At 71.7% G+C, this 215,543-nt stretch carries 201 protein-coding genes, 1 tRNA gene, 6 pseudogenes and 1 riboswitch (1 of these 209 cut by a window edge); of the genes and pseudogenes, 99 read left to right on the top strand and 109 right to left on the bottom strand.

Annotated elements, in window-relative coordinates:
- The coding region (gene rpoB, locus FVE25_RS06510; RefSeq protein ID WP_157245412.1) for a DNA-directed RNA polymerase subunit beta at window positions 1–1,976 on the bottom strand (1,976 nt) is incomplete at its 3' end.
- Between the two features lie 203 nt (window positions 1,977–2,179).
- A complete protein-coding gene (locus FVE25_RS06505; RefSeq protein WP_157245411.1) occupies window positions 2,180–3,052 on the bottom strand; it encodes an alpha/beta hydrolase in 873 nt (290 codons plus the stop codon).
- Here FVE25_RS06505 and FVE25_RS06500 point away from each other — a divergent pair.
- A complete protein-coding gene (locus FVE25_RS06500) occupies window positions 3,051–4,166 on the top strand; it encodes a helix-turn-helix domain-containing protein (RefSeq protein WP_246266673.1) in 1,116 nt (371 codons plus the stop codon). The two genes, FVE25_RS06505 and FVE25_RS06500, sit on opposite strands and share 2 nt — an antisense overlap.
- Before the next feature lie 2 nt (window positions 4,167–4,168).
- On the opposite strand, the gene ybiA is transcribed toward FVE25_RS06500, so the two are convergent.
- Complete coding sequence (gene ybiA / locus FVE25_RS06495; RefSeq protein WP_157245410.1) at window positions 4,169–4,711, bottom strand: riboflavin biosynthesis intermediates N-glycosidase; 543 nt, start codon at window positions 4,709–4,711, stop codon at window positions 4,169–4,171.
- A 103-nt stretch (window positions 4,712–4,814) separates the two neighbouring features.
- On the opposite strand from ybiA, the gene FVE25_RS06490 reads away from it, so the two are divergent.
- The gene (locus tag FVE25_RS06490) at window positions 4,815–5,048 is read left to right on the top strand and encodes a hypothetical protein (protein ID WP_157245409.1); all 234 of its coding nucleotides are present in this window, start codon (window positions 4,815–4,817) and stop codon (window positions 5,046–5,048) included.
- Between the two features lie 42 nt (window positions 5,049–5,090).
- Here the strand turns inward: FVE25_RS06490 and FVE25_RS06485 are convergent, their stop codons facing one another.
- Complete coding sequence (locus FVE25_RS06485; protein ID WP_157245408.1) at window positions 5,091–6,302, bottom strand: acyl-CoA dehydrogenase family protein; 1,212 nt, start codon at window positions 6,300–6,302, stop codon at window positions 5,091–5,093.
- Between the two features lie 171 nt (window positions 6,303–6,473).
- Between FVE25_RS06485 and FVE25_RS06480 the strand changes: the two genes are divergently transcribed.
- Window positions 6,474–7,610 (top strand): MCE family protein, encoded by a 1,137-nt coding sequence (locus FVE25_RS06480; RefSeq protein WP_157245407.1) that lies wholly within the window; start codon window positions 6,474–6,476, stop codon window positions 7,608–7,610.
- Between the two features lie 55 nt (window positions 7,611–7,665).
- On the opposite strand, the gene FVE25_RS06475 is transcribed toward FVE25_RS06480, so the two are convergent.
- Entirely contained in the window at window positions 7,666–8,817 is a 1,152-nt protein-coding gene (locus FVE25_RS06475; protein ID WP_157245406.1) for an alpha/beta hydrolase family protein, read from the bottom strand.
- A gap of 162 nt (window positions 8,818–8,979) precedes the next feature.
- Between FVE25_RS06475 and FVE25_RS06470 the strand changes: the two genes are divergently transcribed.
- Complete coding sequence (locus FVE25_RS06470) at window positions 8,980–10,104, top strand: sensor histidine kinase (RefSeq protein WP_246266670.1); 1,125 nt, start codon at window positions 8,980–8,982, stop codon at window positions 10,102–10,104.
- Entirely contained in the window at window positions 10,101–10,763 is a 663-nt protein-coding gene (locus FVE25_RS06465; protein WP_157245405.1) for a response regulator, read from the top strand. The genes FVE25_RS06470 and FVE25_RS06465 overlap by 4 nt, the downstream gene beginning before the upstream one ends.
- A gap of 50 nt (window positions 10,764–10,813) precedes the next feature.
- Here FVE25_RS06465 and FVE25_RS06460 read toward each other — a convergent pair whose 3' ends face one another.
- Window positions 10,814–12,844, bottom strand: a complete 2,031-nt coding sequence (locus tag FVE25_RS06460; RefSeq protein WP_246266668.1) for an amylo-alpha-1,6-glucosidase — start codon at window positions 12,842–12,844, stop codon at window positions 10,814–10,816.
- Between the two features lie 89 nt (window positions 12,845–12,933).
- On the opposite strand from FVE25_RS06460, the gene FVE25_RS06455 reads away from it, so the two are divergent.
- The 4 genes from FVE25_RS06455 to FVE25_RS06440 are packed head-to-tail and all read left to right on the top strand — an operon-like array spanning window position 12,934 to window position 16,910.
- On the top strand, window positions 12,934–13,899 hold the full coding sequence (locus FVE25_RS06455) for a LacI family DNA-binding transcriptional regulator (RefSeq protein ID WP_157245404.1): 966 nt from the start codon (window positions 12,934–12,936) through the stop codon (window positions 13,897–13,899).
- Complete coding sequence (locus tag FVE25_RS06450) at window positions 13,896–15,119, top strand: sugar ABC transporter substrate-binding protein (RefSeq protein ID WP_157245403.1); 1,224 nt, start codon at window positions 13,896–13,898, stop codon at window positions 15,117–15,119. The genes FVE25_RS06455 and FVE25_RS06450 overlap by 4 nt, the downstream gene beginning before the upstream one ends.
- Window positions 15,120–15,123: 4 nt before the next feature.
- Window positions 15,124–16,107 (top strand): carbohydrate ABC transporter permease, encoded by a 984-nt coding sequence (locus tag FVE25_RS06445; RefSeq protein ID WP_157245402.1) that lies wholly within the window; start codon window positions 15,124–15,126, stop codon window positions 16,105–16,107.
- Complete coding sequence (locus FVE25_RS06440; RefSeq protein ID WP_157245401.1) at window positions 16,104–16,910, top strand: carbohydrate ABC transporter permease; 807 nt, start codon at window positions 16,104–16,106, stop codon at window positions 16,908–16,910. The genes FVE25_RS06445 and FVE25_RS06440 overlap by 4 nt, the downstream gene beginning before the upstream one ends.
- Here FVE25_RS06440 and FVE25_RS06435 read toward each other — a convergent pair.
- Window positions 16,873–18,282, bottom strand: coding sequence for an MFS transporter (locus tag FVE25_RS06435; protein WP_157245400.1), 1,410 nt, complete (start codon window positions 18,280–18,282; stop codon window positions 16,873–16,875). The two genes, FVE25_RS06440 and FVE25_RS06435, sit on opposite strands and share 38 nt — an antisense overlap.
- 89 nt (window positions 18,283–18,371) lie before the next feature.
- Here FVE25_RS06435 and FVE25_RS06430 point away from each other — a divergent pair, with 89 nt between their 5' ends.
- Window positions 18,372–18,977: a TetR/AcrR family transcriptional regulator gene (locus FVE25_RS06430; RefSeq protein ID WP_157245399.1), complete on the top strand. Its 606-nt coding sequence runs from the start codon at window positions 18,372–18,374 to the stop codon at window positions 18,975–18,977.
- A gap of 16 nt (window positions 18,978–18,993) precedes the next feature.
- Here FVE25_RS06430 and FVE25_RS06425 read toward each other — a convergent pair whose 3' ends face one another.
- Entirely contained in the window at window positions 18,994–19,929 is a 936-nt protein-coding gene (locus tag FVE25_RS06425) for a glucosyl-3-phosphoglycerate synthase (RefSeq protein ID WP_219825318.1), read from the bottom strand.
- Window positions 19,930–20,028: 99 nt separating this feature from the next.
- On the opposite strand from FVE25_RS06425, the gene FVE25_RS06420 reads away from it, so the two are divergent.
- Window positions 20,029–20,940, top strand: coding sequence for a hypothetical protein (locus tag FVE25_RS06420; protein WP_157245397.1), 912 nt, complete (start codon window positions 20,029–20,031; stop codon window positions 20,938–20,940).
- 18 nt (window positions 20,941–20,958) lie between these two features.
- On the opposite strand, the gene FVE25_RS06415 is transcribed toward FVE25_RS06420, so the two are convergent.
- Window positions 20,959–22,428 carry a helix-turn-helix domain-containing protein gene (locus FVE25_RS06415; protein WP_425489471.1) on the bottom strand — a complete coding sequence of 490 codons (1,470 nt, stop codon included), beginning with the start codon at window positions 22,426–22,428 and terminating at the stop codon, window positions 20,959–20,961.
- A 238-nt stretch (window positions 22,429–22,666) separates the two neighbouring features.
- Between FVE25_RS06415 and aceA the strand changes: the two genes are divergently transcribed.
- A complete protein-coding gene (gene aceA / locus FVE25_RS06410) occupies window positions 22,667–23,956 on the top strand; it encodes an isocitrate lyase (RefSeq protein ID WP_157245396.1) in 1,290 nt (429 codons plus the stop codon).
- Window positions 23,957–25,138: 1,182 nt separating this feature from the next.
- Window positions 25,139–25,279 (top strand): hypothetical protein, encoded by a 141-nt coding sequence (locus FVE25_RS06405; protein WP_157245395.1) that lies wholly within the window; start codon window positions 25,139–25,141, stop codon window positions 25,277–25,279.
- A 481-nt stretch (window positions 25,280–25,760) separates the two neighbouring features.
- Here the strand turns inward: FVE25_RS06405 and FVE25_RS56185 are convergent, their stop codons facing one another.
- Entirely contained in the window at window positions 25,761–25,889 is a 129-nt protein-coding gene (locus FVE25_RS56185) for a hypothetical protein (protein ID WP_281367821.1), read from the bottom strand.
- Here FVE25_RS56185 and FVE25_RS06400 point away from each other — a divergent pair.
- Complete coding sequence (locus FVE25_RS06400) at window positions 25,879–26,421, top strand: hypothetical protein (protein ID WP_157245394.1); 543 nt, start codon at window positions 25,879–25,881, stop codon at window positions 26,419–26,421. The genes FVE25_RS56185 and FVE25_RS06400 overlap by 11 nt on opposite strands.
- Window positions 26,422–26,619: 198 nt before the next feature.
- Here FVE25_RS06400 and FVE25_RS06395 read toward each other — a convergent pair whose 3' ends face one another.
- The 14 genes and pseudogenes from FVE25_RS06395 to FVE25_RS56950 form a co-directional block, all read right to left on the bottom strand.
- Window positions 26,620–26,904 carry a hypothetical protein gene (locus FVE25_RS06395; RefSeq protein WP_157245393.1) on the bottom strand — a complete coding sequence of 95 codons (285 nt, stop codon included), beginning with the start codon at window positions 26,902–26,904 and terminating at the stop codon, window positions 26,620–26,622.
- A gap of 158 nt (window positions 26,905–27,062) precedes the next feature.
- A complete protein-coding gene (locus tag FVE25_RS06390) occupies window positions 27,063–27,359 on the bottom strand; it encodes a hypothetical protein (RefSeq protein ID WP_157245392.1) in 297 nt (98 codons plus the stop codon).
- A gap of 368 nt (window positions 27,360–27,727) precedes the next feature.
- Window positions 27,728–28,129, bottom strand: a complete 402-nt coding sequence (locus FVE25_RS06385; RefSeq protein ID WP_157245391.1) for a hypothetical protein — start codon at window positions 28,127–28,129, stop codon at window positions 27,728–27,730.
- A 304-nt stretch (window positions 28,130–28,433) separates the two neighbouring features.
- Window positions 28,434–28,505 carry a DUF6980 family protein gene (locus FVE25_RS56960; protein ID WP_425489475.1) on the bottom strand — a complete coding sequence of 24 codons (72 nt, stop codon included), beginning with the start codon at window positions 28,503–28,505 and terminating at the stop codon, window positions 28,434–28,436.
- A 232-nt stretch (window positions 28,506–28,737) separates the two neighbouring features.
- The gene (locus FVE25_RS06380) at window positions 28,738–28,977 is read right to left on the bottom strand and encodes a hypothetical protein (RefSeq protein WP_157245390.1); all 240 of its coding nucleotides are present in this window, start codon (window positions 28,975–28,977) and stop codon (window positions 28,738–28,740) included.
- 103 nt (window positions 28,978–29,080) lie between these two features.
- Complete coding sequence (locus tag FVE25_RS06375) at window positions 29,081–29,254, bottom strand: peptidoglycan-binding domain-containing protein (RefSeq protein WP_157245389.1); 174 nt, start codon at window positions 29,252–29,254, stop codon at window positions 29,081–29,083.
- Between the two features lie 9 nt (window positions 29,255–29,263).
- Window positions 29,264–29,836 carry a hypothetical protein gene (locus FVE25_RS06370; protein ID WP_157245388.1) on the bottom strand — a complete coding sequence of 191 codons (573 nt, stop codon included), beginning with the start codon at window positions 29,834–29,836 and terminating at the stop codon, window positions 29,264–29,266.
- Between the two features lie 17 nt (window positions 29,837–29,853).
- Window positions 29,854–30,477 (bottom strand): hypothetical protein, encoded by a 624-nt coding sequence (locus tag FVE25_RS06365; RefSeq protein WP_157245387.1) that lies wholly within the window; start codon window positions 30,475–30,477, stop codon window positions 29,854–29,856.
- A gap of 31 nt (window positions 30,478–30,508) precedes the next feature.
- Window positions 30,509–30,817: pseudogene (locus tag FVE25_RS06360) on the bottom strand (integrase core domain-containing protein); the annotation flags it as partial.
- A gap of 7 nt (window positions 30,818–30,824) precedes the next feature.
- Window positions 30,825–30,959 (bottom strand): annotated as a pseudogene (locus FVE25_RS56955) (IS30 family transposase); the annotation flags it as partial.
- A gap of 123 nt (window positions 30,960–31,082) precedes the next feature.
- Window positions 31,083–31,670, bottom strand: a pseudogene (locus FVE25_RS06355) (IS3 family transposase); the annotation flags it as partial.
- Complete coding sequence (locus tag FVE25_RS06350; protein ID WP_157245385.1) at window positions 31,667–31,957, bottom strand: transposase; 291 nt, start codon at window positions 31,955–31,957, stop codon at window positions 31,667–31,669. The gene FVE25_RS06350 and the pseudogene FVE25_RS06355, both read right to left, overlap by 4 nt.
- Before the next feature lie 146 nt (window positions 31,958–32,103).
- Window positions 32,104–33,638, bottom strand: a pseudogene (locus FVE25_RS06345) (ISL3 family transposase).
- Window positions 33,639–33,900: 262 nt separating this feature from the next.
- A complete protein-coding gene (locus tag FVE25_RS56950) occupies window positions 33,901–34,320 on the bottom strand; it encodes a hypothetical protein (protein WP_425489474.1) in 420 nt (139 codons plus the stop codon).
- Between the two features lie 170 nt (window positions 34,321–34,490).
- Between FVE25_RS56950 and FVE25_RS06330 the strand changes: the two genes are divergently transcribed.
- Window positions 34,491–35,606: a terpene synthase family protein gene (locus FVE25_RS06330; protein ID WP_157245384.1), complete on the top strand. Its 1,116-nt coding sequence runs from the start codon at window positions 34,491–34,493 to the stop codon at window positions 35,604–35,606.
- Window positions 35,607–35,797: 191 nt separating this feature from the next.
- Here FVE25_RS06330 and FVE25_RS06325 read toward each other — a convergent pair whose 3' ends face one another.
- The 7 genes from FVE25_RS06325 to FVE25_RS06295 all read right to left on the bottom strand — a co-directional run bounded on the left by FVE25_RS06325 (window position 35,798) and on the right by FVE25_RS06295 (window position 41,930).
- On the bottom strand, window positions 35,798–36,421 hold the full coding sequence (locus tag FVE25_RS06325) for a hypothetical protein (RefSeq protein WP_157245383.1): 624 nt from the start codon (window positions 36,419–36,421) through the stop codon (window positions 35,798–35,800).
- 115 nt (window positions 36,422–36,536) lie between these two features.
- Entirely contained in the window at window positions 36,537–36,755 is a 219-nt protein-coding gene (locus FVE25_RS06320) for a transposase (protein WP_157245382.1), read from the bottom strand.
- Window positions 36,756–36,990: 235 nt separating this feature from the next.
- Complete coding sequence (locus tag FVE25_RS06315; RefSeq protein ID WP_157245381.1) at window positions 36,991–37,794, bottom strand: DAPG hydrolase family protein; 804 nt, start codon at window positions 37,792–37,794, stop codon at window positions 36,991–36,993.
- A gap of 6 nt (window positions 37,795–37,800) precedes the next feature.
- Window positions 37,801–38,031, bottom strand: coding sequence for a DUF1427 family protein (locus FVE25_RS56945; protein WP_157245380.1), 231 nt, complete (start codon window positions 38,029–38,031; stop codon window positions 37,801–37,803).
- Entirely contained in the window at window positions 38,028–38,180 is a 153-nt protein-coding gene (locus FVE25_RS06305) for a DUF1427 family protein (RefSeq protein ID WP_157245379.1), read from the bottom strand. The genes FVE25_RS56945 and FVE25_RS06305 overlap by 4 nt, the downstream gene beginning before the upstream one ends.
- A gap of 1,152 nt (window positions 38,181–39,332) precedes the next feature.
- Complete coding sequence (locus tag FVE25_RS06300; RefSeq protein WP_157245378.1) at window positions 39,333–40,535, bottom strand: hypothetical protein; 1,203 nt, start codon at window positions 40,533–40,535, stop codon at window positions 39,333–39,335.
- Between the two features lie 96 nt (window positions 40,536–40,631).
- Complete coding sequence (locus FVE25_RS06295; protein ID WP_157245377.1) at window positions 40,632–41,930, bottom strand: alkaline phosphatase family protein; 1,299 nt, start codon at window positions 41,928–41,930, stop codon at window positions 40,632–40,634.
- A gap of 188 nt (window positions 41,931–42,118) precedes the next feature.
- Here FVE25_RS06295 and FVE25_RS06290 point away from each other — a divergent pair, with 188 nt between their 5' ends.
- The gene (locus FVE25_RS06290; RefSeq protein ID WP_181019463.1) at window positions 42,119–43,642 is read left to right on the top strand and encodes a phosphodiester glycosidase family protein; all 1,524 of its coding nucleotides are present in this window, start codon (window positions 42,119–42,121) and stop codon (window positions 43,640–43,642) included.
- 30 nt (window positions 43,643–43,672) lie between these two features.
- On the opposite strand, the gene FVE25_RS06285 is transcribed toward FVE25_RS06290, so the two are convergent.
- From FVE25_RS06285 to FVE25_RS06275, 3 genes are all read right to left on the bottom strand, one after another.
- A complete protein-coding gene (locus FVE25_RS06285) occupies window positions 43,673–44,821 on the bottom strand; it encodes an NADAR family protein (protein ID WP_157245375.1) in 1,149 nt (382 codons plus the stop codon).
- A 70-nt stretch (window positions 44,822–44,891) separates the two neighbouring features.
- Entirely contained in the window at window positions 44,892–45,995 is a 1,104-nt protein-coding gene (locus tag FVE25_RS06280; protein WP_157245374.1) for a sensor histidine kinase, read from the bottom strand.
- Window positions 45,992–46,654, bottom strand: coding sequence for a response regulator transcription factor (locus tag FVE25_RS06275; RefSeq protein WP_157245373.1), 663 nt, complete (start codon window positions 46,652–46,654; stop codon window positions 45,992–45,994). Before FVE25_RS06275 ends, FVE25_RS06280 begins: the two co-directional genes overlap by 4 nt.
- A 142-nt stretch (window positions 46,655–46,796) precedes the next feature.
- Here FVE25_RS06275 and FVE25_RS06270 point away from each other — a divergent pair, with 142 nt between their 5' ends.
- The gene (locus tag FVE25_RS06270; RefSeq protein ID WP_157245372.1) at window positions 46,797–48,320 is read left to right on the top strand and encodes a DUF1349 domain-containing protein; all 1,524 of its coding nucleotides are present in this window, start codon (window positions 46,797–46,799) and stop codon (window positions 48,318–48,320) included.
- Here the strand turns inward: FVE25_RS06270 and FVE25_RS06265 are convergent.
- Complete coding sequence (locus tag FVE25_RS06265; RefSeq protein ID WP_181019462.1) at window positions 48,297–49,916, bottom strand: NB-ARC domain-containing protein; 1,620 nt, start codon at window positions 49,914–49,916, stop codon at window positions 48,297–48,299. The two genes, FVE25_RS06270 and FVE25_RS06265, sit on opposite strands and share 24 nt — an antisense overlap.
- Window positions 49,917–50,187: 271 nt before the next feature.
- Here FVE25_RS06265 and FVE25_RS53730 point away from each other — a divergent pair, with 271 nt between their 5' ends.
- On the top strand, window positions 50,188–50,367 hold the full coding sequence (locus FVE25_RS53730) for a hypothetical protein (RefSeq protein WP_181019461.1): 180 nt from the start codon (window positions 50,188–50,190) through the stop codon (window positions 50,365–50,367).
- Window positions 50,368–51,220: 853 nt separating this feature from the next.
- Here the strand turns inward: FVE25_RS53730 and fxsT are convergent.
- From fxsT to FVE25_RS06240, 5 genes are all read right to left on the bottom strand, one after another.
- Window positions 51,221–53,653 carry an FxSxx-COOH system tetratricopeptide repeat protein gene (gene fxsT / locus FVE25_RS06260; RefSeq protein WP_157245547.1) on the bottom strand — a complete coding sequence of 811 codons (2,433 nt, stop codon included), beginning with the start codon at window positions 53,651–53,653 and terminating at the stop codon, window positions 51,221–51,223.
- On the bottom strand, window positions 53,653–53,925 hold the full coding sequence (locus FVE25_RS06255) for a hypothetical protein (protein WP_157245370.1): 273 nt from the start codon (window positions 53,923–53,925) through the stop codon (window positions 53,653–53,655). Before FVE25_RS06255 ends, fxsT begins: the two co-directional genes overlap by 1 nt.
- A 236-nt stretch (window positions 53,926–54,161) precedes the next feature.
- Window positions 54,162–55,655, bottom strand: a complete 1,494-nt coding sequence (locus FVE25_RS06250; RefSeq protein WP_157245369.1) for a serine/threonine-protein kinase — start codon at window positions 55,653–55,655, stop codon at window positions 54,162–54,164.
- Window positions 55,656–55,831: 176 nt separating this feature from the next.
- Window positions 55,832–56,647, bottom strand: a complete 816-nt coding sequence (locus tag FVE25_RS06245) for a siderophore-interacting protein (RefSeq protein WP_157245368.1) — start codon at window positions 56,645–56,647, stop codon at window positions 55,832–55,834.
- Window positions 56,648–56,717: 70 nt separating this feature from the next.
- Entirely contained in the window at window positions 56,718–57,680 is a 963-nt protein-coding gene (locus FVE25_RS06240) for an alpha/beta hydrolase fold domain-containing protein (RefSeq protein ID WP_157245367.1), read from the bottom strand.
- Window positions 57,681–57,726: 46 nt separating this feature from the next.
- On the opposite strand from FVE25_RS06240, the gene FVE25_RS56180 reads away from it, so the two are divergent.
- The 4 genes and pseudogenes from FVE25_RS56180 to FVE25_RS06225 form a co-directional block, all read left to right on the top strand.
- Window positions 57,727–57,855, top strand: coding sequence for a hypothetical protein (locus FVE25_RS56180; RefSeq protein ID WP_281367819.1), 129 nt, complete (start codon window positions 57,727–57,729; stop codon window positions 57,853–57,855).
- A 115-nt stretch (window positions 57,856–57,970) separates the two neighbouring features.
- Window positions 57,971–58,750, top strand: a complete 780-nt coding sequence (locus FVE25_RS06235) for an ABC transporter permease (RefSeq protein ID WP_343046129.1) — start codon at window positions 57,971–57,973, stop codon at window positions 58,748–58,750.
- Entirely contained in the window at window positions 58,743–59,531 is a 789-nt protein-coding gene (locus tag FVE25_RS06230) for an ABC transporter permease (RefSeq protein WP_157245366.1), read from the top strand. Before FVE25_RS06235 ends, FVE25_RS06230 begins: the two co-directional genes overlap by 8 nt.
- A gap of 5 nt (window positions 59,532–59,536) precedes the next feature.
- Window positions 59,537–60,217 (top strand): annotated as a pseudogene (locus FVE25_RS06225) (ABC transporter ATP-binding protein); the annotation flags it as partial.
- Between the two features lie 50 nt (window positions 60,218–60,267).
- Here the strand turns inward: FVE25_RS06225 and FVE25_RS06220 are convergent.
- Window positions 60,268–60,747 (bottom strand): hypothetical protein, encoded by a 480-nt coding sequence (locus FVE25_RS06220; protein ID WP_246266664.1) that lies wholly within the window; start codon window positions 60,745–60,747, stop codon window positions 60,268–60,270.
- Window positions 60,748–60,853: 106 nt separating this feature from the next.
- Between FVE25_RS06220 and FVE25_RS06215 the strand changes: the two genes are divergently transcribed.
- On the top strand, window positions 60,854–61,393 hold the full coding sequence (locus tag FVE25_RS06215; protein ID WP_157245364.1) for an MFS transporter: 540 nt from the start codon (window positions 60,854–60,856) through the stop codon (window positions 61,391–61,393).
- A 53-nt stretch (window positions 61,394–61,446) separates the two neighbouring features.
- Window positions 61,447–62,166: a YcnI family copper-binding membrane protein gene (locus tag FVE25_RS06210; protein WP_157245363.1), complete on the top strand. Its 720-nt coding sequence runs from the start codon at window positions 61,447–61,449 to the stop codon at window positions 62,164–62,166.
- A 269-nt stretch (window positions 62,167–62,435) separates the two neighbouring features.
- Here the strand turns inward: FVE25_RS06210 and FVE25_RS06205 are convergent, their stop codons facing one another.
- The 4 genes from FVE25_RS06205 to FVE25_RS06190 all read right to left on the bottom strand — a co-directional run bounded on the left by FVE25_RS06205 (window position 62,436) and on the right by FVE25_RS06190 (window position 65,962).
- Entirely contained in the window at window positions 62,436–63,389 is a 954-nt protein-coding gene (locus FVE25_RS06205) for an ABC transporter permease (protein WP_157245362.1), read from the bottom strand.
- Complete coding sequence (locus FVE25_RS06200; protein ID WP_157245361.1) at window positions 63,376–64,323, bottom strand: ABC transporter ATP-binding protein; 948 nt, start codon at window positions 64,321–64,323, stop codon at window positions 63,376–63,378. The genes FVE25_RS06205 and FVE25_RS06200 overlap by 14 nt, the downstream gene beginning before the upstream one ends.
- Window positions 64,320–65,471, bottom strand: coding sequence for a LolA family protein (locus FVE25_RS06195; protein WP_246266662.1), 1,152 nt, complete (start codon window positions 65,469–65,471; stop codon window positions 64,320–64,322). The genes FVE25_RS06200 and FVE25_RS06195 overlap by 4 nt, the downstream gene beginning before the upstream one ends.
- Window positions 65,472–65,569: 98 nt before the next feature.
- On the bottom strand, window positions 65,570–65,962 hold the full coding sequence (locus tag FVE25_RS06190; protein WP_219825316.1) for a helix-turn-helix transcriptional regulator: 393 nt from the start codon (window positions 65,960–65,962) through the stop codon (window positions 65,570–65,572).
- Between the two features lie 96 nt (window positions 65,963–66,058).
- On the opposite strand from FVE25_RS06190, the gene FVE25_RS06185 reads away from it, so the two are divergent.
- Both FVE25_RS06185 and FVE25_RS06180 read left to right on the top strand, forming a co-directional pair.
- The gene (locus FVE25_RS06185; RefSeq protein ID WP_157245359.1) at window positions 66,059–66,733 is read left to right on the top strand and encodes a response regulator transcription factor; all 675 of its coding nucleotides are present in this window, start codon (window positions 66,059–66,061) and stop codon (window positions 66,731–66,733) included.
- Window positions 66,726–68,081, top strand: a complete 1,356-nt coding sequence (locus FVE25_RS06180; protein WP_246266660.1) for a sensor histidine kinase — start codon at window positions 66,726–66,728, stop codon at window positions 68,079–68,081. The genes FVE25_RS06185 and FVE25_RS06180 overlap by 8 nt, the downstream gene beginning before the upstream one ends.
- Window positions 68,082–68,179: 98 nt before the next feature.
- Here the strand turns inward: FVE25_RS06180 and FVE25_RS06175 are convergent, their stop codons facing one another.
- The 4 genes from FVE25_RS06175 to FVE25_RS06160 form a co-directional block, all read right to left on the bottom strand.
- On the bottom strand, window positions 68,180–71,035 hold the full coding sequence (locus FVE25_RS06175; protein WP_157245357.1) for an AfsR/SARP family transcriptional regulator: 2,856 nt from the start codon (window positions 71,033–71,035) through the stop codon (window positions 68,180–68,182).
- 89 nt (window positions 71,036–71,124) lie between these two features.
- Window positions 71,125–71,958 carry a dihydropteroate synthase gene (gene folP, locus FVE25_RS06170; RefSeq protein ID WP_157245356.1) on the bottom strand — a complete coding sequence of 278 codons (834 nt, stop codon included), beginning with the start codon at window positions 71,956–71,958 and terminating at the stop codon, window positions 71,125–71,127.
- Window positions 71,955–72,557, bottom strand: coding sequence for a VOC family protein (locus FVE25_RS06165; protein ID WP_157245355.1), 603 nt, complete (start codon window positions 72,555–72,557; stop codon window positions 71,955–71,957). Before FVE25_RS06165 ends, folP begins: the two co-directional genes overlap by 4 nt.
- Before the next feature lie 10 nt (window positions 72,558–72,567).
- The gene (locus tag FVE25_RS06160; protein ID WP_157245354.1) at window positions 72,568–73,437 is read right to left on the bottom strand and encodes a LysR family transcriptional regulator; all 870 of its coding nucleotides are present in this window, start codon (window positions 73,435–73,437) and stop codon (window positions 72,568–72,570) included.
- A 679-nt stretch (window positions 73,438–74,116) separates the two neighbouring features.
- Between FVE25_RS06160 and FVE25_RS06155 the strand changes: the two genes are divergently transcribed.
- Both FVE25_RS06155 and FVE25_RS06150 read left to right on the top strand, forming a co-directional pair.
- Window positions 74,117–75,103, top strand: a complete 987-nt coding sequence (locus FVE25_RS06155; RefSeq protein ID WP_181019460.1) for a neutral zinc metallopeptidase — start codon at window positions 74,117–74,119, stop codon at window positions 75,101–75,103.
- 130 nt (window positions 75,104–75,233) lie between these two features.
- A complete protein-coding gene (locus tag FVE25_RS06150) occupies window positions 75,234–76,799 on the top strand; it encodes an LCP family protein (protein WP_246266658.1) in 1,566 nt (521 codons plus the stop codon).
- A gap of 11 nt (window positions 76,800–76,810) precedes the next feature.
- Here FVE25_RS06150 and FVE25_RS06145 read toward each other — a convergent pair whose 3' ends face one another.
- Window positions 76,811–77,632 carry an ion transporter gene (locus FVE25_RS06145; protein ID WP_157245351.1) on the bottom strand — a complete coding sequence of 274 codons (822 nt, stop codon included), beginning with the start codon at window positions 77,630–77,632 and terminating at the stop codon, window positions 76,811–76,813.
- Window positions 77,633–77,708: 76 nt separating this feature from the next.
- Window positions 77,709–78,170, bottom strand: coding sequence for a nitroreductase family deazaflavin-dependent oxidoreductase (locus tag FVE25_RS06140; protein ID WP_246266656.1), 462 nt, complete (start codon window positions 78,168–78,170; stop codon window positions 77,709–77,711).
- 107 nt (window positions 78,171–78,277) lie between these two features.
- Here FVE25_RS06140 and FVE25_RS06135 point away from each other — a divergent pair, with 107 nt between their 5' ends.
- On the top strand, window positions 78,278–78,538 hold the full coding sequence (locus FVE25_RS06135) for a DUF4190 domain-containing protein (RefSeq protein WP_246266654.1): 261 nt from the start codon (window positions 78,278–78,280) through the stop codon (window positions 78,536–78,538).
- Here FVE25_RS06135 and FVE25_RS06130 read toward each other — a convergent pair.
- Window positions 78,531–79,169, bottom strand: a complete 639-nt coding sequence (locus tag FVE25_RS06130; protein ID WP_157245348.1) for a TetR/AcrR family transcriptional regulator — start codon at window positions 79,167–79,169, stop codon at window positions 78,531–78,533. The two genes, FVE25_RS06135 and FVE25_RS06130, sit on opposite strands and share 8 nt — an antisense overlap.
- A gap of 54 nt (window positions 79,170–79,223) precedes the next feature.
- Between FVE25_RS06130 and FVE25_RS06125 the strand changes: the two genes are divergently transcribed.
- Together FVE25_RS06125 and FVE25_RS06120 are read left to right on the top strand one after the other, a co-directional pair.
- Window positions 79,224–79,961 (top strand): ABC transporter ATP-binding protein, encoded by a 738-nt coding sequence (locus FVE25_RS06125; RefSeq protein WP_157245347.1) that lies wholly within the window; start codon window positions 79,224–79,226, stop codon window positions 79,959–79,961.
- Window positions 79,958–80,695 carry an ABC transporter permease gene (locus tag FVE25_RS06120; protein WP_157245346.1) on the top strand — a complete coding sequence of 246 codons (738 nt, stop codon included), beginning with the start codon at window positions 79,958–79,960 and terminating at the stop codon, window positions 80,693–80,695. The genes FVE25_RS06125 and FVE25_RS06120 overlap by 4 nt, the downstream gene beginning before the upstream one ends.
- On the opposite strand, the gene FVE25_RS06115 is transcribed toward FVE25_RS06120, so the two are convergent.
- Window positions 80,676–80,906, bottom strand: a complete 231-nt coding sequence (locus tag FVE25_RS06115; protein ID WP_157245345.1) for a hypothetical protein — start codon at window positions 80,904–80,906, stop codon at window positions 80,676–80,678. The genes FVE25_RS06120 and FVE25_RS06115 overlap by 20 nt on opposite strands.
- Before the next feature lie 5 nt (window positions 80,907–80,911).
- On the bottom strand, window positions 80,912–82,270 hold the full coding sequence (locus FVE25_RS06110) for a S8 family serine peptidase (protein ID WP_157245344.1): 1,359 nt from the start codon (window positions 82,268–82,270) through the stop codon (window positions 80,912–80,914).
- Between the two features lie 181 nt (window positions 82,271–82,451).
- Between FVE25_RS06110 and FVE25_RS06105 the strand changes: the two genes are divergently transcribed.
- A complete protein-coding gene (locus FVE25_RS06105; RefSeq protein WP_157245343.1) occupies window positions 82,452–84,488 on the top strand; it encodes a spermidine synthase in 2,037 nt (678 codons plus the stop codon).
- Window positions 84,489–84,492: 4 nt separating this feature from the next.
- Here FVE25_RS06105 and FVE25_RS06100 read toward each other — a convergent pair whose 3' ends face one another.
- On the bottom strand, window positions 84,493–85,716 hold the full coding sequence (locus tag FVE25_RS06100) for a low temperature requirement protein A (RefSeq protein WP_157245342.1): 1,224 nt from the start codon (window positions 85,714–85,716) through the stop codon (window positions 84,493–84,495).
- 2 nt (window positions 85,717–85,718) lie between these two features.
- Window positions 85,719–86,333 (bottom strand): 30S ribosomal protein S4, encoded by a 615-nt coding sequence (gene rpsD / locus FVE25_RS06095; RefSeq protein WP_157245543.1) that lies wholly within the window; start codon window positions 86,331–86,333, stop codon window positions 85,719–85,721.
- Window positions 86,334–86,410: 77 nt separating this feature from the next.
- On the opposite strand from rpsD, the gene FVE25_RS06090 reads away from it, so the two are divergent.
- From FVE25_RS06090 to FVE25_RS06065, 6 genes are all read left to right on the top strand, one after another.
- Window positions 86,411–87,112: a DUF2470 domain-containing protein gene (locus tag FVE25_RS06090; RefSeq protein WP_157245341.1), complete on the top strand. Its 702-nt coding sequence runs from the start codon at window positions 86,411–86,413 to the stop codon at window positions 87,110–87,112.
- Between the two features lie 239 nt (window positions 87,113–87,351).
- Window positions 87,352–87,912 carry a hypothetical protein gene (locus tag FVE25_RS06085; protein WP_157245340.1) on the top strand — a complete coding sequence of 187 codons (561 nt, stop codon included), beginning with the start codon at window positions 87,352–87,354 and terminating at the stop codon, window positions 87,910–87,912.
- A gap of 69 nt (window positions 87,913–87,981) precedes the next feature.
- Window positions 87,982–88,530 carry an MFS transporter gene (locus tag FVE25_RS06080; RefSeq protein ID WP_157245339.1) on the top strand — a complete coding sequence of 183 codons (549 nt, stop codon included), beginning with the start codon at window positions 87,982–87,984 and terminating at the stop codon, window positions 88,528–88,530.
- A gap of 79 nt (window positions 88,531–88,609) precedes the next feature.
- Entirely contained in the window at window positions 88,610–89,137 is a 528-nt protein-coding gene (locus FVE25_RS06075) for a copper chaperone PCu(A)C (protein WP_157245338.1), read from the top strand.
- Window positions 89,130–90,329 (top strand): Dyp-type peroxidase, encoded by a 1,200-nt coding sequence (locus FVE25_RS06070; protein ID WP_157245337.1) that lies wholly within the window; start codon window positions 89,130–89,132, stop codon window positions 90,327–90,329. The genes FVE25_RS06075 and FVE25_RS06070 overlap by 8 nt, the downstream gene beginning before the upstream one ends.
- 43 nt (window positions 90,330–90,372) lie before the next feature.
- Window positions 90,373–90,726, top strand: coding sequence for an arsenate reductase family protein (locus FVE25_RS06065; RefSeq protein ID WP_157245336.1), 354 nt, complete (start codon window positions 90,373–90,375; stop codon window positions 90,724–90,726).
- A 3-nt stretch (window positions 90,727–90,729) separates the two neighbouring features.
- On the opposite strand, the gene FVE25_RS06060 is transcribed toward FVE25_RS06065, so the two are convergent.
- A complete protein-coding gene (locus FVE25_RS06060; RefSeq protein ID WP_157245335.1) occupies window positions 90,730–92,277 on the bottom strand; it encodes an OmpA family protein in 1,548 nt (515 codons plus the stop codon).
- Between the two features lie 74 nt (window positions 92,278–92,351).
- The gene (locus tag FVE25_RS06055) at window positions 92,352–93,548 is read right to left on the bottom strand and encodes an ROK family transcriptional regulator (RefSeq protein ID WP_157245334.1); all 1,197 of its coding nucleotides are present in this window, start codon (window positions 93,546–93,548) and stop codon (window positions 92,352–92,354) included.
- A gap of 141 nt (window positions 93,549–93,689) precedes the next feature.
- On the opposite strand from FVE25_RS06055, the gene zwf reads away from it, so the two are divergent.
- Genes zwf through eda form a run of 4 tightly spaced genes read left to right on the top strand, consistent with a single transcriptional unit; the run spans window position 93,690 to window position 98,765 of the window.
- Window positions 93,690–95,165, top strand: coding sequence for a glucose-6-phosphate dehydrogenase (gene zwf / locus FVE25_RS06050; RefSeq protein WP_157245333.1), 1,476 nt, complete (start codon window positions 93,690–93,692; stop codon window positions 95,163–95,165).
- The gene (gene edd / locus FVE25_RS06045) at window positions 95,165–97,156 is read left to right on the top strand and encodes a phosphogluconate dehydratase (protein WP_157245332.1); all 1,992 of its coding nucleotides are present in this window, start codon (window positions 95,165–95,167) and stop codon (window positions 97,154–97,156) included. Before zwf ends, edd begins: the two co-directional genes overlap by 1 nt.
- 33 nt (window positions 97,157–97,189) lie before the next feature.
- Window positions 97,190–98,161 carry a glucokinase gene (gene glk, locus FVE25_RS06040; RefSeq protein WP_246266652.1) on the top strand — a complete coding sequence of 324 codons (972 nt, stop codon included), beginning with the start codon at window positions 97,190–97,192 and terminating at the stop codon, window positions 98,159–98,161.
- Window positions 98,148–98,765, top strand: coding sequence for a bifunctional 4-hydroxy-2-oxoglutarate aldolase/2-dehydro-3-deoxy-phosphogluconate aldolase (eda, locus tag FVE25_RS06035; protein WP_157245330.1), 618 nt, complete (start codon window positions 98,148–98,150; stop codon window positions 98,763–98,765). Before glk ends, eda begins: the two co-directional genes overlap by 14 nt.
- A 49-nt stretch (window positions 98,766–98,814) precedes the next feature.
- Here the strand turns inward: eda and FVE25_RS06030 are convergent, their stop codons facing one another.
- Window positions 98,815–99,597 carry an IclR family transcriptional regulator gene (locus tag FVE25_RS06030; RefSeq protein ID WP_181019459.1) on the bottom strand — a complete coding sequence of 261 codons (783 nt, stop codon included), beginning with the start codon at window positions 99,595–99,597 and terminating at the stop codon, window positions 98,815–98,817.
- 198 nt (window positions 99,598–99,795) lie between these two features.
- On the opposite strand from FVE25_RS06030, the gene mreB reads away from it, so the two are divergent.
- The 7 genes and pseudogenes from mreB to FVE25_RS05995 all read left to right on the top strand — a co-directional run bounded on the left by mreB (window position 99,796) and on the right by FVE25_RS05995 (window position 109,410).
- Window positions 99,796–100,827, top strand: a complete 1,032-nt coding sequence (mreB, locus tag FVE25_RS06025; protein ID WP_157245328.1) for a rod shape-determining protein — start codon at window positions 99,796–99,798, stop codon at window positions 100,825–100,827.
- 155 nt (window positions 100,828–100,982) lie between these two features.
- On the top strand, window positions 100,983–101,753 hold the full coding sequence (mreC, locus tag FVE25_RS06020; protein ID WP_157245327.1) for a rod shape-determining protein MreC: 771 nt from the start codon (window positions 100,983–100,985) through the stop codon (window positions 101,751–101,753).
- Window positions 101,750–102,070 (top strand): annotated as a pseudogene (mreD, locus tag FVE25_RS54985) (rod shape-determining protein MreD); the annotation flags it as partial. The gene mreC and the pseudogene mreD, both read left to right, overlap by 4 nt.
- Before the next feature lie 160 nt (window positions 102,071–102,230).
- The gene (gene mrdA / locus FVE25_RS06010; protein WP_157245542.1) at window positions 102,231–104,234 is read left to right on the top strand and encodes a penicillin-binding protein 2; all 2,004 of its coding nucleotides are present in this window, start codon (window positions 102,231–102,233) and stop codon (window positions 104,232–104,234) included.
- Entirely contained in the window at window positions 104,231–105,355 is a 1,125-nt protein-coding gene (rodA, locus tag FVE25_RS06005; RefSeq protein ID WP_157245325.1) for a rod shape-determining protein RodA, read from the top strand. The genes mrdA and rodA overlap by 4 nt, the downstream gene beginning before the upstream one ends.
- Before the next feature lie 106 nt (window positions 105,356–105,461).
- Window positions 105,462–106,937, top strand: coding sequence for a thiamine pyrophosphate-dependent enzyme (locus tag FVE25_RS06000; RefSeq protein WP_157245324.1), 1,476 nt, complete (start codon window positions 105,462–105,464; stop codon window positions 106,935–106,937).
- Window positions 106,938–107,385: 448 nt separating this feature from the next.
- Window positions 107,386–109,410, top strand: a complete 2,025-nt coding sequence (locus FVE25_RS05995) for a serine/threonine-protein kinase (protein ID WP_181019458.1) — start codon at window positions 107,386–107,388, stop codon at window positions 109,408–109,410.
- Here the strand turns inward: FVE25_RS05995 and FVE25_RS05990 are convergent.
- Together FVE25_RS05990 and FVE25_RS05985 are read right to left on the bottom strand one after the other, a co-directional pair.
- Window positions 109,394–110,071: an alpha/beta fold hydrolase gene (locus tag FVE25_RS05990; RefSeq protein WP_157245322.1), complete on the bottom strand. Its 678-nt coding sequence runs from the start codon at window positions 110,069–110,071 to the stop codon at window positions 109,394–109,396. The two genes, FVE25_RS05995 and FVE25_RS05990, sit on opposite strands and share 17 nt — an antisense overlap.
- Complete coding sequence (locus FVE25_RS05985) at window positions 110,068–110,694, bottom strand: TetR/AcrR family transcriptional regulator (protein ID WP_157245321.1); 627 nt, start codon at window positions 110,692–110,694, stop codon at window positions 110,068–110,070. The genes FVE25_RS05990 and FVE25_RS05985 overlap by 4 nt, the downstream gene beginning before the upstream one ends.
- 97 nt (window positions 110,695–110,791) lie before the next feature.
- On the opposite strand from FVE25_RS05985, the gene FVE25_RS05980 reads away from it, so the two are divergent.
- Window positions 110,792–112,012, top strand: coding sequence for an MFS transporter (locus tag FVE25_RS05980; RefSeq protein ID WP_157245320.1), 1,221 nt, complete (start codon window positions 110,792–110,794; stop codon window positions 112,010–112,012).
- A 669-nt stretch (window positions 112,013–112,681) separates the two neighbouring features.
- Here the strand turns inward: FVE25_RS05980 and FVE25_RS05975 are convergent.
- Together FVE25_RS05975 and FVE25_RS05970 are read right to left on the bottom strand one after the other, a co-directional pair.
- The gene (locus tag FVE25_RS05975; RefSeq protein WP_157245319.1) at window positions 112,682–113,314 is read right to left on the bottom strand and encodes a response regulator; all 633 of its coding nucleotides are present in this window, start codon (window positions 113,312–113,314) and stop codon (window positions 112,682–112,684) included.
- 475 nt (window positions 113,315–113,789) lie between these two features.
- Window positions 113,790–114,998, bottom strand: a complete 1,209-nt coding sequence (locus FVE25_RS05970; RefSeq protein WP_157245318.1) for a sensor histidine kinase — start codon at window positions 114,996–114,998, stop codon at window positions 113,790–113,792.
- Window positions 114,999–115,128: 130 nt separating this feature from the next.
- Between FVE25_RS05970 and FVE25_RS53725 the strand changes: the two genes are divergently transcribed.
- A complete protein-coding gene (locus FVE25_RS53725) occupies window positions 115,129–116,715 on the top strand; it encodes a hypothetical protein (protein ID WP_181019457.1) in 1,587 nt (528 codons plus the stop codon).
- Here the strand turns inward: FVE25_RS53725 and FVE25_RS54980 are convergent.
- From FVE25_RS54980 to FVE25_RS05950, 3 genes are all read right to left on the bottom strand, one after another.
- Window positions 116,636–117,886 carry a carbohydrate kinase family protein gene (locus FVE25_RS54980; RefSeq protein WP_246266650.1) on the bottom strand — a complete coding sequence of 417 codons (1,251 nt, stop codon included), beginning with the start codon at window positions 117,884–117,886 and terminating at the stop codon, window positions 116,636–116,638. The genes FVE25_RS53725 and FVE25_RS54980 overlap by 80 nt on opposite strands.
- A gap of 161 nt (window positions 117,887–118,047) precedes the next feature.
- Entirely contained in the window at window positions 118,048–119,073 is a 1,026-nt protein-coding gene (locus FVE25_RS05955) for a LacI family DNA-binding transcriptional regulator (RefSeq protein ID WP_157245317.1), read from the bottom strand.
- Between the two features lie 5 nt (window positions 119,074–119,078).
- Window positions 119,079–120,551 carry a glycoside hydrolase family 13 protein gene (locus FVE25_RS05950; RefSeq protein ID WP_157245316.1) on the bottom strand — a complete coding sequence of 491 codons (1,473 nt, stop codon included), beginning with the start codon at window positions 120,549–120,551 and terminating at the stop codon, window positions 119,079–119,081.
- A gap of 290 nt (window positions 120,552–120,841) precedes the next feature.
- On the opposite strand from FVE25_RS05950, the gene FVE25_RS05945 reads away from it, so the two are divergent.
- The gene (locus FVE25_RS05945; protein WP_157245315.1) at window positions 120,842–122,125 is read left to right on the top strand and encodes an ABC transporter ATP-binding protein; all 1,284 of its coding nucleotides are present in this window, start codon (window positions 120,842–120,844) and stop codon (window positions 122,123–122,125) included.
- 61 nt (window positions 122,126–122,186) lie between these two features.
- Here the strand turns inward: FVE25_RS05945 and FVE25_RS05940 are convergent, their stop codons facing one another.
- From FVE25_RS05940 to FVE25_RS05930, 3 genes are all read right to left on the bottom strand, one after another.
- Entirely contained in the window at window positions 122,187–122,894 is a 708-nt protein-coding gene (locus FVE25_RS05940; protein ID WP_157245314.1) for a FadR/GntR family transcriptional regulator, read from the bottom strand.
- Window positions 122,895–123,123: 229 nt separating this feature from the next.
- Entirely contained in the window at window positions 123,124–123,885 is a 762-nt protein-coding gene (locus tag FVE25_RS05935) for an IclR family transcriptional regulator (RefSeq protein ID WP_246266649.1), read from the bottom strand.
- A 20-nt stretch (window positions 123,886–123,905) separates the two neighbouring features.
- Window positions 123,906–124,250 (bottom strand): hypothetical protein, encoded by a 345-nt coding sequence (locus tag FVE25_RS05930; protein ID WP_157245312.1) that lies wholly within the window; start codon window positions 124,248–124,250, stop codon window positions 123,906–123,908.
- Between the two features lie 50 nt (window positions 124,251–124,300).
- On the opposite strand from FVE25_RS05930, the gene FVE25_RS05925 reads away from it, so the two are divergent.
- The gene (locus FVE25_RS05925; RefSeq protein WP_157245311.1) at window positions 124,301–125,095 is read left to right on the top strand and encodes a cyclase family protein; all 795 of its coding nucleotides are present in this window, start codon (window positions 124,301–124,303) and stop codon (window positions 125,093–125,095) included.
- A complete protein-coding gene (locus FVE25_RS05920; RefSeq protein WP_157245310.1) occupies window positions 125,092–126,516 on the top strand; it encodes an MmgE/PrpD family protein in 1,425 nt (474 codons plus the stop codon). The genes FVE25_RS05925 and FVE25_RS05920 overlap by 4 nt, the downstream gene beginning before the upstream one ends.
- A 193-nt stretch (window positions 126,517–126,709) precedes the next feature.
- Here the strand turns inward: FVE25_RS05920 and FVE25_RS05915 are convergent, their stop codons facing one another.
- From FVE25_RS05915 to FVE25_RS05900, 4 genes are all read right to left on the bottom strand, one after another.
- On the bottom strand, window positions 126,710–127,873 hold the full coding sequence (locus tag FVE25_RS05915) for an acyl-CoA dehydrogenase family protein (protein ID WP_157245309.1): 1,164 nt from the start codon (window positions 127,871–127,873) through the stop codon (window positions 126,710–126,712).
- A gap of 8 nt (window positions 127,874–127,881) precedes the next feature.
- Window positions 127,882–128,415 (bottom strand): MaoC family dehydratase, encoded by a 534-nt coding sequence (locus tag FVE25_RS05910; protein WP_157245308.1) that lies wholly within the window; start codon window positions 128,413–128,415, stop codon window positions 127,882–127,884.
- 26 nt (window positions 128,416–128,441) lie between these two features.
- Window positions 128,442–129,059, bottom strand: coding sequence for an ACT domain-containing protein (locus tag FVE25_RS05905; RefSeq protein WP_157245307.1), 618 nt, complete (start codon window positions 129,057–129,059; stop codon window positions 128,442–128,444).
- Window positions 129,060–129,164: 105 nt separating this feature from the next.
- Entirely contained in the window at window positions 129,165–130,307 is a 1,143-nt protein-coding gene (locus FVE25_RS05900) for an ROK family transcriptional regulator (protein ID WP_157245306.1), read from the bottom strand.
- A 59-nt stretch (window positions 130,308–130,366) separates the two neighbouring features.
- On the opposite strand from FVE25_RS05900, the gene FVE25_RS05895 reads away from it, so the two are divergent.
- A complete protein-coding gene (locus tag FVE25_RS05895) occupies window positions 130,367–132,028 on the top strand; it encodes a beta-N-acetylhexosaminidase (RefSeq protein ID WP_157245305.1) in 1,662 nt (553 codons plus the stop codon).
- A gap of 158 nt (window positions 132,029–132,186) precedes the next feature.
- On the opposite strand, the gene FVE25_RS05890 is transcribed toward FVE25_RS05895, so the two are convergent.
- From FVE25_RS05890 to FVE25_RS05865, 6 genes are read right to left on the bottom strand one after another with little or no spacing between them, the layout of a single operon-like run.
- On the bottom strand, window positions 132,187–132,657 hold the full coding sequence (locus FVE25_RS05890; protein WP_157245304.1) for an SRPBCC family protein: 471 nt from the start codon (window positions 132,655–132,657) through the stop codon (window positions 132,187–132,189).
- Window positions 132,654–132,878: a hypothetical protein gene (locus tag FVE25_RS05885; protein ID WP_157245303.1), complete on the bottom strand. Its 225-nt coding sequence runs from the start codon at window positions 132,876–132,878 to the stop codon at window positions 132,654–132,656. The genes FVE25_RS05890 and FVE25_RS05885 overlap by 4 nt, the downstream gene beginning before the upstream one ends.
- A 36-nt stretch (window positions 132,879–132,914) precedes the next feature.
- Window positions 132,915–133,916: a LacI family DNA-binding transcriptional regulator gene (locus tag FVE25_RS05880; protein WP_157245302.1), complete on the bottom strand. Its 1,002-nt coding sequence runs from the start codon at window positions 133,914–133,916 to the stop codon at window positions 132,915–132,917.
- The gene (locus tag FVE25_RS05875) at window positions 133,913–134,761 is read right to left on the bottom strand and encodes a sugar ABC transporter permease (RefSeq protein ID WP_246266647.1); all 849 of its coding nucleotides are present in this window, start codon (window positions 134,759–134,761) and stop codon (window positions 133,913–133,915) included. The genes FVE25_RS05880 and FVE25_RS05875 overlap by 4 nt, the downstream gene beginning before the upstream one ends.
- On the bottom strand, window positions 134,758–135,726 hold the full coding sequence (locus FVE25_RS05870) for a carbohydrate ABC transporter permease (RefSeq protein WP_157245301.1): 969 nt from the start codon (window positions 135,724–135,726) through the stop codon (window positions 134,758–134,760). Before FVE25_RS05870 ends, FVE25_RS05875 begins: the two co-directional genes overlap by 4 nt.
- A 6-nt stretch (window positions 135,727–135,732) precedes the next feature.
- Complete coding sequence (locus FVE25_RS05865; RefSeq protein WP_157245300.1) at window positions 135,733–137,022, bottom strand: extracellular solute-binding protein; 1,290 nt, start codon at window positions 137,020–137,022, stop codon at window positions 135,733–135,735.
- Between the two features lie 217 nt (window positions 137,023–137,239).
- On the opposite strand from FVE25_RS05865, the gene pulA reads away from it, so the two are divergent.
- Both pulA and FVE25_RS05855 read left to right on the top strand, forming a co-directional pair.
- Entirely contained in the window at window positions 137,240–142,699 is a 5,460-nt protein-coding gene (gene pulA, locus FVE25_RS05860) for a pullulanase-type alpha-1,6-glucosidase (protein WP_246266645.1), read from the top strand.
- 16 nt (window positions 142,700–142,715) lie between these two features.
- On the top strand, window positions 142,716–143,273 hold the full coding sequence (locus FVE25_RS05855; RefSeq protein ID WP_157245299.1) for a TetR/AcrR family transcriptional regulator: 558 nt from the start codon (window positions 142,716–142,718) through the stop codon (window positions 143,271–143,273).
- Here FVE25_RS05855 and FVE25_RS05850 read toward each other — a convergent pair.
- From FVE25_RS05850 to FVE25_RS05795, 12 genes are all read right to left on the bottom strand, one after another.
- Complete coding sequence (locus FVE25_RS05850; RefSeq protein WP_157245298.1) at window positions 143,233–143,541, bottom strand: hypothetical protein; 309 nt, start codon at window positions 143,539–143,541, stop codon at window positions 143,233–143,235. The two genes, FVE25_RS05855 and FVE25_RS05850, sit on opposite strands and share 41 nt — an antisense overlap.
- 105 nt (window positions 143,542–143,646) lie before the next feature.
- The gene (locus FVE25_RS05845) at window positions 143,647–144,450 is read right to left on the bottom strand and encodes a Crp/Fnr family transcriptional regulator (RefSeq protein ID WP_181019456.1); all 804 of its coding nucleotides are present in this window, start codon (window positions 144,448–144,450) and stop codon (window positions 143,647–143,649) included.
- A gap of 122 nt (window positions 144,451–144,572) precedes the next feature.
- Window positions 144,573–144,995 carry an ester cyclase gene (locus FVE25_RS05840; RefSeq protein WP_157245296.1) on the bottom strand — a complete coding sequence of 141 codons (423 nt, stop codon included), beginning with the start codon at window positions 144,993–144,995 and terminating at the stop codon, window positions 144,573–144,575.
- An 11-nt stretch (window positions 144,996–145,006) separates the two neighbouring features.
- On the bottom strand, window positions 145,007–145,951 hold the full coding sequence (locus FVE25_RS05835; protein ID WP_157245295.1) for an ABC transporter substrate-binding protein: 945 nt from the start codon (window positions 145,949–145,951) through the stop codon (window positions 145,007–145,009).
- A gap of 10 nt (window positions 145,952–145,961) precedes the next feature.
- A complete protein-coding gene (locus FVE25_RS05830; protein WP_157245294.1) occupies window positions 145,962–146,720 on the bottom strand; it encodes an ABC transporter ATP-binding protein in 759 nt (252 codons plus the stop codon).
- Window positions 146,717–147,493, bottom strand: a complete 777-nt coding sequence (locus FVE25_RS05825; protein WP_157245293.1) for an ABC transporter permease — start codon at window positions 147,491–147,493, stop codon at window positions 146,717–146,719. Before FVE25_RS05825 ends, FVE25_RS05830 begins: the two co-directional genes overlap by 4 nt.
- Window positions 147,490–148,332 carry an ABC transporter permease gene (locus FVE25_RS05820; protein WP_157245292.1) on the bottom strand — a complete coding sequence of 281 codons (843 nt, stop codon included), beginning with the start codon at window positions 148,330–148,332 and terminating at the stop codon, window positions 147,490–147,492. Before FVE25_RS05820 ends, FVE25_RS05825 begins: the two co-directional genes overlap by 4 nt.
- A complete protein-coding gene (locus FVE25_RS05815; protein ID WP_157245291.1) occupies window positions 148,329–148,838 on the bottom strand; it encodes a DoxX family protein in 510 nt (169 codons plus the stop codon). Before FVE25_RS05815 ends, FVE25_RS05820 begins: the two co-directional genes overlap by 4 nt.
- 13 nt (window positions 148,839–148,851) lie before the next feature.
- Window positions 148,852–149,910, bottom strand: coding sequence for an LLM class flavin-dependent oxidoreductase (locus FVE25_RS05810; RefSeq protein ID WP_157245290.1), 1,059 nt, complete (start codon window positions 149,908–149,910; stop codon window positions 148,852–148,854).
- Between the two features lie 144 nt (window positions 149,911–150,054).
- On the bottom strand, window positions 150,055–150,570 hold the full coding sequence (locus tag FVE25_RS05805; protein ID WP_157245289.1) for a flavin reductase family protein: 516 nt from the start codon (window positions 150,568–150,570) through the stop codon (window positions 150,055–150,057).
- Window positions 150,571–150,658: 88 nt separating this feature from the next.
- A complete protein-coding gene (locus FVE25_RS05800; protein ID WP_157245288.1) occupies window positions 150,659–151,921 on the bottom strand; it encodes a dihydrolipoamide acetyltransferase family protein in 1,263 nt (420 codons plus the stop codon).
- Window positions 151,922–151,924: 3 nt separating this feature from the next.
- Window positions 151,925–154,096 (bottom strand): alpha-ketoacid dehydrogenase subunit alpha/beta, encoded by a 2,172-nt coding sequence (locus FVE25_RS05795; protein ID WP_157245287.1) that lies wholly within the window; start codon window positions 154,094–154,096, stop codon window positions 151,925–151,927.
- A gap of 46 nt (window positions 154,097–154,142) precedes the next feature.
- On the opposite strand from FVE25_RS05795, the gene FVE25_RS05790 reads away from it, so the two are divergent.
- Window positions 154,143–154,634, top strand: coding sequence for a VOC family protein (locus FVE25_RS05790; protein ID WP_219825315.1), 492 nt, complete (start codon window positions 154,143–154,145; stop codon window positions 154,632–154,634).
- On the opposite strand, the gene FVE25_RS05785 is transcribed toward FVE25_RS05790, so the two are convergent.
- Genes FVE25_RS05785 through FVE25_RS05775 form a run of 3 tightly spaced genes read right to left on the bottom strand, consistent with a single transcriptional unit; the run spans window position 154,624 to window position 158,220 of the window.
- Window positions 154,624–156,042 (bottom strand): NAD-dependent succinate-semialdehyde dehydrogenase, encoded by a 1,419-nt coding sequence (locus FVE25_RS05785; protein ID WP_157245285.1) that lies wholly within the window; start codon window positions 156,040–156,042, stop codon window positions 154,624–154,626. The genes FVE25_RS05790 and FVE25_RS05785 overlap by 11 nt on opposite strands.
- Before the next feature lie 14 nt (window positions 156,043–156,056).
- Complete coding sequence (locus tag FVE25_RS05780) at window positions 156,057–157,319, bottom strand: M24 family metallopeptidase (RefSeq protein ID WP_157245284.1); 1,263 nt, start codon at window positions 157,317–157,319, stop codon at window positions 156,057–156,059.
- Window positions 157,312–158,220, bottom strand: a complete 909-nt coding sequence (locus FVE25_RS05775) for an NAD(P)-dependent oxidoreductase (protein ID WP_157245283.1) — start codon at window positions 158,218–158,220, stop codon at window positions 157,312–157,314. Before FVE25_RS05775 ends, FVE25_RS05780 begins: the two co-directional genes overlap by 8 nt.
- A 115-nt stretch (window positions 158,221–158,335) precedes the next feature.
- On the opposite strand from FVE25_RS05775, the gene FVE25_RS05770 reads away from it, so the two are divergent.
- From FVE25_RS05770 to FVE25_RS05755, 4 genes are all read left to right on the top strand, one after another.
- Window positions 158,336–159,166, top strand: coding sequence for an ABC transporter substrate-binding protein (locus FVE25_RS05770; protein ID WP_157245282.1), 831 nt, complete (start codon window positions 158,336–158,338; stop codon window positions 159,164–159,166).
- Window positions 159,163–160,323 (top strand): MFS transporter, encoded by a 1,161-nt coding sequence (locus FVE25_RS05765; RefSeq protein ID WP_157245281.1) that lies wholly within the window; start codon window positions 159,163–159,165, stop codon window positions 160,321–160,323. Before FVE25_RS05770 ends, FVE25_RS05765 begins: the two co-directional genes overlap by 4 nt.
- Complete coding sequence (locus FVE25_RS05760; RefSeq protein WP_157245280.1) at window positions 160,320–161,348, top strand: LacI family DNA-binding transcriptional regulator; 1,029 nt, start codon at window positions 160,320–160,322, stop codon at window positions 161,346–161,348. The genes FVE25_RS05765 and FVE25_RS05760 overlap by 4 nt, the downstream gene beginning before the upstream one ends.
- Before the next feature lie 94 nt (window positions 161,349–161,442).
- Entirely contained in the window at window positions 161,443–162,789 is a 1,347-nt protein-coding gene (locus tag FVE25_RS05755; RefSeq protein WP_157245279.1) for a sensor histidine kinase, read from the top strand.
- Here the strand turns inward: FVE25_RS05755 and FVE25_RS05750 are convergent.
- Window positions 162,790–162,885: transfer RNA gene (locus FVE25_RS05750), tRNA-Sec, on the bottom strand. It lies immediately after the preceding gene.
- Between the two features lie 10 nt (window positions 162,886–162,895).
- On the bottom strand, window positions 162,896–164,206 hold the full coding sequence (gene selA / locus FVE25_RS05745; RefSeq protein ID WP_157245278.1) for an L-seryl-tRNA(Sec) selenium transferase: 1,311 nt from the start codon (window positions 164,204–164,206) through the stop codon (window positions 162,896–162,898).
- Window positions 164,207–164,224: 18 nt separating this feature from the next.
- On the opposite strand from selA, the gene selD reads away from it, so the two are divergent.
- Both selD and FVE25_RS05735 read left to right on the top strand, forming a co-directional pair.
- Entirely contained in the window at window positions 164,225–165,217 is a 993-nt protein-coding gene (gene selD / locus FVE25_RS05740; RefSeq protein ID WP_246266643.1) for a selenide, water dikinase SelD, read from the top strand.
- A 275-nt stretch (window positions 165,218–165,492) separates the two neighbouring features.
- The gene (locus FVE25_RS05735) at window positions 165,493–166,287 is read left to right on the top strand and encodes an SAM-dependent methyltransferase (RefSeq protein WP_157245276.1); all 795 of its coding nucleotides are present in this window, start codon (window positions 165,493–165,495) and stop codon (window positions 166,285–166,287) included.
- 3 nt (window positions 166,288–166,290) lie between these two features.
- Here the strand turns inward: FVE25_RS05735 and FVE25_RS05730 are convergent, their stop codons facing one another.
- On the bottom strand, window positions 166,291–167,619 hold the full coding sequence (locus tag FVE25_RS05730) for a cation:dicarboxylate symporter family transporter (protein WP_157245275.1): 1,329 nt from the start codon (window positions 167,617–167,619) through the stop codon (window positions 166,291–166,293).
- Window positions 167,620–167,721: 102 nt separating this feature from the next.
- Here FVE25_RS05730 and FVE25_RS05725 point away from each other — a divergent pair, with 102 nt between their 5' ends.
- Genes FVE25_RS05725 through FVE25_RS05700 form a run of 6 tightly spaced genes read left to right on the top strand, consistent with a single transcriptional unit; the run spans window position 167,722 to window position 175,186 of the window.
- The gene (locus FVE25_RS05725) at window positions 167,722–169,173 is read left to right on the top strand and encodes a sensor histidine kinase (RefSeq protein ID WP_157245274.1); all 1,452 of its coding nucleotides are present in this window, start codon (window positions 167,722–167,724) and stop codon (window positions 169,171–169,173) included.
- A complete protein-coding gene (locus FVE25_RS05720; RefSeq protein ID WP_157245273.1) occupies window positions 169,170–169,835 on the top strand; it encodes a response regulator in 666 nt (221 codons plus the stop codon). Before FVE25_RS05725 ends, FVE25_RS05720 begins: the two co-directional genes overlap by 4 nt.
- 60 nt (window positions 169,836–169,895) lie before the next feature.
- Complete coding sequence (locus FVE25_RS05715) at window positions 169,896–171,944, top strand: N-acetylneuraminate synthase family protein (RefSeq protein ID WP_157245272.1); 2,049 nt, start codon at window positions 169,896–169,898, stop codon at window positions 171,942–171,944.
- Between the two features lie 8 nt (window positions 171,945–171,952).
- Window positions 171,953–172,921 carry a glycosyltransferase family 2 protein gene (locus FVE25_RS05710; RefSeq protein WP_157245271.1) on the top strand — a complete coding sequence of 323 codons (969 nt, stop codon included), beginning with the start codon at window positions 171,953–171,955 and terminating at the stop codon, window positions 172,919–172,921.
- 40 nt (window positions 172,922–172,961) lie between these two features.
- A complete protein-coding gene (locus tag FVE25_RS05705) occupies window positions 172,962–174,203 on the top strand; it encodes a polysialyltransferase family glycosyltransferase (RefSeq protein ID WP_157245270.1) in 1,242 nt (413 codons plus the stop codon).
- A gap of 44 nt (window positions 174,204–174,247) precedes the next feature.
- Window positions 174,248–175,186 (top strand): FkbM family methyltransferase, encoded by a 939-nt coding sequence (locus FVE25_RS05700; protein ID WP_157245269.1) that lies wholly within the window; start codon window positions 174,248–174,250, stop codon window positions 175,184–175,186.
- Here FVE25_RS05700 and FVE25_RS05695 read toward each other — a convergent pair.
- Both FVE25_RS05695 and FVE25_RS05690 read right to left on the bottom strand, forming a co-directional pair.
- Window positions 175,183–176,340: a DUF6716 putative glycosyltransferase gene (locus tag FVE25_RS05695; RefSeq protein ID WP_246266639.1), complete on the bottom strand. Its 1,158-nt coding sequence runs from the start codon at window positions 176,338–176,340 to the stop codon at window positions 175,183–175,185. The two genes, FVE25_RS05700 and FVE25_RS05695, sit on opposite strands and share 4 nt — an antisense overlap.
- A gap of 11 nt (window positions 176,341–176,351) precedes the next feature.
- A complete protein-coding gene (locus FVE25_RS05690) occupies window positions 176,352–177,272 on the bottom strand; it encodes a hypothetical protein (protein ID WP_246266637.1) in 921 nt (306 codons plus the stop codon).
- Window positions 177,273–177,356: 84 nt separating this feature from the next.
- Between FVE25_RS05690 and FVE25_RS05685 the strand changes: the two genes are divergently transcribed.
- From FVE25_RS05685 to FVE25_RS05630, 12 genes are all read left to right on the top strand, one after another.
- Complete coding sequence (locus FVE25_RS05685) at window positions 177,357–178,181, top strand: aldo/keto reductase (RefSeq protein ID WP_181019455.1); 825 nt, start codon at window positions 177,357–177,359, stop codon at window positions 178,179–178,181.
- A 153-nt stretch (window positions 178,182–178,334) separates the two neighbouring features.
- Window positions 178,335–178,471: riboswitch (cyclic di-AMP (ydaO/yuaA leader) on the top strand.
- A 13-nt stretch (window positions 178,472–178,484) separates the two neighbouring features.
- Window positions 178,485–179,168 carry a CHAP domain-containing protein gene (locus tag FVE25_RS05680; protein WP_157245266.1) on the top strand — a complete coding sequence of 228 codons (684 nt, stop codon included), beginning with the start codon at window positions 178,485–178,487 and terminating at the stop codon, window positions 179,166–179,168.
- Window positions 179,169–180,051: 883 nt separating this feature from the next.
- Window positions 180,052–181,353 carry an ABC transporter substrate-binding protein gene (locus FVE25_RS05675; protein ID WP_246266635.1) on the top strand — a complete coding sequence of 434 codons (1,302 nt, stop codon included), beginning with the start codon at window positions 180,052–180,054 and terminating at the stop codon, window positions 181,351–181,353.
- A 2-nt stretch (window positions 181,354–181,355) separates the two neighbouring features.
- Complete coding sequence (locus FVE25_RS05670) at window positions 181,356–182,330, top strand: carbohydrate ABC transporter permease (protein ID WP_157245537.1); 975 nt, start codon at window positions 181,356–181,358, stop codon at window positions 182,328–182,330.
- Window positions 182,327–183,151, top strand: coding sequence for a carbohydrate ABC transporter permease (locus tag FVE25_RS05665; protein ID WP_157245265.1), 825 nt, complete (start codon window positions 182,327–182,329; stop codon window positions 183,149–183,151). Before FVE25_RS05670 ends, FVE25_RS05665 begins: the two co-directional genes overlap by 4 nt.
- Window positions 183,148–184,515: a GH1 family beta-glucosidase gene (locus FVE25_RS05660; RefSeq protein ID WP_157245264.1), complete on the top strand. Its 1,368-nt coding sequence runs from the start codon at window positions 183,148–183,150 to the stop codon at window positions 184,513–184,515. The genes FVE25_RS05665 and FVE25_RS05660 overlap by 4 nt, the downstream gene beginning before the upstream one ends.
- On the top strand, window positions 184,496–185,494 hold the full coding sequence (locus tag FVE25_RS05655; protein WP_157245263.1) for a LacI family DNA-binding transcriptional regulator: 999 nt from the start codon (window positions 184,496–184,498) through the stop codon (window positions 185,492–185,494). The genes FVE25_RS05660 and FVE25_RS05655 overlap by 20 nt, the downstream gene beginning before the upstream one ends.
- Window positions 185,495–185,579: 85 nt before the next feature.
- Entirely contained in the window at window positions 185,580–186,332 is a 753-nt protein-coding gene (locus FVE25_RS05650) for an SGNH/GDSL hydrolase family protein (RefSeq protein ID WP_157245262.1), read from the top strand.
- Window positions 186,332–187,492, top strand: coding sequence for an acyltransferase family protein (locus FVE25_RS05645; protein WP_157245261.1), 1,161 nt, complete (start codon window positions 186,332–186,334; stop codon window positions 187,490–187,492). The genes FVE25_RS05650 and FVE25_RS05645 overlap by 1 nt, the downstream gene beginning before the upstream one ends.
- Before the next feature lie 19 nt (window positions 187,493–187,511).
- Window positions 187,512–188,030, top strand: a complete 519-nt coding sequence (locus FVE25_RS05640) for a hypothetical protein (RefSeq protein ID WP_157245260.1) — start codon at window positions 187,512–187,514, stop codon at window positions 188,028–188,030.
- Window positions 188,027–188,710 (top strand): response regulator transcription factor, encoded by a 684-nt coding sequence (locus FVE25_RS05635; RefSeq protein ID WP_157245259.1) that lies wholly within the window; start codon window positions 188,027–188,029, stop codon window positions 188,708–188,710. Before FVE25_RS05640 ends, FVE25_RS05635 begins: the two co-directional genes overlap by 4 nt.
- The gene (locus tag FVE25_RS05630; RefSeq protein WP_219825314.1) at window positions 188,707–190,143 is read left to right on the top strand and encodes a sensor histidine kinase; all 1,437 of its coding nucleotides are present in this window, start codon (window positions 188,707–188,709) and stop codon (window positions 190,141–190,143) included. Before FVE25_RS05635 ends, FVE25_RS05630 begins: the two co-directional genes overlap by 4 nt.
- A gap of 39 nt (window positions 190,144–190,182) precedes the next feature.
- On the opposite strand, the gene FVE25_RS05625 is transcribed toward FVE25_RS05630, so the two are convergent.
- The gene (locus FVE25_RS05625; protein ID WP_157245258.1) at window positions 190,183–191,343 is read right to left on the bottom strand and encodes a serine hydrolase domain-containing protein; all 1,161 of its coding nucleotides are present in this window, start codon (window positions 191,341–191,343) and stop codon (window positions 190,183–190,185) included.
- A 254-nt stretch (window positions 191,344–191,597) separates the two neighbouring features.
- Here FVE25_RS05625 and FVE25_RS05620 point away from each other — a divergent pair, with 254 nt between their 5' ends.
- Window positions 191,598–193,268, top strand: a complete 1,671-nt coding sequence (locus FVE25_RS05620) for a hypothetical protein (protein ID WP_157245257.1) — start codon at window positions 191,598–191,600, stop codon at window positions 193,266–193,268.
- Window positions 193,269–193,288: 20 nt separating this feature from the next.
- Here FVE25_RS05620 and FVE25_RS05615 read toward each other — a convergent pair whose 3' ends face one another.
- A complete protein-coding gene (locus FVE25_RS05615; protein WP_157245256.1) occupies window positions 193,289–193,567 on the bottom strand; it encodes a hypothetical protein in 279 nt (92 codons plus the stop codon).
- 287 nt (window positions 193,568–193,854) lie between these two features.
- Between FVE25_RS05615 and FVE25_RS05610 the strand changes: the two genes are divergently transcribed.
- The gene (locus FVE25_RS05610; protein ID WP_246266631.1) at window positions 193,855–194,703 is read left to right on the top strand and encodes an aldose 1-epimerase family protein; all 849 of its coding nucleotides are present in this window, start codon (window positions 193,855–193,857) and stop codon (window positions 194,701–194,703) included.
- Between the two features lie 44 nt (window positions 194,704–194,747).
- A complete protein-coding gene (locus FVE25_RS05605) occupies window positions 194,748–195,725 on the top strand; it encodes a phosphotransferase family protein (protein ID WP_157245255.1) in 978 nt (325 codons plus the stop codon).
- Window positions 195,726–195,853: 128 nt separating this feature from the next.
- On the opposite strand, the gene FVE25_RS05600 is transcribed toward FVE25_RS05605, so the two are convergent.
- Window positions 195,854–197,599 carry an ABC transporter ATP-binding protein gene (locus tag FVE25_RS05600; protein ID WP_157245254.1) on the bottom strand — a complete coding sequence of 582 codons (1,746 nt, stop codon included), beginning with the start codon at window positions 197,597–197,599 and terminating at the stop codon, window positions 195,854–195,856.
- 65 nt (window positions 197,600–197,664) lie between these two features.
- Here FVE25_RS05600 and FVE25_RS05595 point away from each other — a divergent pair, with 65 nt between their 5' ends.
- A complete protein-coding gene (locus FVE25_RS05595; RefSeq protein ID WP_157245253.1) occupies window positions 197,665–198,228 on the top strand; it encodes a TetR/AcrR family transcriptional regulator in 564 nt (187 codons plus the stop codon).
- A 41-nt stretch (window positions 198,229–198,269) separates the two neighbouring features.
- Here FVE25_RS05595 and FVE25_RS05590 read toward each other — a convergent pair whose 3' ends face one another.
- The gene (locus FVE25_RS05590; RefSeq protein WP_157245252.1) at window positions 198,270–199,220 is read right to left on the bottom strand and encodes an anti-sigma factor; all 951 of its coding nucleotides are present in this window, start codon (window positions 199,218–199,220) and stop codon (window positions 198,270–198,272) included.
- Window positions 199,221–199,413: 193 nt separating this feature from the next.
- On the opposite strand from FVE25_RS05590, the gene FVE25_RS05585 reads away from it, so the two are divergent.
- Both FVE25_RS05585 and FVE25_RS05580 read left to right on the top strand, forming a co-directional pair.
- Entirely contained in the window at window positions 199,414–200,616 is a 1,203-nt protein-coding gene (locus FVE25_RS05585) for an FAD-dependent oxidoreductase (protein WP_157245251.1), read from the top strand.
- Window positions 200,617–200,731: 115 nt separating this feature from the next.
- A complete protein-coding gene (locus tag FVE25_RS05580) occupies window positions 200,732–202,069 on the top strand; it encodes a class II 3-deoxy-7-phosphoheptulonate synthase (protein WP_157245250.1) in 1,338 nt (445 codons plus the stop codon).
- Window positions 202,070–202,175: 106 nt separating this feature from the next.
- Here the strand turns inward: FVE25_RS05580 and FVE25_RS05575 are convergent, their stop codons facing one another.
- Complete coding sequence (locus FVE25_RS05575; protein ID WP_157245249.1) at window positions 202,176–203,180, bottom strand: questin oxidase family protein; 1,005 nt, start codon at window positions 203,178–203,180, stop codon at window positions 202,176–202,178.
- A gap of 60 nt (window positions 203,181–203,240) precedes the next feature.
- Here FVE25_RS05575 and FVE25_RS05570 point away from each other — a divergent pair, with 60 nt between their 5' ends.
- Window positions 203,241–203,504, top strand: a complete 264-nt coding sequence (locus tag FVE25_RS05570) for an ArsR/SmtB family transcription factor (RefSeq protein ID WP_246266629.1) — start codon at window positions 203,241–203,243, stop codon at window positions 203,502–203,504.
- 45 nt (window positions 203,505–203,549) lie between these two features.
- Here the strand turns inward: FVE25_RS05570 and FVE25_RS05565 are convergent, their stop codons facing one another.
- Entirely contained in the window at window positions 203,550–203,924 is a 375-nt protein-coding gene (locus FVE25_RS05565) for a thioredoxin family protein (protein ID WP_157245247.1), read from the bottom strand.
- Between the two features lie 237 nt (window positions 203,925–204,161).
- On the opposite strand from FVE25_RS05565, the gene FVE25_RS05560 reads away from it, so the two are divergent.
- Window positions 204,162–205,541, top strand: coding sequence for a pentapeptide repeat-containing protein (locus tag FVE25_RS05560; protein WP_157245246.1), 1,380 nt, complete (start codon window positions 204,162–204,164; stop codon window positions 205,539–205,541).
- Window positions 205,542–205,545: 4 nt separating this feature from the next.
- Here the strand turns inward: FVE25_RS05560 and FVE25_RS05555 are convergent, their stop codons facing one another.
- From FVE25_RS05555 to FVE25_RS05545, 3 genes are read right to left on the bottom strand one after another with little or no spacing between them, the layout of a single operon-like run.
- A complete protein-coding gene (locus FVE25_RS05555) occupies window positions 205,546–205,983 on the bottom strand; it encodes an SRPBCC family protein (protein ID WP_181019454.1) in 438 nt (145 codons plus the stop codon).
- A complete protein-coding gene (locus tag FVE25_RS05550; RefSeq protein WP_157245245.1) occupies window positions 205,976–206,299 on the bottom strand; it encodes an ArsR/SmtB family transcription factor in 324 nt (107 codons plus the stop codon). Before FVE25_RS05550 ends, FVE25_RS05555 begins: the two co-directional genes overlap by 8 nt.
- 13 nt (window positions 206,300–206,312) lie before the next feature.
- The gene (locus FVE25_RS05545; protein ID WP_157245244.1) at window positions 206,313–206,657 is read right to left on the bottom strand and encodes a VOC family protein; all 345 of its coding nucleotides are present in this window, start codon (window positions 206,655–206,657) and stop codon (window positions 206,313–206,315) included.
- 92 nt (window positions 206,658–206,749) lie between these two features.
- Between FVE25_RS05545 and FVE25_RS05540 the strand changes: the two genes are divergently transcribed.
- Window positions 206,750–207,421, top strand: a complete 672-nt coding sequence (locus FVE25_RS05540) for a permease prefix domain 1-containing protein (protein WP_157245243.1) — start codon at window positions 206,750–206,752, stop codon at window positions 207,419–207,421.
- Here FVE25_RS05540 and FVE25_RS05535 read toward each other — a convergent pair.
- Complete coding sequence (locus tag FVE25_RS05535; RefSeq protein WP_157245242.1) at window positions 207,393–207,716, bottom strand: PadR family transcriptional regulator; 324 nt, start codon at window positions 207,714–207,716, stop codon at window positions 207,393–207,395. The two genes, FVE25_RS05540 and FVE25_RS05535, sit on opposite strands and share 29 nt — an antisense overlap.
- Before the next feature lie 94 nt (window positions 207,717–207,810).
- Here FVE25_RS05535 and FVE25_RS05530 point away from each other — a divergent pair, with 94 nt between their 5' ends.
- From FVE25_RS05530 to FVE25_RS05495, 8 genes are all read left to right on the top strand, one after another.
- Window positions 207,811–208,983 (top strand): cytochrome ubiquinol oxidase subunit I, encoded by a 1,173-nt coding sequence (locus FVE25_RS05530; protein ID WP_157245241.1) that lies wholly within the window; start codon window positions 207,811–207,813, stop codon window positions 208,981–208,983.
- Between the two features lie 10 nt (window positions 208,984–208,993).
- Entirely contained in the window at window positions 208,994–209,713 is a 720-nt protein-coding gene (locus tag FVE25_RS05525) for a cytochrome d ubiquinol oxidase subunit II (protein ID WP_157245240.1), read from the top strand.
- A 9-nt stretch (window positions 209,714–209,722) separates the two neighbouring features.
- Window positions 209,723–211,468, top strand: a complete 1,746-nt coding sequence (gene cydD / locus FVE25_RS05520; RefSeq protein ID WP_181019453.1) for a thiol reductant ABC exporter subunit CydD — start codon at window positions 209,723–209,725, stop codon at window positions 211,466–211,468.
- Window positions 211,465–213,144, top strand: a complete 1,680-nt coding sequence (cydC, locus tag FVE25_RS05515) for a thiol reductant ABC exporter subunit CydC (RefSeq protein ID WP_246266627.1) — start codon at window positions 211,465–211,467, stop codon at window positions 213,142–213,144. The genes cydD and cydC overlap by 4 nt, the downstream gene beginning before the upstream one ends.
- Before the next feature lie 79 nt (window positions 213,145–213,223).
- Window positions 213,224–213,853, top strand: coding sequence for a hypothetical protein (locus tag FVE25_RS05510; RefSeq protein ID WP_157245239.1), 630 nt, complete (start codon window positions 213,224–213,226; stop codon window positions 213,851–213,853).
- Window positions 213,835–214,158, top strand: coding sequence for a winged helix-turn-helix domain-containing protein (locus FVE25_RS05505; protein ID WP_157245238.1), 324 nt, complete (start codon window positions 213,835–213,837; stop codon window positions 214,156–214,158). Before FVE25_RS05510 ends, FVE25_RS05505 begins: the two co-directional genes overlap by 19 nt.
- The gene (locus FVE25_RS05500; protein WP_157245237.1) at window positions 214,155–215,036 is read left to right on the top strand and encodes an ABC transporter ATP-binding protein; all 882 of its coding nucleotides are present in this window, start codon (window positions 214,155–214,157) and stop codon (window positions 215,034–215,036) included. Before FVE25_RS05505 ends, FVE25_RS05500 begins: the two co-directional genes overlap by 4 nt.
- An 11-nt stretch (window positions 215,037–215,047) precedes the next feature.
- Window positions 215,048–215,543, top strand: the 5' portion of a protein-coding gene (locus tag FVE25_RS05495; protein WP_157245236.1) for an ABC transporter permease. 245 nt of this gene lie beyond the right edge of the window; the window shows 496 of its 741 coding nt (coding positions 1–496); the start codon lies at window positions 215,048–215,050; the stop codon falls past the right edge of the window.

Genomic DNA, 215,543 nt, shown 5'->3' with positions numbered 1-215,543 from the left:
AAGCTCGTGCCCTGGTTGGAGCGCTTGAACTTCGCCACCCGGTAGGTGGTGCGGGTGCCGTCGTCGTTCATCACCGTGACGTAGTCGGCGGAGACCTCCTCCACCACACCGGCCTTCTCCGCGAGGATGATGTCGCCCGTGTCGGTGGCGGCACGGTACTCCATGCCGGTGCCGACCAGCGGCGCCTCGCTCCGCAGCAGCGGCACCGACTGGCGCATCATGTTCGCGCCCATGAGCGCGCGGTTGGCGTCGTCGTGCTCGAGGAAGGGGATCATCGCGGTCGCCACCGACACCATCTGACGCGGCGAGACGTCCATGTAGTGCACCTCGTCCGAGCGGACGTACTCGAACTCCCCGCCCTTGGTGCGCACCAGCACGCGCCGCTCGGCGAACCCGCCGTCCGCCGACAGCGGGGAGTTCGCCTGGGCGATGACGTACCGCTCCTCCTCGTCGGCGGTGAGGTAGTCGATCTGCTCGGTCACCTTGCCGTCGACGACCTTGCGGTAGGGCGTCTCGACGAAGCCGAAGGCGTTGAGCCGGGCGAAGCAGGCGAGGTAGCCGATGAGGCCGATGTTGGGGCCTTCCGGCGTCTCGATCGGGCACATCCGGCCGTAGTGGGACGGGTGCACGTCGCGCATCTCCACGCCGGCCCGCTCCCGGGACAGGCCGCCGGGGCCCACCGCGGTCAGCCGCCGCCTGTTCGTCAGGCCGGACAGCGGGTTGGTCTGGTCCATGAACTGCGACAGCTGCGAGGTGCCGAAGAACTCCCGGAGCGAAGCCACGACCGGGCGGATGTTGATCAGGGTCTGCGGCGTGATCGCCTCGACGTCCTGCGTGGTCATGCGCTCGCGGACGACGCGCTCCATGCGGGCCAGGCCCAGCCGTACCTGGTTCTGGATGAGCTCGCCGACGCTGCGCACCCGGCGGTTGCCGAAGTGGTCGATGTCGTCGATCTCCAGGAGGCGGCCGTCCACTTCCGTGCCGGCGTGCAGGCGCACCAGGTATTCGATAGTGGAGACGACGTCCTCTTCGGTCAGCGTGCCCTGCGTGATCTCCGAATCAACACCAAGCTTCTTGTTGATCTTGTAGCGACCCACCTTGGCCAGGTCGTACCGCTTGGGGTTGAAGTACAGGTTCTCCAGCAGCGTCTGCGCCGACTCCTTGGTCGGCGGCTCACCCGGCCGCAGCTTGCGGTAGATGTCCAGCAGCGCGTCGTCCTGACCGGCGGTGTGGTCCTTCTCCAGCGTGGCCCGCATCGACTCGTACTGGCCGAAGCGCTCCAGGATCTGCTCGCTGGTCCACCCCAGCGCCTTCAGCAGCACCGTGACAGGCTGCTTGCGCTTGCGGTCGATGCGGACGCCGACGCTGTCACGCTTGTCGATCTCGAACTCCAGCCAGGCGCCCCGCGAGGGGATCACCCGGCAGTCGAACAGATCCTTGTCGGAGGTCTTGTCGACACTGCGGCCGAAATAGACACCCGGCGAACGCACCAACTGCGAAATGACCACCCGCTCAGTGCCGTTGACGATAAAGGTGCCCTTGGGGGTCATGATGGGGAAGTCGCCCATGAACACCGTCTGGCTCTTGATCTCACCGGTGGTGTTATTGATGAACTCCGCCGTCACGAACATCGGGGCGGAGAAGGTCATGTCCTTGTCTTTGCACTCATCGACTGAGTACTTGGGCGGCTCGAACCGGTGATCGCGGAACGACAAGGACATGGTCCCCGAGAAGTCCTCAATGGGACTGATCTCTTCGAAGATCTCTTCGAGGCCCGACTGGGTCGGGACGTCCCTGCGCCCGGCCTGGCGAGCCGCCTCAACCCGGGCCTTCCACTTCTCGTTGCCCAGCAGCCAGTCGAACGACTCGGTTTGCAGGGCGAGGAGATCAGGAACTTCGAGGGGCTCCTGGATACGCGCGAAAGAGACGCGACGGGGACCGGCGGGTACGGCGGAGGCGTTGCGCGAGGCTGCCAACAGATGTCCTTCCGAGGGCTCGCGGCGGACTGACTACACGCACGCCAGACAACGTCACGGTGTGAGCGAGCACCGCGGGTCGTCAAGGAAGGCAGCGTGGAAGCATGAGCGTACTCGCTTCACCAGAATTTGTCCACGCTAACGCGAACCCCACGATCGGGGGCGCATCTATAGAATGCCCTACGCCTCCGCCTTTTGTCAATTCAGCGAAAAGCCGAGCGCAGCACCGCCGCCATCTCGGCCATCTGCCGCTGGGAGACCTCGGCGGACAGGATCGCATGCGAACCGTGGAAGGTGCCACGCCACACGTGCAGCTCGGCCTCGACCCCCGCCTCCAGAAGCCGCGCGGCATAGGCGATGCCCTCGTCGCGCAGCGGGTCGAACTCCGCCGCCGCGACGTAGGCCGGAGGCAGCCCCGACAGGTCATCGGCCAGCGCCGGCGCCGCATACGGCGTGACCGGGCCGCCACCGAGGTAGTGCTCCCAGGCGTGCCCGACGTTCTCCCGGTCCATGCGCGGCGTCTCGGTGAAGCGCCGAGCCGAGACCGTCTCCCGCCGGTGGTCCAGAACCGGCTGGTTGAGCAGCTGGAACCCGATCCGCGGCCCACCTTCGTCCCGCGCCCGCAGCGCCACCCCGGCCGCCAGGCCGCCACCGGCGCTCATGCCGCCGACCGCCAGCAGCCCCGGCTCTGCCACGTGCCCGGCCGCCCAGTTCGTCACCCGGTAGGCGTCGTCATGGGCCGCGGGGAAGGGATGCTCGGGCGCCAGCCGGTAGTCCACCGAGATCACCACCGCGCCGGAGTCCACGGCGAGCCGGGCGGCGAACGGGTGCTCGCTGTCGAGGGTGCCGGTGCAGAATCCGCCGCCGTGCATCCAGACGATGGTGCCGTGCGCCGCCGGCGGCCGGTAGATCCGCACAGGCACGCCCGGTTCGTCGCTGTCGCTCACCTCCAGCCCGGAGACGTCCGGCTGCGGCAGCGCGGCGATCAGGCCGGCCAGCGTCTTGCGCTCGCCGATCGGGTCGGACAGGTCGGCTCGCGGAATGAGCGACAGGAACGGTTCGAGTTCGGAATCCATGCACGACATCCTGGCCGCCCGCGCGCCGCCGTACATCCGCCATCCGGCGCGCATCCAGGCCCCCGCACGCGACGATCGCCGCGTAGGCTCCCGATCCATGGAGGCCCTCGCCGTACGGCTGTCGCAGCTCGATCCGCAGGCGGAAGGCGCCGTGCGCGTCATCATGTTCTACGACACGCTGACGCGCCGCCGCGCCGACCTGCCCGCGCTGGCCAGAGCCACGGCCGGGTTCGCCGAGTGCGTGACCGGGATCGGGCTGACCGGCGCCGGCCGCGGCACCCGCATGAGCCCCGACGGCCAGGACAGGCCCGAGGCCCCCGCCTCCTCCCGCGCGCCCGTCGTCCTGGACGGCGAGCACATCGGCACAGTCTGGCTCGAACGCCCCGGCCCGCCCGGCCCGCTCGACGATCTCGTCCTCGAACGCCTGGCCCTCGCCGTCACGGCCGTCGTCGAGAGGTACGGCCCGGCCGCCACGACCATGGCCGACCCGGCGCTGGTCGAGCTGGCCATCAGCGCCGGAACCGACGAGCCCGCCCGGGCCCGTGCCCTGCGCCTGCTCGGCTTCCCCGCCGGGCATCCGATCCGGGTGGTCGCCGTGCGCTCCGCCCTCCCGCTGGACCAGGTCGCCCGCCTGATCTGCCCCGGCCGTCCCGCCAAGGCCGCGCCCCTGCCGGAGGCGGGCGTCATCCTGGCCACGACCGTCGGCTCGTTCCCCGAGGGCGTGCGGGCCGGGGTCGGGGCCGCCGGCCGTACCGACCTGTCCTGGCGCGAGGCCCGCACCGCGCTGCGCTTCACCGGCCCCCGCGCGCCCGTCGTCCACCACGCGGAGCTGGGCGCGCTGGCCCTGCTGGCGGAGGTCCCCGAGGCGGCCGCCCGCGCCAACCCCGACGTGGCCGCCGTCTCGCTGCTGCCGGAATCGGACCTCGACACCCTCGACGCTTACTGCGCCACCGGCTCGTTGCGGCGTGCCGCCGAGCTGCTGCACCTGCACCACAGCAGCGTCGCCCGCCGCCTCGAATCGATCGCCGCGGCGGTGGGCATCCCGCTCGCCGACCCGGCGGGCCTGGCCCGCGCCCGCCTCGCCCTCACCGCCCACCGCCTGGTGGCCGGCTGAGCTCAGCCCAGGGCGTCCCGCGCCGCCATCAGCGCGAACCCCAGCAGGTTGAGCCCCCGCCAGGCCGCCGGCGAACCGGCCCGCTCGTCGGCGGCGGCCAGGCCGATCCCCCAGATCCGGTCCACCGGGCTGGCCTCGACCAGCACCCGGTCCCGCGTGGCCAGCAGGTAGGCGGCCAGCTCGGCATGCTGGCCGAACTTGGCGACGTTGCCCCGGACCACGATGCCGAAGCGGTGCGCCAGCCACCGCTCCTCGTCGAACCCCGTCACGGCCCGGCCGAGTGCCTTGGCCTCACCCGGATGCGCCGCGCCGAGGATGCGCCGCGCGGTGTCGTGGTCGCCGAAGAGCCATGCCTTATGGGCCATCATGTAGTGCTCGGCCGAGGTGAACGTGTGCCCGTCCTCGGTGAAGGAGACCGGCCACCACTGCGACAGGCAGCCCGCGCCGTCCTTGCCCGGCTGGTGGCCCCAGAAGAACAGGTACCGCAGGCCGCGCCCCTCACGCTCGAAGGCGATCGCTTCGTCCAGGCTCCGGGGAAGCTCCACGCACCCTCCTCCACCATTCTCCGGCCTTGATCGAAGGCGGATCCCGTGATGATGTCAGATCACACCATCGACCTCGGCATCCGCTCTGATCCGGAGGACCTTCATGAAGACCAAGCGAGGAGTTTTAGCGGCGGTGCTGGCCGCCGGCGCGCTCGCCCTCGGCTCGGCACCCGCCCACGCCATTCCTCCTCCCCCGCCCGGGGGCGACAACCTCATCGTCTTCAGCTACTACAGCGGTGACCAGGTCATCGGCCAGCGCTGGTTCGGCTGCGGCCAGCCCGGCGGGCAGTGGGGGACGCTGTCGGGCCCGGTGAAGGTCTTCTTCACGCCCTGCTGACGAACCACGGGTGAGGGCCGGGGGCGGTCCGGCCTTCACCGGCTAGCGGACCGGCAGCCCCGTGACCGCCCGACCGATGATCAGCCGCTGGATCTCGCTGGTGCCTTCAAAAATCGTGTAGATCTTGGCGTCCCGATGGAAGCGCTCGACCGGATGCTCGCGCGTGTATCCGGCGCCGCCCAGGATCTGAATGGCCTGCTCGGTCACCCAGACGGCCGTCTCCCCTGCCACCAGCTTCGACATCGACCCCTCCGCCTGCTCGAACTGCCGGCCGTTCCGCGCCATCCAGGCCGCGCGCCAGGTCAGCATGCGCGCCATGTCCACCCGGGTCGCCATGTCGGCCAGGAGAAAGGCGATCGCCTGGTTCTCCCCGATCTTGCGGCCGAACTGCTCGCGTTCGACCGCGTAGTCGCGCGCGTACTCGTACCCGGCGCGTGCGATCCCCACGGCCATGGCGGCCACGGACGGCCGGGTGGTCTCGAAGGTGCGCATCGCCCCCTGTTCGCCGGAGCGCTCGCCGTTGCGGACCCTGGCCAGGCGGGACTCCAGCTTCTCCGGGCCGCCGAGCAGGCATGACGCGGGCACGCGTACGTTGTCCAGGATGACCTCGGCGGTGTGGGAGGCCCGGATGCCGTGCTTCTTGAACTTCTGCCCCATGGACAGTCCCGGCGTGTCCGGCGGGATGACGAACGACGCCTGCCCCCGGGCGCCGAGCGCCGGATCGACGGAGGCGACGACGACGTGGACGTTGGCGATGCCGCCGTTGGTGGCCCAGGTCTTGACGCCGTTGAGGATCCAGTCGCCGGACGGATCCCGCACGGCCCGGGTCCGGATGGCCCCGACGTCGGAACCGGCGTCCGGTTCCGAGGCGCAGAAGGCGCCCAGCTTCACGTCGTTCTCACTGCCGAACATCTGCGGCAGCCACTCGCCCATCTGCTCCGGCGTCCCGCTCGAGGCCAGCGCCGCGGCGGCCAGCCCGGTCCCGACGATGGACAACCCGATCCCCGCGTCCCCCCAGAAGATCTCCTCGAACGCCACCGGCAGCGCCAGCCCGCTCTCCTCGAACCACTGGGTGGCGAAGAAGTCCAGCGAGTAGAGCCCGATCTTGGCCGCCTCCTGGATGACGGGCCACGGAGTTTCCTCGCGTTCGTCCCATTCGGCGGCGGCGGGGCGGATGACGTCGCGGGCGAACGTGCGCACCCAGTCACGCACTTCGAGCACGTCGCCGCCGAGCTCCGGACAGAAGCCGCTCATCTCTCTGCTCCCCTGAGACTTCCGGTACGGCGCAGCCGCGGACCCGGAAACGTTACCGCCGGTAACACCCTACCGGGCGGTAGACGGCGCCGCCAGGCCGGAAAGCCCCGCGAATGTCGGTGACGCTCGGTAGCGTTTCGCTCACCATTCCCGACCGCCCGGGAGCCCCCCATGAACCGCTGGCTCGCCGCCCTCCTGGCCACCCTGGCCGCCTGCGCCGCATTCCTGCTGCTGCAGCCCGGCGGGACGGTCCGCGCGAGCGTCCGCTTCGACCGCGTCGTCGGCCTGTATCCCGGCTCCGACGTGCGCATCCTGGGCGTCAAGGTGGGCGAGGTGACCGCCGTGACCCCGATGGGCGACCAGGTCAGGGTGGACCTCGCCTACGACTCCGCCCACAAGGTGCCCGCGGACGCGGAGGCGGTCATCGTGGCCCGGTCGGTGGTGGCCGACCGCTTCGTCCAGCTCGCCCCGCCGTACACCGGGGGCCCGATCCTCAAACAGGGAGCCACCCTCGCCGCCGGCCGCGTGCCCGTGGAGATCGACGAGGCGCTGGCCAGTTTCAACACGCTCACCAGGGCGCTGGGGCCCGAGGGCGCCAACGCGGACGGCTCGCTGTCCCGCCTGCTCAAGGTGTCGGCCGACACCTTCGGCGGCCAGGGGGCCACGGTCGGGGCCGGCGTCCGCAGCCTGTCCGACGCCGCCTCCGCCCTGGCCGCCAACCGGGACGAGTTCTCCCGGACCATCCGCAACCTCGCCGAGATCACCGGCGCGATGACCGAGGACGACGCCCGGATCCGCGCCTTCATGCGCGACCTGGCGACGGTCTCCGGCGGGCTCGACGACGAGCGGGACGAGCTGCGCGCCGTCTTCAAGGGCCTGTCCCGGACGCTCGAGCAGGTGGCCGGCTTCGTCGAGGACAATCGCGGCGAGATCACGGCCGGCACCCGCGACCTGGCGGACATCACCGAGCTGCTGGTACGGCAGCGCGCCTCGATCGAGTCCTTTCTCCAGACGGCGCCGCTGGCCGTGAACAACGCCAACAACGCCTACGACCCGCGATCCGGGACGTTCCGGGCCCGGCTCGACCTCAACGCGCAGACGGACGACCTGGCGATGTGGTTGTGCTCGCTGGCCGCCGCGATGGGGACGCCGCCCGCCCAGTGCGAGCCGCTGCTGAAACCGCTCAACCCGCTGGGGCGGGCGCTGAACCACGCCGGCCTGGACGCCTCCGGCCTGCTGCCGGAGGCGCGGGTGAAACGGCCGGACGTCTCGATAGGCGGCCTCCTGCCGCCGCCCGGAGGCGGGTGAGGCCCGCAACCGGTGATGACCGGGAACCGTCCGACCGTGGGCGACCTGCGGCGGGTCAGGGCTTGAGGTGCTGGTCGAAGAAGTCCGTGATGGCGGCGCGCTGGAGGGCGATCGAGCGCTGCGGGTCGATCGTGCCGATCAGGTCCTTCGACGGCACACCCTTCAGCTGCGGCAACAGCGCCTGCAGGTCGGTGAAGGAGCCGTGGGCCGCGCCCGGCAGGCGTACCTCCTTCTTCCAGCCGGTCGATCTGGCCCAGAACGACTTCCAGCTCGGGTCGCCGGCCTGGGTGTGGGACTCGGCCGCCAGTTGCAGGAACGGCTTGGCCACTCCGGTGCGCGCGACCGGGCCGACGTAGGAGCCGTCCAGGTTGGCGGCGGCGTCCACGCGGGCGTCGTCGTGGGCCAGCTGGGCGGCGACGGATCCGCCGATCGACTGGCCGAGGATGCCGATCCTGGACAGGTCCAGCATGCCGCCCATCTCGCGTTCGCCGAGGGCGGGGAGCTGGCTGAGGATGTATCCGACGTCGGCCACGCGGGCCTTGTGATGCAGGCGGAGCAGCTTTTCGATGACGCGCGGGGTCAGCTTGCCGGGCAGGGGCACGGCGCGCTCGACCCGCCCGCCGGGGAACTCGACCTGGTCGGCCTCGTAGGTGTGGTCGATGGTGAGGACCGTGTAGCCGCGGCTGGCCAGTTCTTCCACCAGCGCGGTGCCCAGGGTGCGGGGGCCGCCGTCACCCGGCTCGAACACCACCACCGGCAGCTTGCCCGCGCCACGCTCGACCGGGGCGTCCTGGCGGGCATGGGTACGGGTGGCGGCCCAGTCGGCCAGGCCCTTCTTCACCCCCATGCCGGGGGCCGAGTGCTCGTCCCAGTCGGCTGCGGCCCGGGGGGCCATGTGGGGGGCGTAGGGCCGGGTGGAGGGCGCCGCCGGGTACCAGAGGCTCACCATCAGTTCCCGGTAGGGACGGCTTCGGAGCAGGGGGTCGCGTCGCGAGCGGTCGACCAGGCGCAGGTTCCGGGTCCCGATGGGCTTGGCACCGGTCGGCGCGGGCAGGGTCAGCGTCTGCGGCCCCGCCGTACCCGCGTCCGTCCTGCCCAGGCTCGTCAGACCCCGGGCCGGCGAACCCGCGCTCGTCGTGGAGGCGGCCGGTACGGCCAGTGCGGCGAGGACGCCGAAGGTGGCTGCGGTCAGGGCGATGTGGGGCATAGGTGGTCAGCTCCTTGGTTGGCAGGTTGTGCCGACGAGGCTGCCAGCGGCCGGGCGCGGGCGACGAGCGTCCTGGGCATGATGGTCCGGTACGACCGCAGGCTGACCCTCCTCCCCAAGGAGGAGGAAGTTTGTCCATGTAGGTCCACTAATGTGGGCCGCATGACCACCGGCATCCGGCCCTGGATGCTCGACGCCCTGGCGGCGGCCGCGCTCTTCGTCCTCACCCTCGGCCCCGGTCAGGTGCTGCGGGGCGGGCCCGAATTCATCCTCTTCCAGGTGGCGCTGCTGCTGCCGCTGGTGTGGCGCAGGGCGGCGCCGGAGCCGGTGTTCGCGGTGATCAGTGGGGTGGCGCTGGCGCAGTGGATGCGCGGCATTCAGTTGCCTGCCGACGTGGCGTTGCTGGTGGCCCTCTACACCGTGGGCGCCCACGCGCCGTGGCGGCACACGCTCGTGGCCGCGGCGGTGACCGAGGCCGGGGTGGTGCTGGCTTCCGCGCGCTGGGCGCCGGAGGGCCAGTTCGTGCTGTCGGTGGTCGCGCTGAGCGTCACGGTCGCCGCCGCCGCGCTGTCCGGTACGGCGATGCGTGCCCGGCGGGCGTACGTGGCGGCACTCGAAGGCGACCGTGACCGGCGGGCCCGGCTGGCGCTCGCCGAGGAGCGGGCGCGCACGGCGCGGGAGGTGCACGACATCGTCACCCACAACCTGTCGGTCATGATCGCGCTGGCCGACAGCGCCTCCTACGTCCGGGAACACTCGCCCGGCAGGGCCGCGGCCGCCCTGGAGCAGATCTCCCGGACCGGCCGCCTCGCCCTGGCCGACATGCAACGCACCCTGCCCGCCCTCCGCCCCGGCCCCGGTTCCGGCGACCCGGCTCCTGGCATCGCCCAGCTTCCCGGCCTCGCCGAGCAGGTACGGGCCGCGGGGCTGCCCGTGGATCTCTCCCTGGACGGCGACCCCGCGCCTGTCCCGGCCCTGGCGCAGCTCACCGTCTACCGCATCGTCCAGGAGGCGCTGACGAACGCCCTGCGGCACGCCCCTCCCGGCACCCGCGTGCACGCCGACGTCAGACTCTCCCCCAAGGCGGCCGTCATCGAAGTGACCAGCCGGACCCGCACCACCGGCGGCGGGGACGTCCCACCCGAGCACGTGGCCGCCCACGGCGGAAACGGCCTGCGCGCGATGCGCGAGCGCGTGGCCGCCTACGGCGGGTCGCTGCGGGCGGGGCCGACGCCGGACGGCGGCTGGGAGGTCATCGCCCGCCTCGACCTGGCGCACACCCCATGACCATCCGCGTCCTGCTGGCCGACGACGAGGCCCTGCTGCGCATGGCCTTCACCATGATCCTCGACGTCCAGCCGGACATGACGGTCGTCGCGGAGGCGGCCGACGGCACCGAGACCGTACGGCTGGCCAGGCAACTGCGCCCGGACGTCGTCCTCATGGACGTGCGCATGCCCGGCGGCGACGGCATCGAGGCGACCCGCCGGATCGTCCGTGACTGCCCGGAGACCCGGGTGCTCATTCTGACCACGTTCGACCTGGACGAGTATGCGTTCGCGGGGCTGAAGGCGGGCGCGTCCGGGTTTCTGGTGAAGAACTCGCGGCCGGACGACCTGCTGGGCGCCATCCGGAGCATCGCGGCGGGGGACGCGGTGGTTTCGCCGCGGGTCACCCGGCGGCTGCTGCAGACGTTCGCGCCCCAGCTCCTGAACGGCAGCGGCCCCGGCCAGGACGAGCGCCTCCAGCGGCTGACCGGCCGTGAGCTCGAGGTGCTGGTCCTGGTCGGACGTGGCATGACCAACGGCGAGGTCGCGGCGGCGCTGCATCTGGCGGAGGCCACGGTGAAGACGCATCTGGGGCGGATTCTGGAGAAACTGGGCCTGCGTGACCGTGTCCAGGCCGTCATCTTCGCCTACGAGACGCGTCTCATCCACCCGTCCTGACCGACGGCCGCACCAGATCCCGTACGCCGGACGACGTGCCCAAGCCCGGCTCACACCACCTCGATGCCCGGCGGCAGCCCGGTGACCTGCGCCGTGCCGTACCCGTCGACCGTCACGTCCACCGCCGCCCCGGCCACTCGCAGCCCGCGCACGGCCAGTGCGCCCAGGGGCGCGCCGGGCAGCGGACGGACCGTCACCCGCCCGCCGGGAACATCCGGATAGATCCCTGCGGCAGCCTGCAAGATGGCGATCGCCGCCGCCGCCGACCAGGCTTGGGGACGGCAGGCCGCAGGGTACGGCACGGCCCGACCCATCAGGCGGCGGTCGTCCCCGGCGTGAAGTTCGGGCAGCCGGTAGCCGAAGGTCTCGGCCGCCGCCAGAATTCCCTGCGCCAGTCCGGCGGCCAGTTCCCCGTGGCCGGTGCGGGCCAGGCCGGAGATCACGATGGCGGTGTCGTGGGCCCAGATGGAGCCGCAGTGGTACGAGTGGGGGCTGAACCCCGCGTCGTCCCTCGACATCGTCCGCAACCCAAACCCACCCGACATAGCCGGATTTTTCAGTGTCTGGGCTATCTGCCGCTCCTCCGCCGCGCACAGGATCCCGGTCCCGAGCAGGTGCCCGATGTTGCTGGTCAGCGCGTCAACCGGCCGCTTGTCCCGATCGAGGGCCAGTGCCGGATATCCGCCGTCCACCCAGAACCGCTCCCGGAAGCGCTCCGCCAGCCGCCCCGCGTAGTCCAGCCAGCGCGAGCCCCCCGGCCGTCCGAACGCCTCCAGCAACGCCGCCCCCGCGACGGCCGCCTCGTAGGCGTACCCCTGGACCTCGACCAGCGCGATGGGCGGCTCGCCCCGCCGGCCGTCCCGGAAGCGCACGGCGTCGCCGGAGTCCTTCCAGCCCTGGTTGGCCAGCCCGCGCCCGCTGGTGTCGAGGTACTCGAGGAACCCGTCGCCGTCGGCGTCCCCATGATCGGCCAGCCACCCGAGCGCCGCCTCCAGCGCGGGCAGCAACGCGGCCACCTCGCCCTCGGGCAGCCCCCACCGCCACGCGTCATGCAGGAGCGCGATCCAGAGCGGAGTGGCGTCGATGGTCCCGTAATAGGCGGGCGGCAGGTGGAACCCGCTCCCCTCGACGGCGAACTCGTGCCGCCGCAGCTCATGCATGATCTTGCCCGGCGCCTCGCCCGTGTCCGCGTCGACCTTGACGCCCTGCCGCCGGGCCAGCACCCGCAGGGTCCCCGCGGCCAGCTCGGTCCCGAGCGGCAGCAGCATGCGGGCCGCCCAGATGCTGTCCCGGCCGAACAACGTCAGATACCAGGGCACACCGGCCCCCAGAAACGTGTCCCCCGGCGCCGCGATCTCGGTGAGCCGCAGCGACTCCAGGTCGTCGAGCGACTGGCGGGCCAGCCGTACCAGACGGGTGTCGTCCGCCTCGACCCGCGGCCTGCTCCACTCCCGCGGCCCCGGGGGCGCGGCGACGACCGCGCCCGAGTCGGTGACGGAGACCTCCCAGCGCGTGGTCAGGCGCTCGCCGGGCGCGACGGTCACCTCCCACCGCAACGCCGCGGCGCCCGCGTCACCGGACGCGGCGGTGGCGATGACCCGGGTCCCGTTCGCCTGCCAGGTCAGCGTGGCGCCGGCGGCCTCGGGGGTGAGGGGTACGGCGGCGCCGCCCGACTTGACCACCTCGACGGCGGCCAGGTCACAGCTCAGCGCGACGGTGACCGTGCAGGTGACGGGCGCGGAGGCGGTGGAGGCGATCGTGATCTCCTCCCGCATGGCGCCGGGCGTGATCGTGCGGACCCGGTCCACGCGGACGGTCGGGTCGGTGGCGCGGTCGCCGAGCCAGCGTGCCAGGGAGACGAAATGGGAGACTCCGGGAGCGGGTACGGCGTGGCCGATCGGCTCGGGTTCGCGGCCGTCGAGCTCGAGTCTGGCCAGGGAGAGCACCCGTGCGTCGGCGTGGAAGAGTCCCTGCACGCCGAGGGACCTGATCTGGCCGTCGGCGCCGCTCAGCGCGCTCGTCGGCGCCATGACGGTGCCGACGAGGTCGTGGAGCAGCGGTTGCGGGCGGTGGTCGTGCACGGTGAAGCCCCCTTGACACTCCGTCTATTTGATCGATCTAATCCTGTCACAAGCCTTTTAGATCGATCAAACCTTTAGAAAGGGCATAAATGGCGGAAAAGGTGACGATCGCCGACGTGGCGCGCTCTGCCAACGTGTCCCGCCAGACGGTGTCGAACGTGCTGAACTCCCCCGAGATCGTCAAGGAGGAGACCCGGCAGCGCGTGCTCGCGGCCGTGGAGGCACTCGGCTACCGGGTGAGTGCCGCGGCCCGGCAGATGCGTACCGGCCGGTCGCGGCTGCTGGCCATCCGGATCGAGGCGACCCAGGATGGCATGAACGTCTTCGACCGTTTCCTGCACGGGCTCACCGAATCGGCGGCCAGATCCGGCTACCGCGTCCTGCTCTACGCCGCCGACGACGATCGTTCCGAGATCGCCACGATCGATCAGCTGCTGGGCGAGTTCGAGCCCGACGGGTTCGTGCTGACCAGCACCCACCACGGCGATGCGCGCGCCGCCTGGCTGGCCGAGCGCGGGCTGCCGTTCGTCACCTTCGGCCGCCCCTGGGACGCGCCGGCCGCCGCCCACCCCTGGGTCGACGTGGATGGCGCCGCGGGTACCGAGGCGGCCACCCGGCACCTGCTCGACGGCGGGCACCGGCGGATCGGGTTCATCGGCTGGGAGGCGGGCTCCGGCGTCGGCGACGACCGCAGGGCCGGCTGGTCCAGGGCGCTGGCCGCCGAAGGACTCGACGCCGCGCTCGCCGCGGAGACCGACGGCTCGGTGGCCCAGGGGCGGGCGGCGGCCGAAGACCTGGTGGCGCGGGGCGCCGGCGCCCTGGTCTGCGTCAGCGACGCGGTGGCCCTGGGCGCCCTGCAGGTCACCCCGGCCGTGGTCGGGTTCGACGACACGCCCGTGGCCGCGGCCGTCGGGCTCACCAGCCTCGGCCAGCCCCTGGCCGAGGCGGCGGCGCGCTGTGTGGAGCTCCTCACCGACCGGCTCTCCGACCGGCCCGGCGCCTCCCACGTGCTGCTCACCCCCTCCCTGGTCATCCGAAAGGACCCCCGCCCATGAAACGCCTCGCGATCCCCGCGGCGGCAGCCGTACTCCTGTCGGCCACGGCCTGTGGCAGTGGCTTCGACGACCGGCGGGCCGCGCCGAAGCAGCGGACCGGCGGCCCCGCCGCGCTCCAGGTCCTCATGGCCTCCTCCGGCGACGCCGAGACCGCCGCGGTCAAGCAGGCGGCCGCGGAATGGGCCGCGGCCGGCGGGAACACCGCCACCGTCACCCCCGCCCAGGACATCCACCAGCAGCTCGGCCAGGCGCTGGCCGGCAGCAGCCCGCCGGACGTCTTCTACGTGGACGCCGCGCGCTTCGCCGACTACGCCAGCGTCGGCGCGCTGGAGCCGTACGCCGGCAAGCTCTCCGGCAGCCAGGACTTCTACCCGACCCTGCGTGAGACGTTCACCTACAACGGGACGTTCTACTGCGCGCCCAAGGACTTCTCCACGCTCGCGCTGATCGTCAACGACGAGCTGTGGAAGAAGAACGGCCTGGGGCCCGGTGACATCCCGGCCACCTGGGAGGAACTGGCGGCGGTCACCAAGAAGATCAAGGGGGTGACGCCGCTGGCGTTCGGCGAGACGAGGGACCGGCTGGGCGTGTTCATGGTGGCCGCCGGCGGCTGGATCACCAGCGAGGACGGCAAGCAGGCCACCGGCGACAGCCCGGAGAACCTCGCCGCGCTGGAGTACGTCAAGGGACTGCTGGCCGGCAAGCGGATCCAGTACGCCAAGGCGCTGGACGCGGAGTGGGGCGGCGAGGCGTTCGGCAAGGGCAAGGCCGCGATGACGATCGAGGGCAACTGGATCAGGGGGGCGATGAGGGCCGACTATCCCGACGTGGCGTACTCGGTGCACGAGCTGCCCGCCGGGCCCAAGGGCAAGGGCACCCTGTCGTTCACCAACTGCTGGGGCATCGCGGCCCGCTCGGCCAACAAGGCGGCGGCCGTCGACTTCGTCGAGGCGATGACCAGGCCCGAGCGGCAGCTCGCCTTCGCCAGGGCCTTCGGCGTCATGCCCTCGCGGCAGTCGGCCAAGGACGCCTACCTCAAGGAGTTCCCCGGCGACGCCGCCTTCGTCAACGGCGCCGCATACGCCCAAGGACCGGTGAACGTCCCCAAGATGGACAGCGTCCTGGCCGACTTCGACACCGGGCTGCAGCAGCTGGCCGCCAAGGACCCCAAGGAGATCCTGGCCAGGCTGCAGAAGAACACCGAGAGCGCCCTCGGCTGACGTCATGCGCAGCCGTACCAGGGAGAACCTCGCGGGGTGGCTGTTCGTGGCGCCGGTGGTGGCCATCCTCGGCCTGTTCCTGCTGCTGCCCATCCTGATGGCGCTCTGGGTGAGCCTGACGGGGTGGAACGGGCAGGGCAGTCCCTTCCGCTCCGGCGTGCCGTTCGTCGGAGGGGACAACTACGCGCGGCTGTTCACCGAGGACGGCCTGGCCCGCGAGAACTTCATGACCAGCATCCGCAACAACGTCTACTACGTGGCCGTGGTCGTGCCGCTGCAGACGGCGCTGGCCCTGTTCCTCGCGCTGGCGGTGAACAAGCGCAGGGCCTACTTCCGGACCGCGTTCTACTTCCCCTCGGTCACCAGTTCCGTGGCGATCAGCGTGGTGTTCCTGTTCATCTTCAGCAACTCGGGGGCGGTCAACCAGCTGCTCGCGTATGCGGGAGTGGAGGGGCCGCAGTGGTTCTCCGACCCGCGCGGGGTGATCCAGCTGATCGTCGGGGAGCCGCCGGCCGTACTGACCGAGAACGGCGTGCTCGGGCTGACCTGGTGGGACTGGCTGTCCGGGCCGAGCGTGGCGATGTGCGCGATCATCGTGCTGGTGGTGTGGACGACGTCGGGCACGTTCATGCTGATGTTCCTCGCGGCGTTGCAGAACATCCCGAAGGCGCTCGACGAGGCGGCCATGATCGACGGGGCCACCCGTGCGCAGCGCTTCTGGCGGGTGACGTTGCCGCAGCTCAAGCCGGCCATGTTCCTCGTGCTGACGCTCGGGCTGATCGGCACCTGGCAGGTGTTCGACCAGATCTACGTGATGAGCCAGGGCGATCCCGCCAAGACCACGCTGACCCCGGCGTTCCTGTCGTACCGGACGGCCTTCCGCGACTTCGACTACGGCGCCGGCACGGCGATCTCGTTCGTGCTCTTCCTCATCATCGTGCTGCTGACGTTGTTCCAGCGCTGGGTCATGAGGGAGCGGCGGCCATGAGGCGGATCCCGCTGATCGTCTTCTCGGCGGTCTTCGTCTTCCCGTTCGTCCTCCAGATCGCGAACGCCTTCAAGACCGACCCCGACGCCGCCGCCCATCCGCTGTCGCCGATTCCGCATCCGGCGACGTCGTCGGCGTTCGAGCGGGTGTTCCTCGGGACGGATCTGCCGGTCTGGCTGGGGAACTCGCTGCTGGTCACGGTGGTGGTCACGCTGGGGCGGGTGCTGCTGGACTCGATGGCCGGGTACGCGCTGGCCCGGTTGCGCTTCCGGGGCCGGGCCGGGGTGTTCGCGGCGGTGATCGCGGTGATGGCGGTGCCCGGCGTCGTGCTCTTTATCCCGAAATTTCTGGTCTTGAATACGTTGGGGATGTATGACTCCTACCTGGCGTTGATCCTCCCGATCGTCGCGGACGCCGCCGGGGTGTTCGTGATGAAACAGTTCTTCGAATCGGTGCCGCGCAGCGTCGAGGAGGCCGCCCGCATCGACGGCGCCGGGACGTTCCGCGTCTTCTGGTCCGTGGTGCTCCCGATGTCCCGGCCGGCGCTGATCACCCTGACGATCCTGTCGTTCCAGAGCTCCTGGAACGAGTTCCCGCACACCCTGGTCGCCGTCCAGGACCCGGCCCTGTTCACCCTCCCGCGCGGACTGGCCGACCTGGTCAGCGGCTCGCTCGGAGGCGGCACCCAGTTCCCGCTCAAGCTCGCCGCCGCCCTCCTGGCCACGATCCCGGTCGCGGTCATCTTCATCGTGTTCCAGCGCTACTTCATCCGCGACCCGAACGAGGGCGCGGAGAAGAGCTGAGGGGTACGGCGCGGCGGGCCGAGATCACGACTGCCACGGCGGCGACGGTCATGGTGGCGGCCACGCCGTACACCAGAGGGGTGAAGGCGGGGAACGCGGCCGCCATCTGCGGGCCGACGCCGCTGCCCGCCGCCAGGGCGAAGGAGAACAGGGCCAGGGCGCTGCCGCGAGCCGGGCCGGCGGCGGCGGAGATCGCCTCGTTCAGGCCGGGCAGGGCGCCTGCGATCGCCGCCACGTACAGGGCCAGCAGGACCGCCAGCGGCGTGATCGACGGAGTGGTCAGGGCCACGGCGGCCAGGCTGAGCGCGCCGATCGCCAGGAACGTGGCGGCTCTCGCCGGGGCCGGCATACGGCCCAGCCAGGGCATGAGCAGCGGGATCAGGACGATCGCCGGCAAGCCGGCGGCACGCAGGGCCAGGAGCTGGGCCGGGGAGGTGACGCCGTAGAGCTGGAGGGCGGTGTAGACGGCCACGAAACCGACCATCAGGATCAGCGTGGCCAGGTAGCGGGGCAGCAGGGTGCGGTGGAACAGCAGGCCGGGCAGCGCCCTGTACGAGGCCAGAACGGAGCCGCCGGTCCCGGGGCGCGGGGTGTCGGGGAGCATGATCAGGGCGATGGCCGGGGCCGCCAGGGCCAGGCCGGCGGCCGAGATCAGGAACGGGGCCCGCCAGCCGGTCAGGGGGACGAGGAGCTGCGCGCCCACCTGGAGCAGTACGGCGGAGGCCAGGAAGGCGGCGGTCACGGCGGAGACGGCGATGGCCCTGCGCCTCGGGTCGACGCGTTCGGCCAGGTAGGCCAGGGCGGCCGGAGGGAAGCTCGCCACGGCCACGCCCTGGATCAGCCTCAGGGCGGTGGCCGCCTCAGGGGTCGGGCTCAGGGTCACCGCCGCGGTGGCCACGGCCGCCAGCGGCAGGCCGTACATCAGGAGCCGGCGGCGGCCGAAGCGGTCGGACAGGGGGCCGAACAGCAGGAAGCCGACGCCGTAGCCGATGGCGAACGCCGTCACCAGCCAGGCCAGGCCGGACGTGGTCGCAGACCAGGAGGTGGCCATGTCGTGCAGGAGGGGGATGACGATGTAGAGCTGGCCGCTGACCAGGACGGCGGCCAGGGTGAAGACCGTGAGGGTCCGGGCGAAGGGGGCGTACCGCTCGGGGGTGTCCGGCTGGGTGACGGTTCGCGGGGGCGCATCCGTCGTGGAGCCGTCACTCTTGGCGGTGCCCGCCTCGTAAGCACCCTCCGATAGGGCACCGGCCGAGGGAGCGGAGCGCTCTGGCGGCTCTGCCGCGGGTGTGCCCGGTGGCGAGGGCGGCCGCGTTTGCGGGGCGGGGGCCGTGGGGGTGGGGCGGGGCTTGCGGGATGACGTGATTGCCATGGCTCGGGAACGTAGCCAACCAACTAGTTGGATGTCAACTGAACAGTTGGATAGCAACCAACTGGTTGGATGCAGGTAAGATGCCGGACATGGCACCCAAGGTCTCCACCGCCGCCACCCGCGCCGCCCTGCTGGACGCGGCCCGCGAGGAGTTCGCCGCCTACGGCATCGCGGGCGCGCGCGTCGACCGGATCGCCGAGCGCGCCGGGGTGAACAAAGAGCGCATCTACGGCCACTTCGGCAACAAGGAGAAGCTCTTCGACGCCGTCATCAACGAAGCGCTCGACGAGCTGACCGCCCAGATCGCCCTGCCCGGCGGGGATCCGGCCGCCTACGTCCAGCGGCTGTCGGCCTACTACGCCGAGCATCCCCAGCTCGTGCGGCTGCTGATGTGGGAGGCGCTCAACTACCGGGGCCAGGACCTGCTGGCCGGGCAGGAGGTCCGGGTCGAGCGTTGCGCGAGGAAGAACGTCTCCCTGGCCGAGGGGCTCGGGAAGACGCCCTCCCGGGAGACCGCGCGCACGATGTTCCTGCTCACGGGGCTGGCGTTGCTGCCGGCCATGCTGCCTCAGCTCGGCCGCATCATGCTGGGCGAGGACGCCGACTCCCTGGCCGGCCAGGAGGTCATGCGCGAGCACCTGGCCGCGTTCGTGGCCTCCGCCCTGCCGTCCGCCGCCGAGGTCTCGAAGTCCTGACCCTCCGGCTCCGGGATCAGGGGCGGTAGCCGTCCACCGTGAGCATGGGCGGGCGTTCGGCGATGGAGACGTCGCGGTCGGTGATGTGGTGGCCGGTCGGGGTGCGGCGGAACTGGGTGAGGCGGGGGGCGGGCTCGTGGGTCGTGTGGATCTTGGCTTCGCGGGCCAGGCGGGACCAGGCCGCCAGCATGATCTGGGCGGCCATCGCGCCCAGCGCCTCGGTCGACTGGTGTGAGTGCTCGCGAGCCCCCAGGTCCACCTGGGCCAGGGCGTCGAGGCCGGCCAGGGCCAGCAGGTCGATGAGCATGCCCAGTTCCACGCCGTACCCGGTGATGAAGGGGATGCGCTCCAGGGCGGTGCGCCGGCCCGCGTACTCGCCGGCCAGGGGCTGCATGAATCCGGCCAGCTCGGGCCAGTGCAGGTTGAGCAGGGGGCGGGCGACGAGTTCCGTCACCCGGCCGCCGCCCGTCGGGGCGCCGCGCAGCGGGCGGTCGTAGCAGCCCTTCACGTACGCGATGTCGGGGTGGGCCAGCAGCGGCCCGAGGAGACCCGTCACCAGGGACGGGTGGAAGTTGCGGATGTCGGAGTCCACGAAGGCGACGATGTCGCCCGAGGTCACCGCGAGCGACTTCCAGAGCGCTTCGCCCTTGCCGTCCAGGGGTTTGAGGCCGGGCAGGATGTCGTCCTGGGCGTGTACGGCGGCGCCGGCGCGGGCGGCGACCAGGGCGGTGTCGTCGGTGGAGCGGGAGTCGATGACCACGACCTCGTCCACCAGCGCGGGCAGCTCGCGCAGCAGGACGGTGACGATGTCGCCGACGGTCTCGCGCTCGTCCCGGGCGGGCAGGACGACGCTGATCGTGGTGCCGCCCTTCGCCTCGAGAAGGCCGGCGAGGGGCCAGTCGGCAGCGGATGAGGTGCGGCGATGCCACCAGGATTCCACCTCAGGCAGCACGCGACCCCTCCCCCATCGTCCACACGCCTCCAGCTTAAGGTGCAGTATTTCCGGTAAAGACCCCATGCCACCCTCTGCCCCTCATGGCACCCTTGATGCTTGATGATCAGATACCTCGCCGCCCTCGTCCTTCTGGCCTTCCTGCTCCCCGGTGCGCGGAGCCCCGGCGCGGAGCCGGTTACGTTCGACGGCCGGGCCGAACGGGTGCTCATGACCTGGCGCGACGGACCGGCGGCGGAGTGGCGGGCCGGGTTCCGCCCCCGGCAGGATCTGACGATCATGTCGCCTGAAACCGCCGCGGCCCTGCGCGCCGATCCGGGCCTGATGCTGGTGCACGGCAGGCCGGCCGTACCCGAGCCGAGCACGGGAACGGTCCGATGGGCGGACGGGCGCACGCTGGAGGTGCCCCTGACCCCGGCGGAGGACGCGCAGTACCGCGCCGGCGCCGCGGCGGACGGGCCGGCTGGCGCATCGGGCATACCGGCGCGGAACCCGCGGTGCCAGGCCGTGCCGATCGGCGAGCAGCCCGCGGCCCCGCGCGACCGGCTGGAAGGGGACGACCCGCCCTGCAAGCCCGCGAAGATCACCCGGGTGATCCTGGAGCGGGTCACCATCCGTACCCATCGGGGTCCGGCCGAGGTGCCCGCCTGGCGGCTGGACGTCCGAGGGCTGCCCGGGCCCATCCACCAGGTGGCGGTGGCCGATGCGGCGATCGATCGATCGCCCGGCGGCCTGGGGCCGACGACGCCGTTCGACGGGACCTTCGAGCAGGGGCCCGGCGATGCCGTGACCCTTTACTTCATCCGGGCCAGATGCGGGCGCATGCTGGGGGTGAACGTGCGCGAGGAGGCGGACGCGGTCGTGGTGGCGCCGCGGGTGCTCGGCCCCGAGGGGCCGTGCCCGGAGCTCGGGCTCCTCGACCGGCGCACGCTCACCCTGCGCACGCCCCTGGGCGACCGGCCCGTGCTCGACGCCCGCACCGGCCGGCCGATCGCCTACGGCCGCCTGTGAATCGAGGGGCCGGGGAGGTCAGACGGTCGCGTGGCGTTCGAGGAAGGTGTACACGTCGGCCTCGTCCACGCCCGGGAACGAGCCCGGCGGCAGGGCGGCCAGGACGTGGGAGTTGGCCCGGGCCGACGGCCAGGCGTACCCCTCCCAGCGTTCGGCCAGCTCGGCGGGGGGCCGGCGGCAGCAATCGCCGTTCGGGCAGTTGGACTTGGTGCGGCTCGTGGTCTCGCGGCCGCGGAACCAGCGGGACTCCCGGTAGGGGACGCCGAGGGTGATGGCGAAGTCCCGTTCGCGTGAGGGGTCCACGTGGGCGACGCAGAAGTACGTGCCGGTGGGCGAGTCGGAGTACTGATAGAAGACGGAGAAGCGGTCGGGCGACAGGAAGACCTGCCTGCCCGACCACTGCTGGCACATGCGCTGCCCCTCGATGGCCCCCTGCTCGTCGGCGGGGAAGACGATGCCGTCGTTCTCGTACGCCTTGTAGATGATGCCGCCGGCGTCGTTGCGGACGAAGTGGCAGACCAGGTCGAGGTGGTGGGTGGCGAGATTGGTGAAGCGGTGGGCGGCCATCTCGTAGGAGACGGCGAAGACGTCGCGCAGGTCCTCCACCGACAGCGCGCGGTCCTGCTTGGCTTCGCGCAGGTACGGCGCGGCCGCCTTCTCGGGAACGAGGACGGCGGCGGCGAAGTAGTTGGCCTCGGTGCGCTGGCGCAGGAAGTCGGCGAAGTCGCGGGGCTTGTCGTGGCCCAGGGCCAGATGGCCGAGCGTCTGCAGGAGGATCGTGCGCGGCGTGTGCATGCCGAGCTGCTCGTGTTTGACGTAGATGCGGCGGTTGCGGAGGTCGGTGATGGAGCGCACCGATCGGGGGAGGTCCTGGGCGGTGTGGACGGTGTAGCCGAGGTGGGTGACCAGGGCCTGGACCATCGACTGCGACAGGGCGCCGGTTCTGTAGCCGACCGCGGACAGGGCCTCGGCGGCGGCCTTCTCGATCTCGGGGAAGTAGTTGCCCAGTTCGCGCTGGCGCAGCCGGAGCTCGGCGTTGGCGACCCTGGCCTCCTCGGGCGTGGCCGTACCCCTTGCCTGGCGGGCGCGCAGCTCGCCGTACAGACCGAGCAGGTGCTCGAGCACGTCGTTGGGGACGCGCGCGGAGACCTTCAGGCGCGGCAGGCCGAGCCCGGCGTAGATGGGGTCGCGTTGCGCCTCTTCGAGCTGGATCTCCAGCTGGGCGCGGCGGTTGGGGGCCTGGCGGCGCAGCAGTTCCTCGACCGGGACGCCGAGCGCGGAGGCGAGGGACTTCAGCAGTGAGAGTTTGGGCTCGCGCTTGCCGTTCTCCAGCAGGGAAAGCTGGCTGGGGGCGCGGCTGACGCGTTCGCCGAGGTCGGAGAGGGTCAGGCCGCGTTGTTTGCGCAGGTGGCGGAGCCGCTGCCCGAACGCGATGAGATCGAGCTCCTGAGTCAAAGACAGCGGTTCTTCACGCAGCAGCGAGGCCATGCGCTGAGCTTAGACAGAAAATCGCCCGTTCTTCTAGAGGTTCGGCGGCCCAACCTGACCGCCCAGTCATTGGTCTAGGCCAACGGAAAACTTCGCGAATTTTTCTGGTACGAATACGCGTCAGTATTTTCTGAGACAGAAATCTGAGCGTTCTTCGCTTCAGAAAACCTCTATGGAAGCGGTACGGCGGGGCACAGACTCAACAGCAAGCACCCAGGGGACGACATAAGGAGCGAACATGAACGATCGCCTCAAGGGAGCGGCTGAGGAGCTGCAGCAGGAGTGGGAGAACAATCCCCGCTGGGCCGGCGTCGAGCGCACCTACAGCGCCGGCGACGTGATCCGGTTGCGTGGTTCGGTCCAGGAAGAGCACACGCTGGCGCGGCTCGGCGCCGAGCGCCTGTGGAACCTGCTGCACAGCGAGGACTACGTCCACGCGCTCGGCGCGCTGACCGGCAACCAGGCCGTCCAGCAGGTGAAGGCCGGTCTGCAGGCGATCTACCTGTCCGGCTGGCAGGTTGCCGCCGACGCCAACCTGGGCGGGCAGACCTACCCCGACCAGTCGTTGTACCCGGCCAACTCCGTGCCGGCCGTGGTCCGCCGCATCAACAACGCGCTGCTGCGCGCCGACCAGATCACCTGGTCCGAGGGCATCGAGGCCCCGCACTGGCTGGCCCCGATCGTGGCCGACGCCGAGGCCGGCTTCGGCGGCGTGCTCAACGCCTTCGAGCTGATGAAGGGCATGATCGCGGCCGGCGCCGCGGGCGTGCACTGGGAGGACCAGCTCGCCTCCGAGAAGAAGTGCGGCCACCTGGGCGGCAAGGTCCTCATCCCGACCGGCCAGCACATCAAGACGCTCAACGCCGCCCGCCTGGCCGCCGACGTGGCCGGCGTCCCCAGCCTGATCATCGCGCGGACCGACGCACAGGCCGCGACGCTCCTGACCAGCGACGTGGACGAGCGCGACCAGCAGTTCACCACCGGCGAGCGCACCGCCGAGGGCTTCTACCGCGTCCGCAACGGCGTGCAGGCGTGCATCGCCCGCGGCCTGGCCTACGCCCCGCACTCCGACCTGCTCTGGATGGAGACCGGCACCCCCGACCTCGACGTCGCCCGCGAGTTCGCCGAGGCGATCAAGGCCGAGTACCCGGACCAGATGCTGGCCTACAACTGCTCGCCGTCGTTCAACTGGAAGAAGCACCTGGACGACTCGACCATCGCCAAGTTCCAGCGCGAGCTCGGGCACATGGGGTACAAGTTCCAGTTCATCACGCTGGCCGGCTTCCACTCGCTGAACTACAGCATGTTCGACCTGGCCCAGGGCTACGCCGCCGACGGCATGACCGCCTACGTCGAGCTCCAGGAGGCCGAGTTCGCCGCCGAGCGCCGCGGCTACACCGCCACCCGCCACCAGCGCGAGGTCGGCACCGGCTACTTCGACCTGGTCAGCACCGCCATCGCACCCGACTCCTCCACCACCGCCCTCAAGGGCTCCACCGAAGAGGAGCAGTTCGCCACCGCGCACTAGAGTCCGACAGACTCGACCAATTCGGACACGGAACCGATGAGATGATCACCTACCCTGAGTCACGACTCCGGTATCTATTGGTATCCGATCGTAGCGCTTAGTAGCGTTTGTCATGGGTTCTTCATGAGCTCGCGTGTCACTTTTCGCGGATTGGATCATTGGTCGAGTCATGGATGGCCCATGAGTCATGGGTTACCTATATCAGAGACTCCCTGATGGGTTCCGCGTGGGAATCGGCGCCTGAAGCCCAACGGGAAGTCCCCCTGAACGGGAAGGCCCGGCCCTCGTCCACGTCGAGGGCCGGGCCTTCCGCCCAGCCTGTCGCCGGCCGGGAATCTTGGAGCGGCCATGTCATCCGCTGGTCGAACGCCGCGCGTACGACGGGGACGCCACGCTGATCGAGGAGGTCCTGGCAGGCTGTCGGCACAGGGACCTACTGAACCTCGCACGAATGGCCGCGCGACATCCGGCCTGTTGAGGAGCCCCACTATCAGAAGGCCAACCTCTACGAGCCGTCACCGATCATGGACCGGCAGCTCCTGCAACCTCACTGCCGCGCCCTTGCTCACCGGCGTCCAGCGAGTTGGGACTTGCATCTGGCCAGCCGCATTGACCGTGTCGCCGTGGGGCCGCGAAACCTGCGGGCGATCGACTTCGCGACGGTGCGCTGCGTCGATGTCAGGTAGAGGTTCACCCCCACGGGCGTGGGGACCTCGCCGCCTTGTTGTACTTCAGGTCGGCCTTCTCCGGTTCACCCCCACGGGCGTGGGGGTGAACCGGCGTTTGGCGTCGTTGCCGTCGGCGGGGATCAGGAGTTCGGGCCTTGCGCACCGCTGCGGGGCGCGATTCGGTCGCGGACGGGTTCCATTGGGGAGGACGAACCTGGTCGAGAACGTCAAGAAGTACGTCCGTGCCCATCGCGCCTGCCTGACCAGCCCCGATGAACAAGACGATGCTCCCACTCCGGTAGCCGCTGAGGGGAGACCCTTGCCCGCAAGAGGGCTTCGCTCTCCTGAAGAGACGCTGGGGCGTGTCCATCGCCGCACTCATCCGCACCCTCGCCGCCTAGAGCGCATCGACGAGCAGCGCTACACCAACCTGTTCAAGCAGATGGCAGCCCGCGGCGAACGACTTCGAGAACGAGCGGCCATCGCACCCATCAAGCCGCGCGGCTTCCGCGCCATGGCAGAAACCCTGTACGGCCCGCACCCGGCCCAGGGGCTGGCGAGATCGGCCAACTGGACGCCCGCGTTCGCCGAGGACGTTCTCAGCCGGCACGCGACCGGGAGCGAGCTACCAGCCGCCGCATCACCAACGTGGTGAACATCAGCTCACTTCGAGCCCGCCGCGCCTAGCTGCCCTCCCCATGGCGCCCTCGGCGTCGCGAGAGGCCGAAGGCACCCACTGGGATACCAACAGAACGCCACTCTGCGACAACCTTGCGTGACACTCAGTCGTCTTACTCTTCGGGCCGCCACCCACCAACCTCGAAGGGTGCAACGATGCGCTCTCTTCACCTTGCGGTACTCGCGCTCGCTCTCACCGCGGGCTGCTCTGCCGCCACCGGCTCCACGCCGGCAGCGCTCCCCACTCCGACGGAGAGCTCGACCCTCGTCGCAGAATCCGCCACGCCGACACCGGCCCTGGCGGTCGAGACGACGTCGTCTCCCAGCCCGACGCCTATACTTACGGTGTCGCCCACCAGGCCGCGGCCGAAGATGCCCAAGGTGAAGATCCGCACTCCCAAGCCGACGCCGAAGCCCACTCGGACGCGCAAACCCAGGCCATCAATCCAGTCAGGCGTTCACTCGGGCTCGTTCTGCTCGCCGCAGGGAGCTCTGGGCAGGACGACCGCGGGCACGTTGATGCGGTGCACCTCGCGGGACGGGGCGCAGGCCCGCTGGCGGAGGGTGTGAGGGACGATGTCGATCAACTGGGAGACGCTCATCGCGTCCGCCACTATCTCCGTCATCGTGCCCCTGGGCATCGAATACTTCGCCAAGCCGCGGCTTGAAGCACGCAAGGAGGAGATCCTCGACGCGCATCGCTCCCGGCGCGAGCTCCTCGCCGCGACCGTTCGTATCGTCCAGGCGGCGGATGTCGTGTCCGCACACGTGCCAGGAGGTGCGGAGCCTGCGGTCCGCGGAAACGTGTACGTGGAGCAGGACCGGCAATACGAGCGGCTGGTCGGCGAGGTCCAGCGACTCGCCGACGACGCAGGACGACACGCCAGGACCTTCCTGCCGCCTCTTCTGACGCTGGTGGTCGGCTACACGAGCGTGTTGCAGGGACTGCTCATGTCCGCGCGACCGCGCACAGATCAGGCTGACGGCATCAAGGAACTCGCCTCGGCTGTGGCTCTTCTGCTGTCTCCTCCACGGCTGTGGCAGGTATGGAGGGCGCCGGCCCATGCGCGGGCGCTGGCCAGGGTGCGGCAGCTTGTTGATCTGCATACCGGCGGCTGAGCTGCAGCGCCCATCGAGCCCCCACCCGAACGGGGTGAGGGCTTTGCGGTGGTGTCCGGATAAGGACACCGACCCAGCGTGAACCCATCCATGAATTAGGGCATCCAAAAAGCTGAGGGGCGGGCGGCCCCTCACAGGCGAGGGAAGTATCCGGCCGCCAAAGCCTTGCGCAGGAGCGGCGGCCGGACACCAGGACCGCTACTTGGGAACGCATCCTGCGCCCGAAGCGCGACGAAGGTCGTAGCTGAAGTACGCGATCCGGCACTGATACGTGCCTGCCGCCGGGCCCTGGTAGACGCGCATCTCGACGTCGAAATTGCCCGTACCGATGCAGTGTTCTCCCAGCACGTTGTAGGCGCCTTGACTTTCCCACCGTGTGCCCTCGACGCAGGAGTAGAAGGCCGCGGCCTGGGCGGGCGCCGACAGCATGCCACCGGTCAGCAGTGCTGTCCCCATCAGAGTTGCTAAACGTTTGACCAACATGCCCGGACGGTAGACCGCGCCACCATTTCAGCCCAGAGGCGTACATCACCGGCACCCGTGCATTCCTCACGCCAGATTGATTGGCGTTTGATTGATCCGCTCCCGCCCTCGAACCCCAACCGCGCGATGCCAGGTGCGGGGCGGTCGCGCTCGGGGCATCACAGACGCCGGCAGCCGAGCCCGATCACGGCGTTGTACATGGAGACGAACACGAAATTGCAGAAGTAGGTCCCCGCGTCCGGGCCCGACTTCAGGAGGACCTCCACGCTGCTGACACGCCCCGGCAAGCCGCTGCAGGGGGAGCCCGCCAAGCGGAGAACGCCGTAGCCGTCATCGGCGACGCCGCCACGCTCGCAGGTGACGGCCGGTGACGCGAGTGCTTGCGCTGGTGCTGCCAGCGTGGAGGTTGCAAGCAGCACCGCGCCCACGATGGTGGCGAAGCATTTGACGGTCATGGCCGGGACGGTAGACCGAGCCGCCATAGCCGCATAGAGGCGCACATCACCGGCGCCCGTGCGTTCCTCACACGGCGAAACCCCCGCCCTCCTCCCCCTGCCGGAGCGGGGAGAAGAGCGGGGTACTGTGCGTCGCGACTACAGCGGCTCCACGACGATACGCCTCAGACCTGTCGCGATGTCGAGTTCAACGCGACATCGCAACCCTTTCCACGTCGCTCTCTGCACGAAACTGCAGCTCGGTGGACGCCGTGGAGGAGGAGGTACGGGATGGGCAAAGCGCCGGGATTGATCCGCCCCTTGGACAACAGGCGGCCAGCGGGACCCAGCCGTTCCTTCCTTGCGGCCTGCGCCCGCCCACGGCGCAATCAGCTCATGCGCACGCAAGGCAGGCCGTAGGAGCCGTACCCGCCCTCGGGCTTGTGATACCAGAGCTGGGCGCACACCGTTGCCCCTGACGGCACGGGAGCCGCGATCCTTCCGTAGACCGTCCGGCCAGGGAAGTGATAATCACGGCCGTTCGCGGACCAGCCGCCGCCCGCCTGCCAGTACTGGATGTGATAGGTACCGGACGGAGGGCCGGGGTAGTGCTGCGAATCAACGACCCCGCTGTGCGCACGGATCCACAGGGAGCCGTTTCGTCCGCTGTCCGCCGACGCCGGTGTCACGATGGCGGTGGCGACGGCGACGGCGGCGCCGAGAACGGCAAGGGGCGTCACGACGCGACGCCGGAGCTTGGACCCTCTGGCCTCAACTTCGGTGTTGCTCACGGTGGACTCCTCTCAACTGGAGCGAACAACCCGGCCGCCCGGCATCGCCGAAAAGGGCCGGAGTTCGCATTCGTGGAGTCGACGTTAGACACGGCCGCTGTCGGCGCTCTGACGTTCGCCTGTCGTGCGTACTTTCGCCAACCTGGCAGACTGATCATCGTGACTTCGGCCTGCTGCTCCATGATGACGAGTCAGTTGGACTGGGCTTGCGATCAGCATGCCGACCCGTTCGAGTGGCCGGACGCCCTCGTATGGAGAGCGACCGACGGCAGCTCGGGTCCGCCTTCGGGCGGCTCGGCCTCTTTCATAGCTTCTGGCCGCACCACGGGCAGTAGGAGATGGCGATCGTCGCCGTGCCTCCGTCGTGGACGATCAGCCCGTCAGCTGTTGTCCGCCTCCTCCGTGCGTAGCCACGACGGCAGCAGCCGCTGCACGGACGGCAGCGCCATCACGCGCGCGAACCCACCGGCGACAGCCAGCGAGCCGGCCACCCGGGGCAGCGCCTCCGGGACCCCGGACGGCCTGCACGATCATCGGCAGCGCCGCAGCGACACCCACAGCCGTCTGCAGGATGGTGCGCAACGCGCGCTTGGTGTCGGTATTCATGGTCAACCTCCGCTGGAGGTCAGGGCCGCGGCTTCTCCGTGGCGGCCACGAATGGAGAGCCAGCGTAACGAAGGCGCGCTGGCGGGCGGAACGTCGATGTCGGTCGTCAGCCGATCGATCAGCTCCTGGGTGGTGGTGTCCGGACTCGTCGTGGCCGCGTAGGCGAGCAGCGCCTCGATGTCCGCCCGGCCGCCCACAGCCAGATCGGTCTCGGTTGCGGCCTGCAGGAACGTGGTGGCCACCCCCAGCGACGGCACCGATCCGGGATCTCCAGGCCAGCCGTCGACCACATCAGCCGGCGGAACACGTAGCCGAGGCGAGCGATGGGGATCAAGATCTCTCCTTTTAGGTGATGGGCTTCTCCCAGGCCGCAGCCCACGTGCGAGCGCCGACAATCCCATCGGCGGGCCCGACTGCAAGTCCCTCGGCCAGGCACTCGCGCTGGAAGGCCGCGCACACGTCGGCCGAGCCGGGGCCGTACGCGCCGTCGACGTCGATCCGCCACCCGCGGGTTCTCATGCGCGCCTGTCAGGTGCGGACGTCTGCGCCGGCCATCACCGGCGGGTAGGCCGACAACCGGCCAGGGAATGGCGGGAGCCCCGCCGACGGCCGCGGTACCGCTGTGCCACCACTAGGACGCGGCGAACCGCGCTGGACCCAGGCGTACAGCCGCGGTCCCGGGTAATCGGTCGAGTAGCCGTCTCGATGTCCCTGGATCTCTGGTCCCGCGCCGCCCTCGCGCTGCACGTATTCGATCGCGTCACGAATCCCGTGCAGCATGTCATTTGATGGTACGGCCAGGCCGGTGATGCCAGCGGCGCGGCCGATGCGTGCGACGAGGTCGGAGCCGCCCTTTCGGTCGAGGCGGCTGCCGGTCGCGGTGGGCGGCAGCCGCCCTTCGAGTTGGTCGACGGGGCGTTCGCCTTGGCGCGCGGGCGGCCAGGTAGCGTTCGAGGCGTGCGCGACCGCGGGCGGGATCGGCCGGATCTGCGGCTTGGCGCCACTCTGGCTCTTTCCCGGCGAGCGAGAAGCTTCTCCTCCGGCAAGCGCCCGAGATGTGAGGCCCTTTCTCACCCGTTCAGCTGTGAAGGTGCCTCTCATTGAGAGGTGCTGAGAATTCACACAGTCCTGCTAGAGGGTGGGGAGGCGCCCTGCCTTACTTCGTCGACGAGGTCCTTGACGGCGCGGAGCCGTTTGTCCGCGGTGGCCCATGCGATGTGCAGGCGCTTGGCCACGGCATTGACTGAGACCTGCGGATCTGCCTCGTAGAGGCGATAGACGTCCCAGTCGAGCCGGATGTCGGCGGTGATCTCACCAGGCCCGTCTGGTTGAGCCTTCGGAGGCGTGAGAGCTTTCTCAGTGCCGTGCGCAGGATGGCTATCGGCCTGGTTTGGCGGTCTCTGATGGTTCGAGCCCTCAGCGAGGTGGTCAGCCGATTTCTCAGCCAGGGTGCGAACCCAGGGTGAGCTGGCTTGCCATGCGACGAGGTCGCCCTCGGAAAACAGGCTGTCCATCGTGGCCGCCAGCGTGCGCTGGGTGTCGGGGTTGGTGGCCAGGTCGGTGTGCCAGCGGGCCTCTAGGTGTACTGCGTGCAGGCGTCCGTACCGCCAGGTGCGGGTGAGGCGGCCCGCGGTGCTTGCCCGCCAGGCGGCTTCAGCCACGCGTCCCAGGTAGTAGGCGACGGCGAGTTCATCGTCGGAGCGAGTCGTGGGCGGGGTGAGGAAGCCGAGTCTGGTCAACAAGTCGTGAACCGCACCGGGATCGATGGAGACGCTATTGGCTGACTCCAGCCGCCGGTTGGGGCTGGTGTTGAGCGTAGTAGATGGCTTCGTGTTCGGCGGGTGGGATGTCGCCGATGGCGGTGTGGAGTCGCTGGTGGTTGAACCAGTCGACCCATTCGGCGGTGGCCAGTTCGACGTCTGCCAGGCCTTTCCAGGGTCGTCGGGGTTTGATGAGTTCGGTCTTGAACAGGCCGATCTGCGATTCCATCAGGGCGTTGTCCAGGGCGTCGCCGACGCTGCCGATTGAGGCGTCGATCCCGGCCTGGAGCAGGTGGGCGGTGAAGGCGAAACAGGTGTATTGCTTAGGTTCAAGGGGTCGTCGCAACACTGCTGCTCAGAAGCGATTCTAGATGATCGTTGAAGGCCTCGGCAGGGGTCCTCCAGCCGAGGCTCTTGCGTGGGCGGGCGTTGAGCGTCGCTGCGACTGCCGCGATGTCGTCGGCGCGCCCGGCGACTTCATTGGTGACCGCCCCGTCAACGCCTGCATCCATCCAGCTGGCCGACCCATCAACACCTCCGAAATCAGGGTGTTGCGACGACCGGTTGAATCCGCCGTTCGAGCCGCGGTCGGTGTGGAAGACGGCGTCGGTGGGGATGAGGCCCGTACCGACCGCCATGCGCAACGCGTCGGTGATCAACTCGGTGCGGTAGTGATCGGCCATCGCCCAGCCCAGCACCGCCTTGCTGTGGCAATCGATGACGGTGGCCAGATACAGGAAGCCCTCCCAGGTGCGGATGTAGGTGACGTCGCCGACGAGCTTGATACCGGGCCGGTCAGCGGTGAAATCGCGCCGGACCAGGTCGGGGATGCTGCGAAAGTCACCCTGCTCGGTCGTGATCGGACGGAAGGCTCGCACCTGCACCGGGGTGAGGGCGTGCTCCCGCATGAGCGCGCGAACCAGTTCGGCCGAACAGACCTCGCCACGGCGGGCCAGGGCGGCATGGATACGCCGGTAGCCATAGGTTTCATGGCTGTCGGCGAAGATCTGCTCGATCAGCGCGGCCAGGTGCTCGCGCCGCTGGGCGGTGGCCGAGGCCGGCCGCTCCCGCCACTCGTGGTAGCCCGAGCGCGACACCTGCAGCCACCGGCACATCGCCGTGATGCGATGGTTGGCCTTCTCCGCCTCGATCAGCTCGAACTTGGCGAGCGTCATCGAGTCTCGGCCGCGAAGAAGGCGGCTGCTTTTTTCAAGAACACCAGCTTCTCGCGCAGTTCGGCGTTCTCCCGCTCCAGCTCACGGATCCGCGCCCGTTCCGGACCCGACAGCGGCTGTTCGGGCTCGGGGTGGATGGCCTTGTGCATGTTCACCCAGCTGCCGAGCGTGGTCGGGTTCATGTCGAACTCCCGGGCCACCGAGGCCACGGTGCGCGGACCGTCCAGCACCATGCGGACGGCTTCCTCCTTGAACTCAGGCGAGAACTGCCTGCGACGCCTCGTCACGTACCTACCTCTTCCAGACTCTCTGTCAGGTTATATTCCTGACTGTCCGGAAACTTCAGGGCGCCTCAGGTGTTCTTGAGGGGTCTGTCCAGTGTGTGGGTGGTGATCGGCTCTGGCCCGTAATCGGTGGTGGCGCCGAGTGATCTTCACTTCAGCAGGATGCGGTGGCGAAGAAGGTCGAACCCGGCACGGCCGTGCATCTGTCGCATGATCCTCTTCGTGCGGGTGTTGACGCCTTCGGTTCGGCCGTTGTGGTGCGGAAGGGTGAGGGCGGCGTTGACGGCGTCGCGGTCGAGTTCGAGGCCGTTGGCGAAGCCGTGCAGGTGAGGCAGGTCAGCGGCTCGGATGGTGATGATCCAGGTGGTGAGCTTTGCGTCGTTGCCTTCGGCTGGGGTGAGGAGTGCGGCGAAGCTGCGGACCTGGCGGGCGAGTGCGGTCAGTTCGGGGCAGGCGGCCGTGAGCTCCTGCACCAGTTGAGTGTCGCCGTCACGCAACCGGTCTGGGTGAGTGAGCAGGAGGCGTGCCAGGCGGCGCGGGGGATGACGGGTCGTTCGCCTTCGGCTCGGCCTTGGGTGATGTAGCGGTAGAGCAGGTTGAGGCTGCCGGTGTAGCCGAGCTCTTTGATCTCGCGAAACAACTGCTGGACCGCAACGGCGGAGTCGGCGGCGCGCCGTTCTCGCAGGTGGTCGCGGTATGGGTCGACGAGAGTGGGCCGGTAGCGCGGGGCACGGCGCAGGGCCTCGGGCTGCTGGGTGCGGGCGTAGCGTTTGACGGTATTCAGGGACAGGTTCAGCCGTCGGGCGCACTCCAGGAGGCCGACGCCCTTGTTCAGCAGGTCGTGGATCTGCTGCCAACGCTCGCGGGTGCTCTGTTCACGCACGCCGGCGGGCCGGATTGGGTTGACCGTGGCCCAGCAGGCGCTGTGGGAGCGAACCTCGGCGAGGGTCTTGTCGCAGAGGTTGGCCCACAGGTGCCATCGGTCGCTGACCTGCACCGCGTCCGGCAGGGCGCGTCGAATCGCCTCGCCGTAGGCGCCTGAGCCGTCTCGGCAGACGATCTCTACCCCCGGGTGGGGGCGCAGCCATGTCTCCAGGACGTCGGCGCCGCGGCCGAGCAGGACATCGACCCGCTCGCCGGTCTCGGCGTCGGTGAGGATGGTGGCGTAACGGTGGCGCTGCTTGAGGGCGAAGTCATCGACACCCAGCACGCGCGGGGTCCGCAGCGGTGGCAGCGGCACTCGCTTGAGCAGGCGCAGTGCCGTGGACCTCGAGATCGTGACGGCCAGGGCCGCTGACAGTCGGGCACCCGCCCGGCCGGCCAGTTCTTTGACCACTGCGCCCAGTTGCCCGGTGAGTCTGCTCGTTCGACGCTGGTAGCGCTCCAGCAGCCCGGGCACCTGCTCACGGAAGGTCTGCCGAGGGCATCCCCACGCCGGGCAGACCAGACGCCGTACTTGTACTGACACCACCACCTGCCGCCCATCGACCGGGACATCGGTGACCGTCCGGATGCCGTAGCCATGCACCCGGCCGGTCAGCGTCCCGCACACCGGGCACGGTACTGGCTCGTCGCGAGTGCGGGGCATCACCCGAATGAGATGGTCCTCGTCATTAACACCCTGGATGAGCAGGGCAGACAGCCCCGCAAACGCCACACCCGTAAGATCGCCGATCTTCAGCACGGCCCAGGCTGGCAGGTGATCACTCGGCGCCACCACCGATTACGGGCCAGAGCCGGTCACCACACACACCACTGGACAGACCCGCGCGGCCGTACTTCGCCGAGCTGCTCAGTAAGGCCGGGCGGCAGTTGGGCGGCGCGTGCCGTACGGTTGAGTCGGTCTGGGGCGCGGTGCCAACGTTGCCGCCGCTCCGTTTCCCCAGGCCGCTCACCGAACCCGCCGTGCCCAATACTGAGCAACGGGTTCTCCACGGTCTCTATCGTTAGGCTTGGTCAGGCAGGGGTCCACGGGGTGGGGATCGTGTTGCCCCGATAGCGGTAGCGTGTGATCGACACCGCTCGGAGATCAAACAGGTCGATCCCGTCCGCCGAGGGGTCTGCGCCACCGGCCGGTAGGGTCGGGCGTACGTCCTTCCACTTCCATCGGCAGCACCATCCACCACGAGATCACCCTGTGCCAGACGAAGTTCCCCAGGGCTTTGAAGGTGTGGGTGCAACCGCGTGCCTGAAGGAGTTGGCCACCCGCGCATGTCAGTTGATCTTTGTCTGGTCTCGGCGGCGTCGGGCGGCGCGGTTTCGGCGCCGGCGTCGTCGTCGGCCAGGAGCGTGTAGAGCTGGGTGGTTTCGGCGGAGGCGTGGCCGAGGCGCCGGCGGACCGCTTCGATGGAGACACCGACGTTGATGAGTTCGGTGGCGTGGGCGCGCCGGAGCGGGTGGATGTCGATCTCGACTTTGGCCGCCCGGAGGGGGAAGATAGCCGTCCCGACAGGAGACGTAACGCATTCGAATAATTACAGTTAGTAATATTCGTGGTTGGCGAACGGGTGGTCAGATCTATCCGCGGAGGTGGTCCATGTCCCTGTCCTTCCGCCTGCCCTCCTTCCACATGCCGCTCCCCTCTCAGCCTCCATCGCCGGCGATGGAGGCACTGGAGGCCGACACCTGGCAGTGGGCACAAAGCCGGGACCTGCTGGCCAATGACGCCATGCGCGAGCATCTGGAGCGCACCCAGCCGTGGCTGACCACCGCCCTGTACTACCCCTACGCCGACGCTAATGCCTTGCGGCACATCCACCGCTACATGGTGCTGGCCTTCATCGTGGACGACACCTTCGACGACGCCATCACCGGCCACGACGTCGCGACCGTGCGGCATCTGTCCACCGACCTGCTCCGCGTGTCCCGCCAGGCGCCCCCGGCCAGCCCGGCAGGGCGCGCCCTGGCCGAGCTGCTGGATGCGCTCAGCGTCGGACGGTCTCCCGTCTGGCGCCGCCTGCTCGGCCACGCCAACGCCTCCTGGGTTGCCACCTACGCCGTCGAGGCCCACGCGCACCAGGCCGGCGAGCCGATGCGGTTGCACACCTACCTGCCGCACCGTCGCCACGGCGTCAACGAGCAGATCTTCCTGCACCTGCACGAGTACACGCGCGGCATCGAGATGCCCGCCCACCTGCGCGCCCACCCCGCTCTTGCCCGAACGCGTGAGCTGGCATGCGAGCACATGGGCCTGTGCAACGACATCTTCTCCGCTGACAAGGAAGCCGCCGTCGGCTACTCCTACAACGCCGTCCTGATCACCAGCCGCGACCTCGACCGCCCGCTGCAAGAGGCCGCGGAGATCGTCAACGACATCCTGACCGGCCTCATCGACCAGCTCGACGCGACCCGCGCCGCCGCACCCGCCCAACTACGCGCGGTCGGCGCCAGTCAGGACCAGATTGAGGCCGCGCTGCGGCTCATCGACGACCAGCGCCAGCAGGTCCGCGGCAACCACGACTACCATTACGACCCACCGCGCTACCACAGCGTCGACACCTACATGCCCACCGTCATCGGCCCCGGCCAGCCCAACCGCACCGTACCCATCTACAGCAGCCAGACCATCGTCACCGACAGCACCATCCCGCCGTCTGACCCTCTCCCGGCCGGCCTGGCCGATACCCGGCCAGATGAAGATCGTGACGGATAGCCTTTCGGTGATCGTGTCATCCGCGATCGGTCGGACTCTGCGGCGACCGGGTGCTTGACCGGGCAGGAGAGGCCAGGGACGGCGCTCATCGCTTGTCGGCCCGCCGAACCCGACGGCACAGACGCCGGCGGCTGACGGTTTCGGCTTGAGGGCGGGTTCTTCGGCGGGAGATGGCGAGAATCGGCAAGGAGTCACGCACCTGGAGATGGCCGCTCCGCCGCCGGCACTGGGACGTCGGTCTGGTCACCGGCATCTGCATGGACATCACCGCTCAAGCCGACAAGCGCGTCCGACACGTCATCTCGGCACGATGTTGGCGCAGCAGGTTGTGAACCAACTTCCTCAGACGGGCGATGCCAGTCAGTCTCTCCCTGTAACTCGTCCCGCACTTGCTGGCGCAGGGCTCTGGTCCGTACGTTGAGCACCGCATAGTCGCCGTCGATACGGGCTGCTATCCACCCCTCCGCCATAGCCTGAATCGCGTCACTGCCGAAGGCGCGGAGAGCGGTTGTCGCCTCTATCTCCATTCGGGCTCGTTCGGAGCGAGGCCACCATTCGTCCAGTTGACGAAGCTTCTCAGTCTCGTTTCGGATTCTGTATTTCTCGCACTTGCGGCTGATTTCTATGATGCGGAGGATCGCCAGGTAGGCGTCCCTGCGTTCTTTGAGCAGTCGCTCGCGTGCGTCTGCCTCGCGGGACTCGGCGAGCAGGTACTGGGCATGTTTACGTCCTTGGGCACCCGCCAGCCATGTAAACACGATGCCCGCGACGCCGGAGACACCGGTAGCGAGGGGCGCCAACCACGCCCATGCCATCTAGCAATGATGTCGACGATGGCTCTCTCGCGACAGATTCCCCGCAGACAGCTTCTCAGTTCTTCGGGATTACTCATCAGAATCTCAAGCTGTAAGTTCAGATGATCAAGAGCCGTCAGCGGAGTAGGTCGAGGTTGGCTCGGCCGTACGTGCTTCTCTTGATCATTTTTAGTCGGTTCACGGTGCCTTCTGTAGAACCGTTGCCCCAGGGCAGGGTGAGCCCGGCGGTGACGGCGTCGTGGTCACGGATGAGGCTGGTCGCGAAGCGGCGGAGCGCGGGCAGGTCATCGGGCCGGACATCGAGTGCGGAGGGCGACCATGACCATCCATCCATATCCACGATCGAGCCGGCCGACGGCTTGCGCCGGCTCGGCGAGATCCCCGAGCTGGCTGATGACGGGGGCGCGGTGGATGAGCGAGGACCTGCAGCCGGCCTTCGACGACGACGTCGACGCTCGTCCACAGGGACATAATCGCGAGCGGCTGTACCCCCTCGTGCCAGCCTCCCCTCACCAGATGGCATCAGCCGGGCGAGTCATCCCCTCGGCCAGAGCGTGGCGGCTGCCGTATCAGGCGGAACTCGGGCCGAATTCGTGGTAGATGTCAGCGAGGAAGGTCGACAGGTGGGTGAACTCGGTCTGGTCGTGGATGACCATCTCGTAGGCGAAGGACAGAGCCGCCTCGTACGCGCTGACCCCTGACGAGCTCGCGGCGGCTATCGACTTGTCGAAGTAGTAGCGGCTGCGCAGTTCGAACCCGTCCTCGGTGGCGCGGGGGAGATGGATCATCCAGCTCTTGTCATTGATGATGCCGCAGGCTTGGGAGTACTCGGGCTCTTTGATGCGGCTGCTGTCGATCCCGAGGTCGCCGGCGTCATGGAACTCGATGACCAGTTCGGCGCGGGTCGGGCCGACGTACTCGACGATGTCGTGGGTGTTGCCGATGTAGCGCTCGGCGTCGGTGAGTCCGGGCTCGGTGAGCGCATCCCGGTTCCGGGGGTTGGCGTGGTCGTGGTTGAAGGGATACCACAAGGAGTACCGCTCGGGTTCCACCGAATGCCACCAGAACCACCAGGTGAACATCTCGACCCTGCAGCCGGGGTAGCGGACCAGGCTGGTCACGTACGCGTCGTTGTCCTTGGTGGCACCGAAGCCCGTCTCGACCCGGTGGTATCCGGGGTCTAGAAGCGTGTTGAGATCGGACTTAGGCAGGATGTCGGCTTCGTCCATCGGCTTCTTCAGCTGCGGTAGCACCTCGTCGTGCAGCCACAGGTCCCCGTTGAAGTACTTGGCGTAGGGCTTGCCCTTGATCCGCTCAGCGTTGGATCGGAACAGGTCCTGGGTGGGAATCGGGTAGTAGGTGACGGGCATCATGCCGTTTCAGTCCTTTCCTGCGGTTCGATCGGATGGCGCAGGCGTGCCCTGGCCGCGGCGGCGCGGTAGCCGTTCGCGTAGTCGCCTGATGCATGCCTCACCGAAGAGAATCCCGAGCAGTCCGCACAGCGCCTGCCAGGGCGGAGCCGGGGTCGCCACCCCCATGAGCCAATACACGAGGCCCGCGATGATCCCGGCGCCGAGGGAGATGACGTAGGCCAAGACTGTGCGGGTCATCCGAACAACCCGGGCAGCCCGTAGCCGATCAGCATCCCCGCCAGCCCCACCAAAGCCACCGTCGGCGGAGCCGGCGACGGGACCTTGATCAGTCCGTACACGCCGCCCACGATCACCCCGGCGACCAGCGATTGGAGGTAGGGCAGCATCGCTCACCTCCGCACGTCGAGCACCTCATTTCCGAGCCGCTCCCCGAAAGCCCCATCTCTGCGGATGTCCTTTCCGACCGCGGTCACGCGCAAAGCCATGACCGGCCCAGATCTGGGGCAAGAGGTTCCGTTGCAGGTCCTACCCCGGGAGATGGAGCGCGGCCGCACCCCACTGCCGCCGGGCTCTGCTTCCACCTACGGCGAGCCGGTGACCCGGCAACTTGTGAGAAACGCGCCCCCATTCTCATACCGATCTGGCCCAGGAACCTGCGTCCCGCACTCCAGGGTGATCACCGGGGGGTTGAGGAACCGGGCGTGCGGCGCATCATGGACAGCGACCGGATACAGGCCGGGGGCCAGACACGGCCCGCTGATGATCGCCGCGCGACGTCTTGTTGATCTACTCCGCCATCGGACGAGACTTGCGGGAAGGTGAACCAGTTCGTGATCCCCACGCACCTGGTGGAGCACGAGGTCGCCTACGGCCTGCCACGCCCACGTCACATGGCGCAAGCCCTCGCTCACCTCCAAGCAAAGCGGCCGCGCGGCTGCTCGGAGCTCAGCAACGCTCCTGAAACGTTCGGCCCGCGTGCTCCACGTTGACCTGCTTCATCCGCGTCTTCTCCCTCGGCGTCGCGCCCCGGATCGCGTCGATTTCCCGTGCTGCTCGGCGACAAGCGCCCGCAGTTCCTGCGGCCACCCGCCCGGGAGGGCCACCTGCTCAACCGGCCCGGTCGCCGGACCGAGCAGCAACCGATCCCGCAGATCCTGCCACCTCATGGCCTCCCTCGCACTGTCCAGTGCAGTGTTCGCCGACTGAAGGCCACCTTCCAGGGCCGGACAGCCAGGCCGTCACTCAGCCTGCAGTTCGCCCAGCCGGGCCTCGATCCGCGCCTGCCACGCCCAGCGCTCAGCCCCTCCCCGTGGCCGAAGGTCGCCTCCAGCCGGACGACGATCAGCTGAGCGTGCAGATGCTCCGCTCGGTGATCAGACCGAAGGGCCGACGCCGGAAGCGGCCACGCGGGACCGGCGGGGACCAGTAGGTCCGCCACAACAAGCGCAAACGCCGCAACATCCACATGATCCGGCATCGTGTCGCACACCCATGGCGCCCCGGCCGCCCCGCGTGGCCTGCAGCGGCGTCGGCTCGTCTCACGGCTTGTTTGTCGGCCGGACGGCCTCTCTGATCACTTCTCCCAAGTCGTCGAACTCAGGCAGCCCTCCGGCTGGGGCACGGACGGCGGCGGCCTGGGCCGGGCGGGGTTCGGCGATGGTAGTGAGCGGCCCCCAGCTCTGGATTTCGATCCCGGCGCCGCCGCCGGTTTCGGGTCCCCTGCCCGGATCCTTCGACCAGCCGGCGCCGAACTTGAACGGCAGCCCTTGCTTGTCGAAGTCGATCTTCCAGCCGATCATGTGGTTGGCGTAGCTAGCATCGGGGCGCTGGCCCACGACTTCGCGGAACGTGGGTGACAGGTCGTACCATTCGGCGGCGCTGAGCCAGCCGGCGTAGAACCCGGTCACCTTGCGATCGGGGGTTTTGCCGGCCGGGTTCGGGAGGTTGAACCTCTTCTTCTCCGCGCGCGGGATCAGCGCCCTGAGCGTCGGGATCTCGAAGGGGTTGAAGAGCGAGTCGCTGAAGGCCGTGGCCGCGGGGCTGCGGTTGGTTCGCCGCGCCCAGGTCTTACCCTTGGGCAGCTCGGCGGTCCACAGGCGTCCGGTGCTGTAGAAGCGCCCGCTGGTGTTGACCCAGCGGTGCGGCTGGATCTGGGCGAGCAGGCTTTGCGAGACGAGGTCGCCCTCGGCGGCGCGCTCCTTGGGCAGCGAGATCAGGTGACGGTTGAACTCCACCCGGCGGGTGGTGTTCACCGCGCTGACGCCGCTCTTGCCGACGAGCATCGTTCCGTTCTGCAGTATCTGGTAGCGGAAGACCCGGGCCTGACCGCCGTATTTGTTTCTGCTGCCCAGGGAGACAGTTCCGTACTGCGTGTATCTGATGGTGGCGCCTTTGGCCATCTGGTTCTGCACGGCACGCACCACATCGGGGACGGCGGCTTCGGCCGGAGCCGGGATGGTGAGTGCCGTCGTTGAACCGATGAGGACAGCGGAGAATAAGGCTGGCAACCGGCGCATATACAGGTCCCTCGAGGGCGTGGCAGTCGATCGACTGATCTTCAGGAATGCCCGGAGCGTACCAGTGATCACCGGTTTCCTCTGCGCCGCCGTCGAGGCGGGATGGCGCTGGACGGAGGTCTGGATCTCGGCGCACAGATCGGCTTGGACATAGAGCCAGGGCTGGGAGACGCCGGCCTCGCGCGCAACGGCGTCGAAGGTGATCCGCCGGCCGGTGGCGTCCATGCGGCCGCACGATCTCGCCGGACCCGCGGGCATGGGTTCATCCGGCGACCACAAGGGCCGTGCCGGGCACGGCCCTTCCGCCCGCTCCCTAGATCGCTAAGTCAGCGGGAATCCGGCGTTCCCGGTCAGGTCCCGCCCCTGGGCATGTGCGGGCGGACGGGCGCCGAGCAAGGCCGCGATCGTGGGGGCGACATCGATCAGCCGTGGCCGGCGCAGGCGAAGGCCCGGCCGGACACCCGCTCCGGACAGCAGCAGGGGAACCTTCATCTCCCGCAGGCTGCCGTGCGCCCCGCGCCACTCCCCTGCGGGCGGCTCGGGGTAGCCGAATCCCCACGGGGGCTTCGCCTCGGCCACCAGGTCGCCGAGCTTGTCGCCGGCGTGCAGCGACCGTAACGCGCGGTCGTCGAGTACACGGCCGATCTGCGGAAGCCGCTGTAGCGCCGCCCGGATCCTGACGCGGGCGCGCGGGCCGGAGGCGGGACCGCGTAGCGTGATGTCGCCCACCCGGACCGCGTTGGGCACGATGACGACCTCGGTGCCGGGATCCGGGGCGGCGCCCGAGGGGACGATCTCCACGCTGTGACCGGTGGCCTCGACGGCCTCGACCACGTGGGGGAGCACGCTGCGGTTCCAGGCCGTCATGCCATGATCACTCGTGAGCAGGAATGCGGTATCCGGATATATCCCGACATCCTTGGTGGCCTGCACCAGCCTGCCGAGCTGACGGTCGTGCGCGGCCAGCAGCGCGGCCATACCGGGGCTGTCCGGGCCCTCCGCGTGGCCCAGACCGTCGAGGTCGGAGCTGTAGACGGCGAGCAGGTCGGGAACCTTCGGGACCGTCACCCACTGACCGTCCGACAGCACCGGGCGCAGGTTGAGGATGTCGATCGCCACGTCGACCCGCTGCCCGAACCCGCCGCCGGGCTGGACGTACAGATGCTCCGGATCGCCGTAGCGCACGCCGTGGTTCTGGATCATGTACCACTGCACAGAGGCGACGGTCCGCCCCTCGGCCGCCAGCGCCTCGGCGATGGTCTGCGCCGCCAGGAACCGGCTCTGCCCCTGAGCCCTGCCGCTCACCGGATCGAACACGTAGGCGACGTTGCCGTGCACCTCGGGATAGGCCCCCGTGCTCATGGACGCGCGGCAGGGATTGGAGACCGTGTGGAACGTCCCCTCCGCCACCGCCAGGGTCCCCCGCGCGGCCAGCCGATCCAGCTGAGGGGTCGCCACACGCCCCAGGTAGCTCGGGTCGAAGCCATCCCAGTCCACCACGATCACATGCTTGGCCCGCCGCGGTCCTCCTGCCCACGCCGCGGCCTCGGCGACACCCGTGGCCGCGGCCGCGCCGACCGCCGCCATGCCGCCCAGCACCGTACGTCGAGAGATCGACATCGCCGCTCCCTGCCTTCGCGCCAGCCGTACCAACGTAAAGGAAGCCGCCCGGCGATCACACCGGCATCCGGTGACCTCTTCCTGAACTTCCGGGCAATGCGGCGGTGAAGGGCCCGTGGCTCTGTTCAGGCGCGTGTCACCCGATGTTTCCGGCCTGCTGGCAACATGCCGACGGACAAAGGAGGCACATGCCCAGGAAACTCCTCTCCGTGGCGGTGGCGGCAGCCGTACTGCTGAACAGCGCGCCCGCGGGGGCACGGGAAGAGCCGGCGACCACCACGGTGGCGCCAGGCGTGACCCTGACCTCGTTCGCGCTCGGCGCCGTGGACGGCGACGACGTCTGGACTGTTCACGTGTATCTGCCCGCGACCATCGACGGCCCGCTGGGCACGGCGGGCACGGCGCTCGGCTCCAAGGAGATCGCCGAGCGGGTGGCGACGGCGCTGCGGGACAAGGGGTTCGAGCCGCGCGTCGAGCAGGTGGACTCGCCCGCCTTCGCCGACCATCCGGCCGGGGTTCTCGGCTGGATCGTCCGGGTCGGGCGCTTCGCGGCCGGCGGCGAGGCGTCGGCGATGCTGAGCAGGATCCGCGCGGCCGGGTTCGCCGGTGGGACCCGCTACACCGCGCAGGACGGCGCCGACGCGGGCGCGCCGCAGAAGGTGCACGTGCTCCGGGTGGACTTCCGCACGTTCCGCGGCACGGTCGGCACCGATTTCGGGCCCACGCTCAACGGCACGGAGAGGCTCACCGACCTGGCCGCCGCCGCGGGCGCCGTCGCCGGGATCAACGCTCAGTGGTTCTACAACAGCGCCCCTGGCGGCCTGTACGTCAAGGACGGCAAGCTGATCGGCTCGGCCACCCAAGGGCGTGGCGGCATCAAGATCACCCGTGGCGGCCGGCGCGTGGACGTCGACGCTTACACCGCCCACGTGACGCTCAGCACCGGCCGCGACTCGATCGAGCTCGACGGCGTCAACAGGCTGCCCGGTGAGGTGTGGAACTGCGGCGGCGTCGGCGGTGACCAGCCGACCGAGAAGCCGCAGCATGATCTGAAATGTACTGACGGCAGTGAGCTTGTGCGGTTCACTCCTGAATGGGGCAAGCCGCCCGCGGGCGAGGGCGCGGAAGCCGTACTCGATGCCCGCGGCAAGGTGATCGCGGTGAACACCACGCGCGGTGCGGCCGCTCCCGTCGGCGGATCGACCGTTCAGGCGATCGGTGAGAGCGCCGCGTGGCTGCTCGGGCACCTGTCCGCCGGCAAGCGGGTGACCTTCACCGAACGCGTCAAGGACGGCGAAGGCCGTCGCGTCCCGCTCACCAAGGACACCACGATCTTGCAGGTCGGCCCCACGCTCGTGCGCGACGGGCAGGTGTCGGTGAACGCCATGGCCGACGGGCTGATCCGTGAAGGCACGGACCAGACCTTCACCTACAACTGGCTGATCAGGAGCAACCCTCGCTCGATGATCGGCGTGGACGGGCGCGGCAGGCTGATGCTGGTGGTCGTCGACGGGCGGCAGGCCGGGTACAGCGAGGGGCTCGGGATCGCGCAGACGGCCGCGCTGATGAAGCGGCTCGGCGCGCACGAGGCCATGAACCTCGACGGCGGCGGGTCGAGCGTCATGGTCACCGCGCCCACTGGCATCGTCAACCGTCCCTCCGACGCCACCGGTCAGCGTTCGCTCGGCAACGTCGTGCTAGTCCGGCCGTAGGCGCTGTCCGTCGGGTGCGCGTGATCCGCTTCAGCGCGTTGCGTCTCCGGTCCCGGTCGGGAACCCTTCGCGCTGGGCGGTCAGTTCGGCACGGACCAGCTCCAGCAGCCGCCCGATCCAGTTGGCGCCTTTCTGACCGCCGGTGAGCCAGTAGTCAGAACCGAGTCCGGTGTAGCGGATGGGGGCGTCGCCGGTGGCCAGCAACTGATCCGCGAGCGCGGGGTGCTGGGCGTATTTGGCGCGGAGCAGGGCCGCCATGACCGCGGCCCGCATGTCGGACCAGTGCGTACGGCGGGCCGTACCCTCGGCGATCTGCGCGGCGTCATGGGGCCGTGGTGCCGTGCGGATGCGCTCGGCGACTTCCGGATCCCGAGTGGACAGCGCCCAGTAGGCGTGGGTGACGGTCGGGTAGAGCCGTCCCGCGTGCTCGATCGGGGCGGGATACTCGTTGCGCAGCACCAGGACGCCCGCGTCCTTGGGCCAGCCCTTGGGGAAGACGACCGCGTTGAGCTGCACGGGTGCGCGGCGAGGCTGCGATGGATCGTCGGGTTCGCGGCGGCGGTACTCGGCGACGGAACGGTCGCGCTCGGCGAAGTAGTCGAAGGCCACTTGGCGCATCTCGTGGGTGACGACGGGACGGTGCCCGGCCGCGCCCTCGCCGATCAGCAGGTCGCCTGCCTCTGTGCACACGACGCGTAACGGCCAGTCCTTGTGGTCCATGTCGCCCAGCGCGTAGCGCCGGTCCATCGCCGGGATCGCCAGATAGAGGCCGGCCAGAGTGCGTCGGTCCGCGTCGCTCCGGCTGGTCAGGTATCGCTCGAGCGCCAGCAGGCACCTTCCCGTGGAGTCCGGGCGGTCGTTCAGCCGGTCGATCTGGTCGGCGACCTGCACGAGGAAGTCGTCCGGATCGATCCAGACGCTGGCATCGTGCATGACCCAGCCGGCCAGGTCGCCGGCCGATGCCCGCGCGCCGGGCTCGATGCGGGTCGCGATCCACCCCTGCTCCAGTTTGGTCCGCAGTCCGTCGAGATCGACCGTGTCCCAGCAGTCGATCATTCCGTCGGCGTAGATCAGCAGATCGGTCAAGACGTAGGTTCCGCCGTTGTTGATGAAGATCGGCCGCCAGGTGCCCTCGATCCGCTCACCGTCCACGACCCGGTATGTCCGTCTGTTCAGCACGCTGAGAAGCGTAGAGGAGGTGTTTCGTGGAGCTGCCCGGTCGGCGCCGGCCGAACGGCTGCACCCGACGCTAGTGGCGGTTCTGCGCGAACCGCACGGTGATCGACAAGCCGCCTTCCGGGCGTGCGCTGGTGGTGAGGGTGGCGTGGTGAGCCTGCGTGACCGCCTGGACGATGGCCAGGCCGAGGCCGTAGCCGTCGCGACGGCCGTGACGATCGGGCGCCAGTTTCTGGAAGGGTTGGAAGAGGCGCTGGATCTGGTTGCCGGGGATGACTGGCCCGCTGTTGGTGACCGTAAGGGCCGCCTGCACACCGGAGGTCTGCGTGGTGACCTTTACGTGCCCGTCTGTTTGGTTGTGGCGGATGGCGTTGTCGATGAGGTTGGCGACGAGGCTTTCGATCAGTTTCGGGTCTCCGGCCGTCACGGCGGGTGTCAGGTGTCCGGCGAGGTCGATGCCTTTCTCCGTTGCCTGGTCGCGGCGGGAGGCGAGCACTCCGTCGACGACGTGGGCGAGGTCGAGGGTGTCCCATCGGGTGACGCCGCGTTCGCTGGTGGCCAGCGCGAGCAGCGCTTGGACGAGCCGCTCCTGGTGTTCGCCCAGAGCGAGGGCCTCCTGGCAGGCCGAGCGCAGGGTGTCGGTGCCGGCGTCGGGGTCGGCCAGGGCGACTTCAAGCAGGGTGCGCTGGCCGGCCAGAGGGGTGCGCAATTCATGCGAGGCGTTGGCGACGAAGTGGCGTTGGGCGTCGAAGGAGGCTTGAAGGCGGGCGAACAGGTCGTCGAGGGTGTGGCCGAGTTCGGTCAGCTCGTCGGTGGGCTCGCCGAGGGAAAGCCGCCGGTGGAGGTCTCCGGCGGAGATGATCTGGGCGGTGGTGGTGATGGCGCGCAGCGGGCGCAGGAAGCGGCCGGCGACGAACCAGCCCAGAGCCAGGGCGACGGGAATCAGAACGACCAGGGCGACGGCGGATCCCGTGAGGAGGTGGGGCAGGCCGATCCCGGGCCCGGTTTCGGTGGTCGCGCTCGCTGAGGGCCGGCCCTTGGGTATGGCCGCATCGATGCCGGCGAGCGGGACGGCGACGAGGACAAGCACGAAGACCCCTGCGGCGTAGAAGCCCGCCGCGTAGGCGAGCGCGAGCCGCGTCTGCAGGGGCCTTCTGGCGAGCCGCCGGGAGGTCATGCCGGTCCGAAACGGTAGCCGGCTTCGCGGATGGTCTCGATCACGGGCGGGTCGCCGAGCTTGGCCCGCAACCGGTGCATGGTGTGCTTGACGGCGCTGCTGAAGGGGTCGGCGGCCTCGTCCCAGACGCGTTCAAGCAGTTCCTCGGCGGAGATGACCAGGCCGGGTACGGCGAGCAGGCACTCGAGCAGGGCGAACTCCCTGGCCGTCAGTTCCAGCCGCCGGCCTGCCCGGAAAGCGGTACGGCGGGCCGGATCGAGGGTGATGTCCCCGCCTATCAGAGTGGGCGGTAGCGGCGGGGTGGCGCGGCGGGCCAGGGCACGTACGCGGGCGACCAGTTCGGCGAACGCGAACGGCTTGGGCAGGTAGTCGTCGGCGCCGAGGCTGAGCCCGTCGACGCGGTCCTCGATCGTGCCGGAGGCGGTGAGCATCAGTATGCGGCTCTCGCAGCGATCATGGGCCAGCCGCCGGCAGATCTCGTCCCCGTGGACGCCGGGCAGGTCGCGGTCGAGGATCACCACGTCGTAGCGGGTGGCGGCCAGGCGGTCGAGTGCGGCGGTGCCGTCCAGGACGACGTCGACGGCCATGCCCTCACGACGCAGCCCGGTTCCGATGGAGCGGGCGAGGACCTCGAAGTCCTCGACGACGAGGACCCTCACCGCCGCTCACCGCCGATCGTCGTACGGGCGGGGCGGCCGCCGAGTCGAGGTGCCATGGGTCAACGATGGCAGATCCCAGGTTCCAGCCGGGTCGCAGCAACTGCGACCCGGCTGGAACCGGGTGCCGCGTACAACCGTCGGCATGAGTGCATTCACCCCTCACCGATCCGGCCAGTTGCTGCGCGCGGAGTGGACCAAGTTCCGCTCCGCCCCGCGCTGGGTGCTCGCCATGGCGGCCTCCGTCCTGGTCACCGTGTCGCTCGGACTGCTGATCGCCGGGGGCACCCGTAGCACCTGCGTGACCGGGAAGGGAGAGGGCCCCTGCCCCGCGCCCTTGGTTGGACCTGATGGCACGGCCGTGAAGGACAAGTACTACTTCGTGCACCAGCCGCTCACGGGGAACGGCGGCATCACCGCCCGTGTGTCGGACATGACCGGGCAGATCCGGCTGCCGGACGCCGTACCCGGGGTGCGCAACGTCAAGAAGGGGGTGGTGCCTTGGGCGAAGGCCGGGCTTCTGGTCAGGCAGAGCCTCAAGCACGGCACGCCGTATGCCGCCGTCATGCTCACCGGAGAGCACGGCGTGCGGATGCAGCACAACTTCACCCACGACGTGCCCGGCGGTCCTCACCATGGCCCGCAGTGGCTGCGGCTGACCAGGTCGGGCGACACCATCACCGGCTACGAGTCGGACGACGGACAGACGTGGACCGAGGTCAGCACGGTCAAGCTGACCGGGCTGCCGGAGACGGTCGAGATCGGGCTGTTCACCACCTCGCCAGGCGCCTTGTGGGGCATGGCGCAAGCCTTCGCCCAGGCCACCGCCACCTTCGACCAGATCAAGCTCCAGGGCGCGAACGGTCCGTGGCGCCGCGACGACGTCGGCGTCGTCATGGAGTCCGACGGCAAGACCCCCCATCACCCGGGCGGAGTCGTCGAGTCCGGCGGCAAGCTCATCGTGACCGGGGGCGGTGACATCGGGCCCGCCACGATGGAGGGCGGTCTGCGCGCCGACCTCATGCTGGTCGGCGGGGCCCTGGGGCTGATCCCGGTGCTCGTGGCGGCGGTGACGTTCTTCACTGCGGAACACCGGCGCGGGCTGATCGGGGTCAGCCGCGGGGCCGGCCGCGGGGCCGGGCCGCATCCGGCGCGGCTGCTGGTGGCCAAGGCCGCGGTGGTTGGTGCGGTCGCGTTCGTGGCGGGGCTGGTGGCCTCGGGGGCCGTGGTCCCTCTCGGCCTGGCGATACTGCGTGCCAACCAGAACCCGATCCAGCCGATCACCCTGGGCACCGAGCTGCGGGTGATCGCCGGCTACGCGGCGCTGAGCGCGGCCGCCGCCGTACTGGCACTGGGCCTGGCCGCGCTGGTCAGGCGGTCCATCGTGGCCATCGGGCTGGCCATCGCGCTGGTCGTCGTGCCTTACCTGCTGGCGGCCGCGGGGCTGGCGCCGTGGCTGCTGATGATCACTCCTGCCGCCGGGTTCGCGATCACGCAGAGTGTCCCCACGTTTGCGCATGTGGACGTGGATCAGTCGCTGATCGGGGGCTATTACTCGCTCCCTCCATGGGCGGGTTTGAGCGTGACATGTGGATATGCCGTTCTTGCTCTGGGGGCGGCGGTAGCCGTACACCGCAGGAAGGCTTCACATGAGGTTGCGCTCCCCTAAGGCCTGGGTCTTGGAGATCAGCACCTGGTCGTGTGCGGCGGAAATACGCTGACGACGCCCGCCGTCCATCGCGCCGTCATGGAGCAGCGCTCCGGTTGATGAGGCTGCGGGTCTCTTCTGCTTGAGGTGCGCCGAGGTCCTCGAAGAGAGCCAGGGCCGAGTTCCAGAGTTCGCGTGCCGCCTCTGGCCGGGCCAGGCCGAAGTGGCATGTGCCGAGTTGGTGCAGGGTTTGTGCTTGGCCCTGCCGGTCGTCGATGTCCTTGCGGATGTTGAGGGCTTTCTCGTAATGAGTGATGGCCTCTTGGAACCGCCGTAGGCCGTAGTGAGCGTCACCGGCGTTGTGCAGTGCGTAGGCTTCTCCCCAGCGGTCGTTGATCTCACGGGCGATGCCGAGGGCTTGTTCGTAGCAGGTGATCGCTTCCTCGAAGCGCTGCATGCCCGCACCATCGCCAGGGATTCTTCCAGCACGCTGATCGCCTGGTCGGTTCGGTGGAGGTCACGGAGTGCCAGCCCGAGAATGACCAGGTTCTCGGCTTTGCCGTTCGGGTCGTCGGCCAGCTCGGCGGCATGGACACCGATTTCGAGTACGGCGAGCTGGTCCGCCCAGTGCTTGCGGAGGTAGAAGTAGCTCCACAGCGCGTTGGGGAGTTTCCAGGCGATCTCGTGGAAGCGGAGATCGGCCGCTTGGCGGATGGCGCCGATCAGGTTGGGAAGTTCGGCTTCACACCAGTCAAGGGCCTGGCCGTGCGTGGAGAACGAGCGCGGCGGGTGATCTGGGTGCGCGGGCTCGAGTGACACATGGCGGCGTTGCGGCATGAGGATCCGGTCGGCGGCGTCGGTGCTGTGCAGGTACCAGGAAAGGAGACGGAGGATCGCGTCCTTCCTGATGGTCTCCGTCTCTTCCGCTTCTGCGAGCTCGGTGGCGTAGATGCGCAGGAGATCGTGGAAGCGGTAGCGGTCGCGTCCGCCTTCCTCGAGTAGGCAGACACTGCTCAGAAGGCCCAGGAGGCGTTTGGCTTCGGTGACCGTGGTGCCGATCAGCGCGGCGGCGGCCTGGGCGTCGAGATCCGACCCGGAATGCAGGCCGAGAAGCCGGAACGCCTGGGCAGTCTCCGGCTGCAAGGCGCGATACGACCAGGAGAACACGGTGCGGACCACCGTGGTCTCGTCGTCGTCAGTGGCGAGCACGTTCAGGCGGTTGCGCTCGACATCCAGCTCCTCGACCAGGTCGGCCAGCCTCGACTGAGGGTGGGCGGCCACCCGCTCGGCCGCCACTCGCAGCGCAAGGGGCAGGTTCACGCACCGGTGGGCAAGGGCCGCGTGCGCGCCGGGTTCCTCTTCGACCCGGGCCGTGCCGATGATCTGACGGAGCAACTCGGTCGCATCGGCCGCGCTCAAGGGATTGAGGCTGACCCGGGAGGCACCTTCCCGCGCGGCCAAGCCTGATAGCCGGCTACGGCTGGTCACGACCACCTGGCAACTCGGCGAAGCAGGCAGGAGCGGTCGTATCTGCCGGGCGTGGTTGACGTTGTCCAGCACGATCAGCATGCGGCGGCCGTCGAGCAGCGATCGATACAGGCCGGACTGCGCCTCCACATCGGAGGGGATCCTCCCCGCGGGAACGCCCAGGGCGCGCAGGAATGTCTCCAGGACCTGCTCCGGGCTCGCGGGTAGCCCGGAGTCATACCCTCGCAGATTCGCCGGTGTGCCGATATCAGAACGACACAAGGCGTTTGACAGCGGCCATGGCCGGCCGGCTCTGTCGCGACGTGTGGTCAGTAACCGGCTGTAGTTCGCTCGGTGCGGGTTTCCGTGATCACCGGCCGGTGCGGCAACGTGATCGGGCGAGCAGCCCTGTCGCGAACGCGTGGCCACCTTGGCGGTGCTCGACGACGCGGTCCCGCGCTTCGCCGCCCGCACGACGCGATCAGCCTCGGCGACCGCCGGGTGCGGGCCGGGTCACGCGTCCGGACTGTGGATCTACGCCTCGGTCATCGGCGCCGTTCGACCAAGCCGAGACCGCGACAGCCTGCACGCGCGCACCTGAGCGGTGCTGGACGACGGCGATCACCACCGGACCCGGCTGCCGCAGGCCGAACGCCGCGGCGTGCGTATCCGTATCGTCTGCGATCTGAGCCACGTGCTGGAATACCTCATTCCGGACTACGATCTGCGGCCCCGCGGCCAACCCGTAAACCGCCCAAACAAATTACGTACCATTCCCTATGGATATCCACCAAAGCCGTGGCTACCATCAAGCAGGAAACACCGACGCCGAAGGAGGTACTAATGGGCCGTATCAAGAAGTTAGGCGTTTCCGTGGCCGCCGTCGCCGCCGCGGCAACTCTCATGTCACCGACCGCTCCCGCTCAGGCGGCGACCTGCAGCACTAGCGCGCAGATTGGCATTACCGGCGGCACCGGCTGGGCGATGTGCAGCGGCACCGGAGTGACTCAGACACGGGTCGTACTCTTCTGCCAGAATAGTAGCGGTAGCTACACCACGGTGTTCGGCCCCTGGGTAGTTAATTCCGTTAAATCAAATGCCCGATGCAGCAGCACCTCATGGCCGATATCGGTCGGTTATCAAACAATCTAAGCCACCACCGATTAATCCGGTCACGCCGTCGATTGCGGCTCGATCGTAACCCGGTGAACCGCCTCCGTATTACTGCCCGGCCAGCATGGGTGGAATTGAACGACTTGGCGCGCGCCATCGGCGCTGGTGGTTGATCGCGTGATCGCGGCCGTAGCCCCTGCCTCTGCGCCGGGAAGGGCCGCAAGGTACGGCGCACGCCGCGCCGGGAGTCTGTCTCCTGCCCTCCAGGTCGTGATCCCGGCTCGCGCTGCCCCGGCAGTTCGCGCGCCTGGCGGTGCTTCCGGCCTTTTTCCCGGACAGCCCTATCCCCTGGCCCTGTCCAGGTTGCCCCGCACGGCTTTGGCAATGGGGTGGTGGCAGCCCAGCACCCGTTCGCAGTCGGCCAGCGCTCGCTCGTACAACGAGACAGCCCGGCCCACGTGCCCCGCCGCCTGGTAGGCGCCGGCCAGGTTGTTGCGGGAGATCAGGGTACTGGGATGGTCGGGGCCGAGCACCCGCTCCCGCTCGGCCAGCGTCTGCTCATACAGCGGGACGGCCCGCACCAGGTCACCCGCCGCCTGGTAGACGTAGGCGAGGTTGTTGCGGGAAGTCAGGGTGTCGGGGTGGTCCGGGCCGAGCACCCGCTCCCGCTCGGCCAGCGTCTGCTCATACAGCGGGGCGGCCCGCACCAGGTCGCCGCCTGCGCGGTAGACGCCGGCCAAGTTGTTGCGGGAAGTCAGGGTGTCGGGATGGTCGGGGCCGAGCACCCGTTCGCAGTCGGCCAGTGTCTGCTCGTACAGCGGGACGGCCCGCACCAGGTCACCCACCGCCTGGTAGGCGTAGGCGAGGTTGTTGCGGGAGGTCAGGGAATGGGGGTGGTCCGGGCCGAGCACCCGCTCGCAGTCGACCAGCGTCTGCTCGTACAGCGGGACGGCCCGCACCAGGTCACCCGCCGCCTGGTAGGCGCCGGCCAAGTTGTTGCGGGAGGAAAGGGTGTCGGGGTGGTCGGGGCCGAGCACCCGCTCCCGCTTGGTGAGGGTGACCTCGTACAACGGAACGGCCCTGCCCAGGTCACCCGCTGCCCGGTAGGCGCCGGCCAAGTTGTCGCCGGAGGTCAGGGTGTCGGGGTGGTCGGGGCCGAGCACCCGCTCCCGCTCGGCCAGCGTCTGCTCGTACAGCGGGATCGCCTGGCCCAGGTCCCCCGCCGATTTGCAGGCGAAGGCCAAGCTGGCGCGAGCGACCAGAACGGCGGGATGGTCGAGGGTGTGGACCCGTTGCGCCAGGGCCATGCACCGCTTGAGGTAGGTCAAAGCACGGCCGACGGCACCTTGGTCTTCCAGGAAGAGGCCGGTGTTGCGGAGCAGTTCTTGAGCGTCCGCGGTGTCGGCGTCGGGTGCGGTGCGCGCGAACAGGGCCTCGATATGGGGCAGTAGCCTGCGCCACCGCGGCCAGGAGGCCGGAGCGTCATAGCCGTCGGGGCGGGCCCGATCGAGCAGGGTGACGGCGCGGACGCGGGCGGTGTCGATGTCGTCGGGTTGCCGATGGGGATCAGCTGGGTCGCCGGTGCGGGCGACGGCCTGGACCAGACGGTGCACGGTGACCCCGGCGGCATCGAGGCTGATCAGGTTGTAGGCGGCCAGCCGTCCCAGCGCCTGCTGCGTCCGGGGTGCCGTGGCCAAGCCGTCCAGCAGGTCGCGGGGAATCTGCTCTGGGGCGTACCAGGCCAGGATCCGCAGCAGGTCCCCGGCCAGCGGCGTGGTGGTGAGCCGGTCGAGGGTGAGCCGCCAGATCCGGGCGACGGTGCGTTCGCCGTCGCCGCCCTCAGCGGCCTGGTCATACATCTGCGCTGGGTGAGCGGTGAGCAGGTCCAGGTAGGCGCGTGGGGACAGGTGGTTTTGGTTCAGGTAGGCGGCTGCCTGCTCGACGGCCAGCGGCAGGCAGCCCAGCTCGCGCACGAGCTCAGCCGCCCCGTCGAGGCCGGCACCGGGCAGGCGGCCCGCGATGCGGGCCAGCAGGTCGATCGCCTCGGTCTCGCTCAGCACATCCAGGCGCACGACCGATGCGCCCAGCTGGTGCCAGCCGGTGCCGAGCCGGCTGGTCACCAGCAGCCGGCCGGCCAGCGTGCGGTCCAGCAGGCCGGTGATGTGGTCGGGGTGGGCGAGGTTGTCCAGCACCAGGAGCCACCCGGGATGGCAGGACAGCCAGCCGGCCGCTCGCTCGGCCAGCGCCCGCGCCGGTAACGCTGAGGCCAGCTCAGGCTGCAACGCGACCATCAAGGCGGCCAGCCCGGCCTCGATCGAGGCGGGGGTGTCAGCGGTGATCCACCACACCGGGTTGAACACTCCGGCGCGGGCGCGTCCGGCGGCGTAGCGGGCCGCCAGGGTGGACTTACCGATACCGCCCAGCCCGTGCACCGCGGCCACGACAACAGGCTCCGCGACGGACAGCGCCTGCTGCAGAGCGGCCAGCTCTTCGACTCGTCCGACGAAGACGCCGGCATGCGCGGGCACGTTCACCAGGCTCAAGGACGCGGTGACCTGCGCGACCGGCCGGAACGCCTGGGCGGGCAGCACCGTCTGCACGTTGGTCGTGTGATCGCCGGTGGCGATGATGCCCAGGTTGTCCCCGCTCACCCGCACCGATCGCGCGCCGGGCCGGGTGGTTCCCGGCCCGGCGGCCTGGGCTGGGGCGGGCGGCGGCGACGGCGCATCGGTGCCGGGCTTGGCCGACGCCCGCCGCCACCAGCGGAGTTTCATCACCTCTGAAGGGTGGTCGTATCATCCCCGGTTGGGGCGATCCGGCTGTTGGCGCCGCGGATGGTGATCGGCCGCTGCCCGGAGGCGGCAACACTCGGCGTTTCCCGGCCGGCGCCGTTGCCGGGTTTCCGGTTGGCAGGCGCCCCGAATATCGCCACTCCCAGCCCGATCAGGGCGACGGACACCCCGATCACGCCGGCCGGCTTGCCCAGCCCCACTGCCGCGACATCGACGCCCGGCCCTGTCAGGGCCGGCACCGCTCCGTAGCTCACGCTCCCGCGCATACCGGCATCATGAACCGCCCTGCAAGATCACACAACGTGAACGCCCGTTAACACCCCGGGCCGTCCATGGCGTCTGGACGGTATGCCTTCCCGGACGGCGGGGACGACGAAGAAGCCGCCGAAGGGGACGCTTGCCCATCGGTGAGGTGCGGTGTTGACGTGCCGCACGATCTCGCCGGACCCTCGGGCACAGATTCATCCGGCGGCACGAACGGCCGCTGCCGTCAGCCGGTGACCGCGGGCGTGGCCGGGGTGGTGGGCACGTCGGTAGGCGTGAGCGATGGTTCGGGTGATTCGCCCGGTCCCTCCTGCGGAATCGTCGTGATGCCGCCCGAAGGCACGGGGCAGTCACGGGCGGCCGGGTTGGCGCAGTCGTCCTCCCGCGACGGCTCCGGCCGGAACGTTCCCGGCGGCGGGCTGCCGGTGGCGTGCGGCACGCTCGGCGGAGGCGGCGTCGCCACCGCGGACGGGGTCAGCGTGCGCGTAAGGGTGACAGCGGGACCTGAGGCGGACGCGGAGACGACCGGCGCGACGGACACCGGGACGGCGCCGCCGCCCGGCGGCCGGACGGTCGACCCGGCCGAGCCGTGCGGCATCACGACCGGCGCCTCCGGGATGACGGATCCGCCTGAGGAGCCGGGCGACGACGGGTTCCCGGCCGCGATCACGGTCAGCGCCGCGATCGAGACGGTGGCCAGCGCGGCGAAGCCGGCATGCGACGCCGGCGAACCCGTCCGGGCCCGGCGCCGCCGGGGAGGTGCCGCCGGCCGTACCCTCCCCTCTCCCTGCGGATGGGGAACCGGCGTCCACAACTCCTCCAGGACCCCGTCGACGGCGGCGCGCAGATCCCACGGGTCCCCGACCCCGCCCGCGGCGAGCAGCGCCCGCAGCAGGTCCGCCGCCCGGGGCCGCGCCCCGGGCTCCTTGGCCAGCGCGGCCTCCACGGCGGGCCGCAGCATCGCGGGCACGGCGTCCAGCCGCTGCGCCTCCAGCAGGATGCGCCGCGACAGCACGTCCTGCTCCCCCCGCCCGAACGGATGGTGCCCGCTCGCGGCGAAGGCCACCAGGCACCCCCAGGCGAACACGTCCGAGGCCGGTACGGCGGGGCCGCCCGTGAGCCGCTCGGGGGCGACCCAGCCGGGGCTGCCCATGACCTGCCCGGCCTGCGTGTGGGCGGCGAGGGTGTCCACCTCGCGGGCGATGCCGAAGTCGATCACGCGCGGGCCCCTGGGCGAGAGCAGCACGTTGGCCGGTTTGAGGTCGCGGTGCACCAGCCCGGCGTCGTGCACCGCCGCCAGCGCGGCCGCGGCTCCGAGGGCCACGCCGTACGCCAGATCGGGGGTGAGCGGCCCGCCGGCCGCGACGACGTGGGAGAGCGCGGGGCCGGGGATGTAATCGGTGACGAGGTAGGGCCGGTCGCGGTCGGTGCCGTCCTCGATGACGGCGGCGGTGCAGAACGGCACGACCCGCCGCGAGAAGGAGACCTCCTCGGCGAAGCGGGCGCGCAGCGTCGGGTCGCCGAGGTGCGCCGGGTGCGGGGTCTTCAGCGCGACCACGCCGCCCCGGGGATGTTCGGCGAGGTAGACCACGCCCATGCCGCCGGCGCCGAGCCGGCCGAGAAGGAGGTATCGGCCGATGATGACCGGGTCGCCCACCGTAAGCGGCCCCACGCCCTGCGGCGTGCCGCTCGCACCGGGCATGTCACTCGCACCAGGCATGCCGCTCGCACCACGCGCCATCCGGACCTCGCCTCTCCTGTCTGGGACCTGGCAAGCACACTGTGGCCCCAACCGGGTGAGGGTTTCCGCATGGTTTTCCCAAGGGGTATCGCGAGTAAGGTTGCTGCTACCTTCCGGCTAGTAAGTGCTGTGACGGGACGGCCTGAAGTGGCGTTTTACGACGACAGCGCCGTGGCCTCCTCGGCCTCCACGGCCTGGTTCCACTCCTTCTTGACCGCCCGCCACGCCTCGTCGTCGGCGCCGAGCCGCCAGTAGCCGGAGATCGACAGCCGCTCCAGCGGGATGCCGCGCTCGATCCTCAGGTGGCGGCGCAGCTGCTTGACGAAGCCCGCCTCCCCGTGCACGAACGCGTGCACGTCGCCCTCCGGGAACTCCAACCCGCGCACCGCCTCCACCAGCAGCTCGCCCACCGGCCGGTCGCCACGGTAGAGCCAGGTCACCGGGCGCGGCGTCTTCTGCTCCTCGGCCGGGCCCTCGATCTCGACGAACACGTGCGCCGTCGCGTCCTCCGGCAGCGCCTCCAGGGCCGCGGCGATGGCGGGCAGCGCGCTCTCGTCCCCCGCCAGCAGGTGCCAGGCGGCCTCGGGGTCGGGCGCGTAGCCGCCGCCGGGGCCGAGCATGTAGAGCGTGTCGCCGGGCTTGGCGGCGGCCGCCCACGGCCCGGCCACGCCCTCGTCGCCGTGGTAGACGAAGTCGATGGTCAGCTCGAGGGTGTCGGGGTCCCAGGCGCGGACGGTGTAGGTGCGCACCCGCGGCCACTGCTCGCGCGGCAGCAGCTCGCGGCAGCTCTGCACGGTGAACGGCTCGGGGTACTCCACGCCCTCGTGGCGGAAGACGAGCTTGACGTAGTGGTCGGTCAGCCCCGAGGTGGCGAACCCGCGCAGGCTCTCGCCGCCTGCCACCACGCGGATCATATGGGGCGTGAGCTGCTCGGTCCGCAGCACGGTCGCCTTGTGCTCGTTCTTCGGCATACAGGCCCTTCCCCTCAGGCGCTGAACTTAGGTATACCTAACCTACACCCGGGTAAGCAGCGATGCGCCCTCAGGCGGCATCTTCGAGGAAAGCCGTCCCGCCCGCGGCCGCCACGAACTCGGCCATGTGCCGGTAGACCAGCCGCGCCTCCGGCAGGACGTCGGCCAGGATCGGGAAGACGTGCGGCATCCGGGCCCACTCCTCGTACCGCACCGGCACCCCCGCCCGCCTGGCCCGCACGGCCACGCGGCGCGCCTCGTCCCGCAGCACCTCGGTCGAGCCGACGACGATCATCAGCGGCGGCAGCCCGGTGTAGTCGCCGTTGACCGGCGAGACCAGCGGGTCACGGGCGTCCAGGCCGGCGGTCCAGTGGCGGGCCAGCCAGCGCACCCGCCCGGCGGGCAGCATCGGATCCTGCCACCGGTTGGCCCGGCGCGGGACGTCGCTCAGATCCGCCCACGGCGACAGGCAGATCGCGCCGGACGGCGGCGGCATCCCCCGATCGCGCAGCGCCAGCAGCGTCACCAGGCACAGGTGCCCGCCGGCGGAGTCCCCGGCCAGCACGATGTCGGAGTACCCGCGCTCCAGCAGGCAGCCGTAGGCGTGCAGGGCGTCGGCCAGCGACTCGGCCGGCGTGTGCACCGGCCCCTGGCGGTAGTCCAGCGCCAGCACCGGGCGGCGGGCCGCCGCCGACAGCCGCCACGTGAGGGGCCGGTGGGTCCGCGGCGAGCAGGAGAAGTAGCCGCCGCCGTGAAAGTAGAGCAGCACCCTGCCCTCGTCCGCCTCCCGACCCGCGCGCAGCCACTCGCCCCCGCACGCGCCGAGGTGTGCCGGGGTCACGCTCACGTGCCGGGGCAGCCGCGAGGGCACCAGCGCGGCCAGCGTGCCCAGCCGGGCGGCCGCCTCGATCGCCAGCCGGTGCCGCAGCAGCAGGCTGGAAGCGGGCTTCAGGGTGCCGCGGAGCACGCCGTTGAGCGCGCGGGCCTGCCAGCTGAGAGGGTGGTCGGGGTAGACATCCCGGTCAAGGTGCATCCATTCCTCCCGCATATATCCATTCCCACCTGGCATCCTTCTAGGCATGACCGGCTCTCCGGGTACGCCGCTGCCGCAGAAGCCCGGCGTCAAGGCGGGCCACCGGGTCAAGGCCGCCGCCGTGGACGCCACCTGGTCCGCCCTGCGCTTCGTCCACCGGCTGGAAGACCGCTAGAAAACCCGTTGCCACCCCCACCGGGACGGGCGCATAATGCAGGGCTCACCTGGCCTACCCGTGTGCACGCCCGCACACGGGCCGTCGCCATGCCCTCACCCTCCGGAGGTGAACCCTGATCCCCCTCTATCTCCGCCTCGCCCGGTACGGCTTCCGCAAGCACGCCACCTACGTCGGCGCCGCCCTGGCCGGGGCCTTCACCAACAGCGTCTTCGGCATCCTGCGCGCCTACGTCCTCATCGCCCTGTGGCAGGCCCGCCCCGGCCTGGCCGGTTACGACGTCGTCGACGCCGTCACCTTCTGCTTCGTCACCCAGGCGTTCATCGGCCCGATGCAGCTGTTCGGCGGCGGCCTGACCATCCCCGAGCGCATCCGCAGCGGCGACATCGCCCTCGACCTGGTCCGCCCGGCCTCCCTGCAGCTCAGCTCGCTGTCGGAGGACCTCGGCCGGGCCGCCTACCTGTTCCTCGTGCGCGGCATCCCGCCGACGCTCCTCGGCGCGCTGCTGTTCGGCATCGCCGCCCCGGCCAACGCCGCCGCCTTCCTGCTCAGCTTCACGCTCGGCGTCGTCGTCAGCTTCGGCTGGCGCTACCTGGTCTCGCTGTCGGTGTGCTGGCTGAGCGACGACCGCGGCGTCCTGGCCGTCTCCCTCGTCCTGACCCTCTTCTTCAGCGGCATGATGCTGCCGCTGCACATCTTCCCCGGCTTCCTCGGCGACCTGGCCGCCGTGCTGCCGTGGGCGGCGATGGTCCAGATCCCGATGGACGTCTACCTGGGCACGACCGGCCTCTGGCAGGCCCTGGGCACCCAGCTGCTCTGGGCGGCGGCGCTGCTCACGCTCGGCGCGCTGGCCACCCGCCTGGTCCGCCACCGGGTGGTGATCCAGGGTGGTTAGAACCTACGTCCTGCTGGCCTGGACCTGGACCCGCGCCGCGGCCGCCTACCCGCTGTCGTTCGCGCTCTCGGTGGTGCTCGGCTTCCTGGTCGCCGGCCTCGACGTCGCCGCCATCCTGGTCATCTTCGCCAACACCACCACGCTGGCCGGCTTCAGCCGCGAGCAGGTCCTGTTCCTGTACGGCACGGCCAACGTGGCCTTCGCCCTCTGCGACATGCTGGTCAGCAACCTCGACCGGATCAGCCAGCACGTCAAGGCCGGCACCTTCGACACCATGCTGATCCGGCCGGTCAGCACCTGGATCCAGATGGCCACCGACCGCTTCATGCCCACGCGGGCCGGGCGGGTGCTGCAGGCGGCCATCGCGCTGGGGTACGCGCTGGGCGCGCTCGACCTGCCCTGGTCGCGGCTGTGGATGGTACCCGTGATGATCGGGTGCGGGATCGTCATCTTCACCTCGCTCTGGACGCTGGCCGGGGCGATGCAGGTCGTGCTGACCGACGCGCCGGAGGTGGCCAACGCCTTCACCTACGGCAGCGGGCAGCTCACCCAGTACCCGTTCGCGATCTACGGCAAGGAGCTGGTGCGCGGGGTGACCTACGTGCTGCCGCTGGCCTTCGTCAACTGGCAGCCCGGGCTCTACGTGCTCGGCATGCCCGATCCGTTCGGGACGCCGGAGTTCATGCGCTTCCTCGGGCCGCTCGCCGCCCTCGTCCTCGCCCTGCTGGCCGCGCTGGCCTGGCGTCAGGGGCTTCGCCACTACCGATCCACCGGGAGTTGACCACCATGATCGAGCTGGACCGGGCCGGGCGTTCCTTCAAGGTGAAGAGGAACCTCGTGCACGCCGTACGAGATCTGTCGTTCACCGTCGCGCCCGGCGAGTTCGTCGGCTACCTCGGCCCGAACGGCGCGGGCAAGTCCACCACCATCAAGATGCTCTGCGGCATCCTCACCCCGACCTCCGGCTCGGTGCGCGTGGCCGGCCTGGACCCCACCCGCAGGCGCACGGCGGTGGCCCGGCGCATCGGCGTGGTGTTCGGGCAGCGCACGACGCTGTGGTGGGACCTGCCGCTCAGGGACAGCTTCGACCTGATCCGGCTCCTTTACAAAGTAGATCGCAAGGTCTTCCTCGGCCGCCTGGACGAGCTCGTCGAGACCCTTGACCTCGGCGGCTTCCTCGGCACGCCGGTGCGCCAGCTCAGCCTGGGCCAGCGCATGCGCGGCGACCTGACCGCCGCGCTCCTGCACGCGCCGGAGGTGCTGGTGCTCGACGAGCCCACGATCGGCCTGGACGTGGTCAGCAAGAACAGCATCCGCGACTTCCTGCGCCGGGTGAACGCCGAGCGCGGCACCACCGTGCTCCTGACCACCCACGACCTCGGCGACATCGAGCGCCTGTGCCGCCGGGTCATGGTCATCGACCGGGGCAGCATGCAGTTCGACGGCACGCTCGAGGAGCTGATGGCGGGCGAGAGCTCCCTGGAGGACGTCGTCACCCGCCTCTACACGGCGGGCGCTCAGTAGTAGGAGCCCTCCTGCGAGGGCTCGTACTCCTCGTCCAGGTCGTCGTCGCGGCGCGCCCAGCGGGAGGGGATCAGCACGGGGATGAACAGCGCGACGCCGAGCAGGCCGTGAACGCCCAGGGAGAGCAGCGTCTTGTTGCCCGCGCCCGCCTCGTTGACCAGCCAGTGCATCGTCGGCCGGCTGGGGATGAGCGACAGCGCCCGGCCCGGGTCGAGCGCGTAGACGACCGTCCAGGCCAGCAGCACCAGAGAGGGGACGAACGTGGCCAGGGGCGAGACCCGCCCCGCCACCACGAGCCCGACGACCAGGCCGACCGCGGCCATGGACCCGAGCGCGATCCATAACCGCTGGCCGCCCGGCGGGACGGCCATGCCCGCGGCGAACGCCTGCTGCGCGGCCCAGCCTCCGCCTACCAGCACGGCGGCGGTGACCACCACGCCGAGGAGCAATCCAGCAAAGTGCCGCAACGTCATCACCTCATGTCAACGCGGTCGGCACAGACCCTAGCGACAAAGGTCGCAAATCAGCCAGGCTTGGGACTACCACGTCCCCTGCCCCGTGAGACCATGGGGCACACACATGCGAGCCCACCTCCCGCTCCGGCTCACACGCTCGGCCGCATTCGCCGCGGTGAGCGTGGGTCTCAGCGCGCTCGCCCACGCCCTGGGCGGCGGAACCGCCCCCAGCCCGGCCACGCTGGCCCTCGCCCTGGCCGGCGTGCTCGCCCTCGGCCTGCTGCTGTCCGGCCGCGAACGCAGCCCCGTCACCATCACCCTCGCGCTCGCCGCCACGCAGGCGGCCCTCCACAACGCCTTCGCCTACGGCTCGGCCCCCGCCGTCCCGTCCCCGCTGACCGATCCCGAGCACGGCCTCGGCCAGAACGCCGGCATGCTCCTGTCGCACGTCGTCGCCACCCTGCTCACGGGCTGGTGGCTGGCGCGCGGCGAGCACGTGGTCTGGTCGCTCCTGCACCGCCTGGCCCGCCGCCTGATCCCGCTGCCGCCGCCCTCGCGCATTCCCGAGGTACGGCAGGCCGCCTTCTTCACCTCCCGCCGCGTCCCGGTCAGCCCGGCCGTCACGCTCACCGTCAGCAGGCGTGGTCCTCCACTTCCCGCCTGACCATCTGACACCCCTTCATCCCTTTTTCCGATCGTCCGAAGTGGAGATCCGTCATGTCGTTCCTCCGACGTGCCGCGGGCGTGCTCGCGGCCGCCTGCGCCCTCACCCTCGCCCTGGCCGCCCCCGCGCTGGCCCACGTCACCATCAACCCCGGCACCGCCGAGCAGGGCGGCTTCACCAAGGTCGCCTTCCGGGTGCCGAACGAACGCGACGACGCCGGCACCGTCAAGGTCGAAGTCGCCTTCCCCGCCGAGCATCCGCTGGCCTTCGTCTCCGTCAAGCCGGTGCCCGGCTGGAAGGTCAAGGTCACCGAGGGCAAGCTGCCCAAGCCGGTCAAGACCGAGTTCGGCGACCTGGAAGAGGCGGTGACCAAGGTCGAGTGGACCGGCGGCACCATCAACCCCGGCGAGTTCCAGGAGTTCGAGGTCTCGATGGGCCAGTTGCCCAAGGACACCGACCAGCTCGTCTTCCCCACCACCCAGACGTATTCGGGCGGCGAGGTGGTCAAGTGGGCCGACGCCCCCAAGACCGACGGCACCGAAGCCGAACGCCCCGCCCCGGTCCTGAAGCTCACCCCCGCCACCGGCGACGCCCACGGCACCCCCGCCACCACGTCCCCGGCCACGGAGGCGGCGGCCAAGCCCTCGGTCACCCCGGTGGCCGCCTCGTCGGCATCGGACGGCACCGCCCGACTGCTGGGCGGCGCCGGGCTGGCGGCCGGCGTCATCGGCCTCGTGATAGCAGCCCTGGCCCTGCGCCGCAGGTCGTCATGACCACACCGGCTTGAAGCCCTCCTCCCCGAGCCCGAGCCCGAGCCCGAGCCCGAGCGCGAGCCCGAGCCCGAGCGCGAGCCCGGCTCGGGGAGGAACGCGGCGCCCGGCCCAACCCCTCCCCCGGGCCGGGCGCCGCTCCACGTTCGGCCCCTCGCCCGGTCAGACGATGGCCGTGACGGCGCGAACCACGTCCGACGTGAGAAGCGATCCCCCCGACCTGCGCGAGCGAGCGACGGCGGGTGGCGGCAAGCCGGCCCCGCCGTAAAAGATCACGATGTTATGTCCTTGCCGGAGAACTTCGCCCAGGCGACGGAGAGGAAGAGGGCGATGTAGGCCGCGAAGGCCAGCAGCCCGCCGGACAGGTCGCCCAGCGGCGCCCGCAGCGCCCCGTCGAACGCCGTCCAGTGCGTCGGCAGCAAGTACGGCGCCAGGGCGTCCAGCTGCGGGAACATCCGCAGCACCTGCGTCACGATGACCAGCACCAGCGTCGAGGCGATCGCCCCGATCGGCACCTCGGTCAGCGTCGAGAGGGCGATCGCCACCGCGGCCAGCGCCGCCATCCCCGCGCTCACGTACCCGACGGTGATGAGGATGCGCAGCAGCCCCTCCGCGAACGTCACGGTCGTCCCGGACAGCAGCGTCACCGGCCCCACCGGGAACAACGCCACGCCCACGATCAGCGCGGCCGCGGCCACCGCGGCCGTCACCGCCACCCCGTAGATCACCGCGTTGAGGTACTTCACCGCCAGCAGCCGCCCCCGCCCGGCCGGTGCGGCCAGCAGGTAGCGCAGCGTCCCGCCCCCGGCCTCGCCGGCGATCGCGTCACCGGCCACCACCGCGACGGCGATCGGCATCATCAGCGGCACCAGCGCCGACAGCGCCACGAACGTCAGCATGAGGCTGTTGCCCGCCGTGGCCGCCACGAGCGCGCCCATGCCGCCGTCGGCCTCCTCGGCGCCGATGCTCCGCAGCACGATGCCGATGATCACCGGCACCACGGCCAGCACGGCCAGGATGATGAGGTTGCGCGGGCGCCGGAAGGTCAGCCCCAGCTCGGAGCGGAGCAGCCGCCAGAACGCCGCCGGCCCGCCGGCCCGCTCGGGCACGGCCACCACGCTCCCGCCGTCCTCCGCGGCCGGCTCGGCGCGCTCGGCGCTGCGGATGGTCTCGGTCACCGGCACGAGGCCCGGCGTCCGGCGCGTGCCGGTGTCAGCCGTCGACATCGAAGCCCTCCCCCGTCAGTCCCACGAACACGTCCTCCAGGCTCGTGCGCACCACCGACAGCCCGCGTACGGCGACGCCCGCCCCGACCAGTTCGGCGTTGACGCGCTCCGGCGCCTGCCCGGCGAGTTCCGCGGTCACGTCGGAGCCCACCCGCACGTCCGGCAGCCCCAGCCCGGTCAGCACGCGGGCCGCCTCGCCCAGGTCGGGCGTGTCGATGCGGATCCTCGCGGCGCGCCCCCCGCTCAGGGAGGCGATGGTGCCCTCCGCGACGAGCTTGCCGGAGCTCATGATCCCGGCGTGGGTGCACATCTGCTCGACCTCGGCCAGCAGGTGGGAGGAGACGAAGACGGTGGTGCCGTCCGCGGCGACCTCCTTGACCAGCGCCCGCACCTCGCGGGTGCCCTGCGGGTCCAGGCCGTTGGTGGGCTCGTCGAGCACCAGCAGCTCCCGGGGGCGCAGCAGCGCGGCGGCGATGGCCAGGCGCTGGCGCATGCCCAGCGAGTAGGCGCGGTACCGCTTGCCCGCCGCGGCGGCCAGCCCCACCCGCTCCAGCGCCTCGCCGGCCCGTGCCCTGGCCGTCCTGGGCGGGGCGGAGGGGTCGGCGGCGTCGAAGCGCAGCAGGTTGGCCTCTCCCGACAGGTAGGGGTAGAAGGCCGGGCCCTCGACCAGCGCGCCCACGGTGGTCAGCGGCGGCATCTCGAACATGCCCTCGGTCGGCGTGATCAGGCCGATCAGCATGCGGATCGTGGTGGTCTTGCCCGATCCGTTGGGGCCGAGGAAGCCGTAGACGGCGCCGCGCGGCACGTGCAGGTCGATCGCGTCGACGGCCACCTGACCGCCGCGGAAGCGCTTGGTCAGGCCGCGGGTGGTGATGGCGGCGGGCGGGGCCGCCCCGAAGGGCGCCCCCGCTTCCAACGTGACCTCGGTCGTCACTGTCCTGCGACCTTGACGAGTTCGTCCGGGGTGACCGCGCCGGCCAGCAGGCGGCCGTCGTCGGTCAGCAGGGCCGTGACCAGCTTGGTCTTGATCATCTTGCCGGAGCCCCACGCGCCGCTCACCGGCGTGGCCTGCTCGAGGATGGCGGTGAGCGCCTGTGCCTCGCTCGAGCCGCTCTGCTGCTCTTCGGGCTTCAGCTCACCGAGCTTCTGCTCGCCGGGCTTCTGCTCCGCCGGCTTCTGCTCGCCGGGCTTGAACGGCAGCACGGCCACGGTGGTCCAGCCCTCGCCGACGACCTTGACGTCCTCGGCGGCCTTCTCGGCCTCCTTGCCGTGCTCGGGCTGCTGACCGCCGAGCTTGCCCAGATCCTGCTCCTCGACCTTCGCCCCGGCGGGCGGGGTGAAGGCGAAGTTCTCCGCGGCCGGCGCGGTGAACGTCACCTGCGTGAACCCGACCTGGAAGGCCGGTTCCGCCGAGCCCTTGGCGAACACCTGAACCTGCAGCGGCATGTAGTTCTCGCCGTCCAGGGCCAGGCGCACCTCCTGCACCAGCGAGCCCTGCGCCTTCGGCGTCAGCACGAGCTGGTAGGCGGCCCGTCCGGCCACCTCCGCGGTGTTGGTCACCGAGACGCCGGTGCTTTCGTCGACCCGGTCCAGGAAGCCCTGCGCCACCTGCTGCGGCGTCAGGTCCGTCGGGCTGGGCACGGGCTTGGCCGGGCTCTGCTCGCCCTCGGCGGGCAGCTTGAGCTTGGTGGCGGTGTTGGTGCCGCTGTCCCAGTACCACGCCTGGTCGCCGTTGACGATCAGGTTGGTCTCGCTCATCTGGCCGGGCAGGGCCACCCGCAGGCGGTCCTCCGCGCCGTACCAGACCTTGATCTCGCGGGATCCGGACAGCATCGCCAGCGGCGAGGCGCTCCCGCCCTGGCTGGGCAGCGCCGGCAGGCCGAGCGAGGCCGTCTGCTGGACGGTGCCCGACATCTGCGGCGGGCCGCCGGCCTTCTTCGCCGCCGCGGCGGCGTCGGCCAGCAGCTGCTCGGCCGAACGCTCCGGCAGCACGGGGTCGCCGCTCACGGCGGCGATCACGGGACCGGCGCCGATCGCCGCTCCGATCACGGCGGCAGCCGCGATCGGAACACCCCACCTCACGATCGTTCCTCTGCGCATCTCACTCCTTCACGGTATTCGGATGTCACCACCGTGCGGCATGCGGCCTTAGGTGATCCTGAGAGGATCTGAGAGCCCTCTCAGACTGCGCGGGCGAGAGCGGTGGTGAGCTTGCGCATCGCCGAGGCGGCGCTCGGGCTCACCGACGGGCCGAGGACGGCCAGGCTGGACATCAGGGCGGCGGCCTCGGGCAGGTCGAACTCGACCGCGATCGCGCCGCGCGCGGGTGCGAGACTGACCCCGCCGCCCTGGCCGCGATGGGTCTGCAAGGGGACGCCGCTCAGCCGCAGGCGCTCGACGTCACGGGCGACCGTGCGCGCGGAGACGCCCTGCTCGCGGGCGAGCTGCGCCAGCCGGACCCGTTGTCCTCCGGCCGCGTGAAGGCGTTCGATGAGCGCCTGCTGGCGTTCCACCCGCCGCAGTGCGAGGTGCCCGTCGCGGGAGGCGGCGGCGAGCCTGGCACGCTGGTCCACGGCACCACTCTAAGGCGACTTTGGGACGTCCGGTTTGGCCGCCGGGCGCCCCCTCTCTCAGAGGGCTCTCAGGCATCTGTCCCTACACTCCAGGGCATGAGGGTTCTGGTCGTCGAGGACGAACGGCGGATGGCGGCGGCGCTGCAACGCGGCCTGCAGGCGGAGGGCTTCGCCGTGGACCTCGCCCACGACGGCGAGGAGGGCCTGCACCTGGCCCGCCAGGGCGACTACGACGTGGTCGTGCTGGACATCATGCTGCCCCGGCTGTCCGGCTACAACGTCTGCAAACAGCTGCGCGCCGAGGAGAACTGGGTGCCGATCCTCATGCTGTCGGCCAAGGACGGCGAGTACGACATGGCCGACGGCCTGGACCTCGGCGCCGACGACTACCTGACCAAGCCCTTCTCCTACGTCGTGCTGGTGGCCAGGCTGCGCGCCCTGCTGCGCCGCGACGCCGGGCGCCGGCCCGCGGTGCTGACCGCCGGGGACCTGTCCCTCGACCCGGCCAGGCGGCGCGTGGAGCGCGGCGAGGCCCAGGTCGAGCTGACGCCGCGTGAGTTCGCCCTGCTGGAGTACCTGCTGCGCCGCCGCGACGAGGTCGTCTCCAAGTCGGAGATCCTCGAGCACGTCTGGGACACCTTCGACACCGACCCGAACGTCGTCGAGGTGTATGTCGGCTACCTCCGCCGCAAGATCGACGCCCCCTTCGGCAGGAACGCCCTGCAGACCGTCCGCGGCGCGGGCTACCGCCTGGCCGGCGACGGTGGCTGATTCCCCGCTGGCCTGGTGGCGGCGCCAGGGGCTGCGCCACCGGCTGACCGTGGCGGCCGCCGCGGTGCTCGCCCTCGCCCTGGCCATCTCGGCGTCGGTCCTGCTCACCGTGCTGCAGCGGGCGCTCATGGGCACCGTGGACGACTCCCTGCGCCAGCAGGCCCAGACCGTGCGGGTCAAGGCCGACGCCGAGCAGCTGAGCAGCCCGATCGTCACCCATGACGGCACGGTCGTGCAGGTCCTGGAGCGCGACGGGCGCATCTCCAACGTCACCTACGGCGCCGACCGGCTGGTGCCCCTGCTGGACGCGCCGGCCCGGCGGCGTGCCCTCACCGGGGAGGCCCTCTACCTGGACGGCCGGCCGTACGCGATCCCGGGGCCGCTGCGCGTGGTGGCGGTCAGCGCCGACCGCGGCCGCACCGTGCTGGCCGCGCGGCCGATCGGCGAGATCGAGCGCAGCCTCGGCGTGGCGGGCAACGTGCTGTTCGTCGGCACGCCGGCGCTGGTCGTGCTGCTGGCCGCGGCCTCGTGGCTGATCATCGGCCGGACGCTGCGGCCGATCGCCGCGCTGCGCAGGGGCGCCGCCGAGATCACCCACACGGCCCGTTCGCGCCGGCTGCCGGTGCCGCAGGCGCGCGACGAGGTGCACGCGCTGGCGCTGACGCTCAACGACATGCTGGCCCGGCTGGAGGAGGCGGAGAAGCGCCAGCGCTCGCTGGTCTCCGACGCCGCCCACGAGCTGCGCAGCCCGCTGGCCAGCATCCGGCTGCAGCTGGAGGTGGCGCTCGGCCACCCGGAGGGCGCCGACTGGCAGGAGACGGCCGAGGGCGCGCTGGAGGACACCCTGCGGCTGTCCCGACTGGCCGAGGACCTGCTCGCGCTGGCCCGCCTGGACGAGCGCGGCGGACGGCCCGCCCGCCGCGAGCCGGTCCATCTCGACGAGGTGGTACGGCGCTGCGTCGAGAGGTACGGCGAGGCGCGCCTGGTGGCCTGCGACCCGGTCCAGGTGACCGGTGACGCCCTCGACCTGACCCGCGTGCTGACGAACCTGCTGGACAACGCCGCCCGGCACACCGCGTCCAAGGTCGAGGTGGCGCTGACCGCCGACGGCGTGCTGACCGTCGCCGACGACGGCCCCGGCATCCCGCCGGAGGACCGCGAACGGGTCTTCGACCGCTTCACCCGCCTGGACTCAGGACGGGGCCGGGACGAGGGCGGCGCCGGGCTGGGCCTGGCCATCGTCCGCGAGACCGTGCGGGCGCACGGCGGGCGGGTGTATCTGGAGGACGCGGCGCCGGGGCTGCGCGTGGTGGTCGAGCTTCCGGTCTCACGGGGAACGGACCGCTGAGGGGGCCCGGCGCGGGCGACCAGGGGCCGGCGAGCGCCCGCCCTTCAGCGGGCGTCCGCCTTCCACCGGGCCTCCGGCTTTCACCGGGCGTCCGGCTTTCACCGGGTGCGGGCCAGGGCGGCGGCCGCCTTGGCCCGCCAGGGCTCGGCCCCGATCTCCTCGAACAGCGCGTACGCCTCCTCCAGATGGTCCGCGGCGGCCCGGTCGCCGTCCTCCATCATGAGCAGCCCCAGATTCAGCCGGATGCGGCCGGCGATGAGCCGCTCCCCCAGCCGCTCGGCCAGGTCCAGGGCGGACGACAGGGTGCCCTTCGCCTCCTCGGCCTGGCCCAGCGCGATCCTGGCCTCGGCGATGCCCTGCAGCACATAGGCTTCGCCGATCCGGTCGCGTACCCCGCGCACGATCACGGCCGCGGCCTCGAAGGCGGACAGCGCCCGCTGGTTCTCCCCGCGCAGCAGCGCCAGGCGGCCGATGGAGTTGAGCGCCTGCGCCTCGCCGCGCGGCACCCCCTCCATCCGGAAGATCGACAGGGCCTCCTCCAGCATCGGGCCGCCCTCGTCCAGGCTGCCCCGCTCCAGATGGATGACGCCCAGGTTCACCAGCGCGTGCGCCTCGGCGGCCCGGTCGCCGACGGCGCGCAGCAGCGGTAACGCCTGCTCGTAGCGGCCCCGGGCGGCCTCGCTCTCGCCGCGCATGCGCTCGACCATCGCCATGTTGCGCAGCGCCAGGGCCCGGCCGTGGGTCTCGCCGACCTGGTCGAACAACTCCAGCGCCCGGGTCAGCATCGGGTGGGCCTCGCCGTACCTCTGCTGGAAGACGGCCAGGGAACTGAGGGAGTAGACCATCGCGCCCTCGCCGCGGATGTTGCCGGACTCCCGGCAGGCGCGCAGGGCGAGTTCGCTGACGGCCCGCCATTCGTCGAAGTAGCCGTGGGTCTCGAACAGCGTGATCGCCGTCATGGCGATGCTCCAGCACAGCTCGTCCAGGCCGTGCGCGGCCGACTGGCGGACCAGGGCGAGCAGGGTGGCGCGTTCGCCGTCGAGCCAGGCCAGCGGGTCGGCGCCGATGATCTCGTCGGCCTGGGCGGGCGTGGCCGGCGCGCTGCCGCCCTTGCCGCGCAGCAGCGTGAAGTGGCCGCCGTAGAAGCGTTCGTGGGCGCGTTCGCTGAGGTGGAAGAAGACCGAGCAGGCCCGGTCCAGGGCGGCCAGGCGCTGGTCGCCGGTCTCCTCGACCAGGGCGCGCTCGCCGGCGAAGGCGCGGACGAGGTCGTGGATGACGTGGCGGTCGCCTCTGCGGGTCAGCAGGGAGGCGTCGGCCAGCTCGTCGAGGGCGGCGGTGGCGTCGGCGTCGAGCAGCGCCCCCGCCAGCCAGCCGGTCATCTGCGGGCTGTCGGTCAGGCCGATGCGCCGCAGCAGCGTGCGCGCCCTGGCCGACAGGCCGCGGTAGGAGACCTCCAGGCTGGCCCGCACCTCGAGGTCGCCGTGGCTGAGCACGTCGAGCATGGTGCGTGAGTCGCTGAGCATGCCGACGAGGGTCTCGACGGTCCAGTGCGGGCGCCGGGCCAGGCGGGCGCCGGCGATGCGCAGCGCCAGGGGCATCCCGCCGCACTGGACGGCCAGGCGGCGCAGCGCGGCGGGTTCGGCGGCGGCGCGCGCCTCGCCGACGTCGCCGGTCAGCAGGGTGAGGGCGCCGGTGTCGTCGAGGACCTCCAGCCTGACGACCCAGTGCTCGGTCAGGCCGACGGGCCGCTCGCGGCAGGTCACCAGCACGCCGCAGGGCGCGCCGCCGGGCAGCAGCGGCCAGACCTGCTCGAAGGAGCCGGCGTTGTCGAGCAGGACGAGCAGGCGCCGGCCGGCGACCGTGGAGCGGAACAGCGCGCCGCGTTCCTCGGCCGAGCGCGGGATCGTGCCGGTGCCGAGCGCGCGCAGGAACATGCTGAGCACGTCCGCCGGGTCGTTCTGCCCGCCGCGAAGGTCGACGTAGAGCTGGCCGTCGGGATAGTGGGCGGCCAGCTCGTGGGCGGCGTGCACGGCCAGCTCGGTCTTGCCGACGCCGGCCCGGCCCACGATCGCGGCCACGGGCAGCGGGCCGGGGGCGGGCTCGCCGGTGAGCATGCCGGCGACGCGGACCATCTCCTCGTCGCGGCCGGACAGCGTGGAGATCATCGGCGGTAACTGGCGCGGCACCGGCACCGGCCGCACGAGCGGGGCCGGGCCGTCGAGCTCGCTGTCCTGGTTGAGGACGGCCAGTTCCAGGCGGCGCAGCTCGTCGCCGGGCTCCAGGCCGAGCGTGTCGAGCAGCATCTCGCGGTAGGCGCGGTAGGCGTCCAGCGCCTCGGCCTGCCGCCCGGACCGGTAGAGGGCCAGCATGAGGTGCTGGTGCATGCGCTCGCGCAGCGGGTGGGCCTGGGTCAGCCTGCGCAGCTCGCCGACGAGCTGCAGATGGCGGCCGAGCCCCAGTTCCAGCTCCAGGCACTGCTCGTGGGCGAGCAGGCGGCGCTCTTCGAGGTCGTGCACCACGGGCCGGATCAGGTCGCTGTCCACGTCCGACAGCGCCGGTCCGCGCCAGAGCGCCAGCGCCGCGCGCAGCGTGCGCGCGGCCTGGACGGGCTGCTCGCCGCCAGCCCGTGCGACGAGCTCGTCGAACTCGGCGAGGTCCAGCCGCCCCGGCCCGACCTTCACGAGGTAGCCGGGCGGACGTGTGATGAGCGTCTGGTACGGCGTGGCCGTGTCCCGCAGCACGCGGCGCAGCTGTGAGATCCGGATCTGCACCTGGTTGCGGGCGGTGCCCGGCGGGTTCTCGCCCCAGGCGGCCTCGATCATCCGCTCCAGCGGGACGACCCGGTTGGCTTCGAGCAGCAGCATCGCCATGACGACGCGCTGGAGACTGCCCCCGAGGTGGAGCTCCTCTCCTTCGTCTTCGACCAGCAGCGGTCCGAGAATCTTGAATCGCATCCGCTCTCCTCCGCCGCAAATCCTGCCAACCCGGTGTTGCACAACGCATGACCAAGGTCTTGCACTCCGTTTGCAGCCCGGATCGGCGGCTACGCGAGGCCGGTGATCGCGGTGAGCGCGGCGCGGGCGGAGGCGGCGTCGTGCACGCGGAAGACCCGGGCGCCCTGGAGCGCCGAGACGGCGAGGGTGGCGATGGTCCCGGCGTGCCGCCGGTCGACGGGCAGGCCGCCGAGCGTCTCGCCGACGAAGTCCTTGTTCGACACCGCCACCAGGACCGGCCAGGTGGTCGCCACCAGCTCGTCGAGCCGCCTGCTGACCTCCAGCGAGTGGAAGGTGTTCTTGCCGAAGTCGTGGGCCGGGTCGATGAGGATCGACTCGCGGGCCACGCCGGCGGCCGCCGCCCGCTCGGCCAGCTCGACCGTCAGGGAGACGACGTCGCCCACCACGTCGGCGTAGGCGATGCGGTGGGGGCGCGTGCGCGGCTCCACCCGGCCCGCGTGCGCGCACACCAGGCCGGCGCCGTGCCGGGCGGCCACCTCGGCCAGGCGGGGATCGACGCCGCCCCAGGTGTCGTTGAGCAGGTGGGCGCCGGCGCGGGCGACCACCTCGCCCACTTCGGCGCGCCAGGTGTCGACGCTGATCAGGAGGCTCGGGTGGCGGTCGCGGACCGCCTCGACCAGTCCGGCCACGCGGCGGATCTCCTCGGTGGCGTCCACGTCGTCGCCGGGGCCCGCCTTGACGCCGCCGATGTCGACGATGTCGGCGCCGCCCGCGACCGCGGCGTCCACGGCGTCCAGTGCCGCGCCGAAGCCGTAGGTGCGGCCTTTGTCGTAGAAGGAGTCGGGGGTGCGGTTGACGACGGCCATGATGGCGAACTCGCCGGGGGCGAAGGTGCGCCCGCCCAGGCGCAGGATGCCCGTCATGACAGCGTCTGCCCGCCGGCGAAGGTGGCGACCAGGACGGGCGCGTCGGCCTGCCGTACCTCGAGCTCGGCGCCCAGCGCCGCGAGGTCGGACAGGACCGCGTCCGGGTCGGGGTGGCCGGCGTGGAAGGCGGCCAGTTTCACCTCGGGCAACGTGCCCGACGGGTGGGGCGTCGTGCCCCAGTCGATCAGGAAGGGCACCACTCCGTCGTGGGTGCCCTCGTGAGGGAGGGTCAGCCGCCACTCCAGCAGGTCTCCCGCGGGAGTACGGCGGGACATCGGCACGGCCGGTCCGGGATCGTAGCCGACGTCTCGGGCCCTGGCGATGGCTTCGTCCAGGTCCGGGGGTTCGACGGCCCAGGTGATCAGGCGCGGCGCGGTGAGGGTGTCGATGCCGAAGGGACGGGGGGACTCGGGATCGGGCTGGTCTTCGTCCGGGCCGACTATCTCCAGGTATCGGCGGCCGCCGAGTCCCAGGAGGTGGTTGCGGGTGCCCAGGCCCACGTGCCTGCCGCCCTCGACGGGGTGAACGCCGAGCAGCCTGCCGACCTCGTGAACGGTGTCGCGCAGGTACGGGGTGGCGAATACCAGGTGATCCATGAGGAGGATGTTAGGCGGCGCTTCCCTTCTCCGCTGTCGCCAGGAAGTCCTGGGCGCTCAGCGGCAGCCTCTTGCGGGCGTGCACGACGGCGATGACGCGCCGCACCGCGGGTTCCAGCGAGCGGACCACCAGGCCCGCGCGGACGGCCATCTCGGCCAGCCCCCGGTACCAGAGCAGGGACGCCTGCCCCGACCGGACCGCGTTGAGCCAGCCGTTGCGCTCGTCGGTCTCGAGCACCACCACCGGGGTGACGGAGAACTTGCCGAACATCGCGTCCAGCTCCCTGCGCCGCACGGACCCCCGCGAGGGAAGCGCCAGCCGCATGCCGTGCAGGCGTCCCATCGGCACCGGGTCCGGCAGGTCGAGGCCGGGCGGCGAGATCAGCACGATCTCCTGGCGCTCCAGCGGATGGGTGATCAGGTCCGTGGGGACCGGGAGGTCGGTCAGGCCGAGGTCGGCCCGCGACTCCCTGATGGCCATCACCACGCCCTCACGTCCCTCACAGCGCACGATCTGCACGCGCACCCCCGGATGCTCGGCGTTGTAGGCGGGGACCAGACGGCCCGCCAGGCCGGCCTCCAGACTCGGAGTGGCGGCGATGCGCAGCTCCACGTCCGGGGATCCGCCGTGGCTCGCGAGTGCTTCGATCTCACTTACGGCATCGAGTGCCTCCCTTGCCAGTTTGATGACGCGCCTGCCCTGTGCGGTGACCACAACGCCGCGACCCGAGCGCGCGAAGAGCGTCATGCCCAGCTCGCGTTCGAGGTCCCGGATCGCCCGCGAAAGCGCAGGTTGCGCAATGTAAAGCGATCTGGCCGCGTCGGTCATGGTGCGGTGCTCCGCAGTTGCGACCACATAGCGGAGCTGCTGCAGATTCATGCCAATGAAGCTAGGACACGAGGGCCTTGTCGGTCCGGCACATAGCAGAGATCACCTCGAATGATTTCGGTCTGTAACCGAGCACGCCCACATCCGTGACGGGTGATAAATCAGTATGCTTCTGCCCCAAATTCGGCAAAGGTCCTGACTGTTCACGACATTGCGGACATCGGGGCAAAGGGGGCTCACGGTGACAGGCAACGGGCAATATCCACCTCCGCCCCAGGGACCGGGGCAGCCCCAGATGCCTCCGTCCCGGCCGTGGCCGCCACCCGGCTACCGGAAGCCCCGATCACAGCCCGCACCGCCGCAGGGGCCCTACCAGCAGCCTCCACCGCCTCAGGGGCCGCCGCAAGGGCCGCCACAGGGACGTCCGCCCTACCCTGCCGCACCGAACCAGCCCCACCCCGCCGCGCCGAACCAGCCCCACCCGGCCGCGCCGAACCAGCCCTATCCGCAACCCGCGCCGCCCCGGCCTCAGCCACCCCGGCATCAGTCGCCCCACGCGCCGCCGCATCCCGCGCCCCGGCATCCGGCGCCGCCTCAGGGGCCGTATCAGCCGGGCCCGCCGTACCCGCAGCAGGGTTTCCCGCCCGGGCAGTGGAATCCCCCGCCACCCGCCCAGTTCCGCCAGTGGCCGCAGCCGCCGCGCAGGAAGCAGGGCACCGGCGCGGCGGCCGTGCTCGGGGCGGTGTTCGGCGTGGTGGCCGCGCTGGGCGTGCTGCTGGTGCTCGGCGCCTGGCTGCTCGGCCGGGGCGAGTCCGGCACGGAGACCACGACGCCCATCGCGATCCCGACTTACAGCCCCACCTACACGCCGCCCACCCCGGACTCCGGCAGGGAGCCGATCCAGCCCACCCGCGTCCCCACCCCGATCCGGACGCCCACCCGGGACGACGACGACTCCGTCACCCCGCCGGCCCAGGTGAAGCTGGACACGAGCCTGCGGACGAACACGTTGTACCGGGCGGGCGCGCTGCCCAGGACGCAGTGCCGGGCGGGCAACGTGAGCATCTTCAGCCACAGCAGGCTCAAGGCGCTGATCCTGAAGACCGGCGCGTGCATGAACAACGCGTGGCGCCCGATCCTGGAGCGTCAGGGGATCGACTGGAGCCCGCCGGGCTACGCGATCGCGGCCAAGCGCGGCCGGGGCGCCTGCGGCGACTACCCGTCGCCGGGCAGCATCGTGCCCTACTACTGCCCGCGCAACAACACGATCTACGCCTCCACCTCGGCGATGGCCAGGGGGAACGGCCAGGCGCTCGGGTACGGGCGGATCGTGGCGTGGAACGGGGCGATCATCAGCATGATGGCCCACGAGTACGGCCACCACGTGCAGAACATCACCGGCGTCATGGACTCCTGGTGGTCGAAGACCCTGGACTCCACCAGCCGCAGCGGGAAGCTCGCCCTCAGTAGAAGGTTGGAGCTCCAGGCGACGTGCTTCGGCGGCATGTTTATGAAGGCCGTGGCGAGCTCGTACCCGATCAGCCCGGCCAACCGGGGCAAGCTGTTCTGGTTCTACTCCCGGGTCGGCGACTGGCCCGGATATCCCCGCGACCACGGCTCTCCGGCCAACAACCACGCCTGGTTCCGCCAGGGCTGGGATCGCAACCAGGCATACCAGTGCAACACGTGGATGGCCTCCTCGTCCTCGACGTCCTGACGTCACCCGACGTTCAGCCCAGATTGGCCAGTTGTCTGTGATGTCCCTATATGGGGGCTAGAATCTGGCAATCTTGTGCAACCAGCGGCAAAGCCATGGTCTTGCCTGGTAAATGCTTGAAGGAGCCGGTGTGACGAAGGACGAAGAGGTCGGCACCGCGCCCGCGGGCAAGAAACGGCGGGCGGCACCGCGCCGGACCCGCGGCGCCGGTCCAGCCACCGCGGAGAAGGCCAGGCCGGCCGCTCCGCGCTTCGCCAAGCCGCTCACCGTCGCGTCCATGCTCGGCTGGACGCTGCTGTCCGTCCTCGTGCCCGGCGCCGCGCACCTGCGCGCCGGGCATCGCCGTACCGGCCTGGCGCTCATCGGCGTCTACGCCGCCATCCTGGTCACCGTCCTGGCCATCGTCCTGATCAACGGGACCGAGGTCGGCGTCTACATCGGCTGGACGACCGGCATCACGATCGCGCTGGCCGCCGGCGCGCTGGCGTGGTTCGCCCTCCTGCTCGCCTCCTACATCGCGCTGCGGCCCGGCCGGCTCAGCCAGATGGGGCAGATCGTCTCCGGCGTCGCCGTGGGCATTCTCGGCGTCGCCGTCATGTCGCCCTTCGCCCTGACCGCCGAGCTCGTGCGCAGCGGCGAGGACGCCATCCAGCAGATCTTCCCGAGCGGCGAGAAAGATCCCGACATCGCCCCGGTCAAGCAGGAGGACCCCTGGAACGGCCGCGACCGGGTCAACTTCCTGCTGGTGGGCGGCGACGGCGCGGGCAACCGCGAAGGCGTCAGGACCGACAGCATGACCGTGGCCAGCGTGCACGTCCAGACCGGCAACACCGTGCTGTTCAGCCTCCCCCGCAATCTCCAGCACGTGCGCTTCCCGCCCGGCACCCCGATGGGCAAGCACTTCCCCAACGGCTTCCAGGCGGAGCTGCCCAACGGCGGCCTGCTCAACGAGGTCTGGCAGTTCGCCAACGACAACCCGCAGGCGGCCGGAGGCAGGAACAAGGGCCCGCGCGTCCTCATGGACGCCATCGGCCACACGCTCGGCCTCAAGATCGATTACTACGCTCTGATCAACATGTACGGCTTCGCCCACCTGGTCGACGCGATCGGCGGCCTGAAGATCCGGGTCGACCAGGACATCAAATGGGGCGGCCTGTACGGCACCGCCGGCACGATCAAGGCGGGCTTCCAGGTCCTGTCGGGCGAGGAGGCCCTCTGGTACGGCCGCTCGCGCGTGGGCAGCGACGACTTCTCCCGCATGGCCCGCCAGCGGTGCGTCATCGGCGCGTTCGCCCAGCAGGCCACGCCCGTGAAGGTCCTGAGCAACTTCAAGGGCATCGCCGCCGCCGCCAAGCGCATGGCCTCCACCAACATCCCCCAGGACCTGCTGGAGCACTTGGTCAACCTGGCCGTGAAGGTCAAGGGCGGCCGGATCACCAGCCTGCAGTTCGTGCCGCCGGAGTTCTACTCGGGCCGCCCCGACTGGGTCAAGATCCGCAAGGCGTCCGCCAAGGCGATCAGCGACTCGCTCAAGCCGGCCCGCACCACGCAGGTCGCCCAGGCTTCCGGCGGTCCCGGCACGGCCTCGGGCACCCCGAGCCCGTCGCCCACGCGCACGGCGGCCGGCCCGACCCAGACACCGACCCGGAACACGAACAAGTCCGCAAAGTCCCTGTCGGAACTCTGCGGACTCTGAGCGAAGGGTCCCTACCTCCCGGCCGGGGAGCCGGCCTCGTCGGGCCGGAGGCCGTCCGGGCGGCGCAGGGCGGCCACCTCGCGGCGCAGGCAGGCCAGCTCGTCCAGGATCATCTGAGTGGACAGCTCGTTGTGGATCTCGATCTCGGCCCGCTCCTCGGCCGACTCCTCCTCCATGGCGCTCACCACGACCGCCATGAACAGGTTGAGCACCACGAACGAGCACACGAGGATGAAGACCACGAAGAACACCCAGGCGTAGGGGTGCTCGGTCATGACCTCGCGGGCGATGTCCGGCCACGCCTCGCCGGTCATGGTCTGGAACAGGGTGAACAACGAGGTCTGCAGGTCGCCGAAGTAGGCCGGGGCGGTGTGGCCGTACAGCTTGGTGCTCATGACGGCGGCCACGTACAGCACGAGCGAGAGCAGCACGACGATCGAGGTCATCCCGGGCAGCGCACGCAGCAGGGCCGACACGACGCGGCGCAGGCTGGGCACGACCGAGATGAGGCGGAGCGCGCGCAGGATGCGCAGCGCCCGCAGGACCGACAGGTTGCCGCTGGCCGGCATGAGGGCGATGGCGATGATGACCGCGTCGAAGAGGTTCCACGGGTCGCGGAAGAAACGGGAGCGGTCCACATACAGCTTGGCCAGGAGCTCGGCGACGAAGATGTAGAGCGCGGCGTGGTCGATGACGCTCAAGGCGCCGCCGTAGGACGCGACGATCGCGGGGAAGGTCTCGAGGCCGAGCGTGGCCGCGTTGATCAGGATGACGACGATGACGAAGCGCTGGAAGCGCGGATGTTCGATATAGGTGCGAATGCGTTCACGCACGTGGCAGGCTCCCCAAAGGTTGATCAAGACCCGTCCATGATGACGTAACACTTATGGACGGTAGATAAACAGTCGATCAACGCATCGGGCTCAGTCGGAACACCCGTAACATCCGTCCGGATACACGGGTGTAGTGGTCGTAGACCGGCCACATCTCGATGAGCCGGGGCCAAACCTCGGCTCGTTCTCCCTCGTCCAGCAGGGTTGCCGTCACGGGGTAGTTCGAGCCGCGGAAGCTGACGGCCGCCGAGGGGTTCTTCAGGAGGTTGGCGGTCCATGCCGGGTGTTGCGGACGCCCGTAATTGCTGCCCACGACGAGGATGGTTCCGCCGGGTTCGGGGAGGCAGGCCAGCGGGGTCTCCCGCCGCCGGCCGGTCTTGGCGCCGGTGGTGATCAGCAGCAGCGCGGGCACCACGCGGGAACTGGCCAGCCTGCCGCGGGTGAGGCGGTGCACGAGGCGGTCCAGGCGCGGGACGAACCGGGGCGCGAGCCGCAGGAACCAGCCGGTCGACGCCAGCCACTGGAAGAACGCCTTCACGCGCCAGACGCTACGCCCCAAGCAAACGCTCGGTCAACAGGGGTATGTGGTATAAATCCCCTGCTATGTCGTATCCCCACGGCCCGTCTCCGTACGGCCCTCCGCCGATGACCCACCCCCAAGGGACCACGATCCTGGTGCTGGGCATCCTCAGCCTCGCGCTCTGCCAGATCCTCGGCCCGGTTGCCTGGATCATGGGCAACAAGACGCTGCGCGAGATCGACACGAGCGGTTACTACTACGAGAACCGCGGCCAGGTGAACGCCGGCAAGATCTGCGGCATGATCGCCACGATCCTCATGATCGTGGTCGTCGTGGTCTACGCCCTGATCATCGGCTTCGCCATCGTCATGAGCGCCGTCAACTGAGCGCTCTGCCGTAGTCGCCGATCCCGTCCGCCAGCAGGTCGAAGGCTTCTTCGGCCTGCCTTCTGACGTCCGGGAGGATCTCCGCCCAGCCCTCCCCCGCCTGCTTGCGCCGGATGGCCGTCCGGGCCAGGGCCCGCGTGACCACGAGGATCTGCGCGGCCACGATCACCGGCGCCAGGTCGTCCGGATCGGCGCCGGTCTCCTCCTCCACCGTGCGCGCCAGCCGTACGTCGGTGGCGTGTTCGAGTTCGCGCATCCGCGCCGTCAGTGACGGGCTGTCGGCCACGAGCCTGCCGAAGTGGTCGGCCCCCTCGTGGAGCCCGTAGCGCCAGTCGCCCGTGTCGAGGGCGTCGAGGAAGTCGCGCCGGAAGGCGGCCACGATCCCCTCCCCGGGCCGCCGCTCCCGCACGACCTTGCTGGGCAGGTCCTCCACCTCGTCCCAGCGGTCCATGAACAGGTCCTCCTTGGTGCGGAAGTAGTTGAACACCGTGTTGACCGAGACGTCGGCGGCCCGCGCCACCTCGGCCACGGTCACGTTGTCGAACCCGCGCGTCATGAACAGCCCCATCGCCATGTCGGCGATGCGCAGCCTGGTCTCGCGCTTCTTCCGCTCCCTGAGCCCCTCTTCCATGCTGCCATCATACCAACTTTGCAGTGACACCAAAATTTCAGTTACCCTAAAAATATGTTGACCACCAAGAGCCTCAGCAAGACGTTCAAGGGCGGGACGGAGGCGGTGCGCGGCGTCGACCTCCACGTGGACCCGGGCGAGATCGTCGGCTTCCTCGGCCCCAACGGCGCGGGCAAGACCACGACGATGCGCATGCTCACCACCCTGCTCACCCCGACCGCGGGCACCGCCACCGTCGCCGGCCACGACCTGCTGGCCGACCCGCGCGGCGTGCGCCGCCGCATCGGCTACGTCTCCCAGCACGGCGCGCTGAGCCCCTTCAACCCCGTGGGCGAGGAGCTCGAACTCCAGGCCATGCTGTACGGCCTGCCGCGCGCCGAGGCGCGAGCGAGGATCGCCCGGGTGCTGGCGGCCCTGGAGCTGACCGGCATGGAGAAGCTGCCCGGCGTCGCGCTGTCGGGCGGGCAGCGGCGCCGCTTCGACATCGCCTTCGGCCTGGTCCACGAGCCCGCCCTGCTCTTCCTGGACGAGCCCACCACCGGGCTCGACCCGCAGAGCCGGGCCAACCTGTGGGGCCACGTGCGCGCCCTGCGCGAGGGCGGCACCACGATCTTCCTGACCACCCACTACCTCGACGAGGCCGACGCCCTGTGCGACCGGATCGTCATCATCGACCACGGCCGGGTGGTGGCCGAGGGCTCCCCCGCGGAGCTGAAGAGCGGCGGGCGCACGCTCGACGAGGCGTTCCTCGACATCACCGGCCGTTCCCTGCGAGAGGACGTGCCCTCATGAGCGCCGCCGCGATCCGCGAGACCTGGCTGCTGTTCCACCACACCACCCGCATCGGCCTGCGGGAGAAGGCGGGCCTGCTGTTCTCGGCCGTGCAGCCGCTGTGCTTCCTGGTGCTGTTCGGCCCGATCTTCGCCACGATCGGCACCTGGGAGACGCTGGTGCCCGGCCTGATCGTCCAGCTCGGGCTGCTCAGCGCGGGCCTGGCCGGGTTCGGCGTCGTCTTCGACTGGCGCTCCGGCGTGCTGGAGCGCCTGCGCGTCACCCCCGCCTCCCGCCTGGCGCTGCTGCTGGGGCGGGTGCTCAACAACGCCTTCACGCTGATGATCCAGACGGTGCTGCTGGTGGCCGCGGCCTACGCCCTGGGCCTGCGCGCGCCGGTGGGCGGCGTGCTGGCCGCGATGGTGCTGGTGATCGTGCTCGGGGTGAGCCTGGCGGCGCTGTCGTACGCGGCGGCGCTCACGCTGAACGAGCACCTGTTCGCGCCGGTCATGACGACCGCGGTGGTGCCGCTCATGCTGCTGTCGGGGGCGTTCCTGCCCATGTCGATGGCGCCGGGCTGGCTGGAGGCGCTCTCGCGCGTGAGTCCCTTCCGCTACGTCCTGGAGGCCATGCGGGAGTTGTTCGCCGGGCACTACTGGAACGGCACGGTGGCCGCCGGCGCCGCCGTCGTGGTGGTGTTCACGGCGGCCAGCCTGGTGATCGGCGGGCGGATCTTCAACCGCGAGAACGCTTAGGCGGCCCGTAGGGCTCGATCCTGGGGTCGGAGAAAGGCGGACCGGCCCTGCCGCCCGCCTCCTCCGTCACCCGCAGGCCGTAAAGGCCCTGGTCGGGGTCGATGAGCACCAGCCCGTAGGCGGTGTCGACATCCTCCTCGGCCAGGCCCAGCCTGCTGATCGCGTCCTCCAGTGTCGCGCCTCGCGGCAGCCGTACGGTGATGAGGACCATGCCTCTCAGGCTACGCTCTTCGCCCTTCGCCGCAGGGCGGCCAGGATGGCGGTGGTGTCCACGATGCCGTAGCCGTAGTCGAAGTCGAAGCCGACCTCGCTGCGGTCCTCGGCGGTGCGCCGCAGCAGCGCCCGCAGCTGCGCGGGCGACAGCCGCGAGGACGGCCACTGGGTGCGGACGGCCGCCACCAGGCCGGCGGCCACCGGGCAGGCGGCGGAGGTGCCGGAGTCCGGCTCGTTCTCGCCGAACGCCCTGGAGCCGGAGAAGTGCGTGTAGGCGCAGACGTCCGGCTTGCGGGCGGTCAGGCGGCCCGGTCCCTGCGAGGAGTAGCCGACCCGCTCGTTCGCGACGTCCACGCCGCCGATCGACAACGCCCGCGGGTGGGAGTTGGCGCCCACGATCGGCCGGTCGGGATAGGCGCAGCGGCCGTCCTTGCAGTCGCGCCCGCAGTTGCCCGCCGCGAACAGCACGTCCGCGCCGGCCCGGTCGAGGCTGGCCACGATCAGGTTGAAGGGGTGGGCGGCGTTGTCGGAGTAGTTGCCCGGGTGGCCGACGGGGAAGTCCCAGGCGGGCGAGAACGACCCCCACGAGTTGCTGATCACCAGGGAGCGCGACTCGGCCGGCTGGGCGTCGAGCACGGTGCGCAGGTGCGCGAAGGCGGCCACCGCGTCCGACAGCAGGCCGTCCAGCGCCGAGCCGCCCGGCCGGGTGGACAGCAGCACCGGGATGTCGATGAGGCTGGCCTGCGGGGCGCCGATGAGCGTGTCGAAGGCGCACATCGTGCCGTGGTCCACCTCGAACTCGCCGGGGCGGCCGGTGACCCCGGCGGGGTTCCAGCTGCGCTCGGCGTCGAGGCTGACGCCGCGGCCGAGGTGCCTGGCCACGTGCGCGGCGTTGATGCCGGTGTCGAGCACGGCCAGCGCCACCCCGGAGCCGTCGAGCCCCTCCGCGGCCAGCCCCGCGGCGTTGATCAGCCGTTCGACGTCGTGCCAGTCGCCGACCGGCGGGTCGCCGCCGCAGGTCAGGCTGGACTCGATGACCGGGTCGGCGAAGACGCCGACCACGTCCGGCCTGATCATCGGCAGCATGGTGACGCGGGTGGCCAGTTCGTCGTCGGAGATCGTGCCGCGGACCAGGACCGAGGCGTCCTCGGCGGCCAGGGAGAAGTCGAGCGGCTGGTTGAGCGAGAGCGGATCGCCGCCGGCCGGGGGCACGGGCCGGGGAACCGCCACGGGGATGAAGGCGGAGTCGAGTTCGACTCCGGGCAGGCCGTCGGCGACGTCTGCCGTGGTGGCCGTCTGGCCGGGGTCGGCGACGGCCGCGACCAAATCGGGAGATGGACGGAGTTGAATCAGGACCCGCATGAGGCACCACCGGACGTTGGAGGGAACGAACCTCCCAACATTCCTTCATCCGTTGGTGCGCGTCCAGCGCATCTCCAGAGGTTTGACCTGCTGAAATGCCTCAAAACTCACGAACCGGACGACAATTGTTCTCGGGCGTCAGGCTTCCCCGGTTTCGGTCCGTAAACTACGGTGAGTCGTCATGACCACACAGGTGCAGGCCGCCCCTCAGGAGTCATCCTCCGAGCATTGGCTGGCCGTGCGTCCGCGCCTGGTTCTCGCCAGCGCCTTCATGCTCTTTCTGGAACTCGCACTGATCCGGTGGACCGGTTCGAATATTGTTCACCTGAGCTATTTCACGAATTTCGTCCTGCTCGGTTCCTTTCTTGGCATCGGACTGGGATTCCTGCGCGTCGGGCGCACCAAGCGCCAGCCGTACTATTCACCGGTCGTTCTCGCGATCCTGGTGATCGTGGTCCTCGCCTTTCCCGTCACGGTCAACCGTGACACCGAAGGCGTGCTGTACTGGACGAGCCTGTCCCTGGAGGGCCCGCCCGCCTGGGTGACGCTCCCGCTGGTCTTCATCGCCGCCGCGCTCGCCCTCATGGGCCCGGCCGAGCTCGTCGGGCGCTGCTTCCCCGAGCTTCCCCGGCTGGAGGCATATCGCTACGACCTCATCGGCAGCCTCACCGGCATCGCCGCCTTCACCGCGCTGTCGTTCCTGTCGGCGCCGCCGGTGATCTGGGGGACGATCGCCGCCGCCTGCTTCCTGCTCCTGCTCACGCCCAGGCCCTGGGTGCCCTACTGGGGACTGGTCGCGGTGCCCGCGCTGATCGTGGCCGGGCTGCTGGCCGCCGAGAGCGTCACCGCCGGGGCCCTGTGGTCGCCCTACTACAAGGTGACCTACAAGCGCCTGCCGTACCCGATGCCCGTCTACGACATCTCGGTCAACGGCATCCCCCACCAGCAGGCCATGCCCGCCGCGACCCGGCTGCAGGTCGAGCGGCAGTACGCGCTGCCCTACGAGCGGGCCGTGGCGCCGCCGCGCGAGGTGCTCATCGTCGGCGCGGGCAGCGGCACCGACGTGGCCATCGCGCTGTCGAAGGGCGCGGGGACCGTCGACGCGGTCGAGATCGACCCCAAGCTGCGCGAGCTCGGCGGGCGGCTGCATCCGGACCGGCCCTACGCCGACCCGCGCGTCACCACCCACATCACCGACGGGCGCGCCTTCCTGGAGCAGACCGACCGCAAATTCGACCTGATCCTGTTCGCGCTGCCCGACTCGCTCACGCTGGTGCCGGGGGCCAGCTCACTGCGGCTGGAGAGCTACCTGTTCACCGAGGAGGCCATCAAGGCGGCCCGCGCCCATCTCAAGCCGGGCGGCGCCTTCTCGATGTACAACTACTACCGCGAGCCCTGGCTGGTCGACCGGCTGGCCTGGACCGTGCAGAACGCCTTCGGTCACAAGCCCTGCGTGGACGTGGTCAGCACCGCGGGGCAGCAGGCCGTGATCACCGCCGGCGTCACGACGGCGGCCCAGCGCTGCGCCGGCGAGTGGCCGGGGGCCGCCGCGGGCACCCCGGCGCCCGCCCACGACGACCGGCCCTTCCTGTATCTGAAGGACCGGACGATCCCGGCGATCTACCTCATCACGCTCGGCCTCATCCTCGTCGTCAGCCTGCTGGCCGTGCGCGTGGTGGCCGGGCCGTACCGCAGGATGCGCCCGTACGCGGACCTGTTCCTGCTGGGCGTGGGCTTCCTGCTGCTGGAGACCAAGAGCGTGACCGGGTTCGCGCTGCTGTTCGGCACCACGTGGGTGGTCAACGCGGTCGTCTTCGCCGGCGTGCTGATCGCGGTGCTCGCCGCCGTCGAGGTCACCCGCCGCTTCCGCACCCCGCCGCTGACCGTGATGTACGGCGTGCTGCTCGCCGGCCTGCTCCTGGCCTGGCTGGTGCCCAACGCGTGGCTGCTGTCGTTGCCGGTGCCGCTGCGCGCGGTGACGGCGGTGACCATCGCCTTCCTGCCGATCTTCGCGGCCAACGTCGTCTTCTCGAAACGCTTCGCGGAGTCGGCCGACGCCACCACCTCCTTCGGCGCCAACCTGCTCGGCGCGATGGTCGGCGGCTGCCTGGAGTACCTGGCGCTGCTGATCGGCTACCAGGGGCTGCTGATCGTGGCGGCGGTGCTCTACCTGGGCGCGTTCGCGCTCCTGCCACGCAAGAGCGCCGCCCTGGTGTGAGGTCTCAGGCCGGGGCGGCGGCCGGGGCGGGTGGCCGGTAGGTCACCCGCCACAGCGCCCCGGCCAGGAGCACGGCGACCACGGCCCAGGCCGGCAGCGGCCCGCCCAGCAGTCCCAGCAGGACGGGGACGAGCGTGGCGGGCAGCGCCCAGCCCCACAACCACAGCCGGCGGGCCCCGGTGGCGGCGCCGATGACCGCCGAGGCGGCGAAGTACACCGCCAGCCCGGCGCAGAGCACCCAGCGGATGCCCGTGTGCAGGTGCGCGTCCGGTTCGCCGACGACGGCGCCGAGCCCGGCCGCGGCGGCGACGAGCCCGGCGGTCATGACGAAGTGGGCGGGCAGCGCCACCGCGGGGTGCAGGCCCCGCTCGGCGGCCTCCGGGACGGCGCTGAGGCCGTACTGCAGGGTGAGCCACCACAGGCAGACGACCAGCGCGAAGGCGCACGCCGCGGCGAGGCGCAGCGGCGTGCCCCAGTCCTGGCCGGAGCCCTCGACGACGATCTGCATGACGGCCTCGCCGAGCACGATGATGACGAACAGCCCGAGGCGCTCGCCCAGGTGGGCGGGGTGCAGGACGGCGTCGTGGGGCGTGGGCACCACGCGCGCCGGCCCTCCCCTGGCGGCGTGCCGCCGGAGCCGGGCGTTGAGGCGTTCGGCCTGGGCCTGGAACTCCTGCAGCATCCGGCCGGGGCTGACGGACTGGCGCAGGGTGAAGGCGAGGTCGAGCAGGATGCCGATCGCCCACATCCAGTAGGTCGCGGGCGGCTCGGCCCAGAAGGAGGCGATCCAGGGGGACAGGCCGACTCCGAGCTGGGCGGCCGGCCAGGCGGTCATGACCGCGCCCGACCGCTGGATCGCGCGGGAGGCGCTGAGGCGGCAGACGATGTAGGCGGCGGCGAACCAGTCGTCGTGGACGCCGACACCCGGGATGTTGTGCGCCACGTCGGGCGCGGCGGCGGCCATCACCGCGATGCCGAACATCCCGACGAGCATCAGGCGCACCCGGGTCTTGTCCGCGCGGACGTTGGCGTAGAGCGTGAAGGAGGTCCAGATGCTCCACACCGCGTAGTAGAGCATGACGAACAGCGCCACGTCCGACCATGCCGGGTGGAGCAGGCGGTGCGCCAGCTGGGCCACCGCCACGACGACGACCAGATCGAAGAAGAGCTCGAGCCAGCTCGCGTGGCGGTCCGCCGGTTCTGTCCCAGTTCCACCCGTTTCAGTCACGCCTACCGAGAATAGAACTCCACGACGAGCTGCTCGTCCACGGGGATGGCGATCTGCTCGCGCTCGGGCTTGCTCACCAGCGTGAAGCGCAGCTCGGGCAGTTCGACCGACAGGTAGCCCGCGGTGCGCTCGTCGGCGTAGATGCCCTCGGCGGCGGCCACGAACGGCTGCATCTTGCGCGACTTCTCGCGCACGGCGACGACCTGGCCGGGCTTGACGAGGTAGCTCGGGATGTCGACCTTGCGGCCGTCCACGGTGATGTGGCCGTGGGCGACGTACTGCCGGGCGGCGTAGATCGAGGGGGCGAGCCCGGACCGCAGCACGAGGGAGGCCAGGCGGCTCTCCAGAATGGACACGAGCTCGGTGCCCGAGGCGCCCTCCTTGCGCACCGCGAGGTCCCAGTAGCGGCGCAGCTGCCGCTCGGACACGTCGTAGTACCAGCGCAGCTTCTGCTTCTCCATCAGCCGCATGCCGTAGTCGCCGGTGTTGCGGCGGCTGGTCTTCCTGCCGTGCTCGCCGGGCGGGTACGGCCGCGCCTCGAAGTACCGCACGGCCTTCCTGGTCAGAGGGACGCCTGCCCGGCGGGACAGCCGTACCTTCGGCCCGGTGTAGCGCATGTTCACCTCAATGTGGTTAGGTAATGCTTACTTAGGCAAGGCTAACCTACTACAAGATGTGAACTCAAGGAGACCCCATGCCGCCGATCGCGGAACGTGTCCGGACCCTCGCCGCCGGCGCCGGCATCGCCCGGCTCACCCTCGACGGCGTCCCCTCCCCGGCCCGCGGCGGCGTGGACGACCAGGGCCGCCCGGTCCTCCTGGTCAAGCCGGGCGAGCGCCTGCACGGACTCGACGGCGACGCGGTCGTCGCGGTGAACCTCACCGCCACCCGCGTGCTGGGCGAGGTCGAGCACCCCCGGGGGCTGGTCGAGGTGCAGGGCTGGGCGCTGGCCGTACCGGAGGAGGAGGCGCGCGCCGCCGCCGTCGCGGTCGCCACCCACTGCGCCGACGAAGACCTGTTCAAGGCCCTGGAGCGGTACGGCGAGCCCGGCGCGCCCCGGCTGCTGCGCATGGACGTCGCCCAGGTCGTCTACCTGACCGGGCAGGACTCCGGGGTGCTGGACGCCGACGAATACCTGGAGGCCGAGCCCGACCCGCTGGCCGAGGACGCCGAGCGGGTGCTGGCCCACCTGAACGAGGCCCACCGGGCGCAGTTGCGCGGGGCGGTGTCCACCCACCTCGGCACCCCGGTCGGCGAGGCATGGCTGTGGGAACTGGACCGCTACGGGGCCACGGTGCGGGCGGACGACATGCTCGTGCGCTTCCCCTGGCCGGTGCCGGCGCGCAGCGGCACCTGCCTGGAGACCGCGCTGCGCGGCCTCATCTGCGCGTGCTGACCCTTCACCTCGTGGGGTACGGCAGGCGTCACGGCTGACCGCCTGCCGTACCCGATGGAGCTTCTCACGCCACCCGCGGCGCATGCCACACCCGGGGCCAGGTGGCGCGATGAGCGCGGGCCGGGCCTGTCCGCACCACGTCCGGCCCGCGCCGGTCTCTCAGCATGCCAGCCGTGGATCACAACCCGCTGTGAGCCATTGGTGCACTTTGCCCAAAATAGTGACTAGCATCGGCGGCTGTGAACGAGACGCGTCCTCGCGCGAACCGGGCTCTGACGGTCGGTGCGATCTTGGGAGGGGTGCTGCTGCTGGCCTTGGCGGCCGTGCTGGCCGGCTCCGCGCTGGGCGGCGCCTCGCTGAGCATCGTGGGCTGGCCCGGCGCGTCGGCGCCCGGCGCGCCCGGCCCGTCGAAGACCGCCCAGGCGGAGGCGAGCCGCTCGTCCACTCCCCGCCCCTCGGCCCACTCCCCGCACCCGGCCCCTCAGCCGACCGCGACGGCCCGTACCCGTCCGCCCCGCCACATCAACGGCCAGCCGCCCGCGCGCACGCCCCAGCCCGTGCGCCAGAGCGGCCGCCCCAGCCACGGACCGGCCAAGCCCGGCACGACGTCGCCCTCCGCCGTCTCCCCCATCGGCCCGGGCGCCGAGGCCACCGCCGAACCTCCGCCCGTCACCCTGCCGCCCACCGGCCCCGCTCCCACCGCCGCGCCCAGCCCGACCAGGCCGAAGCCGACCAAGACCCGCACCGTGAAGCCCCGCGAGCCCGGCAAGAAGAAGGGCTCCCAGCCCGGCGGCCGCTGACCGGCCGCCCTTGATCGGCGCAGGGCGGGTTCGCGGGCGCGCGGCGGTGATGGGATGATGGCGGACGCCATGCCTGCTTCCCTGCCGTTCCGCCTTGCCCGCGCCGTGGTGTTCGCCGCGGTCTGCGCGGTGCTCGGCATGGGGGCGCACCTGGCCGGCGGCGGCACGGTGGCGCTGCCCGGCGCACTGGCCGCCTTCGGGGTGTCGCTGCTGGCGGCGCTGCCGGTGACCGGGCGCGAACGCTCGCTCGGCGGCATCCTCGTGCTGCTGACCCTGCTGCAGGCCCTCCTGCACGTGATGTTCTCGCTGGCGCACGAGGCGGCGCCGGTGACGGCGGCCGTGGCGGTGGCGCACGCGCATTCCGGGCTGGTCCCGGGGCTGGGCATGTTGATCATGCACGGCTGGGCGATCGGGCTGACGTCGGTGTGGCTGGCGCGGGGCGAGGCGGCCCTGTGGGGGCTGTTCCGCCGCGTGCTGGTCCGGCTCAGCCTGCCGCCGGCCGTACCCGTGGTGACGAGTCCCGCGCCGGTGCGGCACGCGGAGCCGGCCCTGGTGCGCTCGGCCGTCCTCGAGCACAGCGTCTCCCTGCGGGGACCGCCTCTCTTCCTTCCTGTCTGATCCATCCCCCGAAGCTCGCATGATCCCGAGCTTCACCGGCATGCCCGAAATTTCAGGAACTTTGGAAGAGAGACCCATCATGCGTATTCGCCATGCCCTTCTCGCGGCCGCGGCCGTCGCCACGCTCGCCGCCTGCGGCGGTCAGCAGGCCGCCACCTCGTCCGCCGCGCCGGCCAAGCAGGCCGCCGAAGCCGCCCCGAGCGGCGGCGCGACGGCGCTGACCATCACCGACCCGTGGGTGAAGACGACCAAGAGCGGCATGACCGCGGCCTTCGGGACCCTGGCCAACCCGACGGCCGCCGACCTCACCGTCGTCTCCGCCACCTCCACCGGCGCGCCCCGGGTCGAGCTCCACGAGACCGTCGGCGAGGGCACCCAGATGACGATGCGCCCCAAGGAGGGCGGCTTCACGATCCCGGCGGGCGGCAAGCTGGAGCTCAAGCCGGGCGGCGACCACATCATGCTCATGGACGTCAAGACGCCGGTGCAGCCGGGCGCGGAGGTGGGCTTCACGCTCACGTTCAAGGACGGCGCCACCATGGAGTTCAAGGCCGTGGGCAAGGACTTCGCCGGCGCCAACGAGAAGTACCAGCCCGGCCATGAGTGAGCGCGGCATCTCCCGCGGCGCCTCCCACGGCATCTCCCGCCGGGGCCTCCTGGCGGGAGGCGCGGCGGGCCTGGCCGGGGGCGCGGGCCTGGCGGTCGCCGGCGTCGTGGACAGCCGCCCGGCGCGGGCCGGCGACACCCCGCCGCCTTCCGAGCCGGCACAGGGCGCGGCCGTCGAGCCGTTCCACGGCGCGCACCAGGCGGGCGTGGCCACGCGGCCGCAGGCGCACGCCGCCTTCGCCGGGCTCGACCTGCGCAAGGGCGTCGGCAAGGAGGCGCTGGGGCGGCTCATGCGGATCCTCACCGACGACGCGCGGCGGCTCACCTCGGGCCGCGGCGCGCTGGCCGACACCGAGCCCGAACTGGCCGCGCTGCCCGCCAGGCTGACGATCACGTTCGGGTTCGGGCCCGGGCTGTTCACGAAGGCGAGGATCGAGGGCGGGCCCGCCCAGCTGCCGCGGTTCTCCGTGGACCGGCTGGAGGAGCGGTGGTCCGGCGGCGACCTGCTGCTGCAGATCTGCTGTGAGGACCCGGTCACGCTGGCCCACGCGCTGCGCATGACGCTCAAGGACGCCAAGACGTTCGCCGAGGTCCGATGGGTGCAGCGGGGGTTCAGGCAGGCGGCGCAGAAGCCGGGCCTGACCCAGCGCAACCTCATGGGGCAGCTCGACGGGACGGTCAACCCCCGGCCCGGCACCCCGGACTTCGACCGGGCGGTGTGGATCGGCGACGGCCCGCTGGCCGGCGGCACCATGCTGGTCCTGCGGCGCATCCGCATGCTCATGGACAGCTGGGACGCGGCCGACCGCGTCGCCAAGGAGTTCACGGTGGGCCGGCGGCTGGACGACGGGGCCCCGCTGACCGGGCGGGCCGAGCACGACGAGGCGGACTTCGCCAAGCTCAACGCCATCGGATTCCCGATCATCGCGGAGTACGCGCACATCCGCCGGGCCCGGGTGGAGGATCCGGGCTCGCGGATGTTCCGCCGCGTGTACAACTACGACGACGGGGACACGGGGCTGTTGTTCGCCTCGTACCAGGCGGACGTGGAGCGGCAGTTCACCCCGGTGCAGCGGCGCCTGGCCGAGGCGGACCTGCTCAACCAGTGGACCACGCCCATCGGCTCGGCGGTCTTCTACATCCCGCCGGGCTGCCGCGAGGGCGGCTGGGTGGGTGACGGCCTTCTGGCCTGACCCCGAGGGGTTCCTCCCCGTTCGCCGCGGGGAGGAACCCGGCATGGAGATCTGGATCAACCCGGCCTGCTCGAAGTGCCGTTCGGCGTTGTCCCTGCTGGACGCGGAGAAGGCCGAGTACACCGTGCGCCGGTATCTGGAGGACCCGCCGTCCGCGGCGGAGATCCGCGAGGTGCTCTCCCGCCTGGGCCTGGAGCCCTGGGACATCACGCGCACCGGCGAGAGCGCGGCCGGGGAGCTCGGGCTGTCCGGGTGGCCACGCGACCCGGGCAGCCGCGAGCGGTGGATCGAGGCGCTGGCCGCCCACCCGATCCTCATCCAGCGGCCGATCATCACCGCCGACGACGGGCACGCGGTGGTCGGCCGGACCGAGGACGCGGTCCGCTCGATCCTGTGACCGCTATCGGACCGGGACCTCCAGCTCACGGAATCCGGCGATCTCGACCTGCAGCGCCCTGGCCTGCTCCGGCAGCGCGAACAGCCCCCAGAACTCCCGCTTCTGGCCCGGCGCGAACTTCTCGGCGCCCAGCCGTACCCCGGAGACGCCGCTGCAGGCGCAGTACGATCCCGGGTCGTCACCGGTCTGGACCTCGATGCGGCCGGGCAGGTACCGGCGGCGGGCGCCCTGGTCGGTGAGGACGACGGCACTGGCGGACTGGTACTTGTAGGACTGCCAGTCCTGCCCGTTGTGCAGGTCGTTGTACCATGCCTCGGCCGTGCCCTCGTTGGCGATCGTGTAGGTGAGCAGGCCGAGCCCGCCCGGCAGCCGGCGCAGGCCGGTGACCTCCATGGCGAAGGGCTGGCCGCCGGCCTTGGCGCTGCCCGTCAGGTCGCCGTCCGGGCCCACGGTGGAGACGACGTCCTCGGCGGGGGACGGCTGCGCGGCGGCCTGCGGCTTGGTGAAGGTCACCGTGACCCGCCGGTTGCGCCGCTTGCCCTCCTCCGTGTCGTTGCCGTACAGGGGGCGGCGCGAGCCGTACCCCTTGGTCTGGAAGGCGACGCCGTCGCGCGTCAGCAGCGGGGCGAGCGCGGCCTTCACGGCCTGGGCGCGGCGCGCGGACAGCGGGTCGTTGATGGCGTCGTTGCCGGAGGAGTCGGCGTGGCCCTCGACCTTGACGCCGGTCGCGGGCGAGGCGTCGATGAGCTCGGCGGTACGGCTGAGCACGGCCTTGGCCCGCGGGGTGAGCACGGCCTTGTCCACGGCGAACAGCACGTCGGAGGACAGGTTCACCTGGAGGTCCTTGCCGTCGTCCGCGGTCTCCTCGGTCCTGTCGATCGACTCCGACGGCAGGACGACACGGTGGACGAGCGGGGTGACGGGCTCGGCGCCGGGATCGGGGAACTCGCCCCGCGGCGGGTCGTCGCTGACGGGGACGTCGAGCATGGGCGGGGCCGGCGGGGTGACGACGGTCGCGGTCTGCTGGTTGCCGCTGGGGGCGGGCATGACGGCGTAGAGGGAGATCGAGGCGCCGGGCTTGATGAAGTAGCCGAGGTCGTCGCGCTTCTCGTCGGAGCACAGGCAGGGGCCGCCCGCGGGCTTGTACGGCAGGATCCAGGTCCGGGCCTGCTCGTCGAGCACGCCGATGCCGGAGGCCCACCTGATCTCGCCGAGCTTGCGGGTCTCGTCGCCCATCTCGCCCGTCCAGGGGAGGTCCTTGTCCGCGCCGGTGTTCGTGAGGCGGATCTGGACCACCAGATGCTTGCCCTTGACCCGGTTGAGGCCGACCACCTCGATCTTGAGGTCCGGGGTGAGGGTGCTGCGGGTCTCCGCGAGGGCCTCGCGGGTGTCCTGGGCGGGGCTGGGGGTCGCCGGATCCGTGGAAGGGGGCGCGCTGGTCGCCGGGGGTTCGGCCGATTGCCGGGGCTGCGCTTGCTGTTGCTGGGGCAGCGCGCCGCACCCCGCGACGAGCGTCGCGGCCGCTGCCAGGGCCAGGATCCGGTTAAGCATGGGCGAGATTGTGCCATGACCGAAAAATCCGGCACCCTCCGTGTCAGCAAGGTGACACCGGTGGCAGGAAGCTGTCAGCGTCCCGTGGCGGGCTGACCGGCGCCGATCAGGGCGTCGTCCACCGCGTCCGGCGACAGGACGTGGTCCAGGACCATGACGGCGCAGCCCGTGATGCCCGCGCCCGCGCCCAGCCGGCTGGCCTCGATGCGCAGCGTGCGGGTGGCCAGCGCGGTCGAACGCCGGTAGACGACCTCGCGGATGCTGGAGACCAGCGGCCCGAACGTCTCGGCCACGTCCCCGCCCAGGACCAGGACGGACGGGTTGAGGATGTTGACCGCCCCGGCCAGCACCTCGCCGATGCGCCGCCCGGCCTCGCGCACGGTCGCCATCGTCTCGGCGTCGCCGGCGCGCACGAGCGCGGTGACGTCCTCGATGCGCTTGACGTCCTTGCCCGCCGCGCGCAGGTCGCGCAGGAGCGCGGTGCCGCTGGCGACGGAGTCGACGCAGTCGATGTTGCCGCACCGGCAGAGCACGCCGCCGCCGTCCCTGACCGGGATGTGGCCGATCTCCCCCGCGGCGCCGAGCGCGCCGCGCAGGATGCCGCCGCCGGAGATGATCCCGGCGCCGATCCGCGTGGAGACCTTGACGAACATCAGGTCGGCGACCTCGGGGTAGGCGCCCGCGTGCTCGCCGATGGCCAGCACGTTCACGTCGTTGTCCACCAGCACCGGCACGTCGAAGCGGGCCCGGATCAGCGGCGGGATGACCACGCCCGTCCAGGACGCCATGACGCGGGCGCTCTCGGTGCGCCCCTTGGCGAACTCCACGGTCGCCGGCACGCCCATGCCGACCCCGCGCACCCGCTCGCGCGGCGTGTCGCCGAGCAGCTCCTCCCAGGTGTCCATGAGCAGCGGCAGCACCACGTCGGGCCCCTGCTCGACGTCGATGTGGAAGCGCCGCCCGGCCAGCTCCCCGCCCGCGAGGTCGCAGACGGCCACCCGGGTACGGCTGGCGCCGAGCGCGGCCACCAGCACCACGCCGCCGGCGGCGTTGAACTCCAGCCTGACCGGCGGCCGCCCGCCGGTGGAGGGCGCGTCGGTGCGCTCCACGACGAGGCCGCGTTCGATCAGCTCGCCCACCCGCAGTTGCACGGCAGGCCGGGACAGGCCCGTGACCCGGCCGAGGTCCGCGCGCGTCACGGCCTCTCCGGTGCGGATGAGCCGCAGGATCTCGCCACTGGTGGCGAGTGTCGCGGCGGTACGTCGTGGCATCGACTTAGTGAATCACACCTGCTTAAGTCATGAACAGTCCTGACTTTCTTATCTCAAATAGCAAAAGCCTGCTTGTGTTAGACCCAAACTCTGGCTAATGTCCGTTCTGTCCTTGCTTGGCTGATCATCGGAGCCTGTCTCGTGTCCCCCCTCTCGTCTCCCGCCGCCGTCCACGCCGCCGATCTCGTCGTCTTCGGCGGCACCGGCGACCTGTCCATGCGCAAGCTGATCCCGGCGCTGTACCACAGCGACCGCGACGGCCGCCTGGCGCCCGAGACCCGCATCATCGCCATGTCCCGGGGCGGGCTGACCGACGCCGACTTCCGCGGCAAGGTGGACGCCGACGTCCGCGACCAGGTCCCCGCCGACGACCCGGCCGTCTGGCAGCGCTTCCTCGGCCGCCTGCACCACGTGTCCGTGGACGTCGGCGGATCCGACCGATCGGGCTGGTCGGCCCTGTCGCGGCTGCTGGCCGGGCACGAGCAGCGCGACCGCGTCTTCTACCTCGCCAGCCCGCCCATGACCTTCGGCCCGTTCTGCCGCGAGCTGGAGGCGGCCGGCCTGGTCACCCCGCACTCGCGCGTGGTCCTGGAGAAGCCGCTCGGCCGCGACCTGCCCAGCGCCCAGCGCATCAACGACGAGGTCGGCGCGATCTTCGACGAGCGCCAGATCTTCCGCATCGACCACTACCTCGGCAAGGAGACCGTGCAGAACCTGCTCGTGCTCCGCTTCGCCAACGCCTTCCTGGAGCCGATCTGGAACTCCCTCTGGATCGACCACGTGCAGATCACCGTCGCCGAGACCGTCGGCACCCCCGGCCGCCGCGGCTACTACGACCAGGCCGGCGCGCTGCGCGACATGGTCCAGAACCACCTGCTCCAGCTCCTCACCCTCACCGCGATGGAGCCTCCGGCCCGCAACGACCGCGAGGCCATCCGCGACGAGAAGGTCAAGGTCCTGCAGGCGCTGCGCCCCATCCAGGAGGCCAGCGAGGTCGACCGCTTCACCGTCCGCGGCCAGTACGTCGCAGAGGGCGCGATGGCCGGATACCTGGACGAGCCCGGCTCCACCCCGCCCACCCGGGACTCCGAGCGGGTCGAGACCTTCACCGCCATCCGCGCCGAGATCAAGAACTGGCGCTGGGCCGGCGTCCCCTTCTACCTGCGCACCGGCAAGCGCATGCCGCGCCGCGTCTCCGAGATCGTGGTGCAGTTCAAGGACGTGCCGCACTCCATCTACCCCGGCGGCTCCCCCAACCGGCTCGTGCTGCGCCTGCAGCCGGAAGAGGGCATCCAGCTGCACATCATGGCCAAGGAGCCCGGCGCCGGCGAGACCACGCTCAAGCCCGTCCCGCTCTCGCTCAGCTTCGGCGAGACCTTCACCACCCGCGTCCCCGAGGCATACGAGCGCCTCCTGTCGGACGTGCTGGGCGGCAACCCCACCCTGTTCATGCGCCGTGACGAGGTCGAGGCCGCCTGGCGCTGGATCGACCCGATCCTGGCCGCCTGGGAGGCATCTCCCGAACTGCCCGAGCCCTACCCCGCCGGCAGCCCCGGCCCGGCGGGCGCCCACGAACTGCTCGGCCGCAGCGGCCGGGCCTGGCACGAGGAGGCGTGATGACCAACCAGGAGATCCAGGCGATCACCGACCGGATCGCCGAGCGCAGCGCCGCCAGCCGTACCGCCTATCTGGCGCGCATCCGCCGCGACGGCGAGGCCGCCCGAGCCAAGGGACCCGCCCGCGCCCACCTCGGCTGCGCCAACCTCGCCCACGGCTTCGCCGCCGCGTCCTCTGCGGACAAGCCGCTTCTGCGCGGTACGGCCAAGCCCGGCGTGGCCATCGTCACCAGCTACAACGACATGCTCAGCGCCCACCAGCCGTACGAGACGTACCCGGCCGAGCTGAAGAAGGCCGTGCGCGCGGCCGGCGGCGTCGCCCAGGTCGCCGGCGGCGTGCCCGCCATGTGCGACGGCATCACCCAGGGGCGCGCCGGCATGGAGCTCTCGCTCTACAGCCGCGACGTGATCGCCATGTCCACGGCCATCGCGCTGTCGCACGACATGTTCGACGCCACGCTGCTGCTGGGCGTCTGCGACAAGATCGTGCCCGGCCTGTTCATCGGCGCCCTGCACTTCGGCCACCTGCCGGCGATCTTCGTGCCGGCCGGGCCCATGACCTCCGGGCTGCCGAACAAGGTGAAGGCGCGCACCCGGCAACTGTTCGCCGAGGGGCTCGTCGGCCGGGACGAACTGCTCGACGCCGAGGCCAAGTCCTACCACTCGCCCGGCACCTGCACCTTCTACGGCACCGCCAACTCCAACCAGGCGCTGATGGAGGTCATGGGCCTGCACCTGCCCGGCTCCACCTTCGTCAACCCGCACACCGAGCTGCGCCACGCCCTGACCGAGGCGGCCGGGCGCCGCGCGGTGGAGATCACGGCCCACGGGTCCGAGTACACCCCCATCGGGGAGCTCGTCGACGAGAAGGCGATCGTCAACGCCTGTGTGGCCCTGCTGGCCACGGGCGGGTCCACCAACCACACGCTGCACCTGGTCGCCATGGCGGCCGCCGCCGGGATCGTGCTGACCTGGGATGACCTGGCGTGCCTGTCCAAGGTCGTGCCGTCGCTGACCAAGATCTACCCCAACGGGCAGGCGGACGTGAACCACTTCCGCGACGCCGGGGGCATGCAGGTGCTCATCGGGGACCTGCTGGACAACGGGCTCCTCCACGGCGACGTGCTCACCGTGGCCGGGCGCGGGCTGGACCACTACCGCTCCGCGCCGGCGCTCAAGGAAGGGGCGCTCGTCTGGGAGGAGCGGACCTCGGGCAGCGCCGACCTGGACGTGCTGCGGCCCGTCACCGCGCCGTTCTCCGCGGACGGCGGGATTCACATGGTCGAGGGGAACCTCGGGTGCGCCGTGAGCAAGGTGTCCGCCGTGAAGCCCGAGCACCTGGTGATCGAGGCGCCGGCCAAGGTCTTCGACGACCAGCTCGACCTGCTGGCCGCCTTCGAGGCCGGGGACCTGGACGGGCAGGACTTCGTCGCCGTCATCCGCTACCAGGGGCCTTCGGCCAACGGCATGCCCGAGCTCCACAAGCTGACCCCGCCTCTGGCCGTGCTGCTGGACCGGGGGCAGCGGGTGGCCATCGTGACCGACGGGCGCATGTCCGGGGCGTCGGGGAAGGTGCCGGCCGCCATCCACCTCTCGCCGGAGGCGGCGGACGGGGGTCCGATCGCGCTGGTGCGCGAGGGGGACGTCATCCGGCTGGACTCCGCGGCCGGGACGCTCGAGGTGCTGGCCGATCTGTCCGGGCGCGAGCCTCAGGGGCAGGCGCTGAGCGATGCCGAGTGGGTGGGGACCGGGCGTGAGCTCTTCGCCGCCTTCCGGCGGATGGCGGGGGCGGCCGAGTTCGGCGGGGGGGTGTTCGGGGTCAGCGGGGCCGAGGAGGCCGAGCACGGGCCGGGGCTGGGGTTCGCGGCACCGGCCGGGGCCGCGCACTCGGAGGCTACGCCGTCGCGGCTGAAGGCCTGGAAGAGCACACCCACCACATCCCCACCGCCCCAGGAGGACGAACCTCCCCCGGGACCGCAGGCCCGGGCGTGAGCGGGACCGCGGTGCCGGGTGCGGAGCCGGCCAGTGAGTGAGCTGCCCTGGCTGGTCGCCGACGTCGGCGGCACCAATGCCAGGTTCGGGCTGGTCACCGCGCCCGGCGAGGCTCCCTCGCAGGTCGCGGTGCTGGCCGGAGCCGAGTACGCGAGCCTTCCGGATGCCGTAGCCGCCTATCTCGCGGATCACGCGGGCGGAGTGCGGCCGGGGGCGGCGTGTGTGGCCGTGGCGGGGCCCATCGGCGGCGACGCCTACGAGCTGACGAACCTGCCATGGGCCGGATCGATCAGTGCGCTCGGCCTGCCGTACGCGACGTTGCTGAACGACTTCGAGGCCCTGGCCGTGTCCCTGCCGCACCTGGCGGGGAACGACCTGGTCTGGCTGGGCGGGCCGCCGCCGTGCGACGGGATCAAGGCGGTGCTCGGGCCGGGCACCGGGCTCGGGGTGGCCGGGCTGGTGCCCGGTGACCAGGGGTGGATTCCGGTGCCGGGCGAGGGCGGGCACGTCAGCGTGCCGGTGTACGACGAGCGCGAGCAGGAGATCGTCTCGGCCCTGCGAGCCCAGGGGCTGCGGCACGTCGAGGCGGAGCACGTGCTGTCCGGGCCGGGCCTGACCAGGCTGCACCGGGCCCTCGCCCTGGTCAACGGCGTCGCGGGCGCGGAGACGCTGACCGCCTCGGAGATCGTCGCCCGGGAGGACGACCCGCTGTGCGCCGAGACGATCGAGGTGTTCTGCGCGATGCTGGGGACGTTCGCCGGCAATGTCGCCCTCACCCTCGGCGCCCGGGGCGGCGTCTACATCGGCGGCGGCGTCCTCCCCCGTATCGTGGAACGCGTGCGGGCCAGCGCCTTCCGCCGGCGGTTCGAGGCCAGCCCCAGCATGTCCGGCTACCTGTCAACGATCGCCACCGCGCTGATCACCGCCCCGCAGCCCGCGCTGACCGGCGCGGCGGCCTGGCTGACCCAGCAGCTTTCGAGGAGAAGTGTCTATGAGCCTGCTTGATCTCGCCCCTGTCGTGCCGGTCGTGGTGATCGAGGACGCCGCCACCGCCGTCCCCCTGGCGCGGGCGCTCGTGGCGGGCGGTCTGCCGGTCATCGAGGTCACGTTGCGTACGGCTGCCGCCCTGGAGTCGATCGCCCGGATCGCGGACGAGGTGCCGGATGCCGTGATCGGCGCCGGAACCGTCCGCACCCCTGCCGACATCTCCGCATCCGTGAAGGCGGGCGCCAGGTTCCTGGTCTCACCGGGCACCACTCCCGCCCTGGCCGACGCCTTGACTGGCGCCGGCGTGCCCTTCCTGCCCGGCGCGGCGACCGCCTCAGAGGCGATGGCCCTGGCCGAGCGGGGCATCGGGGAACTCAAGTTCTTCCCCGCCGAGGCCGCGGGCGGCCTGCCGTACCTGAAGAGCCTGGCCGGCCCCCTCCCGGACGTCCGCTTCTGCCCGACGGGCGGCATCAAGCCCGCGACGGCCCCGGACTACCTGGCCTTGCCGAACGTCGGTTGCGTGGGCGGCACCTGGCTCACCCCTGCCGACGCCCTGGCCACCGGCGACTGGGCCCGCGTGGAGAAACTCGCCGCCGAAGCCGCCGCCCTCCGCCCCCGCTAGCCCCGGGCTCGCCTCGATCCGCCGGTCCGTCTCACTCTCCCGGTCCGGGTCAGCGGAGGCGGGCCAGGGAGGCGGCGATGGCCTGGGCGGCGCCCCGGACGGAGATGCCCAGGCGGGCCAAGGGCAGGGCGGCGGCGGGGCCGGCTACCGAGACGGACATGACGACCTTGCCCGCGGCGTCGAAGACCGGGGCCGCCACGCAGGCGACGCCGTCGGCGAACTCCTCCTGCGCGTAGGCGACGCCGTAGTGGCGGACGCGGGCCAGTTCGCGGTCCAGGCCGGTCAGGCTGGTGATGGTGCGGCGGGTCAGGCGGGGTGGGCTGCCCTGGTCGGCGAGGGTGTGGCGGAGGGCGGGGTCGTAGGCGAGCAGGGTTTTGCCTATCGCGGTGCAGTGCAGCGGGGCGCGGTCGACGCCGTCGGAGGGCGAGGCGACCCTGTTGTGGCCGTAGACGCGTTCGACGTACTCGGCTTCCAGGCCCGACAGCACGGCGAGGTTCACGGTCTGGCGGGTGGTTTCGTAGAGGTAGAGAAGGTACGGCAGGACGGCGCGGCGGGTGCCCGGGATGCGGCCGCGGGAGTCCCCGAGGCGGGCCAGGAGGTCGCCGGCCAGGTAGTCGGTGCCTGCGCGCTTGGCCAGCGAGCGGGCGCACAGGACCGCCAGGATGCGGTGGGCGGTGGACTTGGGCAGGCCGGTGTTGCGGCACAGCTGCGACAGGCTGATCGGCTGCGCGGCGGCGCTGAGGGAGAAGAGGATGTCGATCCCCTTCTCGAGGCTGCCCGGCTGGGCCGCCTCCGGTGCGCGGCGATATTGCACGATCGAGTTCCCGGGCATCTCCACCATCCCTATCCCTCACCAAGGAGAAGGAAAGGCTTCCCCCGAGCTTGCGATCCTTGGTCTCCGGTTTACCCGATGCGGGGATCAAGCACACCGCTCTTGCTAACGATTGTGAAACCTTCTGACCTGGCCGTTTGAGGCTGAATCGGCGGGGAAGGGCGTGATTTATCCCCCAGTTGAGGGCTGGTGTCGCCCATGCCCATACCGTTTCCGTTCCTTGGCCGTGACCTGGCGGTGGATCTCGGCACCGCCAACACGCTCGTCTACGTCCGAGACCGCGGCATCGTGCTCGACGAGCCGTCCGTCGTGGCGATCAACACTCGCACCGACAAGATCGTCGCCGTCGGCGGCGACGCCAAGCAGATGATCGGCCGGACCCCCGGCTACATCGTCGCCATCCGTCCCCTCAGAGACGGCGTGATCACGGACCTGGAGATCGCCGAGCGCATGCTGCGGTACTTCATCCAGAAAGTCCATCGCCGCCGTTACATCGTCCGCCCGCGCGTGGTGGTCGCCGTGCCCAGCGGCACCACCGGGGTCGAGCAGCGTGCCGTCAAGGAGGCGTGCTACGAGGCCGGGGCGCGGCAGGTCTTCCTCATCGAGGAACCCATGGCCGCCGCCATCGGCGCCGGTCTGCCCGTGCACGAACCGGCCGGCAGCATGGTCGTCGACGTCGGCGGCGGCACCACCGAGGTGGCCGTCATCTCGCTCGGCGGCATCGTCAGCTCCACGTCCATCCGCGTGGGCGGCGACGAACTCGACCAGGCGATCATCGCCCACACCAAGAAGGAACACTCCCTGCTGCTCGGCGAACGCACCGCGGAACAGCTCAAGATGGACATCGGCTCCGCCTGCCCCGACGGGGAGGACCCGGTAGCCGAGATCCGCGGCCGCGACCTGGTCAGCGGCCTGCCCAAGACGGTGCAGGTGAGCTCGGCCGAGATCCGCGACGCCCTGACCGAACCCGTCAGTGCCATCGTGGACGCCGTCCAGACCACCCTTGACCAGTGCCCGCCCGAACTGTCCGGCGATCTCATGGACTGCGGCATCGCCCTGACCGGCGGCGGCGCCAAGCTCCACGGCCTCGGCCAGCGCCTCTCCCAGGCGACCGGGATGCCGATCAAGCTCGTGGAGAACCCGTTGCAGTCCGTGGTGCTCGGCTCCGGGCGATGCGTGGAGCAGTTCGGGCGCCTGAAGGACACCTTCGTACCGGAAACCCGCCGCTGACCCGGAAGGAGGCGACCACGGATGCGCGCCGGGGCCGCGCTGGAACGACCCGCCTCAGACGGGGCGGACGTGCATGGGGGTGCCGCCTGGACAGGCGCCCTGACCGATAGCCAGTCACCGGACGAGGCCGTCACTCCCCTCCGGGGGGTGGGCACATGAGACGAGGCGGGCACGGGCGACTGGTGGTGGGTGCGCTGGTGCTGGCCGCCATCCTGCTGATCGCCGCCGACCGGCAACAGGCGCTGCAGCCTCTGCTCACGGCGGGCGCGGCGGTGGCCGGGCCGGTGGAGAGGGCGGTGGCCGGCCTGACCTCCGGCGGGAACGAGCGGATCCGGGCCCTGGAGCAGGAGAATGCCCGGCTCAAGGCCGAGTTGTGGACCCGATCCGCCCAGCCGGGCACCCCGCCCGGCATCCCCGCCACGCACCCGACGCTCGAGGGCGTGCGGTTCGTGGCGGCTCAGGTGATCGCGTACGGCGGGCAGCAGGGCCTGTCCGGCACGGTCACCATCGACACGGGCACGGCCGCCGGCGTACGCCCCGACCTCACCGTCGTCAACGGCGACGGCCTCGTGGGCCGGGTCGTGGCCGCCGGTCCGGATACGGCGACCGTGCTGCTGGCCACGGATGCCACGTCGGTGATCGGCGCACGGCTGGCCGGCGCCGGCGAGGTGGGCACGGTGACGGGCGGCGGCAAGCCGGGCGGGCTGCTCGAGCTGAGCCTGCTGGATTCCGCGGCCGGCGTCGCGCCGGGGCAGCGGGTGGTGACGTTCGGCTCGCGGCGGATGGTGCCGTTCGCCCCGGGCGTGCCGATCGGGACGGTCGTCAGTGTGGGCCCGGCCACGGATCCGCTGACCCGTACGGCGCTGGTGCGCCCGGCCGCCCGGCTGACCGCGCTCGACGCGGTGGCGGTGGTGATTCCGCCATGAGCACGGCGATGTCCCCGTACGGCGGCGCCCGCGCGTGGGCGGCGGTCGTGCCGGCGCCCCTCCTCCAGGTGACCTTGGTCAACCGCGTCACGCTGCCCGGCCAGGTGACCCCGGATCTCACGCTCCTGTGCGTCCTGGCCCTGGCCCGCCTCCGGGGCCCGGTGGAGGGTGCGGTGGCGGGGTTCGTGAGCGGGCTCCTCCTGGACCTCATCCCCCCGGCCGCGCATCCCGTGGGGCGTACCGCCCTGGCGCTGTGCGTGGCCGGGTACGCGGGCGGCCACCTGCGCAGGCTGCCGGCGGCGCTGGGGCTGCCGCTCGGGGTCGTGGCGGGCGTGGTGGTGGCGGCGGGGGTGCACGCGGCGCTCGGCGATCCGCGCGCGGACGGCCCCGCGCTGATGCATGTGCTGCCGCTGGCCGCGGCCTACGGGGTGGCGGCCATGCCGATTGTCTGGTTCCCGCTCCGGTGGAAGGCGCGTGATGCGTTCCCGGCTGCTCGTCCTGCACGTGCTGATCGTCTCCTTGTCGCTCATCCTCCTCATCCGGCTGTGGGACGTGCAGGTGCGCCACGGCGACGACTACGCCAGGGCCGCCGCCGAAGATCACGTCAGGCAGGTGGTCGTGCCCCAGGTCCGTGGCGAGATTCTCGATGATCGCGGACGGCCGCTGGTGCGCAACCGGACGGTGCTGGCCGTCACGGTCGACCATGTGGCGCTGACCCGGCGGCACGACGGCGGGCGGGCCGTGCTGAAGCGGCTGGCGGCCGTGCTGGACGTCCCGGCCGCGCGGCTGACCGAGCTGGTGCGCCTGTGTACGGCCGGCGTCGGGCGGCCGTGCTGGCCCGGCTCGCCGTACCAGCCGATTCCCGTCGCGACGGACGTGAGCACGCGGGCGGCGCTGCAGATCGCCGAGCGGCCGGAGCTGTTCCCGGGGGTGAGCGCGGAGCCGGTGCCGGTGCGCGAGCACCCGAACGGTGAGCTGGCGGCGCACGCGCTCGGGTACGTGGCGCCGTCCGGCGAGGGTGATCCGGCGTCCGGGATCGGGCTGGCGGGGCGTGAGGGGCTGGAGGCATGGTACGACGCGGACCTGCGCGGGCGGCCCGGGCGGCGTGAGGTGGTGGTGGACACGACGGGGCAGGTGGTCAGGACCGTGTCGGAGACGGCGCCCGGGGCCGGTCACGACCTGGTGACCAGCATCGACGCCAAGGTTCAGGGGGTCGCGGAGCAGGCGTTGCGGCGGGCGATCGAGGGCGCGCGCGAGCAGCGGCTGCCCGCGGACTCCGGGGCGGCCGTGGTGATGGACGTGCGCGACGGGCGGGTCGTTGCGCTGGCGTCGTATCCCGGCTATGACCCGAACGTGTGGTCGGAGGGCATCTCGTCCAGGGAGTACCGGGAGCTGCGGGGCCGGTTACAGCCGAAGGCGATCCAGGGGCAGTGGGCGCCGGGTTCGACGTGGAAGGTCACGTCGGCGGCCGCGGCGGTGCGGGCCGGGTACGGGCTGAACCGGATCTACGGGTGCCCCGGGTCGTTCCAGGTGGGGGCGCGGGCCTTCAGGAACTTCCGCGGGATCGGGCTGGGCAGCATGCCGCTCAGCCGGGCGCTGACCGCATCCTGCGACACGATCTTCTATCGGTTCGCCTATGAGATGTGGCTCAAGGACGGCGGGACGAAGCCGGTCAGACGTCCGAAGGATCCGATGCAGAAGATGGCGGCGGCGTTCGGGTTCGGCAAGCGGACCGGGATCGACCTGCCGGGCGAGGCCGCCGGGCGGCTGCCGTCGCGGAGCTGGAAGCGGGCGTTCTGGAAGGAGACGAAGGGACAGGCCTGCCGTACGGCGAAACTGGCGAAGTCGGCCTACGTCCGGGCGATCGCCCGCGAGACCTGCCGGGACGGGTACACGTGGTGGGCGGGTGACGCGGCCAACTTCTCGATCGGGCAGGGAGACGTCCTGGTGACGCCGCTTCAGCTGGCCCGGGCGTATGCGGCGCTGGCCAACGGCGGCAGGCTCTACACGCCGCGGGTGGGGAAGGCGGTGGTGCGGGCCGACGGCAGCGTGGTGCGCCGGATCAAGCCCAAGCTCACCGGGCGGCTGCCGGTGCCCGACCGCGTTCTGGCCTACATCCGCGCGGCGCTGGCCGAGGTGCCCAAGAGCGGGACGGCGGCCGGGGCGTTCGCCGGGTTCCCGCTGGACCGGCTGCCGGTGGCGGGCAAGACGGGGACGGCGGAGGCGTACGGCAAGAAGGACACCTCCTGGTTCGCCTCCTTCGCCCCTGCGGGCAGGCCCCGGTACGCCGTCGTGGTGGTCGTCTCCCAGGGCGGCACCGGCGCCGGGGCCGCCGCCCCCGCGGTCCGGGAGATCTGGTCGGGCATGTACGGACTTGAAGGGAAAAAGGCCGCGCTGGGCGAAAAATCAGCGCTGGACGGAAAGGCGGCACGGGGAGAGAAGGCCAAACTGGGCGGAAGATCCACGGAGGCCGCCCCATGAAGGCCCGCCGCCCCTTCAGAGCCCCGCGCCTCGACTGGATCCTGGCCGCCGCGGCCCTCGCCCTGTGCGGCACCGGCGCGCTCCTCGTCTGGTCCGCCACCGAGTCCCGTCTCCTCGACTCCGGCGACGACCCGCTCACCTACCTCAACCGCCAGCTCCTCAACATCGCCGCCGGCGTCGCCGCCATGATCGTCCTCACCCTCACCGGCCACCGCACCCTCCGGGCCTACACACCGTGGGCCTACCTGGCCGCCTGCCTGGCCCTGGCGGCCGTGCTCACCCCGCTGGGCCGTACCGTCAACGGCGCCCAGGCGTGGCTCGGCCTCGGACCCCTGCAGGTGCAGCCGTCGGAACCCGCGAAGCTGGCGCTGGTCCTGGCCCTGGCCGCGGTCCTGGCCGAGCGCGGGGACGGCGAGCGCCGCCCGACCTGGCGGCAGGTCCTGCCGGCCCTGGCCCTGGCGGCGCCGCCGGGGCTGCTCATCCTGCTCCAGCCGGACATGGGCACGCTGCTGATCCTGGGCGCCGTGGTCCTGGGCGCGCTGTTCGCCGCCGGGGTGGCGCTGCGCTGGCCGGCCGCCCTGCTCGTGACCGCCGCGGCGGCGGGCGCGGCCGCGTGGTTCCTGGGCCTTCTGCAGCCCCACCAGGTCAGCCGCCTGATCGCCTTCGCCGAGCCGGGCGCCGACCCGCTCGGCGCCGGGTACACGGCCAAGGAGGCGCTGGTCACGGTCGGCTCCGGCGGCACGTTCGGCAGGGGCCTGTTCAACGGCGACCAGACCGCCGGGCGGTTCGTGCCCGAGCAGCACACCGACTTCGTCTTCACCGTGGCCGGGGAGGAGCTCGGGTTCCTGGGCTCGGCGCTGATCGTGGCGCTGCTGGCGGTGGTGTTCTGGCGCGGGTTGCGCATCGCGGGGCGGGCGGACTCCCACGGGTCGGTGACCGCGGCGGCGGTGGTGTGCTGGCTGGCCGTGCAGACGTTCGTGAACGTCGGGATGGCGCTCGGGCTGGCGCCGGTGATCGGCGTGCCGCTGCCCCTGGTCTCGTACGGCGGGTCGGCCACGGTGGCGACGCTGGCCGCGATCGGTGTCCTGCAGTCCATCCATCGCGGCACGCAACGCCTCTGACCTGCGGTTTTCCCAGACGGAACGCATACGGGAATTACCCATCCGGCGTTCCGTGTGCCGAAACGGATGATTGCCCCATCGAGGCAGTAGGATTCCCATCGATGGTATGAGTACCACAAGCCGGGCCGTCGCCGATTGGATGCGGCGCCGGGAACTCACCACCGTCTTCTGCGGTCCGGGAGCCTCCGGCGTCTTCCCCGGCGACGTCCGCCGCATCCTCGCCCTCCAGGAGGCGGTCGCCGTCGCCATGGCCGGCGGCTACGCCTCCGTCACCGGCCGCCCCGCCCTCGTCGACCTATGCGCCGAGACGCCCGGCGCGCTGGGGGCCGTCCAGGGCGCCGCCGCCGGCCGTACCCCGCTCATCCTGACGGCGGGGCCGCGGCTGCGTGCGATGCTCACCATGGACGCCCTGTTCACGGCCGCGCCACGACGCCCGCCCGTCAAATGGTCCTGCGAACCCCGGCCGCAGGACGTGCCCGACGCCCTCGAATGGGCCTACCACCTCGCCCTCGCCCCGCCCCGCGGCCCCGTCTGCCTGGCCCTGCCCGGCCCGGACACGATCGCCGCGGACGCCGTGCCACCGCTCCGCCCCATGGCCGCCGCGGCCGCCCCCGACCCGATCGCGCTGGGCCTCCTGGCCGAACGGCTCGACCGCGCACACTCCCCCGTGCTCGTCGTCGGCGCCGACGTGGACGCATCGGGCGGCTGGGCGGCCGCGGTCGAACTCGCGGAGCGGTGCGCGCTGCCGGTCTGGGAGGCGCCGCCGGCCAGCCGCGTCTCCTTCCCGCAGAGCCATCCGCACTACCGCGGCGCCCTGCTGCCCGACGCCGAGCCCGCCGCCCGCCAGCTCGCCGGCCACGACCTGGTCGTCGTCGCGGGCGCGCCACCGCCGCCGCTGCCGGACGGCGCGGAGGCGGTCCTGCTCACCTGCGACCCGGCCGACGCGCCCTTCGGGCACGTGATCTGCGGTGACGTACGGCAGGCGCTGGCCGCCCTGGCCGAGCTGACCAAGGTCAGGGAGGAACCCCTGCCCGGCGCCTGGCCCGCTCCCTCCCCCGCGCCCCCGGGCCGCCGCCCGATGAGCCCCGTCACCGCCCTGGCCGCGCTGGCCGAGGGGGCGCCGCCGGAGACGATCTGGGTCAGCGAATCCCCGTCGATCCGGCCCGCCTTCCACGACCAGATCAGGATCGACCGCCCCGGCTCGTTCCTGTGCGCCGCCGACGGCGGCCCCGGCCACGGGCTGCCCGCCGCCGTCGGGGCCCAGCTCGGCCGGCCGTACCGGCCCGTCGTCGCCGTCATCGGCGACGGCTCCCTGCACCACGCCGTCACCGCGCTGTGGAGCGCGGCCGCCTATCGGGTGCCGGTCACCGTCGTGGTGCTCACCGACCGCGAGCACGCGATGATGCGCTGGTTCCGCCACCTCGACGGGCCCGGGCTCGACGTCGACGTCCGCGCCGTCGCCAAGGGGTACGGCCTGGCCGCCTGCCACGTGGAGTCCGGCCGGGCGCTGACCGCCGCCGTCCGCATCGCCACCGCCTCCGATCTGCCCATGCTCATCGAAGTCCCCGTGAGCGGCCCCTGAGCTCACGCCCCGCGCCACAGCAGGCCGTCCGCGACCGGCCTGATTCCCGGCGCTCGCGCCGCCCGCCCACACATCCCGGGGCGGCGCGAGCGCGCTCGAAGCCCGCGTGCCCCCTATGGCACGACGGGGCCCGGCGGCGCCCGGTCCACGTGGCACGTGTCCGAGGCGCGCTTCCACGCCCGTCCCGGACGCCGCCGGCGTCACGTACGCAGAAAGGATGTGATCACCATGAAGTCCGGCCCGGGCGTCAGCTGGGCCCTCCTGTGAAAGGCCGCCGCCTCCGGAGGGTCCTTCGCGGGCTCTCCGGAGCACGCCTGCGACGTGCGAAGACGCCGAGCGCAACGCTTGATCGCCCCCGAGCCGTTAGAGTCTTGGGAGAAATGGCATGCCGGGCGGAGGATCGGTCGGTTTGAGACGGCGGGATGACGACGGCGAAAGGGCGGAGAGGGTGGCACAGCGCGGTCCGCTGACCCCCGAAGACCCGTCCGAGATCGGCCCGTACGAGCTGGTCAAACGCCTTGGCTCGGGCGGCATGGGGACCGTCTACCTGGCCAAGGCGCCCGACGGCGCCAAGGTGGCGCTGAAGGCGATCCGCCGCGACTTCGCCGCCGACCCGGTCTACCGGGCGCGCTTCCACGAAGAGGTGTCCAACGCCCGTAAGGTCGCCTCCTTCTGCACCGCCCGCGTCCTCGACCACGGCGAGCACGACGGCCTGCTCTACCTCGTCACCGAGTACATCGCCGGCGTGTCCCTGGAGGACCACCTCATCGAGCACGGCGCGCTGGAGCCGTCGGTCCTGCACGCCGCCGCCGTGGGCGTGGCCGCGGCGCTGACCGCCATCCACGCCGCCGGGCTGGTCCACCGCGACCTCAAGCCGGCCAACGTCATGCTCACCCTCGCCGGTCCGCGCGTGATCGACTTCGGATTGGCCCGTTCCACCAACGTCAACTCCCGCCACACCAACGCCGGGATGGTGATGGGCACCCCCGGCTGGATCGCGCCCGAGCAGGTCTTCGAAGGCCGCACCAGCCCCGCCGGCGACGTCTTCGCCTGGGGCTCCCTGATCGCCTACGCCGGGCTCGGCGGGCACCCGTTCGGCGAGGGCGACGCCTACGTGATGGCCGCCAGGGCCCGCACCGCCCCGCCCGACCTGCGCGGCCTGCCCGCGCCCCTCGACCGGCTGGTGGCCGCCGCCATCCACCCCGACCCGGCTCGCCGGCCCGCCTCCAAGCAGCTCCTGCTCGAACTGGTGGGCGCCGCCGACGAACCGGCCGCCACCCGTCACCTGACCTCGATGTGGGACCCGGCCGTCGCCCAGCCGCCGTTCCCGCCCGGCCCTCCGCGCGGCGGTCCCGGCCCCGCGGGGCGGCCGCACCACGGCGCTCCGGCCATGCCCGGCCCACCCCCCGGTACGGCGGGCCGCCCGCCCGCGGGCGCACCCGACCGGCGATCCCCGGATCCGCGATCCGCTCCCCGGGGGCCCCGGCCCGGTCAGCCCGGCTCCCGGCCGGGCCCGCCCGGTCCCGATCCCCGGCTGGCGCAGACCGGCACCGGTCACCTGCCGCAGCCGCCCCATCCAGGTCCCCGGGCCGCGGGCCGCAACCCGGAGATGACCGGGCCGCCGCCGCCCGGCCGCCCGGGGCCGGAGACGACCGGCTCCGTGCCGCCCGGACGACCGAGCCCCGACATGACGGGACCGGTGCCACCCGGACGACCAGGTCCTGACATGTCGCCTGGGCGCCGGAGTCCTGACATGACGGGACCTGTGCCACCCGGACCCCCAGGTCCTGACATGTCGCCCGGACGCCGGAGTCCTGACATGACGGGACCTGTGCCACCCGGACGACCGGAGATGACGGGACCGGTGCCGCCCGGACTGCCGGAGATGACCGGGCCTCTGCCGCACGGCCGCCCCGGCGCGGGCAGGCCGCCTCGGCAGTCCGCCACCGGCCAGGGCCCGCTCCCGCCCGGGGGCGGCTTCGCCGTACCGCAGAAGCGGCGGGGCGCGGCCGGGTGCCTGATCGCGGCGGTGGTCGTCCTGGTGGTGATCGCGCTGTTCATCACCGCGATGGCCTGGCTGTTCAGGGGCCCGTCGGCGGCCGGTGAGGGCGCGCCGGTGCAGGACGGGACGTTGCGCTTCACCGTCACCGCCACCAAGTGCCCCAAACCCGCCAAGTCCGCGCAGATGCGGCAGTGCCGCCTGTCCGTGCAGGTGAACAACGTCGGGCCGGAAGCCAGGGTGCTCTACCCGGGGCAGCAGAAGCTCGTCGACCAGAACGACGCCCTGCACGGCGCGTCCCGGCTGCTGGACAAGGACGGCAAGGAGATCACTCCGTTCCGCGTCGAGCCGGGCGCGTCGTTCACCGGCGTGCTGGAGTTCGAGCTGCCCAAGACCGCTCGCGCGGAGGGTGTGGAGCTGCACGACTCCGGGCTGAGCCGGGGTGTGCGGGTGGATCTCAGCACCACGCGTTGATCAGCCCGGCCAGCTCGCGCGGGCGGGTGAAGAAGACGCTGTGCCCGCCCTCCAGCCGCAGCCGGGTGACGGGCGCGCGCAGCCGGGCGGCGTGCCGCCGCTGGGCGCCGGGGGTGACGGCCCGGTCCCGGGTGGTGTGCACGTAGGCCAGCCGTACCCCGTCGGGAACGCGGTGCCGTACCGGAGCCTCGAGGACGCGGGTGGGCTCGGAGGTCAGGTTGTCCAGCACGAGGCGGGCGTCGGCGGGCGGCAGGTCGTGGCAGAGCAGGAGCCGGGCGACGGGGCGCGGCATGACGAGTTGCCCGTCGCGGCCGACGCCGAGCCGTTCCCGCAGCCGGTCCAAAGGGCGGGGCAGCATGCCGAAGTACGACTGGCCGTCGCGCGGGATCACCGCGGCCACGAACATGACCCCGGCGACACCGCCGCCCGACAGGGTGTGAAGCGCGGTCAGGCCCGCCAGCGAGTGGGCGACGAGCACGGGCGCCCGCATGCCGGTCCGGCCGATCGCCTCCCGGACGGCGTCCGCCCACGCGTCCAGGGTGGCGTCCGCGCGCGGCAGGTCGGGCGCGATCGCGGGCAGCGCCAGCCGGGGCAGAACCCGGGACCAGCACCAGGAGCCGTGCATGCCGCCGTGCAGCAGGACGACGCCGTCGGCCGTCACAGCGTGTGCTCGATGCCGTCGAGGGCGAGGGCGAGCTTCCCGGCGAACCATTCCTCGTGCCCGTCTCCGGACGCCGTGGTGATGATCTCCCGCACCCGGGGGTCGAAGTGCTCCGCCCAGGCGCGTGGCGCCGCCCGGTCCTCGCCCAGGGCTCCGGCCAGCATGAAGTCCCGCGACAGCACGGTGGTGCAGGCCAGGTCCAGGACGAAGTCGACGGCCAGCGTGGCCTTCGCCGGGGCGAAGCCGTACCCCATGAGCTCGAGGCAGAGGCGGTTGAACGCGATGATCAGCTCGTCGTTGGCCAGGAGGCGGCGGCCGGCGGCGAGGATGAGGCCCGGATGATCGGTGAGGATGCGCCAGACGGTCCAGGCGGCGCGCTCGAGGTGATCGCGCCAGCCGGTGCCGCCGGCGGGCCAGTCGGCGGTCCTGATCAGCAGGGACACCCCGGTGTCGATGAGGTCGTCGAGGCCGCCGATGTGCCGGTACAGGCTCGCCTGGTTGACGCCGAGGCGCTGCGCGACGGCGGCCACGCTCAGGCCGGTGAAGCCGTGCTCGACGACGGCCCTGGCCACGGCCTCGGGGTCGATCACCCGGGGCCGTCCGCCGCGCTTGTTTCCCTGCATGGATTCAGTATCCAGGTTTTGCGAATGCCGTTGCAAAACTCGCGCACCCACTCCTACACTCCCTGTTTGGTAAGGCTTACCTAAGTTTAGGAGTGCCATGGCGCGGCTGCGTGTCCTCTATCTCAGCGTTTTCATCATGTTTCTCGGCCAGCAGACCCTGAATCCGCTCATCGCCCCGCTCGCCCGCGAGGTCGGCCTGGAGGAGTGGCAGGTCGGCGTCATCATCAGCACCGCCGCCGTGGTCGTCGTCCTGACCAGCCAGTTCTGGGGCCGCAAATCCACCCAGTGGGGGCGCAAGCCGGTCCTGGCCGGCGCACTCGCCGGGGCGGCGCTGGCCATGCTGGCCTTCGCCGTACTCGCCCAGCTCGGCATCGCCGCCGTCCTGGGCGGCGGGGTGCTGTTCGGGTTGTTCGTGCTCACCCGGGGCGTGCTGTTCGGCGCCGCCTTCGCCGCGGTCCCGCCCACGGCCTCGGCGTACGTCGCGGACGCCACCGGCAACGAACGCGACCGGCTGGCCGGCATGGCCGCGATCGGCGCCGCCCAGGGCATCGCGATGATCGCCGGGGCCGCCGTGGGCGGGCTCCTCGGCGGGCTCGGGATGCTGGCGCCGCTCTACGTCGTGCCGCTCCTGCTCGGCATCGGCGCCGTGATCGTGCTGGCGCTGGTCAAGCCGCAGGACCCACGGGAACTGGTGACGGCGCCGCCGCGGGTCAACCCGTTCGACCGGCGCGTGTGGCCGTTCCTGCTGGCCGGGTTCGGGATCTTCACCTCGCTCGGGTTCGTGCAGATCCTCGTCGGCTTCCTCCTCCAGGACCGCAACGGCCTGCCCGCCACCGCGACCGCCACCGCCACGGGCGGCACCATGCTGGCCGCCGGGATCGGCATGCTCCTCGCCCAGGTGGTCGTCGTGCCCAGGACGTCGTGGCCCGCCAGGAAGCTCATGCGCGTGGGGGCGGTGGTCGCGCTGGCCGGGCTGGCGCTGCTGGTGCCCGACCTGGGGATCCCGGTGTTCGTCGCGGCCGTGTTCGTGACCGGGCTGGGGCTGGGGCTGGCCATCCCCGGGTACTCGGCGGGGCCCACGTTCGCGATGACCAAGGAGGAACAGGGCGGGCTGGCCGGGGTGGTGGCCGCCAACAACGCGCTCACCTTCGTCCTCGCGCCTGTGCTGGCCACCGGGTTGTACGAGCTGTCGCCCCTGGCTCCGCTGGTCATCGCCGTGGTCATCATGGGGCTGGTGCTGGTCCTGCTGTTCGTCCACCCGCTGCTGCGCGCCGCGGAGCCGGTGCGGCTGGAGGATCCGGCGGGCACCATCGGATGACCCGAGGGTTAGCCCGGGGCGGCGACCGGGCGACTGGCACCGGGAGGGCGACTGGATGCGGGCGCCAGCCGACACCACCGGGTGACCGGCGGAACTGGGAAAGGACACCCCGCAGAGACGTCAGCCGGCAGTACCACGAGACCCCCCGGCCAAGTCGCCACCAGAACCCCTGGCCAAGTCGCCGCCAGAACCACCGGCCAAGTCGCCACCAGAACCGCTGGACGAACTACCGCGAGACCCGGTGGGCGCGCTGCCGTGAGACCGATGGGCGCTGCCGTGAGGGCACAGGACACGAACCGGACGCTCCGCCGAGGGGCCAGCCCTGCCGAGAGACCCGCCCGACACGGAGCAGGACACCCCACGCAGCACGGACCAGGATGCCCTCGCCCGGCACCAGGACGCCCTTACCCGGCACGTCCTCGCCCGACATGCACCGGAACGTCCTCGCCCGGGACAGACCAGGACGCCCTCCCCCGACGCCGAGCAGGATGTCCTCGCCCGACGCCGAGCAGGATGTCCTCGCCCGACACGCACCGGTATGCCCACTGCAGAGGAGCAGGCCGACGCTGCTCAGGGACTCACCCCACCCGATGGCCGGAGGCGCTCTGGATCAGGCTTCTGGCACGCTCCGCCGTACCAGCGGAAGACCTCAGCCGTCAGGGGAACGCCTCACTGAGCGGCACCGGAGCTCCAGGCCCAGGCGGCGATGCCCACGCGGTTGGCCGCGCCTACCTTGCGCTGGATGTTGGCCAAGTGTGTTTTGACCGTGCCGGGGCTGATGAACAATTCGCTGGCGATGTCCGCGTTGGTCCTGCCGTGTGCCACTAGGACGGCGATTTCACGCTCGCGGTCGGTGAGCGCCTCGTGGGACGGGGTCGCGTCGGGGGCCGGGCTGCGCAGGTGCCGGAGAAGCCGTACGGTGACCTGCGGACTGATCAGGGTGTCACCCGCCATGGCCGCTCGGATGGCCTCGATGAGCAGCGTCGGCCCCGAACGCTTCAGCAGGAACCCGGCGGCCCCGTTGCGCAGCGCCGTATGCACATAGTCATCCAGGTCGAACGTCGTCACCACGATCACCCGCGTCTCCCCCGCCAGCAGCCGGGTGACCTCCAGCCCGTCAAGCCCGGGCATGCGGATGTCGGCCAGAACCACATCCGGCTTCACATGCCTGGCCAGCTCAACCGCCCGCTCCCCGTCCGCCGCCTCGCCGACCACGGTCATATCCGGCTGCGAGTCGAGAATGAGCCGAAACCCGATCCGCACGTCGTCCTGGTCATCCGCAATCAGGATCCGCGTGCTCACAACCCCGGCCTCCCCATCAGTTCCGCCCTCACGACTCCAACCCCTCCATCACACCCGAGCTCACAACCCCAACCCTGTCATCACGCCCATCCCCACGATCCCGGGCCTTGACCGCACTCACCCCAGGCCCCGGGCCTTGATCGCATCTGCCCCAGCCTCATCACATCCGTTCACACGGTCCCGGCCCTCGATCACGCCCGCGCTCCGTCCGGGCTCCCGCGCATCCGCCCAATCCCCCCTCAATCACGTCCCTCCACGGAGACCTCGCCCTCAGGTCACACGCCCACATACCAGCCTTGTCATGCGTCTGGTCTCACCGTCCCGCCCCCCGAGTACACCGTCCGCACAACCCGGACACCGCAGTGCAACCGCAGTCCGGACACCGCATTACAAGCGCCCGTACAACCCGGACACACCATCACCCGGTCCACCCGTCCCGGCCCCGTCAACGCCCTCTCTCCTGCCGGATCACCCCTCATGCCGGGATCACCGCCGTCAACCTCCAACCCTCCCGATACGGCCCCGCCTCCAGCGACCCGCCGGTGGCGGCCAGGAGTTCGCCGAGCCCTGCCAGCCCGAATCCACCCTTCCGGCCCGGTGCGCCCCTCTGCCCGTCGGTACGGCCGGTCGCCCCGTCGTTCTCCACCTGGACGGTCACCTCCTCCCCTTCGGCGGCAACGCGCACGGACACCGCGCTCGCTCGCGGCGCATGTCTTCGTACGTTGGTCAGCGCCTCGCTCACCACCCGATACGCCGTCGCGGAAGCCTCCCTCGACACCCCATCCGTCTCGACGTCGAAGCTCACCGCGACCGCGGGCGGAAACCCCTCGGCCAGGTCCGCCACCCGCTCCAGCCCGGGAGTGGGCGCCCGGCCGGGGTCGTTCAGCATGTGCACCGTGCGGTCGAGCGAGGCAAGGGCGCGGTGACCGCCCTCCTCGATGCGCCGCAGGGCGTCGGCCACGTGCTCGGGCAGCCCCGGCACCAGCCGGGCCGCCTGCGCCTGGACGAGCATGCCGCTCACGTCGTGGGCGACGAAGTCGTGCAGGTCGCGGGCGAGGCCGAGCCGTTGGTCCTGGACGGCCGCCGCCACCGCGTGCACGCGGATCCGGTCGAGCCAGCGCAGATATAGGCCCGCGCCGGCCGCCGCCACTGCCGGAAGCGCCCAGGTGGCGCATCCGCCCAGGGCTACGGGCCAGGGAGCGTTCCACACCTGCCTGAGAAGGACGGTCGCCACCGCCAGCCCGGGCACCACGGCCGCCACGGGGCGGCGCCGGGCGGCCACGTGCGTCAGCGCCAGCAGCGCCGGCACCTCCACGAACACCCACCCGGTCCCGGACAGCAGGGATTCCCCGGCTCCCTGGACACCGCCCGGCGGGCCCGAGCCCCACCCGGATTCCGGCGTGCCGGAGGGCTGGCCGAGGTGAGTGTCGCTCTGGGAGGCCGCGCTCTGAGAGGCCGCGCTCCAGGCCACGGAGGCGGCGGTCGCGGCGATCGAGACGCACCCGGCCACCAGCGCGGCGGTCTCGGGAGTCGGCCAGGCGGCGCCCAAGGTCCGCCTGGCCGGCACCCGGGCAGGCGCATGGCCAGGCTCTGCGCGCGCTCTCAACCGGTCGGCCGAGAACGCGCGCCCTGACAAGGCCGTCACCACCGCTATGACGGCGACCAGGGCTGGGATCACGTGCATGCCATGACTTTAGAGGTCCCGCCGAGCTGCGGGGATCTGCCGAACGGTGGATATGAGGCGGCTGCGGCCGTACCAGGATCCGTCGATCGGCAGATGGGCCGCCCGGCCGTTCATTGGAAGGCTTGAGGCCATGAACGAGATGACGACGGCAGCACGCTGGCCGCGCCTGGCCACGTGGGGAGCGGCCGCGTGGTCGCTGGGTTATGGCGCGCTCGGCCTCTTCTGGGCGTACGGCGGAGCGGGCTTCCCCTTCGGCGAAGGCGACATCCCGGATGCCCGGGCCGAGTCGTTCCTGGGCACCGCCACGGCCGCGGGCACGGGTCCGGTGATCGCGTCCCTGGGTGCCGCCGGCGCGCTGGTGGCCGTGGCCATGACACGCCGATGGCCGCACCGGACACCACAGAATCCCGGCACACGCCCGGGAGCACAGCCTGAGGCACCTCGAAGCTGGGCAGCACAGGGCACGGCAGTCGCGGGCACAGCCGCCCACGGCACTACCCGACGCGGGGCTACGGAACAAGCCACGGGTCCGGGCACGGCCGCGAAGGGCGCCGCCGCCCGGCTTGGCATGGAGTACAGCCTGGCGGCGGTCGAGGACGCACCCACTTCAGGTGGAGCAGCGGAAACCAGAGCCACCTACAACAGAGCGGCATCCAGCAGAGTGGCAGCCGACACGGAAAAGCACGACAGGGCAGCACCTGACACAGCGGCACCCGACGGAGCGAAGCACGACGGGACAGCACCCAACACAGCGGCACCCGACGGAGCGAAGCACGACAGGGCAGCACCCAACACAGCGGCACCCCACGAAGGGAAGTACGACGGAGCGGCACCCGACACAGCGAAGCAGGACGGTGCGGCATCCGACGGAGCGAGGAAGGTTGGAGCAGGGCACAACGGGCTGGCGCGGGTGGTCAGGGGGGTGGTGGTGGCGTTTGCTTGGGTTGCGGCGTTTGTGCTGGTGGCGCTGATACCCGATGCCCGGATCATGACAGCCGTCGGTTATGCGCCCATCTTCCTGGTCGGGCTGCCGTTCGGGTGGCCGGATGCCAACTACTTCGAACTGGCCTTTCCCTGGCCGGTGGTCAACATGCTTCTGTGCGCCGGGGGCGGTGTTCTGTGGGCGGGTGCGGCGTTGGCGTTCCAGCGGCGGACGGCCGGGGCGTGCGAGAGCTGCGGCAGGACTCATGGTCGTTCGGGGGTATGGGTGGGCAGGGCCGCACGGTGGGGGACGTGGGCCGCGTATGTCGGCTTCGTGGTGCCGCTGTTCTACTCGGTGGTCCGGTGGGCCTGGGCGCTCGGGGTTCCGCTGTTGTTCTCGGAGGAGGGCGTCAAGTGGCTGCATGAGACCGGGATGGCTTGGGCTGGGGCGGGGCTGGCGACGTTCGGTGCGCTGGGCGGCGTGCTGACGCTTGGGCTGGCCCGGCCTTGGGGACGGATCTGGCCGCGGTGGGTTCCCGTGCTGGCGGGGCGGGCGGTGAACCCGCGGCTGCCGGTCACGCTGGGGGCCCTGGTCACGGGGGTGCTGGCGTCGGCGGGCATGGTGGCGATCCGGATCACCGACTGGACGGACCCTCAGGCGTGGCTGACCAGCCCGATGGCGTACTGGCCGCTCTGGGCGGCCGCGCTCGGGATGGCTACTCTGGGCTACTATTTCCGGACTCGGCCTGGGTGCCGAAGGTGTGAGAATGAGCGGCAAGCAGTGCCGGCTCGGTGATCGGCGCCTCGTGAGTGCCCTCTACTGTGCACGCGTGCGCCCCGGCCAACGCCCCCAGTTGGACCGACGTGGCCAACAGCCCCGACTCGGCCATTCCGCCCGATCGCCCCACCTGAGCCATCCCGCCCAACCGCCCCACCTGAGCCATCCCGCCCAACCGTCGCGCCGGGGTCATCCCGTCCGACGGCCCCGGCTGAGCCGATGCACCCGACTGCCCCGACGAAGCGAATGGTTCCGGTTGGACCGACGGCGCCGACTGCCCCTCCTGGACCGACTGCCCTTCTTGAACCGACTGATCTTCCTGAACCGACGAAGTCTCTTGGGCCGACAATGTCTCCTGGAGCGACGAAGCCGACGACACCGAGGGGACTGACGACGCCGCTGGCCGCAGCTGGACCGATGTGGCCGGCGGGAGGCCTCGCAGTCTGCCGTACAGGAAGCCGGAGACGAAGGCGTCGCCCGCTCCGTTCGTGTCGGTGATCGGTCCGGGCAGTGGGGCGGCGGGGAAGGTGCGCAGGTGGCCGTCTCGCTCCAGCACCAGGCAGCCGTCGGCGCCACGCGTGCACACGACCGTCGTCGCGCGGCCCCTGGTCAGGATCATGCGCATGGTGGCGGCGGGGTCGGGCAGCGCGGCGGCCGAGAGGAAGACGAGGTCGGCCTGGTAGGCGAAGTCCTCGTGGTAGGAGTTGACGCCGTCCCAGTCGTGCAGGTCGGTGGAGGTGGGGACACCCTGCAGCGTGGCGAAGAGCTTGCGGCTGAAGTCGGTGATCGACAGGTGGGCGTGGCGGGGGCGCACGGTGGCGTACAGGTTCGCGGGCAGTTCCTCGCCGGGGGTTGCTCTGGGGTCGAACAGCGAGCTGCGGCGGCCGTCCGGGCCCACGAGCAGGACGCTGCGGCGCGTGCCTGCCACGGCGGTGCCGTACGAGCAGTCGATCCCGCTCAGCGCTCGGCGGACCAGCTCGCCCTGCGGGTCGTCGCCGATCAGGTCCACGAACTTCGTGCGCAGGCCCAGCGCCGCGCAGCCCAGCGCGACCCCGGCGCCGGTGTTGCCGATCCGGTCGATGACCGGCGGCACGGTGTGGGTGTCGGCGTACGGCAGGGGCAGCGCCGGCACGTAGACGGTGGTGTCCACGCCGGCGCCGCCGACTACGAGGATGTCGTGTGTGGCCATCGGTTCTCCATGGGCTGCAACCGGTCAAGGACCGTGCTCGTCTGGCATGGTCATCGGTTCACCAGAGGGCGGCAACGGTCAACCGCCGTACGCGGGTGGCATGGGTCATCGATTCGCCAGGGGGCCTCAACCGGTCGAGGGCCGTGCGCCGGTGGCATGGGTCATCGGTTCACCAGGGGGCCGGAGCCGGTTGAGCCGCGGACGACCAATTCCGGCTGGAAGACCAGTTCGACGTGGCGGGCCGGTGCGCCGTTGACCTCTTCCAGGAGGGTCTGTACGGCGGCCGAGGCCATGGCGCCGATCGGCTTGCGGACAGTGGTCAGCGGGGGGTCGGTGAAGGCGATGAGCGGCGAGTCGTCGAAGCCGACCACCGACACCTCCCCCGGCACCGACAGGCCGCGCTCGCGGCAGGCCCGGATCGCGCCCAGCGCCATCAGATCGCTGGCGCACACGATGCCTGTGCAACCGCGGGCCAGCAGCTGGGCGGCCGCGGCCTGGCCGCCTTCGACCGAGAAGAGCGAGTGGGCGATGAGGTCGTCCACGTCGGTGGCGCCGAGCAGCTGGGCCATCGCCTGCCGGTAGCCCTCGATCTTGCGGATGACGGGGACGAAGCGCCGGGGGCCGAGGGCCAGGCCGATGCGTTCGTGGCCGAGGTCCACGAGGTGCTGTACGGCCAGCCGCGCGGCGAGCCGGTCGTCGGGCGAGATGAAGGGCGCGTCGATCTGGTCGCTGTAGCCGTCCACCAGGACGATGGGCAGCCCCCGGTCGGTCAGGCGGGTATAGCGGTCCATGCGGGCGGTGGTGTCGGCGTGCAGCCCGGAGACGAACACGATGCCGTTGACGCCGCGGTCGACGAGGATCTCGGTGAACTCGTCCTCAGGGGCGCCGCCGGGCATCTGGGTGCACAGGACGGGTGTGTAGCCGTGCTGGGTGAGCGCCTTCTCGATGGCCTGGGCGAAGGCGGGGAAGATCGGGTTGTCGAGCTCGGGGATGACCAGGCCGACGAGGCCGTTGCTGCGCTGGCGCAGGCGGGGCGGCCGCTCGTACCCCATGAGGTCGAGGGCGGTCATGACGGCTTGGCGGGTGGCGGCGGAGACGCCGGGCTTGCCGTTGAGAACTCTGCTCACGGTTGCCTCGCTCACCCCCGCCTGGGCTGCGATGTCGGCTAGGCGGGCGTGTCCGTTCATGGCCGCTACTTTACTTTCCACCACACCGCCGAATCGGGAGTGACGGCCGTGCCACGCGTGCCGGATGAGGACAGAATGATCTCACCGTCGATGCCGAAGTCCACGGGGGCGGCGGTGAGGTTGACGGCGCAGACCACGTCGCCGCGGGCGAAGGCGAGGGTGCCGGCCGGCGAGTCGAGCCAGCGCAGGTCGCCGGTGAGCTCGTGGCGGAGCGTGAGCGCCGAGCGGTAGAGCTCCAGCGTGGAGCCGGGCACGCCCTCCTGCGCCTCGACGCTCAGCTCGGACCAGGCCGCGGGGATGGGCAGCCACGGGTCGTTCCAGCCGAGGTCGCGGGTCCAGGGCAGCGGCACGCGGCAGCCGTCGCGCCCGCTGTCGGGGTCGCGCAGGCGTTGCGGGTCATGCTGGACCTCCTCGGGCAGGTCGAGCACCTCGGGCAGCCCCAGTTCCTCGCCCTGGTAGACGTAGGCGGAGCCGGGCAGCGCCAGGGTCAGCAGGGTCGCGGCGCGGGCGCGCTCGAGGCTGCCGTAGCGGGTGACGTGCCGTTTGACGTCGTGGTTGGACAGCACCCAGGTGGAGGGGGCGCCGACCGAGGCGGCGGTGGCGAGGGAGGAGTCGATGGCCGCGCGCAGCAGGCCGGCGTCCCACGGGGTGCTCAGGTAGTGGAAGTTGAACGCCTGGTGGAGCTCGTCGGGGCGGATGTAGAGGGCCAGCCGCTCGGGCGTGGGGGCCCACGCCTCGGCGACGCCGATGCGCTCGCCCGGGTAGGAGTCGAGGATGTGCCGCCAGTGGCGGTGGATGGCGTGGACGCCGTCGTTGTCGAAGTACGGGACGACGTCGCTGCCGATCATCCGGATCTGGTCGGAGTGCCCGATGTCGGGGAGGTCGCGGGGCTTGACCATGCCGTGGGCGACGTCGATGCGGAAGCCGTCCACGCCGAGGTCGAGCCAGAAGCGCAGGACGGAGTCGAACTCGGCCTGGACTTCCGGGTTGTCCCAGTTGAGGTCGGGCTGCTCCTTGTCGAACAGATGCAGGTACCACTGTCCGTCTTCGACCTGCGTCCAGGCCGGGCCGCCGAAGATCGACTCCCAGTCGTTGGGCCGGTCGCGGAAGATGTAGCGCTCGCGCCGGAGCCCGCGCAGCGCCTCCTGGAACCAGGCGTGGGCCGAGGAGGTGTGGTTGGGCACGATGTCCACGATGATCCGCAGGCCCTGCCCGTGCGCCTCGTCGATCAGCGCCTTGGCGTCGGCCAGGTTGCCGAACAGCGGATCCACGTCGCGGTAGTCGGCCACGTCGTAGCCGAAGTCGGCCATCGGCGAGGTGTAGAACGGCGTCAGCCAGACGGCGTCCACACCCAGGCTTCTCAGGTACGGCAGGCGGTCGCGCACCCCGATCAGGTCGCCGACGCCGTCGCCGTTGCCGTCGGCGAAGCTGCGCACGTACACCTGGTAGATCACGGCGTTACGCCACCATGCGGTCATGAGTTCCCCCCGAGAGTCCCGTCCATGAAATCCCTTACCGCAAGTTTACGCAAGCCCTTCCATGCACCCCTATTCCATGACATATCCGGACACGAGGCTGACGTCCTGACCTGCCACCCCACTCCGGCCCCCAGAACCTTTGCGTGACCAGCGGCTTTACTGTCAGCGGCGGCGTCAAGCCCCCACCTCACGAACTATCGAGATTTTTGATGTCAAGGGTGGACATGGGGCTATAACCGCGATGTACTACCTCATCAATCACAGCGGAACCTGGCTGCAAGGTGCTGCCCATGAGCTCGGTCGTACTCGACAAAGTGACCAAGGTTTACCCGGGGGACCACCTGGCGGTCGACCGCATGAGCTTGAAGGCGGAGGACGGGGAGTTCCTCGTCCTCCTGGGCCCGTCAGGATGCGGCAAGTCGACCTTGCTCCGCATGATCGCCGGCCTCGAGGAGGTCACCGAGGGCGACCTGTGGCTCGACGGCAAGCTCGCCAACCACCTGCCGCCCCGTGACCGCGACGTGGCGATGGTCTTCCAGAGCGGTGCGCTCTACCCCCACCGCTCGGTCCGCGGCAACATCGCCTTCCCGCTGGAGATCGCCAAGGCCGACCCCCAGTTCGTCAAGGACCGCGTCACCGAGTTGTCCAAGGCGCTGCACATCGACGAGACCCTGAACCGCCGCCCCGGCACCCTGTCCGGCGGCCAGCGCCAGCGCGTGGCCATGGGCCGCGCCATCGTCCGGCAGCCGAAGATCTTCCTCATGGACGAGCCGCTGTCGAACCTCGACGCCGGCATGCGCACCGAACTGCGCATGGAGATCTCCGCCCTGGTCAGGTCGCTCGGCGTCACCACGATCTACGTCACGCACGACCAGGTGGAGGCGCTGACCCTGGCCGACCGGATCGCCATCATGAACCGCGGCGTCCTGCAGGACGTGGGCACCCCCGCGCAGATCTACAACGACCCGGCGACCGCGTTCGTGGCCGCCTTCCTCAACTCCCAGCAGCTGAACCTGCTCAGCGCGACCGTGCGCACCCCGCAGAACCAGTTCGTGATGCTGGACTTCGGCCCGCACCAGCTGACGCTGCCGTGGAGCGACCCCCGCGCCTACGCCATCTCGCAGTACACCGGCGGCCAGGTGCTGGTCGGCATGCGCCCCGACGGCCTGGCCCCGGTGCCGGAGTCCTACGACGGCCCCTCGTTCTTCGGCCGCGTGCGCGCGCTGGAGTACCACGGCCACGAGTGGCTGGCCTACGTGGAGTGCGGCACGCCCGGCATGCCCGTGCCCGAGCCGCCGGACCCCCGCCGCAAGACCAACGGCCACGCCCCCGAGCGCACCGGCCTGACCACGATGCTGCGCCGCATGTTCACCTCCCGCGTCATGACGGAGGAGGACGAGCACGACGAGGAGCAGGAGAGCGGCCACCACCGCAGGACCGACCTGATCGTGCGCCTGGGCGTGCGGCCGGCCTGGCGGGTGGCCGACGCCGCCAAGGTTGCCGTGGACCTGTCCCGCATCATGGTCTTCACCCTGGAGGGCGCCCGCATCGACGCGGCCCGCCGTACCAGCTAAAACACACGAAGCCAGTCAAAACACACGAAACCAGTTAAAGCATCACGAAACCAGCTAAGCATCAGGACGTGGCGTTGCGGTCGATGGCCAGGTAGGTGCCGCGCAGGCGGGTCAGGTGGGCGTGCTGGGCCTGCCGCGCGCCTGCCTCGTCGCCGGCCTCGATGCGGGCGAGGATCTCCCGGTGGTCGCGGTCCACCTCGTGCCAGAAGCGGCCGGGGGCGCGCGAGCGCAGGAACCGCTCGTCCAGCACCTGGAAGATCGGCCGGGCCACCACCTCGAGCAGCGGGTTGCCGCAGGCGGCCAGCAGCAGCGCGTGGAAACGCTTGTTGGGCTCGTACATCTCCTCCGGCGAGGAGGACGCGGGGTCGAACAGCGTGGCCCGGAGCGCCGTCAGATGCTCAGGGGTACGGCGGAGCGCGGCCAGCCCGGCGGCGGGCACCTCCAGCAGGTCGCGGATCTCCACGAACTGGTCGACGGTGAGCTGGGTGTCCACGGCCAGCAGGTTGAGGCTGGTGGCGAGGTAGTCGCTGATCTGCTCGGGCTGCGGCGTCACCACGAAGCTGCCCCCGGCCACGCCGCGCACGGTGGCGATGAGGTTCTGGCTGGCCAGCAGGCGCAGCGCCTCCCTGACCGTGCTCCGGCTAACCCCGTAGGCGGCCGACAGCTCGGGCTCGACGGGCAGCCGGTCACCGGGGCGGAAGCGGCCGGCCACGATGAGCTCGCGCAGTTCGGCGGCGAGCGTCTGGTAGGCGGGCGGCGTCTTGGTCACACCGAAAGACCCTACTGGGCGCCTGTGCGGGGATCGGCCCCGCCCGGCGCGCCTCCCGGACGGGGCCGGCGAGGAGCCGGGGGCCGATTCGGCCTCCCCCACGGTGAGGCCGATTCAGCCGTGCTCGCCCCTCGTTGGCGAGGGGCCCCGTTCCACTTCTGGGAACAGCGTTCCAATCTATGGCTCTCGTGTCAATGCCCTTTTCTGAGGAAAATGAGAAATCACGAGGTCAACCCCGGTAACCCAGTCTGGCGGAAAGTTGGTCCGTGGTTTCCAAAAGCGCCGCCGCGCACGCGTCGGCCTCGCCGACGAAGCGTTCGGCGGGCCCGCAGACGCTGATGACCGCCGCCGGCATGCCGTGGTGGTCGAGCACCGGCGCGGCCACCGAGGCGGCGCCGCGCTGGCGCTCGTTGATCGACATCGCGTAGCCGCGCCGGCGGATCAGCGACAGCTCCACCCGCAGCCGGTCGGGGTCGGTGACCGTGCCCGGGGTCACCGGATCGAGGGGTTTCTCCAGGTACGTGGAGATCTCCTCCTCGGTGAGGAAGGCCAGGAACGCCTTGGACGAGCCGCCCGCGTGCAGCGGGTACGGCACGCCCAGCGAGACCGACATGATCACCTCCCGCGGCGGCGTGACCTGGTCGATGTAGACGCGGCTGGTCCCGGTCCTGATCGACAGCGTCGCCGTCTCGTGGGTGCGCGCGCTCAGCCCGGTCAGCTCGGGCCCGGCGATGCGGCGGACGTCGATCCGGTCGAGATAGGCCAGCCCGAGGCGCATCGCGGTCAGCCCGAGCCGGTAGCGGCGGCTTTCCTCGTCGACCTCGACCAGGCCGCGGCTGCGCAGAGAGGCCAGGACCCGGTGGACCGCGGCCTTGGACATGCCGAGGCCGTCGGCGATCTCGGTCACGCCGAGCGTGCTGGTGCCGGACTCGGCGAAATAGACGAGGACGTCGGCCGCGCGCTCGACGGTCGCCACGGTCTGGCTGGACATGCTGGTCATGCTCGGGCCCTTCACCTACGCTGCAACCCCACCGGGACCGGTGGATCAGTCATGATCTTCGTGTCCACGAAGTCCCACCACTCCTCCTGTGAGACCCGCTGCGACTCCCAGGGAGGATCGCTCTTGAGCACGCCGAGGGCCTGCCGGTAGGCGCCCCAGGCCGCCTCGTCCTCGAAGGCCGCCCAGTTCTCCAGCATGTAGACCTCGCCGACGACGCTGTAGAACCACCGGACCTCTTTCACCATTGGCAGGTCACGATAGAACCAGCGCTCGCGTTCCTCCAGCCACTCCCAGAATGCCGGCATGTCCCGACGGGCACGCTCGGCGAGCCGCATCCTGTAGACCAGGTAGATCATGGGTACAGTTTGAAACCTAATTCCAATAATTGGAACACCAGGAGTGAGCCATGTGGCACGACGGCGCGCGTGTGTACGACTTGGCGCAGCCGATGCGCAGGGGAATGCCCCAGTCGCCCAATCATCCCCCCTTCCGCATGCTCCTGGAACGCCGTCACGGAGACGTGGTCCGCACCGACGGCGGTTCGGCGGCCAACGAGCTGATCGTCACCGGCGGCCACGTCGGCACCCACGTCGACGCGCTGGCCCACGTCTCCCACGACGGCCTCCTGTACGGCGGCGCCGACCCGGCCACGCTGACCACCAACGACGGCTTCAGCGAGCTGGGCATCGACGCCTTCGAGCCGTACGTGGGCCGGTGCGTCCTGCTCGACGTGGCCCGGGTGCACAACACGCCCGTCCTGCCCGCGGGCTACGAGGTCACCGCGGCCGACCTGGAGGCCGCCGCCAAGAACGTCGAGATCCGCGAGGGCGACGTCGTGCTCGTCGGCACCGGCTGGTCCCGGTTATGGCATGAACCGGACCGGTTCATCGGCCTGACCGGCGGCGTCCCCGGCCCCGGCGTCGAGGCGGCCGGCTGGCTGACGGAGAAGCGCCCGCGGGCCGTCGGCGGCGAGACGATCGCCTTCGAGCAGATCGCCCCGGGCCGCGGCCACGCCACGCTGCCCGTGCACCGGATCATGCTGGTGGAGTCCGGCGTCAACATCATCGAGACCATGCGCCTGCACGAGCTGCTCGACGCCCAGGTCGGTGAGTTCCTGCTGATCCTCAACCCGCTGTCGATCGTGGGCGCGACCGGCGCGCCGGTCCGGCCGCTGGCGATCCTGCCCGGGGAGCGTTCATGACGACCACGCACGTGCGGCTCCTGGCGGACTTCGCCGCGAGCTGCCGCGACGGGCTGCCCGCCGCCGTCCGCACCGACGTCGAGGGGCGCGTCCTCGACGTGCTGGGCAACTGCCTGGCCGCCTACGCCGAGCCGGACGGCGACGCCGCCCCGGCCGTGCTGCGTGCCGTACGCCGGTGGAGCGGCGCCGAGGAGGCCACCGCGATCGGCAGCGGCCACCGGCTGCCCGCCCCCTCGGCGGCCCTGGTCAACGGCACGCTCGCGCACGCTCTGGACTACGACGACACCCACCTGCCCTCGGTGCTGCATCCGAGCGCGCCGGTGGTGCCCGCCGCGCTGGCCGCCGCCGAGGCCACGGGCGCCGGAGGGGCGGAACTGGCCGCGGCGGTCGCCGCCGGCATCGAGGTCTGCAACCGCCTCGGCATGGCCTCCTACCTGCCCGAGGCGGGCAACTCCCTCTTCTTCGACCGGGGCCAGCACGCCACCTCGATCTGCGGGACGCTGGGCGCGGCGGTGGCCGCCGGGATGGTGTACGGCCTGCCCGCGGCCGGGCTGGCCGACGCGATCGGCATCGCGGCCAGCATGGGCTCGGGCGTGATCGAGGCCAACCGGACCGGCGGCACGGTCAAGCGGGTGCACTGCGGCTGGGCCGCGCACGCCGGGGTGAGCGCCGCGGTCATGGCCCTGGAGGGCGTGACCGGGCCGCCGACCGTGCTGGAGGGACGTTTCGGCTTCTTCCAGGCGTGGCTGGACGGCCGCTACGACGCCGGCGCCCTGCTGGACGACCTCGGCGACCGCTGGGAGCTCCTGCGCACGGTCTACAAGCCCTATCCGACCAACCACTTCACCCATCCGGCCATCGACTGCGCGCTGGCGTTGCGCGAGCGCCTTGACCCCGTGCAGATCGAGGAGATCGAGCTGGGGGTGGCCGCCCCGGTGCTGCGCACGATCGCCGAGCCGCCGGAGGAGAAGGCGGCGCCGCGCTCGCCGTACCACGCGAAGTTCTCCGGGCCCTACACGGTCGCGACCGCGTTCCTCGGTTCCGGCGCCGTCCTGGGCGTCTCCCCGGACGACTTCGCCGACCTGGACCCCGCGCGCCTGGCTCTGGCCGCCCGCGTGCGGTGCGTGGCCGACGCGCGCGCCACCGAGCTGTTCCCGCGCTCGTTCGCGGCGGTCCTGAGGGTACGGCTGGCCGGCGGGGCCGTGCTGGAACACCGGGTCGACTCCTCCCGCGGCAGTCCCGAGCACCCGCTGACCGTCGAGGACCTGGCCCGCAAGTTCCGCGACAACGCCGGGCGGGCGCTGCCGGAGGACCGGGTGGCGGCCCTGGTCGCGGCGGCCCGCGCCGGAGCCTCGGCCACGCAGCTGCTGTCCCTGTCCGTGTCCCCCGTGGCCGCCACGGGCGCCCGCGACCGGGGCTGACCCGGGGCTCGATTCACCGCCCGGCCAGTGGCGTTTCCCGTCGCCTGAATCCGGCGGCGACGGGAAACCCGCCCCGGACCGCCCGGCGGGGGGTGTGTGATCGTTCCTGTTGTCCACGACGAAAGGAACGCCATGCTCCGCCTGCCCGCCGACCCGGGATCCCAGCCCGCCCAGACGCGCCCGCCGTCCCGTCCTACCAGCCGACCTTGCGCTTCCCGCTGATCAGCGCCTTGGCGATCACCAGGCGCTGCACGTCGTTGGTGCCCTCGCCGATCGCCATCAGCGGGGCGTCGCGATACAGCCGCTCGACCACGAACTCCTGGCTGTAGCCGTACGCGCCGTGCACGCGCATCGACTCCAGCGAGGCCCTGAGCGCCACCTCGGAGGCGAAGTACTTGGCCATGCCCGCCTCCATGTCCACCCGGGCGCCGCCGTCGGCTCGCGCGGCCGCCCAGTAGGTGAGCAGCCGGGCCGCCTGGATCTCGGTGGCCAGGTCGGCGAGCTTGAGCTGGATGGCCTGGAAGTCGGCGATCGGGCGGCCGAACGCGGACCGCTCGCGGGCGTAGCCGAGCGCGGCGTCGTAGGCGGCCTGCGCGACCCCGACGGCGCGGGCGGCGATGTTGATGCGGCCCATCTCGAGCCCGCCGAGCACCTGCTGCATGCCCCTCCCCTCCTCGCCGCCGAGCAGGTTGGCGACGGGCACCCGCACGTCCTGCAGCGTGACCTCGCAGGTCTCGGGACCCTTGTAGCCGAGTTTTGGCAGGTCGCGCCCCACGGTGAAGCCGGGCGCGCCCGCGTCCACGAGCAGCACGGACATGCCCTTGTGGGCGGGCTCGGTGATCGAGGTCTTGACCAGAACGGGAAGCGGGTCGGCGTGGCGGGCGTTGGTGATCCACGTCTTGGCGCCGTTGACGACGTAGTCGCCGCCGTCGCGCACGGCGCGGGCCTGGATGCCCTGCAGGTCCGTGCCCGCCCCGGGTTCGGTCAGCGCCAGTCCGGTACGGCGGGCGCCGCTGGCCAGTTCCGGGAGGTAGCGGCGTTTCTGCTCCTCGGTGCCGTGGCGGGCGATCATCCAGGTGGACAGCGTGTGGGAGCCGATGGTCCCGGCCACGCCCATCCAGCCCCTGGCGATCTCCTCGAAGACGAGCGCGAAGGTGACCATGTCGGCGGCCAGCCCGCCGTACTCCTCGGGCACGGTCAGCCCGAACAGGCCCATCTCCTTCATCTTGTCCACGATCTCGGTGGGATATCTGCCGGAGTGCTCCCATTCGGTGGCGACCGGCAGGATCTCCTTGTCGACGAAGGCGCGCAGCGTCTCCCTGAAGGCCCTCTGGTCGTCGCTCAGCTCGAAGTCCACGGGCGGGGTCACTCCTTCTCCGGGTCGGGCGTGAGGGGGCCGCTCCTGGCCTGCGGGAAGTAGCCCTTGTCGTGCGGGGCGCCGCGTTTGTACACCATGACCGTCCTGGTCCAGGACATGATCTCGTCGCCGTCCTGGTTGAGGCCGCGGGTGCGGGCGGTGACGATCCCGGCGTAGGGGCGGGACTTCGACTCGCGCTTGGCGGTGATCAGCGACTCGGCGTAGACGGTGTCGCCGACGAAGACGGGGTGGGTGAGCCTGATGTCCTCCCAGCCCAGGTTCATGATCGCGGTCTGGCTGACGTCCATGACGGACAGGCCCAGGACGATCGCCACCGACAGGCCCGAGTTGACGATGATCTTGCCGGTCGGGGCTCTGGCGGCGAAGTGCGCGTTGAAGTGGTTCTGGTTGGTGTTCATGGTGAGCAGGGTGAACCACGTGTTGTCGGCCTCACTGATCGTGCGGCCGAGCGGGTGCTGGTAGACGTCGCCCACCACGAAGTCCTCGTAGTAGCGGCCGATGGCCGCCTCGTGCACGGTCACCTACGCCACGTTAATCGTCTGACGTTTTACGGGTCAACGGCCCCCGCCGCTTCGGCGGTACGGCCGGCCAGCTTGGCCACCACCTCGGCGATGCGGGCGGCCCGGTGGAGTTCGGCGCGGTGGAAGGCGGGGCCGACCCTGCGGGCCACCACGATGTGCAGGCCCTCCACGGGCAGCACCAGCAGGCGCAGGTCGCCGCCGGCCCGGGTGACGGCGCGCAGCGGCGGGTCGGGCAGGTCGTAGGCGGACGGGGCGGACAGGCTGGCGTGCCGTACCACTCCGTCGGCCAGCCCGAGCGCCCAGTCGGCCCCGCACAGGCCGGGCAGCGCGTCCACCAGCGTGGCGAAGCCGCGCGCCGGTTCGGCGGCGACGTGGGTGAGCAGGTCGTAGTCCGGCGCCGTGCCCGGGACGTCCTTGGTCGGCCAGACGCCGTCGACCCGCATCCCGGGCAGGCCGGACAGGCGTTCCTCCATCTCGGCCGCGCCGCCGGCCCATTCGACGGTGAACTCGTCCACCGCCCGCCCGCTCTCGCGTTCCAGCACGGTCACCTGCAGGATGTCGGCGCCGAGCGCGCCGAGCGCGCGGGCCACCTGCCCCAGCCCTCCGGGCCGGTCAGGCAGGGACACTCTGAGTCGAAGCAGCATCGTTCCGCCCCCTTTCTGAGGGTCCACGGTGCCGTGTCGAAGTTTCGACCACGTTCCACGGATATGTCGCGCATGATGCGGCTATTTCGCATTATTGCTGGTCGACTACCGAAACATCTGCTGGTAGAGCCGCTCCAATGCCACGAGAACGGCGCCGCGCAGCACCGCGTCGCCCTCGACGGTGCCCGGCACCACCCGGGTCGGCAGCGGGATCTGCCCGGCCAGCCGTTCCTCCACCCGCGCCGCCAGTTCCTCCCCGCCCGCCCTGCCCACGGGACCCGCGAGGATGACGCAGCCCGGATCCAGCACCGCGCACACGGCCAGCGCGCCGAACGCGATCCGCTCGGCCAGCACGTCCAGGAAGGAACCGGGCGCCTTGCGCACCACCGTGGCCAGGTCCTCCCCCGCGAGCCGCCCGCCGGCGCCGGGTGCCGCCACCCCGTGCTCGGCGGCCAGCGCGAGCAGGGCGGGCCCGGAGACCAGGTGGGGGAAGGCGGCGCCGTCCAGGCTGGCAGGCAGATAGGAGATCTCCCCCGCGCCGCCCGAGCGCCCTCGGTGCAGCCGCCCGCCCAGCACGATCGCCATGCCGACCCCGGCGTCCAGGGAGATGAGGGCGAAGGTGTCCTCCCCGCGGGCCGCGCCGAGCCGGTGCTCGGCCAGCCCTGCCAGGTTGACCTCGTTCTCGACCAGCACCGGCAGGCCGCCCAGCCGGGCGCGCAGGCCGGGCAGGAGGTTGGCGTGCCAGGTCGGCAGCGCGCCGACGAACGCCACGTCCCCGGTCTCGGGGTCGATGAGGCCCGGCGTGCCGATGACCACGCCGTCCAGCCGGTCGGCGCCGAGGCGGGCGTCGGCCAGGGCCGCGCCGATCGTGTCGTGCACGAGGCGGTCGGGCTCGGCGGCCGGGTCGAGCGGGCCCCTGGCGAAGCCCACCTGGCCGCCGGTCAGGTCGTTGACCGAGGCCAGCACCTCGCCGGGGCGCACCTCGACCCCGGCGACGTGGGCACGGTCGGCGACCAGACCGTACAGGACCGCGTTGGGGCCGCGCCGCCTGCTCGGGGACTCGCCGACGGGCGTGATGAGCCGGCCCGCCTCCAGCCGGTCCACGAGGTCGCCGATGGTCGCCCGGGACAGCCCGGTGCGTTGCTGGAGCTCCGCCCTGGACAGGTGACCGTGCTCCAGCAGCAGGTCGAAGGCGGCCCGGTCGTTGATGAGGCGGGCGGTGTGCGGCGACGCGGTCCGGGGCGGCATGGGGGAAGGTCTACCACACCCCCTTTCTTTCTGGATCCCGTCCTGTTAATTTTCGTGACATGAGCGATCGATACGCACTCCTCGTTCCCTCCCCGCGCCACGCCGTGGCCCACGACGGCACGTTCACCCTCGACGCCGGCACCCTTCTGCACGCCGAGCCCGGCCTCGCGCACCTGGTGCGGCGCCTGCTGCACCCGCTGAACCTGCCTTTGGCCCCCGGCTCCGCGCCGCAGGGCGCGGTGTCGGTCCGCCTCGAGGACGGCGGGGCGGCCGAGGGCTACCGGCTGCGCGTCACCGGGGACGGCGTCGAGATCGCGGCCGCCGATCCGGACGGCGTGCGCCACGCCGTACAGGCACTCAGGCAGTTGCTCGGTGCGGACGCCTGGCGGGCGGCGGCGGCCGGCACGCGCTGGGAGCTCCCGTGCGGCGAGATCGACGACGCGCCCGCGACGGCGTGGCGCGGCGGCATGATCGACGTGTCCCGGCACTTCCGGACCAAGAACACGGTGCTCCGATACCTCGACCTGCTCGCCATGCACCGCATGAACCGCCTGCACCTGCACCTGACGGACGACCAGGGCTGGCGCATCGAAAGCCGCCGCCACCCGGTCATCAACCGCCGATCCACCCACCGCCCCGACACGCTCATCGGGCACCGGCGCCACTCCAACGACTACGACGGCACGCCCCACGGCGGCTACTACACCCTCGACGACCTCGCCGAGATCTCCGCCTACGCCGCCGAGCGCGGCATCACGGTGGTCCCCGAGATCGACCTGCCCGGCCACGCCTCGGCCCTGCTGGCCGCCTTCCCCGAGCTCGGCACCGGCTCGCGCGAGGTGCTCGGCGGGTGGGGCATCGGCTCCGGCGTGCTCAAGCCCGTCCCGGCGGCGGTCGAGCTCGTGTGCGAGCTGGTGGACGAGGTGCTCGACGTCGTCGACACGCCCTACTTCCACCTCGGCGGGGACGAGTGCCCCACCGAGGACTGGCCGCTCGACCCCGAGGTGGCCGGGCACATGGCCGCGCTCGGCGTCACGGACGCCCGGGCGATGCACGGCTGGTTCCTGCGCCAGATCGGCGAGCACCTGGCCGGGCGGGGCAAGAGGATGATCGTCTGGGACGAGGGCTTCCAGAGCGGGGGCGCCCTGGCCGACACCATCGTCATGTGCTGGCGCGGCGACGCCATCGCCCGCCAGGCGGCCGCCGCGGGCCTCGAGGTCGTCCGGGCTCCGGTCTACCCGACGTACTTCGACTACGACCAGTCGGACCTGCCCTCCGAACCGCTGTCCATCGGCGGCCCCATCACGCTGGAGGACTCGGCGAGCTTCGAGGTGCTGCCCGCTTCCTGGTCGGAGGAGGAGCGCGGGCGGGTCCTGGGCGGGCAGTTCCAGGTGTGGGCCGAGTACATCCCGGACGAGCGCGCGCTCGACTACATGACCTTCCCGCGGGCCTGCGCGATCGCCGAGGCCGTCTGGACCGGCCGGCCCGCCGGCCACGCCGACCTGACCCGCCGCCTGCGCGAGGCCCACCTGGCCCGCCTGGAGGCCGCGGGCTGCGAGTACCGGCCCCTGGACGGGCCCCACCCGTGGCAGCAGGGCGGCACCGGCCCCCGCACCCGCGAGACCAAGGACCCCAGGCGCACGGTCGCCGCCTGGCATGCCTGGCGCGACCAGGTCCCCGAGGTGGACGTCGCCGTCTCCACGGTGGCGCGCGACTCGTAGGGGGTGCGCTCCTTCTAGAAGTACGGCAGGCCGCCACACCCGCCACCCGCCGCCGTGAGCGGGCGCAGGTCGGGGGGATCGCTTCTCACGTCGGACGGGCCGGGCGCCGCAACGGCGCCCGGCAGACCGCCCGCGTGGCCGGGCGTGAACCCGCGGCGTCAGGTCAGGGTGGCCAGGAGGGCGTCCAGGCGGGTGTAGCCCTCGCCGACTCCGCGTTCCATCGGTGACCGGAGGGCCACGTCGCGTATCTCCCTGGAGGGGTAGGTGATGTCGGTGGTCAGGGTGGTCCGGTTGCCGTGTTCGTCCAGGGTCTGGGTGACGAGCGATTCGCCCGCCACCCACTGGTCGTTGTAGGACTCGGTGAACACCAGCCGGATCTCGGGCACGATTTCCCGGAAAATCCCGCCATGGGCCATCTCGGCCCCGCCCGGCCCGGTGGAGACGTACCGCCACGCGCCGCCGGCCCGCAGGTCGATCTCGCACCGGACGATCTGCCACCCGTGCGCCCCCAGCCAGCGGGGCACCAGGTCGGGGTCGGTGAGCGCCGCCCACAGGAGCCTGCGGGGAGCGTCGAAGGACCGGATCATGACGAGCTCGGTCTCGCCCAGCGCCTCGACCGTCAGCGTCATGAGCGCTCCTTCAGCTCGCCCAGCAGGTCGTCGAGCCGCTGGTAGCTCTCCCGCCAGAAGTCCCGGTAGGTCTCCAGCCAGTCGACCGCGTCCTTGAGCGGCCCGGCGGCCAGCCGGCACCGGCGGCGCCGGGCCTCGCGGCCCCGGATGATGAGCCCGGCGGGTGGGGTCGGCCAGGGCGGCGAAGGTGGCGTCCAGCGTTCATGACTGTCGAGTCTCATGACTAACCGGTTGCCTACAAGGGCCTGCCGTGCCTGTCAAGCGGAGCCCCGGACCACGTTCGGGCCGGAGCCCGTCGAGCCGCGGACGATGAGCTCGGGCTGGAAGATCAGCTCGGAGTGGCGCTGCGCCGTCCCGGCCACCGCCTCCATCAGCGTGAGCACGGCCGCCGTCACCATCGCCTGGATGGGCTGGCGGACGGTGGTGAGCGGCGGGTCGGTGAAGGCGATGAGCGGCGAGTCGTCGTAGCCGACCACGGAGACGTCGCCGGGCACCGACAGGCCGCGCCCGCGGCAGGCCCGGATCGCGCCCAGCGCCATCAGGTCGCTGGCGCACACGATGCCCGTGCAGCCCTGGTCGAGCAACTGGGCGGCGGCGGCCTGGCCGCCCTCCACGGAGAACAGCGAGTGGGCCACCTGACCGGGACCGCCCACCGCCGCCCGGTAGCCCTCGATCTTCCTGATCACCGGCACGAAGCGGGCCGGGCCCGCCGCCAGGCCGATGCGGCTGTGGCCCAGGTCGGCCAGGTGCCGGACCGCGAGCCGCGCCGCCGTACGGTCGTCGGGGGAGATGAACGGCGCGGGCACGTCGGCGGCGTAGCCGTTGAGCAGCACGATCGGCACGCCCTGGCCGAGGACCTGCACGTAGCGGTCGCCGCGGGCGGTGGTGTCGGCGTGCCGGCCCGACAGGTAGACGATGCCGCAGACGCCGCGCTCGACCAGCAGCTCGGTGAACTCGTCCTCGGCCGCGCCGCCGGGCGTCTGGGTGCACAGCACGGGCGTGTAGCCGTGCTGGACCAGGGCCCGTTCGAAAGCCTGGGCGAACGCGGGGAAGATCGGGTTCTCCAGCTCGGGCGTGACCAGGCCGACCAGCCCCGCGCTGCGCCGGCGCAGGCGGGGCGAACGCTCGTACCCGAGCACGTCGAGCGCCGCCAGGACGGCCTGCCGGGTCGCGGGCGAGACGCCCGGCCGGCCGTTCAGGACCCTGCTGACCGTGGCCTCGCTGACCTCGGCCCGGGCGGCGATGTCGGCGAGCCTCACAGCTTCGTGGCGCCCGCGGTCAGGCCCGTGACCAGGTGCCGCTGCACGAGCAGGAAGACGACCGCGGCCGGGATCGCGATGAGCGCGGCGGCGGCGGTCAGCAGCCCCCAGTCGGACCAGTGCTGGCCGACGAACTGCTGCAGGCCGACGCCGAGCGTGCGCTTCTCCTCCTGGGTCATGAAGACGGTGGCGTAGGCGACCTCGCCCCAGGCGGTCATGAAGCAGTAGAAGGCGGTGACCGCCAGGCCCGGCCTGGCCAGCGGCAGCACCACCCGCCAGAACGCGCCGAACGGGGTGAGGCCGTCGACCATCCCGGCCTGGTCGATCTCCTGCGGAATGGTGTCGAAGTAGCTCTTCATCATCCAGGCGCAGAACGGCACCGCCACCGTCATGTAGGCGATGACCAGGCCGGGAACCTGGTTGAGCAGCTTCAGCGAGGCCATCAGGTTGTAGAGCGGCACGATGAGGATGGCCACGGGGAACATCTGGGTGATGAGCAGCAGCCACATGACGCCCCGGTAGCCGGGGAAGCGGAAGCGGCTGATGGCGTACCCCGTGGTGGCGGCCAGGAAGACGCCCAGCAGCATGGTCAGCCCGGCGACCAGCACCGAGTTGAGCAGCCAGGTCGGGAAGGCCGTCTCGGTCAGCACGCGGCCGTAGTTGCCGAGCGAGGGGCTGTTGAAGATCTCCAGTTCGGTGGAGAGCCAGCCGTCGCGCGGTTTGAGCGAGGTGAGGATGAGCCAGACGACCGGGAGGATCGAGATGAGCGAGGCGACGATGAGGGTCGCGTGCAACGCGATCGACGCCAGCGGGCCTCTCGCATCCCTTTTCAGCTGCTTTTTCACCACACCTCCCCGGTCTTGCGCAGGGCCCGCCGGTATCCGAAGGCCATGAGGACGAGGAGCAGCAGGATGATCACACCCCACGTGGCCGAGCCCGAGTAGTTGCGCACCCCGGTGAACGCCTCGCGGAAGGCGTAGGTGACCAGGATCTCGGTCTCGCTGCCCGGCCCGCCGCCGGTGACGAGGTAGATGACGGGGAACATGTTGAACGTCCAGATCGTGCCGAGCAGGATCACCGTGCTGGAGACGGCGCGCAGCGACGGCAGCGTGATGTTGGTGAACCGCTGCCACGGCGTGGCCCCGTCCACCTCGGCGGCCTCGTAGAGCTCCTTGGGGATCGACTGGAGCCCGCCGAGCATGGCGACCATCATGAACGGCACGCCGAGCCAGACGTTGACCGCGATCACCGCGATCCTGGCGGTGAACGGATCGTTCAGCCAGCCGACGGCTCCGAGCCCGGCCGCCTCGAGCATCGCGTTGATCACGCCGTAGTCGCTGTTGAACAGGTAGCGCCAGATGAAGGCGGCCACGAACGCGGGGATCGCCCACGGCAGGATCAGCAGCACCCGGTAGACCGACCGGAAGCGCAGCTTGCGGTGCAGCAGTACGGCGAGGCCGAGCCCGAGCCCGTAGTGCAGGGCCACGCAGGCCACGGTCCAGACGACCGTCCAGGCCAGCTTCGCCCAGAACAGGCCGCTGGTCAGGATGCCGAGGTAGTTCTCCAGGCCGACGAACTCATAGCGCGACGGGATGACGTTGACGCCGATCGTGCGGCCGACGTTGGCCTCGGTGGCGTCGGTGAGCGACAGGTAGACGCCGCGGGCCAGCGGCCAGCCGATCAGCACCGCCATGACGATGAGGACCGGCGCCACCATGGCCCAGGCGTACCAGTGGCGATGCCAGGGGCGTGGCCGGGCGCGGGCGCGCGCCGCCGCGCCCGGCCGCTTCTCGGTCAGCGAGACCGCCATGGAAGGTCAGCTCCAGTCCTTGAAGATGCCCCGGTACTTGTCCTCGACCGTCTTCATCATCTGCTCCGGCGTCTCCTTGCCGCCGACCAGCGCCTGGTAGCCCTCGAGCAGCGGCTGGAAGAGCTGGCCGCCCTCGGGGATCCACGGCCGGGGCACGGCCGAGTCGAGCACCGGCTTGAAGACGGTCACGTCCTTGTTGGCCTGGACGGCCGGGTCGGAGAAGGCGGACGTGCGCGGGGGCAGGAGGCCGAGCTTGCCCGACATCTTGGCCAGGCTCTCCTTGGAGGTCATGAACCTGACGAACTCGTAGCCGGCCGGGATGTTCTTGGAGCCGGCGTAGATGGCCAGGTTGTGGCCGCCGGTCGGGGCGCCGGCCTTGACGCTGCCCGCGGGGACCGGGGCGATGCCCAGGTTCGCCTTGTCGGAGAACTCCTTGCCCTGGTAGATCTCCGACAATGCCCACGGGCCGTTGTAGATCATCGCGGTCTTGCCGTCCTTGAAGGCGGTCATCGCGTTGACGTAGCTGTCCTGGACGGCGGGCTTGGCCGCGGCGCCGGAGGCGACCAGGTCGTTGACGGCCTGCATGGCCTTCACGTTGGCCGGGGAGTTGACCACGATCTTCTTGCCGGCCACGTCGAGGGTGTCGCCGCCCTCGCCGTACATGAAGGGGAGCAGGAAGTAGGCGTCCACGTTGAGCGCGAGGCCGGTGACGCCGGTCTTGGACTTGACGTCGAGGGCGGCCTGCTTGAGCTCGGCGACGTTCTTGGGCGGCGCGGTGTGGCCGGCCTTCTCCAGGAGCTTCTTGTTGTAGAGCAGGGCGAGGGTGTCGGTGACCTGCGGCACCGCATACGTCTTGTCCTGATATTTCGTGCTGCTGAGGGGGCCGGGGAGAAAGTCGGACTCGTTGTCGATCGCCCGCGAGCCGTCCAGAGGCTGCAGGTACCCCAGCGAGGCGAACTGCGAGGTCCAGGCCACCTCGGCGCGGATCACGTCCGGCGCGCCGGCGCCCGCCTGGGCGGCGGTCTGGAACTGGTTCTGCGCCTGGTCGAACGGCACGTTGACGTACTTGACCTTGATGGCCGGGTACTTCGCCTGGAACTCCTTGATCAGCTCCTGGAAGACGGGCCCCTCACTGTCCGGCCGGGTGGTGTCCCACCAGGTGATCTCGCCGCTGATCTTCGACGGGTCGGCCGCCGACTGCGCGGGGGCGGGCGCCGCGCTCTCACCACCGCCGCAGGCGGAAACCGCCAGGGCCAGGGCCGCAACGACCGCCGCAGCCGGAAAGGCTCGCCGCATGGTCCATCTCCTCAAGTACTCAGGGAACCGGTGAAGCACCCCGGAGGTTACGCCCGGATCATGAGATTCGGAAGAATTTTCTGCAAGGTCTGCAAACTTGTTACATCTGAAGGGTCGATCACCGGCCGTCTTGCTGTAATCCGCTGCAAGGCATTGCAAGGGGCGGGCCGGAAGCGTAACTTCCGGGCAACAGCCCACATTTCTCCTGGAGCCTCCCGTGCGCCCCTCCTTACGCACGCTCACCGCCGCCCTGCTGCTGACGACCTGCCTCGCCGTCCCCGCCTCGGCCTCTTCCGAGCCCTCCGGCAGGGAACTGGCCAGGGACGCGACGCGGACGGAGCTCACCCGCGAACGGTTCTACTTCGCCATGACCGACCGTTTCGCCAACGGAGACCCGGGCAACGACCGCGGCGGCCTGACCGGCGACCGGCAGCGCACCGGTTTCGACCCCGCAGGCAAGGGCTACTACCACGGCGGCGACCTGAAGGGCCTGATCGACCGGCTCGGCTACATCCAGGGCCTCGGCACCACCGCCCTGTGGATCACCCCGGCCTTCCACAACCGTCCCGTCCAGGGGGACTCGGCCGGATACCACGGCTACTGGATCACCGACTTCACCCGCATCGACCCGCACCTGGGCACCAACGCCGAGATGAAACGCCTGGTCAAGGAGGCGCATCGGCGCGGCATGAAGGTGTTCTTCGACATCATCACCAACCACACCGCCGACGTCATCTCCTATCGGGAGGGCGGCACGGCGTACCGATCCAAGGGCGCCTACCCGTACGTGGACGCCGAAGGCCGGCCCTTCGACGACCGGGTCGGCCCGTTCCCGAAGGTCACGATCGGCTCCTTCCCCTACACCCCGATCGGCTCGCGCACGGCGAAGACCCCGGCCTGGCTCAACGACCCGACGATGTACCACAACCGGGGCGACTCCACCTTCACCGGCGAGAGCTCCGAATACGGCGACTTCGCCGGCCTGGACGACCTGTGGACCGAACGCCCCGAGGTCGTCCAGGGCATGATCGACATCCACCGGACCTGGGTGCGGGAGACGGGCGTCGACGGCTTCCGCGTCGACACCGCCAAGCACGTCAACATGGAGTTCTGGGAGCGCTTCTCCCCCGCGCTCAACCGGGGCCGCTTCTTCGTGTTCGGCGAGGTCTTCAGCGCCGACCCGGCCTTCACCAGCCGCTACTCCACGCGCGGCGGCATGGACGCCACCCTCGACTTCCCCTTCCAGGAGGCCGCCCGCTCCTACGCCTCCGGCCGGGGCGGCGCCGCCAAGCTGGCGGAGCTGTACGCGGCCGACGACCGGCACCTGGACGCCGACTCCAACGCCGCCTCGCTGCCGACCTTCCTCGGCAACCACGACATGGGCCGCATCGGCCACTTCCTGCGCCAGGACGCCCCCGAGCCGGAGTCCCTCGCCCGCGATCGGCTCGCGCACGAGCTGATGTACCTGACCCGCGGCCAGCCGGTCGTCTACTACGGCGACGAGCAGGGTTTCACCGGTGCCGGAGGCGACAAGGACGCCCGGGCCCCGATGTTCGCCTCGGCGACGCCCGACTACCTGGACGACGACCTGATCGGCACCGACGCCACCCACGCGCGCGACAACTACGACCCCGCGCATCCCCTCTACCGCCACATCGCCGCCCTCGCCGCCCTGCGCGAGCACCACCCGGCCCTGGCCGACGGCGCCCAGATCGAGCGCCTGGCCACCGGGGGTCTGTACGCCTTCTCCCGCATCGACGCGGGCCGGCAGGTCGAGTACGTGGTGGCGGTCAACAACGCCGCGGCACCGGTGACCGCGCGCATCCCGACGTACTCGCCGTCGATGCCGTTCCAGCAGCTGTACGGCGGCGCCGCCACCCCGGCCAGCGGAGCCGACGCCGTGCTGGCCGTGACCGTGCCGGCGATGTCGTCGGTCGTCTTCCGGGCCGCCGGCAGACTGGCCGCTCCGGACCAGGCGCCCCGGATCTCCCTCACCCTGCCCGGCGGCGACCTGCGGGGCACGCCCGGCGACGAGCGCGTCGAGATCCGGGCAACGGTGCCGGGCACCGGGTTCGACCAGGTGACCTTCGCCGCCCGGGCCGGCGACGGGCCGTGGAAGGTCCTGGGCACCGATGACGCGCCGGGCGCCGGCCGTACCTTCCGTATATTTCATGACCTGAGGGGGATCGCGGCGGGCACCCCGATCACCTACAAGGCGGTCGTCAAGGACTCCGCCGGCCGGTACGCCTCGGCGAAGGCGCAGGCCGGGAAAGGACCCGGCCCCGAGCCCGAGCCTCCGGTGAAGCGGGACTGGCTGGTCGTGCACTACCAGCGCCAGGACTACGACGGCTGGGGCCTGCACGTGCAGGGCGACGTCGAGCGGCCCACCACGTGGGACGACCCCCTGCCGTTCCAGGGCGAGGACGGCTTCGGCCGCTTCGCCTGGATCAAGCTCAAGCCGGGTGCCGCCGGCGTCGTCGTCCTCCCCCACAGGGGCGACCAGAAGGACGGCGGCGAGCGGATCGTCAACCCCGCGCGCGGCGGCGAGGTGTGGCTGGCCGAGGGCAGGGAGCAGGTGTACGGCTCCCGCCAGGCCGCGCAGGGGTACGCCACCGTGCACTACCGCCGCGCCGACGCCGCCTACCAGGGCTGGGGCCTGCACCTGTGGGGCGAGGCGGTGGCCGAGCCGACCGACTGGGCGAACCCGGAACCGCCCGATGGGATCGGCGCGTCCGGCGCGCACTGGCGGGTTCCGCTCAAGGCGCCCGAGCAGCCGGTGAACTTCATCGTGCACCGGGGCGACGAGAAGGACCCCGGCCCCGACCAGTCGTTCACCGGGGCGGAGGCGTACGTGAACTCGGGAGACGCGGCCGTGCACGCCTCCAGGGCGGCGGCCGACAACGTCGCGGTGCTGCACTACCACCGCCCGGACGGGCGCTACGACGGCTGGGGCCTGCACGTGTGGGGCGGCGCCGCCACGCCGACCGGCTGGAACGCCCCGCTGCCTCCGGCGGGCCGCGACGGTTTCGGGGTGTACTGGAGGGTGCCACTGGCGGAGGGCGCGAAAGGGCTGAGCTACATCGTGCACAACGGCGACGAGAAGGATCAGGCTGCCGACCAGCGGCTCGACGGCAACGAGGCGTGGAAACTGGCAGGCGTGGACGGGCACGTGCTCCCGCAGCCCGCGGGCGGCGTCCCGGACGTGGACCTGACGAAGCTGCGCGCCCACTGGATCTCCCGCGACACCGTCCTGTGGCCGGCGGCCGGAGACACGGTCAAGGCCCTGGAGTCCGCGCACGGCGCCGCCAAGCGGCTGATCCGCCTGCTTCCCGGCACGCTCACCGACGCGCAGAAGGCGGCGTGGCCGCATCTGAAGGCGCTGCCCGCCTACAAGGTGGACCCGCGCGACACCGGCCTGGTGCCGGAGGCGCTGCGCGGCCAGGTGGCGGCGGTGGAGCGCAGCGCCGCGGGCAGGCTGGTGAGCGCGACCGGCGTCCAGCTCCCCGGCGTCCTGGACGACCTCTACGCGACGGACGAGCCGCTGGGGTACGCCGGAGGCCGCCTGGCCCTCTGGGCGCCGACCGCCCAGCAGGTCAGGCTGGCGTTGTACGACGGCGGTGACCGTACGGAGCACGACATGCGGCGCGAGGCGAAGACCGGCGTGTGGTCGGTGCGCGCGCCCGCGTCGTGGCTGGGCCGGGACTACACCTACCTGGTCACCGTCTACTCCCCCGCCGAGGGCAGGGTCGTCACCAACGAGGTCACCGACCCCTACAGCGTGGCCGTGGCCCCCGACGGCGTCCGCAGCCGCCTGGCTGACCTGGCGCGGCAACGTCCCACCGGCTGGGAGACCCTGGCCAAACCCCCGGCGAAACCCGCGAAGACCGTCTACGAGCTCCACGTCCGCGACTTCTCGGCCGCCGACCGGAGCGTCCCCGCGGCCGTGCGCGGCACCTACGGGGCGTTCACCGGCGACGGCGCGGGCATGCGGGCGCTGCGCGACCTGGCCCGCGACGGGCTCACGCACGTGCACCTGCTGCCGGTCTTCGACGTGGCCACGATCCCCGAGCGCGCGGCCGACCGCGCCGAGCCCGGCTGCGACCTGGCCGCGATGCCGCCCGACTCGCCGCTGCAGCAGGAGTGCGTGGCCAGGACGGCGGCCAGGGACGCCTTCAACTGGGGCTACGACCCGCTGCACTACTCGGTGCCCGAGGGATCGTACGCCGCGGACCCCGATCAGCGCACCCGGGAGTTCCGGGCGATGGTGGCCGGGCTGAACCGGGCGGGGCTGCGCGTGGTGATGGACGTGGTCTACAACCACACCCACTCCGCGCGGACGCTGGACGCGATCGTGCCCGGCTACTACCACCGGCTGCTGGCCGACGGCAGTGTCGCCACCTCGACCTGCTGCCCGAACACCGCGCCCGAGCACGCCATGATGGGCCGGCTCGTGGTCGACTCGGTGGTGACCTGGGCCCGCGAGTACAAGATCGACGGCTTCCGCTTCGACCTCATGGGCCACCACCCGAAGAGCAACATCCTGGCCGTCCGCAAGGCCCTGGACCGGCTCACGCCCGCCGGGGACGGCGTCAACGGCAAGGAGATCCTGCTGTACGGCGAGGGCTGGGACTTCGGCGAGGTGGCAGGCGGCGCCCGCTTCCCGCAGGCCACGCAGGCGAACCTGGCCGGGACCGGGATCGGCACGTTCAACGACCGCCTGCGCGACGGAGTGCGGGGCGGCGGGCCGTTCGACGCCGACCCCCGGCTCCAGGGGTTCGGCTCGGGGCTGGCCGGTGACGTCAACGACGCCCCGGGCAACCGGGACGCGGCGGCGCGGCTGCGGCACTACCAGGACCTCGTCATGCTCGGCCTGACCGGGAACCTGCGGGACTACGTGCTGCCCGGCGGCCGGACGGGCGCGGAGGTGTCCTACAACGGCTCCCCAGCCGGATATGCCGCCCAGACCTCTGATGTCGTGACTTATGTCGATGCCCATGACAACGAGACGCTTTTCGATGCCCTGGCCTACAAACTGCCGCAAGAAAGGGATATGTCGGCACGTGTCAGGATGCAGGGGCTCGCGCTGGCCACGGTCCTGCTCGCCCAGGGGACCGCGTTCGTGCACGCCGGGAGCGAACGGCTGCGCTCGAAGTCGCTGGACCGCAACTCCTACGACTCCGGTGACTGGTTCAACCGCCTGCACTGGGACTGCGCGCAGGGCAACGGCTTCGGGGCCGGGCTGCCGCCGGAAGCGGACAACGCGGGCCGCTGGCCGTACGCGCGACCGCTGCTGGCCGATCCGGCGCTGCGCCCGGACTGCGCGGCGATCACGACGGCCCGCGCCCGCTTCGGGGAGTTCCTGCGCATCCGCGGCTCGTCGCCGTTGTTCGCGCTGCCGGCGGCCGAGGCCCGCGCGCGCATCTCCTTCCCGGTCACGCGGCCCGGGGTGATCGTCATGCGGCTGGACGGAACCGGCCTCGACCCGCGCTGGAGCTCGATCACCGTCGTCTTCAACGCCACCCCGTCGGCGGCCGGGGCGACCGTGAAGGAGCTGCAGGGCACCGCGACCACGCTCCACCCCGAGCAGGCCGACCCGGTGGCCGCGGGCTCGGCCTTCGACCCGGCGACCGGCACCCTGACCGTCCCCGGCAGAACCGCGGCGGTGTTCGTGACCTGACCTAGAATCTGCGCCTGTGGAGCGGCTCATTCAGGCGGCGATGGAGTGCGTCGCCGCGTACGGCTATCGCAAGACCTCCCTCAGCGACGTGGCCGCCCGGGCCGGGGTCTCGCGGGCCACGGTCTACCGCGCGATCGGCTCCAAGGACCGGCTGGGCGAGCTGATCGTGCGGCACGAGGGCGCCCGGTTCATCGAGGAGGTGCGGCGCATCTTCGCCGCCGACGTGCCGCCCGAGGAGCAGATCGCCGCCGCCGTGGAGTTCGCGCTGGAGTTCACCTCCGGCCACGACGTGCTGCAGCGCATGCTCATGGAGGAGCCGGAGGAGCTGTTCACCATGCTCATCGAGCGGCCGGGGCACACGGCGTTCATCACGTTCCTGACCGAGGGGATGGCGCCGCTGCTGGCCGCGGGCCCGCACGCGCACCTGCTGCGGGTGGCGCCGGAGCAGGCGGTGGAGTTCACCACCAGGGTCGTGCTGAGCCTGATCGCCCACCCGACCACCACGCTGGGCGGCAGCCGGGAGATCGCCCGGTTCATATGGGCAGCGATTGCCCGCCCAGCGTCACCCGCATGAACCACTCCTCGGTGCCGGCGACCGCCGGGTGGTCGCGGTGGGCGTCGAGCACCCAGCGCCACGTGGGGTCGGCCGCGGCCAGCTCGTCGTATGCCTGCCGTACCGCGTCGGGCGGGGCGCCCTGCTCCAGGAGGGCGTCCATGCGTGCCCCGAGTGCGGCATACCACCGCCGTGCCAGATCCCTCAGCACGTCCTCGGGAACCGCGGGGTCGCCGCTGCTTCTGGCCCTGGCCAGCGCGGCCTGGAGTTCCTCTCGCCGGGTCTCCATCGACCCTCCTCAACACGAGACGCTGAGACGAATGGATCTAGCTGTCTCATGTTTACTACACGCGGACCCGGTGTGGGCGGTGAGTCCGGTCACACGGGGACGCGATCACATGAGCGTCGGCCTCCGCGAGCGGTGCCGGGCGCGGCGGGTGAGCTGCGGGGGGTCGAGGATGATGAGGTCGCCGCCGTCCCGCGCGATCCAGCCGCGGCGGGTGAAGTCGCCGAGGATCTGGTTCACGCGCTCGCGCGAGGCCCGCACGTGGTGGGCGAGGTCGTCCTGGCTGAGGTCCAGCGTCAGCCGCAACCCCATGCCGGTACGGCGGGCGAACCGGGCCCCCTGCTCCACCAGCACCCGCGCCACGCGCGTGGCCACGTCCACCCCGGCGGCGTCCTCGAACCGGTCGTTCATCCGGCGAATCCGGGCGGCCAGCAGGCTCATGAGCCGCCGCGACGCCTCCGGGTGCCTGTCCAGCCAATCCGACATGTCCGTCGCGGAGGTGCGGCAGGCGGCGGTGTCCCGGACGGCCACGGCGGTGGCCTGCCGCGGGGCGGCGTCGAACACGCACAGCTCACCCAGCAACTCCCCCGGCCCGGACATGGTCAGCAGGCTCTCGCCGCCGTGCGGCCCCGGCCGGGTGAGCTTCACCTTCCCGCTCAGCAGGACCAGAACGTGATCACCCGGATCCCCCTCGGCGAACAGCCGCTCACCCCGCCGGAAGGCCACCGGCACGGCCGGCCCGAGGAAGTCCGCCACCGCCGCGCCGGGCAACCCGGCCAGGAGGGGGACGGCGGCCAGATCACCCGGCGCCCCGGCACTCCAGGAACCCCGGAACCCCCCACCGCGGCCCGGCCCCGCGGCAGAGCCGGACCCGGCAGCAGAGCCGCCTCCGGCGGCGGAACCAGGCCCCACGGGAAAGCCGGATCCCGGAACGGAACCGGATCCCGGAACGGAACCCGGAGTCGTGGCGGAGCCGGGAGCCATGGCGGAGCCGGATCCCGGGGCGGGGTCTGGAGTCGGGGCGGGGACGGGGGTCATGGCAGGATTCCGAGGGTCTGGGCCAGGGCGTACTCGTCGGCGAAGAACCATGCCTCCACGACCTTGCCGCCCGACAGCCGCCAGATGCCGACCTCCAGCACCTCCACCGGCCGGCCCGTGGCCGCCTGCCCGAACAGGGTGCCGGCGTGCGTGCCGCGGACGGTCCACACCGCCCACACCCGGTCCCCCTTGGCGATCATGGCGAGCACCTCGTCGTACCGGTCGGGGATGCCCTCCGGCCGGTACGGCCGGCCGGATCGGACGGCCAGGTGGGCCATGCCCCGCCGGTGCACGACGGCCTCCGGTGCCGTGTACGCCCGGCGGCCCTCGACCGTGGCGCGCCGCAGCGCCCTGATCACCTCGAGGTTCCGCCGTTCCTCCTCGGTATGGAGCGGTGCGATCCGCGGCTCGGCGAGCATCTCAGCCCCTTTCAGGGTGTAATCACGAAATATCCGGACAAGTCGATGGGCTTGTCCGCCAAGCCGTACGTCACCATCGCGTCGGCGATCCGCTGGACCTGCGGCCGGAGCGCGACCGGGTCCGCCGTCTCCAGGTAGGTGTTGACGATCACCTTCCCCGCCACCCCCGCCTCGATCGTGGTGAACTCGGGCAGCGCCGCCTTCACCTCGGCCGGGTTGGCGTTGGCGTAGGCCGTGGCCTTGAGCAGTGCCCGCTGGAACCCGGCCAGCGCCTTGGGGTTGGCCGCGGCGAACCTCTCCGACACCAGATAGCCGCCCACGGCGTACCCGGACAGTTCGCCGGAGGAGGTGTCGTAGATCGACCGGGCCCCGAGCCGGTCGATCATGAGCGTGCGGAACGGGTCGCTGGTGCACGTGGCCGCCACCTCGCCCGAGTCCAGCACGTTGGCGTGCTCGGGCGGCGCGACGGGCGTGAACTGGACGGTGTCGGCGGGCAGCCCCTGCGCCTTGAGCCCCGAGCGGACGTTGAGGATGCAGATCGTGCTCGGCGACAGGACGGCGACCTTCTGGCCCTTCAGGTCGCCGAGGCCGCGCGCCTTGGAGTTCTTGCTCACCAGCACCTGCTGCGAGCCGGTGACCGCGGTGTCGGTGAGGGCCACGAGCTTGACGCCCAGGCCCTTGGCGTAGGCGGACAGGCTGCTGACCACGTTGGACCAGGCCATGTCCACCTGGCCGCCGACCACGGCCTCGACGGTGCTGCCCGAGCCGAGGTCCACGTCGGCCTTGACGGTCAGGCCCTCGGCGGCGAAGTACCCCTTGTCGATGGCCAGGTGCAGCGGGACGTTGCTGACGTTGGCCGGGTTGCTGATGGTGATCGTCGTGGTAGTCGGGGTGGCGCCTGCGCCGCAGGCGGCGGTCAGCAGCAGAACCGAGCAGACGATGAACGTGCGGGTCACGGGGCTCTCCTCAGGACGCGTCCTTGATGTGCTGGGCCACCTCGCTGCGCTGGCGCACGAAGGCCGGCAGCGACTTGGTGGCGATCTGGTCGCGTACGCGCGGCAGCTCGATGACGAGTTCGGCCAGCACGCTCCCCGGCGACCTGCGCAAGACGATGAGCCGGTCGGCGAGGTAGACCGACTCGTCGATGTCGTGGGTGACGAACATGATCGTCATCCCGAACTCCAGGTGGACCCGGCGGGTCAGATCCTCCAGGCCCGAGCGGGTCTGGGCGTCGACCGAGGCGAACGGCTCGTCCATGAGCAGCACCTGGGGCCGGTAGGCCAGGGCGCGGGCGATGGCGACCCGCTGCTGCATGCCGCCGGACAGCTGCCACGGGTACCGCTCCGCCTTGCCGTCCAGGCCGACGGCCGCCAGCGAGTGCTCCACCCGCTCGCGGATCTCGCCCTTCGGCAGCCGGGAGGTCTCCAGCGGGAAGGCGATGTTGGCGCCGACCTTCATCCAGGGGAACAACGAGCGGCCGTAGTCCTGGAAGACGACGGCCAGGCCGTCCGGGACGCCCGTCACCTCGCGGCCGTGGACGCTCACCTGGCCGCGGGTGGCCGGGATCAGCCCCGCCACGCACTTGAGCAGGGTCGTCTTCCCGCAGCCCGAGGGCCCGACGATGGACAGCAGCTCGCCCTCCTTCACCTCGAAGGAGAGGTTGTGCAGCGCCGCGTGCCCCTCGCCGTAGGTCTTGGACAGGTTGCGCACCTGGAGAGCGGTCATGCGGGGCGACTCCTTAGAACGCGCCGCTCGGCGGCGAGGAAGAGCACGTTGAGCAGGTATCCGATGAGGCCGAGCAGGACGATGGCCGCCCACACGTCGAGGATCTCGAAGGTGCGCTGGGCGTTGATGAGGAAGTGGCCGAGCCCGTGGTCGGCCAGCAGCCACTCCGAGAGCACCATGAGGATGAGCGAGAGCGACAACGTCACCCGCATCCCGGCGACGATCTTCGGCAGCGCCGCCGGGATGACCACCTTGACGAGCTGGGTCCGGGTGGGAATGTGGAACGCGCGGGCCGTCTCCCGGTACATCGGATCCACCGAGCGCACGCCCTGCATGGTGTTGAGCAGCACCGGCCAGGCGCACCCGAAGGTGATCAGCCCGATGCGCATGAGGTCGCCCGCGCCGAAGACCAGCAGGAACACCGGGACGATCGCCGGCTTGGGCAGCGAGCGCAGGAAGTCGACCGGCGGATCGACGTACCCGGCCGCGGCCGTCCACTGCCCCGCGGCCAGCCCGATCGCCACCCCGGCCACGGCCCCGGCCAGCCACCCGGCCAGCGCCCTGAGCACGCTGGGCCCGGCGTCGAGCCAGAACCGCTCGGTCAGCAGCGGCTCGCCGAACCACAGCTCGGCCATCCGCGCCGCGATCCGCGCCGGCGGCGGGAAGAACGGGGATCCGGCGGCCCACGCCGCCCACTGCCAGAGCAGCACGGCCAGCAGGATCGGCCCCAGCCGTACGGCCAGCCGTCCCGGCCATCCCCGTGAAGCGCTCATGAGGGCCCCTTCCCGTCCCAGGCCACGAGCCGGGCCGCGCCCGCCACGGTGACCCAGTTCATGACGTAGCCGAGCACCCCGGCCAGCGTGACCGCGGCGAAGACCGTGTCCGCCCGGAATCCCGCGTAGCCGGCGCGCAGGATGACGTAGCCGATCCCGTCCTGCGTGCCGACGGCGATCTCGGCGGCGATGCCCACGGTCAGCCCGGTGGCCAGCGCCAGGCGCAGCCCGGTCAGCATGAGCGGCAGCGCACTCGGCAGCACGACCCGCCACCAGGTCCGCAGCAGCGGCACCCGGAAGCTGCGCGCCGTCTCCAGCGCGACCGGGTCCACGCTCCGCACGCCGTACACGGTGTTGAACAGCAGCGGCCACAGCGCCACGAAGGCCACGATCGTCACCTTCATCTGCAGCCCCTGGCCCATGACCAGGACGAGCAGCGGGATGATCGCGATCCCGGGCACCGACCGCAGCGAGTCGATGATCGGGGTCAGTCCCAGCGCGGCCAGCCGGTAGGAGCCGATCAGCACGCCCAGCGGCACCGCGATCGCGGCCGCGACGGCCACGCCGCCCAGCACCGCGACGAGCGTGGCCCACACCTCGGCGAGGAACGCCGGCTCGGCCAGCAGCCGCAGCGCCTCGGGCAGGATCACGGTCGCGGGCGGCAGCAGCCTGGCGTCCACCGGTTCCAGCCGGGCGAACACCTCGAAGGCCAGAGTCAGCACCGCCGCGCCCGCCGTACCCCTGAGGATGGCGCCGGCCGCGCCGCGGGAGGGACGGCGGCGCTCGCCCGTGCGGCGCGGTTCCGCGCGCACGCCGGTGGTGGTGACGGGCGTGTTCACGGCGCCCCCGCCGGTCCCGCGGAGATCGAGCGGGTACGGCCGGCCGACACGGCCACCCCGGCCAGGAGGCCCGCGCCGACCAGAGCCGCCCCCCAGACGGCGCCGTTCAGCGCGAGGCCGTACACGGCGTCCACCGCGAACGCGCCGGGGCCGGTGAAGGCGACGCAGGCGGTGGCGGCGAGCAGCACCAGCTCGTATTCGAACCCGTTGCGGCGGCGCGAGAGGCCGTTCGGCAGGTGCAGGATCACGATGTTGGCGAACGTGCCAGCCAGCATGAGCACCGCGAGCGGGGTCAGCGCCCCGGCGGCCAGCAGCAGGCCGCCCGCCGTTTCCGTGAGCCCGGCGACGGCGGCCATGACCAGCGGCGGCCGGTAGCCCATGCGGCCGAAGAAGGCGGCCGCGCCCTTCAGGCCGTCGGCGCCCCACCAGCCGAAGAGTTTCTCCGTGCCGTGGTAGGCCATGACCAGGCCGACCACGAGGCGGAGGACGAGCAACCCGATGTCCATCTCCGTGCTCCGTTCAGCTGAAGGCGGGAAGCACCTGGTCGAGGAACAGGCGCAGCGAGCGGTCGGAGATCCCGGGCGGCATGAAGCCGTAGTTGAACAGCAGGGCCATGTGCCGGACCCCGGCCGCCTCGTACTCGCGGATCTGCTCGGCGACCGAGCCCGGGTCGCCGATGAGCATGGCGTGGTCGAGGAACTCGTCGGGGTTCTGCGGGGAGACGCCGACGACGCTCTTGAGGTGGGCGGCGTCGCGCAGGTCCTCGACCAAGCCGAAGCTGCGGCGCTGGTGCTCGGCCATGAGCACGAGGCGTTCGCGGATCTCCCGTTCCGCCTGCTCGCCGGTGCCGGCCAGGTAGACCTGCTTCTGGACCATGCTCCAGTCGAGCCGCTCCTGGATCGTGGCCTCGTCGTGCCCGCCCTCGCGCAGCGCCCGCTCGTACAGCCGCCAGCGAGCGGCCAGCGGCTGCGGCTTCTCGCGGGCGGTGAACAGGTACCAGCCCTTGCGGCCGGTCCATTCGGCGCCGGAGTCGCTCTGGGTGGCGCGGGCGAAGGCCGGGGCGGGGCGGTGGAAGGCGCTCGGCATGATGCGGGTGTGCAGGGTGCCGTGCTCGAAGGCGGTCTCCCACTCCAGGGGCGGGTCGTCCGGCTTCTTGGCCAGGGCCGCCTCGAGGATCTCCAGGTTGTGGATCATCTGGGCGTGGCGCTGGGAGGGGTCGCGGCCCATGCCCGCGTACTCGAGGGGCGAGCCGCCGGCCGCGAAGCCGACGATGAGCTCGCCGCCGGTGAGGATGTCGAGCAGGTTGCACCGCTGGGCCAGGCGCATCGGGTTGTGCAGCGGGGGCACCGCCACGGCCAGCGAGAAGCGGGTGCCGGGCGGGGCCTGGGCGGCCAGGTGGGCGGCGTACACGAAGTTGTCGCCGTAGGTGTTGTAGCCGGAGAAGTGGTGCTCGGTGAGCACGATCCCCCGCACGCCCGCCCGCGTGGCCTCCAGTGCCTGGCGGGTCAGCGTCTCGATGATGCCGACGTCCTCGTGCGGGCCGCGGGTCTGGGCGTTGAGATAGATGGAAAAGCGCATCGGATGGTGCCTCATTCGTGAGATGAAGACCGGCTCCGCAATCGATTGCTTACGAGAATCGAGTCTTAAGTGGCGATTGCCGGAGGTCAAGGGGATGTGGAACAGCTAACATCGCCGTTTCGGCGGCGGTGACGAAAACGTTTGCTAACGCGGGAACGCCGCATACCTGCGGCGGTGGTAAAGCAGCGGCGCCGCCTCCCGATCGCAGGCGCCGGCGACCACGAGACCGATGACGATCAGATGGTCGCCGCCCCCGACCGTCTCCAGCACCTCGCAGACCGCGTGCGCCACCGTGCCCCCTTCGGCGCCCGCGTCGAGCACCGGCACCCCGTGGCGCCCCGGCCGCCACGCGACGCCGTCGAACTTGCCGTCGCCGCTGCCCGCGAAGCGCTCGGACAGCCGCTGCGCGCCGGCGTCCAGGACGTTCACGCAGAAGGCGCCGGAGCGCTCGATCGCCGCCAGCGTGCGCGAGCCGCGGCCGAGGCAGGCCAGCATCAGCGGCGGATCGGCCGACAGCCCGCACACGGCCCCCGACGTCATCCCCGCCGGACGCCCCGGCCCGGCCAGGCTCGTCACCACCGTGACCCCGGTCGGCAACGAGCCGGCCAGCGCCTTGAACAGCTCCGCGGGAACCGCCGCGGTGTCGTCGGTGAGGCTCATGCCGACATCCTGCGCGGCGGCCCCGCGGGCGGGCCAGCGTATGTCGCGGGTTCCACAAACCCCCGGCCGGGCCGGGATCGCTCAAGCGTCAGGCCAGGATCGCGACGGGGTTCTCCAGAAGCTCCAGGAACGCCTTCATCCACTCGGCGGCCACCACGCCGTCCACCGGCCGGTGGTCCACCGACAGCGTCACCGTGAGCACGCTCGCCGCCACCACCGCATCCCCCTCCACGACCGGCTGCCGCCTGGCCGCGCCGACCGCCAGGATCGCCGCCTGCGGCGGATTCACGATCGCGGCGAACTCCTCCGTGCCGTACATGCCCAGGTTCGTGATGGTCAGCGTGCCGCCCTCCAGCTCGTCCTGGCGCAGGCGGCCGGTGCGGGCCCGCTCGCCGTACTCCCGCATCGCGGCCGCCACCCGGGAGAGCGTCATGCCCGCCACGTCCCGCAGCACCGGCGTGACCAGCCCCGCCTCCGTGGCCACCGCCACCGCGAGATCCACCTGCCGGTAGGCGCGCACGGCCTCCTCCGACCAGGTGACGTTCATCGCCGGGACCCGGACGTGGGCGCGGGCGGCGGCCTTCACGATCAGGTCGTTGACCGAGACACGCAGGTCGCCCTGGTTCAGCTGGGCGCGCATGGCCAGAAGGGCGTCTGCCCGGGCGGTGCCGCGCAGGTAGAAGTGGGGGGCGGTGCGCTTGCTCTCGGTCAGCCTCGCGGCGATGGCGCGGCGCATCCGGGTGTGCGGGATCTCGGTGTACGCCCCCGGGTCCGCGCTCGCTTGGGCCGGTTCGGCGACGGCCGGTTCGCCGGCGAGTCGGGCGGCGACCGCGGCCTCCACGTCCTTGCGGACCACCCGCCCGTTGGGACCGGACCCCGGGATGTCCTCGACCCGCAACCCCGCCTCCCCGGCCAGCCGCCTGGCCAGCGGACTGGAGAACACCCGCTCAGGGGTACGGCTACCGCCCACGGCGGCCGGTGCGCCGGAGGGCCGCCCCCGGCCAGGCGGAGAGGGCACGTCGGGCGGCAGGCCCCGGACGGGCGGCGGACCGGCCGGAGCCGCGGAAGGCGGCGGATCGGCCAGGACGGGTCCGGCGGCTTCCGGGGGTTCGCCGGGGGCGCCGACGACCGCGATCGGGGCGCCCACGGTCACCGTGGCGCCCTCCCCCACCAGCGTGCGCAGCAGCACGCCCGGCTCCTCGGCCTCCACCTCCACCACCGCCTTGTCGGTCTCGACGGTGGCGATCACCTCGCCCTTGGCGTACGGGACCCCGGCGGTGACGCCCCACGTCTGCAGCACCGCCTCCTGGGCGCCCGCCGCCACCTCGGGCATGTGCAGGACTCTGGCCATGGTTCACCTCGTCATCTCGGCGAGCTTGGCGGCCACCTCGGCCGCCCCGGCGATGGCGGCGCGTTCGAGCACCCGGCTGATGCTGGGCGAGGCCTCGCCTCCGGTCACGCGTTGCACCGGCTGGTCGAGCCAGTCGAAGTAGCGCCGCTGGATCTCGTCGGCCAGCCAGCCCCCGTAGGAGGTGCCCAGCGCCCCCTGCTCGGCGATGAGCACGTTGCCGGTCTTGCGGATGCTGGCCCCGACGGTGTCCCAGTCGAGGCTGGCCCGGTCCAGCCAGCGCAGGTCGATGACCTCGGCGTCCACCTCGCCCGCGGCCTCGAGCACGTGGCGGGTCATGGCGAGGTAGGTCAGCACGGTGACCGCGGCGCCGGTGCGGCGGACGGCGGCGCGGCCGACGGGCAGACAGTAGTCCAGGTCTCCGGCAGGCCCCTCGCCGACGGAGCCGTAGAGGTCGACGTGTTCCAGGACGACGACCGGGTCCTGGCAGCGCAGGGCGCTGTTCATCAGGCCGACGTAGTCGTACGGCGTGGACGGCGCGGCGATGCGCCAGCCGGGGGCGGTGGCCAGGATCCCGGCCGGGTCCATGGAGTGCTGCGAGCCGTACCCGGTGCCCATGGCGACCTTGCTGCGCAGCACGAACGGCACCGCCCCGCCGCCGCCGAACATGTGCCTGGCCTTGCCGATCTGGTTGAACAGCTGGTCGGCGGCGACCCACATGAAGTCGGCGTACATGAACTCCACGACAGGGCGGAAGCGGCCGTCCAGGGCGATGCCGCCGCCGAGCCCGGCGAAGGCGTTCTCGCTGATGGGCGTGCCGAGGACGCGGTCGGGGAAACGTTCCTTGAGCCCGCGGGTGGCGCCGTTGGTGCCGCCGCCGAGGCGGTGCACGTCCTCGCCCATGACGACGACGCCGGGGTCGGTCTCCATGCGCCGGGCCATGACGGCGGCGACGGCGTCGATGAACCTCTGCTCGCCCAGCGTGCCCTGGAAGGCGAACCGGGCGTCGGCGAACTCCGACAGATCCCCCCGGATCCCGACGTCGGCGAAGGACGGATCGGGCCACTCTCCGGGCTTGATCCGCCGGCGCCCCGCCTTCCCGGCGCCCGGCTCGTCGCCGGGGTCCGGTTCCAGCAGGGTGTCCGCGATCCCGGCCATGAGGGCGGACGCCCTGGCACGGGCGTCCTCGGCCTCTCCGGGGGTGAACAGGCCGCGCCGTACCAGATGACCGGCCACCTGGTCGAGCGGGTCGCGGGCCCGCCACTCGCGCTCCTCCTCCTTGCTCCGGTAGCCGAACGCGCTCCCGGGAAAGGGGCCGTTCTGGTGGAAATATCGGTAGACGTCCGCCTCGATCAGCACCGGCCCGCGCCCCGATCGCAGCAGCTCCAGCGCCTCGAGCATGGTGAGGTGCACGGCCAGCGCGTCCATCCCGTCCACCTTGAAGCTGGCGATGCCGAAGCCCGGCCCCCGCGCCGACAGCCGCGGCTCCCCGGTGGCCTCGGCCACCCCGGTCGAGACGGCGTAGCCGTTGTTCTCCACGAAGAAGCAGAGCGGCAGTTTCCAGGCGGCGGCCAGATTGAACGTCTCCAGCGTCGAGCCGATGTTGACGGCCCCGTCGCCGAAGTAGGTGACGGCCACGTTCGAGGTCCCGGCCTGGCGGTGGGCCCATGCGGAACCGGCGGCCAGGGGGACCCCGCCGCCGACGATGGCGTTGGTGCCGATGGCCCCCGCCTCGTTCCACTGCAGGTGCATGGAGCCGCCGCGGCCGTGGCTGAAGCCGCGGTCCAGCCCGCAGATCTCCGCGAGGCTCTTCAACAGGACGGCCCGCGCCTCGGGCGAGACGTCCTGCCGGGGGTCGAGTCCCTTGGGCTCGACGTGGCTCAGCACCTTGGCCAGGAACTGGTGGTGACCGCGGTGGGAGCCGTTGACGGTGTCGCCCGGGGCCAGAGCGAGGACGGAGCCGACCGCGCCGCCCTCCTGCCCGATGCTGGAGTGGGCCGGGCCGTGGACCAGGCCGGCCTTGGCCAGCTCCAGGACCTGTTCCTCGAAGGCCCGCAGGAGCACGAGCTGGCCGTACATGGTGGTCAGCAGGGCCGGGTCGGCGGCGTCCCAGTCCGCCTCGCCCGTTCTCACCTCCACCCAGGGGACGGCGGGATCTAGCCGGTGGTGCTCGCTCATGTTAGTCTCCGCAATCGATTGCGTTACGCGACAGGAGGGGGTCGGAATGCTTCCCGGACTGGCCAGGCTGGACCACGTCGGCTTCACCGTGCCCGATCTCGACGCGGCCAGGGACTTCCTCGTGGACGTGCTGGGCTGCGAGTACATGTACACGCTCGGGCCCTACGCGGACGCCGGCGACTGGATGGCCGAGCACCTCGGCGTGCACCCCCGGGCAGTCATGCGGGAGCTGCACTTCTTCCGCTGCGGAGGCCAGGCCGTCTTCGAGGTGTTCCAGTACGAGGCCCCCGGCCAGAACCAGGTCCAGCCACGCAACAGCGACATCGGCGGCCACCACGTCGCCCTGTACGTCGACGACCTGGACGCCGCCGTCGCCTACCTGAAGGACAAGGGCGTGACCGTGCTCGGCGAGCCCACGTCCAGCAAGGGCCCCAGCGAGGGGCAGCGCTGGATCTACTTCCTCGCGCCGTGGGGCATGCAGTTCGAGCTCGTCTCCTACCCAGGCGGCAAGGCGTTCGACCGCGGGGTCACCAGCTGACCGCCACATACTGGGTCTCCAGGTAGTCCAGCAGGCCCTCGTGGCCGCCCTCCCTGCCGATGCCGCTCTGCTTCATGCCGCCGAACGGCGCCGCCGGGTCGCTGACCAGGCCGCGGTTGAGGCCGATCATCCCGGCCTCGATCCGCTCGCCGACCCGCAGGCCGCGGGCCAGGTCGCCGGTGAAGACGTAGGCGACCAGGCCGTACTCGGTGTCGTTGGCCAGCCGTACCGCCTCCTCCTCGGTCGCGAAGGTGACGACCGGCGCGACGGGACCGAAGATCTCCTCCCGCAGGATCGGCGCGTCCGGGCGCACGCCCGTCAGCACGGTCGGCTCGTAGAAGAAGCCCGGCCGGTCGGGACGGCGGCCGCCCGCGAGGGCCTTGGCGCCGTCCGAGATCGCCTCGCGCACCAGGGTGTCCACCTTGTCCACGGCGTCCTGGTTGACCAGGGGGCCGACCTCGGCGCCCGGCTCGGTGCCGGGGCCGACGCGCAGGTCGGCCATGCGGGCGGCCAGGCGGCGGGCGAACTCCTCGGCCACCGGCTCCTCGATGTAGAAGCGGTTGGCCGCGGTGCACGCCTCGCCCGCGTTGCGCATCTTCGCCGTCATGGCGCCCTCGACCGCCGCGTCGAGGTCGGCGTCGGCGAAGACGAGGAACGGGGCGTTGCCGCCGAGCTCCATCGAGCTGTTGACCACCTGGCCCGCCGCCTCGCGCAGCAGCACGCGGCCGACCTCGGTGGAGCCGGTGAAGGAGAGCTTGCGCACGCGCGGATCGCGCAGCATCGCCGCGACGACCTCGCCGGACCGGCGGGCCGGGATGACGTTGACCACGCCCGGGGGCACGCCCGCCTCCTCCAGCAGGCGGGCCAGCGCGAGCGCGGTGAGCGGGGTGTCGCTGGCGGGCTTGAGCACCACCGTGCAGCCCGCCGCGAGCGCCGGGCCGATCTTGCGGGTGGCCATGGCCGCCGGGAAGTTCCACGGCGTGACCAGCACGCAGACGCCGACGGGGCGGCGCAGCACCATGATGCGGTTGGCGCCGGACGGCGCGGTGAGCATCGACCCGTCCGCCCGCACGGCCTCCTCGGCGTACCAGCGGAAGAACTCGGCGGCGTAGGCCACCTCGGCACGGGCGTCGGGCAGGGCCTTGCCGTTCTCTTGGGAGATCAGCACGGCCAGGTCCTCGGCCTGCGCGCACATGAGCTCGAACGCCTGGCGCAGGACCTCCGAGCGATAGCGCGGCGCCGTGGCCGCCCAGGACTCGGCCGCGTCGGCGGCGGCCGAGACCGCGGCGAGCGCGTCGCCCGGGGTGGCGTCGGCCACGGCGGCGATCACCTCGCCCGTGGCGGGATCTATGACGTCGAACCGGCCGCCGTCGGCGGCGGCTACCGATCGACCCCCGATGTGGAGCATGGGAACCTCCAGGGTTAGTAGGGGTTGGCGATGACGAGGTCCTGAGCGGGGAAGAGGGTGAGCAGGCGGGCGCCGTCCTCGGTGACGACGACCTCCTCCTCGATGCGGGCGGCGGAGAAGCCGTCGCCGGCCGGGCAGTACGTCTCCAGGGCGAAGACCATGCCGGGGCGCAGCTCGACCGGCTCGCGCATGCTGTTGAGCCGGGAGATGACGGGCCGCTCGTGCAGGCCCAGGCCGAGGCCGTGGCCGAACTGCAGGCCGAAGGCGGCCATCTCGTTCTCGAAGCCGAAGTCGGTGGCCCTGGGCCACAGGGAGGCGATCTCGTCCGTGCCGGCGCCCGGCTTGACCGCGGCGATGGCGGCGTCCATCCACTCGCGCGCCCTGGTGTAGGCATCGCGCTGGGAGGCGGTCGCGCTGCCGACGGAGAACGTGCGGTAGTAGCAGGTGCGGTAGCCGTTGAAGGAGTGGATGATGTCGAAGAACGCCTGGTCACCGGGGCGGATGAGGCGGTCGGAGAAGTTGTGGGGGTGGGGGTTGCAGCGTTCGCCGCTGACCGCGTTGACCGCCTCGACCTGGTCGGAGCCCATCTCGTACAGGCGCTTGTTGACCAGGGCGACGATCTCGTTCTCCCGGACGCCGGGCTTGAGGGCCTCCACGACGTCCTGGTAGACGCCGTCCACCATGGCGGCGGCCTGCGTGAGCAGCATGACCTCGTCGGCGGACTTGATCGTCCTGGCGTCGAGCATGTGCTGCTGGGCGTCGCGGACGCGCAGGCCCTGCCGTTCCATCTCGAACAGGAACGGCGGCTCGACGATGTCCACGCCGACCGGCGCGGACGGGTCGTCGAGCAGGTCCTTGACCTGGGCGACCGCCTCGGCCATCAGCCCGGCGCTGGGCGCGATGGCGCCGCGCAGGCCGAGCATGCCCGCGTGGCAGTCGGCCGGGTCCAGCCAGGGGCTGTAGAGGCGGTGGTGGCGGGCGGCCGAGCCGAAGTCCCAGAGCATGGGCGGCTTGTCCCGGGTCAGCAGCGCGTAGCGGGTCATCTTGTCGCCCAGCGCGCCGCCGATCCAGGTCTGGGTCACGTACCGGATGTTGTAGAAGTCGAACAGCAGGAACGCGCCGCAGTCGCTGGCTTCCAGGGCCGCGCGGGCCCGCGCGAGGCGGTAGTCCCTTAACCGGCCGAAGTCGACGCGCTGCTCGAAGTCGACGCCCATGTGCCCGGGCGCGGGCAGCGGCGCGGCCGGTACGGCCCGGCCCGCGGGCGGGTGGTCAGCCATGGCCGAGACCGTCGTCCACGGTGACGCCTTCGGGCTTGAGCGCGACGCCCGAGGCGGCGGCCTGCAGGTCGAGCAGGATCGCGAAGTCCTCGTCCACCCGGCCGGTGCCCACGCTGGCCTGGACGATCTGGGCGGTCAGGGCGGCCAGCGGCATGGGCACGTCCAGCTCGCGGGCGGCCGCCAGGCCGAGGTCGAAGTCCTTGCGCAGCAGGAGCGGGGTGAACGTGGGCGTGTAGTCGAGGTTGACGAAGGCCGGGCTCTTGTAGCGGGTGAACGCCGAGCCCATGACGCTGTCGTTGAGGAAGTCGAGGAAGGCGTGGCGCGGGACGCCGCCCTTCTCGGCCAGCACGGTGATCTCGGCCATGCACTGGGTGACGACGCCGAGCATCAGGTTGTGCGCGATCTTCACCAGCCTGGCGACGTCGCCCTCTCCGGCGTAGGTGACGGACCGGCCGATGCGCTCCAGCAGCGGCGCGACGTGCTCGTAGGACTCCCTGGGCCCGGAGACCACGAGCGTGAGGCCGCCCGAGGCGACCACTTTGGCGTTGCCGCTGACCGGCGCGGCCAGGAAGGCCGTGCCCCGCTCGGCGCAGGCGCTTCTGGCCACGGCCGACGCCTCGGGTGAGACGGTCGAGCAGTCCACGACCACGCGGGGGGCCACCTCGCCGCCGAGCAGTTCGTCCAGCACCTGGGCGAGGTCCCCGGAGCTGGAGACCATCGTGAACACGACCTCGTTGGCGCTCAGCTCCGCGATCGACGAGACGACCTCGGCGCCGAGTTCCGCGAGCGGCTCGGCCTTGGCCCGGGTGCGATTCCACACGGCCAGGTCCGTCCCCGGCCCGGCCAGGCGCGCGGCCATCGCGTACCCCATGCGGCCGGTGCCGATCCAGCCGACTCTCATAGTGCCTCCCTCGATTACGCAATCGATTGCGTCGCGGCCAGCATCGAAGTAGATTCCTCGTATGTCAAGTGCTGAGCAAACGACTTCGCTGACGGTCGGCACATTCAGCCCATCCGTGCCGTTGCGCGTGGCCCGGCGCCTCGGCCTTCTGGACGCCCGGGGCCTGACCGTGACCGAGGAGCCCGTGACCTCCTCCCCCGGCCAGTTCCGCGCCCTGCTGGACGGCCGCGTGGACGCCGCGCTCACCAGCCCCGACAACGTCCTCGCCTACCGCTTCACCGCCGCCAACCCCCTCGGGAAGACCGCCGACGTGCGCATCGTCTCGGCCGTCGACCGGGGCCTCGGCCTCGGCCTCTACGCCCGTCCCGGCGCCGAGGGCGCCGTCGTGGCCGGGGTGGACGTACCCGGCTCCGGCTTCGCCTTCGGCCTGTATGCGCTGATGGAGCACTTGGGCCTGGGCGGCTACCGGGTCGAGCCCATAGGCTCCACGCCCCGCCGCCTGCAGGCGCTGCTGACCGGGGAGTGCGGGGTCACGATGCTCAACGCGGGCAACGAGCTGATCGCCGAGGACCGGGGCATGGTACGGCTGGCCGGGCTGGCCGAGGTCTGCCGGCCGTACCTCGGAACGGTGCTGACGGTGGTCGGCGACCGGCGTCTGGCGGCCGCGCGGGAGCTGGCCGCGGCGTTGCGCGAGTGCACGGCGCACATCCTGGACGGGCGGGCCGACGAGCTGGTGCTGGAGGAGGCCGGGCGCGTGCTCGGGCTGTCCGGGCACCTGGCCCCGCGCTACCTGGAACGGCTCAAGGATCCGGTCGAGGGGCTCGTCCCCGGCAACACCGTGGATCTGGACGCCCTGCGCTCGGTGCTGGCGCTCCGGGTGCGGCATCTGCCCGACGAGGGGCTGGCCGGGGCGCTCGATCCGGCGCGTGGTCTGATCGACGCATGACCCCCGCGCCCCGCCTGCTGCTCGCCGTCCCTTTCGTCAGCACCCTCGACCGCTTCGCGATGCCGCCCATGATGGTCTCGATGGCCGCCCAGCTCGGCCTGCCGCTGTCTCAGGTGGTGCACGCGGTGGGCGCGTACGTGCTGGCCTACGGGGTCATGCAGCCGGTCTGGGGCGTCATCTCCGACCGGGCGGGCCTGGTGCGGACCATGCGGCTGGCGCTGGCCCTCGGCGCGGTGACCACGATCGCCTCGGCCCTGACCGGCTCGGCGCTCGCGCTGGCCCTGACCCGCGGCCTGGCCGGGGCCTGCTTCGCGGCGGCGATCCCGGGCAGCCTGGTGTACCTGGGCGACACGGTCCCGGCGCAGCGGCGGCAGCGGGAGATCACGAACCTCATGGCGGGCGTGGCCGTCGGCACCGCGGTGGCCTCGACCGCCGCCGGCGTCCTCGTCGAGTACGCGAGCTGGCGCGTGGCCTTCGCCGCCACCGGCCTGGCCGCGCTGGCGCTGGCGTGGGCGCTCGGCAGGCTCCCCGCGCCGCCGCGCCCGCGGGCCCACCTCGGCGTGATCGCGCCGCTGGCCTCGGTCGCGCGCTCGCGACCGGCGCTGCTGGTGCTGGCGCTGGCGTTCGTCGAGGGCGGCGTGCTGATCGGCGTGCTCACCCTGCTGCCGGCCGCGGTGGAGGCGGCGGGCGCGAGCGCGGCCGTCGCGGGCGCCGTCACCGCCGCCTACGGCGCCGCCGTCCTGGTGGCCTCACAGGTCGTCGGCGCGCTCTCCCGCCGCGTCCCTGCCTGGCGGCTCATCGCGTACGGCGCCGCCGCCGCGGTGGCCGCCTGCGGGCTGGTGGCGTTGTCCCGGTCGCCGGCCATGGCGCTGACGGCCGCCGGGCTGCTCGGCGCGGCGTGGGCGGCGATGCACTCCTCGCTGCAGACCTGGGCGACCGAGGTGCTCCCCGCGGCCAGGGCGACCGTGGTGTCGGCGTTCGCCGGGGCGCTGTTCCTCGGCAGCGCCGTGGCGGCGGTCGTGGTAGCCGGCGCGGCCGAGCAGCACCGGTATGCTCAGATTTTCGGCTGGGCGGCGGCGCTGGCCGCTCCGCTCGGCCTGTTCGGCGCACTGGGGCGCAAACGTTGGATCCGACCTGAAGGAGAGCTCGGCCGATGAAAGCCAACCGGCCTTCCGCGCCGACGCTGCGCGACATCGCCCAGGCGGTCGGCGTCCACACGACCACCGTCTCACGCGCGCTCAACCCCCGCACGCAGGGGCAGGTGGGCGCCGAGACCGTCCGCCGGGTGCAGAAGGCGGCCAAGGAGCTCGGCTACCAGCCCAACCCGATCGCGCTGAGCCTGCGCACCTCGCGCTCGCGCACGGTCGGCCTGGTCATCCCCGACATCACCAACCCGCTGTTCCCGCCGATCGTGCGCGGGATCGAGAGCGCGCTCGAGGCCGAGGGCTACAGCGGCTGGATCGTCAACACCGACAACGACCCCCAGCGGGAGCGCAAGCTCATCGACTCGCTGCGCTCGCGCCAGGTCGAGGGGCTGATCGTGGCGACCGCCCGGATGGACCACCCGCTGCTGGCCGAGCTGCACGCCTCCGGTGTGCAGCTCGTGCTGATCAACCGGCGGGTCGAGGGCGTGGACCTGCCGTGCGTGACGGCCGACGACTCCAGCGGGGTGAGCGCGGCCGTCGCCCACCTGGCCGGGCTCGGGCACACCAGGATCGCCCACCTCGCCGGGCCGCAGGGCACCTCGACCGGGGTGGCCAGGGCGCGGGCGTTCCGGCATGCCGTACGCGATCGGGGGTTGCCCGACGACCCCGGGCTCGTCGTGGAGTGCGCGCGCTGGAGCGAGGAGGCGGGGGCACGGGCGACGCGGACGCTGCTCGGCGCCCAGAGCGGGGTGACGGCGATCGTGGCGGGCAACGACCTGATCGCGCTGGGCTGCTACGACGTGTTCGGCGAGCGCGGGCTGTCGTGCCCGGAGGACGTCAGCGTGGTGGGCTTCAACGACATGCCGTTCCTGGACAAGCTGCGCCCGCCGCTGACCACCGTGCGCGTGCCGCACCACGACATCGGGGTGGAGGCGGCGCGGATGCTGCTGGACGGCATCGAGAACCCCGGACGGCCCGCGCGATCGCTGCTGATGCCGGTCTCCCTGGTGGTCCGCGGCTCGACCGCGCGGCGCTGACGAGGCGTTTCACCCGGTACAAGCTGCGTTTGGATCCTGCAAACGTTTCGTCTCACCGGTGTGTCCGACAAATCACGCTTAGTAGCCTCAGGACGTGTCACGCATATGGGCGAGGTCCCTTCGCGGCCGGGTCACGCTCATCGCCACCGCGGTGGCCGCCTCCGTGCTGATCCCCGTGGGGATCGGCGGCGTCGGCGTGGCCAGATCGGTCGTCGAGGCCGGCGTGTGGCGGGCCACCCGCGAGGCGGCCTCCCACGTGACCGCCAAGGTCCGCGACGGCGGGCTGCGCGCCGGCGTCATCCCGCTCTCCGACCCCACGGTCGACCTGCTGCAGGTGGTCGAGCCGGGCGGACGCGTGATCGCCCACAGCTCCGCCGCCGCCGGCCGCCGGCCGCTCAGCCAGATCTGGCCGCCGGCCGAGGACCGGGTCGTCAGCACCACCGACTGCCACCGGGACGAGTGCGTCCACCTGACCGCGGTCCGGGTCACGACCGCCGCCGGCTCCCCCGTCGTCTACGCCGGGCGCCTCACGCCGGGCGTGCTGTCCACGTGGCTGCTGGAGGCGGTGGTGGCCAGCCAGGTCGCGATCCTCATCGGGCTGGCCGCCTGGGCCACGTGGCTGGTGACCGGCCGCTCGCTGCGCCCGGTCGCCGCGATGCGCGCGGAACTCGACGCCGTCAACGCCAGCGACCTGAGCCGCCGCGTCTCGGAACCGGCGGGCGACGACGAGGTGGCCCAGCTCGCCCGCTCCATCAACAGCACGCTGGCCCGATTGGAACGTTCCGCCGAGCAGCAGCGCCAGTTCGCCTCCGACGCCTCCCACGAGCTGCGCACCCCCATCGCCGGGCTGCGCGCCCAGCTCGAAAGCGCCCAGCTCTACCCCGAGGACACCGACGTGGCCGAGCTCGTGGGCGGCGCCCTGCGCGACACCGACCGGCTGGAGGCGATCATCACCGACCTGCTGCTGCTGGCCCGCATCGGCTCCCGGGTGGACGTGGTCAAGGAGCCCGTCGACCTGTCGGGGCTGGTCCGCGAGGAGCTGGTCAGCCGGCACGACCACATCGTCGTCCGGCCGTCGCTCACCGAGGGAGTGCTGGTCGAGGGCGTACGGCTGCAACTGGCCCGCCTGCTCACCAACCTCCTGGACAACGCCGAACGGCACGCGGAATCGGAGGTCGGCGTGGGCGTGCGGGCCGAGGAGGGGTTCGCGGTCCTGGAGGTGTCCAACGACGGCGCGGAGATCGCCCCGGAGGACCGCGAGCGCATCTTCGACCGGTTCACCCGCCTCGACGCCGCCCGCAGCCGCGACGCCGGCGGCACCGGCCTGGGCCTGGCCATCGCCCGTGACGTGGCGCTGGCCCACATGGGCAGCATCATGGCCGAGGAGGCCACCGGGGGCGCCCGCTTCGTGGTCCGCCTGCCGCTGGCCGTACGCGAGTAGTGGCGGAGGCGAACGGGAATCGAACCCGCCGCGCTGAGATGCTCAACGCCACCGGTTTTGAAGACCGGGAGGGCCACCAGGCGCCTTCGCGCCTCCACCGGGCACCTTACCGCTTGCGGGCGGCGATCACGGCGTCGTAGAGCGCCTCGTCGTCGGCGGGCGCGAGCGCGCGCAGGTCGAGGAGCAGGCGTCCGTGCTCGATCCGGCCCAGCACCGCGGGCTCGCCCGCCCGCAGCGCCTCGGCCAGCCCTTCCGGTACGGCGACGGCCGCCCCCGCCAGCCGTACACCGGGAGCGCCCCCGCCGCCCACGACCCCGTCGGTCTCGGCCGCCTCGGCGGGCAGCCCCGCGGCGGTGAGGCGGGCGGCCAGCGCGCGGGCGCGCTCCAGCAGGTCGGCCGGGAGGGCGTGCAGCGCGGTGTGGACCGGCGGGCTCGGGCCGGCCAGCGTGGCCTCCAGGGCGGCCAGCGTCAGCTTGTCGACGCGCAGGGCGCGGGCGAGCGGGTGGCGGCGCAGGCGTTCGACGAGCCCGGAGCGGCCGAGCAGGAGCCCGCACTGGGGGCCGCCGAGCAGTTTGTCGCCGCTGGCGGTGACGAGCCCGGCGCCGGCCTTCAGCCAGGTGGCGGCGTCGGGCTCGGCGGGCAGCAGAGGGTCGGGGCGCAGCAGGCCGGAACCGGCGTCGGCGACCAGCGGCACCCCGGCGCGCTCGCACAGCGGGGCCAGGTCGGCCACGTCCGGGGTGCCGGCGAAGCCCTCGATGCGGTAGTTGGAGGGGTGGACCTTGAGCACGAACCCCGTCCCGGGCCCCAGGGCGCCGGTGTAGTCGGCCACGGAGGTGCGGTTGGTGGTGCCGACCTCGCGCAGCCGGGCGCCGGTGGAGGCGAGCAGCTCGGGCAGGCGGAAGCCGTCGCCGATCTCGACGAGCTCACCCCTGCTGATGACGATCTCGCGCCCGGCGGCCAGCGCGGTGGCGGCCAGGACGAGGGCGGCGGCGTTGTTGTTGACGACGTGCACGGCCTCGGCGGCGGGAACGGCGGCGGCCAGCGCCGCGAGGGCGGCCCGCCCGCGGCGGCCCCTGCGCCCGGTGGCCAGGTCGAGCTCGACGTCGGTGGTGCCGGCGGCGGCCGTCAGGGCGGCCGTGGCGGCGGCGGACAGGGGCGCGCGGCCGAGGTTGGTGTGCAGGAGCACGCCGGTGGCGTTGAGGACGCGGCGCGGGCCGCCGTGCGGGAGCGCTTCGAGCGCCTCGAGCGTTTCGGCCAGGACGGCACCGGGCGGGATCTCGCCCTGCCTGGCCCGCTCCTGCGCCCGGTTGACCACGGCCTTGACGCGGTCGCGGCCCAGGCGCTCCACCGCCGGCGCGAGAACCGGGTCCGCGAGGAGGACATCGGTCCTGGGGATCGTGCGCCGGGGATTCGCCATCCGCCTAAAGTTATGATCATGGAGCGGTTGACGCAATACGCGACCGGCGGCGGATGCGCCTGCAAGATCCCGCCGGGCGAACTCGAAGAGGTGCTGTCCGGGTTCGGCGTGCTTCCTCCGGAAGAGGCCGAGGCCGAACTGCTGGTGGGGCTGGCGACCGGCGACGACGCCGCCGTGGTCCGGATCGAGGGCGGCGCCGCGGTCATCAGCACCGCGGACTTCTTCACGCCCGTGGTCGACGACCCCTACGACTGGGGCAGGATCGCCGCCGCGAACGCCCTGTCCGACGTCTACGCGATGGGCGGGCGCCCGATCATGGCGCTGAACCTGCTGTGCTGGCCGCGCGACGTCCTGCCGTACGACCTGGCGCGCGAGGTGCTGCGCGGCGGAGCGCAGGTGGCGAGGGAGGCGGGCTGCCACGTCGCGGGCGGCCACAGCGTGAGCGACCCCGAGCCGAAGTACGGCATGGCCGTCACCGGCCTGGCCGACCCCGGCGAGCTGATGCGCAACGACGCCGGCCGGGCGGGGCTGCCGCTGTCGCTGACCAAGCCACTGGGCCTGGGCGTGCTGAACAACCGGCACAAGAGCACCGGCGAGGTGTTCCCGCAGGCCGTGGCGACCATGGCGGCCCTGAACGCCGAGGCGGCACGGGCCGCGGCGGCCCAGGGGATCTCATGCGCCACGGACGTGACCGGGTTCGGGCTGCTCGGGCACCTGCACAAGCTCGCGCGCGCCTCCGGGGTGACGGCGGTGCTGGACGCGGCCGCGGTGCCGCTGCTGGAGGGGGCGCGCGAGGCGGTGCGCGACGGCTACGTGCCGGGCGGCTCGCGGCGCAACCTGGACTGGGTCCGTCCGCACCTGGCGGCGGACGGCGTGGCCGAGCAGACGCTGCTCCTCCTGGCCGACGCGCAGACCTCGGGCGGGCTGCTGCTGGCCGGGGAGATCCCGGGCGCGCCGGTGATCGGGCACCTGGTGGCCGACCGCGGGCACACGGTGGAGGTCCGCGCATAGCGGGCCCGCATAAAGCGTTCATGCGGCCCGCATTGAACGCCGCAGTCATGACAGGCCCATCGATCAGGCGTTGAGGAACAAAGGTCGTTATGAGCAGGAATTTCGGCGTAACTCGCCGCCCATCGGTTTACGCCTTCACCCTGACCTGCGCAAACGCGAAATCGTTTGCGAAGAAGTAACGCCAGCTCACGGCGATCTCGAGAGCACGCAGATAGTACCAAACAAACATCGGGAAACCTCTGGAAACAACGCTTCCGAGCCGGGATCATGTGGGGATGACCGATCAGGCTCCCCAGGGCGTCGACCCGAGGGTCCCGAACGCGGCCCGGATGTACGACTACTTCCTCGGCGGGACGGACAACTTCCCCGCCGACAGGGAGTTAGCCGACATGGTGCTGAACGTCCTGCCCAAGGCGCGTGAGGGGGCGCAGCAGAACCGGCTGTTTCTCGGCCGGGTCGTGCGTTACCTCGTCGAGCAGGGGATCAGGCAGTTCATCGACCTCGGCTCCGGGCTGCCGGCGCGGGAGAACGTGCACGAGGTGGCCCACCGTCACGCACCCGAGTCCAAAGTGGTCTACGTCGACAACGACCCCGCCGTGTGCGCGCACGGCCGGGCGCTGCTGGCCGACCCCGGGCGCGTGCTGATGCTGGAGGCCGACGCCCGCGCCCCCGAGCGTGTGCTGCAGGACCCGGAGGTGCGGGCGCTCATCGACTTCGACCGGCCGGTCGCGGTGCTCATGCTGTTCTTCCTGCATCTGATCCCGGACTCCGGCGATCCCCGTGACTTCGTCCGCGACTACCGGGAGGCGCTGGCGCCGGGCAGCTTCCTCGCGCTGACCCACATCGGCGCCGACGAGCGGGCCGGCCGTACCATCGAGCTCTACCGCAGCGCCGGCGCATCTTTTGACCCTGGGCCCGGCGCGGAGATCGAGTCGTTCTTCGGCGACTTCGAGCTCCTCCCGCCGGGCCTGGACACCGCGTGGCCGTTCACCGGCCCGGAGGACACGATGGTCCCGGATGTGGATCCGGCCAGGATGGGGTACGCGGGCATCGGCCGCAAACCCTGGTGAGCCTCAGCCGACCGGCGCCATCTCCTTGGGCCTCGGCTTGCCCCCGTCCCCGTCCTCGTCCAGCAGCGTGGCCTCGTCGAACGGCGCCCGCCCGGCCAGCACCTCCTGGGCACGGTCCCGGTCGAACTCCTTGGTCCAGGTGCCCACCAGCACGGTCGCCACCGCGTTGCCGGCGAAGTTCGTCAGCGCCCGCGCCTCGGACATGAAGCGGTCGATGCCCACGATGAGGCCGACCCCGTCCACCAGCTCCGGCCGGTGCGACTGCAGCCCGCCCGCGAGCGTGGCCAGGCCCGCCCCGGTGACGCCCGCCGCGCCCTTCGAGGCGATGATCATGAACAGCAGCAGCGAGATCTGCTCCCCAAGCCCCAGGGGCGCCCCGGTGGCCGAGGCGACGAAGAGCGTGGCCATCGTCAGATAGATGGCGGTGCCGTCCAGGTTGAAGGAGTATCCGGTGGGCACCGTGATGCCCACGACCGGACGGCTGACGCCCAGGTGCTCCATCTTCGCGATGAGGCGCGGCAGCGCCGACTCCGAGGACGAGGTGGACAGGATCAGCAGGAACTCCCGGCCGAGGTAGCGCAGCAGCGACCACAGGTTGATCCGGGCGACCAGCCACAGCAGCGGCCCGAGCACCAGGCCGACGAAGAGCAGGCAGGTGACGTAGAAGCCGATCATGATGACGGCCAGCGACTGCAGCGCCTTGATCCCGGTCGAGCCGACCACCGCGGCGATCGCGCCGAAGGCGCCCACCGGCGCGGCCCACATGATCATGGCCAGGACGCGGAACACGAGCCGCTGGATGTGCCCGATGCCGTTGAGGATGGGTGCCGCCTTGGCGCCCATCGCCTGCAGGGCGAAGCCGCACAGCAGCGCCACCAGCAGCGTCTGGAGCACCTGGCCCTCGGTGAAGGCCGACACGAGCGTGGCCGGGATGATCCCCAGCAGGAAGTCCACCGTGCTCGCCTCCCCGCCCTTGGCCGCCTCCTCCCCCGCCGCCTGCCGGGCGGCGTCGGTGATCTGCAGCCCGGCGCCCGGGTCCAGCAGGTTGCCCACGACCAGGCCGATGACGAGGGCGACGGTGGACATGGCGATGAAGTAGCCCAGCGCCAGGCCGCCGACCCTGCCGACCTTGGCCGCCTTGGTCACCGAGCCCACGCCCAGCACGATCGTGCAGAAGATGATCGGGCTGATCATCATCTTGATCAGGTTGACGAAGCCCGTGCCCAGGGGTTTGAGCGCCTTGCCGGCATCCGGCCAGATGAAGCCGACGGCGATGCCGAGCAGCACCGCCACGATGACGGCCAGGTAGAGGTAGCGAGTTCGATCACGCATGGGAGGTCTCCGGCTTTGGAGGCAGGTTCTGGTTGTGCGAATATGCGCTGCAGAGTGACCCAGGTCACGATTTCGTTCATTACGTAAACCGGGAGGGCCCCGATGCGGCGCTGGAGCCTGGCAGGTCAGATGCTCCTGCTGCAGCTGGCGGTGGTCACCGTCACCGTGACGGGCGGGAGCGTGCTCGCGCTGGTGCAGGCGCACGAACTGCTCAACGACGAGGCGGCGAGCACGGCCGTGGCGGTCGCGAAGACCGTGGCGGCCTCTCCCGAGGTCCTGTCCGGCCTCACCGTGAAGAACCCGACGATCCCGCTGCAGCCCTACGCCGAGGGGGTGCGCCACGCGACGGGCGTCGACTTCGTGACCATCATGAACGCGGACGGCATCCGCTACACCCATCCGAATCCCAAGGAGATCGGCAAACGCTTCCTGGGCCACATCGAACCGGCGCAGCGCGGCGAGACGTTCACCGAGACCTACAAGGGCACGCTGGGCGACTCCATGCGCGCCGTCTCCCCCGTCGTGCGCGACGGCCGGGTCACGGCCCTGGTCAGCGCGGGCATCACGGTCAACCGCATCACCGCCCGCCTGTACGACCAGCTCATGTGGGGCTCGCTGGTCGCCCTGCTCGCGCTGGCCGCCGGCGGCGCCGGCACCTGGCTGGTGACGGTACGGCTGCGCCGCCAGACCCACGGCCTCGGGCCGGTGGAGCTCGGGCGCATCCATGCCCACCACGAGGCCGTCCTGCACGCCGTACGGGAAGGGCTGCTGCTCGTGGGCAGGGACGGGACGCTGACGCTGTGCAACGACGCCGCCCGCACGCTGCTGGCCCTGCCGCCGGACGCCGAGGGGCGGCCCGCGCCGGAGCTGGGCGACGACCGCGTGCACGTCGTCGGCGACCGGGTGCTGCAGGTCAGCAGCACGCCCAGTGAGCTGGGCCAGGTGGTGACCGTGCGCGATCGCACCGAGCTGCAGGCGCTGGCCGGTCAGCTCGACGCCGAGCGCGGGTTCGCCGAGTCGCTGCGCGCGGCGGCGCACGAGGCGGCCAACCGCCTGCACACGGTGATCACGCTGGTCGAGCTGGGGCGGACCGAGCAGGCGGTGGCCTTCGGCACGGCGGAGCTGCGCTCGGCCCAGCAGCTGACCGACCGGGTCGTGGGCTCGGTGCGCGAGCCGGTGCTGGCGGCGCTGCTGCTGGGCAAGAGCGCGCAGGCGGGCGAGCGCGGCGTCGAGCTGGTGATCAGCGAGGACAGCCGGCTCGACGACGTGGACGTGGCCCCGCGCGATCTCGTGACGATCGTCGGCAATCTGCTGGACAACGCCATCGAGGTGGCCTCGCGGGTGGAGGTGGTGGTGCGCACGGAGCCGGACGGGACCCTGATCCGGGTCAGCGACGACGGGCCGGGGCTGCCCGACCCGGGCGCCTTCGGCAAGGGGTGGACGACCAAGGGCGACGGCCGGGGCCTCGGGCTGGCGCTGGTGGGCCAGGCGGTGCGCCGCCTGGGCGGGCGCATCGAGGTGGACGGCTCGGCCTTCACGGTGCGGCTGCCGTGATCTCCGTCCTGGTCGTCGAGGACGAGGAGATCACCGCCGAGGCCAACCGCATCTACGTCGAGCGGGTGCCCGGCTTCACGGTGGCCGGCGTGGTGCGCTCGGGGGGCGAGGCCCTGCGGTTCCTGCGCGGCACTCCGGTGGACCTCATCCTGCTCGACCTCTACCTGCCCGACATGCACGGCCTGGAGGTCTGCCGGGCCGTCCGCGCGGGCGGGCTGATGTGCGACGTCATCGCCGTGACCTCCGCGCGCGACCTGGCGATGGTGCGCTCGGCGGTCTCGCTCGGCATCTCGCAGTACCTTCTCAAGCCGTTCACCTTCTCCGCCCTTCAGGAGAAACTCAAGAGGTACGCAAGATTTCGCGAAGACGCCGGGCAAATCATCGGCCAAGGCGACGTAGATCGCGTGCTGGGAACGCTGCGCGGCAGTTCGAGTCTGCCCAAGGGCATGCAACAGGACACCCTGGACGCGATCGCGGCGAAGCTGCGTTCGGCAGAAGCGGGCATGTCCGCGCAGGCAGTGGGTTCGGCCACCGGAATGTCCCGGGTGACCGCCCGCAGATACCTGGAGTATCTGGTGGAAATCGGATCAGCGGTACGGCTGCCGCAGTACGGAGCTGTCGGAAGGCCAGAACTTCTCTACCGGATGACACCCCGCAGTTAATCGAGGGTTCAATTCCGGGGCCTAGCTTCGGGTGGCACCTACCCATTTCGAGGAGTCACCTTGCGAGTCCTGGCCGTCATTCCCGCCCGCGGAGGTTCTGTGGGCGTACCCCTGAAGAACCTCGCTCCGGTGGGCGGGATCCCGCTGGTCACCAGAGCCGTCCGGGCCTGCGTCCGGGCGGAGCTGATCGACCGGGTCGTGGTCAGCACCGACCATGACGGGATCGCGACGGCCGCACGCGAGGCCGGGGCCGAGGTCGTGGACCGCCCGGCCGAGCTGAGCGGCCCCAGCGCCTCCAGCGAGTCAGCGGTGCTTCACGCGCTCGACGCGGGCGAGGGTGAGCCGGAGGTCGTGCTGCTGGTCCAGTGCACCAGCGCCTTCATCGACCCGGCCGACCTCGACGCGGCCATCGCCAAGGTGCTGGACGGCACGGCCGACGCGGTCTTCTCCGCCACCGCCACCCACGAGTTCCTGTGGGACGCCGCGGGCGTCGGCATCAACCACGACCGCTCGGTCCGCCTGCCCCGCCAGGAGCTCGACCCGCAGTACCGCGAGACCGGCGCCTTCTACGTGATGCGCGCCTCCGGGCTGCGCGAGCACGGCCACCGCTTCTTCGGCGAGGTCGCCGTCCAGCCGGTCTCCCCCACCCACGCGGTCGAGGTGGACACCCCCGCGGACCTGGAGATCGTGCGCGCGCTCGCCCCCTTCGTGGACGCGCCGGAACCGATCGACGTGGACGCGGTCATCACCGACTTCGACGGCGTGCACACCGACGACCGCGCCTACGTCGACTCCGAGGGCCGCGAGATGGTCCTGGTCAGCCGGTCGGACGGCATGGGCATCTCGCTGCTGCGCCGCTCCGGGGTCAAGGTGCTGGTGATGTCCACCGAGCACAACCCGGTCGTGGCCGCCCGGGCCCGCAAGCTCGGCGTGCCGGTGCTGCAGGGCCTGGCCGAGAAGGCGACCGTGCTGCGCGACTGGCTGGCCATCGAGGGCCTCGATCCCGCCCGCGTCGCCTATGTGGGCAACGACGTCAACGACCTCGGTCCCATGGGCCTGGTCGGCTGGCCGATCGCGGTGCCCGACGCGCACCCCAAGGTCCGGGCCGCGGCGCGGGTCGTGCTCACCAGGGCGGGCGGGGCGGGAGCCGTACGCGAGCTGTGTGACCGGGTGTCGGCGGCGCGCCCCGAGCCCGCGGCCGAGCCGTCGCAGCCCCGCGCGGCGCTGCGGCTGGCCACCACCCCGGTCGCGATCGGGGACGTCATGGTCGGCGACGACCAGCCGGTGTACGTGATCGGCGAGATCGGCATCAACCACAACGGCGATCTCGACCTGGCCCGCCAGCTCATCGACGTGGCCGCCGACGCCGGTTGCCAGGCGGTGAAGTTCCAGAAGCGGACCCCGTCGATCTGCGTGCCGGTCGAGCAGCGCTCGCAGATCCGGCAGACGCCGTGGGGCGAGATGACCTACCTGGAGTACAAGGAGCGGACCGAGTTCGGCCACGACGAGTACGCCCAGATCTCCAAGTACTGCGACGAGCGCGGCATCCAGTGGTTCGCCTCGCCGTGGGACGTGCCCTCCGTGGAGTTCCTGGAGGAGATGAACGTCCCGGTCCACAAGATCGCCTCGGCCAGCGTCGCCGACCACGAGCTGCTGCGCGCCCTGGCCGCCACGGGCAAGCCGATGATCCTGTCCACCGGCATGTCCACGCTGAGCGAGATCGACGAGGCGGTCGAGATCCTCGGCACCGGCAAGCTCGTCATCATGCACGCCACCTCGACCTACCCGCTGCCGCCCGAGGAGGCCAACCTCCGCACGATCACCACCCTCAAGCAGCGGTACGGCGTGCCCGTCGGGTACTCCGGCCACGAGCGCGGCCTGCAGATCTCGCTGGCCGCGGTCACGCTCGGCGCGGTGGCCGTGGAGCGGCACATCACGCTCGACCGGACCATGTGGGGCTCCGACCACGCCGCCTCCCTGGAGCCGTCGGGCCTGGAGCACCTGGTGCGCGACATCCGGATCATCGAGCAGGCTCTGGGCGACGGCGTCAAGCGCGTCTTCCCCGGTGAGGAGGCCCCCAAGGCCCGGCTGCGCCGCGTCACCGTCTGATGGGGGCGATGCTCTCGGTGATCGTGCCGGTCCGCGACGGCGAGGCGTACATCGCCGACGCCCTCGCCTCGCTGGCCCGCAACGCCCGGCCGGACTTCGAGTTCATCCTGGTCGACGACGGCTCCGTGGACGGCACGGGCGCCATCGTCGAGGACGCGGCGGTGCCGGGGCTGTCGGTGATCCGGCACCTGACGCCGGTGGGGCTGGCCGACGCCCGCAACGCCGGGCTGGCCGCGGCCTCCGGGCGCTACGTCACGTTCCTCGACGGCGACGACTGGCTGGCCCCGGGGTACCTGGCCGAGCTGGTCAGCGCGATCGACTCCCTGGGCTGCGACTTCGTGCGCGCCGACCACGTGCAGGTCGAGGACCGCAAGCGGGTCGTGCACCGCGCCCCCTGGGCGCGCAGGGGCATGGTGCTCGATCCCCGCAGCGCGATCCTTCCCGCCGAGGTCAAGACAATGGTCGACTACCCGTACGCCTGGGCCGGGATCTACCGGCGCTCGCTGCGCGACCTGCTGCACTTCCCCGGCTCGCTGCACACCGCCGAGGACCGGCCGTGGATCTGGCGCCTGCACCGGGAGGCCGCCACGTTCGCGGTGGTCTCCATGGCCGGCGTCTTCTACCGGCGGCTGGTCAGCGGCTCGCTCACCCAGGTGGGCGACGAGCGTCAGCTGCACTTCTTCGACGCCTTCGACCTGGTCTTCAAGGACCTCGAACCGCAGTATCTCGGCAAGGCGGTGCGCAACTTCTGCGCCCTCCTCGCCCACCATCTGGAGCTGGCCGACCGCTTCACCCCGGACCTGCGCGCCCGCTTCACCGAGCGCGGCGCCGCCATGGTGCGCGGGCTGCCCGCCGACCTCGTGGCCGAGTCGGTCGCGCGGATGTCCGTCGAGCGCGAGGAAGTGCTGCGCGCGCTTGTCCCAGAACTGCCCGGCAGGTCCGTGCGCCTGCGCCGGGACCGGGAGGAGCTCACATGACCGAGCGTGCCGAGGTCGTGCGGCCGACGAGGGGGGCCTCATGACCCAGGTGTTCTACGCCTCCACGCTCTACGGCGCGATGTCGCTGGCCGCGGCGATCGACGAGGGGGCGTTCGGCCCGCGCGAGGGCCGGCGCATGCTGCTGGTCTCCAACAACGCGGCGGTGCCCGAGGTGGCGCTGCCGCTGGACCGCATGCCGGGCTTCGCGGTGCTGCGCTCCCGCTTCGACGAGGTGGTGTCGTGGAACGACCTGATCGCGCCGCTGCACCCGTCGGCGTGGAAGGCGCGGGTCATCGAGGTGCCGATGCTGGAGCGGCTGCTGCGCACCTGGCTCGGCCTCGACGAGGTCGCGGAGCTGGTGCTGGAGTCGATCGCGGTCGCGCCCGCGCGCACGATCGCCGGCCTGATCCGCGACTGCCCCATCACCGTCTACGCCGACGGGCTGATGAGCTACGGCCCCACCCGCGACCCGCTGCCCGCCGAGATCTTCCGCCGCATCACCCGCCTGCTCCACCTGGACCTGGTGCCGGGCCTGACGCCGATGCTGCTCAGTGAGTACGGCGTGCCCGCCTCGACCATCTCCGACGAGGCGTTCCTCGAGGTGGTCACCCAGGTGGCCGGGACCGCCCCGGACATGCTGGCCGGGCAGGCGATGCTCCTCGGGCAGTACCTGTCGGCGCTGGAGATCCTCACCCCGCAGGAGGAGGCGGCGCTGCACGAGTCGATGCTGCGCGCCCTGGCCGACCTCGGTCACACCAATGTGGTCTTCAAGCCGCACCCGGCCGCCGGGCGGCGGCACGCCCGGCTGCTGCGGGCCGCGGCCGAGCCGCTGGGCGTGAAGCTGTCGGTGGCCGACGAGAGCGTCCCGGCCGAGGTGTGCTTCGCCGCGCTGCGGCCGGAGCTGGTCGTCGGCTGCTTCTCGACCGGGCTGGTCAGCGCGCGGCACTTCTACGGGCTGCCGGCCGCCGCCTTCGGCACCGAGCTGGTGCTGGAGCGGCTCACGCCGTACGAGAACAGCAACCGCGTGCCGGCCACGATCGTCGACGCGCTGCTGTGTGACGGGCGGCCGCCGCTGGCGGACGTGGTGCGCGCGGTGGGGTACTGCATGCAGCCGGACGCGCATCCGGACCTGCGCCCGCACGCGGCGGAGTTCATCGGCGCGCACGGCAGCGGCCGCTACTTCAAGAAGCAGCGGCTGGCGGCGCTCGACCTGCTGCCGGGGTCGGAGCAGCCGAGCCCGCTGTCGCGGCTCAAGCGGAGGCTGAGCCGCGCACTGTCCTGAGATTTCCTGACAAGCGGCCTGCCTGTGTGACAGGCTGGCCGATCATGAGCTTACGTCGCCGGCTGGCGGTGGGGATCATGCGTGCCGCCCGCGCCGCCAACCGCAGCCGGGTGGCCAGGACGCTGCTGCGCGGGCGCAGCGTGCGCAGGCTGCCGCTGGTCAACGTCCTCTACCATCGCGTCTTCCGCATGGGTGTGGCCCCGGGCGCCGTCGTGGCGTACCGGGGCGTGCGCCTGAGCGGCCCGGCATGGGACAACACGATCATGCCGTCGATCTCCGGCGGCTACTACGAGGAGTTCGAGGTCTCGCTCTTCGAGAAGCTCGCCGGGCTCGGCGGGACGGTCGTGGACGTGGGCGCCAACATCGGCGTCTACGCCTGCGCGGGCGGCGCCCGGATGCCGTCGGGCCGGCTGCTGGCCTTCGAGCCGGTGCCGGAGAACCTCGGCCACCTGCGGGCCAACGTCGAGCGCAACGGCCTGGCCGGACGGGTCGAGGTGGCGGCCGTGGCCGTCGGAGCGGCGCAGGGCACGCTCGAGCTGCATCTGTCGGCCGAGCAGTCCGGCAAGCACTCGGCCGACGCCCGCAACGCCGGGCCGGGCGGGCAGTCGGTCACGGTGCCCATGACGACGCTCGACGCCTACCTGGACGGCCAGGGGGCCGACCTGATCAAGATCGACGTGGAGGGGTACGAGGGGTTCGTGCTCCGGGGGGCCGCCGAGACGCTGGCGGCCCGGCCCGCGCTGTTGTTCGAGCTGCACCCCGAGCTCCAGGCCAACTGCGGTTTCGACACCGGCGAGCTGCTCGATCTGGTCTACGCGCGCTACCCGCACGTCTACCTGATCGACGAGCTGCGCAACGCCCTCGTGCCGTGTGAGCGCGCCTACTTCGACCGGCCGGGCGCCGTCGGCCTCTACCGCTCCAACGTCGTCGCCGCCGGCCGTACCGAGCACCTCGAGGCGCTGCGCCCGCACCTGGCCGGCTAGCGCAGGACGCGAGCGAGCCTGCGCTTGGTCTTGTAGCCGAGGCGCAGCACCTCGGGCGGCACCTCCACCCGGAGCCGGGCCCGGCGGCGGGCCGCCGCGTGCACGGGCCCGTCCAGGAGCGAGCGCGGCGGCGGCCGCTCGCCGCCCAGGAGCTCGCCGAGCCGGGACACCCAGGTGCTGGCCGCGGCCGGGTGGAAGTAGTTGGCCGCCCGCCACTCCTGCTCCGGGGCGCGGAAGACGCCGTCGGCCAGGTCGTCGAGCGTGCCGAGGAGCCCGCTGCCGGCGAAGACCAGGTTGATCATCTCGGCGCTGACCCCGAAGTCCTCCAGCACCAGCAGCGGCACGTCCCGGTCGATCGCCTCCAGCGCCGCGGTCGAGCTGACCGTCACGAAGCCGGCCGCCAGCGACAGGTGCTCGTCCATCGACCCGGCCGCGAACCGCAACCGGCCCGGCTCGCCGAGGTCCTGCCAGAGCCGCTGGTAGGGGTGGCGTTCGTTGTGGGTCTGCCGCTCGCCGTCCAGGGCGCGCAGCTTGACCACCACGTCGAGGTCGGGCCGCCGCTCGGCCAGCTTGGCCAGGGCCAGCAGCACCTGCTCGCGCTCCTCCCGAGCGCGCGGGACCTTGGCCTGGGTGGCGAAGACCACCCGGTCGCGCTCGCGGCCGTCGGGCTCGAAGCCGGGCGGCACCGGGCCGCGCAGGAACGGCAGGCGGGCCAGGCCCAGCAGGCCGCCTCCGCCCAGCCGGCCGGCCACCTCGCCGAACTCGGCCACCTCCCGTTCGCTGTGCACGACGAACAGGTCGCAGCCGCTGCGGAACAACCACGCCTTGTCGGTGGCCGGGACCGAGATGCCGGGCAGGCCGGTGACGAAGACGGGCCTGGGCCGCACCTCGTCCAGTACCTCGGCGACCAGCACGTCCACCACCGGCCCGGTGCACGCCACGACGATCACGTCGGGTTTCGTGCGCTGCGCCGTACGCCTGAGCGAGCGCGCGGACAGCACCGGCGGCAGGGGCCCTTCTCCGACTGCGGCGGCGATCTGCAGCGGCGAGGGCACGATCGGCGTGCGCACCACGGCGAGCTCGCGCTCCCAGTCCGCGGGCAGGTCGGCGAGCAGGCAGGCCGCCCACTTCAGATATGAGTCAGAGTCGGCCACAGCCAGGATCCTCACCCGGCAACCCCCGTCAGATGTGAGCGAAGCGCCGGTTCTGCCCGGCTTGTCCACCAGTCGTCCGGCACCTCGACCGGTTCGACCGCAACCCCCCGGGTGCCGAGCAGCACGCGCAGCGAGGTGATCGCGGTCGAGGGCAGGCTCAGCACGCGGTGGCCGGAGTCCAGGCCCCGGAGCGTGAGCTCGGCGGGGACGCCGGCGTCGTGCACGGTGATGCCGGGGCGCTCCCGGATCTCCGCCACGTCCACGGGGTCCTCGCGCCGGTGGGGGAAGTAGGCGACGGGCTCGCTGGCCGCCAGCTCGGTCAGCCAGCGCAGATACCGCTCGCGGTGCACGAGCCCGTTGCGCACCAGCGAGGTGCCGAGCACGACCGTGCGCTCGGCGGGGATGGGCGAGCGCAGGGGCTGCGCGCGCAACCAGTCGAACTCGTGGGAGACCAGCTCGAAGCCGCGCCCCCGGACCGCCGTGGCCAGCTCGTCCTTGACGGGCAGCGCGGTGAAGACCGACGCCTTGGCCCCCGCCAGCCGCAGCGCCGTCGCCGCCCCGAGCACCTTGCGCAGCGTCCCCGCCTTGTGCCGGGCGCGCAGCAACGGCCGGTACGGCCCCGCCGCCAGCAGCTCCAGCAGCCGGAGCGTCGCCAGGCCGTCGTCGACGATGACGATGTGTCCCGGCCTGGAGGTCAGCCAGCGCAGCTGCACCCGCCCGGAGAAGGCGTCCCCCACGACCTGGACCGGCCGCGGCATCTTCTCGCTGGGCCTGGCCAGCTCCAGCCCGTCGGGCAGGTCGAGCCCGGCCAGCTCGCGCCGCGTCGCCACCAGCGCACGCTGGCGCGCCCTCGGCACGATGACCGTGCGCTCACCGAGCAGCCCGGCATGATGGGCCTCGACGGCGCAGAGCATCTGGAGCGGCGATTCCACCCAAGCCCATTGCTTCTTCACGACGGGTTCAAGCTAGCCCGGTCGCCTAAACCGGCAGGGAACGGCATATGAACAATGGGCAGCATGAACTCGCTGCTGCTCAACACCGACGGTGTGCAGATCCCGCAGCTGGGTTTCGGCGTCTGGCAGGTGCCCGACGACGAGGCCGAGCGCTCGGTGACCACGGCATTCCAGGTCGGCTACCGCCATATCGACACCGCCAGGCTCTACTACAACGAGGAGGGGGTCGGCCGGGCCTTCCGCGCCTCCGGGCTGCCGCGGGAGAAGGTGTTCATCACGACCAAGCTCTGGAACTCCGACCACCACAGGGCGGAGCAGGCATTCGACGAGAGCCTGGCCCGGCTGGGCCTGGACTATCTCGACCTCTATCTCATCCACTGGCCCGTCCCCTCACAGGACAAATACCCCCAGGCCTGGACGGCTCTGGAAAAGATCTACCGGGACGGTCGTGCCCGCGCCATCGGGGTCTCTAACTTCACGGTCGGCGCCCTCACCCGGCTGATGAACGAGACCGAGATCACCCCGTCGATCAACCAGGTCGAGCTGCACCCGCACTTCCAGCAGGCCGAGCTGCGCGCCTTCCACGAGGCGAACGGCATCCTCACCGAAGCCTGGAGCCCGCTGGGCCAGGGCAAGGGCCTCCTGAACGAGCCCGCCCTCGCCACATTGGCCGGAAAACACGGCAAATCGCCCGCTCAGATCGTGCTCCGCTGGCACATCCAGCTCGGCAACGTGGTGATCCCCAAGTCGGTCACGCCGGCCCGGATCAAGGAGAACATCGACGTCTTCGGGTTCACCCTCGACCCGGAGGACATGGCCGCCATCGGAGCCATGAACACCAGCACTCGGCTGGGCCCCGATCCGGCAAATTTTAACTGGATGGGATGACCGGCTGGTGCGGCCTTTTGGCCGCACCAAGCCTTGCCAGATCATTTATGGGTTTGTAATTTCCTTGCCCCATGTATTACCTTCGGGCCATCCACGGCATACGTCCGGGCTACCCGTTCGTTGCCAGACCATCGCACACGACATCACAGGCTTTGCCTGTGACCGCTGAATCCGCACCCTCGCGGAACCGGGGACCCAGGTCCTTGGGGTGAATCGGCGCACCCGCGCCGTAGGGCAGCTTCCACGCCCGAACCCGTCAGCTAACCCGGTAAGCGGCATGGAAGCAAGGAGTTACCCCACCCGATGGCCAGTCATCGTCTTACCCGTGCCCCCAAGGCTACGCTGACCCGCGCCGCTCTCGGCGCGACCATCGCCGCAACGGCCTTCGCCGCCTGCCCCGCCCAGGCGTCCTCCGTCCCCGAGGCCGCCCCCGCGCAGCAGCGGCTCGCCCCGCCGGCCGACGCCGGCAAGAAGTCCGCCGAGGACCGCCCCAAGCCCACCGCCGCCCAGCTCCTGGCCCTGGCCAAGAAGCAGATCGGCACCAGCGAGAACGCCAAGGGCGGCGGCACCAAGTTCCAGAAGTGGTACATGGACTCCCCCCGCGCCGCCGAAACCATCAAGCGCGACGGCGGCGACCGCCAGGGCTACCTGAACGCCGCGTGGTGCGCGATGTTCGTCAGCTGGGTCGGCGAGGAGATGGGCGCCCGCTCCACCGTCGGCTGGGACGCCTACACCGTCACCTACGCCAGGTGGTTCAAGAACAACAGCCGCTGGGGCGCCGCCCCCAAGCCCGGCGCGGTCGTCTTCTTCTCCTGGAAGGGCCGGAAGAACCTCGACGCCATCCAGCACGTGGGCTTCGTCATCAAGGACAACGGCAACGGCACCATCACCACCGTCGAGGGCAACACCGGCAACGGCAAGGTGGAAGAACGCACCCGCCCCACCTCCCAGGTCGTCGGCTACGGCTACCCGGACTACTCGGCCTGAGTGCTCCTCTTATCTCCTTCTCCTCTCCTCTCCCTGAACGGCGCGCCCGCTCCCCTCGGGCGCGCCGTTCGCCTTTCCCGCCGCGGTGCGCATCAGGGTCTTTTACGGCAGGCCGCCGCCCCCGCCTCCCGCCGCGGCGGGCGGGCGCCGATCGTCGGGCGCTTCTCACGTCGGACAGCGTTCTCACCGCCACGACGCCCCCTTGGCCAGTCCCCCCGGCCTCCCGCCGACCACGTTGCGCCGGACCCCGCCGCACACCCCCTCGCCGACCCGGCGCCAAACCCCGGGAACCGCCCCTCCGGGCTCCGCCTTCCCGGCTCGGCCCTTCCCGCTCCACCTTCCCGCTTCACCCCTCCGGCTGCACCCCTCTGGCTCCACCTCCCCGCTCCGCCCCTCCGGATCCGCCCCTCCAGCTCCGTCCCTCCGGCTGCACCCCTCCGGCTGCACCTCCCAGCTCCGCCCCTCCGGCTCCGCCCCTCCCGGCTCCGCCCCTCCCTCCCCTCCACCACTCCCACTCCGGGTTCCCCGTTCTCCGCCACCGCCCCCTCGCCGGTTCCCGGTGAAACTCTCGGGTTTCTGCCGACCCTTTATCCGGCCCACGAATTTGCCAGGCCGTAATCACTTCGTGATATCCCGCCACTCGAGTAACACGCGTAACACCCTCCACTTCAGCCGCGAAATCAACACCCGGTTTCGCGTAGAACATCCCACGGGAGCGCTCCCAGAGCCGTCCAGACGGCTTTGTCCTTCAAAATCCTGAAAAATCCAGCGGAATGTAACGGTTACGCCTCACACCGTTGACGACCAGGGCCGCCCGATGCACCCTGTGTGGGAGCGCTCCCAGATGTGCTCCCACACCATCCCCCACCCAGAGGCGCACCCGATGAAGCCCACGCGTCCGACCACCGCCGTGATCATGACCGCCGCCCTGGCCGCCTGCGGCACCACCGCCACACCCCAGACCCCCGCCAAGCCCGCGCCGATCACGATCACCGTGCACACCTTCGGCGGCGGCGAGAACTTCGGCTACGACCAGGCCGTCGCCTCCTGGAACGCCGCCCACCCCGACATCCGGGTCGTCTACCAGAACCTGACCGACCGCTTCGAGGACGTCTACCTCCCCCAGCTCCTCCAGCGCCTGCAGGCGGGCAGCGGCGCCGCCGACGTGGTGGCCGTGGACGAGGGCGCCATGGGCCTGATGGCCGCCCGGCCCCAGTTCTTCACCGACCTCGGCCAGTACGGCCTGCAGAACCGCAAGGCCGACTTCCCGGCGGCCAAGTGGGAGGCGGGTGTCAACGCCGACGGCAAGCTGTTCGCCCTGGGCACCGACATCGGCGGCATGACCATGTGCTACCGCAGGGACCTGTTCGAGAAGGCCGGCCTGCCCACCGCGCGGGAGGAGGTCGGCAGGCTGTGGCCCGACTGGAACGCCTACCTGGAGGTCGGCAAGAGGTTCGAGGCCGCCGGGACCGGCGCGAAGTTCATCGACGGCCCGAACACCCTCTACAACGTCATCCTCAGCCAGGAGGCCCCCAAGCACGGCAACGTCGCCTACTTCGACAAGGGCGATCAACTCGTCCTGGAGAGCAATCCGGCGATCAGGACCGCGTTCGACCGGGTGCAGGCGTTCAGCAAGGCCGGGATGACCGCCAAGCTGCAGGCGTGGAGCCCGGCCTGGGACAAGGCCATCAAGGGCGGCGGGTTCGCGACGATGGGCTGCCCGTCGTGGATGCTCGGCGTCATCGAGGGCAAGGCGGGCCCGGCCGGCCAGGGCAAGTGGGATGTCGCGGCGGTGCCGGGCGGCTCGGGCAACTGGGGAGGATCCTGGCTGGCCGTGCCCAGGCAGAGCAGGCATCCCAGGGAGGCGGCGCGGGTCCTCGACTTCCTGACCGGCAAGGACGGGCACGTCATGGCCTTCGAGGAGGCGGGCGCCTTCCCGAGTTCGCTGCCCGCCCAGCGGGATCCCAAGGTCACGGGGCTGACGAACGCTTACTTCAGCGACGCGCCCACGGGGCGGATCTTCTCCGCCTCGGTCAAGGATCTGCTGCCGGTCTTCCTGGGTGAGAAGCACGCCCAGGTGAAGACCGCGGTCGAGAAGGTCATCGAGGGCATGGACCAGGGGGCGGTGCCGTACGAGGAGGCGTGGGCGAGGTTCGTGGCCGCCGGTGTGAAGGCCGCGGGCTGAGCATGTCCGTGCGCCTCGCTCACCAGCCGCCCGCGCGGCCGCGCCCGTCCTCCGGGCAGCGGCCGCCGGCGCGGGAGCCCGCCTCCCAGGGGGGCCGGTGGTCCCGCTTCGACCTGCGCGGCATGCCGTACGTCCTGGTCTCGCCCTACTACCTGCTGTTCGCGGTCTTCGGCGCCTTCCCCCTCGGCTACACGTTGTGGATCTCGCTGCACGACTGGGAACTGGCCGGGGACAGGGCCTGGCTGGGCCTGGGCAACTACGCCGAGCTGGTCGCCGACGCCGCGTTCTGGAACGCCGTGGGCAATACGGCGGGCATGTTCGTCCTGGCCACGATCCCGCAGGTGCTGCTGGCCCTGCTGCTGGCCGGCGCGCTCCACAAGCGGCTCAGAGGGCGGCTGCTCCTACGGCTGGGCGTGCTGCTGCCGCTGGTCACCTCGGTGGTGGCGGTCGCGGTCGTGTTCAGCCAGCTGTTCGCCCGCGACTACGGGCTGGTCAACTGGGTGCTCGGGCTGACCGGCGCCGGCCCGGTCACCTGGCAGAACGAGAAGTGGTCGGCCTGGATCGCCATCGCCGTGATGGTCGACTGGCGCTGGACCGGCTACAACGCGATCATCCTGCTGGCCGCGATGCAGACGATCCCGCGCGAGCTGTATGAGGCTGCGGCGATGGACGGAGCCTCCTCGCGCCGGCAGTTCTGGCGCATCACCGTGCCGATGCTGCGGCCCACGCTCGTCTTCGTGGTGTTCGTCTCCACGATCGGCGGCCTGACGCTCTTCGCCGAGCCGGTCATGTTCGAGGGCAATCCGATGATGACCGGCGGCACGACCGGCCAGTACCAGACGGTGGCGATGTTCGTGGTCAAGGAGGCATTCCGCGACTTCGACATGGGGTACGCGGCGGCGGCCGCGTGGCTGCTGTTCGTGCTGATCCTGCTCGGCACGCTGGTCAACTACCTGTTCACGAGGCGGATCCGATGACCAAGGCGACCGTGCTGACGAGGGCGGGGCTGGCGGTGGCGCTCGTGCTGTCGGCCTTCCCGATCTACTACATGTTCGTCATGGCCACGCGGTCCAACGAGGACGCGCTGGACACCCCGCCGCCGCTGCTGCCCGGCGGCCTGCTCGGCGAGAACGTGCGCCGCCTGCTGGCCGCCGAGGACGCGCACTTCCTGACCGGCCTGGTCAACTCGGCGATCGTGGCGGGCACGGTGACGGCGTCGGTGGTGGCGATCTCGACGCTGGCCGGGTTCGCCTTCGCCCGGCTGCGCTTCCCCGGGGCGCGGGCGCTGCTCGGGCTGATTCTGGTGACGATGATGGTGCCGCTGCAGCAGATGGGCGTGGTCCCGCTGTATGAGCTGATGGTCGCGCTCGGCTGGACCGGGCAGCTCCAGGCGGTGATCCTGCCGTTCCTGGTCAACGGGTTCGGCGTGTTCATGATGACGCAGTACGCGACGCAGGCCGTACCCGGCGAGCTGGTGGAGGCGGCGCGCGTGGACGGCGCGGCCACGCTCGGCATCTACTGGCGGGTCGTGCTGCCCGCGCTGCGGCCGGGCATGGCGGTGCTGGCGCTGCTGGTGTTCATGCAGACGTGGAACGAGTTCCTGTGGCCGCTGATCGTGCTCGACCCGGACAACCCTGTCGTGCAGACCTCGATCGCGGCGCTCAACTCGGCGCACGGCACCGACTACGTGATGGTGTTCACCGGCACGGCCGCCTCAGTGCTGCCGCTGTTCGTGGTGTTCGTCCTGTTCGGCCGCCAGATCGTGGGCGGGCTCATGGAAGGCGCGGTCAAGGCATGACGGATCGATTCCCGGCGGACTTCGTGTGGGGCGCGGCGACCTCGGCGCACCAGGTCGAGGGCGCGGCCGGCCTGCGCGGCGTCTCCATCTGGGACACCTTCTCGCGCACGCCCGGCCGGGTGGTCGGCGGCCACCACGCGGACGTGAGCGCCGACCACTACCACCGCTACCGCGACGACGTGCGGCTCATGGCCGAGCTGGGGCTGACCGCCTACCGCTTCTCCGTCTCCTGGCCGCGCGTGCAGCCGGACGGCACGGGCGCGATCCGCCAGAAGGGCCTGGACTTCTACCGCCGCCTCACCGACGAGCTGCTGGCCCACGGCATCCAGCCCTGGCTGACGCTCTACCACTGGGATCTGCCGCAGGCGCTGGAGGACAAGGGCGGCTGGCCGGAGCGCGACACCGCCTACCGCTTCGCCGACTACGCGGCGGCCGTGCACGAGGCGCTCAAGGACCGCGTGCACACGTGGGCGACGGTCAACGAGCCGTGGTGCGCCGCCTTCCTGGGCCACGCCTCGGGTGAGCACGCGCCGGGCCGCCGGGATCCGGCCGGCGCGGTGCGGGCGGCGCACCACCTCAACCTGGCGCACGGGCTGGCCGTACAGGCGATCAAGCCGTCGCGGGTGGGCGGCTGCGTGAACCTCTACGCGATCACGCCCGCCACCGGGGACGACCACGACGCCGCCCGCCGGATCGACGGGCTGCAGAACCGCTTCTTCCTCGACCCGATGCTGAAGGGCGGCTACCCCGAGGACGTCCTGGACGACCTGCGCATGGAGCTGGATTTCATGAAATGCCGGGACCTGGCGGTCATCTGTCAGCCCATCGACCTCCTCCTCGTCAACTACTACAGCCGCTTCACCGTCTCCTCCCGCCCGGGACCGGCCTCGGCCGTCGCCGCCCCCACCGTCACCGCCTCGCCCTGGGTCGGCAGCGAGCACGTCTCGTTCGTCTCCGGCGGGCGCCCGGTCACCGAGATGGGCTGGGAGATCGACGCCTCCGGCCTGGTGGAGGTGCTGACCCGGGTGGCCTTCGACTACCGGCCGATCCCGATGGTGGTCGCCGAGAACGGGGCCGCCTTCCCCGACGTCGTCGCCGGCGACCGCGTTCACGACCCCGGCCGCGTGGCCTACCTGCGCGACCACCTGGCCGCGTGCCTGTCCGCGATCCGGCTCGGCATCCCCCTGCAGGGGTACTTCGCCTGGTCGCTTCTGGACAACTTCGAATGGGCGTGGGGGTACGGCAAGCGGTTCGGGCTCGTCCACGTCGACTTCGCCACCCAGCGGCGGCTGCCCAAGGACAGCGCACTCTGGTACGCCGAGATCATCCGGCAGAATAAACGCCATGAACCGACCGACTCTTGAAGCCGTCGCCGTCCGCGCCGGGGTGGGCCGTGGCACGGTGTCGAGGGTCATCAACGGCTCGCCCAACGTCAGCGCCAAGGCCCGCGCCGCCGTGCGCCAGGCCATCGAGGAGCTCGGCTACGTTCCCAACCGGGCCGCCCGCACGCTCGTCACCCGGCGCACCGACACGGTCGCGCTGGTGGTGTCGGAGTCGGAGCTGCGGGTCTTCGACGAGCCGTACTTCGCCGGCACCATCCGCGGCATCGGCTCGGCGCTGGCCGAGACGGGCCTGCAGCTCATCCTGGCCATGGCGCAGTCTCAGGAGGAGCACGACCGGCTCGAGCACTACCTCACCGGCCAGCACGTCGACGGCGTGCTGCTGCTGTCGCTGCACGGCGCCGACCCGCTGCCCGGCCGCCTCGAGGCGATGGGCGTGCCCACCGTGCTCGGCGGCCGTCCGGTCGGCCTCGACCCCTACAGCTACGTGGACATGGACAACCGCGGCGGCGCCCGCCAGGCGGTCCGGCACCTGCTGAGCGCCGGCCGCCGCCGGATCGCCACCATCGCCGGCCCCCAGGACATGGGCGTGGGCGTGGACCGGCTGGCCGGCTACCACGACGCGCTGCTCGCCTCCGGCGCCCCCGGCCTGGTGGCCTACGGCGACTTCTCCGAGGACAGCGGCGCGGCGGCGATGCGCGGGCTGCTGGCCGAGCACCCGGGGCTCGACGCGGTCTTCGCCGCCTCCGACCTCATGGCCGTGGGCGCGCTGCGCGAGCTCAAGGCGGCCGGGCGGGCGGTGCCCGGCGAGGTGGCGGTGGTCGGCTTCGAGGACTCCAAGGCCGCCCTGCACACCGACCCGCCGCTGACCACCGTGCACCAGCCGACCGAGCTGATGGGCCGCCAGATGGCCCGGCTGCTCGTGGCCCGCATCAACGGCGAAGAGCTCCGCCAGCCGGTGGTCATCCTCGACACCCATCTGGTACGGCGGGCGTCGGCCTGACCGGCTGTGACGGCCGTTCCCCCATCATGTGATGAAACGATGACAACGCGGCCGGTCCGCCGATGCGCCTGGTTGCCTGCTGGTCATGCACACGAGAAACCTCTCCGCCGTCCTGGCCGTGGCCGGGATGGCCGTCCTCGCCGGCTGCGGCGGCGCCTCCACCGCTGAACCGGCTCCGGCCGGGAGCGGCGTCAGGCTGCTGTGGATGGGCGACTCCATCGCCGGCGCGCAGGCCCCGGCGCTGGAGGCGGCCATGAAAGCCGGCGGCGCGGCGTTCAAGGACATCACCTCCGACGGCGGCGGCAACGTGGTCTCCGGCGGCCACGAGGTGACCACCATGGCGGCCAAGGACACCTGGAAGGCGCTGAAGGAGAACCTGGCCTCCTTCCGCCCGACGGTGGTCGCGTACCAGGTCACCACCTACGACTGGGGCACCGCGCAGCAGCAGCTGTCGGCCTACCGGAAACTCGCCAAGACGGTCCGGGACTCCGGAGCGCGGCTGGTGCTGGTGTCCGCTCCGCCGTACAAGATCGACGCGTTCTACAAGCCGCACGAGCGCGCGATCGAGAGCGCGCCCGCGATGGCCGCCAAGGCCGCCGAGGCGGGGCAGGCCCGCTACCTCGACGCCGCGCAGTTGTGGGGCCGCGACTACGCCGCCGGTCAGGCCCAGCGCGCCAAGGACGGCATCCACTCCTGTCAGCAGGGCTCGGCCGCCTTCGCCGCCTGGTTCGGCAAGCAGCTCGGCACGCTGGTCGCCTACACCCCGGCCGAGCCCGGCGCGTGGGCCACCGGGGCGTGGACCGGCGACGAACGGTTCGCCAAGCTCGGCTGCGGCTGATGGCCGCCGGCCGGTCGCACGTCGGGGCGCTGGACGGGCTGCGCGGGCTGGCCGTCGCCGCGGTGCTGCTCTTTCACGCCGGGATCCTGGACGGCGGCTTCCTGGGCGTCGACCTGTTCTTCGTGCTGTCGGGCTTCCTGATCACCGGGCTGCTGCTGGAGGAGCTCGGCGGGAGCGGCCGCCTGGACCTGGTCGCCTTCTGGGGGCGCAGGGCCTGCCGCCTGCTGCCCGCGCTGACACTCATGGTCGCCGGCACCCTCGTGCTGGCGTGGGCGCTGGCCGAGAGGAACCTGCTCGCCGCCGCCCTCCAGGACGCGCCCTGGGTGGCCGCCCAGAGCGTGAACTGGCACTACATCGGCGAGCGGATCGGGTACTGGAACGCCTCCGGCACCCGCCTGTTCGCCCATCTGTGGAGCATCGGCGTCGAGTGGCAGTTCTATCTCGTCTGGCCGCCGGTGGTGATCCTGGCCGGACGGGGGCCGGCCGGGCATCGGCGGGTCGCGCTCGTCGCGCTGGCCGGCGCGCTCGTCTCGCTCCTGCTCATGATCAGGCTCGGGGCGGCCGTGGACACCACCCGCGCCTACGAGGGCACGGACACCCGGGCCTTCTCCCTGCTCCTGGGCGCCGCCGCGGCCACCGCGCCCGCCCGCGCCGCCGTGTCCCGGCTGTCGCACACCGCCGTGACCGCGATCTGCCTCCCGCTGCTGGGCGCGCTGGCCGCCGCCTGGCTGCTGACCGGCGGGGAGAAGGCGCCCGGCCTGTTCCAGGGCGGGATGTTCGCCCACTCCCTGGGCAGCGCCGTCCTGATCGCGCTGCTCGCCCACGCCCCCGGCAGCCCGGTGGGCCGAGTGATCGGCAGCGCCGTGCCGCGGGTGCTGGGAGAGCTGTCCTACAGCCTGTATCTGTGGCACTGGCCCCTCTATCTCCTGCTGCCGCGGTCCATGACCGTCCTCGCGGCGGGGCTGTCGCTGCTGGCTGCGGTAGTCTCGAAGGTCGCCGTCGAGGATCCGGTACGGCGGCGCGCCCGGTGGACCCGCGGCCGGCGCGGATGGGCGGCGCTGGCCGCCACGGCAGTGCTCGTCGCGGGACTGTGGGCGGCCATCCCACGACCCGAGCCCGGTGCCGGAACCGTGGACGTGAGCAGGCTCACCCGGCCATGACCCTCCAGGAGGCGAACACATGCCACAGCTAGCCGGCCGCGTGGCGGCCGTCCTGGCCGCGGCGGCGCTGGCCGGGTGCGGGATCAGCGACACCGGCGCGCGCCCCGCGGGCCCGCCGGCGCAGGGCGGACTGAGCGAAGCCGGCGACCGGCTGCTGCGGGTGTACTTCGTCACGCCCCAGGGCACCTGGCCCGTGTCCCGGCCCGCACCGGCCGGAGACCGGCTGCAACCGGCCATGGACGCGCTGCTGGCCGGTCCCACGGCGGCCGAGCGCGCCCGGGGGCTGATCACGCAGGTGCCCGCGGCGGCCGGGCCGATCCGGGCCAAGCCGGCCCGCGGCCGGGTGGAACTCCGCGTGCCCTGGCTGGTGAGCACCCTTCCGCCGCAGGCGGTGAGCCAGCTCGTGTGCACGGCCGCCGCGGCCCGGGGCGACGGCACGATCGTCGACGTGTTCGAGCCCGTCGCGGCGGACGAGCCGTGGCCCGTGAAGTGCGACGAGAACGGAACGGCCGTCCCGGCCCGGCAGGGAGCCTCATGACCCGCGTCCTGGTGATCGAAGACGACCCGGCCGTGCGCCGCGGGCTCAGCGTCGGGCTGCGCCACCGCGGCCACGAGACCCTCCTGGTGGCCAGCGGCGAGGACGGGCTGGCCGAGCTCGTCGCCGGCGCGCCCGACGTCGTGCTGCTCGACCTGATGCTGCCCGGCATGAGCGGCCTGGAGACCTGCCGCCGCATCCGCGCCTTCAGCCAGGTGCCCATCGTGATCCTGTCCGCGCGCGACGACGACGTGGACGTCGTCGTCGGGCTGGAGGCCGGGGCCGACGACTACGTGATCAAGCCGGCCAGCGCCGAGGTCATCGAGGCCCGCATGCGCGCGGTGCTGCGCCGTACCACCCAGCCCGCCGCCTCCGGCCAGGCCCGCACCACCCACGGCGACCTGGCCGTCGACCGGGTCGCCCTGCGGGTGCTCAAGCAAGGCGAAGAACTCGCGCTGGCGCCGACGGAGCTGAAGCTGCTGCTGTTCCTGTCGGCCGCGCCGGAACATACCTTCAGCCGCCAGCAACTCCTGGAGCAGGTGTGGGAGCACTCCTTCCACGGCGACTACCGGCTGGTCGACGCCTGCGTGATGCGGCTGCGGGGCAAGGTCGAGGACAACCCGCGCGCGCCCCGCTACATCCAGACGGTGCGGGGCTTCGGCTACCGGTTCGGGCCGCTGTGATCCGGCTGCGAGCGGCGCGCGGCCTGCGGGCCCAGCTGGTTCTGGTCTTCCTCCTGGTCACCACGCTCGGCGGGGTGACCGCCGCCGCGCTCACCTTCCGGCAGGGCCGTACCGCGATCGTGGAGCGCGCCGAGGACGACGCCCTGCGGGAGCTGCGGGCGCACGTCACCGCGCGGGCGCCCGACCTGCCCGCCGATCCCGCCGAGACCGACCTGCGCGCGCTGGCGGTGCAGCTCGACCGCGCGGCGGGCGCGCGCGCGTGGCTGACGGCCGTGTCCTACCGCGGCGGCCCGCTCGTCACCGCCGGGACGCGGGCGCCGCCGCTGCCCGCGCACCTGCGTGCCCGCGCCGCCACGGCGGGCACCGCGCTGACCCAGCGCTTCCACCACGGCCAGACGCCCTGGCTGGCCGTCGCCCTGCCCGTCACCCCCGTCACCGCCGCCCGCCCGCAGGGTCCCGCGCCGGTCGTCGTCTACGCGTCGTTCTCCCTGGCCTCCCAGCAGCGGGACGTGGACTCCCTGGCGGCCGCCGCCCGCGCGGGAGCCGTACCGGTCGCGCTGGCCTCCGTCATCCCCGCGCTGCTGGCCGCGCGCAGGCTGCTGCGCCCGCTGCGGCGGCTGCGGGCGGCCGCCGAGCAGATGGCGGGCGGCAGCCTCGACACCCGCGTGCGCGTCACCGGCGACGACGAACTGGCCGACCTGGGCCGCACGTTCAACACCATGTCGGCGACCCTGCAGGCCGACGCGGCGGCGCTGCGCGCCATGGAGGCGCGGGCGCGCCGGTTCGCCGCCGACGTCTCCCACGAGCTGCGCACGCCGCTGGCCGCCATGGGCGCGGTCACCGAGGTCCTCGACGCCGACGCCGCCTCCGGCCGCCTGTCCCCGCTGACCGCCGAGGCGCTGCAGCTGGTCTCCGACGAGACCCGCAAGCTCACCCGCCTGGTCGAGGACCTGATCGAGGTGTCCCGCTTCGACGCCGGCGCCGCCGTGCTCCACCTCGACGAGGTCGATCTGGGCGAGCTCATCACCAAGACGCTCGCGCTGCGGCACTGGCAGGACCGGGTCGGCACCGACCTCCCCGCCGGCCTGCGCGCCCGCGTCGATCCGCGCCGCCTCGACGTCATCCTCGCCAACCTCGTCGGCAACGCCCTCCGGCACGGAGGTACGGCGGCGCGCCTCCGGCTGCGGGCGACCCCGGACCAGATCACGGTGACCGTCACCGACGACGGCCCCGGCATCCCCGCCGGCCTGCTGCCCCACGTCTTCGACCGCTTCACCAAGGCCGACACCGCCCGCACCAGAACGGAGGGCAGCGGCCTCGGCCTGGCCATCGCCGCGGAGAACGCCCGCCTGCACGACGGCACCCTCACCGCGGCCAACGCCCCTCGCGGCGGCGCCGTCCTGACCCTCACCCTGCCCAGGAGACCGGCGTAGACCTCCTGCTGGAGGCCGCCGCGCGCGGCCGCGGGAGCCTCAGGAGGTGGCGGTGGCGTAGGCCCTGGCCAGGTTTTCCCAGGTGGTCTGGGCGTTTCCGGTGGTGGCCAGGCGGTTGGTGACGACCGTCAGGGTGACGCCGCGGGTCAGGTCGGTGGCGCCCATCGAGGTGAAGCCGCCGTAGGCGCCCGCGTGGCCCTGCCAGGTGCGCTTGGCGATTTCGGTGCGGTAGGTGGCCATGCCGTACGTCTCGCCGGCCGCGACCGCCTGGGGTGTCGGGGTGGTCATCGCGGTGAGGGTGGCGGGGCGCAGGAGGCGCTTGCCGACGAAGAGGGCGTCGAGGTAGCGGGCGGCGCCGTAGGCGGTCCCGGCGAACAGGCCGTCGCCGAACGGCAGGCCGTACACGTCGGTGGGGATGCCGGTGGCGCCGAAGGCGGTGAAGTAGTCGGTGAGGGCGCCGTTGCTCTCTTCCGCGTAGCCGTGGGCGAAGCGGGGGTAGGCGCTCTTGGAGCGTTCGGCGGTGAGGTGGTCGCCTCGTTCGCCGGTTTTGCGGTAGAAGGTTGCCAGGTCGCGTTCCAGGGCCTTCTCCCCGCCGGACACCTTGGTCAGCACGTGGGCCAGGAGGATGAATCCGGTGTTGGAGTACGCGTAGCTGGTGCCGGGTTTGACCGGCTTGCGGATGCCGGGGGCGAGCATGGCGAAGGTGTAGGGCCTGTCCGGCTTGTACTGCTTGCCGGGCGGGAAGAGCGGGGCGACGCGCGGGTCGGCGTACACGTCCGGGTAGCCGGCGGTGTGCGTGAGCAGCATCCGGAGCGTGACCACGCCCGAGCCCGCCACCTTCTTCCCGGTGTAGGCGGAGATCGGCGTGTCCAGCGCCAGCTTGCCCTTCTCGACCAGGTGCAGGGCGTACGTGGCCAGGACCGACTTGCCGAAGCTCGCCAGGCTGAACATCGTCGTGCCGGTGACGGGGGCGGGCGGGTCGTCGATCGCCCTGCCGGTCTTCGCCGACCAGATGACCTTGCCGTTCCGCATCGCGACGGCCTGCACCCCGGGACCGTCCGCACCGCCGGTCGCCGCGGCGAACGCCTTGTCCAGGGCGGCTCTCACCGGGTCCTCGCCGGTCAGGGCCGTGGCCGTTCGGGGAACGCCTGCCACGGTGGCCGTCAGGACGGTGGCCGCCACCAGAAGTCTTCTGATCATCGGTACCCTTTCGCTGTGTCTGGACCGCACTCCGAGACTCGCAGCGCGGGCGGGACGCGGCCTCCTTCCCCGGGACGAACCGCGAATCGGTCTTTCGGCCATCCATATCAGACTAAAGACCACACACCGCTAAGATCATCCGCATCGTCACCCGAGTATGGGCGGCCGCCGGGCGATACCGCTTCGGGCGTCTGGCCGCCGTCGCCGTCGCGCTCTACCTGATCGCCGTCGCCGCCGCCGCGGCGCACGCCGTCGTGTCCGGCGACCTGGTGGCCCTGTCGGTGGCCGCGACGGGCGCGACGGCGGCTCTGGCCGTGCGGGACGGCTGGCTGGGGCCTCTGCTCGTGGGGATCGCCGGGCTCAACGCGTGGATGGTGTGGCAGGTCCTGCGGGGTCCGGCGCTGCCGCGCGGCCAGGGGTCGCCGCGCGGCGTGGTCTGGGTGCGGCGGCTGCTCTATGCGGGCATCGCCGCCGACTGGGTGATCTGGGAGCTCCTCGAGCTGCTGTCCCGTCCCGCGGTGAACGTCGCGAGCCGCCTCATGTGGGTCGTCACGGTGTTCCTGCTGCTGCGCGCAGTGCCCGGCGTCTCCTTCTCGTTCCGGGCGGCGGCTCTGGCCCTGTGCCTGATCGGCAAACTGGGCCCGGCCGTGATGGCCTCCCTCGGCTTCGTCCCTTCCGCGATGACCCTGATGGTGCTGGCCGGGTCGGGCTCCACGGTGATGATCCTCCTCGCGCAGCGCCGCGACGGCCGGTGGAGCGGCGCCACGATCGGGATCGGGTGGATCTCCCTCGTCGCCCCGATGGCCTTCCTGATGCTCACCCTCGTCCTCTCGAGCGTGGACATGGTGGTCAACGGCACCGGGCTCGTGTTGAGCGCGCTCGACGTGGCCGGCACCGCGTGGCTGGCCCGTACCGCCCACGAGCTCGCCGCCGAAACCGGCGCGCCCTCCGCCGCACCCGCGCGCGGGCCGCGGCTGCTCGTCGCCGGCGCGCTGGTGCTCCCCCTCGCCGTCGTGGGGCCGGAGGAGGCCGCGCGGTTCAGCTTCGGCGCCGCGTGCGACGAGCCGGCCCCGCCGTACGCCCAGGTCGCGGCGCAGGACCGGCGGAAGGCGTTCCTCTGCCGGGCCAGGCGGGGGATGTTCCCGGCGGAACTTCCGGATCAGCGCATCCTGGGGTACGGCGCGCGGTTGTGCGCACTGCCGGGCGCCGGGGAGCGGCAGGCGCTGCTGCGCCGGGTGGACGGGGCCGGGGAAGAGGACGAGATGGACGACGCCCTGGAGTTCCTGTGCCCTGAGGTCATCGCCGTACGGCGGGCGGGCCGTGCCCGGGAGCAGGCGGAGCACGAACGGAACCGGGCACGGGCCGAGGCCGCGTGGAAGGCCCGGCTGGCCACGATCAACGCCCGGTGCGCCGATCCCTGGCCGAAGCTGCCGGGCCGGCGGCAGGGCACCTCGGCGTACCTGCTCTTCGAAGGGGGCGGCTACGACCTCTACGACGACCGGGATCACGGCGAGGGCCCGGCGGCCGACCCCTTCAAAGCCATCGACGACGGGTTCATCGACGCGGCGGGCGGCAGCGCCGCCGTCACCACCTACGGCACCAACGAGCCGATGTGCCTGACCGTCAAGGCGTACCGGGCCGCCCCGCCGCTGCGGCTCGCGGGCTGGGACAAGGTGGTCGAGGTGGGCCTGGTCAGCCGCAACGGGCGCCTCGTCGTGCCGCCCTACCCCGAAGGCGGCGACAGCGGCGCGATCAGGGCCCTGCCCAACCTGGCGATCGCCGGCCCCGGCCGCTACCGGGTGCGCGTCTACGCCCGCCGGTCCGAGCAGGACCGGGACGACCCCGACGTCCCCGCCGAGGAGCACCTGGTCGTCGTCTACCCGGGGCGGTCCGCGGAGAGGGTCGTGCACCGCCCGTGGCGGTGACCGGACGGCCGGCGCGCCCGTCAGCCGCCGAGCGGCAGGCTCGCCAGCGGATTCTGCAGCAGGTTCCCGGAGGACGGGGCCGGGGAGCCCGGCCCCTCCGCACCGGCCAGCTTCCTGCACAGCTTCTTCGCCTGCGCCTTGCTGAGCGTCTTGCCGTTCTTCTTGGCCTTCGCCACCAGCGCGCCCGGCTTGCAGTGCGTGCCGGCCTCGGCGGCGGCGGGCGGCAACGCTCCCATGCCGATGGCGGCGCCGGCCAGCCCGATGACCGCCAGTCGCACCGCAGCCTGCGTGAACCTCATGTGTTCTCCCTGGTGTTGTCCGTGGAGGCGCCGGTCTGGCGGCCTCGCACCAAGCCAACCCCGGCGGCCGCCCCCGGGGCCCGGTAGCAACGCAACGTTGACACGACGCAGGTCAAACCCAGGTCTTCGGCTACCCGGCGGCACCGCCCGTGACCGGGCCGCCGGGGGAACGGGCACCTGCGGGTTCCCGGCGCCCGGCACCGCCCCCGGCGGGCTCCAGGCGGGCGGGCGCGGGCTTGACCAGCCGATATCCTGAACATCATCCAGAGTTGGCGAAAGGAATCCCCGTGCCCCCTCTTGCCGGCGGCGGTTACACCGCCGAGATCAGCGAGCGCGGCGCCGCGCTCCGCGTGCTGCGGCACGGCGAACGCGATCTCGTCACCTCCTGGCCCGAGGGCGGCCCGATCCCGTATTACGCCGGCACGATCCTGGCCCCCTGGCCCGGCCGGATCGCCGGCGGCGCCTATGCCTTCGACGGCCGCGAGCATCAGCTGACGATCAGCGAGCCGGAGCGCGGCCACGCCCTTCACGGGCTGGTCGCCGATGCCGGCTGGCGGGTGGTGGAATGGCTGGCCGCCGAGGACGACCACGCCTTCGTACGGCTGGCCCACGCGCTCACCCCGGCGCCCGGCTACCCGTTCCGCCTGGACCTTCAGGTGACGTACCGGCTGGACGCCCGCGGGCTGACCACGACCGTCACCGCGGTCAACGCCGGCGCCGCCCCCGCGCCCTACGGGTGCGGCCCGCATCCGTGGCTGCTCGCCGACGCCGACATGCTGCACGTCCCGGCCGCCGAGCTGCTGGTGACCGACGAGCGGATGATTCCGGGCGCGCCGAAGAGCGTGGCGGGCACGCCGCTCGACTTCCGTACGGCCCGGCCGATCGGCGGCCTGACCGTCGACCACACCTACACCGGCCTGGCCGAGGGCGAGGTACGCGTGGGCGGCACCCGCCTCACCTGGGACCCCGCCGTGCTGCCCTGGGTGCAGGTGTGCACCGGCGCCCAGTTCGGCTACGAGGGCGTGGCGGTGGAGCCGATGACCTGCCCGCCGGACGCCTTCAACTCCGGTGCCGGGCTGGTGGTGCTCCAGCCGGGTGAACGCCATGAGGCGAGCTGGACCATCGGCGCCGTCTGAGGCCCCTGGACGATCTCCAGGTATGCCGGGAAGAATCCGGTTGTGTGGAGAGCAGAACGAAGCGCCGCCTGTCCCCCTCGGAGCTCGACGCGCTGGCGCGGCGGGCGATGGGGGTCGGGGTCAGCGAGGCCGTCGAGCTGACCGACGGCTTCGCCAACGCGGTCTGGCGGCTCTCCCTTGACGACGGCCGCGAGGTGGTGCTCAAGCTCTCCCCGCCGCCCGGTCTGCGGCAGCTCACCTACGAACGTGACCTGCTGCGGATGGAGGCGGCGGCGATCGAGCTGGCCGGGAGTGCCGGGGTTCCGGTGGCGGGGCTGCTGCGGGCCGGGTTCGACGATCCGGTGCTCGGCGGCGACTACCTGGTGCTGACCGCCCTCGACGGCACGCCGTGGAACCGCAGCGCGCCCGAGGACCCGCAGGGGGTGCGCCGCGAGCTCGGCCGCCACCTGGCGCGCCTGGCCTCGGTGACCGGCGAGGTCTTCGGCTACCCGCACAACGGCATCACGGCGCCGACCTGGCGCGCGGCCTACCTGGCGATGCTCGACGCGCTGCTGGCCGACACCCTGCGCTACCCGACGCCGCTGCCGGTGCCCGCCGGGGAGATCAGGAGGGTGGCCGGTGCCGCCGCCGAGGTGCTGGACGAGGTGCGCACGCCGAGCCTGGTGCACTTCGACGTCTGGCCGGGCAACGTCTTCCTGGCCCCGCCCGGCTCGGCCAACGGCCGCATCCAGGCGATCATCGACCTGGAGCGGGCCTTCTGGGGCGACCCGCTGGCCGACCTGGTCACGCCCACGATCTTCGGTGAGCTGGCCGAGACCGACGCGCTGCTGGCCGGGTACCGGGAGGTGCGCCCGCTGGAGCTGACGCCCGCGGCGCTGGCCCGGGTGGACCTCTACCGCGTCTACCTGTATCTGATCCTGCTGGTGGAGAACGGACCGCGGCAGTACCCGGAGGAGGACTACGCGCCGCTGCGGGAGCTGGCCACCACCTCGCTGGCGAAGGCGGTGGAGGCGCTGCGCTGACGGTCCCCCGCGCCGGCCGCCCGGACGGCGTGGCCGATCGTGGCGGTCCCTGGAGACCCCGTGCCCAGGGACCGCTCCCGCTCCCCGCCGCGGTGCCGACGAGAAGCTCGTGGGCGCCGCGCACGTGCTCAGGCGGCCGCGGGGCTCTTGCCTTCGGCGAGGCTGAGCGCCTCGACCAGCCGCGCGTACAGCTCGTCGGTCTCCAGGAGCTGCGCGTGGCTGCCCTGGGCGCGCACGCCGCCGTCTTCGAGCACGACGATCGTGTCGGCGTCGATCACCGTGGACAGCCGGTGCGCGATCGTCACCACGGCGCCCGTGCGGGCCCGCTCGGCGACGGCGTCGTGCACGGCCGCCTCGGTCAGGCCGTCGAGCTGGGCGGTGGCCTCGTCGAGCAGCAGCACGTCGGGGGTGCGCAGCAGCGCCCTGGCCAGCGCGATCCGCTGCCGCTGCCCGCCGGAGACCGACGTGGGCGACAGCTCCTCGTCCAGCTTGCCGATCATCTCCTCCAGCCGTACCTGCTGCAGGACCGCCGCCAGTTCCTCGTCGCCGGCCTCGGGGTGCGACAGGAGCAGGTTGTCGCGGATCGTCCCCGGCACGACCGGGGTGTCCTGCTCGACGTAGGCGAGCCTGGCGCGCACCTGCTCGTGGCTGAGATTCCGGTACGGCACGCCGTCCAGCAGGATCTCGCCCTCCTGCGGCTGCAGGAAGCGCAGGACCAGGGAGAACAGCGTGGTCTTGCCCGCCCCGGACGGCCCGACGATCGCCAGGTGGCCGCGGCGCGGGACCACCAGGTCCACCCCGTTGACGGCCGGTTCGGCGTCGGGCGCGTAGGCGGCGTGCACGCCGCGCAGCTCCAGGATCGCCGCCGCGGGCCCGTCAGGGGTGGCCCCGGCGGCGGCCGGGCCGGTGTTCTCCTGCTCGAGCGTGTCGATGCCGCGGATGCGCTCGGCGGCGGCGATGCCGCCCTGAAGGCTGGTGACGTTCTGGCTCAGCTCGGTGATCGGGTCCATGAGCGCGAACGCGTACAGCAGGAAGGCGATCAGGCTGGAGACCTCCAGCGCGCCGAGGCTGACCCGCCAGGCGCCGACGCCGAGGATGAGGATGATCGCTATCTGGACGCCGGACCAGGCCAGCGTCCACGCGAACGCCTCCCGGCGGACCGCGCGGATGCTGTGCCCGGCCGATTGGCGGGCGTCGGCGATGATCTGGTCGGCGGTGCGCTCCTCGGCGCGGCTGACCTTGATGGTCCGGATCGCGCGCAGCGCGCCCTCCAGGCGCCCGCCGACGCGGCCGATGTGTTCCTGGGCCTGTTCCTGCGCCTTGGCGATCGCCGGCATCAGCGTGGCGAACAACAGGCCCACCACGGCCACGGCGGCGACGGTGGTGCCGAGCAGCACGAGGTCGAGCACGCCCATGAGCACGAGCGTGCCGGCGAGCATGACGGCGCCGTTGACCAGGCCGATGACGCTGGAGGAGGCGGCCTCGCGCATCAGCACGGTGTCGGAGGTGACTCGTGTGACCAGCTCGCCGGAGGGCCGCTTGGCGATCGCCGGGACCGTGGCCCGCAGCAGGCGGCGCACCATCGACTCGCGCGCCTCCAGCACGACGCGTTCGCCGAGGGCGCCCAGCATGATCCATTGCCAGGTGAGGAGCACGATGCCCATGACGAGCAGGCCGAGCAGGGCGGCGATCGGGGCGGCCAGCGACAGCGAGGCGCCGAGTGAGTCGAGCACCCATTTGGTGACCATGGGCGTGGTCAGGCTCATGGCCGACCCGAGCAGGGCCAGGAACAGGCCGAGGATCAGCTTGCCCTTGTGCGGCCGGGCGAAGGTCCACAGGATGTGGAGCCTTGGAAACCTTTTCGGAGCACTCATGGACAACAGTGGAACACACTTGTTCCGCAAAGGGCAAATGAGTTTCATAGTGGTACGGTGAGCCCATGACCCTCGCTGAGACAGGACTCCGGGCGCGCACCCGCCGCGCCATCCTCGACGCCGCCTTCGCCACCCTCACCGGCAATTCGGGCGCGTCACTCAGCGACGTGGCGGCGGCCGCCGGGGTCGGCCGCACCACCATCCACCGCTACTTCCCCGAGCGCTCCGACCTCATCACCGCCATATCCGAGGACCTCCTCGACAAGATCGCCATCGCCACCCGCCGCGCCCGGCCCGACGACGGGCCCGCCATTCAGGCCCTCGACCGGCTCTGCCAGGAGTATTTCGAGCTCGGCGACTACCTCATGCTCGCCTTCACCGAACCGCACATCATCACCTCGGCCGACTGGGAGACCGAGAGCCCCAGCGACCGGGTGCTCACCGCGACGATCGAACGCGCCCAGCGCGAGGGCGACCTCGACGGCCGGATGCCGGCCTCGTGGGTGCAGCAGGTGATGTGGGCCCTGTTGTACGCCTCCTGGCAGCACATCCGCGAGGACGAGGCGCCCAAGCACGACGCGCTCAGCCTCTGCCTCCTCGCCTTCCGCAAGGCCGTGGCCACGAGCTGACCCCTGGGGCGAGCCGGGAACCCGACCGGGATGACCCCGGGTCAAGCCGGCGGCAGCTCGGCCAGCATGAGCGGCACGGTGGTCGGCCGCTCGGGCCCGGCCTCCGGTTCGAGCGTCAGCACCACCCGCGCCACCCCCTCCTTCGGCACGGGCCGCATCATCCCGTTCCTGGCGCCCAGCATGCCCAGGGGCCGCGGCCCGGCCGGTTCCATGAGCCAGAGCTTGTACGCCTTGCCCTCCTCCGGTTCCGGCAGTCCCGAGACGGCCAGCACCATCCGGCCGCGCGCCCGGGAGACGACGATGGTCGCGCTGCCGCCCGCCGCCACCGGCCGCCGCATCGTCCGCGCGTCGGGCGCGGCCACGACCGCCATCATCTCCCGCTGCCTGGCCGTCGTGGCCGTCCGCTGCTCGGCCAGTTCCCGCTCGGCGGCGTCGCGCGCCTGGCCCTGCGCCGCCAGCCCGCGCCGCGCCTCCCCCAGTTCCCGCTGCCCCTGGATCACGAACGCCCCGAGCACCAGCGCCGCCGCCGTGGACACCGCCGCCAGCCCGGTCGTCGCCCGGCGCGCCCACCTTCCCGGCAGCACCGCCACACGCCCCTCCGGCTCCTCCCCGGCCGGGCCGTTCTCACGGCCTTGCGCGACCGGCTGGGCGGGCGCGGGCGCGGACCAGGTGACAACCGGGTTGCCCGTGCGCCAGGCAGGAGTGGCGGTGCCGGCGACGGGCCACGGGTGGACGGTCGCGGGTGACCCGCCCGGCGCGGGCGCGTGCGCCTGCCGTACCTGCCGGGCGGCGGCGATGACGCGCTGACGGAGGGCGGCGGGCGGCGGTTCGGCGGCGGCGAGCGCGAGGCGTGCGGCGGTCTCGCGCAGATGGCGCACCTCCCGGCGGCAGTCGGCGCAGCGTGCCAGGTGGCGCTCGAACCGCACGCTCTCCGGACCCGGCAGCGCGTGGACGGCGTAGGCGCCGGTCAGGGCGTGGAGGTCTTCGTTCATGGGTTCGCTCCCAGCCGGTATGACCCGTCGCGCAAGGAATGCCGCGCACGGGATGGAGCGTCACGGGACCGTCCTGGTCGAGGCGGGGGCGGGCCTGGGCGCTCACATTCCTCATTCGGCCCCTCGGGCTTCCCGGATGCCGGACCTTGCGCATTTCCCGGAGCGGGGCAACAGTTTCATTGGGTGATGAATAATGAGTTGCGTGATTGCGGGAGGCGGCCCGGCCGGCGCGATGCTCGGCCTGCTGCTCGCCCGCTCCGGCGTCAAGGTGACGCTGCTGGAGAAACACGCGGACTTCCTGAGGGACTTCCGGGGCGACACCATCCATCCATCGACCATGCAGGTGCTCGACGAGGTCGGACTCATCGACGACTTCCTCGCACTGCCACACCGCAAGACCCGCCGGCTGATCCTCATGACCGACGACGGCATGAGGGAGCTGACCCGCCTGAGCGGGCTGCGCAGCCGCTACGACTACATCGCCATGGTCCCCCAGTGGGACTTCCTCGACCTGGTCACCGGCGCGGCCAAGCGGCACCCCGGATTCGAGATGATCATGAACGCCGAGGCTTACGACCTGATCCGCGAGGACGGCGCCGTCCGCGGGCTGCGCTACCGCGACCCGACCGGCGAGCACGAGATCCGCGCCGCCCTGACGGTCGCCGCCGACGGACGGAACTCCACGCTGCGCGAGGTGGCCGGGCTGCCCGTCAGGAACCTGGGGGCGCCGATCGACGTGCTCTGGTTCCGCCTGCCACGGGCGGCGGCCGACACCGAGGAGACGTTCCTGCGCGTGGCCGCCGGATACTTCGTGGTCGCCATCAACCGCGAGACCTACTGGCAGATGGCCTGCGTCATCCCGAAGGGCGGCCTCGCCGACCTGCGGGCCCGTGGCATCGACGCCTTCCGCGAGCCGCTGCGCCGCCTGCTGCCGTTCCTGGACGACCGGCTGGCCGCCATCGAGGGCTACGACCAGCTCAGCATGCTCACCGTCAAGGTCGACCACCTGGAACGCTGGCATCTGCCCGGCTTCCTGTGCATCGGCGACGCCGCGCACGCCATGTCGCCGGTGTTCGGGGTGGGCATCAACCTGGCCGTCCAGGACGCGGTGGCCACCGCCAACCTCCTGGCCGGATCCCTGCGCTCCGGCGCGCCCATCCCCGAGTCGACGCTGCACCTGCTGCAGAAACGCCGCATGTTCCCCACGAAGGCGACCCAGGCGGCCCAGCGGTTCGTCCAGGAACGCCTGCTGCGCCCCACCCTGGGCCTCGACGGCGGCAAACCGCCGCGCGTCCCCACCGGCATCACGCGCATCCCCGTTCTGAGCGGCGCCCTGAGGCGGTTCGTCGGCTTCGGCATCCGCCCCGAGCACGTGACCACGCGCGCCTCATCCTGACCGTCTTTCCGGTACGGCCCAGCCGTACCGGAATCTTCCTGAACGTGAGAACACGTTCTCAGAGTGTGGAACGGACGGTCGGATACGAGGGCGGAGTGGAATACTCTCGTTTGTCGTGAGCGCACTGAGCAACCTCGATTCCTGGCGGGCGCTTCCCGCCGCCCAGCAGCCCGACTGGCCCGACCCCGCCGAGCTCGGCAAAGTCGTGGCCGAGCTGCGGACTCTCCCTCCTCTGGTGTTCGCCGGCGAGTGCGACCAGCTCAAGGACCAGCTGGCCGAGGTGGCCGCAGGACGGGCGTTCGTGCTGCAGGGCGGCGACTGCGCCGAGACCTTCGCCGGGGCCACCGCCGACAACGTGCGCAACAAGCTCAAGACGCTGCTGCAGATGGCCATCGTCCTCACCTACGCGGCCAAGGTGCCGGTGGTGAAGATCGGCCGCGTGGCCGGGCAGTTCGCCAAGCCGCGTTCCAAGGGGACCGAGACCCGCGCCGGCGTCACGCTGCCGGCCTACCGGGGCGACATGGTCAACGGATTCGACTTCACCGAGGAGTCCAGGGTCCCCGACCCGTGGCGGCTGCTGAAGGCGTACCACTCCTCGGCGGTCACGCTCAACCTCGCCCGCGCCTTCACCAAGGGCGGCTACGCCGACCTGCGCCAGGTGCACGCCTGGAACCAGGACTTCGTGCTCGAGTCGCCCGCCGGGCGCCGCTACGAGCAGCTGGCCAGGGAGATCGACCAGGCCCTGGCGTTCATGCGGGCCTGCGGCGCCGAGCCGGAGGAGTTCCACACGGTGGAGTTCTACTCCTCGCACGAGGCGCTGATCCTCGACTACGACCAGGCGCTCACCCGCATCGACTCGCGCACCGGCCGGCCGTACGACGTCTCGGCGCACATGGTCTGGATCGGCGAGCGCACGCGGCAGCTCGACGGCGCGCACGTCGAGTTCTTCTCCCGGATCCGCAACCCGATCGGTGTCAAGCTCGGCCCCACCACGACGGCGAGCGAGGCGCTCACGCTGATCGAGAAGCTCAACCCGGACAACGAGGCCGGCCGCCTGACGTTCATCACCAGGATGGGCGCGCCCAAGATCCGCGAGCTGCTGCCGCCGCTGGTCAAGGAGGTCACCGCGTCGGGCGCGCAGGTGGCGTGGATCTGCGACCCGATGCACGGCAACACCTTCGAGGCGCCGAGCGGCCACAAGACCCGCCGCCTGAACGACGTCCTGGACGAGGTGGCCGGCTTCTTCGAGGTCCACCGCGCGCTGGGCACCCACCCGGGCGGCATTCACATCGAGTTCACCGGCGACGACGTGACCGAGTGCGTCGGCGGCGGCCAGGAGATCGCGGAGGATGACCTGGCGCTGCGCTACGAGACCGCCTGCGACCCGCGCCTCAACCGGTCGCAGTCGCTGGACCTGGCCTTCCAGGTGGCCGAGCTCTACCGCTCGGCCTGACCGTCCCTTCCCGTACGGCGGAGCCCGGCTCCGCCGTACGGCACGGCCTTCTTGGGCCGGCGGGCATGCCGCACCTCCCTACGGCACGGCCCCCTTCCGACCGGCTTCAGCTGAGGCGGCGCAGGCCCGCGGCGGCGGCGTGGAGGAAGATCGGGTCGCCGCCCAGCGCGTGTTCGCGCAGGCACGCCTCGGTGAGCTTGATGACGTGCTCGTCCCCGTGGGCCACCGCCCGCTCGGCCAGGTCGTCGCGCCCGGGTGGCGGGCCCTCGGGCAGGGGTTCGTGCGGCGAGATGCGGGAGAAGGCGCTGTGGATGGCGGCGCCCACCTGCCACAGCGCGTCGTGGGTGGGGCGGATCGCCGCCGCGGGCAGGTGGGGGACGATCGACGCGACGGCGGCGGGCGCGGTCACCGAGTGAATCCAGGTGATCGTGGCGCGGCCGCCCCGGCGCAGGAAGAGGCCCGCGAAGGCGGCGGTCAGCTCGTGGAGGGCGGCGGCCGGGTCGGCGGGCGGGCGCAGGACGGCGACGGCGTCCGGGAAGGCGGGCGCGCCGGACAGGGCCAGCATGCTGTCGACGATGAGCCCGGAGTGGTCGACGTCGTGGCCGGGCAGGGCGGCCACGGCGGCCTCCAGGGGCAGGGTGCCCGCCGCCACGGGGCGGCCGGGTAGTTCCACGTAGGCGGCGGCCCAGTAGGCGAGGGCGTGGGCCAGCTCGGCCCGCCGTACCGGATGATCGTGCTCGGCGAGGCCGCGCACGGCGTGGGCGGTGCGGATCACCCCGTGGGTGGCGGCCGCGGCGATGCCGGGCAGGAGGCGCGGCCACCAGCGGGCCAGCACGGCCTGCCAGGACGCCTCTTCCAGCTCGTTCTCGAAGTACGCCTCCCAATCGCCCACCCGATGGTGGCTGCCCAGGCCGGCACGCCAGTCGGTGATGCGGCCGCCGCGCCCGGCGGCGCCCTCCAGCTTGGGCAGGTAGGCGCCCACCCATGTGGACACGGCGTCGGCGTGGCCCAGCCGGACGAGCGCCTCCGCGGCCATGGGCCCGTGGTTGGACAGCCCGCCGCCGAACTCCGGGCCGGTGCGCGCGAGGCGTTCCAGGGCTTCGTCCAGCATATCGTCTCCTGTCTATATAGGCTTAGCCATATATAGCAATATCCCTATATGCTGTCCATCGTGGAGATCGAGATCCTGCGGGCCCTGGCCCATCCGGTGCGGTTCGGCATCGTGCGGAAGCTGGCCGAGCAGGCCGAGATCTGCGCCTGCGACTTCACCGACGACTTCGGCGTGAGCCAGCCGACGGTCTCCGCGCACCTGAAGGTGCTGCGAGAGGCGGGCATCGTGACGACCCGGCGCGACGGCAACACCATCTGCTACTCGCTGGTCCCCCGCGCGCTGGCCGGCGTGGCCGGCACCCTCGCCGAGCTGGCCGGGTCATGAGAAACCCCGCCCGGCGTCTCCGGGCGGGGTGCGTCGCGCGAGCCGTCAGCTCTGGTCGGCCTTCTTCAGCTCCTCGGCGAGCTCGGCGCGGATGGCGTCCATGTCCAGCGCGCGCACCTGGCCGATGAGGTCCTCGAGCGCCGGCGCGGGGAGTGCGCCGGGCTGGGCGTAAACGACGATGCCGTCACGGATGGCCATAATGGTCGGGATCGAGGTGATCTCGAACCCCTGCGCCAGCGCCTGCTCGGCCTCGGTGTCGATCTTGCCGAAGGTGATGTCTTCGTGCTTGCCCGACGCCTTCTCGAAGATGGGACCGAACGTACGGCACGGCCCGCACCAGGCAGCCCAGAAGTCGAGCAGGACGATCCCCTTGTCGGCGATGTCGTTGAAGTTCTTCTCGGTTACTTCGATGGTCGCCACAAGTGGCTCCTCGTATCGTCGTTGAAGTTGCTACGGTGTCAACCAATCACCGCATTCCAGCATTCCATGCCGGGCCTCGCCGCGCGGGCAGCCGGAGCCCCAGCACCGGCCGCCCGGGTTAAAACACGGGTGACCCGCCCTTTACGGACGGTAGCGGTCGCATATTTCCACATGAAAGTGGATCGAGCGTTAATTCATCTAACCTTGACCGCCGCGCACCCCGGGTATGACCACAGAATGGACTGGCTCTCCTGCGCGCACTCCGACGCCTGCACGGGTTTCTCCCACCGGCCGTTCGACCGATGCCTGTTCCACCTGACGCCCGCGCAGCGCGCCGAGGTCCTCCGGACGTTCACCCCGGGCCGCCTGATCGACCTGCGCGGCACCACGATCAACGCCGAGCTGCTGGGCCTGGTCCTGGAGGCCACCGAGCACCGGCCCGGCCGCACCCGGCTCGACCGCGCCCGCTTCACCTGCGACGCGCGCTTCTCCGGCGTGGCCTTCCTCGGCGACGTCTCGCTGGACGGCGCCCGCTTCGACCGGCTCGCCTCCTTCTTCGGCGCCCGCTTCGAAGGCAACGTCTCGCTGGCCGGGGCCCGGTTCGAGCGTGAGCTGTCCTTCCACGGCGTGCGCGTGCGCGGCCACCTCTCCCTCGACGGAGCCGTGCTCTCCCGCGACGCCCTGTTCAGCCAGGCCGTCTGCGGCCGCGGCCTGTCGTGCGAACGCACCCGGTTCGACGGGTACGCGACCTTCGACGGCGCCTCCCTCGGCGACGCCGCCGGGTTCCGCGGCGCCCGCTTCGCCCGGACCCTGTCCTTCCGCAAGGTCTCCGGCGGCGCCGGCTTCGACACCGCGCACTTCCTCGGCAACGCCTACATCTCGCTGACCGGCCGCCTGTCGGCCGCCCACGTGCGCGCCGACGCCGGACTCGACCTGTGCGTGAACGGCTCCGGCGCGGACCTGCGCCACACGGAGGTCTTCGGGCCCCTCGCGCTCCGGCTGACCGACTCCCGGGCGGACCTGGGGAACGCGGTCCTGCACAGCCCGTCGTCGATCGCCGGCCGCGGCCGCTCCGCCCTCAGCTCGCTGCGCGACGTACGGGCCCAGTCGCTGTCCATCACCGGGATGGACCTGTCCGCCTGCCGCTTCGCCGGCCTCGCCCACCCCGCCGGGCTGCGGCTGAAGGACTGCACGTTCGCCTTCACGCCCAGCGGCGTGCGCTTCGGGCTGCGCTGGCCGCCGCTGCGCTGGTTCTCCCGGCGGCGATCCCTGGCCGACGAGCACCTCTTACGCGGATGGGGCCCGCCGGGCGGCACCGCCGCCAGCGCCGAACGGCTGGCCGCCCTCTACGCGGGCCTCCAGGCCGGGCTGGACGACGCGGCCGTCGCGGGCGACTTCGCCTTCGGCGCCATGGAGATGCGCCGCAAGGCGGGCGCGAGCCGCCGCTGGCTGCTGGTGCTGTCGTGGCTCGTGTGGGGGTACGGCCTGCGGATGGGCCGGGCGGCGGCCTGGTTCGTCCTGCTGGCGGCCATCATGGCCGGGGCCGTCGTCTGGACGTCGGCCTCCCACGCCGCCCGCCGGGACCAATCCCCGGGCCCGGCCTTCTACCTGCCGTGACGGGTCAGGGCAGCTCGGCCAGCAGGCGCTCGATCGCGGCGAAGTGACGGCTGCGCCAGCCGCCGCCCATGACCCTGCGGCTGTGCTGCTGGATGGGGTCGTCCGGGTCGAAGCCCTCGTGGTCGAGGAAGACCCGGGTGCCGCGACCCTCGCCCTCCAGACGCCAGCTGACGGTCCAGTCGGCGGTCTTGCGGTCCGTCCAGCTGATCTTGAGCAGCTTCTGGTGCTCGATCTCCAGGACGCGGCAGTGGACGACGCCGTCGAAGCCGAACCTGGGCAGCGGGTCGGTGGTGAAGGTGAACGCGTGCCCGACCTCCAGCTTGAAGTCGTTGGGCATGAGCCAGCGGGCCATCAGCTCGGGCTCGGTCAGCACGCGCCAGACCTTGGCCGGCGGGTGCGGGTAGAAGTGATCGAGGTGGAGGGCGGTCAGGTCGTCAGTCATCGAAATCGTCCAGTTCGTCCAGGACCGTGCCGAGGTTGGCGAGCTTCTCGCGCCAGAAGCGTTCATAGGGGCTGAGCCAGTCGCGCAGCGCCATCAGCGGCTCCGGTTCCAGGCGGTAGCGCCGCTCCCTGCCGTGGCGGCTCTCGGCCACCAGGCCGGCGTCCTTGAGGACCTTCAGGTGTTCCGAGACGCTCGGGCGCGTCATGTCGAACCGCTCGGCCAGCCGCCCGGCGGGCTGGTCGCCTTCGTGGAGCAGGAGCTCCAGCAGGCGGCGCCGGGCCGGGCTGGCGAGAGCGGTGAACAGCGCGTCGGACATACCCCCAAGGATGTCACTCTTCGCTGACGACATAACCGTTGCCGAACGGGTCGTGGACGAGCAGCCGGCGGCCCCACGGCTGGTCGCTGGGGCCCTCCGTGGCCGCGCCGTACCCGGCCAGGCGCTCGGCCAGCGCGTCGAGGCCGGGCGCGGTGAGGATCAGGCCGCCGATCGGGGCCATCTCGGGGAACCACGAGGCCAGCAGGAGAGACGTGCCGCTCTCCGAGGGGGCCACGGTCAGCCAGCGGCCCATCGGAGCCGGGTTGTCGGTGCGCATCCGCATGCCGAGGGCGCGGGTGTAGAAGTCGAGGGCCGCGTCCTGGTCGGATACGGGGACCGTCACGGTAGAGATCTGCATGTCGGCCAGTATATGTCGGATAATTCCTACATATCAAATATCGGGGAAAACCCCGATGGGTTCCCTGACCGGCCCGTCTCTAGACTGGGCGCATGCTCATCGACGACTACGTGGCCGATCTCGGGCGGGCGCTGGCCGGTCCCGCGGGGCCCAAGCGCGACATGGTCGTCGAGGCCCGCGACAGCCTCATCGACACCGCCGACGCCTTCGAGGCGGACGGGCTGGCCCGCGAGGAGGCCGAACTGCTGGCCGTACGGGAGTTCGGGACGGTCGAGGAGATCGCGCCCGGCTACCAGAGCGAGCTGACGGCGTGCGCGGGGCGCAGGCTGGGCGGGCTGCTGTTCGTGAGCGTGCCGCTGACGGCGCTGGCCTGGGCGATGATCTGGAAGGTGTTCCCGCTCGCGCCGGAGGTGTGGGCGAGCAAGCCGGAGTGGTTCGAGGCGTGCTCGCGGGCGCTCGACCTGGTGCAGCTCGGGGTCGGGGTGGCCGGCGGGCTGGCGCTGCTCGCGCTCGGCCGCGGGGCGCGGCTGCTGCCGCGGGCCCGGGCGGTGACCAGGACGCTGGGCGGGCTGGTGCTCGCGATGCTGGTCGCCACCATGGTCCTGGGCTGGCTGCTGTCGGTCGGGGCCAAGGGGATGACCGGGTTCGCCGCCTATCCGCCGGGCGTACTGGTGACGCTGGCGACCTACGCCCTGGCCGGGATGCAGTTCTACTGCGCCGTGCGCTGCCTGCGCATCACCCGGACGGCCGTAGCACACCGCTGATCGTGGCGGTGAACTCCCGCCAGGCGGACCGCTCGCCTTCGAGCTGCCGCCTGCCGGAGTCGGTGAGCCGGTAGGTGCGGCGCTTGCGGCCGCCGACCGTCGCCCATTCGCTGACGAGGTAGCCGACGCGCTCCAGCTTGCGCAGCGCCGGGTAGACGGTGCCGGTGGGCACGCTCAGCGAGCCGCCGCTGCGTTCCTGCAGCGCCTCGATGATCGCGTAGCCGTGCAGGGGCTCGTGCTCCAGCACGGAGAGCAGCAGGGCGTCCAGATGCCCGCGGAGCGCGTCCGGGTTCATGGCCACAATCCTAGGTTCCCGTTCGTCATGTAGGCAGTCTACATGTAGGCTCTCTATATGTAGGCAGACACAACTACAACGAGATGGAAGCATCATGGAGGCACTGGACCTGGCGCGGCTGCAGTTCGCGCTGACGGGCAGCCTGCACTTCCTGTTCGTCGTGCTCACGCTGGGGCTGGCGCCGGTGGTGGCCGTCCTCAACACGCGGTGGGTGCTGTCGGGCAAGCGGCTGCACGAGGGAATGACCCGCTTCTGGGGCCAGATCTATGTGATCAACTACGCCCTGGGCATCGTGACCGGGCTGGTGATGGAGTTCCAGTTCGGGCTGTCGTGGGGCGGGCTGTCCCACTACGCCGGCGACGTCTTCGGGGCGCCGCTGGCCATGGAGACGCTGGTGGCGTTCTTCCTGGAGTCGACGTTCCTCGGCCTGTGGATCTTCGGCTGGCACCGGCTGCCCAAGTGGCTCCACCTGGCCTGCATCTGGCTCGTCACCCTGACCGCCTTCGCCAGCGCGTTCTTCATCATGGTCGCCAACTCCTTCCTGCAGAACCCGGCGGGCGCCGTCGTCAACGGCGACCGGATGGAACTGGTCGACTTCGGCGCCCTGCTCACCAACAAGACCCTGATCTTCGCGATGCCGCACGTCATCGGCGCCGCCCTGCTCACCGGCGGCATGGTCATGGCCGCGGCCAGCGCCTACCAGCTCAGGCGGCGCACCCACGAGCACGAGCTGTTCACCAAGTCGATGCGCGCCGGCGTCATCCTCGCCGTGGCCGGCGGCATGGTCGCCGTCGGCTTCGGCTACGCCCAGTTCGGCGTCATCGAGGTCGGCAAGTTCGACGGCAACCCGGGCGCGGGCACCGGCCTGGCCGTCATGATGCTCATCGGCGACCTCCTGACGTTCGTGCTGCTGTTCTTCCTGCTGCCGCTGATCCACTGGCTGCCGCGCTGGCGCTGGACCCACCCGATCGTCATGCTGCTCACGCCCCTGCCCTTCATCGCCGCCATCTGCGGCTGGGTGGCCCGCGAGATGGGCCGCCAGCCCTGGATGATCTGGCAGAAGCTCACCGTCGCCGACGCCATGTCACCCGGCCTGACCCCCGGCATGATCACCGCCTCGCTCATCGGATTCGCCGGCGTGCTCGGCCTGCTGGCCGTCGCCGACTACGTGCTCATCGCCCGCGCGGTCCGGCGCGGCACCACCGACCTGGCCCTCGGCGCCGCCCCGGCGGAGCAGCCGCGCGAGCCCGTCATGAGCGGCATCTAGGAGCCCTCCCATGGAACTGATCTGGTTCGTCATCTTCGCCGTCCTGCTGACCGGCTACTTCGCCCTCGAAGGCTTCGACCTCGGCGTCGGCCTGCTCATGTTCGGCCGCCCGCAGGAGCGCAGGGACCACATGGTCTCCTCCATGGCGCCCTTCGTGCTGGCCAACGAGGTGTGGCTGGTCGCGGTGGCCGGCACGTTGTTCGGCGTCTACCCCATGCTCGAGGGCGAGGTGCTCTTCGGGCTCTACCCCATCGTCGTGGTCATGCTGCTGGCCTGGGTGGTTCGCGACGCCGGGCTCTGGTTCCGGCGCCGCCTCGGGCGCTCCTTCTGGGACGTCATGATCAGCCTGGGCTCGCTCGGGCTGTCGGCCGGATGGGGCGTCGCGCTGTACTCGGCCGCCACCGGCTTCACCGCCTCGCCCCTCCACCCGCTCGGCCTCGCCCTCGGCCTGGTGACCACCGCGCTGTTCGCCCTCCACGGCCGGGCCTTCCTCGCCTGGCGAGAGGGCGGGAAGGCCCGCGGGTTCCTGCTCACCGGCCTGGCCGCCGCCGCGCCCGTCATCGCGCTGCTGGCCGCAGCCGCACCCCACCTCCTGGGGGCGACCGCACCCGGTTCTACGCTGAGTGTGCTGAGTTTCATGGTGTTGCCTTTCGCGCCGGTCATGGTGGGCGCGCAAGTATGGGTCTGGCGAACCTTCCGGCGAGCCGCCCCTGCCCCGTCATTCTTCTAGAGGACCTTCGTGCACAAGGATCTCCTGCGCCTCATGCGGGCCGAGCAGTCGGTACGCCGGCACCTGGCCGTCACCCTGGTCGCCGCCGTCCTTGCCGGGCTGCTCGTGCTCGTCCAGGCCGAGCTGCTGGCCGGAGTGTTGTCCGGCCGGTTCACCCTGGCCGCGCTCGGCGTGCTGGCGCTGGTCGTCGGACTGCGGGCGCTGCTCGGGTGGAGCCAGGGCGTCTTCGCCGGCCGTACCGCGACCGGGGTGAAGTCCGCGCTGCGCGAGCGGCTGCTCGGACGGCTGCAGGAGATGGGACCCGCGCGCCTGGCCGGCCGTCGCTCCGGCGAGCTCGTCACGCTGGCCGGGCGCGGGCTCGACCGGCTCGACCCCTACCTGACCGGCTACCTGCCCGCGATGGCGGTGGCCGCCGTGGTGCCGCTGGCCGTGCTCGTCCGGCTGTTCGCCGCCGACCTGGCCAGCGCCGTGATCGTGCTGGTCACGCTGCCGCTCATCCCGATCTTCGGGGCGCTGGTCGGCATGCACACCAAGGCCGCCACCGAGCGCCAGTTCCACGCCCTGGCCCGGCTCGGCGGGCACTTCCTCGACGTGGTGCGCGGGCTGCCCACGCTGCGTGCCTTCGGCCGCGCCCGCTACCAGGCGAACGTCATCCGGCAGGTCGCCGACGCCCACCGGGGCGCCACCATGCGGACGCTGCGGGTGGCGTTCCTGTCGTCGCTGGTGCTGGAGCTGTGCGCGTCGCTGTCCCTGGCGCTCGTGGCCGTCCCGGTCGGCCTGCGGCTGCTCGGCGGCACCCTCGACCTCACCACGGCGCTGCTGGTCCTGCTGCTGGCGCCCGAGGCGTACCTGCCGCTGCGGATGATGGGGACCCGCTTCCACGCCTCCATGGAGGGGGTCGCCGCCGCCGACGCCGCCTTCGCCGTCCTCGACGAGAAGGCGTCCCCCGCGCCCGCGCGGGCGGCGGCCCGGCCCGGCGCGCGGCCGCCCGAGATCCGGCTGGAGAACGTCACCGTGCGCTACCCGGGCCGCGAGGACGCCGCGCTGGAGGACGTCTCGCTGGTCATCGCGCCCGGCGAGCGGGTCGCGCTCGTGGGCGAGAGCGGGGGCGGCAAGAGCACGCTGCTGCACCTGGTGCTCGGCTTCGTCACCCCCTCCTCCGGCCGCGTGCTGGTGGACGGCAGGGAGCCGAGCCCCGGTGCCGAGCTGGCGTTCGTGCCGCAGCGCCCGCACCTGTTCGCCGCCTCCGTCGCCGAGAACATCCGCCTCGGCGCGCCCGGCGCCCCCCTCGCAGAGGTACGGCGGGCCGCCGCGGCCGCCCACGCCGGGGACTTCATCGAGGCGCTGCCCGAGGGCTACGACACCCAGGTCGGCGAGCGGGGCGCGAACTTCTCCGCCGGGCAGCGCCAGCGCATCGCCCTGGCCCGCGCCTTCTGCCGCCCCGGGGCCACGGTGCTGCTGCTCGACGAGCCGACCGCCCGGCTGGACGGGCGCAGCGAGGCCGCGGTCGTGGCGGCCACCGCCGCCCTGGCCGAGGGGCGCACCGCGGTCATCGTCGCGCATCGGCCCGCCATGATCGAGCTGGCCGACCGGGTGATCCGCATCCACGGCGGCCGGGTGGTCGCCGACACCGCCGGATCTCCGGGAGACGGCGAGAGAGCGGCGGGATCGGCGGGTTCAGTGGGCTCGGCGGATTCGGCGGACTCGGCGGGTTCAGCGGACTCGGCGGACGCGACTGTGAGGGAGGCCCGGTGAACCGGCGGATGGGGCTGCGCCTGGTGTGGGCGGTGCTGGCCGGGGCCGCGGCCGAGCTGGCCGGGCTGGGCCTGATCGCCGCCGCCGCGTGGCTGATCACGCGTGCCGCCGAGCAGCCGTCGCTGGCCGCGCTGAGCGTGGCGATCGTGGGCGTGCGCGCCTTCGCCACCAGCCGGGGCGTCTTCCGCTACGCCGAGCGGCTGACCGGCCACGACGTGGCGCTGCGGGCCCAGGCGCAGACCAGGGAGCGGCTCTACGACGCGCTGATCCCGCCGCAGCGCCCGCGGCACGGCGGGGCCGACCTGCTCAGCCGCATGGTGGACGACACCGAGGCCGTCCAGGACCTGCTGGTGCGCTGTTTCCTTCCCGCCGCGGCGGCGCTGGTCACCGGTGTGGCGGCGGTGGTGATCGCGCTGACGGTGGCGCCGCTGGCCGCGCTGGTGCTGCTGGCCGGGCTGCTGGTGGCCGGTCTGGCGCTCCCGGCGGGCACGGCGGCGGCGGCCCGCAGGTGGTCGGCCCGGCTGGCCCCGGCCAGGGCGGCGCTGGCCGAGCGGGTGGCCGACCTGGTGCACGGCGCGGCCGACCTGGCCGCCTACGGCGCGGGCGAGCGGGCGCTGGCCAAGGCGATGGACGCCGACGCCGACCTGGCCGCTCTCGAACGCCGGCAGGCCCGCGTGCACGCGAGCTCGCTGGGCGTCGGCACGCTGGTGCAGGGGCTCACGGTGGTGGCGATCGTGCTGGTGGCCCAGGCGGCCGGCGCGGACACGGTGGCGACGGCGGTGCTGGCGCTGACGGCGCTGGTGTCGTTCGAGCCGGTGCTGCCGCTGGCCGCGGCGGGCGAGCGCCTGGCGGGCATCACGGGGGCGCTGCGCCGCCTGCGCGAGGTGCGCGCCGCGGCGCCGGCCGTCACCGAGCCCGCGCGACCGGCCGCGCTCCCCGCCGGGCCGCTGACGGTCGAGGTCGAGGACCTCGTCGTACGGCACGCGCCCGGCGCCCCTCCGGCGGTGGACGGGATCTCGTTCACGCTGGAACCCGGCAAGCGCCTGGCCCTGGTGGGCCCGAGCGGGGCGGGCAAGAGCACGGTGCTGGCGGCGCTCATGCGGCTGCTGGAGCCGGAGTCCGGCCGGGTGCGCGTCAACGGCGCCGACCTGAAGGAGCTGGACTCCGACCAGGTCAGGACGCTGATGACCGGCCTGACCCAGGATCCGTACATCTTCCAGGCCCCCCTGCGCGACAACCTGCGCCTGGCCGGCCCCGGCGCCTCCGACGACGACCTGGCGCGAGCCGTACGCGAGGCCCGGCTGGAGACGTGGGTGGAGCGGACCGGCTGGGACGCCGAGCTCGGCGAGGACGGCAGGACGGTCTCCGGCGGCCAGCTCCAGCGCCTGTCGCTGGCCCGCGCGCTGCTGTACGACCCGCAGGTGCTGCTGCTGGACGAGCCGGCCGAGGCGCTGGACGAGGAGACGGCCGACGCCCTGATGAGCGACCTGCTGGACGTCACCCACGATCGCACCACGCTCCTGGTCACGCATCGGCTGAAGGGCCTGGAGCAGGTGGACGAGATCATCGTCCTGGAGCACGGCCGGGCGATCCAGCGTGGCAGCCACGACGAGCTGGTCGCGGTGCCCGGTTACTACCGCGATCTGTGGCAGTCGGAGGCCCTCACCCGCCGTTGACGTCCCCTTGGCAGGGAGTTTGCTTCGCAAACCACTCTGGTTTATAGTTCAAACCAGTTTGGATGAGCGAGGAGTTGGCATGGTGGACGACGAGGCCCCCGCGAGCCCGGAGGAGACGCTCCGGCTGATCGAGCGGCAACACGCGGCGACGTTGCGGCTGCTGATCCCCAATCCGCTGCTGGTGTACCTGCCGTGGGGCGTGGCCTGGCTGGCCGGCTTCGGCGTGCTCTTCCTGGGCGCCGGCGTCAGCGGCAAGGGCGGCCCGCTGCCGATCACCTGGCAGACCGGCCTGGCCGTGCTCTGGGGCACCCAGCTCATCGCGCTGGTGCTCATGACCATGGCCATCTTCCGCTCCGGCTCGATGGTCAGGGGCTCCAGCGGGCACCGCGGCGCCATGTACGGCATCACCTGGATGCTGGCCATGGTCGCCGTCGGCGTCCTCGGCACCCGCTTCGTCCTCCAGCTTCCGCCCGAGGAGGCCGGCCCGTACTACACCGGCTCCTACATGCTCGCCGTCGGCATCATGTACGCCGCGGGCGGCGCCGTCTTCGGCGAGTGGGCCCTGTTCGTGCTCGGCGCCTGGGTTCTGGCGGTCGACGTGGTCGGCGTCTCTCTCGGCGGCGGCCTGATCTACCTGCTGATGGCCGTGCTCGGCGGCGGCGGCGTCATCGTCACCGGTCTCCTGCTGTGGTGGCGGCGGCGCCGGTGACCCCCGAGCTCGACCCCGTGATCCACGCCCAGGCCAGGCTCAAGGTCGTGGCGACGCTCAACGCGCTGCCCCCTGGCGACCGGCTGGCCTTCCCCGGGCTGAAGGACCTGCTCGGCATGACCGCGGGCAACCTGTCGGTGCACCTCACCAAGCTCGAGGAAGCCGGCTACGTGGAGATCGTCAAGACCCACAAGGGCCGCACGCCGGTCACCTACGTCGCGCTGACCAAACTCGGCCGCGCGGCCTTCGACGAATACACCAAGGCGATCCGCGCCCTGCTCGACAACGCTGGAGGCACCACATGAGCGTCCTGGCCAGGACCATCGACGTCACCCGCCGCTACGGCGGCGTGCTCGCGCTGGACCGCGTCTCGATCGAGATCCGCCCCGGCGAGCTGGTCGGCCTGCTCGGGCCCAACGGCGCCGGCAAGTCCACGCTGATCAACCTCTTCGTCGGCCTGCGCCGCCCGACCTCCGGCACGGTCGAGCTGCTCGGCGGCTCCCCCGCCGACCCCGTGGCACGGCGCGGCATCGGCGTCACCCCGCAGGAGACCGGCCTGCCCGAGGCCCTGCGCGTGGGCGAGATCGTCGGCTTCGTCACCCGCCACTACCCGAAGGCCCTGGCCAAGGGCGAACTCCTGGAGCGCTTCGGCCTCACCGGGCTGGAGCGCCGCCAGGTGGGCGGGCTGTCCGGCGGCCAGAAGCGCCGCCTGGCCGTGGCGCTGGCCTTCGCCGGCCGGCCGCGCATGGTCTTCCTCGACGAACCCACCACCGGGCTGGACGTCGAGGCCCGCCGTACCCTCTGGGAGGGCATCCGCGCCTTTCACGACGAGGGCGGCACCGTGCTGCTGACCAGCCACTACCTGGAGGAGGTCGAGGCGCTGGCGCAGCGCGTCGTCGTCGTGGGCGGCGGGCGGGTGCTGGCCGACGACACCGTGCGGGCGGTGCGCGAGATGGTCGGCGTCCACAAGATCTCGCTGGTGGCGCCGCTGCTGCCGGAGCTGCCCGGCGTCCTGTCCGCCGAGCGGGAGGGCGAGCGGACGCATCTGGTCACCCATGATCCCGACCGGCTCGTGGTGGCGCTGGTCACCAGCGGGGCCCCGTTCTCCGGGCTGGAGATCCGCCCGACCTCCCTGGAGGAGGCGTTCCTCACCCTGACCGCCCAGACCCCTGGCGCAGCCTGAGGAGGCGAGCGATGTCCAGCCTGACCCTGGCCCACACCCGTTACCTGATGATCGAGCAGTTGCGGGTCCCCATCGGCCTGGTGGCCAGCGCCTTCTTCCCCGCGGTCAGCATGCTGGCCTTCGTGATCCCCTTCGCCGGGGACGACCCGGCCGCCGCCACCCGCGCCACCGGCTCCATGATGCTCCTGGGCGCGCTGTCCTCGGCCGTGATCTCCTTGTCGATCACGGTCTCGCAGGACCGCGAGCAGCCGTGGAACCCCTACCTGCGCACGCTGCCGGCAGGGCCGCTGCCCCGCTTCGCCGGGCGCATCCTGTCGTCCCTGGCCGGCATGTGGTTGTCGGTGATCCCCGTGGTGGTGATCGCGCTGGCGTTCAGCGAGGCCCGGCTCACCCCGGCCACCCTGGGACTGGCCCTGCTGACGCTCGTGGCGGCCTCGCTGCCCTTCATGCTGCTCGGCCTGTTCGTCGGCTTCATGATGTCGTCGAAGGCGGCGATCGCGGTCTCCC

This window comes from Nonomuraea typhae (genome assembly GCF_009760925.1).
Lineage (GTDB): Bacteria > Actinomycetota > Actinomycetes > Streptosporangiales > Streptosporangiaceae > Nonomuraea > Nonomuraea typhae.
This window is presented reverse-complemented; position numbering and strand designations above follow the sequence as displayed.

What these genes read in the sequence shown, in the direction of transcription:
- FVE25_RS06500 (WP_246266673.1), top strand. Translation starts at nt 3,051, where the DNA reads ATGCACGACATCCTGGCCGCCCGCGCGCCGCCGTACATCCGCCATCCG.
- FVE25_RS06505 (WP_157245411.1), bottom strand. Translation starts at nt 3,052, where the DNA reads ATGGATTCCGAACTCGAACCGTTCCTGTCGCTCATTCCGCGAGCCGAC.
- FVE25_RS06490 (WP_157245409.1), top strand. Translation starts at nt 4,815, where the DNA reads ATGAAGACCAAGCGAGGAGTTTTAGCGGCGGTGCTGGCCGCCGGCGCG.
- FVE25_RS06485 (WP_157245408.1), bottom strand. Translation starts at nt 6,302, where the DNA reads ATGAGCGGCTTCTGTCCGGAGCTCGGCGGCGACGTGCTCGAAGTGCGT.
- FVE25_RS06480 (WP_157245407.1), top strand. Translation starts at nt 6,474, where the DNA reads ATGAACCGCTGGCTCGCCGCCCTCCTGGCCACCCTGGCCGCCTGCGCC.
- FVE25_RS06475 (WP_157245406.1), bottom strand. Translation starts at nt 8,817, where the DNA reads ATGCCCCACATCGCCCTGACCGCAGCCACCTTCGGCGTCCTCGCCGCA.
- FVE25_RS06470 (WP_246266670.1), top strand. Translation starts at nt 8,980, where the DNA reads ATGACCACCGGCATCCGGCCCTGGATGCTCGACGCCCTGGCGGCGGCC.
- FVE25_RS06465 (WP_157245405.1), top strand. Translation starts at nt 10,101, where the DNA reads ATGACCATCCGCGTCCTGCTGGCCGACGACGAGGCCCTGCTGCGCATG.
- FVE25_RS06455 (WP_157245404.1), top strand. Translation starts at nt 12,934, where the DNA reads ATGGCGGAAAAGGTGACGATCGCCGACGTGGCGCGCTCTGCCAACGTG.
- FVE25_RS06450 (WP_157245403.1), top strand. Translation starts at nt 13,896, where the DNA reads ATGAAACGCCTCGCGATCCCCGCGGCGGCAGCCGTACTCCTGTCGGCC.
- FVE25_RS06445 (WP_157245402.1), top strand. Translation starts at nt 15,124, where the DNA reads ATGCGCAGCCGTACCAGGGAGAACCTCGCGGGGTGGCTGTTCGTGGCG.
- FVE25_RS06440 (WP_157245401.1), top strand. Translation starts at nt 16,104, where the DNA reads ATGAGGCGGATCCCGCTGATCGTCTTCTCGGCGGTCTTCGTCTTCCCG.
- FVE25_RS06435 (WP_157245400.1), bottom strand. Translation starts at nt 18,282, where the DNA reads ATGGCAATCACGTCATCCCGCAAGCCCCGCCCCACCCCCACGGCCCCC.
- FVE25_RS06430 (WP_157245399.1), top strand. Translation starts at nt 18,372, where the DNA reads ATGGCACCCAAGGTCTCCACCGCCGCCACCCGCGCCGCCCTGCTGGAC.
- FVE25_RS06415 (WP_425489471.1), bottom strand. Translation starts at nt 22,428, where the DNA reads ATGGCCTCGCTGCTGCGTGAAGAACCGCTGTCTTTGACTCAGGAGCTC.
- aceA (WP_157245396.1), top strand. Translation starts at nt 22,667, where the DNA reads ATGAACGATCGCCTCAAGGGAGCGGCTGAGGAGCTGCAGCAGGAGTGG.
- FVE25_RS06405 (WP_157245395.1), top strand. Translation starts at nt 25,139, where the DNA reads ATGGCAGAAACCCTGTACGGCCCGCACCCGGCCCAGGGGCTGGCGAGA.
- FVE25_RS06400 (WP_157245394.1), top strand. Translation starts at nt 25,879, where the DNA reads ATGTCGATCAACTGGGAGACGCTCATCGCGTCCGCCACTATCTCCGTC.
- FVE25_RS06395 (WP_157245393.1), bottom strand. Translation starts at nt 26,904, where the DNA reads ATGTTGGTCAAACGTTTAGCAACTCTGATGGGGACAGCACTGCTGACC.
- FVE25_RS06390 (WP_157245392.1), bottom strand. Translation starts at nt 27,359, where the DNA reads ATGACCGTCAAATGCTTCGCCACCATCGTGGGCGCGGTGCTGCTTGCA.
- FVE25_RS06375 (WP_157245389.1), bottom strand. Translation starts at nt 29,254, where the DNA reads ATGAGAACCCGCGGGTGGCGGATCGACGTCGACGGCGCGTACGGCCCC.
- FVE25_RS06370 (WP_157245388.1), bottom strand. Translation starts at nt 29,836, where the DNA reads ATGAGAGGCACCTTCACAGCTGAACGGGTGAGAAAGGGCCTCACATCT.
- FVE25_RS06330 (WP_157245384.1), top strand. Translation starts at nt 34,491, where the DNA reads ATGTCCCTGTCCTTCCGCCTGCCCTCCTTCCACATGCCGCTCCCCTCT.
- FVE25_RS06325 (WP_157245383.1), bottom strand. Translation starts at nt 36,421, where the DNA reads ATGGCATGGGCGTGGTTGGCGCCCCTCGCTACCGGTGTCTCCGGCGTC.
- FVE25_RS06320 (WP_157245382.1), bottom strand. Translation starts at nt 36,755, where the DNA reads ATGGATGGATGGTCATGGTCGCCCTCCGCACTCGATGTCCGGCCCGAT.
- FVE25_RS06315 (WP_157245381.1), bottom strand. Translation starts at nt 37,794, where the DNA reads ATGATGCCCGTCACCTACTACCCGATTCCCACCCAGGACCTGTTCCGA.
- FVE25_RS56945 (WP_157245380.1), bottom strand. Translation starts at nt 38,031, where the DNA reads ATGACCCGCACAGTCTTGGCCTACGTCATCTCCCTCGGCGCCGGGATC.
- FVE25_RS06305 (WP_157245379.1), bottom strand. Translation starts at nt 38,180, where the DNA reads ATGCTGCCCTACCTCCAATCGCTGGTCGCCGGGGTGATCGTGGGCGGC.
- FVE25_RS06300 (WP_157245378.1), bottom strand. Translation starts at nt 40,535, where the DNA reads ATGGACGCCACCGGCCGGCGGATCACCTTCGACGCCGTTGCGCGCGAG.
- FVE25_RS06295 (WP_157245377.1), bottom strand. Translation starts at nt 41,930, where the DNA reads ATGTCGATCTCTCGACGTACGGTGCTGGGCGGCATGGCGGCGGTCGGC.
- FVE25_RS06290 (WP_181019463.1), top strand. Translation starts at nt 42,119, where the DNA reads ATGCCCAGGAAACTCCTCTCCGTGGCGGTGGCGGCAGCCGTACTGCTG.
- FVE25_RS06280 (WP_157245374.1), bottom strand. Translation starts at nt 45,995, where the DNA reads ATGACCTCCCGGCGGCTCGCCAGAAGGCCCCTGCAGACGCGGCTCGCG.
- FVE25_RS06270 (WP_157245372.1), top strand. Translation starts at nt 46,797, where the DNA reads ATGAGTGCATTCACCCCTCACCGATCCGGCCAGTTGCTGCGCGCGGAG.
- fxsT (WP_157245547.1), bottom strand. Translation starts at nt 53,653, where the DNA reads ATGAAACTCCGCTGGTGGCGGCGGGCGTCGGCCAAGCCCGGCACCGAT.
- FVE25_RS06250 (WP_157245369.1), bottom strand. Translation starts at nt 55,655, where the DNA reads ATGCCTGGTGCGAGTGACATGCCCGGTGCGAGCGGCACGCCGCAGGGC.
- FVE25_RS06245 (WP_157245368.1), bottom strand. Translation starts at nt 56,647, where the DNA reads ATGCCGAAGAACGAGCACAAGGCGACCGTGCTGCGGACCGAGCAGCTC.
- FVE25_RS06240 (WP_157245367.1), bottom strand. Translation starts at nt 57,680, where the DNA reads ATGCACCTTGACCGGGATGTCTACCCCGACCACCCTCTCAGCTGGCAG.
- FVE25_RS56180 (WP_281367819.1), top strand. Translation starts at nt 57,727, where the DNA reads ATGACCGGCTCTCCGGGTACGCCGCTGCCGCAGAAGCCCGGCGTCAAG.
- FVE25_RS06220 (WP_246266664.1), bottom strand. Translation starts at nt 60,747, where the DNA reads ATGACGTTGCGGCACTTTGCTGGATTGCTCCTCGGCGTGGTGGTCACC.
- FVE25_RS06215 (WP_157245364.1), top strand. Translation starts at nt 60,854, where the DNA reads ATGCGAGCCCACCTCCCGCTCCGGCTCACACGCTCGGCCGCATTCGCC.
- FVE25_RS06210 (WP_157245363.1), top strand. Translation starts at nt 61,447, where the DNA reads ATGTCGTTCCTCCGACGTGCCGCGGGCGTGCTCGCGGCCGCCTGCGCC.
- FVE25_RS06205 (WP_157245362.1), bottom strand. Translation starts at nt 63,389, where the DNA reads ATGTCGACGGCTGACACCGGCACGCGCCGGACGCCGGGCCTCGTGCCG.
- FVE25_RS06185 (WP_157245359.1), top strand. Translation starts at nt 66,059, where the DNA reads ATGAGGGTTCTGGTCGTCGAGGACGAACGGCGGATGGCGGCGGCGCTG.
- FVE25_RS06175 (WP_157245357.1), bottom strand. Translation starts at nt 71,035, where the DNA reads ATGCGATTCAAGATTCTCGGACCGCTGCTGGTCGAAGACGAAGGAGAG.
- folP (WP_157245356.1), bottom strand. Translation starts at nt 71,958, where the DNA reads ATGACGGGCATCCTGCGCCTGGGCGGGCGCACCTTCGCCCCCGGCGAG.
- FVE25_RS06165 (WP_157245355.1), bottom strand. Translation starts at nt 72,557, where the DNA reads ATGGATCACCTGGTATTCGCCACCCCGTACCTGCGCGACACCGTTCAC.
- FVE25_RS06160 (WP_157245354.1), bottom strand. Translation starts at nt 73,437, where the DNA reads ATGAATCTGCAGCAGCTCCGCTATGTGGTCGCAACTGCGGAGCACCGC.
- FVE25_RS06135 (WP_246266654.1), top strand. Translation starts at nt 78,278, where the DNA reads ATGACCCACCCCCAAGGGACCACGATCCTGGTGCTGGGCATCCTCAGC.
- FVE25_RS06130 (WP_157245348.1), bottom strand. Translation starts at nt 79,169, where the DNA reads ATGGAAGAGGGGCTCAGGGAGCGGAAGAAGCGCGAGACCAGGCTGCGC.
- FVE25_RS06125 (WP_157245347.1), top strand. Translation starts at nt 79,224, where the DNA reads ATGTTGACCACCAAGAGCCTCAGCAAGACGTTCAAGGGCGGGACGGAG.
- FVE25_RS06120 (WP_157245346.1), top strand. Translation starts at nt 79,958, where the DNA reads ATGAGCGCCGCCGCGATCCGCGAGACCTGGCTGCTGTTCCACCACACC.
- FVE25_RS06115 (WP_157245345.1), bottom strand. Translation starts at nt 80,906, where the DNA reads ATGGTCCTCATCACCGTACGGCTGCCGCGAGGCGCGACACTGGAGGAC.
- FVE25_RS06110 (WP_157245344.1), bottom strand. Translation starts at nt 82,270, where the DNA reads ATGCGGGTCCTGATTCAACTCCGTCCATCTCCCGATTTGGTCGCGGCC.
- FVE25_RS06105 (WP_157245343.1), top strand. Translation starts at nt 82,452, where the DNA reads ATGACCACACAGGTGCAGGCCGCCCCTCAGGAGTCATCCTCCGAGCAT.
- rpsD (WP_157245543.1), bottom strand. Translation starts at nt 86,333, where the DNA reads ATGCGCTACACCGGGCCGAAGGTACGGCTGTCCCGCCGGGCAGGCGTC.
- FVE25_RS06090 (WP_157245341.1), top strand. Translation starts at nt 86,411, where the DNA reads ATGCCGCCGATCGCGGAACGTGTCCGGACCCTCGCCGCCGGCGCCGGC.
- FVE25_RS06080 (WP_157245339.1), top strand. Translation starts at nt 87,982, where the DNA reads ATGCCTGCTTCCCTGCCGTTCCGCCTTGCCCGCGCCGTGGTGTTCGCC.
- FVE25_RS06075 (WP_157245338.1), top strand. Translation starts at nt 88,610, where the DNA reads ATGCGTATTCGCCATGCCCTTCTCGCGGCCGCGGCCGTCGCCACGCTC.
- FVE25_RS06070 (WP_157245337.1), top strand. Translation starts at nt 89,130, where the DNA reads ATGAGTGAGCGCGGCATCTCCCGCGGCGCCTCCCACGGCATCTCCCGC.
- FVE25_RS06065 (WP_157245336.1), top strand. Translation starts at nt 90,373, where the DNA reads ATGGAGATCTGGATCAACCCGGCCTGCTCGAAGTGCCGTTCGGCGTTG.
- FVE25_RS06060 (WP_157245335.1), bottom strand. Translation starts at nt 92,277, where the DNA reads ATGCTTAACCGGATCCTGGCCCTGGCAGCGGCCGCGACGCTCGTCGCG.
- FVE25_RS06055 (WP_157245334.1), bottom strand. Translation starts at nt 93,548, where the DNA reads ATGCCACGACGTACCGCCGCGACACTCGCCACCAGTGGCGAGATCCTG.
- edd (WP_157245332.1), top strand. Translation starts at nt 95,165, where the DNA reads ATGACCAACCAGGAGATCCAGGCGATCACCGACCGGATCGCCGAGCGC.
- eda (WP_157245330.1), top strand. Translation starts at nt 98,148, where the DNA reads ATGAGCCTGCTTGATCTCGCCCCTGTCGTGCCGGTCGTGGTGATCGAG.
- FVE25_RS06030 (WP_181019459.1), bottom strand. Translation starts at nt 99,597, where the DNA reads ATGCCCGGGAACTCGATCGTGCAATATCGCCGCGCACCGGAGGCGGCC.
- mreB (WP_157245328.1), top strand. Translation starts at nt 99,796, where the DNA reads ATGCCCATACCGTTTCCGTTCCTTGGCCGTGACCTGGCGGTGGATCTC.
- mreC (WP_157245327.1), top strand. Translation starts at nt 100,983, where the DNA reads ATGAGACGAGGCGGGCACGGGCGACTGGTGGTGGGTGCGCTGGTGCTG.
- mrdA (WP_157245542.1), top strand. Translation starts at nt 102,231, where the DNA reads ATGCGTTCCCGGCTGCTCGTCCTGCACGTGCTGATCGTCTCCTTGTCG.
- rodA (WP_157245325.1), top strand. Translation starts at nt 104,231, where the DNA reads ATGAAGGCCCGCCGCCCCTTCAGAGCCCCGCGCCTCGACTGGATCCTG.
- FVE25_RS06000 (WP_157245324.1), top strand. Translation starts at nt 105,462, where the DNA reads ATGAGTACCACAAGCCGGGCCGTCGCCGATTGGATGCGGCGCCGGGAA.
- FVE25_RS05985 (WP_157245321.1), bottom strand. Translation starts at nt 110,694, where the DNA reads ATGCAGGGAAACAAGCGCGGCGGACGGCCCCGGGTGATCGACCCCGAG.
- FVE25_RS05980 (WP_157245320.1), top strand. Translation starts at nt 110,792, where the DNA reads ATGGCGCGGCTGCGTGTCCTCTATCTCAGCGTTTTCATCATGTTTCTC.
- FVE25_RS05970 (WP_157245318.1), bottom strand. Translation starts at nt 114,998, where the DNA reads ATGCACGTGATCCCAGCCCTGGTCGCCGTCATAGCGGTGGTGACGGCC.
- FVE25_RS53725 (WP_181019457.1), top strand. Translation starts at nt 115,129, where the DNA reads ATGAACGAGATGACGACGGCAGCACGCTGGCCGCGCCTGGCCACGTGG.
- FVE25_RS54980 (WP_246266650.1), bottom strand. Translation starts at nt 117,886, where the DNA reads ATGGCCACACACGACATCCTCGTAGTCGGCGGCGCCGGCGTGGACACC.
- FVE25_RS05955 (WP_157245317.1), bottom strand. Translation starts at nt 119,073, where the DNA reads ATGAACGGACACGCCCGCCTAGCCGACATCGCAGCCCAGGCGGGGGTG.
- FVE25_RS05950 (WP_157245316.1), bottom strand. Translation starts at nt 120,551, where the DNA reads ATGACCGCATGGTGGCGTAACGCCGTGATCTACCAGGTGTACGTGCGC.
- FVE25_RS05945 (WP_157245315.1), top strand. Translation starts at nt 120,842, where the DNA reads ATGAGCTCGGTCGTACTCGACAAAGTGACCAAGGTTTACCCGGGGGAC.
- FVE25_RS05935 (WP_246266649.1), bottom strand. Translation starts at nt 123,885, where the DNA reads ATGTCCAGCCAGACCGTGGCGACCGTCGAGCGCGCGGCCGACGTCCTC.
- FVE25_RS05930 (WP_157245312.1), bottom strand. Translation starts at nt 124,250, where the DNA reads ATGATCTACCTGGTCTACAGGATGCGGCTCGCCGAGCGTGCCCGTCGG.
- FVE25_RS05925 (WP_157245311.1), top strand. Translation starts at nt 124,301, where the DNA reads ATGTGGCACGACGGCGCGCGTGTGTACGACTTGGCGCAGCCGATGCGC.
- FVE25_RS05920 (WP_157245310.1), top strand. Translation starts at nt 125,092, where the DNA reads ATGACGACCACGCACGTGCGGCTCCTGGCGGACTTCGCCGCGAGCTGC.
- FVE25_RS05905 (WP_157245307.1), bottom strand. Translation starts at nt 129,059, where the DNA reads ATGCTGCTTCGACTCAGAGTGTCCCTGCCTGACCGGCCCGGAGGGCTG.
- FVE25_RS05900 (WP_157245306.1), bottom strand. Translation starts at nt 130,307, where the DNA reads ATGCCGCCCCGGACCGCGTCGCCGCACACCGCCCGCCTCATCAACGAC.
- FVE25_RS05895 (WP_157245305.1), top strand. Translation starts at nt 130,367, where the DNA reads ATGAGCGATCGATACGCACTCCTCGTTCCCTCCCCGCGCCACGCCGTG.
- FVE25_RS05890 (WP_157245304.1), bottom strand. Translation starts at nt 132,657, where the DNA reads ATGACGCTGACGGTCGAGGCGCTGGGCGAGACCGAGCTCGTCATGATC.
- FVE25_RS05885 (WP_157245303.1), bottom strand. Translation starts at nt 132,878, where the DNA reads ATGAGACTCGACAGTCATGAACGCTGGACGCCACCTTCGCCGCCCTGG.
- FVE25_RS05870 (WP_157245301.1), bottom strand. Translation starts at nt 135,726, where the DNA reads ATGGCGGTCTCGCTGACCGAGAAGCGGCCGGGCGCGGCGGCGCGCGCC.
- FVE25_RS05865 (WP_157245300.1), bottom strand. Translation starts at nt 137,022, where the DNA reads ATGCGGCGAGCCTTTCCGGCTGCGGCGGTCGTTGCGGCCCTGGCCCTG.
- FVE25_RS05850 (WP_157245298.1), bottom strand. Translation starts at nt 143,541, where the DNA reads ATGGAGACCCGGCGAGAGGAACTCCAGGCCGCGCTGGCCAGGGCCAGA.
- FVE25_RS05840 (WP_157245296.1), bottom strand. Translation starts at nt 144,995, where the DNA reads ATGCTCGCCGAGCCGCGGATCGCACCGCTCCATACCGAGGAGGAACGG.
- FVE25_RS05830 (WP_157245294.1), bottom strand. Translation starts at nt 146,720, where the DNA reads ATGACCGCTCTCCAGGTGCGCAACCTGTCCAAGACCTACGGCGAGGGG.
- FVE25_RS05825 (WP_157245293.1), bottom strand. Translation starts at nt 147,493, where the DNA reads ATGAGCGCTTCACGGGGATGGCCGGGACGGCTGGCCGTACGGCTGGGG.
- FVE25_RS05815 (WP_157245291.1), bottom strand. Translation starts at nt 148,838, where the DNA reads ATGGACATCGGGTTGCTCGTCCTCCGCCTCGTGGTCGGCCTGGTCATG.
- FVE25_RS05810 (WP_157245290.1), bottom strand. Translation starts at nt 149,910, where the DNA reads ATGCGCTTTTCCATCTATCTCAACGCCCAGACCCGCGGCCCGCACGAG.
- FVE25_RS05805 (WP_157245289.1), bottom strand. Translation starts at nt 150,570, where the DNA reads ATGAGCCTCACCGACGACACCGCGGCGGTTCCCGCGGAGCTGTTCAAG.
- FVE25_RS05800 (WP_157245288.1), bottom strand. Translation starts at nt 151,921, where the DNA reads ATGGCCAGAGTCCTGCACATGCCCGAGGTGGCGGCGGGCGCCCAGGAG.
- FVE25_RS05795 (WP_157245287.1), bottom strand. Translation starts at nt 154,096, where the DNA reads ATGAGCGAGCACCACCGGCTAGATCCCGCCGTCCCCTGGGTGGAGGTG.
- FVE25_RS05790 (WP_219825315.1), top strand. Translation starts at nt 154,143, where the DNA reads ATGCTTCCCGGACTGGCCAGGCTGGACCACGTCGGCTTCACCGTGCCC.
- FVE25_RS05785 (WP_157245285.1), bottom strand. Translation starts at nt 156,042, where the DNA reads ATGCTCCACATCGGGGGTCGATCGGTAGCCGCCGCCGACGGCGGCCGG.
- FVE25_RS05780 (WP_157245284.1), bottom strand. Translation starts at nt 157,319, where the DNA reads ATGGCTGACCACCCGCCCGCGGGCCGGGCCGTACCGGCCGCGCCGCTG.
- FVE25_RS05775 (WP_157245283.1), bottom strand. Translation starts at nt 158,220, where the DNA reads ATGAGAGTCGGCTGGATCGGCACCGGCCGCATGGGGTACGCGATGGCC.
- FVE25_RS05765 (WP_157245281.1), top strand. Translation starts at nt 159,163, where the DNA reads ATGACCCCCGCGCCCCGCCTGCTGCTCGCCGTCCCTTTCGTCAGCACC.
- FVE25_RS05760 (WP_157245280.1), top strand. Translation starts at nt 160,320, where the DNA reads ATGAAAGCCAACCGGCCTTCCGCGCCGACGCTGCGCGACATCGCCCAG.
- selA (WP_157245278.1), bottom strand. Translation starts at nt 164,206, where the DNA reads ATGGCGAATCCCCGGCGCACGATCCCCAGGACCGATGTCCTCCTCGCG.
- selD (WP_246266643.1), top strand. Translation starts at nt 164,225, where the DNA reads ATGGAGCGGTTGACGCAATACGCGACCGGCGGCGGATGCGCCTGCAAG.
- FVE25_RS05735 (WP_157245276.1), top strand. Translation starts at nt 165,493, where the DNA reads ATGACCGATCAGGCTCCCCAGGGCGTCGACCCGAGGGTCCCGAACGCG.
- FVE25_RS05730 (WP_157245275.1), bottom strand. Translation starts at nt 167,619, where the DNA reads ATGCGTGATCGAACTCGCTACCTCTACCTGGCCGTCATCGTGGCGGTG.
- FVE25_RS05725 (WP_157245274.1), top strand. Translation starts at nt 167,722, where the DNA reads ATGCGGCGCTGGAGCCTGGCAGGTCAGATGCTCCTGCTGCAGCTGGCG.
- FVE25_RS05710 (WP_157245271.1), top strand. Translation starts at nt 171,953, where the DNA reads ATGCTCTCGGTGATCGTGCCGGTCCGCGACGGCGAGGCGTACATCGCC.
- FVE25_RS05705 (WP_157245270.1), top strand. Translation starts at nt 172,962, where the DNA reads ATGACCCAGGTGTTCTACGCCTCCACGCTCTACGGCGCGATGTCGCTG.
- FVE25_RS05700 (WP_157245269.1), top strand. Translation starts at nt 174,248, where the DNA reads ATGAGCTTACGTCGCCGGCTGGCGGTGGGGATCATGCGTGCCGCCCGC.
- FVE25_RS05685 (WP_181019455.1), top strand. Translation starts at nt 177,357, where the DNA reads ATGAACTCGCTGCTGCTCAACACCGACGGTGTGCAGATCCCGCAGCTG.
- FVE25_RS05680 (WP_157245266.1), top strand. Translation starts at nt 178,485, where the DNA reads ATGGCCAGTCATCGTCTTACCCGTGCCCCCAAGGCTACGCTGACCCGC.
- FVE25_RS05675 (WP_246266635.1), top strand. Translation starts at nt 180,052, where the DNA reads ATGAAGCCCACGCGTCCGACCACCGCCGTGATCATGACCGCCGCCCTG.
- FVE25_RS05670 (WP_157245537.1), top strand. Translation starts at nt 181,356, where the DNA reads ATGTCCGTGCGCCTCGCTCACCAGCCGCCCGCGCGGCCGCGCCCGTCC.
- FVE25_RS05665 (WP_157245265.1), top strand. Translation starts at nt 182,327, where the DNA reads ATGACCAAGGCGACCGTGCTGACGAGGGCGGGGCTGGCGGTGGCGCTC.
- FVE25_RS05660 (WP_157245264.1), top strand. Translation starts at nt 183,148, where the DNA reads ATGACGGATCGATTCCCGGCGGACTTCGTGTGGGGCGCGGCGACCTCG.
- FVE25_RS05655 (WP_157245263.1), top strand. Translation starts at nt 184,496, where the DNA reads ATGAACCGACCGACTCTTGAAGCCGTCGCCGTCCGCGCCGGGGTGGGC.
- FVE25_RS05650 (WP_157245262.1), top strand. Translation starts at nt 185,580, where the DNA reads ATGCACACGAGAAACCTCTCCGCCGTCCTGGCCGTGGCCGGGATGGCC.
- FVE25_RS05645 (WP_157245261.1), top strand. Translation starts at nt 186,332, where the DNA reads ATGGCCGCCGGCCGGTCGCACGTCGGGGCGCTGGACGGGCTGCGCGGG.
- FVE25_RS05640 (WP_157245260.1), top strand. Translation starts at nt 187,512, where the DNA reads ATGCCACAGCTAGCCGGCCGCGTGGCGGCCGTCCTGGCCGCGGCGGCG.
- FVE25_RS05635 (WP_157245259.1), top strand. Translation starts at nt 188,027, where the DNA reads ATGACCCGCGTCCTGGTGATCGAAGACGACCCGGCCGTGCGCCGCGGG.
- FVE25_RS05625 (WP_157245258.1), bottom strand. Translation starts at nt 191,343, where the DNA reads ATGATCAGAAGACTTCTGGTGGCGGCCACCGTCCTGACGGCCACCGTG.
- FVE25_RS05615 (WP_157245256.1), bottom strand. Translation starts at nt 193,567, where the DNA reads ATGAGGTTCACGCAGGCTGCGGTGCGACTGGCGGTCATCGGGCTGGCC.
- FVE25_RS05600 (WP_157245254.1), bottom strand. Translation starts at nt 197,599, where the DNA reads ATGAGTGCTCCGAAAAGGTTTCCAAGGCTCCACATCCTGTGGACCTTC.
- FVE25_RS05595 (WP_157245253.1), top strand. Translation starts at nt 197,665, where the DNA reads ATGACCCTCGCTGAGACAGGACTCCGGGCGCGCACCCGCCGCGCCATC.
- FVE25_RS05590 (WP_157245252.1), bottom strand. Translation starts at nt 199,220, where the DNA reads ATGAACGAAGACCTCCACGCCCTGACCGGCGCCTACGCCGTCCACGCG.
- FVE25_RS05585 (WP_157245251.1), top strand. Translation starts at nt 199,414, where the DNA reads ATGAGTTGCGTGATTGCGGGAGGCGGCCCGGCCGGCGCGATGCTCGGC.
- FVE25_RS05575 (WP_157245249.1), bottom strand. Translation starts at nt 203,180, where the DNA reads ATGCTGGACGAAGCCCTGGAACGCCTCGCGCGCACCGGCCCGGAGTTC.
- FVE25_RS05560 (WP_157245246.1), top strand. Translation starts at nt 204,162, where the DNA reads ATGGACTGGCTCTCCTGCGCGCACTCCGACGCCTGCACGGGTTTCTCC.
- FVE25_RS05555 (WP_181019454.1), bottom strand. Translation starts at nt 205,983, where the DNA reads ATGACTGACGACCTGACCGCCCTCCACCTCGATCACTTCTACCCGCAC.
- FVE25_RS05550 (WP_157245245.1), bottom strand. Translation starts at nt 206,299, where the DNA reads ATGTCCGACGCGCTGTTCACCGCTCTCGCCAGCCCGGCCCGGCGCCGC.
- FVE25_RS05545 (WP_157245244.1), bottom strand. Translation starts at nt 206,657, where the DNA reads ATGCAGATCTCTACCGTGACGGTCCCCGTATCCGACCAGGACGCGGCC.
- FVE25_RS05540 (WP_157245243.1), top strand. Translation starts at nt 206,750, where the DNA reads ATGCTCATCGACGACTACGTGGCCGATCTCGGGCGGGCGCTGGCCGGT.
- FVE25_RS05535 (WP_157245242.1), bottom strand. Translation starts at nt 207,716, where the DNA reads ATGAACCCGGACGCGCTCCGCGGGCATCTGGACGCCCTGCTGCTCTCC.
- FVE25_RS05530 (WP_157245241.1), top strand. Translation starts at nt 207,811, where the DNA reads ATGGAGGCACTGGACCTGGCGCGGCTGCAGTTCGCGCTGACGGGCAGC.
- FVE25_RS05525 (WP_157245240.1), top strand. Translation starts at nt 208,994, where the DNA reads ATGGAACTGATCTGGTTCGTCATCTTCGCCGTCCTGCTGACCGGCTAC.
- FVE25_RS05510 (WP_157245239.1), top strand. Translation starts at nt 213,224, where the DNA reads ATGGTGGACGACGAGGCCCCCGCGAGCCCGGAGGAGACGCTCCGGCTG.
- FVE25_RS05500 (WP_157245237.1), top strand. Translation starts at nt 214,155, where the DNA reads ATGAGCGTCCTGGCCAGGACCATCGACGTCACCCGCCGCTACGGCGGC.